Below are 224634 nucleotides of genomic sequence, written 5' to 3'. Positions count from 1 at the left end.
CTCGGAGGCCTCGGCGCCGAGCTGGTGCATCGCCCGGGCCACGTTGGCGTTGTGCCGCTCGAGGTGGTCGACCATCGCGTCGATCACGCACTGCGGCTTCTGCGAGGTGTTCGCGCTGTCGAGGTAGACCAGGGGCTGCCCACCCGCGAGCGTGCGCTCGAGGATCGGGAAGTCCTTGCGGATCACCTCGAGCTCGGGGAGCAGGCCCTCGATCATGTGGTCGTCCTTCGTCGGCTGTGCGGGTTCTCGGAGCAGGTGCCTGGGGGCGGGGGTGGGAGAAGCGGTGCTGGGCAAGGCGCCGAAGCGAAGGCGGCCTTCACGCGGAGCGGGCCGTCGAGCGCCGGCAACGCCGCCCGGTGCCGCTTATCGCGCCGCCGACACGTAGCGGTCGTAGCCCTCGGCCTCCAGCCGGTCGGCGAGCTCGGGGCCACCCTGCTCGGCGATCCGGCCGTCGACGAACACGTGCACGTGGTCGGGCTGGATGTAGCGCAGGATGCGGGTGTAGTGCGTGATCAGCAGCACGCCCTTGCCCTCCTGGGCGCGGAACCGGTTCACGCCCTCGGAGACGATCTTGAGCGCGTCGATGTCGAGGCCCGAGTCGGTCTCGTCGAGCACCGCCACCTTGGGGTTGAGCAGCTCGAGCTGCGCGATCTCGTGGCGCTTCTTCTCACCACCGGAGAAGCCCTCGTTGACCGAGCGCTGCGAGAAGGTGGAGTCGAGGTTGAGCTTCTCGAGCACCCCGTTGACGTCCTTGACCCAGGTGCGCAGCTTGGGTGCCTCGCCGTCGACGGCCGTCTTGGCGGTGCGCAGGAAGTTCGCGACCGAGACGCCTGGCACCTCGACGGGGTACTGCATGGCGAGGAACAGGCCGGCCCGGGCCCGCTCGTCGACCGACATGGCGAGGACGTCCTCGCCGTCGAGGGTCACCGAGCCGCCGCTGACGGTGTACTTCGGGTGGCCGGCGATCGAGTAGGCCAGCGTGGACTTGCCGGAGCCGTTGGGCCCCATGATCGCGTGGGTCTCGCCGTCGCCGATGGTCAGCGTGACGCCCTTGAGGATCTGCTTGGGGCCGTCGTCGGTCTCGACGGTGACCTGCAGGTCCTTGATCTCCAGCGTGCTCATCAGTGTGGTTCCTTAACCTAGAAGTCAGACCTGGAAGCCGGCCGCGGGGCGGCCGGGAAGCTGTTCAGCTCGGGGTGACGCCGTTGAGCGTCTGGGAGACGTCGACGAAGACGTCGCCGTCGCGGACCTCCACCGGGAAGGTCGCGACCGGCTCCGTCGCCGGCGGCCCGGTGGGCTTGCCGGAGCGCAGGTCGAAGCGCGACCCGTGCAGCCAGCACTCGATCTGGCAGTCGGCGACCTCGCCCTCGCTCAACGGCACCGCCGCGTGGGTGCAGAGGTCCTGCACCGCATAGACGTCGTCGCCGTCGCGGGCCACGGCCACGTCGAGGTCACCGACGCGGACCGCCAGGCCCTCGTCGCCGGGGACCTCGGAGAGGGCGCAGACCCGCTCGAACGTCACGGGAGCTCCTTGCCCAGCACGTTGCGCGCCAACTCGGCCTCGACGGTGGCCAGCAGCTTCTCCTCGATCGAGACGACGCCGACCTTGCGGATCAGGTCGTTGAAGAAGCCGTGCACGACCAGACGCTGCGCCTCCTTCTCGGAGACCCCGCGGGAACGGAGGTAGAACAGCTGCTCGTCGTCGAACCGGGCGGTCGCCGAGGCGTGCCCGGCACCCTCGATGTCGCCGGTCTCGATCTCGAGGTTGGGGATCGAGTCGGCCTGGCAGCCGTCGGTGAGCACCAGGTTGCGGTTCTCCTCGTAGGTCTCGATGCCCTCGGCGACCTTGCGGATCAGCACGTTGCCGACCCAGACCGTGTGCGCGCCGGCACCCTGCAGGGCCCCCTTGTAGAGCACGTGGCTCTTGGTCTTCGGCGCGGTGTGGTCGGCGAAGAGCCGGTGCTCGATGTGCTGGCCCTCGTCGGCGAAGTAGAGGCCGAGCAGCTCCGCCTCGCCGCCGGGGGCGGCGTACTCGACGTTGGCGTGCATCCGGACCAGGTCGCCGCCGAAGGAGATCGCGGTGTGCTTGACGCTGGCGTCGCGGCCCACCCGGATCGCGTCGCGGCCCAGGTGCACCGCGTCGTCGGCCCAGTCCTGCAGGGTCAGCACGTTGACCGTGGCGCCGTCGCCGACCAGGAACGTCGAGATCGCGCTGTAGCGGGCCGAACCGGTGTGGATCAGCACGATCGTGACGCGGGCGTGCGCGCCCACCCGGAACAGCAGCTGCCCCCAGACCAGGTCGTCGACGCTCTCGCCGTGCAGCCGGATCGTGATCGGCTGGTCGGTCTCGAGGTCGGCCGGCACGTCGATCAGCGCCGCGCCGCCGGAGTGGGCGGCCGCGAGGGCCGCCGGGCGCTCGTTGGGGGCGAGCTCGCCGAGGTCGCGCGCCTCCTGGGCGGAGATCGTGCTGACCGTGACGCCCTCGGGCAGCTCGGTCTCCCAGGTGAGGCAGTCCGAGGACGGCTCACCGTCGAGGATGCCGCGCAGCCGCTTCAGCGGGGTGAAGCGCCACACCTCCTCGCGCCCGGTGGGCACGGGGTGGTCGGCCAGGTCGTAGGACGCCGGAGGGTTCAGGTGGGACTCCACCCGGCCCAACTCCAGCGCGGACGCCACGCTCTCGCGGGCGGTGTCGACAACAGTCACAGCTCGTCTTTCTCGGTTCTCGGGGGTGTGCCGGGCAGCGGTGCGGGTCTCAGCCGACCGCGCCCTCCATCTGCAGCTCGATCAGCCGGTTCAGCTCGAGGGCGTACTCCATCGGGAGCTCCTTGGCGATCGGCTCGACGAAGCCGCGCACGATCATCGCCATCGCCTCGTCCTCCTCCAGCCCGCGCGACATCAGGTAGAAGAGCTGGTCGTCGGAGACCTTCGAGACGCTCGCCTCGTGCCCCATCGACACGTCGTCCTCGCGGATGTCGACGTAGGGGTAGGTGTCGGAGCGGCTGATCTGGTCGACCAGCAGCGCGTCGCAGAGCACGTTGGACTTCGACCCGTGGGCGCCCTCGTTGACCTGGATCAGCCCGCGGTACGACGTGCGCCCGCCGCCGCGGGCCACCGACTTGCTCAGGATGGAGCTGGAGGTGTGCGGGGCGGCGTGCACCATCTTGGCGCCCGCGTCCTGGTGCTGGCCCTCGCCGGCGAACGCGATCGAGAGCGTCTCGCCCTTGGCGTGCTCGCCCATCAGGTAGATCGCGGGGTACTTCATGGTGATCTTGGAGCCGATGTTGCCGTCGACCCACTCCATGGTGGCGCCGGCCTCGCAGGTCGCCCGCTTGGTGACGAGGTTGTAGACGTTGTTCGACCAGTTCTGGATCGTCGTGTAGCGGCACCGGCCGCCCTTCTTGACGACGATCTCCACCACGGCGGAGTGCAGCGAGTCGGAGGAGTAGATCGGCGCGGTGCAGCCCTCGACGTAGTGCACGTAGGCGTCCTCGTCGACGATGATCAGCGTGCGCTCGAACTGGCCCATGTTCTCGGTGTTGATCCGGAAGTAGGCCTGCAGCGGGATGTCGACGTGCACCCCCTTGGGCACGTAGATGAACGAGCCGCCCGACCACACCGAGGTGTTCAGCGCCGAGAACTTGTTGTCACCGACCGGGATGACGGTGCCGAAGTACTCCTTGAAGAGCTCTTCGTGCTCCTTCAGCGCGGTGTCGGTGTCGACGAAGATGACGCCCTGGGACTCGAGGTCCTCGCGGATCGAGTGGTAGACGACCTCGGACTCGTACTGGGCCGCGACCCCGGCCACCAGCCGCTGCTTCTCGGCCTCGGGGATGCCGAGCTTGTCGTAGGTGTTCTTGATGTCCTCGGGCAGGTCCTCCCAGGAGGTGGCCTGCTTCTCGCTGGACCGGACGAAGTACTTGATGTTGTCGAAGTCGATCGTCGACAGGTCCGAGCCCCAGGTCGGCATCGGCTTGCGGTCGAAGAGCTTGAGGCCCTTCAGCCGCAGGTCGAGCATCCACTGCGGCTCGCCCTTCTTGCCGGAGATGTCGCGCACGACCGCCTCGTTCAGCCCGCGCTGAGCCTCGGCGCCGGCGACGTCGGGGTCGGCCCAGCCGAACTCGTAGCGGCCGATGTTCTTCAGCTCGGGGTTGAGCTCCTCGATGGAGGTCATGTGGTGACCTGCTCCTTCTGGTGGGAGATGCTGCCTGAGGTGTTGCCGGGCTTGCTGTCTTGGTTGGTGCGGGTGGCGCCCACCGGGATCACGGCGTCCGGCAGGCAGGTGGTGCACACCCCGTCGCCGTGGGCGATGGTGGCCAGCCGTTGCACGTGGCGGCCGAGGACGCGGCTGATCGCCTCGGTCTCGGCCTCGCACAGCTGGGGGAACTCGTGGGCGACGTGGGAGACCGGGCAGTGCTGCTGGCACAGCTGCTCTCCCACCGGCACCGAACGCACCGCCGCTGCGTAGCCCTCGTCGGTGAAGACGCGGGCCAGCGCCTCGGCGGCACTGAGGTCGGGATGGTCGCGGCGGACCGTCTCGAACCTCTCCTCGATGAACGCCGAACGTCGCTTGGCGAATTCCCGGACGGCGGCCTCGCCGCCGGTCTCGGCCAGGAACCGCAGCGCCTGCACCGCGAGATCGTCGTACTGCTGGTCGAACAGGTCGCGACCGGCCTCGGTGAGCGCGAACACCTTGGCCGGGCGGCCCCGGCCCCGGGACGCGAGCGCCCGCGGGTCGCGAGCCTCGACGAGGCCCTCGTCGACGAGCTGGTCGAGGTGCCGGCGGACGGCGGCCGCGGTCAGGTCGAGGGAGGCCGCGAGGCCGGCGGCGGTGGAGGGGCCGTCGACGAGGATCGTCCGAGCGACGCGCTGCCGCGTCGACTCGTCGGGTGCCCCTGCGAATTCCACAACGCCAGTGTGCCGTTATTGGCTGGAGCGCTTCAAGTAAGGGTCGCCTAAGGACTCCGCGGTGTGGAACCGCTCACCCGCAGGGTCCGCCTGCCGATCCTTGGAACGTGAAATTCCCCTCCCCGGGGAACCTGCATTCAGAATGGCCCTCTTCCCCACCCCGCGACCCTGGACACCCCACCGCCGCATGAGCACCTCCTCCGCCTCCGCCGCCCCGCCCGCACCGTGCGATCGAGCACCGTGCGACGCCGGCCCGCCCGCCGCGCCCGCCTCCCGCTGGCGCCGGGCAGGCCACACGCTGAAGCGCGCCGCGCACTCCCGCACCGCGCTGATCGCCGGCATCCTGGTCAGCCTGGTGGTTCCCGCCGTGACCCTGCCGCGCCTCCCGTCGGTCAGCTGGTGGCCGCTGCTGCTGGGCCTGCTGCCCTGGGTGCTCGGCAAGTACCTCCTCTGCCCGCTGCGCTGGCGCGCGCTCACCGGGGCGGGCCTGACCCGTCGCTGGCACCTGCGCGCCTACGCCGAGTCCGAGCTGCTGGGCCTGCTCACCCCCGGCCACGTCGGCGCCGATCTGTGGCGGATGCACCGGTTGACCGGCACCGGGCTCGGTCGCGGCGACGCGGTCCTCAGCGTGGCGCTCGACCGGTTCGTGGGCGCCCTGGGACTGACCCTGTTCGTCGCCTTCGCCGGCACGGCGCTGCCCACGCGGATGCTGCTGGGCGCCTTCGGGCTCTCGCTCCTGGCCGTGCTCGCCTTCCTGGTCGTCCGGAGAGTGCGCCCTCAGTGGCTGCCCACCCGGCCGCTCCCCCGCCCCCGGCAGCTCGCACACGGACTGTGGCTCTCCGGGTGCTACCAGGCCTCGATCGCGGCGCTGCTGCTCGGCACGGTCGCCGCCACCGGCCACGAGATCTCCCCGCTCACGGCCCTGGGCGCGTTCGGGGCCAGCCAGCTCGCCGGGGCGATCCCCGGTCCGAACGGCGCCAGCCCGCGCGACGGCGCGCTGGTGCTCGCGCTGGTCTCCGCGGGGGTGCCGTGGACCGCCGCCGCCGCCGCGGTCTCGCTCAAGGCGGCGCTGGCCTGGCTGCCGGCGCTGTTGCTCGGCGGCGTCAGCCTGCTGGCCACGCGGTACGCGGCCCGGCGCCAGGGCCCGGCCCTCGCGCTCCCCGCCTGAGCGCGCCTGCGCGCCAGGTCGGGACCGGACCGGACCGGCGGAGGTGACCTTCGCCTCGCCCGCTGCTGCTGCGCGAACGGGCATGATGGAGACGGACGGGACGGAACGGGAGGTCTGAGCACGACTGCCGCGCAGCTGCCGCCGGCGTCGACACCACGCAGTCGACGAGAGCAGACGTGCGCCCGACTCGCTCGAACCGCCTCGTGCGCCGCCCACTCCCGCGTCGGCAGCGCGCTCGGCCAGACGCTCCTGGTGGTCCTGGGGATGGTCGTCTACTTCGGCGTCCGCGGGCAGACCGAGGGCTCGGTCGGGGCGGCGTTCGACCACGCCCAGGACATCGTCACCCTCGAGCAGAACCTCGGCATCGACATCGAGGGAGTCGTCCAGGGGCCGGTGGAGGCGTCACCGACGCTCGAGACCCTCGTGAACTGGATCTACATCTGGGGTCACTGGCCGGTCATCGTCGCCACGATGCTCTGGCTGGTGTGGCACCACCGCGAGGTGTTCCTGCGGCTGCGCGACGCGATGATGCTCTCCGGCGCCGCGGGCATGGTGATCTTCGCGACCTACCCGGTCGCCCCGCCCCGACTGGCCGACCTCGGCCTGGTCGACACGGTGACCGAGAGCTCTTACGCCTACCGGGTCCTGCAGCCGCCGGCGTTCGTCAACCAGTACGCCGCGGTGCCGAGCCTGCACGCGGGCTGGGACCTGCTGATCGGCATGGCCATCGTCAGCGCCGCCACCACCACCTGGCTGCGCATGGTCGGCGTGGCGATGCCGGTCCTGATGGCGTTCGCCGTCGTGGCGACCGCCAACCACTACGTTCTCGACGTGGTCGCGGGCATCGCGCTCGTGCTCGTCGCCCACCTCGGGGCCCTCGCCCTGGAGCGCAGACGACGCCGGATCCGGGCGGCCCGCCCCCGGCCGCCGGGATCGGCGTCCGCCGACCCGCCCTCGGCCGCCTCGCAGCCGGACCCACACCCGGGCGCGCCGTCGTGACCGGCCACGACGCCCCGCTCGCGATCGCGCACCGCGCCGGCAACTCGCTGGCCGGGCTGCACGAGGCGAACCTGCTCGGCGCGGACGTGATCGAGTGCGACGTGCACGAGTACCGCGGCCGGCTCGAGGTCCGCCACCTCAAGACCGCCGGGCCACTGCCGTTCCTGTGGGACCGCTGGGAGCTGGCCTCCGCCTCCGCTCCCCGGCTCGGCCTCGCGGAGCTGCTCGAGGCGCACCGGCACGGAGCTCTCTTCATGCTGGACCTCAAGGGGCGCCGCGCCTCGGCGGGCCGGGCCGTCGCCGAGCTGCTGCACGGCGAGGGGCACCACCGCGAGGTGATCGTCTGCGGACGCTACTGGCCCGCGGTCGAGGAGGTCGCCCGGCTGCCGTTCGTGCGCCCGGTGCTCTCGGCCCGCAACCGGGCCGAGCTGGCCCGCCTGCGGCGGCGGGTCGCCCAGCCGGGCGCCGCCCCCCACGGCGTGTCGGTGCACCGCTCGCTGCTCGACGAGGCCGTCGTGGCCGAGCTGCGGCGACACGTGCAGGTGGTGATGACCTGGCCGATCAACGACGTGGAGTCGCTCGACGCGCTGCTCGGGGTCGGCGCCAACGGCATCATCAGCGACGAGCCCGCCGTGCTCGCCGAGCTGCTCAGCCGGCGGTGACCGGGCGCACCAGCGTGCGGGTGTGCCACAGCCAGGCCAGGCCGGCGAACGGCAGCGCCAGCGGCAGGAAGCCGTAGCCCTGGCCGAAGTGCGACCAGACCGTCCGGTCGGGGAACCAGCCGGGCATGGTCAGGCTGAGCACCCCCACGACCAGCACCCCGGCCAGCTCCACCGTGCAGGCCGCCACCGCCAGGCGCCAGGCCCGCTCGCCGCCACGGAGCAGGCAGCCGGTCGCGACGACGTACACGACCGCCGCCAGCAGCGAGAGCGAGTAGGCCAGCGGCGCCCGCTCCGCGTGCAGCAGCAGCTGGGTGAGCGAGCGGCCCGTGGCCGCGACCGCGAACACGGCATAGACGGCCACCAGCGTGCGCCCCCAGCCCGCGGCCAGGCCGGCGCGGTCCTCAGGCACCGGCGCCGTCCCAGATGGCGTCCAGGCGCAGCTCGAGGGCGAGCACGGTCGCCGCGGCGACGAGCAGCACGGCCGTGCCGGCGCGGTTGCGCTCGGCCAGCGACCAGAACGCGCCGAGCGGCAACGCGACCACCACGGCCGCCAGGTAGCCGACGAAGATGACCGCCGAGACGTCCCGGTCGGTGCGCACCAGCGCGGTGATCCCCCACGCCGCCTGGACCAGCAACGCCACCTCGGCGGCCGCCATCAGCGCATAGCTGGGGTCGCCCGGGGACTCGTCGCGGACCAGCAGCACGACGGTGGAGACGAGCACGGCGCCCACGAGCACCACGGCGACCAGCAGCACCCAGACGTTCACGGCGGACAAGGGTGGCACAGTCGCCGCCCTGCGCCCCCCACGCCGGTCCGGACCGGCCGGGGCGCATGACCTGGCTCACCCGCTGGGCGAGGACCCTGGCGGCCCGCGCGGGGGCGGGGCCCGCTCGGTCCCTAGACTGCCGGGGTGTCCGCAGCCTCCCCCGAGCCGGCCGTCGTCGTCGACGGCCTGGTGATGCGCTACGGCGAGAAGACCGCCGTCGACGGGCTCTCGCTGACCGTCGATCGCGCCTCGGTCACCGCCGTGCTCGGGCCCAACGGCGCGGGCAAGACGACGACGCTGGAGACCTGCGAGGGCTACCGGCGCCCCCAGCAGGGCGTGGTCCGCGTGCTCGGGCTCGACCCGGTGCGCGACCGCAAGCAGCTGCTGCCCCGGATCGGCGTGATGCTGCAGGGCGGCGGCGCCTGGAGCGGCGTACGCGCGATGGAGATGCTGCGCCACGTGGCCCGGCTGCACGCCCACCCGCTGGACGTCGACCTGCTCGCCGAGCGGGTCGGCCTCGGCGACTGCGGGCGTACGCCCTACCGGCGCCTCTCCGGCGGCCAGCAGCAGCGCCTCGGGCTCGCGCTCGCCCTGGTCGGCCGCCCCGAGATCGTGTTCGTCGACGAGCCGACGGCCGGCATGGACCCGGCCGCCCGGCGCACCACCTGGGAGCTGCTCGAGGAGCTGCGCGGCGACGGCGTGACCGTGGTGCTGACCACCCACTACATGGACGAGGCCGAACGGCTCGCCGACCGGATCCACATCATCGACCACGGCCGGCTGATCGCGAGCGGCACGCCGCTGGAGCTCACCCGCGGCGGTGCGGTGGCCACGATCCGCCTCGTCGTGACCCGCCCCTTCCCGCCCCGCGCACCCGAGTCGCTGCGTCGGGCGCTGGGCGAGCAGACCGTGGTGACCCAGCTCGACGAGGTGAGCCTGCTGGTCACCGGCCCCGCCGACGCCTCGACGCTGGCCAAGGTCTCCCGCTGGTGCGAGGAGAGCGACGTGCTGCCCGAGTCGCTGACGCTCGGGCAGCGGACCCTGGAGGACGTGTTCTTGAAGCTGACCGGCCGGGAGCTGAGCGCATGACCACGCCCCCCACCGGGTCCGCGGCCGGCGGCACCGGCACCTTCGCCCCCCGGCCGGGCGCCGCGCCGCTGCACCGGCAGGTGCTGGCCCAGGCCGGCATGGAGGCCCGGCTGCTGCTGCGCAACGGAGAGCAGCTGCTGCTCGCCGTGGTGATCCCGGTGATCGTGCTCGTCGGCGGGGTCCAGGCCGGCGACCGGGTGGGCCTCGACTTCGACCATCCCGTGGTCGACGTGCTCACCCCCGGCGTGCTGGCGCTGGCGGTGCTCTCCACCGCGTTCACCTCGCTGGCGATCGCCACCGGATTCGAGCGGCGCTACGGCGTGATCAAGCGCCTCGGCAGCTCGCCGTTGCCGCGCAGCGGCCTGCTGCTGGGCAAGGGGCTGGCCCTTCTGCTGGTCGAGCTGCTCCAGACCGTCGTGCTGTCGGCGGTGGGCCTCGCCCTCGGCTGGGACCCCGCCGCCGGCGTGCTGGGCGCGCTGCTGGCCGTCGTGCTCGGCACGGCCGCGTTCGCGGCGCTCGGGCTGTTCCTGGCCGGCTGGCTGCGCGCCGAGGCCACGTTGGCCGCGGCCAACCTCGTCTACCTGCTGCTGATGGCCGGCGGCGCGGTGGTGCTGCCCGCCTCGGCGTACGGCTGGTTCGGCGACCTGGTCGGCTGGCTGCCGTCCGGCGCCCTGGGCGGCGCGATGCGCACCGCCCTCATCGACGGCGCCACGGCGTGGCGCGACCTGGCGGTGCTGCTCGGCTGGGCAGTCGCCGGCACCGCCCTGACCGCAAGGACGTTCACGTGGGAATGACCCTGCCCGACCCCGGCCTCGGCTCCCCCACCGAGGCGCCCACGACACCCCGCGGCGACGACCGCCGCCAGGCCGGAGGCGACCCGGACCGCTGGCTGCTATGGACCCGCTGGCTGGGCTGGGCGACTTTGGTCGCGAACACCGTGCTCGTCGTCACCGGAGGAGCCGTCCGGCTCACCGGCTCCGGGCTGGGCTGCCCCACCTGGCCCCGCTGCACCGAGGACTCGTTCACCCCGCACGGCGCCTACGACGTGCACTCGATCATCGAGTTCGGCAACCGCACCCTGACGTTCGTGCTGGTCGCGATCGCGTTCGCGACCTTCTTCGCCGCGCTCGGCACCCGGCGCTCCCGCCTGATCCGGTACGCCGTCGTGCTGGCGCTGGGCATCCCCCTCCAGGCGGTGATCGGCGGGATCACCGTGCTCACCGACCTGAACCCGTGGGTGGTCTCCCTCCACCTGCTGCTCTCGCTTGCGATCATCAGCCTGTCGGTGGTTTTCCTGCGCCGCATCGACCAGCCGGACCCGGCCGCGGCGCGCGGCCCGGTCGCGGGCCTCGCCTGGGCGACGATGCTGTCGGGCTGGGTGGTGCTCTACATCGGCACGGTCGTCACCGGGTCGGGCCCGCACGCCGGCGACGCCGACTCGCCACGCAACGGCCTGGACCCGCTCCAGGTCAGCCAGCTGCACGCCGACGCCGTCTTCTTGTTCATCGGCCTCACGATCGGACTGCTGTTCGCGGTGCGGGCGGTGGCGCTGCCCGCGGAGAGCACCCGGGCGGTGTCCTGGCTGCTGGGCGTGCAGGTCTCGCAGAGCGGCATCGGCTTCGTGCAGTACTTCACCGACCTGCCCGTCGTGCTGGTCGGCTTCCACCTCCTCGGCGCCGCGCTGATCGCGGCGGTGCTCACCTGGGCGGTCCTGGCGGTCTATCTGCCGAAGGCGCCGGCGCCGGCGCCGGCTCCGGCCGGATAGCCGACGCGCCGATCCGGGCTGATCCGGGCTGATCCGATCAGCGATCGATCATCCGCTCCATGGTCTCGGGGTAGCGAGCGCCACGCACCGGGATCCGAGCGGCGGCCTCGTCGAGCTCGGCCAGGTCGTGGCTGTCGAGCTCGAGCTCGATGGCCGCGAGGTTCTCGTCGAGCCGGTCCAGCCGCCGGGTGCCGGGGATCGGCACGATCCAGGGCCGGCGCGCGAGCAGCCAGGCGAGCGCGACCTGCGCCCGGGTGGCGCCCCGCTCGGCGGCCTGCCGGCCGAGCAGGTCGACCAGGGCCTGGTTGGCTGCGCGGGCGTCGGCGGCGAAGCGAGGGATGCCGGCCCGGATGTCGTCGTCGGTGAACGAGGTGCCGGCGTTGATGCTGCCGGTGAGGAAGCCCCGGCCGAGCGGGCTGAACGGCACGAACCCGATGCCGAGCTCCTCAAGGACCGGCAGGATCTCGGCCTCGGGCTCGCGCCACCACAGGGAGTACTCGCTCTGCAGCGCCGCCACCGGGTGCACGGCGTGGGCCCGGCGGATGGTCGTCACTCCGGCCTCGGACAGGCCGAAGTGGCCGACCTTGCCCGCGGCGACGAGCTCTCCCACCGTGCCGGCGACCTCCTCGATCGGCGTCTCGGGGTCGACGCGGTGCTGGTAGAGCAGGTCGATCCGCTCGCTGCGCAGCCGGCGCAGGGATTCGTCCACCGAGCGGCGGATCGTCTCGGGCCTGCTGTCCAGACCCCGGGACTCACCGGAGGACAGCTCGAAGCCGAACTTGGTGGCGACCACGACCCGGTCGCGCACCGGCTCCAGCGCCTCGCCCAGCAGCTCCTCGTTGTGGAACGGGCCGTAGACCTGAGCGGTGTCGAAGAAGCTCACCCCGCGATCGACGGCGGCTCGCAGCACCGCGGTCATCTCCGCCCGGCTGCCCGGGTTGGGGCCGTAGCCGGTGCTCATACCCATGCAGCCCAGCCCCAGGGCCGAGACCACGAGGCCGCCGCCCAGCGTCCGTTCCCGCATCGTCTGCTCCGCCTTCGGTCAGGTCAGCGGGTGAGCAGCGGGTCGAGCGCGACCGCGACGAACAGCAGCGACAGGTAGAGGTTGGAGGAGTGGAACAGCCGCATCGGCTGGATCGCGGTGAGGTCCTCGGAGTGCTTGGCCCGGCCCCACATCCGGTGTGCCTCGAGCAGGAACACCGCGCCCAGCACGGCGGCGGCCACCGGATAGACCAGGCTGGTGCCGGCCACCGGCCACAGCAGCAGGGAGGTCGCGACCATCACCCAGCTGTAGAGCACGACCTGGCGCCCGACCTCGCGGGCCGGCACCACGACCGGCAGCATCGGGACGTCGACGTTGGCGTAGTCCTCGCGGTAGCGCAGCGCCAGGGCCCAGGTGTGGGGCGGGGTCCAGAAGAACACCACGAGGAACAGCACGACCGGCACCCACGACAGCTCACCGGTCACCGCGGTCCAGCCGATCAGGGCCGGGAAGCAGCCGGCGATGCCGCCCCAGACGATGTTCTGGGTGGTGCGCCGCTTGAGGATCATCGTGTAGCCGAAGACGTAGAACGCGTTCGCGGCCAGCGACAGCCCCGCGGAGAGGGGGTTCACCCAGGCCCACAGGATCGCCGTCGACAGCACCGCGAGCACCACGCCGAAGATCAGCGCAGCGCGCGGCGAGACGATGTGCCGCGGGAGGGCCCGGCGGCGGGTGCGGCGCATCTGCTCGTCGATGTCTCGGTCGTAGACGCAGTTGAACACCGACGCCGAGCCGGCCGAGAAGGTGCCGCCCACCACGGTCGCCACGACCAGCCAGAGGTCGGGCACACCCCGCGCGGCGTAGAACATCACCGGCACCGTCGTGAGCAGCAGCAGCTCGATGACCCGCGGCTTGGTGAGGCCGACGTACGCCGCCACCACGTCGCGCAGGGTCGCGCGAGCCGTCTCCTGCTGCCGGACGGCAGGGGCCGAGTGGCCGACGTAGGTCACGGGAAAGTTCGTCCTCGGGCGGGGCGGGTCTGGCAGACCCGCGGGCCGGGTCTCGGGTGGTGCTGGGCGTGCTGAGCGACACCAGGGCGATCGCGGAGTCTGGCGTGAGTCTATCCCGCGCCGTGAGTAGGCTCGGCGGTGCCCGGGGACGCACCCTTCGCGCGCGTCGCGCGGACCACCTCCGGCGTCCACCGTTGTCCCGAGAGGAAACACGTGAGCACAACCGCTGAGCTGGCCTGGACCGACGTCGACCAGAAGGCGGTGGACACCGCTCGAGTCCTCGCCATGGACGCGGTGCAGAAGGTCGGCAACGGACATCCCGGCACGGCGATGAGCCTGGCGCCCGCGGCCTATCTGCTGTTCCAGAAGGTGATGCGGCACAACCCGGCCGACCCCGGCTGGGCCGGCCGCGACCGGTTCGTGCTCTCGTGCGGGCACAGCTCGATCACGCTCTACACCCAGCTGTTCCTCGGCGGCTTCGGTCTCGAGCTCGACGACCTCAAGTCGCTGCGCACGTGGGGCAGCAAGACCCCCGGCCACCCGGAGTACGGCCACACCGCCGGCGTCGAGACCACCACCGGGCCGCTGGGGCAGGGCGTCGCGAACGCGGTCGGGATGGCGATGGCCGCCCGCCGCGAGCGCGGCCTGCTCGACCCCGACGCGGCCCAGGGCGCGTCCCCCTTCGACCACCACGTCTACGTCCTGGCCAGCGACGGCGACCTCCAGGAGGGCGTGAGCGCCGAGGCCTCCTCCATCGCCGGCACCCAGCAGCTCGGCAACCTGACACTGGTCTACGACGCCAACCGGATCTCCATCGAGGGCGACACCGACGTGGCGTTCACCGAGGACGTCGCGAAGCGCTACGAGGCCTACGGCTGGCACGTGCAGACCGTCGACTGGACCCACGACGGCACCGGCTACACCGAGGACGTGCCGGCGCTGCACGCCGCGATCGCCGCGGCCCGCGAGGTCACCGACCAGCCCAGCCTGGTCGTGCTGCGCACCGTGATCGCCTGGCCCGCCCCGAACGCCCAGGGCACCGGCGCCTCCCACGGCTCGGCGCTCGGCGACGACGAGGTGGCCGCCACCAAGGAGATCCTCGGCTTCGACCCCGCGCGCACCTTCGAGGTGCCCGACGACGTGATCGCCCACACCCGCTCGCTGGTCGAGCGCGGCAAGGCCTGGCAGGCCGAGTGGGAGGAGCAGCTCGAGCAGTGGCAGGGGCGGGCCGACGAGGCCACCCGCGCCACCCGCGAGCGGATGCTCGGCCGCACGTTGCCGGCCGGCCTCGACGAGGCGCTCCCCCGCTGGGACGCCGACGCCAAGGGAGTCGCCACCCGCAAGGCCTCCGGCGAGGTCATCAACGCCGTCGCCGGCGTCATGCCGGAGCTGTGGGGCGGCTCGGCCGACCTCGCCGAGTCGAACAACACCACGATCAAGGGCGCGCCGTCGTTCATCCCGGCGAGCCGCTCCACCGACCAGTGGACCGGCGACCCGTACGCCGGCCGGGTGCTGCACTTCGGCATCCGCGAGCACGGCATGGGCGGCATCCTCAACGGCATCGCCCTGCACGGCGGCACCCGCGTCTTCGGCGGCACGTTCATGACGTTCTCCGACTACATGCGCGGCTCGGTGCGGCTCGCGGCGCTGATGGGTCTGCCGGTCACCTACGTCTGGACCCACGACTCCATCGGTCTCGGCGAGGACGGCCCCACCCACCAGCCGATCGAGCACCTCGCCGCGCTGCGCGCGATCCCCGGGCTCGACGTGGTCCGCCCCGCCGACGCCAACGAGACCGCCGCCGCCTGGCGCGCCGTGCTGGCGCGCACCGACCGGCCGGCCGGCCTGGCACTCACCCGGCAGAACGTGCCGGTGTTCCCGCGCGGCGAGCAGGGCTTCGCCGACACCAGCGACGTGCACCGGGGCGGCTACGTGCTCCTCGACGCCGAGGGCGGTGCTCCCGACGTGGTCCTGATCGGCACCGGCTCGGAGGTGCAGGTCGCGGTGGCCGCGCGCGAGCAGCTCGCCGCCGACGGCATCTCGGCCCGGGTGGTCTCGATGCCGTGCCGGGAGTGGTTCGACGAGCAGGAGCAGTCCTACCGCGACATGGTCCTCCCGCCGACGGTCAAGGCCCGGGTCTCGGTCGAGGCCGGCATCGCCATGGGCTGGCGCGAGGTGGTGGGCGACCAGGGCCGGATCGTCTCGATCGAGACCTACGGCGCCTCGGCCGACTACTCCCGCATCTACGCCGAGTACGGCATCACCGCGGAGGCCGTCGCCGACGCCGCCCGCGACAGCGTCCGCCTCGGGCGCGGCTGACCGCCGTCCACCGCACGGCTGCCGGGCGGGACGCGACTGAGCGCCCCGCCACCGGGTACCCGACCAGCACCAACGTAGGAGGAAGCATGAGTGACCGACTGCAGGCCCTGGCGGACGCCGGGGTCTCGATCTGGCTCGACGACCTGTCGCGCGAGCGGGTCGAGACCGGCAACCTGGCCGAGCTGGTCAAGGACAGCTCCGTCACGGGCGTGACCACCAACCCGACCATCTTCGCCGGCGCGATCGCCGACGGCGCCCGCTACGACGACCAGGTACGCCGCCTGGTCGCCGCCGGCGAGCCGGTCGAACGGGTGGTCTTCGAGCTGACCACCGAGGACGTCCGCAACGCCTGCGACATCCTCGCGCCGGTCCATGCCGAGCACCCGGCCGACGGCCGGGTCTCCATCGAGGTCGAGCCGGCACTCGCCCGCGACACCGAGGGCACCCTGGCCTCCGCGCGGGCGCTGTGGCAGGCGGTCGACCGCCCGAACGCGCTGATCAAGATCCCGGCCACGGTCGAGGGACTGCCCGCGATCACCGCCGCGATCGCAGAGGGCATCAGCGTCAACGTCACGCTGATCTTCGACGTGGAGCGCTACCGGGCGGTGATGGACGCCTACCTGACCGGGCTCGAGCAGGCGCGCGAGGCCGGCCTCGACCTCTCCCGCATCCACTCGGTGGCCTCGTTCTTCGTCTCCCGCGTCGACAGCGAGGTCGACAAGCGGCTCGAGGCGATCGGCTCCGACGAGGCGCTGGCGCTGCGCGGTCGGGCGGCGATCGCGAACGCCCGGCTCGCCTACGCGGCGTACCAGGAGGTCGTGGGGGGTGAGCGCTGGCGGCTACTGGCGGAGGCCGGCGCGAACCCCCAGCGGCCGCTGTGGGCCTCGACGGGCGTGAAGAACCCCGACTACCCCGACACGCTCTACGTCACCGACCTGGTCGTGGCCGGCACCGTCAACACGATGCCGCAGAAGACCCTCGAGGCGTACGCCGAGCACGGCGAGGCGGCCCCCGGCGACCTGGTCACCGGCCGCGCCGACGACGCGCGGCAGGTCTTCGAGCGGCTCGCCGCCGTCGGCGTCGACTTCGCCGACGTGCTGCAGGTGCTCGAGACCGAGGGCGTCGACAAGTTCGTGGCCTCGTGGGACGAGTTGGTGGCCACCGTCGCCGAGCAGATGGAGAAGCAGGCATGAGTGGGTCGACTGCCCCAGAGGGGTGGAGCCGGGTCTCCGGCCCCGGCCACGACGTGCTGGTCCGGTGCGCCGACCGGGAGCGCTACGTCGCCACCCTCGACCAGTTGGTCGAGGACCGGGTGGCCAGCCGGATCGCGGCGCGTGACGCCACCCTGTGGGGCCCCGAGGCCGAGGCCGAGTCCGGCAAGCGGCTCGGCTGGGTCGACCTCTCCCGGCGCTCGCACGACCTGATCACCGACATCGCCACCCTCGAGGTCGAGCTGCGCGAGCAGGAGCTCTACCGGGTCGTGCTCTGCGGCATGGGCGGCTCCTCGCTGGCGCCCGAGGTCATCTGCGGCGCCGACGGCGTCGACCTGGTCGTGCTCGACTCCTCCGACCCCGACTTCGTGCGCGCGGCGATGGAGGACGACCTCGCCGGCACCGTCGTGGTGGTCTCGAGCAAGTCCGGGGGCACCGTCGAGACCGACAGCCAGCGGCGCGCGTTCGAGAAGGCCTTCCGTGACGCGGGCATCGACCCGGCCGACCGGATCGTGGTGGTCACCGACCCCGGCTCGCCGTTGGAGCAGGCCGCCCGTGGCGCCGACTATCGCGTCTTCCTGGCCGACCCGCAGGTCGGTGGCCGGTTCTCCGCCCTGACCGCCTTCGGCCTGGTGCCCAGCGGGCTGGCCGGCGCCGACGTCGCGGTGCTGCTCGAGGAGGCGGAGGCGATCCGGCCGCTGCTGGAGTCCGACTCCCCCGACAACCCGGCCCTGCGGCTGGGTGCGCTGCTCGGCGCCGCCAACCTGGCCGGCGCCGACAAGCTGGTGCTGGCCAGCGACGGTGCGGCGTTCTCCGGCCTCGGCGACTGGGCCGAGCAGCTGGTCGCCGAGTCGACCGGGAAAGACGGCAAGGGCATCCTGCCGGTGGTCGTCGACCGGCTCGACGCTCCCAACCTGACGCCGGCGACCGCCGACTCGGTGCTCGTCACCTTCGGTCCCGGCCGCGAGCTCGTCGACATCGCCCCCGGCCCCGGCTGGGCGGCGATCCTCGACGCACCGCTCGGGGCGCAGCTGCTCCTGTGGGAGTACGCCACCGCGATCGCCGGGCGGATCATCGGCATCAACCCCTTCGACCAGCCCGACGTCGAGAGCGCCAAGGCCGCCGCCCGCGACCTGCTCGAGGGCGCCGGCGAGACCCCCACCCCGGTGTTCGAGGACGGCCCGATCACCGTCTTCGCCTCCGACGGGTGGCTGCCCGACGGGTGCCGCACGGTGGCCGACGCCGTCTCCGCCCTGCTCGACCGGCTCGACGACACCGCCGGCTACGTCTCGGTGCAGGCCTACCTCGACCGGCACCGCGACGCCGCACTGGCCGGCGTACGCGACACCCTCGCCGTGCGCACCGGCCGGCCGGTCACCTTCGGCTGGGGTCCCCGGTTCCTGCACTCCACCGGGCAGTACCACAAGGGCGGCCCCGACACCGGCGTCTATCTGCAGGTCACCGGGCAGCCGGAGGCCGACCTGGCGGTGCCGGACCGGCCGTTCACGTTCCACGAGTTCCTCACCGCCCAGGCGGTCGGCGACGGACGGGTGCTGGCCGACAAGGGCCGCCCGCTGCTGCGGCTGCACGTCTCGGGACCCGGCGACCTCGACACGGTCGCCCAGGCTCTGCGATGACGGCCCCTCGTCGGCGTCGGGGGCGCCCGTGAGCCCGGCGAAGCAGGCGTCCGGCGGCTGGACCAACCCGCTGCGCGACCCCCAGGACCGGCGGCTCCCCCGGATTGCCGGCCCCTGCGGGATGGTGCTCTTCGGCGTCACCGGCGACCTGTCGCGCAAGAAGGTGATGCCCGCGATCTACGACCTCGCCAACCGGGGACTGCTGCCGCCGGGCTTCAGCCTGGTCGGGTTCGCCCGCCGCGACTGGGCCGACCAGGACTTCGCGCAGATCGTCCACGACGCGGTGAAGGCCAACGCCCGCACCGAGTTCCGCGAGGAGGTCTGGGAGCAGCTCTCCGAGGGCCTGCGGTTCGTGCCGGGCAACTTCGACGACGACGAGGCCTTCGACACGCTCCGCCGCACCGTCGAGGAGCTCGACCAGCAGCGCGGCACCGACGGCAACCACGCCTTCTACCTGGCCATCCCGCCGGCGTTCTTCGGCGACGTCGTCGGCCAGCTGCGCGAGCACGGGCTCGCCGACTCCGGCACCGACGCCTGGCGGCGGGTCGTGGTCGAGAAGCCGTTCGGGCACGACCTCGAGTCGGCCCAGGCGCTGAACCAGGTGCTCGACGACGTCTTCCCACCGGGGTCGATCTTCCGGATCGACCACTACCTCGGCAAGGAGACCGTCCAGAACATCCTGGCGATGCGCTTCGCCAACACCCTCTTCGAGCCGATCTGGAACGCCAACTACGTCGACCACGTGCAGATCACCATGGCCGAGGACGTCGGCATCGGCGGGCGCGCGGGCTACTACGACGGCATCGGGGCGGCCCGCGACGTCATTCAGAACCACCTGCTCCAGCTCCTCGCGCTGGTCGCGATGGAGGAGCCGACCGCCTTCGACGCCGAGGCGCTGCGCATCGAGAAGCAGAAGGTGCTCTCCAGCGTGGTGCTGCCCTCGCGGCTCGACCTGGCCACCGCGCGCGGCCAGTACGCACCCGGCTGGTCCGGCGGCGTGCAGGTGCCCGGCTTCCTCGACGAGGAGGGCATCGACCCGCACTCGACCACCGAGAGCTACGCCGCGGTCAAGCTCAACATCGAGAACCGACGCTGGGCCGGGGTGCCGTTCTACCTGCGCACCGGCAAGCGGCTGGGCCGCCGGGTCACCGAGGTCGCGATCGTGTTCAAGCGCGCACCCCACCTGCCGTTCAGTCCGCTCTCCACCGAAGAGCTCACCTCCAACGCGCTGGTGATCCGGGTGCAGCCCGACGAGGGGATGACGCTGCGGTTCGGGTCGAAGGTGCCCGGCACCCAGATGGAGATCCGCGACGTCAACATGGACTTCGCCTACGGCGGCTCGTTCACCGAGACCAGCCCCGAGGCCTACGAACGGCTGATCCTCGACATGCTGCTCGGCGACCCGCCGCTGTTCCCCCGGCACCAGGAGGTTGAGCTGTCCTGGAGGATCCTCGACCCCGTCCTCGACTTCTGGGCCCGTCAGGACGAGGAGGGGCGCACCCCGCCCGAGCCGTACCCCTCCGGGTCCTGGGGCCCCGCCTCGGCCGACGAGATGCTGGCCCGCGACGGTCGCGCCTGGAGACGGCCGTGAACCGGCCGGCACGCCGTACCAAGCCCACCGGGGGAGCCCGATGATCGAGCTGACCGACACCACCTCGTCCGCGATCGCCGCGGAGTTCGTGCGCGCCCGCACCCGCGCCGGCAGCCCGGCGATGGGCATGGTGATGACGCTCGTCGTCGTCGCGTCCGAAGACGAGTGCGAGAAGGCGATGGCGGTCGCCCAGCAGGCCTCCCACGAGCACCCCGCCCGGGTGCTCGTGGTCGTGATCGGGCCGGCCCGTGGCCGGTCGGCGGTGCACGCCCGGGTCGGCACCGGTTCCGGCTGGTCGGGTGAGACCGCGCTGATCCGGCTCGAGGGCGAGGTGAGCAAGCACCCCGAGTCGGTCGTGCTGCCGCTGCTGCTGCCCGACTCGCCCGTCGCCGTCTGGTGGGCGGGGTCGCCGCCGGAGAGTCCCGCCGACGACCCGCTCGGAGCGCTCGCCCAGCGCCGGATCACCGACACCGCGACCGTGACCCGCGGCCGCACGAAGGCCGTCCACGCCCAGTGCTCGGCGTACACCCGCGGTGACACCGACCTGTCCTGGACCCGCACCACACCGTGGCGGGCCCTGCTCGCCGCTGCGCTCGACCAGCACCACCTCACGGTCACCTCGGCGTCGGTCACCGCCGAGCGGTACAGCCCGAGCGCCGACCTGCTGGCCGCGTGGCTGGCCGACCGCCTGAAGGTCGAGGTCACCCGCTCCAGCTCGTCGGGCCCCGGCATCACCGAGGCCGTGCTGGAGAGCAAGGAGGGCCCGATCCGGATCAGCCGGCCCGACGGCCGGCTGGCGACGTACTCCTCCCCCGGCCACCCCGATCGACCGACCGCGCTGAAGCGGCGGGACCTGCCCGAGCTGCTGGCCGAGGAGCTGCGCCACCTCGACGAGGACGACGTCTACGCCGCCACCACCGCCTGGGTCGCCAAGCACGGCGTCCCCGGCGGCAAGACGGCGCCCGCGTCGAAGCCCCCGGCCACGAGGTCCACGAGGTCCACGAGGCCCACCAAGAAGGCGGCCGGCCCGAAGCCGAAGAGAGGACGCTCGTGAGCACCCTTCCCGCCCCGATCGTGGAGGTCCACGACGACGCCGCCGACCTGGCCTCGGCCGCCGCCGGTGCGTTCGTGGCCCGCCTGGTCGAACTGCAGGCCGACGGCCGCACCCCGCACGTCGCGCTCACCGGCGGCTCGATCGCCGAGGCCTTCCACCGCGAGGTGACCCGGCACTCCGGCGCCGTCGACGCCCCCGGCGACGACCGGGTCGACTGGTCCCGGGTGGTCTTCTGGTGGGGCGACGAGCGGTTCGTCGCCCCCGATTCGACCGACCGCAACGCCGTGGACGCCCACGCGGCCATGCTCGCTCCGCTCGGGGTGCCGGCGGCGCACGTGCACGAGGCGCCGTCGACGGCCGCCGCGGGGAGCGTCGACGAGGCCGCCGAGCAGTACGCCGCGGACCTCGAGGCACACCTGGGCGGCGACTTCGACCTGGTGCTGCTCGGGGTGGGCCCCGACGGCCACGTGGCCTCGCTCTTCCCGGGTCGCCCGGAGCTCGACGTGACCGACCGCGCCGCGGTCGGCGTCACCGGGTCGCCCAAACCCCCGCCGGAGCGGGTCACGCTCACCTTCCCGGCGCTGAACCGGGCCCGTTCGGTGTGGTTCCTGGTCAGCGGCGAGGGCAAGGCCGGCGCGGCGGCCCGCGCGCTCGCCGGCGGGCCCTCCGGCTCCGGCACGCCCTCCGCCCCCGACCTCCACCAGATCCCCGCTGCCGGGGTCCGTGGCCGCGAGCAGACCCTCTGGTTCCTCGACCGGGCCGCCGCTACCCGCCTTTGACCCGTCTTCCCGCTGACCTGCCACTCGTGGTCGATGGGTGCGCGCTGACCCGCCACTCGTGGTCGGTGGGTGCGCGCTGACCCGCCACTCGTGGTCGGTGGGTGCGCGCTGACCCGCCGCTCGTGGTCGGTGGCTCGGTCGACGCTCAGGCGGCGGGGTACGTCGTACCAGCCTCGAGCGCGCCGCGGGCTCGCAGCCATCCCTCCCGCAGCCGAGGTCGCGCCCGTCCCTCCGCGCCGTACACGTCGCGGGACTTGAACACGTCTATCACCCATCCTCGCGCCTCGAGCCAGGCCAACCGCTCCCTGTCCCGCGCCCTGGCCGCCTCCCCGTCATGGTGCGCCGCGCCGTAGTACTCGGCGCCATAGCGAACTTCCGGAGCCGCGATGTCGATCCGATAGACGGGGTTGCCCACGTCGTCGCACACCCAGTGCTGAGGGACCGGGCTCGGCAGGTCGGCGTCCATCCAATGCAGTCGCAGCGCCGACTCCGGTTGTGACTCGGCCCGGGGATCGGCCAGCGGCGCGAGAGTCCGCAATTGGATGACACCGCGGTAGCCCTTGAACCGCCCGACCTCGGCAAGGAGCTCAGCTGAGTCGACGCCGAGGCGCAGGAACTGGTCGAGCGCCGCGAGGGCGTCGAACCGCCACAGCTCGCGGCCGAGATCACAGGCCGTCCGCAACGGCGAGGTCACCGCCAGTCCGTGCACCTCGACGACATCGCTGGGGAGCAGCATCCGTTCACCGCTCGCCACGCCGGGACGGCGAACCCGGCGACCCGGTCGACGATGCACGGAGACGGGGACGACCGTCGTCCGGGCGTCGCGCGGAAGGACGTCGACTCCGTGCAGCCACGCCGCGGAACGGCTGGTCACCACCGAGTCCGGGGCGACGACGAGGTGGAGAGCCCGGGCCCGGAACTCGAGGTCACCGGGCGCCTGCAGCACGGCGTACACGCCTCGGACAACACGGCGCACCAGCCCGCGCTGCACAAGCGTGCGAAGAGTGGCCCGGCTGACTCCCCACACCTCAGCCTGGCGCGGCGTGAATGGGTGGTCGAGGGGCAGCGGACAGGTGGAGTCGAGGAGCCGGGAGTCGGCGGGGAGCCACGTGGACATGCCCTCGACGGTGCACCGTCGAGGGCGATCTCACCACCGGCTATCCACAGGCGCGCGTCCTGACCACCACGAGCGACGGGTCAGCGCCCGGACGACCACCACGAGCGACGGGTCAGCGCCCGGACATCCACCACGAATGGCAGGTCAGCGCCCGGACATCCACCACGAATGACAGGTCACCGTCCGCTGACCCACCACGAATGGCAGGTCAGCGTGGTGACGATCAGCGGCGGATCAGAAGATGATCTCGCCGGACTTGCGGCGGCTGCGGAGCAGGCGGACGGCCTCGTCGAGGATGTCGGCGGCCTCCTGGTCGGAGCGGCGCTCCTTCACATAGGCCAGGTGGGTCTTGTAGGGCTCGATCTTCGGTGCCGGGGGCGGGTTCTCGGAGTCGAGGCTCGCCGGGAGGCCGCACTTGGGGCAGTCCCAGGCCTCGGGGGCCTGGGCCTCGATCGAGAACGTCACCACCGAGCGGTGCTCGTTCGCGCAGAAGTAGGTCACCGGCTGACGGGGCGCCGCCTCACCACGCTCGGCCTCGCCCATCGGACCGGCACCGACCCGGCTCCCCCGGATTGCGTTTCCTCCACCAGCCACGTGCGGTGTCCTTCCTCAGTTCTGGTAGGCCAGCAGCAGGCCCATGGCGATGACGCAGGCGAACCAGATGACCCCGATGCCGACCGTGAGCCGGTCCAGGTTGCGCTCGGCCACCGAGGAGCCGCCGAGCGAGCTGGAGACGCCACCGCCGAACATGTCGGAGAGGCCACCGCCACGCCCCTTGTGCAGGAGCACGAGCAGAATCATGATGGCGCTCGAGGCCATCAACAGGATCGTGATCAGGGTTTCCACGAGGGATGAGCCTACGTCACAACCGGCCGGTCACAGCACCGGCATGTCGTAGAACCGGCAGATCCCGCCGAACTCCTCGGCCTGCAGGCTGGCGCCGCCCACGAGCGCGCCGTCGACGTCGTCCTTGGCCATGATGCCGGCGACGTTGGAGGCCTTCACCGAGCCGCCGTAGAGAACGCGTACGCCGTCGGCGGCGGCGTCGCCGTGCACCTCGCGGATGCGGGTCCGGATCGCCGCGCACACCTCCTGGGCGTCCTCGGGCGTGGCCACCTCTCCGGTGCCGATCGCCCAGACCGGCTCGTAGGCGACCACGAGCTCGGCCACCTGCTCGGCGGTGAAGCCGGCCAGCGAGCCGTCGACCTGCGCGAGGGTGTAGGGCACGTGCTCCCCCGCCTTGCGCACCTCGAGGCCCTCGCCGACACAGACGATCGGCGTCATGCCGGCAGCCAGTGCCTTGTGCGCCTTGGCGTTGACCAGCTCGTCGCTCTCGGCGTGGTACTCGCGCCGCTCGGAGTGACCGACGACCACGTAGGAGCAGCCGAGCTTGCTGAGCATCTCGGCCGAGATCTCACCGGTGTAGGCGCCGCCGTCGTGCTGGGAGACGTCCTGCGCGGCGTACTTGATCGAGAGCCGGTCACCGTCGACCAGGCTCTGCACCGAGCGGAGGTCGGTGAACGGCGGGACGACGACGACCTCGGCCTTGGCGTAGTCGTGCCGCTTGTCCGAGAGGGTCCAGGCGAGCTTCTGGACCAGCACCACGGCTTCCTGGTGGTTCAGGTTCATCTTCCAGTTGCCCGCCATCAGCGGCGTGCGCGCGTTGACCATGGCACTTCCTTCGCGTCGAGGTCCGGGGGGTTGCCCCGGTCTGGGGTCCACGGCGGCGGTGCCCCGTGGCGGTTCGGTGCTGTGGTGCCGGGGCCGACGGCCCCGACCGGCCACCCGCGGCGGGCGGGGCCCGCCGCGGATGGCGCAGCGCACGGGACGAAGCCCGCGCGCAGGGTCAGTCGTCCAGGATCGTGATGCCCGGAAGCTGCTTGCCCTCGAGGTATTCGAGGCTCGCGCCACCACCGGTCGAGATGTGGCCGAACGCCGACTCGTCGAAGCCGAGCTTGCGGACCGCGGCGGCGGAGTCTCCGCCGCCGACCACGGTCAGCCCGGGGGCCTTGGTCAGGGCCTCGGCGACGGCGCGGGTGCCGTCGGCGAACGCCTCGACCTCGAACACGCCCATGGGGCCGTTCCAGAAGACCGTGCGAGCGTCGGCCAGCGCCGCGGCGAAAGCAGCGCCCGACTCTGGCCCGATGTCGAGGCCCAGGCTGTCGGCCGGGATCTCGGCTGCCGGCACGACCCGCGGCTGAGGCTCCCGCTCACCCGAGGGGAACGCGGTGTCGACCACGATGTCGGTGGGCAGCACGATCGAGACGCCGGACTCCTCGGCGCGCGCCAGGTAGGACCGGCAGGTCTCGAGCTGGTCCTCCTCGAGCAGGCTCTTGCCGACCTCGTGACCCTGGGCCGCCAGGAAGGTGAAGACCATGCCACCGCCGATCAGCAGCTTGTCGGCCTTGCCGAGCAGGTTGTCGATCACGCCGAGCTTGTCGGAGACCTTGGAGCCGCCGAGCACGACCACATAGGGACGCTCGGGGTCCACGGTGAGGCGCTTGAGCACCTCGACCTCGGCGGCCACGAGTCCGCCCATGGCGTGCGGCAGCCGCTGCGCGACGTCATACACGCTGGCCTGCTTGCGGTGCACCACGCCGAAGCCGTCGGAGACGAAGACGTCGGCGAGGGCGGCGAGCTGCTCGGCGAAGGCACCGCGCTCGGCCTCGTCCTTGCTGGTCTCGCCGGCGTTGAACCGGACGTTCTCGAGCACCGCCACCTGACCGTCGGCCAGGCCGTCGACGGTGCTGCGAGCGCTCTCGCCCACCGTGTCGGCCGCGAACGAGACGTCCGCGCCGAGCAGCTCACCGAGCCGCGCGGCGACCGGTGCGAGGGAGTACTTCGGATCCGGGCTGCCCTTGGGACGGCCCAGGTGGGCCACGACGACGACCCGGGCGCCCGCGTCGACCAGCTTGCGCAGGGTCGGCAGGCTGGCCCGGATGCGCCCGTCGTCGGTGATCCGGTCGCCGTCGAGCGGGACGTTGAGGTCGGACCGGACGAGGACGCGCTTGCCGCGCAGGTCGCCCAGGTCGTCGATCGTGTTCGTCATCGGGTCAGAGGCTCGCGCCCACGTAGTCGACCAGGTCGACGAGGCGGTTGGAGTAGCCCCACTCGTTGTCGTACCAGCCGACGACCTTGACCTGGTTGCCGATGACCTTGGTCAGCGGCGCGTCGAAGATGCACGACGCCGGGTCGGTGGTGATGTCGGTGGAGACGATGGGGTCCTCGCTGTAGCGCAGGAACTTGCCGTCGGCCGCCGCCTTGACGATGGCGTTGACCTCCTCGACGGTGGTCTCACGGCCGGCCTCGAAGGTGAGGTCGGTGGCGGAGCCGGTCGGGGTGGGCACGCGCAGGGCGTAGCCGTCGAGCTTGCCCTTGAGCTCCGGCATGACCAGGCCGATCGCCTTCGCGGCGCCGGTGGAGGTCGGCACGATGTTGAGCGCGGCGGCGCGGGCCCGGCGCAGGTCCTTGTGCGGGGCGTCGAGGATGTTCTGGTCGCCGGTGTAGGCGTGGATGGTCGTCATCAGGCCCTTGACGATCCCGAGCTCGTCGTGCAACGCCTTGGCCATCGGAGCCAGGCAGTTCGTGGTGCACGAGGCGTTGGAGATGATCGTGTGCGAGGCCGGGTCGTAGTCGCCCTCGTTGACGCCCATGACGACGGTGACGTCCTCGTTCTTGGCGGGCGCGGAGATGATGACCTTCTTGGCGCCGCCGTCGATGTGGGCCTTGGCCTTGGTGGCGTCGGTGAAGAAGCCGGTGGACTCGATCACGATGTCGGCGCCCAGCTCGCCCCACGGGAGGGCTGCGGGGTCCTTCTCGGCGAAGGCCTTGAAGGTGTGGCCGGCGGCGGAGATCTCGGTCTCGGTGGCGGTGACGTCGCCGTCGAGCCGACCGAGGATCGAGTCGTACTTGAGCAGGGTGGCGAGCGTCTGGTTGTCGGTCAGGTCGTTGACGGCAACGATCTGGATGTCGGCGCCGGAGGCCACGACGGCCCGGAAGAAGTTGCGGCCGATGCGGCCGAACCCGTTGATACCTACACGAACGGTCACTGCATTAACTCCTGCTGATTGGCGGACAGTGCGGACTGCTCTGGTGCGATCGCCGGGCGCAAGCCCGCGTCACCGTCGACCCTATCGGTCCTGCGCCCGCACCCAACCTCGCCGGGAGCGATACCGGGCAGTAGGGGTCGGAGGTCCCGCACAGAGGGGACCTAGTGCCGCCACGCGGAGCCGCCCGCGGGGGGGCTGCGCTGCCTACGCCTCGTCGGCGAGCATCTCCGCGGTCAGCGAGGCCTCGGTGTCGGGGATGCCGAGCTCCTCGGCCCGCTTGTCGGCCATCGCCAGCAGGCGCCGGATGCGGCCGGCGATGGCGTCCTTGGTGAGCACCGGCTCGTGGAGCTGGCCGAGCTCCTCCAGTGAGGCCTGCTTGTGCTCGAGCCGGAGCTGCCCGGCCATGCGCAGATGGTCGGGCACCTCGTCGCCGAGGATCTCCATGGCCCGGTCGACGCGCGCACCGGCCGCGACGGCGGCCCGCGCCGAGCGGCGCAGGTTCGCGTCGTCGAAGTTGGCCAGCCGGTTGGCGGTGGCGCGCACCTCGCGACGCATCCGCCGCTCCTCCCAGGCCATCAGCGACTCGTGGGCGCCGAGCCGCGTGAGCAGCTGGCCGATGGCGTCGCCGTCGCGGATCACGACCCGGTCGACGCCGCGCACCTCGCGCGCCTTGGAGGCGATGCCGAGCCGGCGGGCGACCCCGACCAGCGCCAGGGCGGCCTCCGGTCCGGGGCAGGTGACCTCGAGCGAGGACGAACGCCCGGGCTCGGTGAGCGACCCGTGGGCCAGGAAGGCGCCGCGCCAGGCCGCGACGGCGTCGCAGCCACCACCGGTGACGACCGCGGGCGGCAGGCCCCGGACCGGCCGGCCTCGCTGGTCGAGCAGGCCGGTCTGGCGGGCCAGTGCCTCGCCGTCGCGGGCGATGCGGACCAGGTAGCGGCTGCCCTTGCGGATGCCGTTGCCCTGCACCATCACCACGTCGGACTGGTGGCCGTAGACCTCGGCGATGTCCTTGCGCAGACGCCGGGCCGCAGCGCCGGTGTCGAGCTCGGCCTCGACCACGACCCGACCGCCGACCAGGTGCAGCCCGCCGGCGAACCGCAGCATCGACGCCACCTCGGCCTTGCGGCAGCAGGTCTTGGTGATCTGGGTGCTGGCGAGCTCCGCCTTCACCTGTGCCGTCATCGCCATGCGGGAATCCTCGCACGCGAGTCAATCGCGCCAGGAGGGCCCTCGGGAGCCGACGCCATCGGGGCTGCGGCCGCTCACTGCCCGCCCATGATCTCGGAGTACGCCGCGGCCAGCTTCGCCGGGTCGTGGCGGGGCGAGCCGTCCGCGTCGCGCACGTCGGCGACCATCACCCGGGCTCCGACCGCCTTGGCGACGTAGTCGAGGTCGGCGAGCTCGTCGGCGGGGCAGCCGGCGTCGACCAACACCGTGTCGACCTCCAGGTCGGGTGCGTGCTCGGCGAGCACCGCGAGATGGTCGGCCGGGCTGAAGCCACCGGTCTCGCCGGCCTGCTCGGCCAGGTTCATCACCACCGCCACCCGGCCCTCGGTCCGCACCAGGGCCTCGCGCAGCGCCGGCACCAGCAGGTGCGGGATGACCGAGGTGAACCAGGACCCCGGCCCCAGGAACACCCAGTCGGCGGCCGCGACGGCGGCCAGCGCCTCGGGCGCGACGGCCGGGTCGGGAGGGTCGAGATGCACCGCGGTGATCACCCCGTCGGTGGTGGCCACCTCGACCTGACCGCGGACCGTGGTCAGCGCGTCGGCGTCGGCGGCGACCAGCCCGCGGACCTCGGCGGTGATGTCCATCGGGGTCAGCGCCATCGGCAGCACCCGCCCGGAGGCGCCCAGCAGGCGTCCGACCCAGTCGAGAGCGTCGACGTGGTCACCCAACTGCTCCCACAGGGCGACGATGAGCAGGTTGCCGACGACGTGGTCGCGCATCTCGCCCTGGCCGGCGAACCGGTGCTGGAGGACCCGCGACCAGGTCTCGCCCCACGCGTCGACACCGCACAGTGCCGCCAGTGCCATCCGCAGGTCACCGGGAGGGAGTACGCCGAACTCGCCACGCAGGCGGCCAGAGGAGCCGCCGTTGTCGGCCACGGTGACGATCGCGGTGAGCTCGTCCACGGTGAGGTCGTCGACCAACAGCCGCAGCGCCCGCAGCGAGGCGTGCAGCCCGTGGCCGCCGCCCAGCGCCACCGCGGCCTGGGCCCGACCCGGCGCAGGGCCACCCGGCGGCATGCTCACTCGCGACCCAGGTCGCGGTGGACCGTGCGCGCGTCGTAGCCGTGGTCGGACATCCGGCGGCAGATCTCCTCGGCCATCGCCACGCTGCGGTGCTTGCCGCCCGTGCAGCCGACCGCGATGCGCATGAACCGCTTGCCCTCGCGCAGGTAGCCCTCGGCCACGCCGGCCAGCACCGGCACATAGCCGTCGAGGAACTCGGTCGCGCCGGGCTGGCCGCGGACGAAGTCGGCCACGCCGCTGTCGCGCCCGGTCATCGGGCGCAGCTCGGGGATCCAGTGCGGGTTGGGCAGGAAGCGCATGTCGGCCATGAAGTCGGCGTCGACCGGGATGCCGTACTTGAAGCCGAAGCTGACCACGGTGACCTTCAGCCGCGAGGCGTCGGGGCTGCCGAAGGCCTCGCGGATCCGGGCGGTGAGCTGGTGCACGTTGAGGCTGCTGGTGTCGATGACCAGGTCGGCCTCGCTGCGCAGGTCGCCGAGCACCTCTCGCTCGCGCTGGAGCCCGTCGAGGAGCCGCCCGGCCCCCTGCAGCGGGTGCGGCCGGCGCGCGGCCTCCTGGCGCCGGACCAGGATCTCGTCGGTGGCGTCGAGGAAGACCAGGGTCGCGCGGCGGCCGGTGGCGCCCTGGGCCAGGTTGGCCTGGAGCGACCCGAAGAAGGAGCCGGACCTGACGTCCACGACGACGGCGATGGGCTGGCCCATGCCCTTGCTCTCGTCGACCAGCCGCACCACGTCGCGCAGCAGGCTCGGCGGCAGGTTGTCGACGACGTAGAAGCCGAGGTCCTCCAGCTCCTTGGCCGCGGTGCTGCGCCCGGCACCGGTCATGCCGGTCACCACCACAAGCTCGCCGGTGGCGGGGTGGCTGGTCGGGGGCACAGCGGTCATCAGGCTTCCTCGATCTCTCCGGTCGCGGTGTTGACCGCGGTGATGGTGGGACCAGTCTCGCCGTCGGCGGCAGGGGCCGCCACCGCGTCCCTGATCGCGGCGGCGGTGCGGGCACCAATGCCGGGCAGGGTGGCGATCTCCTCGACGGTGGCGGCGCGCAGCTTCTTCAGCGACCCGAAGTGCTTGAGCAGGGTCTTGCGCCGCACCTCCCCCAGCCCCGGCACGTCGTCGAGCACGCTCTCGACCATCGACTTGGACCGGCGGGAGCGGTGGTGGGTGATCGCGAACCGGTGGGCCTCGTCGCGGACCCGCTGCAGGAGGTAGAGGCCCTCGGAGGAGCGGGGAAGGATGACGGGGTCCTCCGCCCGGCCGGTGGCCGGCGAGAGCCACACCTCCTCAAGGCGTTTGGCCAGCCCGCACACGGGGATGTCGTCGATGCCCAGCTCGTCGAGGGCCCGTTGTGCGGCCGCGACCTGCGGCGGTCCCCCGTCGACGACCACCAGGCCCGGGGCGTAGGCGAACTTGCGGGGCCGGCCGGTCTCGGGGTCGACCAGCATCGGCCCGCTGCCCTCACCGCCGACGCCGTCCACGCCGTCGGGGTCGCCGGGCGTGCCGTCGGGCTGCCCGGTGCGCGCCTGCTCGTCGAGGAGCCGGCGGAACCGCCGGGTGATCACCTCGTGCATCGAGGCCACGTCGTTCTGGCCCTCGACGCCGCGGATGACGAACCGGCGGTACTCGCTCTTGCGAGCGAGGCCGTCTTCGAAGACCACCATCGAGGCCACCACCTCGGTGCCCTGGAGGTTCGAGACGTCGTAGCACTCGATGCGCAGCGGCACCTCGTCGAGTTCGAGTGCCTCCTGGATCTCCGCGAGCGCCTGGTTGCGGGTGGTGAGGTCGCTGGCGCGCTTGGTCTTGTGCAGCGCCAGTGACTGGAGCGCGTTGCGGGCCACGGTCTCCTGCAGCGACCGCTTGTCGCCTCGCTGAGGCACCCGGATGCGGACCTTGGCACCGCGGAGGTCGCCGAGCAGCTGCTCGAAGGTCTCGACGTCGGGCGGCAGGGCGGGGACCAGGATCTCGCGCGGGATCGCGTCGCCGGTCTCGTCGGCGGCGCCGGCGTAGAGCTGGAGGAGGAAGTCCTCGACGAGCTCGGGGGTCTCGCCCTCCTCGACCCGATCGGCGACCCAGCCCCGTTGGCCGCGCACCCGCCCGCCGCGGACGTAGAAGATCTGGACCGCCACCTCGAGGGGGTCCTCGGCGAGGGCGATCACGTCGGCGTCGGCGCCGTCGCCCAGCACCACCGCCTGCTTCTCCAGCGCCCGGTTCAACGCGCCCAGGTCGTCGCGCAGCCGGGCCGCGCGCTCGAACTCCATGGCCTCGGACGCGGCGTACATCTCCTGCTGCACCCGCTTGACGAACGGGCCGGTGCGGCCGGCCATGAACTCGCAGAAGTCGTCGACGATGCGTCGGTGCTCCTCGGCGCTCACCTCGCCCACACAGGGGGCGGAGCACTTGTCGATGTAGCCCAGCAGGCAGGGCCGCCCCACCTGGGCGGAGCGCTTGAACACGCCGTTGCTGCACGAGCGCATCGGGAACACCCGCAGCAGGATGTCGACGGTCTCGCGGATGGCCCAGGCGTGGCTGTAGGGGCCGAAGTAGCGGGTGCCCTTCTTCTTCGCGCCCCGGCCCACCATCACCCGCGGGAACTCCTCGCCGACCGTGACCGCGAGCCAGGGGTAGGACTTGTCGTCGCGGTACTTGACGTTGAACCGGGGGTCGAACTCCTTGATCCAGGAGTACTCCAGCTGGAGCGCCTCGACCTCGGTGCCGACGACGGTCCACTCGACGCTGGCGGCCGTGGTCACCATCGTGGCCGTGCGGGGGTGCAGGTTGGCGATGTCTTGGAAGTAGGACGAGAGCCGGGCCCGCAGGTTCTTGGCCTTGCCGACGTAGATCACCCGTCCGCGGGGGTCGCGAAAGCGGTAGACACCGGGCTGCGTGGGGATCGAGCCCGGCTCGGGACGGTAGGACAGCGGGCCTCGAGCGGAGCGGGTGGGGCGAGCGGGAGGCACGGACCAACCCTACGGTCCGGCACCGACGCCGCCCGGGCCGACGTGCGCCGGCGTCAGGCGAGGTTGATCCGGCCGCCCTCGACCGTGATCGGCACCTCGTCCAGCGGGGCCGTGGCCGGGCCGCTCTGGGGCGAGCCGTCCTCGATCGAGAACATCGACTGGTGGCAGGGGCAGTGGATCTGCCCGTCGACGACGTCCTCGACCGGGCACCCCTGGTGGGTGCAGATCGCGGAGAACGCCTTGAACTCGCCCTCACTGGGCTGGGTGACCACGAGCTGCTCGGCGGCCAGCACGACGCCGCTGCCGACGGCGACCTCGGACGCCGCGACGAGACCGCCGCCCCCCGCACCGGACCCGCCGGAGCCCGGGTCGTCGCTGGGGGCGGGGCTCGTGGAGTCGGCGGCCGGGTCATCGGCCGCGGCGCCTCCGCCGGCGTCCCCACCGTCGTCGCCACCGCAGGCCGCCAGGAGCGGCAGGCCGATGGCGACGGTGGCGGCGCCGGTGAGGGCGTGCCGGCGGGCGAGGCCTCGCGGTAGGGAGTGCTGGGTCACGATCGTGGTCCTCTCACTGGGAGCCCACATCGGCGGTTCGGTCGAGCGCAGCCGAGTCGCGCGGGCCGGAACTGGTTGAAGATCACACTAGTGAGCGAAGGTCGCGCCCGGAACCCGCGCAACCTGAGGAACGCTTGAGAACTCACCGGAGGTTGGCTCGTCCTGACCCCACACCGATCAGCCGGCCGCCACGCGCCTGCTGGCCGCCGACCGCTTCTTGGCCGGGGTCTTCGCGGCCGGCTCCTCCGGTGGCTTGCGCGGCGCGCCCGGCTGGCGCGCGTGCTTGCCGTCGAGCAGCGGCGCGAGGAAGCGACCGGTGTGGCTGTCGGGGTGGGCGGCCACCTCCTCCGGAGTGCCCTGCGCGACCACCGTGCCGCCCTTGTTGCCACCCTCGGGCCCCATGTCGACCAGCCAGTCGGCGGTCTTGATGACGTCGAGGTTGTGCTCGATGACCAGCACCGAGTTGCCCTGGTCGACCAGCCGGCCGAGCACCCCGAGCAGCTTGCGGATGTCGTCGAAGTGCAGGCCAGTGGTCGGCTCGTCGAGCACGTAGACGGTGCGGCCGGTCGAGCGCTTCTGCAGCTCGGCGGCGAGCTTGACCCGCTGCGCCTCCCCGCCCGACAGCGTGGTCGCGGGCTGGCCGAGGCGGACGTAGCCGAGACCGACCTCGACCAGCGTCTGCAGGTGCCGGGCGATCGCGGAGATCGGCGCGAAGAACTCGACGGCCTCCTCGATCGGCATGTCGAGGACCTCGGCGATGGTCTTGCCCTTGTAGTGCACCTCGAGCGTCTCGCGGTTGTAGCGCGCGCCGTGGCAGACCTCGCACGGGACGTAGACGTCGGGGAGGAAGTTCATCTCGATCTTGATCGTGCCGTCGCCCGCGCACGCCTCGCAGCGGCCGCCCTTGACGTTGAACGAGAACCGGCCCTGCAGGTAGCCGCGCATCTTGGCCTCCGGGGTGGAGGCGAAGAGCTTGCGGACGTGGTCGAAGACCCCGGTGTAGGTGGCCGGGTTCGACCGAGGGGTGCGCCCGATCGGCGACTGGTCGACGTGGATCACCTTGTCGACGTGCTCGAGCCCGGTGATCGTGCGGTGCCGGCCGGGCACCGCACGCGCGTTGTAGATCTGCTTGGCCAGCGAGGTGTAGAGGATGTCGTTGACCAGGGTCGACTTGCCCGAGCCCGACACCCCGGTCACCGCGACGAACAACCCCAGCGGGAAGCTCACGTCGATGTCGCGCAGGTTGTGCTCCTTCGCGCCCTTGACCACCAGCTCGCGCCCCTTCGTGCGTGGCCGGCGGACCTCGGGCACCGGGATCTCCCGACGTCCGGAGAGGTACTGGCCGGTCATCGAGTCGGGGTGGGTCAGCAGGTCTGCCACCGATCCGCTGTGCACGACCTGACCGCCGTGCTCGCCGGCCGCGGGGCCGATGTCGACGACCCAGTCGGCGACCCGGATCGTGTCTTCGTCGTGCTCGACCACGATCAGGGTGTTGCCGAGCTGCTTGAGCCGCTGCAGCGTCTGGATCAGCCGCTGGTTGTCGCGCTGGTGGAGGCCGATCGAGGGCTCGTCGAGGACGTAGAGCACGCCGACCAGGCCGGCACCGATCTGGGTGGCCAGCCGGATGCGCTGCGCCTCGCCACCCGAGAGCGACCCCGACGGCCGGTCGAGACTGAGGTAGTCGAGACCGACGTCGAGCAGGAAGCGCAGGCGCTCGTTGATCTCCTTCAGCACGTTCTCGGCGATCGCCCGCTCGCGGTGGCCGAGCTCGAGGCCGCCCAGGAACGCGGCGGCCTCGTTGATCGGCAGGGCGGAGACCTCGGCGATGTTCTTGCCGCCGACGGTGACCGCCATCGAGACCGGCTTCAGGCGGCTGCCGGCGCAGGCCGGGCACGCGACCTCGCGCATGAACCCCTCGAACCGCTCCCGGCTGGTGTCGGACTCGGCCTCGCGGTGCCGGCGCTCGATGTAGGGGCGGACCCCCTCGAACTCGGCGTAGTAGGCGCGCTGCCGGCCGTAGCGGTTGCGGGTGACCACGTGCACCTTGGTGGGGTGGCCCTCCAGGATCGCCTTGCGCGCCTTCGCGGGCAGCTGGCCCCACGGCGTGTTCAGGTCGAAGCCCAGCTCGTCGCCCAGCGCCCCCATCAGCCGGAGGAAGTACTCGGCGACGTGGGCGCCGCTCCACGGTTGGACCGCGCCCTCGCCGAGCGTCGCCTGATCGTCGGGCACCACCAGCTCGGGATCGACCTCCATGCGGGTGCCGATGCCGTGGCAGGCCGGGCAGGCCCCGAACGGGGAGTTGAACGAGAACGAGCGAGGCTCGAGCTCGTCGGTCTCGATCGGGTGCTCGTTGGGGCAGGCCATCCGCTCGCTGAACTTCAGCTCACGCGCGGGGTCCTTCGCGTCGAGGTCGACGAAGTCGAACACGACCAGACCCGAGGCGAGGCCGAGCGCGGTCTCGACCGAGTCGGTGAGCCGCCGCTTGGAGGACTCCTTGACCGCGAGCCGGTCGACGACCACCTCGATGGTGTGCTTGCGCTGCTTGTCGAGCTTGGGCGGGTCGTCGAGGGCGTGCGTCTCGCCGTCGACCCTGGCCCGGGAGAAGCCCTGCGACTGCAGCGTGCGGAAGAGCTCGACGTACTCGCCCTTGCGGCCGCGGATGACCGGGGCCAGCACCTGGAAGCGACGCCCCTCCTCGAGCGCGAGCACCCGGTCGACGATCTGCTGGGGCGTCTGCCGCTCGATCGGAGCACCGCAGGTGGGGCAGTGCGGGCGCCCGGCGCGCGCGTAGAGGAGCCGGAGGTAGTCGTAGACCTCGGTGATGGTGCCGACGGTCGACCGCGGGTTCTTAGACGTGGACTTCTGGTCGATCGAGACCGCCGGGGAGAGCCCCTCGATGAAGTCGACGTCGGGCTTGTCCATCTGGCCGAGGAACTGCCGGGCGTAGGCCGACAGCGACTCCACGTAGCGCCGCTGCCCCTCGGCGAAGATCGTGTCGAAGGCCAGCGAGGACTTGCCGGAGCCGGAGAGCCCGGTGAAGACGATCAGGGAGTCGCGCGGCAGGTCGAGCGAGACGTCCTTGAGGTTGTGCTCGCGGGCGCCACGGATGATGAGCTGGTCGGCCACTGGTGTCCTCGGCTGTCCCTTGCAGGTGTGCAGATGGATTCGAACAAACGTTCGTGATGGTACGTGGCGGATGCAAGCCGCCGCACCGTCCTGTGCACGATCTCACGAGCCACCGACACTCCCAACCGGGTCGCCCGTCGGCCTGTTCCGGCCGGCTCCTCCTCGGGGTGGTGCTTTGCGTCACGGCGAGGACCCGCCACGATGTGGGCATGCCCTCCCTGCCCGACCCGGCCGCGGTCGCCCTGCTCCCCGACGCCTCGCAGCGGCTGCTGCGCCGCGTCGACTCGATGCCGGACCAGGCCTGGCCGGGCCCGAGCCTGTTGCCCGGCTGGACCCGCGCCCACGTCGTCGCCCACGTGGCGCTCAACGCCGAGGCACTGGCTGGCGTGCTGCGCGGCGTGGTCGGAGACGACCCGACGCCCATGTACGCCTCGCAGGAGCAGCGCGACGCCGACATCGCCGATCTCGCCACCGCGGAGCCCGGCGAGATCCGCACCCGCCTGCTGGGCGCGACGACGCTCTTCGCCGACGCCGTCGCCGCCATGCCTCCGGACTCGTGGGAGGGCTCGTTCGAGCGGACCCCCGGCGGTCCTCGCTACCGCATCGCCCGGGTGCTCGAGATGCGTCTGCGCGAGGTGGAGATCCACCACGCCGACCTCGGCCTGGGCTACCACCACAACGACTGGCCCGCCGAGTTCAGCCACCACCTCGTGGGGGCCCTGGCCCGCCGAGTCGAGGTGCCGCTCCGGCTGCGGGCGACCGACGCGGGAGCGACCTGGGAGACCGGCCGCGGCTCCGCCGAAAGCGCCCCCGACACCACCCCCGCCCCGCCCACCGTCTCCGGCCCGGTGGCCGACCTCGCCTGGTGGCTCACCGGCCGCGGCGAGGGCGCCGGGCTGACCATCGACAGCGGCTCGCTGCCGCGGATCGGAGCACTGTGAACGATCACTCCCCCACCGAGGACGCCTACACCGGCCGCGTGCGCCCCGGCGGCCCCGCCGACGTCCGCCACCTGGCCGACCTGACCATCACCAAGGTCGCCGTCGACGAGCAGATGTCGAACAACTGCTACCTGCTGCGCTGCACCGCCACCGGCGAGCAGGTGCTCATCGACGCCGCGGCGGAGCCGGAGACCCTGCTGCCGCTCATCGGCGACGTTGGACTCCAGGCCGTGGTGACCACGCACCAGCACTGGGACCACCACCGTGCGCTCGCCGCCGTAGTGAATGCCACCGGCGCCGAGGTGGTCGCCGGCGCTCCCGACGCCGACGCCATCACCGAGCAGACCGGTGTCGCGGTGGGTCGCCGGGTCGGCCAAGGAGATCCGGTGCAGGTGGGCGAGAGCCGGCTCGAGGTGATCGCGCTCGCCGGGCACACGCCCGGGTCGATCGCGCTGCTGTTCGATGATCCCGGCACCGAGGCACAGCCCGGCCATCCGCACCTGTTCACCGGCGACTCCCTGTTCCCCGGCGGGGTCGGCAACACCTTCGGAGACGAGGCGGCGTTCGCCCAGCTCATCGACGAGGTGGAGACCAAGGTCTTCCAGCGACTGCCCGACAGCACCTGGTTCTATCCGGGGCACGGCGACGACTCCACGATCGGCGCGGAGCGCCCGCACCTGGCCGAGTGGCGCAACCGGGGCTGGTGACCGGCTGCGGGGTCAGGCGGCGAGGGGCTCGTCGCCGCCGCTGAACGGCAGGTCCGGCGGGATGTCCGGCCCGGAGGCCGCCCGCCAGGTGGCGTCGAGCGTCGACGAGGTGCTCTCGACGTTCGGGAACGGCCAGCCCGGGTCGTAGATCCTCGGCATCGAAGACATCCGGCGTCGGACGCCCGGACCGTCGCCGCCCTGGAGGCGTACCCGGCCGGGGGCCGGCACCCGCAGCTCCGGCTCGGGCTGGTCGAGCCCGTTGAGGCAGGCCAGCACCTCGAGTTGGGCCAGATCGGGGGTGGTGCCGTTGCCCAGGTGCGCCAGCAGCTCGCGGTGGCTGAGGTCGGCGGCGACGACCAGTGCGAGCGTGGCCACGTCGAAGCGCCGGATCCACATCAGCATGGTCAACGGGGCGATGCGCAGCGACTCGGCACGCGCGCAGATCAGGTCGACCTGGTCGGGCAGGAGCTCGCGGGAGAGGAGCACGCGGATGTCGTGGGAGTTGACCTGCTCGGGATGCCGCTCGACCCAGCGGGCGCGTCGCGCGCGCTGACGGGCGCGCCGCCCGCGGTCGCCGACGGTGGTGACGCCGTAGGTCAGCACCACCGCCACGCCGATCACCACCAGTCCCAGGACCACGCTTTTGGCTCCTCCCACCGTCCACGGGGAGACTCTGCTGTTGTGGACTCGCCGTCCCGTCCGTGGGATGGCATCGCAGGCGTCCAACGCCCAGATCGGCCGGCCTCGCGGATGGTCGAGCATTTGATGCCCACATCTAGACCACTTCATGCATTCGGCCACGATCCTCCGCAGATGGGCCTGGATGGACGCGGACGGAAGCGGACGGACGCCGGCCACGGCCCCGGCGCGAGACCGGGGCCGTGGCCGGTGGAGCGGAGGGTGTCAGCTGTACGAGGCGCGCACCGTGTCGGTGACCGGGACAGCCTGACAGGCGAGCCGGATGCCGTCGGCGAGGTCCTCGTCGTCGAGCACGTCGTTGTGGAGCAGCTTGACCTCGCCCTCGACGAGCCGGACGGCGCACGCCGAGCACTCGCCCTCGCGACAGGAGAACGGCGCCTTGACGCCCTTCGACTCGAGGTGGTCGAGCATCTTCGTGCCGGGCGCCCAGTCGTCGAAGGCGTAGGTCTCGCCGTCCAGCTCGACCTCCAGCCGGACCGGGCCCTGCGGCCGGTCGCCGTCGGCACCGTCTTCGTCACCGGGCAGCGGGGCATCGATCTCGGCGTCGTCGGGATCGCGTTCGGCGTCCTCGATCTCGTGCTGGGCCACCTCGACGTCGTGGAGGTCGCCGAACGGGTTGCCACCGAGCGAGATGAACTTCTCCTGGTGGCGCCGGGCCCGCGGGAACCCCAGCTCCTTGAGCGCCGCGACCGTCAGCTTCATGAACGGTGCGGGCCCGCACACGAACGCGTCGTACGCCGAGTGGACGGCCGCGAAGGCGCGCAGCTGGTCCTGGGTGGGCAGGCCCTGGACCGACTCGAGCCAGTGCACCACCTGCAGCCGGTCCGGGTGCGCGGCGGCGAGCTCGCTGAGCTCGCGGGCGAAGATCACCGAGCGCTCGTCGCGGTTGGCGTAGAGCAGCACGATCCGCCCGGTGCCCCGCGTCAGCGCCGTGCGGATGATCGACATCACCGGCGTGATGCCGCTGCCGCCGGCGAACAGCAGCAGGTCGGCGTCCAGCGAGGCCGGGGTGAAGATGCCGCTGGGCGGAAGCACCCGCAGGGTGTCGCCGACCCGCAAGTGGTCGCAGATCCAGTTCGAGGCGTAGCCGTCGGCAGTCCGCTTGACGGTGATGGTGAGCGGTCCGTCGCCGACGGGGCTGCTGGAGAGCGAGTAGCAGCGGGCCGCGATGCCGGTCTGGTCGCTGGGCACGGCGACCGTGAGGAACTGCCCCGGCCGGTAGCCGAAGTGCTCCTCGGCGCCCGCGGGCACCTCGAAGGAGATCGAGTGGGCGGCGGCCGTCTCCTCGACGACGTCGACCACCCTCAGCTCGAAGGACTCGGTATCCACTCAGTCATCCACTCTCAGTCAGTGCCGCTCACCTGACCCGGCCACGTTGCCGGGGCTGCCGGGGCTGCCCGGGTTGCCGGGTTCGCTCAGTAGCCGTCCTCGGCCCCGATCGGGATCTTCCCCTCGCGCACCGCGGCCTCGATGCTCGCGACCATCCGCGGGCACCCCTCGTGCACGTCGCGTCCCTCGGGCCGGGCGGCCATCCGCGCGAACTCGGGGCAGTGTCGCAGGGCGTCCGACGACCACTGGATGGAGGTGTGGTGCTCGCTGTTCTTCTTCACCCCGACGGTCGCCAGGCAGTCCAGGCAGGACACCTCGACCAGGCGGGCCCGCGTGTAGAGCCGCTGGTCCTCGAGGGTGTGCGGGTCGGTCGGGACGAACGAGGCCACGTCAGGTGCCCGTCATGATCGGCGGGGTGCCGGCATCGGCCCCCTCGCCGGCACCGGCGTCGTCCTCGGCCTTCTTCTTCGCGAGGTTCTCGGCCACCTCGGCGCGCCAGTACTCGTTGGCCTTGGTGGTGTCGACCTCGAACTCGAAGCGGTCGGTCATCTCCGGCGTCACGTCGGCCTTGTCGACGTAGAACTGCTCGTACCACCGGCGCAGCTGGTAGACCGGCCCGTCCTCCTCGCACAGCAGCGGGTTCTGCACGGGGGCCTTGTTCAGCCAGATGTGGACGTCCTGCATGAACCCCTCGCCGAACATCTTGGTCATCTTCTTGCCGATGTATTCGGCGGTGGCGTCGTCGACCCCTTCGGGCTTCTTGACCGCGAGCCCGAACTGCAGCTTGAAGGAGTTCTGCGAGGTCGGGACGTGGCAGTTGATCAGCAGGATCTCGGTGATGAAGCCTTTGTACTCGCTGGTGATCCAGTTGATCATGTACGACGGCCCGTAGTAGGTCGCGACGGACTTCAGGATGCTGTTCTCGTCGCCGTACCCCTCGCCGGCCTTGTCCGGACGACCGGTGGAGTTCATGTACTGGGTGGCGGTCTGGCCCTCGAACACGTTCTTGAAGTGCGTCGGGAAGGCGAAGTGGATGTAGAAGAAGTGCGCCATGTCCACGACGTTGTCGATGATCTCGCGACAGTGGGCGCCTGGGACGTCGAGCACCTCCCAGGTCCAGTCGGTGTACTCGTCGGTGCCGATGCCGGGCAGCTCGGGCGGCAGGATGTCCATGTCGGGGGCGCTGTTCTCCACGTCGTGCCAGATCAGCAGCTGGCCGTTGCGCACCACGGTGGGGTACTTCTGCGTGCGCGCCCGCAGCGGCACCCTGCGCGCGTACGGGATCGCCTTGCACTTGCCGTCGCCGCCCCAGCGCCAGTCGTGGAACGGGCAGGCGATCTCGTCGCCCTTGACCGTGCCCTGGGTGAGGTCACCGCCCATGTGCCGGCAGTAGCCGTCGAGCACGTTCAGCCCGCCCTGGGTGTCCTGCCAGACGACCAGCTTGCCGCCGAACGCCTCGACGGCGTGCGGCTTGCCGTCGGAGAAGTCCTTGGCCAGACCGAGGCAGTGCCAGCCCCGGGCGAACCTCTCCGGCGGCGTGCCGGCGTCGAGGAACCGCGTGTCGCTCATGGTGTGCCTCCCGATCTCCGCCCCGGGCGTCTGCCACGGCCGCGGGTAGGTGCGTCCTGCGTCGTTCACTCTGGACCAAAACGAGAACAGGTTATAGTTTTCTTGCCCGGGGCGCCAACGACCCCGTCCCAGTCGGCGTCCCCGACGGCCGGGACCGCCGCGATCTTGGGAGTATCCCGTGCACATCGCCCTCACCCCCGAGCAGCTCGCGCTCGCCGACGAGCTGCGCGACTACTTCGGTCGTCTGGTCACCCCCGAGGTCCGCGCCGCGCTCACCGCGTCGTCGGGCGAGTTCGGGGACGCCGAGGTCTACAAGGACGTCATCCGCCAGCTGGGTCGCGACGGCTGGCTCGGCATCGGGTGGCCCACCGAGTACGGCGGCCAGGAGCGGTCGATGATCGAGCAGCTGATCTTCACCGACGTGGCCGCGGTCGCCGGCGTGCCGATCCCCTATCTCACGCTGAACACGGTGGGGCCGACGATCATGCGCTACGGCACCCCGGCTCAGAAGGACTACTTCCTGCCGCGCATACTCGCCGGCGAGCTGCACTTCTCCATCGGCTACTCCGAGCCGGGCTCGGGCACCGACCTGGCCTCGCTGAAGACCCGCGCCGTCCTCGAGGGCTCTCTCGACGACGGCGAGTGGGTGATCAACGGCCAGAAGATGTGGACCTCGCTGATCCAGTACGCCGACTGGATCTGGTTGGCCTGCCGCACCGACGCCGACCTGCCCCGCCACAAGGGGTTGTCGATGATCCTGGTGCCCGCCGACGCCCCCGGCTTCTCCTACACGCCGGTGCACACGGTCGCCGGCGTCGGCACCAGCGCGACCTACTACGAGGACGTGCGGGTGCCGGCGACCAACCTCGTCGGCGAGCTCAACGGCGGCTGGTCGCTGATGACCAACCAGCTCAACCACGAACGGGTCGCCCTCACCTCGGCGGCGCCGCTGACCCACTCCATCGAGCTGGTACGCCGCTGGGCCCAGGACACCAAGACCGCTCGCGGCGAGCGCGTGATCGACGCCGAGTGGGTGCAGATCGCGCTCGGTCGCGCGCACGCCCGCACCGAGATGCTGCGGCTGCTGAACTGGAAGCTGGCCGCCGACGCCGACGCGGGCGTCGCGCTCTCCCCGGCGGAGGCGTCGGCGACGAAGGTCTACGGCTCCGAGCTGGCCACCGAGGTCTACCGCACGCTGATGGAGGTGGTCGGCCCGCAGGCCTCGCTCACCGGCGACTCCCCCGGCGCGGTGCTCGCGGGCCGGCTCGAGCGCTTCCATCGCTCGTCGCTGGTGATGACCTTCGGAGGCGGCACGAACGAGATCCAGCGCGACATCATCGGCTACGTGGGCCTGGGCCTGCCCGCCGCGAAGCGCTGACCCGGACCCCGGCGGTCGAACCCTCCCGGCAGTCGAACCCTCCCGGCGGTCGAACCCTCCCGGCGGTCGAGCCTGCCGAGACCCACGAAAGGCACACCTGATGGACTTCACCTTCACCCCCGAGCAGGACGAGGCGGCCGAGCTGGCCGCGCGCATCCTCGGTGACCGGGCCACGAACGAGCGGATGCGGGCGGTCGAGGCCGACGGCGACCGGTTCGACCGGGCGCTGTGGGCCGAGCTGGGTGAGGCCGGGCTGCTCGGCCTGGCGCTGCCCGAGGAGCACGGCGGCGCCGGGCTCGGCCTGGTCGAGCTGTGCCGGGTCCTGGTCGAGGTCGGCCGCACGGTGGCCCCGGTGCCGTTGGCGGCGCACGGCCCTGCGGCGCGGCTGCTGGCCGAGCACTGCAGCGACGAGCAGTGCGCTCGCTGGCTGCCGGCGGCCGCGACCGGCGCCGTGGTGCTGACGGCCGCGGTCGCCGAGGAGCTCGCGTTCGCCCCGGCCCGGCCGGTGACCGCGGCCGAGCCCGACGGCGCCGGCCACCGGCTCACCGGCAGCAAGACCGTCGTCCCGGCCGGCCCGGAGGCCGGCCTCTTCCTGGTGCCGGCCGAGACGCCCGACGGCGTCGCGGTCTTCCTGGTCGAGCCGGGCGACCTCGGCGTCACCGTGACGCCCCAGCGGCTCGCCGACGGCGACCGGGTGGCCCGACTGGACCTCGACGGCACCCCCGTCGACGCCTCGCGACGGCTCGGGCCCGCCGACGGCAGCGTGGCCGAGCGGCTGCGCCTGCTGCTGCTGCTCGCGGCCTCGGCCGAGCAGCTGGGCGTGACCGAGGGCGCGCTGCGCCTCACCTCGTCGTACGCCAAGGAGCGCGAGCAGTTCGGCCGGCCGATCGGCACCTTCCAGGCGGTCTCCCAGCGCCTGGCCGACGGCTTCATCGACGTCCTCGGCCAGCGGCTCACCCTGTGGCAGGCGGCCTGGCGGCTGGAGCAGGGACTGCCGGCGGCGTCCGAGGTCGCGATCGCGAAGCTGTGGGCCGCCGACGCCGGACACCGGCTGGCCCACACCACGGTGCACGTGCACGGCGGGGTCGGCATCGACCTCGACGGCGAGGCGCACCGCTACTTCACCACCGCCAAGCGGTTCGAGTTCCTGCACGGCGCGGCGACCGAGCAGGCGCTCGCGGTCGGCAGGGCCCTGGCCGCCGAGCCGGTCTGAGCGGTCGTCGGCGAGCCCCGGCCGAGGCCTCGGCCTAGTCTGGGGGCATGAACGTCTGCGTCACCCTGGGCCCCGACGGCACCGTCGGCGGTGGGCTCGGCAAGGCCGCCCGCGTCGCGGTGGCCACGGTCACCGACGGCGAGCTCGCCGCCTGGACCGAGCACGAGGTCGGCTGGGACCGGCTGCACGACGAGGGCACCGAGGGCGCCCACCACGCCCGGATGGTGCGCTTCCTGCGCGAGCACCACGTCGAGCTGCTGGTCGCCGGCTACCTCGGCGCCGGCATGCAGCACACCCTGACCAAGCTGGGGGTACGCCTGGCGCTGGGCGCCCAGGGCGACGCCCAGGAAGCGGTGGTCCGGGCGGCCACGAGCGGCTGAGGCGTCGGGAGTTCCACCGCTCACGCTGTGGACCCGCCCGGTGAGACTCCCGGACCCCGGGCTCAGCCCGAGATCTTCTCCAGCCGCCGCACCGACTCCTCGAACTCGGCCACCAGGTCGGCCATCACGTCGGCGACCGGGCGCACCTCGTTCATCCGCCCGACGATCTGGCCGATCGGCATCGAGATGACGTCGGGGTCGCCGGAGGCGTTGATCCGGTTGTGGGCGTCGGCGACGAGCAGGTTCTGCAGCGGCATCGGGAGCGGCTGGGGAGCGCCCTCCTCGGCCCAGGCCTCGGTCCACTTGGTCTTCAGCAGCCGGGCCGGCTTGCCGGTGTAGATCCGGGTGCGGACGGTGTCGCTGGAGGTGGCGCGGGTGAACGCGGTGGTCCAGCCGGCGTTCGACTGCAGGTTCTGGTACTCCTCGGTGCCCAGCCAGATCGAGCCGGTCCACACGCCCTGGGAGCCGAGCGCCAACGACGCGGCGATCTGGCGGCCGGAGCCGATGCCGCCGGCACCGAGCACCGGCACGTCGGGCCCGACGGCGTCGACGATGTCGGGCTGCAGCACCATGCTGGCGATCTCGCCGGTGTGCCCGCCGGCCTCGTAGCCCTGCGCGACGATGATGTCGACGCCGTTGGCGACGTGGCTCTGCGCGTGCTTGGCGGCGCCGGCCAGCGCGGCGACCTTGATGCCGTGCTCGTGGCACTGCTCGATCACGTCGACCGGCGGCGACCCGAGCGCGTTGGCGATCAGCACCGGCCGGTGCTTGAGCGCCACGTCGAGGTGGGAGCGGGCCACCGAGTGCAGCCAGCCGAGCACACCGTCGCGGCCCTCGCCCTCGGGCAACGGGGGCACCCCGAGCTTCTGGAGCGTGCGGTCGACGAACGAGACGTGCTCCTCGGGGATCATCGCCTTGAGGTCGACCGACTTGCCCTCGGTCGGCATCTTCATCGGCATCACGATGTCGACGCCGTACGGCTTGCCGTCGGTGTTCTCGTCGAGCCAGGTCAGCGTCCGCTCGAGCTCGTCGGTGTCGTTGAAGCGGACGCAGCCGAGCACGCCCAGCCCGCCGGCGCGCGAGACCGCGGCCGCGACGTGCTCGGAGGGGGTGAAGGCGAAGATCGGGTAGTCGATGCCGAAGGCGTCGCAGAGGGGGGTGCGCATGGGAGGGCTGCTCCAGTCGGTTCGGGGTCGTGTTTCGGCGGGGTCGGGGCTCGCGCTCAGACCTTGGTGGGGTGCTTGTCCGCGAACGCGGCCATCGCGATCTCCTTGGCGCGGGGGTACTGCGCCTTGCCGGTGGCGTTGCGCGGGATCTGGTCGACCAGCGCCATGGCGCGGGGCAGCTTGTAGCCGGACAGGTGGGCGCGCAGGTAGCCGCGCAGCTCCTCCAGCTCGACCGTCGCCCCGTCGCGGGGCTGGATCACCGCGGTGACCGACTGGCCGTACTTCTCGTCGGGCACGCCGACCACCAGCACGTCGTAGATGTCGGGGTGACCCTTGATCGCCATCTCGACCTCTTCGGGGAAGACCTTCTCGCCACCGGTGTTGATGCAGTTCGAGCCGCGGCCCAGGAGCGTGACCTTGCCGCCCTCCTCGATCCGGGCAAAGTCGCCGGGCACGGAGTAGCGCGACCCCTCGATCTCGAGGAACGTGCGGGCGGACTTCTCGGGGTCCTTGTAGTAGCCCACCGGCACGTTGCCGCCGCGTCCGAGGCGTCCGGTCTTGCCGATGTCGGTGGCCGGGTCGAGCACGTGGCCGGTGTCGTCGATGACCACGCTGTTCGGGCCGAGCGCGATCACGGGCCCGTCGGAGCTGAGGTTGCCCTTCTCCTGGATGCCGGTGCCCTGGAAGCCGGTCTCGCTGGCGCCGACGGAGTCGGTGAAGATCGCGTTCGGGAACGCCGTCATCCACCGCTCCTTGACCTGGGGGCTGAAGATGGCCGCGCTGCTGGAGATCGCGAACAGGCCGGAGGCGTCGTACGGCGTGCCGGTCGCGGCCTTCGCCTCGTAGGCCTCGATCAGCGGCCGGGCCATCGCGTCGCCGGTCATGAAGATCAGCTGCACCTTCTCGCGCTCGATGACCTCCCAGGTGCGCACCGGGTCGAACTTCGGCTCGAGCACGGTGAGGTGGCCCGCGAACAGGTGCATCAGCAGCCCGGCCTGGGCACCGCCGTGCATCAGCGGGCTGAGCGGGAAGGTGACCATGCGCGGGTCGGTGGCCTGCTTGGACTGGTCGTACTCCTCGAGCGGCTCGCCGGTGTAGAAGTCGATGCCGCCGCCGAGCACCCGCCAGAAGTCCTCGTGGCGCCACATCACGCCCTTGGGGAAGCCGGTGGTGCCGCCGGTGTAGATGATGTGCAGGTCGTCGGCGCTGCGCGGACCGAAGTCGCGCTCCTCGCTCTGGCCGGCGAGCGCGTCGTCCCACAGCACGCCGCCGAACGACGACACGTCGGAGGCGTCGTCGGGGTCGAGGGCGTCGGGGAGGGCGACCGCCACGCGCAGTCGGTCGTGCTGGGGGAAGCACGCGGCGACCATCGGCGCGTAGGTGCGCTCGTGGAGCACCGCGACGACGTCGGCGTTGTCGAAGAGGTAGTTGAGCTCGCTCTCGACGTAGCGGTAGTTGACGTTGATCGACACCGCCCGCAGCTTCACGACCGCGAGCACGGCCACGACGTGCTCGATGCTGTTCTTCGCGTAGATCGCCACGTGGTCGCCGTGGCCGATGCCCTGGCCGGCCAGGTAGTGGGCCAGCCGGTTGGCCTGGGCCTCCAGCTCGGCGTAGGTGACCGAGCGCTCCCCCACCTTCAGCGCGAGGTTCTCGGGGGCGGCGTCGACGGCGTGCTCGAAGAGGTCTGCGATGTTCAGGGCCACGGCGGCGAGACTAGAACACGTTCTCGTTCTTGGCTAGGCTGCCGTCCATGACCGCAACCTCGGACCCCGCCGCGCCCCCCTCCGCCACGCCGGAGGAGGCCGACGCCCCCCACTGCCTGGTCGAGCAGGACGGCCACAAGCTCGTGGTCACCATGAACCGGCCCGAGTCGCGCAACGCCCTGTCCGGCGAGATGCTCGCGATCATGGAGCAGGCCTGGGACCGGGTGAACGACGACGACTCGATCCGCGTCTGCATCCTCACCGGCGCCGGCGGCGCGTTCTGCTCCGGCATGGACCTCAAGGCCGCCACCAATCGCTCCCCGAGCGACAGTTTCTCCTCGGGTTTCGACCCGTCGTCGATCAAGGGGCTGCTCAAGGGGTTCCGGCTCAAGAAGCCGCTGATCGCCGCGGTGGAGGGCGCCGCGATCGCCGGCGGCACCGAGATCCTGCAGGGCACCGACATCCGGGTCGCCGGCGAGTCCGCGCGCTTCGGCATCTCCGAGGCCAAGTGGAGCCTCTACCCGATGGGCGGCTCCGCGGTGCGACTCCCCCGGCAGATCCCCTACACGGTCGCGCTGGACCTCCTGCTGACCGGCCGGCACATCAAGGCCCCCGAGGCCAAGGAGATCGGCTTGATCGGCCACGTCGTCCCCGACGGCCAGGCGCTCGCCAAGGCCCACGAGATCGCCGACCTGATCTGCGCCAACGGACCGCTTGCGGTGCAGGCGATCCTGCGCACCGTGCGCGACTCCGAGGGCCGGCACGAGGAGGACTGCTGGGCCGACGACGCCAGGGTCGGCATGGCCGTGTTCGCCTCCGACGACGCCAAGGAGGGCCCCCGGGCCTTCGCCGAGAAGCGCGCCCCCCGGTTCACCGGGTCCTGACCCGTCGCGGCGGCCGCGCCGTCTACGGTGGGCGTCGTGGAAGCCGTACTCGGGTTGGCAGGCGGGGGCATCTTCTTCCTGGCGTTCGCCGGGTTCGTCGCCCTGATCGTGGTGCTGATCGTGCTCAGCCACCGCGCCGAGAAGCAGCGGGTGCAGACGCTGACGGCGTACGCCGCCGCCCGCGGCCTCGCCTACGCGCGCTCGGACCGCGGCCTGGTCGGCCGCTTCGACGGCTCCCCGTTCCGCAGTGGCTACGCCCGCACGGTCAGCCACGTGCTGCGCGGCACCCACGACGGCCGGGCCTTCGTGGCGTTCGACTACTCCTACAAGGAGAGCAGCGGCACCGGTGACGACCGGAAGACCACCACCTATCGCTACGCCGTGGTGGCGCTGCACCTCGGCGTGACGGCGCCCGCGCTCTCGGTCTCGCCGGAGAACATGTTCGGCCGGGTCGTGGGCCGGCTCACCAACTCCGACATCGAGCTCGAGTCCGAGCAGTTCAACCGGGCCTTCACCGTCCGCTGCCCCGACCGGCGGTTCGCCTCCGACGTGCTGCACCCGCAGATGATGGAGCTGCTGCTGCACTGGCCCGACCGCGGCTGGCGCTTCGCCGGTGACTCGATGCTGGTCGTCACCCGTGGCCAGCAGACCCCCCAGTCGATCGACGCCAAGCTGCACATGATGGACGCCGTGCTCGACGCGATCCCCGAGTTCGTGTGGCGCGGACTGGCAGGAGGCCGGCCATGATCGAGCTGCTCACGCTCCTGCTCCTCCTGCTCGGTGTCGCGACGCTGGTGCTGCTGCTCAGCCTCGTGGTGATGTACAACCGCTTCGTGCGGCAGCGCACCCTGGTCGACGAGGCCTGGGGCGGCATCGACGTCGAGCTGACCCGGCGCCACGAGCTGGTGCCGAACCTGGTCGAGACCGTGAAGGGGTACGCCGCGCACGAGCGCACGCTGCTCGAGGCGCTGGTCCGCGCCCGGGAGTCGGCCGCGGCGCACCAGGCCGACCGCCCCATGCGGCGACAGGCCTACGAGGACGCCCTCGGCGGCACCCTCGCCCAGCTGCTGGTGCGCGCCGAGGCCTACCCGCAGCTCAAGGCCGATCAGCACTTCGCGATGCTCCAGAAGGAGCTCACCCTCACCGAGGACCGGATCGCCGCCGCCCGCCGCTTCTACAACGGCAACGTGCGGGCCTACAACACCCGACTCGGCACCTTCCCGTCGAACCTGGTCGGCTCGGCGTTCGGGTTCACCGGACGCGACTTCTTCGAGCTGCGCGACCCGGCCGCCCGGGCCGTGCCGGGGGTCGGCGGTCTGCCCGGCGGCGGGCCGCCGCCTCTGGCGTGACCTCGCGCGGCCCTCGCTGCCGCGCCCCCCTGTCGTTTCATCAAGGTATGCAGACGAACCTTCACTTCCCTAGCCGGGTTCGCCCGGGGAAGTGCGGGTTGACCTGCATCCCTTGATGAAGCCACACCATCGTGCAGCCGCCCACCACCCGGCAGAGACCGACCCGGCGCCTCCCGGCGCGGCGTACCCGATCAGCCGACCGCGCGGTCGCCGGTCCAGAACTGCTTGCGCAGCGCCTTCTTGTCGAGCTTGCCGACGGCGGTGAGCGGCAGCGAGGTCACCGCGATCACCTCCTTGGGAGCGTGCACGGCGCCCTTGCGCTCCTTGACCAGCGCCTGGATCTCGGCCGCGACGCTCGCCACGGCGGCCTCGTCGGCCGGGTCGACGCCCTCGCGCAGCACGACGATCGCGGTGACCGCCTCACCCCACTTCTCGTCGGGCACGCCGATCACGCCGACCTGGGCGACGGCGGGGTGCTCGGCGATGACGTCCTCGATCTCGCGGGGGAACACGTTGAACCCGCCGGTGACGATCATGTCCTTGGTGCGGTCGACGATGTGCCAGAAGCCGTCCTCGTCCTCGCGGGCGACGTCGCCGGTGCGCAGCCAGCCGCCGCCGAAGGTCTCCTCGGTGGCCTCGGGGAGCTGCCAGTAGCCGTCGCAGACCAGAGGCCCGGCGACGCAGACCTCGCCCGGCTCGCCCTGCGGCACCGGGTTGCCGTCGGCGTCTAGCAGCGCGCTGCGCACGAACGCGGACGGCCGGCCGCACGAGGTCAGCCGGGCCGGGTCGTGGTCGCCCTTCGGGAGGTAGGAGATCGCCATCGGCGCCTCGGACTGGCCGTAGTACTGCGCGAAGATCGGGCCGAACCGGTCGATGGCCTCCTGCAGCCGCACCGGGTTGATCGCCGAGGCGCCGTAGTAGACGGTCTCGAGCGAGGACAGGTCGCGGGTGCGCGAGTCGGGGTGGTCCATCAGCGCGTAGAGCATCGCCGGCACCAGCATGGTGGCGGTGATCTTCTGCTCCTCGATCGTGCGCAGCACCTCGGCGGGGTCGAACTTCGGCAGCACGTAGAGGCAGCCACCCTTCAACACGGTCGGCACGAAGAACGCCGCGCCCGCGTGCGAGAGCGGGGTGCACATGAGGAACCGTGGCGCCTCGGGCCACTCCCACTCGGCCATCTGGATCTGCGTCATCGTGTTCATCGCCCGGGAGGTGCCGATCACGCCCTTGGGCTTGCCGGTGGTGCCGCCGGTGTAGGTGATCGAGACGACGTGGTCGGGCGGCAGCAGCGCCGCCTCGAGCCGCTTCGGGTCGTACGCCGCCGCGGTCGCGGCCAGGTCGGTGGCCCGGCCCTCGAGCTCGGCGGGCACCGGCCCGATCGTGAGCACCTGGCGAAGGCCCGGGCAGCGTTCGAGCAGCGCGACCGCCCGCTCGACGAACATCGGCACCGGGTCGATCACCAGCACGCCGATGCCGGCGTCGTCGATGACGTAGGCGTGGTCGTCGAGCGAGCCGAGGGGGTGCAGCGAGGTGCGCTGGAAGCCCTGGGTCTGGCCGGCGCCGAGGATGAACAGCACCTCCGGCCGGTTGAGCGCGAGCAGTGCCCCCGGCACGCCGCGGCCGGCACCGAGCGCCTCGAACGCCTGGACGTACTGACTGATCCGCGCCGCGGTCTCGCGTCCGGTGAGCGTGGTGTCGCCGAGGTACATCACCGGGGCGTCCCGGTGGCGCTTCAGCGCGGCCACCATCAGGTGGCCGTTGTGGGTGCCGAGGTGCAGTGGGTCGGCCGCACTGGCGGCGGGGTCGGTGCTGGGGTCGGCGGGACGGGCGGCCTGGGAGACGGGCGTCGCGGTCATGGCCCCGAGACTAGAACGTGTTCCACTTCCGAGGGAAGGGCGTTCGGGATGGAACCGTCACCGGGGCGACTCCCGGGCTCGACCGTGGCACCCGGCCCGCCCCGGGGGGGCGCAGCCTGCGTCAGGCCAGGACCTCGGCCACCCGGCGCACCTCGTCGGCGGAGCGGCAGCTGAGCAGCAGCGTGGTCACGCCGGTCTCCTCCCAGGCCGCGACCCGATCACGCACCTCCGACTCGGTGCCGACGATGTGCATGTCGTCGACCAGCTCGTCGGGCACCAGCGCCGCGGCGCGGTCCTTCTCACCGCCGAGGTAGAGCCGCTGCACCTCGTCGGCCAGCTCGGCGTACCCCATGCGCTCGAAGACCATCTTGTGGAAGTTCTGCTCCTTGGCACCCATGCCGCCCATGTAGAGCGCGACGAACGGCTTCATCGCGTCGAGCACCGCCTGCTTCCCGGCGGCGTCCGGCACGATCTCGAGGTGACAGGTCGCGGCGATCTCGAAGTCGGTGCGGGTACGCCGGGCGCCCGGGCGGGCGAAGCCCTCGTCGAGCCACGGCTGGTACATGCCGGCCGACTTCGGGGTGTAGAAGATCGGGATCCAGCCGTCGGCGATCTCGGCGGTCTGGGCGACGTTCTTCGGCCCCTCGGCGCCCAGCCAGATCGGCAGGTCGGCGCGGAGCGGGTGCACGATCGGCTTGAGCGGCTTGCCGAGACCAACGGCGTTCTCGCCGCGATAGGGCAGCGGGTAGTGGGGACCCTCGTTGGTGACCGGAGCCTCGCGGGCCAGCACCTGGCGGATGATCGAGACCACCTCGCGGGTGCGCGCCAGCGGCTTGGCGAACGGCTGGCCGTACCACCCCTCGACGACCTGCGGGCCGCTCACGCCCATGCCGAGCACCACCCGGCCACCGCTGAGGTGGTCGAGGGTGAGCGCGTGCATCGCGATCGAGGCGGGCGAGCGCCCCGACATCTGCACGATCGAGGTGCCGAGCCGCAATCGCGACGTCTCGCGCCCCCACCAGGCCAGCGGCGTGAAGGCGTCCGAGCCCCAGGCCTCGGCGGTGAACATCGAGTCGAATCCGGCGTCCTCGGCGGCGGCGACCAGCTCCGCGACGCCTGTCGGGGGCTGCGCGCCCCAGTACCCCAGCTGTAGTCCGAGCTTCATGCCCGACAGCCTGGCAGACGCCTTGCCCCGCTGACTAGAACGTGTTTCAATTCCGAGCCATGTCCCGCACCCTGCAAGCCCCCGTGACGGTCGCCTTCGACTACACCCGCTCGGTCGGACCGGTGCTCGGCCGGTTCTTCGCCGGCCTGCGCGACCGCACCCTCGTCGCCGGGCGCACCTCGGACGGCAGGGTGGTGCTGCCGCCGCCCGAGTACGACCCGGTCACCCACCGGCAACTGACCGACGCCGACCTGGTCGAGGTCGCCGACACCGGCACGGTCACCTCGTGGACCTGGGTGCCCGAGCCGGTCAAGCACCAGCCGTTCGACCGCCCGTTCGCCTTCGCGCTGGTGACGCTCGACGGCGCCGACGCGCCGCTGTTGCACGCGCTCGACGTCGACTCCCCCGACCACGTGGTCACCGGCATGCGGGTGCGGGTCCGGTGGGCCGAGGAGCGCTCCGGTGCGATCACCGACATCGAGTGCTTCGAGCCCGCCGACGACCTGCCCGGCGGCCGCGCGACACCGCTCGCCGACCGCGAGGCGACCACCGGCATCGTCACCCCGGTCTCCCTCGACTACCTCTACGCCGCCTCGCCCGAGGAGTCGGCGTTCTACCGCGGACTCAACGAGGGCCGCATCCTCGGCCAGCGCTGCCCCAGTTGCGGCAAGGTCTACGTGCCGCCGCGCAGCGCCTGCCCGGCCGACGGCACGCCCACCGCCGAGGAGGTGGAGCTGTCGCAGACCGGCACGATCACGACGTTCTGCATCGTGAACGTGCCGTTCCTCGGCCAGAAGATCACGCCGCCGTACGTCTCCGCGTACGTGCTGCTCGACGGCGCCGACATCGCCATCCTCCACCTGATCCTGGGCGTGCCCGCCGACCAGGTGCGGATGGGCATGCGGGTCAAGGCGGTGTGGAAGCCGCAGGAGGAGTGGACCTACTCGCTGGAGAACATCGACCACTTCGAGCCCACCGGCGATCCCGACGCCGACTTCGACACCTACAAGCACCACCTATGAACCACCCCACGACGTTGCTCGCTGCGCTCGCAAGCGCCGCGGGGACCCCGGTTGTCGCAAGGAGATGTGACTGATGAGAGACGTCGCCGTCGTCGGGTTCGCCCAGCGACAGATGCCCGAGTTCGACGGATCGCCCACCTGCGTGGAGCTGCTGGTCCCGCTGTTCACCGAGTGCTACGAGCAGACGGGCTGGAGCCGGCGCGACATCGGGTTCTGGTGCTCGGGGTCCTCGGACTACCTGGCCGGGCGGTCGTTCTCGTTCGTCTCGGCCGTCGACGCGATCGGGGTGATCCCGCCGGTCAACGAGTCGCACGTCGAGATGGACCTGGCCTGGGCGCTCTACGAGGCCTGGATCAAGATCCAGACCGGCGAGGTCGACACCGCGCTGGTCTACGCGTTCGGCAAGTCCTCGGCCGGCGTGCTGCGGCGTACCCTCGCGCTCCAGCTCGAGCCCTACACGATGACGCCGCTGTGGCCCGACACCGTGTCGCTGGCCGGCCTGCAGGCGCGCGCCGGCATCGACGCCGGCATCTGGGACGAGCGGGCGATGGCCGAGGTCGCCAACCGCTCGCTGACCGATGCGGAGAAGAACGAGTACGCAGTGCGCAAGGGCGGCTCGTCCGTCGAGGAGCTGCTGGCCCGGCCGGTCTACGCCGACCCGCTGCGCAAGCACGACTGCTCACCGGTCACCGACGGCGCGGCGGCGATCGTGCTCGCCGCGGACGACCGGGCCCGCGAGGTGCGGGACCGGCCCGCCTGGATCGACGGACTCGCGCACTACGTCGACCCGATGAGCATGGGCACCCGCGACCTCACCCGCGCCCCGTCGGCGGCGCGGGCGGCGGCGGCGGTCGACCTCGACGGCGTCGAGATCGCCGAGCTGCACGCCCCGTTCAGCCACCAGGAGCTGATCCTGCGCAGCGAGCTCGGCCTGGCCGACGACGTCCGCATCAACCCGTCCGGCGGCGCGCTGACCAGCAACCCGATGTTCTCCGCCGGCGGCATCCGGATCGGCGAGGCGGCCTCGCGGATCTGGTCCGGCGAGGCGTCCAAGGCGGTCGCGCACGCGACGTCCGGCCCGGCCCTGCAACAGAACCTGCTCTGCGTCCTGGAAGGACGGAACTGATGGCGAAGCAGCCCGCCGCGGTGGTCGGCGTCGGCCAGACCCACCACCGCGCCAAGCGCGAGGACGTCTCGATGGCCGGCCTGTGCCGCGAGGCCATCGACCGCGCCCTGGCCGACGCGAACCTGACCCTCGACGACATCGACGCGATCGTCGTCGGCAAGGCCCCCGACCTGTTCGAGGGCGTGATGATGCCCGAGCTCTTCCTCGCCGAGGCTCTCGGTGCCGCCGGCAAGCCGCTGCTCCGGGTGCACACGGCCGGCTCGGTGGGGGGCTCGACCGCGATCGTGGCCTCCTCGCTGGTGCAGGCAGGCGTGCACAAGCGGGTGCTCACCGTGGCCTACGAGAAGCAGTCGGAGTCGAACGCGATGTGGGCGCTGTCGGTGCCGCTGCCGTTCAACATGCCGGTGCACGCCGGCGCGGGCGGCTACTTCGCCCCGCACGTGCGCTCCTACATCCGCCGGTCGAACGCCCCCACCCACGTCGGTGCGATCGTCGCCGCCAAGGACCGGCAGAACGCGCTCAAGAACCCCTACGCGCACCTGCGCAACCCCGACACCACCGTGGAGTCGGTGCTGGCCTCGCAGATGCTGTGGGACCCGATCCGCTACGACGAGACCTGCCCCTCCTCCGACGGCGCCTGCGCGCTGGTGATCGTCGACGAGGACACCGCGAAGGCCTCGCCGAACCCCGCGTGGATCCACGGCACGGTGATGCGCTCGGAGGCCACCACGGCCGCGGAGCGCGACCAGGTGAACCCGCAGGCCTCCCGCGACGCGGCGGCCGCACTCTGGGCCCAGGCCGGCATCACCGACCCGCTGACCGAGATCGACGCGGCCGAGATCTACGTGCCGTTCTCCTGGTTCGAGCCGATGTGGCTGGAGAGCCTCGGCTTCGCCGCCGAGGGCGAGGGCTGGAAGCTCTCCGAGTCCGGCGCCACCGCCATGGACGGCCAGATCCCGGTCAACTGCTCCGGCGGCGTGCTCTCCTCGAACCCGATCGGTGCCTCCGGGATGCTCCGCTTCGGCGAGGCGGCCCTGCAGGTGCGGGGCGCCGCCGGCGAGCACCAGGTCGACGGAGCCCGTCGGGCGCTGGGCCACGCCTACGGCGGCGGCTCACAGTTCTTCGCGATGTGGGTGGTCGGGTCGGAGCCTCCGAGCAACTGAGTCCCGCCGATTCGGCAGACATGGGCGCCGACTCGGCGAAGGAACGGAGGAAGGCGATGATGGCGGCGTGGCCCCGACGACGTCTCCGTTCGACCGGCTCCCCTGGCCGGTGCACACCACCCGGCTGCTGATCCGCCCGGCGACGCCGGATGACGAGGAGGCCAACTGGCGGTTCCGACGGCTCCCCGAGGTGGCGCACTGGCTGAGTGTCGACTCGACGAACCGAGCCGACCACCGCGACCGGTTCACCTCACCCGAACGGCTCGCCAAGCTCCTCATCGTCGAACTCGACGGCGTCATCATCGGCGACCTGATGCTCGCCGTCGAGGATGCCTGGGCCCAGGCCGAGGTCGCCGAGCAGGCGCGCGGCGTCCAGGCGGAGCTGGGCTGGGTCTTCGACCCGGCCTACGGCGGCCGGGGATACGCCACCGAGGCGGTCGCCGAGCTGCTCCGGCTGTGCTTCGACGGACTCGGGCTGCGGCGGGTCACCGCCGGGCTGTTCGCCGACAACACGCCCTCGTGGCGGCTGGCCGAACGCCTCGGCATGCGCCGCGAGCTGCACACGGTCAAGGAGTCGCTGCACCGCTCCGGCGAGTGGCTCGACGGCTACGGCTACGCGCTGCTCGCCGAGGAGTGGCGGGCCGCGCGCCGCTGACCCGCTCCCCGACCGCTCCGGGCAAGGCCACCGTTCGCCCACCGCGAACGGGCCTGGGCACGGGGGCGCCGCGGGTCTAGCGTCCGAGCATGAGCAGCCCCGCCGCCGAGCCGGCCGACCGCGACAACGTCTTCGCGCTGCGCCCCCGACCCGCGGCGCCGCCGCGGAGCACCCCGCCGGCGCCGCTGTGGCGAGAGGCGGTCGGCCGCGAGCTGCGCGAGGAGCGACGCCGCAGCGGTCGCACGCTGTCAGACGTCGCCGGAGCGGCGGGGATCTCGCTGCCCTACCTCTCCGAGATCGAGCGGGGGCGCAAGGAGCCCAGCTCGGAGATCCTCGAGGCGGTCGGCGGCGCCCTGGGGCTCGAGCTGGTCGACCTGACCGCGCGGGTGACCCGTTCGCTCGCGCGGGAGCGGGCCACCCGCTCGCCGCTCTGCCTGGCGGCCTGACGGCGTACGCCGCGTGGGCGCTGTCTCGTCGCCGTCGTCAGGCGGCCGCCTTGCGGCTGCCGAGCACCGCATCGGCCACGCCGTACTCCACCGCGCGCTCCGCGTCGAGCACCAGGTCCCGGTCGGTGTCCGCGCGCAGCCGGTCGACGCTCTGGCCGGTGTGCAGCGCCAGGATCTCCTCCATCGCGCCGCGCAGCCGCACCACCTCCTTCGCCTGGAGGGCCAGGTCGGGGAGCGTGCCCTGGCCTCCCCCGGAGGGTTGGTGCAGGACGACCCGCGCGTGCGGGAGCACGGTCCGTGAGCCGGCGGCGCCGGCGGCGAGCAGCACCGCGGCACCCGAGGCGGCCTGGCCGACGCAGGTCGTGCCGACCGGCGACCGGACGAACTGCAGGGTGTCGTAGATCGCAAGCATCGCGGTGACCGAGCCGCCGGGCGAGTTCAGGTAGAGGTTGATGGGGGCGTCGGGCCGGTCGGACTCCAGATGCAGCAGCTGGGCGATGACCACGTTCGCGACGCTGTCGTCGATCTCGGTGCCGAGGTAGATGATCCGATCGGTGAGCAACCGGCTGTAGATGTCGACCGCGCGCTCGCCGCGCACGGTGCTCTCGACCACGCTGGGGATGGTGTACGAGCTCATCGCGCTCACCTCAGCCCGAAGCTGCCGGCGCCGCGGGCCGGCACCACCTGGTCGACGTCGGTGAGCACCGCGTCGACGAAGCCGTAGTCGCGGGCCTCCTCGGCGGTGAACCAGCGGTCGCGCAGCGAGTCCTGCTCGATCCGCGAGACCGGCTGGCCGGTGTGCTCGGCGATCAGCCCGAGCATCACGTTCTTGGTGTGCTCGAGGTTCTGCGCCTGGATCTCGATGTCGACCGCGGTGCCGCCGAGCCCGGCCGATCCCTGGTGCATCAGCACCCGGGCGTGCGGGAGGGCGTAGCGCTTGCCCGGAGTGCCGGCCGAGAGCAGGAACTGACCCATGCTGGCCGCCAGCCCGAGGGCGAGCGTGCTCACGTCGTTGGGGATCAGCCGCATGGTGTCGTAGATGGCCAGCCCGGCGCTCACCGAGCCGCCGGGAGAGTTGAGGTAGAGACTGATGTCGCGGTGCGGATCCTCGGCCGAGAGCAGCAGCAGCTCGGCGCAGAGCCGGTTGGCGATCGCGTCGTCGACCTCCTGGCCGAGCACGATGATCCGCTGGTGCAGCAGCCGGGCGGTCAGCTGGTCGTCGAGGCTGCCGGTGACAGGTGGGGCGCTGGTCATGGGTCCTCCTGGGTCGGGTGCTCCCAGCCTGCGGAGCACCCGCTCCGCGACCCAAGCGGTTCTGCCCCCGGCAGATCTGCCCTCGGCAGAGGTGGCCTCCGCGAGGTCTCGGCCCGCCGAGCTCGCCGTGGCCCGGCGCCCCGTACGATCCGGGGTGTGATCGAGCTCCGCACCCCCGCCCAGATCGAGGAGATGAAGCCGGCCGGCCGGTTCGTCTCCGAGGTCATCACCGCTCTCGCCGAGGCCGCCGACGTGGGGGTCAACCTGCTCGACCTCGACGCGCTGGCGCACCGGATGATCAAGGAGCGCGGCGCGGAGTCGTGCTACATCGACTACCACCCCTCCTTCGGTGCCTCGCCGTTCGGCAAGGTGCTGTGCACGTCGGTGAACGACGCGGTGCTGCACGGCCTGCCGCGCGACTACGTGCTCGCCGACGGCGACCTGCTCAGCGTCGACTTCGCGGCGTCCGTCGACGGCTGGGTCGCCGACTCGGCGTACTCCCTCGTGGTCGGCACTCCGCGCCCGGAAGACCTGCGGCTGATCGAGGTGACCGAGCGGGCGTTGGCGGCCGGCATCGACGCGGCTCGAGCCGGCAACCGGATCGGCGACATCTCGCACGCGATCGCCTCGGTGGCGCGCGCCGAGGGGCTGCGGATCAACACGCAGTTCGGGGGCCACGGCGTCGGCCGCACCATGCACGGCGACCCGCACATCCCCAACGACGGCCGTCCCGGCCGCGGCTACAAGCTGCAGCCCGGGCTGGTGATCGCGATCGAGCCGTGGTTCCTGCACACCACCGACGAGATCTTCACCGACGCCGACGGCTGGACGCTGCGCAGCATGGACGGCTCGCGCGGCGCGCACATGGAGCACACCGTCGCGATCACCGACGGCGACCCGTTCGTGCTGACCGCTCGCGCCCGCGAGCCGCAGCTGCGGACCCGCTTCGCCGCTCAGGCGTAGCGGACCTGGAGGTCCTTGATCCCGTTCACCCACGGGTGGCGAAGCCGCTTCGGCTCGCCCGCCTTGCTGATGCCCGGCGCCAGGTCGGCGATCGCGTCGAACAGCACCCGGACCTCGAGTCGGGCCAGGTTGGCGCCGATGCAGTAGTGGGCGCCGTGCCCGCCGAAGGACAGGTGCGGGTTCGGGTCGCGGGTGATGTCGAATCGGTAGGGGTCGTCGAAGACGTCGTCGTCGAAGTTGCCGCTGGCGTAGAAGATGCCGACCCGCTGGCCCTGCTCGACCGGCACGCCGCCGACCTCGACGTCGCGCAGCGCGGTGCGCTGGAAGACGCTGACCGGCGTCGCGTAGCGGATCACCTCGTCGACCATCGTGGCCGGCCGCTCGGACTTCCAGAGCTCCCACTGGTCGGGGTTCTCGAAGAACGCGTTCATGCCGTGGGTGATCGCGTTGCGGGTGGTCTCGTTGCCGGCGACGGTCAGGATGATCACGAAGTAGCCGAACTCGTCGTCGGTGAGGCCCCGGCCGTCCTTGTCGGCGTGCACCAGCTTCGTGACCAGGTCGTCTCGGGGGTTCGCGCGCCGGTCGTCGGCCATCGCCATCGCGTAGCCGAGGATCTCGGCCGCCGCCACGTCGGGCTCCCCGCCGATGTCGGGGTCGTCGCCGGCCAGCATCTGGTTGGACCAGTCGAACAGCTTGTGCCGGTCGTCCTGGGGGACGCCGAGCAGGTCGGCGATCGCCTGCAGCGGCAGCTCGGCGGCGACGTCCTCGACGAAGTTGCCGTGCCCGCGCTCGAGCGCGTCCCGGACGATCTTCTCCGCGCGCTCGCGCATCACGGTCTCGAGGGCGCCGACCGAGCGGGGGGTGAACCCGCGGGAGACGATGTGGCGGGTGCTGGTGTGCTCGGGCGGGTCCTGGTTGATCAGCATCACCCGCTGCAGCTCGACCTGGTCGCGGGTCATGCCGGCCTGGAAGCGGATGATCGCGCCGTTCTCGGCGGTCGAGAAGTCCTTGCTGTTCTTCGACACCGCCGCGACGTCGGCGTGCTTGCTCACCGCCCAGTAGCCCGGCTGGTCGGGGAACCCGTCGTTGGCCGGGCTGCTCTGCGGCACCCAGAAGACCGGAGCGTTGCGGCGCAGCGCCAGGAACTGCTCGTGCGGGATGCCGGCCTCGTTGAGGAAGGGGTCGGTGAAGTCGAAGCCCTCGGGCAGGATGTCGCTCGCGGTCACGGTGGGTCCTTTCTCAGCTGTTCGCCCTGGGCGGAACGTCCTGGGCGGTACGTCGTGCTGGTCCCGAGACGGGGCGCGTCACCGGTAGGCGACGCGGAGGTCCTTGACGCCGTTGAGCCAGCCGCTGCGCAGCCGCGAGGGCTCACCGAGGGGGCGGATGCCGGGCGCGATGTCGGCGATGGCCTTGAAGATCAGGTCGACCTCGAGCTTGGCGAGGTTGGCGCCGATGCAGTAGTGCGCGCCGTGCCCGCCGAACGCCTGGTGCGGGTTGGGGTCGCGCAGGATGTTGAAGGTGAAGGGGTCGTCGAAGACGTCCTCGTCGAAGTTCGCGCTGGCGTAGAGCAGACCGACCCGGTCGCCCTTCTTCACCGGCACGCCGCCGACCTCGATGTCGTTCAGGGCGGTGCGCTGGAAGACGGTCACCGGCGTGGCCCAGCGGATGATCTCGTCGACCGCGGTCGCGGGCCGCTCCCGACGGTAGAGCTCCCAGGCGGCCGGGTCGTGCATGAACGCGTGCATGCCCCAGGTGATGGCGTTGCGGGTGGTCTCGTTGCCGGCGACGGCGAGCAGGATCAGGAAGAACCCGAACTCGTCATCGGTGAGCCCGCGGCCGTCGACGTCGGCGGTCACCAGCTTGGTGATGATGTCGTCGGCGGGGTTCTTGCGCCGCTCGTCGGCGAGCGCCATCGAGTAGCCGAGGATCTCCATGAAGGCGGTCATCTGGTCGCCCTCGACCTCGGGGTCGTCGTAGGACATCATCTGGTTCGACCACTCGAAGAGCTTGCCGCGGTCCTCCTGCGGCACCCCGAGCAGGTCGGCGATCGCCTGCAGCGGCAGCTCGGCAGCGACGTCCTCGACGAAGTTTCCCTCGCCCTTGGCGACCGCCTCCTCGACGATGCGCCGGGCACGCTCCTCCAGCCCGTCGTGCAGGGCGTGGATCGCCCGCGGGGTGAATGCGCGCGACACGATCTGACGCAGCTTGGTGTGGTCGGGCGCGTCGTGGTTGATCAGCAGGAAGCCGGTCTGCTCGCGCTCCTCCTTGGTCATCTCGGGGTGGAACCGGATGATGACGCCGTTCTCCTGGGTCGAGAAGTTCGTCTGGTCCTTGGAGACCGCGGCGACGTCCTCGTGCTTGCTGAGCGCCCAGAAGCCGGCGTGGTCGGGGAACCCGCCGCGAGCGGCCTCGTCCTGCTCCACCCACGACACGGGTGCGGTGCGCCGCAGTGCCAGGAGCTCGTCGTGCGGCACCCGCTCCCGCATCACGTCGGGGTCGGTCGGGTCGAAGCCGACGGGCAGGACGGGGGTCTGGGTCACCGAGCACTCCTGGAAGACGGGGGGTGGAACGTGTTCTAGGTGACGATGCTTACATACCGTCGGTAGGTTTGGGAAGACCCACCCGGCGACGCCCTCCCGGTCGGCGGGACCGCGCGATCGTGGCGAACCGGAACGTGTTCTACTTTCGGGTCATGGGCAACCCGGTGATCATCGACGCAGTCCGCACTCCCCTCGGCCGCCGCCGCGGCTGGCTCGCGGGCATCCACCCCGCTGTGCTCCTGGGCTTCGCCCAGCGCACGGTGCTGGAGCGGGCCGGCCTCGACCCGGAACTGGTCGAGCAGGTCATCGGAGGCTGCGTCACCCAGGCCGGCGAGCAGTCCAACGACATGGTCCGCCGGGCCTGGCTGCACGCGGGTCTCCCGCAACACACCGGAGGCACCGCCCTCGACGCCCAGTGCGGCTCGGGCCAGCAGGCCGCCCACCTGGTCAACGACCTGGTGCGCGCGGGCTCGATCGAGGTGGGCGTCGCCTGCGGCGTCGAGTCGATGTCGCGGATCCCGCTGGGCGGCAACGTCCCCGAGGGCCTCGGCGACCCGCGACCCGACGACTGGACCATCGACATGCCCAACCAGTTCGAGGCCGCCGACCGGATCGCCCGCAACCGCGGGCTGACGCGGGAGGACCTCGACGCGTTCGGACTCGCCTCGCAGCAGAAGGCACGCGTCGCCGTCGACGAGGGCCGGTTCAAGCGAGAGACCGCTCCGATCGAGGCACCGGTCCTCGACGACGAGGGCAAGCCGACCGGCGAGACCCGGGTCGTGGACGCCGACCAAGGACTGCGGGAGACGACGCTCGAGGGCCTCGCCGGGCTGCGCACCGTGCTGCCGGACGGGCTGCACACCGCCGGCACGTCGTCCCAGATCTCCGACGGCGCCGCGGCGCTGCTGATCATGGACGAGGACAAGGCCCGGGCCCTCGGACTCACCCCGCGCGCCCGGATCGTCACCCACTGCCTGGTGGGCTCCGATCCCTACTACCACCTCGACGGCCCCATCGACGCGACCCAGCGGCTGCTCGACCGCACCGGCATGTCCATCGGGGACTTCGACCTGTTCGAGGTCAACGAGGCGTTCGCCTCCGTCGTCCTCTCCTGGGCCGGTCAGCACGGCGTCGACCTGGACCGGGTCAACGTCAACGGCGGCGCGATCGCCCTCGGCCACCCCGTCGGCGCCACCGGCGTCCGACTGATCACCGCCGCACTGCACGAGCTGGAGCGCCGCGACGCCACCACCGCCCTGATCTCGATGTGCGCCGGCGGCGCGATGGCGACCGGGACGGTGCTCGAGCGATTGTGAGGGTGCGGGCGGTCGGCTCTCGAGCGGGCTCGTCGCGACGCATCGAGAACAGCGGGTTTGGGACGCCCCGACGCGGATAGGTTGCCCACGACCCGACGTTCCCACCCGAGGTGCGCCATGACCGAGATCCTCATCGAGTACGACGCGCTCGCTCTCAGCCAGCAGGTGCTGGAGCGGCAGCAGCAGCACGCCGCGCGGGTCGCCGACTACCTCACCACGCATGCCGGGATCGGCGACGCGACCGGCGTGCTGCTGGCGGCCTTCGACCCGCTCTCGCGGGCGGCCGTGGGCGCGGCCGAGGTCGCCGCCTCGACCGTCTCCCGACTGGAGCAGGCGATGGTCGACGCGGTCGGCCGGACCGCGGCCGACCTGGCCGCGACCGACGCCACCGTCGGCGAGCAGTTCGCCGACCTGGCCACCCGGCTCGGTGGCGGCTCGGTCCCGGGCTCGGCCCCGGACCTCGGCGGACCGCCGCTGCCCCCGGCCGCAGAGAGCGCACCCGAGGGCCACGGCAGCGTCGACTCCTATGCCTGGGAGAAGGCCCAGGGCACCGTCGACACGCTCTCGGGCGGGGCCGCCGACGCGGTCTCGCTCATCGAGGGCCTCTCCCAGTGGGGGGCCACCGGGCCGGTCCGCGAGGTCGTCGACGCCTCGTCGTTCCTGGTCGCCCCCCAGGTGCCCGAGAACCCCGTCCAGGACCTGCGGTGGAGCGCGGGCGCGCTGCTCGGTGGCATCGACTGGGTGGCCGAGCAGTTCCTGGGCTACTCCATCCTCGACCGCTGCGTCTACGAACCCCTCGCCGGCGACTGGGAGGGCCTGTACCGCGCCTCGGAGGCCTGGGCCCATGCCGGCAGCGCCACCTCCGCCGTCGCGCGCAACCATGCCGGGCTCGTGGCGGCGTCCCCACGCGGCTGGCAGGGGTTGTCCGGCAACGCGTTCCGGGTCGCCATGACAGGGTTGGCCGGTGCGGCTCTGGGGCTCGGCACCGCGTTCGAGACGGCTGCCGGGATGGTCAAGAACATCTCCACCGCCTGCAAGCTGGCCTGCGCCGGCATCGGGGCCGCCCTGCGCTTCATCGCGAACAAGCTGCTGAAGATGGCCGCCCAAGCGGCGACGCCGGTCATCGGATGGGCGGTCGGCGCGGTGACGGCGTACTCCGACATCGACGCCATCATCAGCAAGGTCCGACTCGTCTACACGATCATCGAGACCGTGGCGTCGGCGATCCAGGGCTTCGCGGAGGCGAAGGCGTCGATCATGGATCGGCTCGCGCTGATCGAGGACCTCGCCCAGGGCGCCGCGACCAGCGTGGTGACGTCGTGACCTCCACCGGCGCTGAGGACCCCATCGGCCGCCTCCGAGACCTGGTGGCCGGACTCGAGCGGATGGCCGACCAGTCCGAACGGGAACTCGCCGAGGATCAGCGTGAGCGCGCCGACGCCGCTCGAGAGGGGCGTCTCGGCGAGGACTGGCGCACGGTCCAGCAGCGCATCGATCGAGGAGACACGACGCTTGCTGCGGTGTTCTCCGGTGTGGACACCTCGCCGGGCGCCGTACGCCTTCAGGAGCGGTCGCGGCGCACCATCGAGCAGTGGGCGACCGAGTCCGTCCCGCCGGCCGAGGTCGTCGAGGCCCGGCGCCAGGCTGACGCCCAGTGGGAGCGGCTGACCCGGCGACCGACGGCACCCCCCGAACCCGGGACCTCGCCTTGAGCGAGCCGGAGGTGCCGGGCTGGAACCGCTACCGCGACTGGCACCAACAGCTCGACCTCGCCACCTCCGCCCCGACCACAGAGGCGCTGGCGGTGCTCTCGGCTTCGCTGGCGGCCTCCCGGTTCACGATCAAGGACGCGACCGCCTCGGGGTTCGTCGCCAAGTACGTCGACTGGCTCGCCGTGCTGGCCCAACGGCTGGACTGGACGACGCTGCGGGTGCAGGCCGAGCCCCGGCCCGGCGGGGCCCTGGCCACGGTCGCCGTGGTGGCGGGTGGCGAGCACCGGTCCGGGCAGCGCCGGGCGGCACAGGGCCTCAGCGCGGCAGCCCGCGAACTCGCCCACCGCGGCCACGCGGTGCAGGTCGGCGACTGGCGATCGACACCGCGCTGATCCCGGCCCGGCCGCGGTCGGGCGGGCCGGTCCCGCGTCAGGCGCCGTAGACCGGCTCCGGGTCGGGCGCCTCGGCGATCAGGTCGCGCAGCGCCGGACCCACGTCGACTGCCGACCAGCGCCCGCCGTTGTCGCGGGAGTGGCCGTGCCGCCAGCCGGTCTCGAGGGTGATCTTGCCGCCGTCGATCTCGATCACCCGCCCGGTGACGTCGCCGGCCTCCTCCGAGGCGAGCCAGGCGACGATCGGCGAGTTGTCCTCGGGCAGCGCCATCGCGCTGGTATCGAAGGCGCCCTCGGTCATCCGGGTCCGGGCGACCGGGGCGATCGCGTTCACCGTCACGCCGTAGCGACCCATCTCCTGCGCGGCGACGAGGGTGAGCCCGGCGATGCCGGCCTTGGCCGCGGAGTACGTCGCCTGGCCCACCGAGCCCTGCAGTCCGGCGCCCGAGGAGGTGTTGATGACCCGCGCGGCGCGCTGGCGGCGCTCCTTGGCCTCGGCGCGCCAGTAGGCGCCGGCGTGCCGCAGCGGGGCGAAGTGGCCCTTGAGGTGCACCCGGATCACCGCGTCCCACTCCTCCTCGGAGGTGTTGACCAGCATCCGGTCGCGGACGAACCCGGCGTTGTTGACCAGGATGTCGAGTCCGCCGAAGGTGTCGATCGCCTGCCGCACCATCGCGCCGGCCTGCTCGAAGTCGGCCACGTCGGCGCCGTTGGCCACCGCCTCGCCGCCGCGGCTGCGGATCAGGTCGACCACCTCGCCGGCCGGCCCGTCGGACGAGCCACGGCCGTCCAGCTCGGCACCGAGGTCGTTCACGACGACCTTCGCGCCGTGGGCGGCCAGCTCGAGGGCGTGGGCCCGGCCGATGCCGCGGCCGGCGCCGGTGACGATCGCGACGCGACCATCCAGAAGCTTGCTCAAGGTTGCTCTCCCTAGGGGTGTGTGCGGACGGCGTGGTTCACGGGGTGGGTGCGGGGATCTGCTGGGCGTAGAGGAACACCGGGGGCTCGCCGCCGCCGTGGCAGGCGACGGTGGCGCCGGACACGTAGGAGGCGAGGTCGCAGGCCAGGAACGCGACCACCCGGCCGACCTCGGCGGGCTCGGCCATCCGACGCAGCGGGATCGTGCGCTCGATCGCGGCGACGCCGGCGTCGCCGCCGTAGTGGTCGTCGGTCAGCTCGGTGCGGCACAGCCCGACGTCGATCGCGTTGACGCGCACCCGCGGCGCCCACTCGACCGCGAGCGAGCGGGTGAGCGAGTCGACGCCCGCCTTCGCCGCGCCGTACGCCGCGGTGCCCGGCGAGGGCCGCAGCGCGGAGACCGAGGAGATGTTGACGATGGACCCGCCGTGCTGCTGCCGCTGCATCACCCGGTTGGCGGCCTGGGCGACGTTCAGCGGCGCCATGAGGTTGAGCCCGACCACCTTCTCGTGGAGTCGTGGCGAGGCGTCGGCCGCCGGGGCGTAGGGCGCTCCCCCGGCGTTGTTCACGGCGATGTCGAGCCGGCCGTGGGCGGCGACCACCTCCTCGACCAGCGCAGACACCGCCTCGGGGTCGCGCACGTCGCAGAGGTGGTGGGTGGTGCCGGACAACGGCTCGGCGTCCGACCGCGCGCAGGTGGCCACCGTCGCGCCGGCCTCGAGCAGTGCCCGGGTGATCCCGAGCCCGATGCCCTTGGTGCCGCCGGTCACCAGCGCCACGCGGCCGGACAGGTCAATGGGGATCGCCACGGGCTGCTCCTCGGGTGGTCGGGGTGTTCGACCCGCAGCACCGCTGTCGGGCGAACCAAGCAACTGTTAGGCTACCAAGCAAACGTTAGGTTTGCTCGCCTCCCCACCTGGAGGCACCTCGACACCCCCGAAGGACACGCATGGCCATCTCCTCCGAACTGCGCGACGACGGCGTCCGGGTCGTCACCATGTCCGCCCCGCCGGTCAACGCGCTGACCGTCCAGGGCTGGTACGACGTCGCGGCCGCGCTCGACGAGGCGGGCGCCGACCCGGCCACCCACGCGGTCGTCCTGCGCGCCGAGGGCCGCGGGTTCAACGCCGGCGTCGACATCAAGGAGATGCAGCACACCTCCGGGTTCGAGGCACTCCTCGGCGCCAACCGCGGCTGCTACGCCGCGTTCAAGGCCGTCTACGAGTGCGCGGTCCCGGTCGTCGCCGCCGTCAACGGGTTCTGCCTGGGCGGCGGTGTCGGTCTGGTCGGCAACGCCGACTGCATCGTGGCCAGCGACGACGCCTACTTCGGGGTCCCCGAGGTCAACCAGGGCGCCCTCGGCGCCGCGACCCACATGGCCCGCCTGGTGCCCCAGCACATGATGCGCACCCTCTACTTCACCGCCCGCACCATCAAGGCCGCCGACCTGGTGCAGTTCGGCTCGGTGCTCGAGGTGGTCCCCCGCGACGAGCTCGACGCCGCCGCGCTGAAGGTCGCCGGCGAGATCGCCGCCAAGGACCCCCGCGTCATCCGGGCCGCCAAGGCGGCACTGAACGGGATCGACCCGGTGGACGTGAACAAGAGCTACCGGTTCGAGCAGGGGTTCACCTTCGAGCTGAACCTCGCCGGGGTGGCCGACGAGCTGCGCGACGGATTCGCAGGGACGGAGAAGGCGAAGAAGTGAACCAGGGACCACGCGACAAGCAGATGGCGATCGACGAGGTCGTCGCCGAGCTGCGCGACGGCATGACGATCGGCATCGGCGGCTGGGGCCCCCGGCGCAAGCCGATGGCGCTCGTGCGGGCCATCGTGCGCAGCGACCTCAAGGACCTGACGGTCGTCAGCTGGGGCGGCGCCGACGTCGGGCTGCTCGCCCGCGCCGCTAAGATCCGCAAGCTGGTCTTCGCCTTCGTCAGCCTCGACTCGGTGCCGCTGGAGCCGAACTTCCAGCGGGCCCGCCAGGAGGGCTCGATCCCCGAGGTCGTCGAGCTCGACGAGGGCATGTTCCAGACCGGCCTGTACGCCGCCGCGCAGCGGCTGCCGTTCCTGCCGATGCGGGCCGGGCTCGGCTCCGACGTGCTGGTCAACCAGCCGTGGATCTCGACGGTCACCAGCCCCTACCCCGATGCCGACGGAGCCTACGAGGAGCTCACGGCGGTGCCGGCGCTGAACCTCGACGTCGCACTGGTGCACCTCAACCGCGCCGACAAGCACGGCAACGCGACCTACCTGGGGCCGGACCCCTACTTCGACGACCTGTTCGCGATGGCCGCGGAGCGCACGTTCGTCAGCTGCGAGCAGATCGTCGACACCGCCGGCCTCACCGTCGACACCCCGGTGCAGCGGCTACTGCTCAACCGGATGATGGTCAGCGGCGTCGTCGAGACCCCGAACGGCGCCCACTTCACCACCTGCTCCCCCGACTACGAGCGGGACGAGCGGTTCCAGCGCGCCTACGCGAAGGCGGCGGGCGGCAGCGACGAGGACTGGGCGGCGTTCAGCGCCCGGTTCCTCGAGGGGGACGAGGCGGCCTACCAGGCCGCCGTCGCGGCGTTCGGTGAGGAGCAGGCATGAGCAGCAGGGCAGACGTGTGCGCCGCCGCGATCGCGGACGCCTTCGCCGACGACGGTGAGATCTTCGCCAGCCCGATGGGGCTGCTGCCGATGCTCGGCGTCCGGCTCGCGAAGCTGACCAGCAACCCCGACCTGGTCATCTCCGACGGGGAGTCCCTCTTCCTGGCCGGGGTCCCGCCGCTCTTCGCGAAGGCGGACGTCGTCGAGGGATGGATCCCGTTCCGCAAGGTGTTCGACGTGGTCGCCTACGGCAAGCGCCACGTGATGATGGGCGCCACCCAGGTCGACCGGCACGGCAACCAGAACATCTCCGCGATCGGCGACTGGGCGCGGCCCAAGCGCCAGCTGCTGGGCTCGCGCGGCGCGCCGGGCAACACCGTCAACAACCGGACGTCGTACTGGGTGCCCAAGCACTCCCCTCGGGTCTTCGTCGAGCAGGTCGACATCGTCTCCGGCGTCGGCCCGCAACGCGCCAAGGCCGCCGGCCCGGGTGCCGCCCGCTACAACGACATCCACCGCATCGTCTCCAACCTCGCCGTCTTCGACGTCAGGGGCGCCGACGACACCGTGCGCCTGCTCAGCGTGCACCCCGGCGTGACCGTCGACGACGTGGTCGCCGCGACCGGCTTCGAGCTCGAGGTGCCAGCCGAGGTGCCGACCACCCGGGAGCCCAGCCTGGAGGAGCAGATCCTGATCAAGGAGGTGCTCGACCCCAAGAGCCTGCGGTTCAAGGAGGTCCCCGAGCCCGAGGCATCCACGGGAGCCCAGGGAGCCCAGGGAGCACCGTCGTGATCGACCAGCAGCTGCGCACCCCGCTCACCGACCTGGTCGGCGTCCGGCACCCGGTCGTGCAGACCGGCATGGGCTGGGTGGCCGGCCCGCGGCTGGTCAGCGGCACCGCCAAGGCCGGCGGGCTGGGCATCCTGGCCAGCGCCACGATGACCATCGAGGAGCTGGAGCGGGCGATCCTCGAGGTCAAGGGCCGTACCGACGCTCCGTTCGGCGTGAACCTGCGCGCGGACGCAGCCGACGCCCCCGCCCGCTGCCGGCTGCTGATCGAGCACGGCGTGAAGGTGGCCTCGTTCGCGCTGGCCCCGAATCCGGAGCTGATCGCCACGCTCAAGGAGCACGACATCGTCGTGATCCCGAGCGTCGGCCTGCCCAAGCACGCCACGAAGGTCGCCTCGTGGGGTGCCGACGCGGTGATGATCCAGGGCGGCGAGGGCGGTGGCCACACCGGCTCGGTGCCGACGACCCTGCTGCTGCCGAGCGTGCTCGACGCCCTGCACGGGGCCGGCACCGACATCCCGGTGATCGCCGCCGGCGGGTTCTTCGACGGCCGCGGGCTGGCCGCCGCGCTCTCCTACGGCGCCGCCGGCATCGGCATGGGCACCCGGTTCCTGCTCACTCGCGACAGCGCCGTCCCGGACCCGGTGAAGCAGCTCTATCTCTCCCACGACGTCAACGGCACGGTCGTCACCACCAAGGTCGACGGCATGCCGCACCGGATGCTGCGCACCCCGTTCGTGCAGCAGATCGAGGAGACCAGCCCGGTCAAGCGGCTCGGCCCGACCGTGCGCCGCACCCTCGCCTTCAAGCAGGAGAGCGGCATGTCGTGGCTGCAGCTGGCCCGCGACGGCCGGTCGATGCGCAAGACCCAGGGGCGCTCACTCGCACAGACCGCGCTCGCGGCCAACACTCCGATGATGCTCAAGGCCGGGCTGGTCGACGGCGACACCGAGGCAGGGGTGCTCGCCTCCGGACAGGTGGTCGGCGTGATCGACGACCTGCCCAGCTGCGAGGAGCTGATCGACCGGGTGGTCACCGAGGCGGTCGAGCAGCTGCGCCGCTCCTCGGCGTACGTCGGCTGAGCCGCCCTGCTGGCGGGCTCAGCCGAGCCTGCGCTGGAAGTCCAGCTCCCGGCCGACGATCCGGTAGCCGAGCTCGACGTTGACGCCGACCATGTGGTCGTTGCTCTCGGCGTTCCAGGTGTCGACCTGCACCAGGCCCGGCCGGGCCTCGCGCAGCCAGCGCACCATCTCGAGCTTGAGCAGCAGACCGAGACGGTGGCCGCGGTGCCCGGCGGCGACCGCCGTGTCGTGCTGCTCCCCCAGCTGCGGGCGCTCCCCGTCGACCACGACGACCGTGTGTCCGGCCAGCGCGCCGCTCTCCCGGTGCCGGGCCAGCACCCGGTGGATCTCGTGGCCGCGGGCCAGCTGGGCGGTCTCGTAGTCGCGGATCCGCTCAGCGGTGTAGACCTCGTCCTCGACGTCGAGGCCGTCGGTGGGGGCGTCGTTGATCGCCGCGGTGAGCCGGGCCAGCGGCTCCAGCTCGCCGTCGGGGCTGCGACCGGCCCGGCGCTCGAGGGTGTACGCCGCGGCGTGCGGCAGCGCTGCCGCGTACCGCCGGTCGAGGGCCTCCCAGTCCAGCTCGCCCAGCAGTTGGCGGCGCTGGACCTGCACCGCGACCTCCTCGAAGCCGTGCCGGGCCGCGAACGCGCGGGGGGCCTCGGCGTCCCAGCCGTCGGTGCCGAGGGTGGTCCGGCCCCGCTCCCGCGCAGCCTCGGTGAGCGCCGCGAGCAGCGCGCTGCCGTGGCCGCGGCGGCGGTGGCCGGGGTGCACCTGCACCTCCAGCCAGGCCAGGTGGCGGTTGTCCCGCTCGCTGGTGTGCAGCCCCCCGGTCGCCACCGGCACCCCGTCGGCGCAGGCGAGGTAGGCGGTGGGGGGCTCGAGGTCCCAGCCGAAGCGCAGCTCGCCGGCGACCTCGTGCCGGGTCACCGGAGGCAGCCAGGGTGCGTCGAGGGCCCGGGCGGCGTTGACCACCTCGACGTGGGCGTCCACGGCCGCGCCGTCGTCGGGGCCGAACGGTCGGATCTGCATGCTCCGACGATGCTCCGCTCCAGCGCCGGCCGCCACCGGTTATCGGCCGAGGTCACTCTTCACCTCCCGTTCACCGGCTGCGGGGTGACGTCGCCACGGCGATGCTCGTTGCTGAGGTCATGTGCGACTCCGCCGACCACCACGCGCCCTCGTCCACGCTCCGCCCCGCACACCGGGCCACCCCGCCCGCGGCACTGAGCCGACGGGCGGCGCTGGCCGGCACCGGGGCCTCGCTGCTGATCGCCTCCCGGCTCGGCGAGGCGACGGCGTCGATCGGCCGGCCGGGGGGCGCCCCGGCGACCGGGGCTGCCCGCGTCTCGCCGCTGCTGCGGGGCACCACGCTCGTGCACGCCGACCTGCACAACCACACGCTGCTCTCCGACGGCGACGGCGATCCCGCGCTGGCCTACGACTCGATGCGCAGCGCCGGCCTCGACGTCGCCGCGCTCACCGACCACGCCACGATCTCCGACAACCTGCTCGCCGAGGTGCTCGAGGGGCTGCTGCCCGAGGAGTACCGCGACCACATCGGCGAGCTGCGCGGCCTGGTCGGGCTCACCCGGTCGGGCTGGCGGCAGACCCAGGCGTACGCCGACGCGGCGAACGCCGACGGTGCGTTCACCGCGATCCGCGGGTTCGAGTGGTCCGAGCCGTTGCTGGGCCACGTCAACGTGTGGTTCACCGACCACTACACCGACATCGTGCGACTGGGCCTGATGCGGCCGCTCTACGACTGGCTGCGCCGCGAGCCCGGCCTGGTCCTCGACGGCGGCGCGGGCGGGCTGGCCGGGTTCAACCACCCCGGCCGCGAGCCCGGCCGCTTCTGCGAGTTCCGCTACGACCCGCGGGTGCGGGACCAGATGGTCTCGCTCGAGATGTTCAACCGCCGCGACGACTACCTCTTCGAGGGGTGGGCCGAGGGCCGCACCTCTCCGCTGGTGGCCTGCCTCAACGCGGGCTGGCGCACCGGGATCGCCGGGGTCACCGACGAGCACGGCACCGACTGGGGTCACCCGGAGGGCAAGGGTCGCACCGGGCTCTGGGTGCGGGAGCACTCCCGAGCAGGCGTCAAGGCCGCGATGGCGGCCCGGCGGTTCTTCGCCACCCGCACCTCCGGGCTGCGGCTCGCGGCCACCGCGACGCCGCGCGGGCGTCGTCCGGTGCCGATGGGGTCGGTCCTGCCGGTCTCGCGCGGACTGCTCACCCTCCGGCTCGACGTGGCCCGGGACGCGGACTGGGTGGGCCGGGAGCTGGCGGTCCAGGTGCTGCGGCCCGGGGCGGAGGTGCCCACCGTCGTCGACGTGGTGCCGTTCCGCGTCGGTGACCCCGTCTCCTTGCGCGTTCGGATCGACGCCGCCGACGGCGACTGGCTGCTGCTGCGGATCTCCGACCCGATCCTGCCGAACGACACACCGGGACCCGAGGGGCACCCGTGCAACGACCTCGCGATCGCCTACACCAGCCCGTGGTGGCTGGCCGGCCGCTGAGCGGCGGCCCCGCGTCGGGGCCGCGGCACTAGAGTCGCGCCGTGCCCGGACGCAACGCCCTCGTCGCGATGATCCCCGTCAACCTGCTGCTCGTCGCCTGGGTCTGGATGGGGAGGGTGTTCTTCGGGGTCGGCGGCTGGTTCCTGCTGATCTTCCTGCTCAGCCTGGTGCCGCTGCTGCTGATGCTGCTCACCATCTCCACGGTGCTGGCCTTCACCCAGCCCAGCCACCCGGGCCGACCGCGCTCGCTGACCCGCAACCAGGTCCGCTCCCAAGCGGTGCTGTGGGCCGGGCTGTTCGTGTTCGGCGCGTTCTGCCCCGACTTCGGCGACGCGCCGGACAGCTCCAGCTCGCTGCTCACCCAGATCTTCGGCTACAGCGACACCCTGCTCGACGTCAGCGGGTTCATCACCCTCGCCGGCGGCGCGGTGGCGGTCGGCGGCTACATCGCCCTGCTCACCACGCTCACCGTGGGGCGGCGTCAGCCGCCGCCACCCGGCTCGGCACCCGTCACAGACGCTCGATGATCGTCACGTTGGCCTGGCCGCCGCCCTCGCACATCGTCTGCAGGCCATAGCGGCCGCCGGTGCGCTCCAGCTCGGCGAGCAGCGTGGTCATCAGCCGGGTGCCGGTGGCGCCGATCGGGTGCCCCAGCGCGATGCCGCCGCCGTTCACGTTCACCTTCTCGTGCGGCACCCCGATCTCCTTCATCCAGGCCAGCACGACCGACGCGAACGCCTCGTTGCACTCGAACAGGTCGATGTCGTCGACCGAGAGCCCGGTCCTCTCCAGGGCGTGCCGGGTGGCTCCGATCGGGCCGGTCAGCATCCAGACCGGGTCGTCGCCGCGCACCGAGAGGTGGTGGATCCGGGCGCGCGGGGTCAGGCCGTGCTCGCGCACCGCGCGCTCGGAGGCGAGCAGCATCGCCGAGGACGCGTCGCAGATCTGCGAGGCCACGGCTGCGGTGATCCGCCCGCCCGGGGCCAGCGGCTGCAGCCCGGCCATCTTCTCCAGCGAGGTCTCGCGCGGGCACTGGTCGGTGTCGAAGACGGTGCCGTCGGGCAGCGTCACCGGCTCGATCTCGCCGGCGAACCGGCCCTCGGCGATGGCGGTGCGGGCCCGCTCGTGGGAGGCGAGGGCGAACGCCTCCATCTCCTCCCGGGAGCAGTCCCACTTCTCGGCGATCATCTCCGCGGAGCGGAACTGGCTGACCTCCTGGTCGCCGTAGCGCGCCAGCCAGCCCGGCGACTCCGCGAACGGGGTCGAGAAGCCGTACTGCTGCCCGACCAGCATCGCCGCCGAGATCGGGATCGCGCTCATGTTCTGCACGCCGCCGGCGACCACGAGGTCCTGGGTGCCGCTCATCACGCCCTGGGCGGCGAAGTGCACCGCCTGCTGGCTGGAGCCGCACTGGCGGTCGATGGTCACCCCCGGCACGTGGTCGGGCAGCCCCGCCACCAGCCAGGCGGTGCGCGCCACGTCGCCGGCCTGCGAGCCGATCGTGTCGCAGCAGCCCAGGATCACGTCGTCCACGGCGCCGGCGTCGATGCCGGTACGCCGCACGAGCGCCGCGAGCGTGTGGGCGGCCAGGTCGGCGGAGTGCATGGCCGCCAGCGCGCCGCCGCGCTTGCCGACCGGGGTGCGGACGGCGTCGATGATGTAGGCCTGGGGGTAGGCCTGGGTGGAGCCCTCGGACATGGGTGTTCCTTTCGTGGGCCGCGTGCTCAGCCGCGGTCGGTCGCGATCCCGTCGAGCAGGATCGTGAGGTACTGGGCGGCCACGTCGTCGTGGGTGAGCTTGCCGCCGGGGCGGTACCACTTGACCGCGACCCAGACGGTGTCGCGGATGAAGCGGTAGGTGAGCTCGACGTCGAGGTCGTCGCGCAGCGCGCCGCTGCGTACCCCCTCGGTGAGCAGGGTGAGCCACACGTCGCGCGACTGTGCGTTGCGGTCGGCCAGGTAGCCGAACCGCTCGAAGCCCAGCAGATAGTCGGCGTCGTTCTGGAAGATCGCCACCTCGTGCCGGTGCCGGTCGATGGCGGCGAACGAGAGCCGCACCGCCCGCTCGATCTTCGTGCGGGCGTCGTCGTCGCTGGCCAGCACCGCATCGTAGGCGGCGAACAGCTCCTCCTGGAACGACGAGAGGATCTCGTCGACCATCGACTCCTTGGAGTCGAAGTGGTGGTAGAGGCTGCCCGAGAGGATGCCCGCGGCGTCGGCGATGTCGCGCACGGTGGTGTTCTTGAAGCCCTTCTCGGCGAAGAGGCCGGCCGCGATGGCTAGCAGCTGCTCGCGGCGGGTGGGTGCGGGGGCCGGCGCGGTGCTCATGGGCCCATCCTCCCCGGGGCGCTGTGGCTCACGACGTACCCCCGGCTCAGGCGTGCTGGCTGCTGGTCGAGATGACCTCGCCGGTGAGGTAGGAGGCGTAATCGCTGGCCAGGAACACCATCACGTTCGCCACCTCCCACGGCTCCGCGGCCCGGCCAAAGGCCTCGCGCTGCTTCAGCTCCGCCAGCAGCTCGTCGGAGGTGACCTTGGCCAGGAACGGGTGCATCGCCAGGCTCGGCGAGACCGCGTTGACGCGGATGCCGTGCGGGGCGAGGTCCATCGCCGCGCAGCGGGTCAGCGCCATCACCCCCGCCTTGGCCGCCGCGTAGTGGGCCTGGCCCTCCTGCGCCCGCCACCCCACGACCGAGGCGTTGTTCACGATGACGCCACGCCGTCCGGCGGCGACCATCCGCTGCCCGGCGGCCCGCACGCAGCGGAACGTGCCGGTCAGCGTGATGTCGAGGACCCGGCTCCACTGCTCGTCGGTCATCTCCAGCACCGACGCGGTGCCGCCCAGGCCGGCGTTGTTGACCATCACGTCGACCCCGCCGAGCTCCTCGGCGGCGTCGAGCAGCGCGGCCACCTGCGCCTCGTCGGTCACGTCGCAGACCTGCTGGCGCACCCGGTCGGCGCCGAACTCGGCCGCCAGCGTCTCCTCGGCCTCGGCCAGCCGGCGGGCGTGGGTGTCGCTGAACAGCACCGCGCGGGCCCCCTCCTCCAGCGCCCGGCGGACCACGCTGGCGCCGATCCCGGCGCCGGCCGCGGCGGTCACCACGACCACCTTGTCGGCGAGCAGGCCGTGGCCCGGCACGTAGGCGGGCGTCGGCTGCTCGGGGCGGGTCGTGGTCATGACGTCTCCTTCATGGGGGTGTTCGGCCTCGCCTCGCGGCGCTGAACTGCTCGGCTCACTCCGCCGGGGAGGGTGCGCCGGTCCGCGTCCGTCACCGCCATCACCCGGCTCCCTTCGCCTCGCGGGGCAGACCGAGCACGCGCTCGGCCAGGATGTTGCGCTGCACCTCGTCGGAGCCGCCGTAGATCGTGTCGGCGCGCGAGAAGAGGAACAGCCGCTGCCACTGGTCGAGCTGGTACGGCGCGCCCGCGGCCGCGAGCCCGTCGGCGGCCCGCACGTCCATGGCCAGCTCCCCCAGCCGGCGGTGCCAGCCGGCCCACACCAGCTTGAAGATCGAGGCCGCTCCCCCGCCCGCGGCGGAGTCCTGCCCCCCGGTCACCGTCGACAGCCCGCGCAGCGCCTGGAAGCGCATGGTCTCGAGCTCGACCTTGGCCTGCGCCAACCGGTCGCGCAGCACCGGGTCGTCGAAGGCGCCGTTGGTCTTCGCCAGCGCCACCAGATCCTCGAGCTCGCGGGCGAAGCCGACCACCTGGCCCACGGTGGAGACACCGCGCTCGAAGCCGAGCAGCCCCATCGCGACTCCCCAGCCGCGGCCGGGCTCGCCGACGACCAGGTCGGCGTCGGTGCGGGCACCGGTGAAGAACACCTCGTTGAACTCCGAGCCGCCGGTGAGCTGCTCGATCGGCCGCACCTCGACGCCGTCCTGGGCGAGCGGCACGAGCAGGAACGAGAGCCCGTGGTGGCGCTGCGAGCCCGGCTCGGTGCGGGCGATCACGAAGCACCAGTCGGAGAAGTGGGCGTTGGAGGTCCACACCTTCTGGCCGTCGACCACCCAGTGCTCGCCCTCGATGCGCGCCTTCGTCTGCACGTTCGCGAGGTCGGAGCCGGCGCCGGGCTCGGAGTAGCCCTGGCACCACAGCTCCTCGACCGCCACGATCCTGGGCAGGAAGCGCTGCTGCTGCTCGGGGGTGCCGAACGCGATGAGCGTGGGGCCGAGCAGCTCCTCGCCCAGGTGGTTGACCCGCGCGGGGGCGTCGGCACGGGCGTACTCCTCGTGGAAGATCACCTGTTGCCACAGGCTCAGCCCGCGGCCGCCGTGCTCGGTGGGCCAGCCGACGCAGGTCCAGCCGTGGGCGGCCAGGTGGCGGTTCCAGGCCAGCCGCTCGTCGAGCGCCTCGTGATCGCGCCCGGCTCCGCCGAGGCCGCGCAGCTCGGCGAACTCGCCCGAGAGGTGGTCGCCCAGCCAGGCGCGCACCTCGGCCCGGAATGCCTCGTCCTCGGGCGTGTAGGTCAGGTCCACGAGTGCTACCCTACCAAGCACTTGCTTGGCTGGCGAACAGGAGGACGACGTGGCCGATGCATCGCCCGCGACCCCGCCGACGACACTGCCCGAGGCACTGCACGCGGCCGCGGCCCGCTTCGGCGACCACCCGGCGTACGTCGAGGGCCGGCGGTCCGTGTCGTACGCCGAGCTGCTCCGGCTCGTGCGCGCCACCGCCGCGGTCTACGCCCGCGACGGCGTCCGCCCCGGTGACCGGATCGTGCTCTGGGGGCCGAACAGCATCGACTGGGCGGTGGCGGCGCTCGCCGTGACGTACGCCGGCGGGGTGCTGGTGCCGGTCAACTCCCGCTACGTGGGCGCCGAGGTCGCCGACGTCGTCGAGCGGACCGCAGCGACCCGGGTCGTCGTCCACGACGGCTTCCTCGGGCGGGACCAGGTGGGCGAGCTGCACGGCGCGGGCGTCGCGGCCCGGTTGGTGACGACGCTCGCCGACCTGATCGCAGCGGCGCAGGGCGTCGAGGGCCTGGCGAAGCCCGAGGTGGCCCCGGACGACGTGGCCGACATCCTGTTCACCTCCGGCACCACCGGGCGCTCGAAGGGCGCGATGAGCGCGCACCGCCAGACCATCGGCGTCGCGCGGGCCTGGGCCGAGCTGGGCGGCGTCCGCCCGGACGACCGCTACCTGGTTGTCAACCCCTTCTTCCACTCGTTCGGCTACAAGATCGGCATCGTCGTCGGCCTGCTCACCGGGGCGACGCTCTATCCGCTGGCGACCTTCGACCTCGACGAGACGATGCGGCTGATCGAGCACGAGCGGATCACCGTGCTGCCCGGCGCTCCGACGATCTACCAGTCGCTGCTCGACGCGCCCGGCCGGGTCGAGCGCGACCTGTCGTCGCTGCGGCTCGCGGTCACCGGAGCCGCCGTCGTGCCCGTCGTCCTGATCGAGCGGATGCGCGCGCCGCAGCCCGACGGCCTGGGCATCGACCAGGTCGTGACCGCCTTCGGCATGACCGAGGCGGTCGTGGTGACGATGTGCCGCGAGGGCGACTCCGCGCAGACGGTCGCGACCACCTGCGGCCGGGCGATCCCGGGCATGGAGATCCGGATCAGCCCCACCGAGGCGGAGTCGGGCGCCGGCGAGCTGCTGGTGCGCGGCGACTACGTGATGCTCGGCTACCTCGACGACCCGGCCGCCACGGCGGAGGCGATCGACGAGGACGGCTGGCTGCACACCGGAGACGTCGGCGTGCTCGACGAGCGCGGCAACCTCACGATCACCGACCGGCTCAAGGACATGTACATCTCCGGCGGCTTCAACGTCTATCCCGCCGAGGTCGAGCAGGCCCTGGCCCGCATGGACGGCGTCTCCGACGTCGCCGTGGTCGGCGTCCCCGACGAGCGGATGGGCGAGGTCGGCAAGGCGTTCGTCGTGGCCGCGCAGGGCTCGAGGATCGGACCTGACGACGTCGTCGCCTACGCCCGGGAGCGGCTGGCCAACTTCAAGGTCCCCCGGCACGTCGAGGTCGTCGGCGCGCTCCCCCGCAACCTGTCCGGCAAGGTGCTGAAGAACGTCCTTCGAGACGGGCACGGCACGCCCTCCTCGGGAACCTAGAAGGAACTGCTGATGGATCTGTCCCTGTCCGAGTCCGAGCTCGCGTTCCGCGCCGAGGCCCGCGACTGGCTGGCCGCGAACGTGCCGACCGAGCCGCTGCCGTCGATGGACACCGCCGAAGGCTTCCGCGCCCACCAGGAGTGGGAGGCGAAGCTCGCCGCAGACCGCTGGTCGGTGGTCTCCTGGCCGACCGAGCACCACGGCCGCGAGGCCTCGCTGGTGGAGTGGGTGCTCTTCGAGGAGGAGTACTACCGGGCGGGGGCACCGGGCCGGGTCTCGCAGAACGGCATCTTCCTGCTCGCCCCGATCATCTTCGACCACGGCACCCCCGAGCAGCAGCGGCGGTTCCTGCCGTCGATGGCCACCGGCGAGACCGTGTGGGCGCAGTGCTGGTCCGAGCCGGAGGCCGGCTCCGACCTCGCCTCGCTGAAGTCCACCGCCCGACGGGTCCCGGCGAGCTCGACCACCGGGGAGAGCGGCTGGCTGCTCAACGGCCAGAAGACCTGGTCCTCGCGGGCGGCGTACGCCCACTGGGGCTTCGGACTGTTCCGCTCCGACCCCGAGGCCGCCCGGCACGCCGGGCTGACCTACTTCCTGTTCCCGCTGGACGCCGACGGCGTCACCGTGCGGCCGATCGCCCAGCTCGACGGCGAGGCCGGCTTCGCCGAGGTGTTCTTCGAGGACGTCTTCGTGCCGGACTCCGACGTGCTCGGCGCCCCCGGTGACGGCTGGCGGGTCGCGATGAGCACGGCCGGCAACGAGCGCGGACTCTCGCTGCGCTCGCCCGGTCGGTTCTGCGCCGCGGCCGACCGGTTGGTCGACCTGTGGGGCGAACGGGGCGACACGGTGCCCTCGGCGGCCGACGGTGTCGTCGACGCCTGGATCAAGGCGCAGGCCTACCGCCTCTACACGTGGGGCACCGTCACCCGGCTGGCCGGCGGCGGCGAGATGGGTGCGGCCGGGTCGGTGAACAAGGTGTTCTGGTCCGAGCTCGACATCGCGCTGCACGAGACCGCGCTCGACCTGCTCGGCCCGGAGGCCGAGCTGGAGTCGTCCTGGCTCGACGGCTACACGTTCTCGCTGTCGGGACCGATCTATGCCGGCACCAACGAGATCCAGCGCAACATCGTGGCGGAGCGGGTGCTGGGACTGCCCCGCGAGCCGAAGGGCGAGCCGAAGGGAGCGACCCGATGAGGTTCGTGCCGTCCGATGACCAGCGCGACTTCGTCGCATCGCTGGAGTCGCTGCTCGCCGCCGCCGACCCGGTCGCGGCCGCGCGGGCCTGGGCCGAGGGCGAGACCGCCCCCGGGCTGGCCCTGTGGCGTCGACTCGCCGAGCAGGGTGTGCACGCGCTGCTGGTGCCGGAGGAGGCCGGCGGCATGGGGGCGACGCCGGTCGAGCTGGTGCTGGCGTTCGAGGCGCTGGGCCGGCACGCCGTGCCCGGACCGTACGTCGAGTCGGTGGCGTTCCTGCCCGCCGCGCTCGGCGACGCCGAGCCGGTCGCGGCCCTCGCCGAGGGGGCCGTGGGCAGTGTCGCCGCGCCGCCCGGCACGCCGTACTGCCTGGACGCCGACGTCGCCACGCACGTCTTCGTGGCCGGGGACGGCGCGCTGCGGAGTGCGTCGGTGGCCGCCGCGGCGACGACGTCGGTCGACCGCACCCGGCGGCTGTTCGAGGTGACCCCGACCGGAGACGCGGTCGGTGCCGGCGACCTCGACGCCGCCCACGACCTGGCCTCGCTGGCCACCGCCGCCCAGCTGCTCGGCTGCGGCGAGCGGATCCTCGCCGACTCGGTCGACTACGTGAAGCAGCGGCGGCAGTTCGGCCGCGAGATCGGCTCCTACCAGGCGATCAAGCACCACCTCGCCGACGTGCGGATCGCGCTCGACTTCGCCCGCCCGCTGCTGCACGGCGCCGCCCTGGCCGCCACGGGCGAGAGCGTCGACGCGGTGCCCGCCGACCGGGCCCGCGACGTGAGCGCGGCCAAGGTGGCCTGCGCGGACGCGGCGTACCGCGCCGCCCGGACGGGGCTGCAGGTGCACGGCGCGATCGGCTACACCGCCGAGTTCGACCTGTCCCTGTGGCTGACCAAGGTGCGGGCCCTGGTGACCGCCTGGGGCACACCGGCCCACCACCGGGCCCGGGTGCTCGCAGCGCTCACCGCCGCAGAAGGCGGGGCGGCCTGATGGAGTTCTCGCTCTCGGAGGAGCAGCAGGAGCTCGCCGCCACGGTCCGGACGCTGCTCGCCAAGCGCGCCGACAGCAGCGCGGTGCGCACCGCCATGGCCTCCGAGACCGGCTTCGACGCCGGCCTGTGGCAGACGCTGTGCGAGCAGATCGAAGTGGCCGCGCTCGGCATCCCCGAGGAGCGCGGCGGAGCCGGCTTCACGCTGCTCGAGTCGCTGGTCGCCCTCGAGGAGGTGGGCCGCTCGCTGGCCCCCACTCCCCTGCTGTCGTCGCTGGTGGCGTCGCAGGCCCTCCTGGCCGGGGCCGACGACGACGCCCAGGATCGCCTCCTGCCCCGCATCGCGGCCGGCCAGGTCGCCACGCTCGCCTGGTCGGGCACCCGGGGCCCCGGGCTCGACGAGCCCGTGACCGCCGAGGGCGGCAGGCTGACCGGCACCGTGCAGACCGTCCTCGACGGCGACCAGGCCGAGGTCCTGCTCGTCGCCGCTCGGACCGGCCCCGGCGTGGCGCTGTTCGAGGTCGACACTGCCTCGGTCGACCGCGCGTGGACACCGTCGATGGACCAGGGGGCCCGGCTCGCGAGCCTCCGCCTGGACGCCACGCCGGGCGTGCTCGTCGCCGCCGACGCGACCCCGGCCCTGCAGCGCGCCGCCCTGGTCGCGGCGGCCGGCAGCGCAGCACTGGCCGTCGGCGCGGCTTCCCGCGGGTTGGAGATGACCGTGGCGTATGCGAAGGAGCGCGAGCAGTTCGGGCGCCCGATCGGGTCGTTCCAGGCGCTCAAGCACCGGATGGCCGACATGCTGGTGCGCGTCGAGATGGCGCGCTCGGCGTCGTGGGCGGCGTCGTACGCCGTGTCGTCGGGCGCCGCGAACGCCGCCGAGCTCGCCGCCGTGGCGAAGTCCTACTGCTGCGAGGCGCTCTCGCACGTGGCGGCCGAGACCGTGCAGCTGCACGGCGGCATCGCGATCACCTGGGAGCACGACGCCCAGCTGGTGTTCAAGCGCGCCCACGCCCTCGCTCAGCTGTTCGGCGCCCCGCACCGGCACCGGGGTCTCGTGACGCTCTGAGCCCGAGGCGGCACCGCCGGCGACGTCACTCCGAGTTGGCCAGCCAGGCCGTGTCGACCCCACACTCCTGCTCGATGTCGACTCCGCCGACGTCTGGGCCGTCGGCCCCGCCGCCGCCGACCTGGATCTCCTCGCCGAGCGCATAGTCGTCCTCGCCGGGCACCGCGATCGTGAGCGGGTCGTCGTCGACGACGTCGGTGCCGTGCGGCCAGACCACCACGGTGCCGGTCTCGTCCTCGGTCGTGGTGACACCGAGGCATCCCTCGACGACCGCCAGGCGACCGGACAGCAGCGCGTCCATGCCGTCGCCGCTGCGCTCACCGACCAGGACGGCCACCTCACCGGACTCGACCACCTCGGCGCTGCACCCGGTGAGCCCGAGGGCGGTCAGCGCCAGCCCGGTGGGAAGGTGTCGCAGCCCGCTGCCGAGTGGTCGCATGCTGGAAGTCTCCACAGCCGACGCCGATCCGGGTAGGCCGGTCATGGTCACGGATCGGGCACGATCCGGCCGGTCACTCCTCGCCGGCGATGTTGAACGACCGCAGCCGGCGGCCGGCCCACCAGGTGCCGCCGACCAGCACCACGACGGTCGCCACGAGGGCGTAGCCGAGGCTGAGGTCCTGGGTGGCGTCGGGGTCGACGATCCGGCCGCCCACGGCGGCGGCCCACTGGGTGACGCTGAGCCAGCGCACGCCGGAGAGCAGCCCGCCGAGCAGACCCTCCCAGACCAGCACGTAGATCAGCCCGATCACCACGGCGTGCCGGTTGAGCATCGAGGCGAGCGCGAACACCACGCAGTAGGTCACGCCCGCGAGCAGCGCGGCCAGGGCGAAGCCGAGCACGAACCGCGGGTCGCCCGGCATCAGCACGAAGCCGGCGAGCAGCATCGGGAGCGTGCCGAACACGACCGAGGCGCCGGTGGCGACCGTCAGCTTGCTGAGCACGATCGTGTGCCGCGAGATCGGTTTGGACAGCAGGTAGGCGATCGATCCGTCGTCGATCTCGGGGGCCAGCACGCCGGTGGTGCCGAGCAGCGAGACCAGCGGCACCACGACCACCAGGCCCAGTCCGTAGAGCGTGCCCTCGGCGGCGTCCTCGTCGACGCCGACCAGGGCGCGCACCAGGATCGCGAGTCCGACGAGCACCAGCGGGAGCACGAAGAGCAGGACGCCGCGGCGGCGGCCGAAGACGCTGCGGACGCCGAGCTCGACGATCGTCGGCGACAGCCCCGGCCTCGTGGACGTGCTCATCGGGCCACCAGGTAGGAGAAGACCGACTCCAGCGACTCGTCGGTCGGTGAGACCTCCAGCAGCCGGACGCCGTGGTCGCGGGCCAGCCGGGGCAGCACCTCGCTGAAGCGGCCGAAGTCGGAGGCCTCGAGCTCGATGCCGCCCTCGGCGCGCAGGCGTACGCCGCGTACGGACGGGTCGGTGAGCAGGACGCCGGCCAGCTTCCGGTCGTCGGCGCTGCGCAGCACGAAGCGGTTGGGGCGGTCGGTCATCAGCCGACGGATCGCCCCGAAGTCACCGGACGCAGCGTGCCGGCCGGCGACCATCACCTCGACCTGGCGGGCCACCTGCTCGACCTCCTCGAGGATGTGGGAGCTGAACAGCACGGTGCGACCCTCGGCGCCCATCGTGCGCAGCAGCTGCATCAGGTGCATCCGCTGGCGTGGGTCCATGCCGTTGAACGGCTCGTCGAGCAGCAGCACCGACGGGTCGTGCACGAGCGAGGCGGCCATCTTGATCCGCTGCCGCATGCCCTTGGAGTAGGTCGCGATCGCCCGGTCCTGGGCGTCGGCCATCTCGACCATCGCGATCGCCCGCTGCGCGGCTGCTCCGGGATCGGGCAGGCCCTGGAGCTCGGCGTTGACCAGCACGAAGCGCAGCCCGGTGAGGTAGTCGAACAGCGCCTCGCGCTCGGGCACCAGCCCGACCTTGCGGTAGATCTCCTGGTTGCGCCACAGCGGGTCGCCGTCGAGGGTGACGGTGCCCGCGGAGGGAGCCAGGAAGCCCGACATCATCGCGATCAGCGTCGACTTGCCGGCGCCGTTGGGTCCGAGCAGGCCGGTCACGCCCGGGCCGAGCGTCATCGAGACGTCGTTGACCGCGACGACGTTGCGGTACCACCGGGAGACGTGGTCGAGACGGATCGTGCTCACGAGGTCACCGTCCGGTAGCGGCCCAGCATCGCGGCCATCGAGCCGAGCACGAGCACCGCGACCGTGCCCAGGTAGAGCAGGCCCATGGCGGTGCCGGTCGGCGGCGTGGGGGTCGCCTCCGGGGCGTCGAAGAGGAACACCTGCACCCCGTTGACCAGCGTGTAGGGCGAGAACAGTCCGGCGACCTCGCCGACGGTGTCGTGACCGGAGTCCCAGGCGATCCCCTGGATCGTGGCGACCACGGTGTAGCTCACCAGCAGCACCACGATCACCGCGGCCACGGCCAGGCCGCGGCGCACGGTCAGCGCGGCGGTGAGCGCGGAGAGGCCGGCCAGACAGGCGGCGAGGAGCAGCGCGCCCACCGCGGCGCCGAGGAACCGGCCGGTCTCGCGGCCGGCGGGCAGCTCGGCGAGCAGCCCCCCGAGGTACATCAGCAGCAGCGGGGCACCGATCAGCACGAACGTCGCCGCGGTCAGCGAGGCGACCCGGACCAGCACGTAGGTGGTGCGGCGCAGCGGGCGGGCGAGGTAGAGGGTGATCGTGCGGAACCGCAGGTCGCGCGAGATCAGCGCCGGCGCCTGGGCGGCCACGAACACAGAGATCAGCAGCTGGGTGGTCATCGGGTAGGTCGAGTAGGCGACGATCTGCTCGTCCAGCCCCAGCAGGTCCTTGGCCTGCACCAGCACACCGACCAGGATCAGCGCCGGCAGCAGCATCAGCGCCAGCAGGATCATCGGCAGCACCTTGGAGCGACCCGAACGGCCCAGGCCGAAGCAGTGCCGCAGCCCGGTGACGAAGAACGCCCACGAGACCGCGCCCGCGCCCAGCCGGGGGCCCTCGTAGGGGCGGTAGCCGAGGTCGTGGATGACCGCCGACGGCGCGACGGCCGCGGGCTCAGGCGGACTGGTCGACACGGCCGGCACCTCCGTCACGGAAGACGTCCTCGATGCGGTGGTGCCGCTCCTGCAGCCGCACCAGTCCCAGACCCAGGTCGACGACGGTGTCGCGGATCCGGTCGCGCACCGCGTCGCGGGCGGCGTCGTCGCCGGCCACCGGCACCTCGACCAGGTGCCCCTCGGCGGGGCGCGCGGGCAGCCCGGCGTCGACCAGGGCCTGGCCCAGCCGACGGTCGGAGCCGGCGGGACCCTGCACCTCGACCAGCAGGCTGCCGGTGGCGTGCAGGAAGTCGGTGGTGGCCGAGGAGCGCAGCAGGCGGCCGCCGTCGAGGACGACGACGTGGTCGCTGACCCGCTCCAGCTCGCCGAGCAGGTGGGAGCTGACCAGTACCGCGATGCCGAAGTCGGTGCCGATCCGGCGAACCAGCGCGAGCATGTCGTCGCGGGCGGCCGGGTCGAGGCCGTTGGTGGGCTCGTCGAGCAGCACCAGCCGCGGGTCGTGCACGAGCGCCTGGGCGAGTTTGGCGCGCTGCTTCATGCCGGTGGAGTAGCCCCCGATCGGGCGGTAGCGCTCCTCGGCCAGCCCGACGTGGCGCAGCACGTCGGCCGCCCGCTCGCGCGCCGCGGCGTACGGCAGGCCGGACATCTGGCCCATGTGCACGACCAGGTCGCTGGCGGACACGTCGGGCGGGAGGCAGTCGTGCTCGGGCATGTAGCCGACCAGGGAGCGCACCGCGGCGCCGTCGGTGGCGACGTCGTGGCCCAGCACCCGGGCGGTGCCGTGGGTGGCCGGCACCAGCCCGAGCAGCACCTTGATCAGCGTGGACTTGCCGGCCCCGTTGGCGCCGACCAGCCCGGTGATCCCGTCACCGACGGCGAGGTCGAGCGCGTCGAGCGCCGTGACCCGGGGGTACCGCTTGGTCAGCCCCGCGGTCTCGATGACGTGCACGAGTTCAACCTAGCGGGCCGGTGTCTCTCGCCGACCCGTCACTCATTCCCGTGTTTGTGCGGCGTGTCGCGGAACGCTTGACGGGTCGCCGCCCGTGGCGGCGGCGGTGTCGGCGCCCGCCCGTAGGTTCGAGCACGTGCGCACCCCTGCCGAGCGGATGCTCGACGTGTCGACGATCTACCACGAGCCGGACGTCGCGGCGTACCCCCGTGGCGCCGAGATCCTGGCCCGCTTCCCCGACGCGGAGCGCATCGAGGTGCCCAGCCACCAGACGGTGCCGGGGCTCTACGGCAACGCCGGCGCCGTCGACGACTGGGTGCGCAACAAGCGCAGCGTGCTGGTGCTGGGGGTGAAGAAGAGCCTCACCGCACGACCCAACGGCCGCTCTGCCGACTTCATCGCGCCCTCGACGTCCAACGGCTGCGCGATGGCCTGCGCCTACTGCTACGTGCCGCGCCGAAAGGGCTACGCCAACCCGATCACGACCTTCGTCAACATCGAGCGCATCCTCGGCTACCTCGAGCGCCACGTCGGTCGGCAGGGCATGAAGCCGAAGCCGAACCAGGTCGACCCCGTCGACTGGGTCTACGACATCGGCGAGAACGGCGACTGCTCGGTCGACGCACTGGTCTGCGACAACGTGCGCGAACTGGTCGACCTGTTCGGGCGGCTGCCGGGCGCCAAGGCCAGCTTCGCGACCAAGTTCGTCAACCGCGATCTGCTCACGTGGGAGCCGCGGGGCGGCACCCGGGTGCGGTTCTCGCTGATGCCAGAGGGCATGGCAAAGCGTCTCGACCTGCGCACCACACCGATCGCCGAGCGCATCGCAGCGATCGACGACTTCGTGGCCGCGGGCTACGAGGTGCACCTCAACTTCTCGCCCGTCATCGCCCACGAGGGCTGGCGGGCCGAGTGGGCCGAGCTGCTCGAGCAAGTCGCCGACGGTGTCGGCCCGGCCGCACGCGCCCAACTCGCTTGCGAGGTCATCTTCCTCACCCACAACGCCGGGTTGCACGAGGTGAACCTCGGGTGGCACCCCCGCGCCGAGGAGCTGCTGTGGCGCCCCGACCTGCAGGAGGCCAAGCGCAGCCAGAGCGGCCAGGAGAACGTCCGCTACCGCGCCTCCTGGAAGGCGGTGTGGGTGCGCCAGCTGACGGAGATGATCGAGACCACCCTGCCGGGCTGCCGAGTGCGCTACGCGTTCTGAGCCGATCCGTCACAGATTCCCGCCGATCCACGGCGGGTCGGTGAACGATCGACGGGTCGATCAGAGAAACGGCCCTCGCTCACCGCGCAGGTGCCGGGTCAGGGCGTCGCGCACGACCGCGGCCGTCCCGTCCCGGTCCGTGGTGACGTGCCGGGCATCGAGCACGACGATGCCCCACCCCTGATCGGTCAACCAGCCGAGCCGACGCCGGTCGTCTTCTTGCTGCTCGGCACCGTGGAACTCGTCACCGTTGTACTCGACGCCGAACATCAGCTGTCTGTTGGCAAGATCCAGATACGCGGTGCCCTCGCCGTGGACGCGGCCGCGCAGCACCTCGACCTGGGGCTCGAGCGCCGGAAGCCCGCCGTCCTGGCAACGGATGCGGACCACCGACTCGCGCGGCGACTCGGCCCGGGGATCGGCTCGCGGCACCAGGTCGCGCAACTGGACCACTCCGCGCATGCCCCGGAACCGTGGCAGCGCGGCGCTCAACTCCTCGTGGGTGAACGACGCCCAAGGCAGCGATCCCCGTATCGAGGCGCGCAGCAAGGCGTCGATGGCAGCCATCGCCGGATCGCGCTGGCGCAGCCGGCCGAGGTCGCAGGCCAGGCGCAGTGGCGTCAGCACCCTGGCCCCCTCGACCACGCAGACATCCGACGGCAGCAGCGTCCGCTCACCTCCCCCGCAGGCAGCCTTGCGGATGCGGGTGCCACCGGGCTGCTGGAACACCTGGACCCGAGGTGCCACGACCCGACTCCACGGCGGGTCGACGTCGATGCCGTGGATCCACGCGGCCGACTCGTCGACGATGATCGCGCCCGGCGGGACCACCAGCGAGACCGCCTGCGCCCGGACCCGGTGCGTGTCGGGAACCGCCGAGTCGACGTAGACACCCGGGATGACGCGCCGCAGCAGGCCGGAGCGCACCAGGCGGGTGAGCTGGTTGCTGGTCACCCCTGTGGCGCGTGCCTGAGCCAGGGAGAACGGCCGGTCGAACGGCAGGTTGGGGTGCGCGTCGGGCGGCGCGGGCAGCTCGCCGAGCCAGAACAGGGACAGGGCCATGCCGGGAGGATGCCCAGCCCTGGCGGAATGGCGGCTGCTCATCCACAGGGGCCGCGTCGACCCGTCAGGCGTTCCTCGACACGCCGCGAAATGGCGTGAACCAGTGACGGGTCGGCGTCAGGGGCGGGGGTGCGGGGTGTGCTCGTGCTCCGGGTCGGCCGCGAAGATCCGCTCGTAGACGTCGTAGACGAACTCCGCCTTGTGATTGTTGTAGTCGTTGCCGTCGACGAAGCCTCGAGTGCCGAGGTCGGCCTTGAGCGCGGCGTAGGCCTGTCGGTCACCGTCATGGGAGCGAAGCCAGTCGCGGAACACTTGGTGCCGCCGGGGCTCGAGGGCGCCCGGTGACCAGACATGCAGGTTCGCCCGCGGATGCCTCAGCGTCAGCAGCCGATGCTCCTCCCACTCCGGCTCCCGGCGCCGCAGCTCGAAGCCGGCCGCCTCCAGCGCCGGCACGTACGCCGACTCGTCGGCGCTGTCGGGCACGGTCAGGTCGACATCGATCACCGGCTTGGCAGCCAGGCCGGGCACCGCTGTCGAGCCGACGTGCTCGACCGCCAGCGCCAACGGGCCGAGGGCGGCGACGATCAACGCCTGGAGCTCGGCGAACGCCTGCGGCCAGTGCTCGTCGTACCTCACGACCGTGACCGGCGCAACGTTCGGCCGACCCAGCAGTGCGGCCGCGGCTTCGGCCAGGTCGACCGGTTCGAAGAGGCGCCACATCGGGTGGGTGTGCACGTCCGGACGCTAGCAGCGTCGGCGACCCGTCGATCGTTCCTCGACACGCCGAAGCATGGCGGGAATCAGTGACGGGTCGGCGGAAGAGGGTCAGCCCGTGGCGGAGTACTTGCCGCGGTAGAACAGCAGGGCGTCCTCGACGTCGGTGGTGGCCAGGTCGAGGACCCGTCCGATGACGACGTAGTGGTCGCCGGCCTCGTAGACGTTGTGCACCGCACAGTCGACATAGCCGAGCACGCCGTCGAGCAGCGGGGAGCCGGTGGCCTCGGTGGGGCTCCAGGAGACGCCGGCGAACTTGTCGGAGCCGCGGCTGGCCATCTGGTTGGACAGGTCGGCCTGCCCGGCGGCGAGGAAGTTCACGCAGAAGCGGCCGGCCCGCTGGATCAGCGGCCACGCCCGCGACGACTTCGCCGGGATGAACATCACCAGCGGCGGGTCGAGCGAGACGCTGGAGAACGACTGGCAGGTCATGCCGACCGGCTCGCCGCCGCTGACGGCGGTGACCACGGTGACCCCCGAGGCGAACCGGCCGAGCACGTCGCGGAAGCGCCGCGCCGCCGCCACCGCCTCGGGGTCGTCGTGGACCGCGACGTCCTCGCCGGGGCGGAACTCGAAGTCGACGTCCTGGTCGCCCAGCCACGACTCGATCAGCTCGGGGCTCGGCCACGTCTCGCGCGCGTCGGGACGCATCCCGTCGGGGATCTCAGCGCTGGCACCCGAGGTCATGGATCCGACCCTAGCCACTGCCCGGTCACGGCTCATCGGGGGCTCCTCACCGGTGGCCGACGGAGAAGTCGTGCCCCCAGTAGGACACCGCGGTGCTCTCGCGGGCCACCCACTTCTGGTCGTCGACGGTCAGTCCCTCGGTGCCGTACTCGACGTCGAAGCCACCGGGCGACTTCACGTAGAACGAGACCATCTGGTCGTTCATGTGTCGGCCCAGCGTCGCCGATAGCGGCGCCTGGTGCTTGCGCACCCGCTCCAACGCGCGGCCCACGTCGTCGAGCTTGTCGACCTCGACCATGATGTGCACGCACTTGGCGGGGTTCGGCATCGGCAGGAACGCCAGCGAGTGGTGTCGCGGGTTGCAGCCGAGGAACCGCAGCCAGGCGGTGGAGCCGGGCTCCTTGCCGACGAACTCCCCCGGCATCCGCATCGAGTCGCGCAGCCGGAAGCCCAGCACGTCGGTGTAGAACCGCAGCGCCTCCTCGTCGTCGGTGACCGGCAGCACGATGTGGCCCAGCCCCTGCTCGCCGGTCACGAAGGCGTTGGCGTACGGCGTGACCAGCGGCCGCGACTCGTAGGTGATGCCGCAGAAAAGCTCCCACACGTTCTCGAAGGGGTCCTCGAACCGGACCATCCCCTCGACGCGGCGGTCGGCCAGCTCCTCGGCGGTGGCCTCGTGGACGAGCACGCCGTGGTGCTTCAGGTGCTCGACCGCGTCGGCCAGCGCCCGGCGGTCGGCGACCTCCCAGCCCATCGAGCCCATCCGGTCGTGCTCGGCGGGGACGACGACGACGCGGGCGGAGACCTCGTCCATCCGGAAGTAGAGGTGCTCGGAGTTCGGTCCGCGCACCTCGACCAGGCCGAGCACCTTGCCGGCGAAGTGCCGCCACTGCTCGAGGTCGGTGCTCTCGATCCGGACGTAGCCCAGCGACTTGATGTCGATCTGCGGTGCGCTGCTCACGGCTTGCTCCTCTCACGGTGGCGGGCCAAGAACGCGGTCGCCACCTCGGCGAACTCCTCCGCCGCCTCGATCTGGGCCCAGTGCCCACAGTTGGGGAACACGTGCAGGCTGGCCCGCGGGATCAGCTTCAACGCGACCATCGCCCCGTCGAGCGGGTTGACCCGGTCCTCGCGCCCCCAGGTCAGCAGCGTGTGCTTGCGCAGCCGGTGCGCCTCGCGCCACAGCATGCCGTCCTCGGCCGTCTCGGGGTTCCAGAACGACATGCCCATCGACCGCATGGCCTCCTGGGCTCCGGGCGCGGTGGCGTCGGCGAACCGCTCCTCGACCAGCTCGTCGGTGACCAGCGACTGGTCGACGACCATCGTCGAGATGAATGCCCGCAGCTTCTCGCGGGTCGGGTCGGCGCCGAAGTCCATCAGCCGCTGCACCCCCTCGGTGGGGTCGGCGTGGAAGAGGTTCAGCGACAGCCCGCCGGGTCCCATCAGGATCAACCGGCCCACCCGGTCGGGGTGGCTCAGTGCCAGCCGCATCGCGGTGCCGCCGCCGAGGCTGTTGCCGAGCAGGTGCACCCGCTCGATGCCCAGCTCGTCGAGCAGGGCCACCACCGCGTCGGCGGCGAACCGGTAGAAGTTCCCGACCACCGGCGGCTTGTCGGAGCCGCCGAAGCCGGGCTGGTCGACCAGCAGGGTGCGGAAGCGCGCCGCGAAGTGCGGCAGCGCCCGGCCGAAGTTCGACCACGCCGAGGCCCCCGGGCCGCCGCCGTGCAGCATCACCAGCGGCAGGCCGCCGCCGAGGGTCTCGCCAGCTTCGCCGGCCGCCGGCGCGGCCTCGTAGTAGTTCAGCGTGAGCTCGCCGGCGACCTCGGTCTTGACCGTGGCCTGGTGCCGGACGGACTCCTTCGAGTAGTCCACGCTCAGTACATCCCCGGGTCGATCTTGTGGCCGAACTCCAGCGCGCCGTACATCTGCAGCGCCCGCTCGACGTCGTTGGCTGCGTGCACCCGCCCGGCGTGGGCGTCGCGCCAGGCCCGCTGCAGGTAGGTGCCCTCGGCCAGCGCGCGGCCGCCGGAGGCCTCGAACAGCGTGTCGAGGGCGCCGATCGCCCGCTCGGTGCCGAGCACCTGGTCGCGGCGCACCTTCAGCCGCAGCTCGAGCGGGATCTTCTCACCGCGCTCGACGCAGGCCATCTCCTCGCGCACGTTGTTGACCAGCAGCGCCCAGGCGGCGTCGATCTCCGACGAGGCCCGCGCGATCCGGACCGCCGCGAACGGGTCGAGGGACGCCTTCTCCCCGATGTACGCCGCGCGCACCCGCTTGCGCTGCATCTCGACGTGCTCGGCGTAGGCGCCGCTGGCCATGCCGATGATCGGCACCGTGATAGTGCCGGTGAAGATCGAGTGGAAGGGCAGCTTGTAGAGGTCGCTGGTGTTCTGCTCCTGACCCGGTCCGAAGCAGCGCCCGGTGTCGCTCATCGAGAGCGTGAACGCCTCGGGGATGAACACGTCGTCGACGATGATGTCGTTGGAGCCGGTGCCGCGCAGGCCGACGGTGTGCCAGACATCGACGATCGTGTACTTCTCCCGCGGCACCATGAACGTCTTGAAGTCGACGACCTGACCGTCGTCGTTGAAGACGAGCCCCCCGAGCAGCACCCAGCTGCAGTGGTCGCAGCCGGAGGAGAAGCTCCACTTGCCCGACAGCGTGTAGCCGCCGTCGGTGACGGTGGCCTTGCCGGTCGGCGAGTACGACGAGCTGAGCCGGGTCGAGGTGTCGCTGCCCCACACCGCCTGCTGGGCCTCGTCGGGGAAGAGCGCCACCTGCCAGGGGTGGACGCCGACCACGCTGGAGATCCAGCCGGTGGAGCCGCACGCGGAGGCGATGTCGCGCACCGCGGTGTAGAAGCTGACGGGATCGGCCTCGAACCCGTCGAAGCGACGGGGCTGCAGGAGCCGGAAGAACCCGACCTCCTCCAGCTCCTTGACCGACGCCTCCGGGACCACCCGGAGCCGTTCGGTCTCGTCTGCCCGCTCGCGGAAGGTGGGCAGCAGGTCACGCACGCCGTCGAGCACAGCCTGGGACGCCTGGGGCATGAGGGTCTCTCCTGTCTTGCTGGGACGACCAAACTAGAACACGTTCCAATTCGGTGCAAGACGGCAGAGGTTACGGGTGGATGACGAGTCGGCCCCCGGGCGCACGATCCGCGGGCGACGACCCGTCAAGCGTTCCCCGACACGCCGCGAAAAGGCGGGAACCAGTGACGCGTCGGCGAAATCCACCGACCCCGGCAGATCAGGGCAGGGGGCGCAGGACGCAGAACTCGTTGCCCTCGGGGTCGGCGAGCACCGCCCAGCCCTTGTCGGGGCCGTCGCGCAGGTCGTTGACCAGCGTCGCCCCGAGCCCGAGCAGCCGCTCGACCTCCTCGTCCCGAGTGCGGTCCGAGGGGCGCAGGCACATGTGCATCCGGTTCTTGACGGTCTTCGGCTCGGGCACCCGCAGGAACAACAGGGCCCGACCGTCCGGGGCGTCCAGCCCGCACTCCTCGTCGTCCGGCCCCTGGTCCTCGTCGGTGAGCCGGAAGTCGTCGAGCACCTGGGCCCACCACAGCGTCTGGGCGTAGGGGTCGTGGGCGTCGAGGCAGAAGTTCGCGGTCCGGGAGGCCATGCACCTCACCCTGACACGTAGCCCGGAGGCGGTGCACCGCGTTATCCGCTGCATGACGCTTCGCCACCTGGGGCGCGCCTGCCTCACCATCCTCCCCGCGCTGACCCTGGCCCTCGTGGCCGCGCCGGGTCCGGTGGACGCGGCTCCTGCGGCCACCACGCCGGCCCCGACCCGGGCCTCCTCGACCCTCGCGCAGGCGACGCACTGCCAGCCCGTGGCCGAGCTACGTGCGGCCCGCGGCGTCGTCCTGCTCGTGCACGGCACCGGCGAGACCATCGACGAGACCTGGTCGTGGAACTACCAGCCGGCGCTCCGTGCGGACGGCTTCGCCACCTGTGCGGTGCAGCTGCCCGACCACGGTCTCGGCAGCCTCGCCGTCGCCGCCGAGCACGTCCGCGCCGCGGTCCGTACGGCGTCGCGCCAGGCCGGCGGACCGGTCGCCGTCGTAGGCCACAGCCAAGGCGCGGCGCTGGCCGTGTGGGCGGTCAAGTTCTGGCCCCGGATCGCGGAGCGGGTCACCGACGTGGTCGGCCTGGCCGGCCCCTTCGGCGGCACCCAGCTCGCCGACGAGCTGTGCCTCGCGCGCCGGTGCGCCCCGCTCGCCTGGCAGCTGCGCAGGGGATCCGACCACGTCGCCGCGCTGCGCACCGCGCCGATCCCCGCGGGTGTCGACGTGTCGTCGCTGTTCACTCAGTACGACGAGATCGTGCGGCCCCAGCCCGCGGCCTCACAGCTCGACGGCGCCGCCAATGTGCTGCTCCAGGACGTCTGTGTCCAGGACCCCTCCGAGCACGCCATGATCCTCGGCGACCCGGTGGCCTACGCGCTGACCCTCGACGCGCTCACCCATTCGGGACCCGCCGACCCCGCACGGCTTCCCGGCGACACCTGCGAACAGGTGTTCATCCCGCACGGCGACCCGCTCGGCTCCCTCGCCTTCCTCCGGGGCGTGGCCCGCTTCGCCACCGGGCTCGCCGACCCACGCCGGTGGGTGTCCGCCGAGCCGGCGGTGCCGGCGTACGCCCGGCCCTACGTCGACGACCCGGAAGCCAGCTAGAACCTGTTACAGTTCCGCGCCATGAGCACCCCCTCCGTGGACCCGCTTCCCGCCGAGGTCGACGTCGTCGTCGTCGGTGCCGGAGGCGCCGGGATGGCCGCCGCGCTCCGGGCCGCGGACCTCGGCCTCGACACCGTGCTGGTCGAGAAGAGCCCCTGGTTCGGCGGCAGCACCGCGCGCAGCGGAGGCGGTGTGTGGGTCCCGGGCAACTACGCGCTGCGGGCCGCGGGCCAGGTCGCCGCCGGGGACCTCGCCGAGGCCAAGCGCTACCTCGACGCGATCGTCGGCGACGTCGTCCCCAAGCAGCGCCGCGACACCTACCTCGACCGCGGCCCCGAGGTGCTCGACTTCCTGCGCGCCAAGACCCCGCTGCGGCTGCGCTGGGTGCCCGGCTACTCCGACTACCACCCCGAGGCGCCCGGCGGACGGGCCCTGGGCCGCAGCGTCGAGCCGGTGCCCCTGGACGCCCGCTTCCTCGGCCCCGAGCTGGACCGGCTGCACCCGCAGTACACCAAGGCCCCGGCCAACCTGATCGTCACCCAGGCCGACTTCCGCAAGATCAGCCTGGGACTGCGCACGGTCCGCGGCCCGCTCACGATGCTCAAGGTGATGGCCAAGCGGCTGGTCAGCCTGCTGCGCGGGCAGCGGATGTATGCGATGGGCAACGCGCTGGCGATCGGCCTGCGCCAGGGCCTGATCGACGCGGGCGTCCCGGTGGCCTACGAGACCGAGCTCACCGACCTGCTGATCGAGGACGGCCGGGTGGTCGGCGTCCGGGTGACCCGCGACGGGCAGGCCCACGAGATCCGAGCGCGGCGCGGCGTGGTGCTCGGCAGCGGCGGCTTCGAGCGCAACCTCGAGCTGCGCGAGAAGCACCAACCCTCCCCCACCTCCGTGGACTGGACGACCGGGTCGCAGAACAACACCGGCGGCGGCATCCTCGCCGGCATCGCCGCCGGGGCCGAGGTCGACCTGATGGACGACGCCTGGTGGGGTCCCACGATCCCGCTGCCCTCGGGGCCGTGGTTCTGCCTGGCCGAGCGCAACCTGCCGGGGTCGATCATCGTCAACGCCGACGGCAAGCGCTTCATGAACGAGGCGCTCCCCTATGTCGAGGCGGTCCACGAGATCTACCGCGGCCAGGCCACCGGCGTCTCGCACGTGCCGGCGTGGATGGTGATCGACCAGCGCTACCGCAACCGCTACCTCTTCGCCGGGCTCTCCCCCCGACAGCCGTTCCCCGGCCGCTGGTACAAGAACGGCACGGTGAAGAAGGCCGCCACCCTCGAGGAGCTGGCCGCCCAGATCGAGGTGCCGGCGGAGAGCCTGAAGGCCACGGTGGAGCGCTTCAACGGCTTCGCCCGCTCCGGGGTCGACGCCGACTTCGGCCGCGGCGAGAGCGCCTACGACAAGTACTACTCCGACCCCACCGTGAAGCCGAACCCATCGCTGCACGTGATCGACCAGGCGCCGTTCTACGCGGTCAAGATCGTGCCCGGCGACCTCGGCACCAAGGGCGGGCTGGTCACCGACGAGCGGGCGCGGGTGCTGCGCCCCGACGGGTCGGTCATCGCCGGCCTGTACGCCGCCGGCAACTGCTCTGCGGCGGTGATGGGCCGCACCTACGCGGGCCCGGGCGCCACCATCGGGCCGGCGATCACGTTCGGCTACCTGGCCGCCGAAGACCTCGCGGCCGCCGGCTCCACCGCCACGACCCCCACCGAGCCCGCCACCGAGAAGGAGACCGCCTGATGCCGATCGACCCGTCCGTCGCCGTCGGGGCCGACCTGGGCACCCGCGAGTTCTCCTGGACCGCCAGCGACGTGCTGCTCTACCACCTCGGCATCGGCGCCGGCTCACGGCCGGGCGACCAGGTCTCCCCCGACGCCCTCCGCTACACCCTCGACGGCCCCGCGCTGCAGGTGCTGCCGTCGTTCGGCGTCGTGGCGCCCACCTTCCACGAGACCGACCCGCCGCCGCTGGACCTGCCCGGCTGCGAGATCAACCTGGCCCAGGTGGTGCACGGCTCCCAGTCGATCACCGTGCACGGCCCGCTGCCGACGGCCGGCTCGGCGAGCATCCGCACCAGGATCAGCGAGGTGTGGGACAAGGGCAAGGCCGCGGTGATCTGGCAGGAGGGCGTCGCCACCGCGCCGTCCGGCGAGGAGCTGTGGACGGTGCGCTCCTCGATCTTCGTGCGCGGCGAGGGCGGTTTCGGTGGCGACCGCGGCACCTCCGAGAAGGTCGAGCTTCCCGACCGCGCGCCGGACACCGACACGACGTACGCCGTGACGCCCCAGCAGGCACTGCTCTACCGGCTGTGCGGTGACCGCAACCCCCTGCACGCCGACCCCGACTTCGCGAAGGCGGCGGGCTTCCCGGCGCCGATCCTGCACGGGCTCTGCTCCTACGGCATCGTGCTGCGCACGCTCACCGACGAGCTGCTCGGCGCCGACGCCACCCGGGTGGGCTCGTTCACCGCCCGGTTCGCCGGCGTGGTCTTCCCCGGGGAGACGATCCGGGTGCGCGGCTGGCGCGAGGGTAGCCGCGTGGTGGCCGCCGCCACGATCGCCGGCGAGGGCGACCGCGACGGCGCACCGGTGCTCGCCGACTGCGTGCTGACCGAGGCCTGACCGGCCCCGCGGGTCAGGACTCCTGGCCCCGTTCCGGCGAGGTGTAGTCGCTCGGCTCGGTGTCGACCATGAAGTTCGGGTCGCGCTCGATGTTCTCGACGACCATCTGCACCCAGGCGTCGTCGCTGGTCTCGATCTCGCGCTCGGCCAGCTCTCGGCGCAGGTAGTCGGCCAGACCGCCCGGCTCGACCTCCCCGGCGTCCTTGGCCACCGAGGTGGCGTCCACGGCCGCCTGCAGGTCTGCGTCGTACGTCGCCATCGACTGCCCTTCTCTCGTCGTCGGTGTGGGCCGGCGGGCGGACACCCGCCACCGACACTGCGGTTCCCCCGGCCGGTCGGGATCATGCCGCCCGGCTGCGATGGGGTCGCCGCCCCCGGACACTGCTACGGTGGGGGGTGTTGAAGGGATCCAACTCCCTCGTGCGCCCGCCTCGCGGGCACCGGTTCATCGCATCGTTCCTTGGTTCTCGCTTCCGCTGGACATCAGGTCGCCCTGCAGATGTCTTCAGCTCCGTGGCGGGCGAAGTGCGTCCTCCACGCATCGAATCGAAGAGGAATACGCATGACGCAAGGCACCGTGAAGTGGTTCAGCGACGACAAGGGCTTCGGCTTCATCGCCCAGGATGGCGGCGGCGCGGACGTGTTCGTCCACCACACCGCGATCAGCGGCACCGGCTTCAAGTCGCTCCGTGAGGAGCAGCGTGTCGAGTTCGACGTGACCCAGGGCCCCAAGGGCCCCCAGGCCGAGAACGTGCGCGCGGTCTGACCAGACCCCCAGCACCACCGCCGACGGCGGCCACGATCACGCATCGTGGCCGCCGTCGGTCATTTCAGGAGGGTGGCCTCCCGGCCGGCTCGGCACGCCGGGCGAACAGCACCCGCGCCAGCACCATCGCCAACACCGCACCGCCGAGGACGGCGAAGACCAGCTCCCAGTACGTCGGGTGGTCGGCCGACAGCGCTAGGGGCGCGACGGGCACCACCAGCGCGAGTCCGGCCACGACCAGCAGCCGGTAGCCGACCGCACGGGTGAGCAGGGCGCAGGCTGCCCAGCCGATGACCAGCAGCATCGTGAACGCCACGATCGTCCACACGTCGTTGTCGTAGGCGTCGAACCGTTCGGGCTGGAAGGCGGACAGGTCGCCGCTCCCCTCCTCGAGGTCGTCGAAGGTCAGCTCGGGCATCTCGAAGGCGCTGAACGCGGTCTGCACCGCCGCGAGCACACCCAGGCCGATCAGGAGCACCGCGTTGCCGAGCACGGCGACCGCGCCGACGGTGACACCCACGAGCACGCGCTCGGGCAGCCACCAGGCCGCCACGGTCACCGCGATCGTGAAGACCAGCAGGGCGGCGCTCGCGCCGGCAGCAGCGTTGTCGCCGCCCTCGCCGAGGTCGAAGATGTCCTCGATCGCCTGGCTGTAGAAGGCGGAAAGCCCGGCCACGGCGACCAGGACGAACGGTGACCGCCGAGTGAGCAGGTAGCCGCCCGCTGCGAGAGCCGCGACCACCAGCCCCACGACGTAGGCGGTGGCCTGGTTGTCGTCCATGAGGACGCCGATCATCAGACCGACCCCGACGACGCCGAAGGCCCCCGGCCAGGCGACCAGGTCGGTCTCGCGGTCGCGGGCGCGGTCGAGCACCCAGCCCGCGGCCGCGACGCCGAGCAGCGCCAGGCTGGCGAGCACCCCCATGGCGAAGTTCGTGCCGTCGAGGAAGCCTCGGTCACGCGTGTAGAGCGTCGAGACCACCACCGCGGTTGCCAGGAGCCCGACGCCGAGGGCGACCAGCACCCGGTCGGCCCCGCGGAGCAGGTCCTCCTTCGGGGGGAGGGCGCCGTGGCCGCGCGAGGGGCTCTCCGGGGTGGTCGGCGGTGGACCGGCGGGAGGTGGTCCAGCGGGAGGAGGTCCGGCAGGAGGTGGACCGGCAGGAGGCTGCGTCATGCGTCGCAGAGTAAAGAACCCAGGCGTGGTAGCAACACCCCGGTCCCACCACAGCGCCCGGTCGCCGCGCTCGATCAGGCACCGTCGCACTCAGGCAGGCTTGCGTGCCACCACGTAGAGACGCTCGGTGGTCTCGCCGCGACCGGCCAGCGGGCCCCGGTGGTACCACTCGACGTCGACCAGTCCGGCCGCCCCCACGATCGCGACGAGGTCGTGCGGGTCGTGCAGCACCACGTCGAGGTCGACCGGCACGTCGAACCAGCAGGCGTTGTGGCGCACCCCCGCGCCGGCATGCAGCGCCAACACCAGCCGGCCGCCGGGCAACAACGGTCGTGCGAGGGCGGCGACCGCGTCGGGCAGCTCGGAGGCCGCCAGGTGGATGAGGCTGTACCACGCGAGCACCGCCGACCAGCCGGCCGCGGAGTTCGGCCGCATCAGCCGGCGCAGGTCGCCGACGTCGTAGCGCCCCTCGGGGAACCTCCGGCGGGCCTCGGCCACCATCGCCGGCGAGACGTCGAGGCCGCTCGCGTCGGCACCCGCCGCCGCCAGGTGCGCGGTGACATGGCCCGGCCCGCACCCCACCTCGACGACCTGCCCCCCGGCCGCCTCCGCGGCCACCCGGTCGAGGAGCCAGGCCTCGAACGTCTGACCGGCGAGCTCGTCGCCCAGCCGCTCGGCGTACGCCGCGGCCACCGCGTCGTAGGACGCGCGCACCCTGGCGTCGCGGGCCTCGGGGCCGGCGGCGAGCACGCTCTCGCGGTCCACGGCGGGCGCCGCGGCGGCCACAGCCGGCTCGGTGACGGCGCCGAGCAGATGGGTCCACCGGCGGTCGTGCTGGCCGGGACGCCGCTCGAGCTCGCGCACCAGTGGCCGGGACCGCGCGGCCAGGCCCGCGAGACACGCCTCGACCTGGTCTCGGTCGGCGAAGGGGTGCAGCCGCTCGGTGCGGGCCCGCAGCTCGCCGGGCGTCTGCGCGCCGCGGAGCAGCAGCACGGTGACCACGGAGCGCTCGGCATCGTCGAGCTCGAGCTGGTGGCTGAGCAGCTGGTGGAACTTCAGGGTGCGCGGGCCGCGGTCGGCCCACACCACCTTGACCAGGCCCCGCTCCTTGAGCCGCCGCACCGTCGCCTCGACGCCCGCCTCGTCGTAGGCCACCACGGGGTCTCGGCTGCTGCTCTGGTTGCAGGCGGTGCGCAGGCTGTTCAGCGTCAGCGGATAGCTGGCCGGGACCGTGACCTGCTTCTCGAGCAGGGCGCCGAGGACCCGCTGCTCCTCGGCGTCCAGTGGAGGGTCGAGAGGCGGGTCCAGCGGGGTCTCGGGGTCGATGACGTCGGCCACGGGTCGACGGTAGAGCACGCCGTCGACGTTGACGGGTCAGGCCTGCGCGATCGTGGTCACCCAACCGCGGTCGGGATTCCAGCGGCGCAGCTCGGAGAGGCGCAGCACCACGTCGTCGTGGCCGAGCACGTCGAGTGCCCGTTGGGCGTCGGACCGATCGAGCCGGCGGGCGAGGGTCACGTGCGGCAGCCACCCGACGTGGTCGCGGTCCGGCACCTGCACGCGCACCGCCAGCACCCGGCGTACGACGTCGTCGTCGAGGTCGACGGCCCTGGCCACGGTCAGCCGCGGGCCACCCAGGAGCAGGATCCCGGCCGCTCGCGCCCGGACGGGCAGCAGCGCGCCCAGGCGCACCCGGGCGACGTCGAGCGCGGCCTCGGGCAGCTCCGGGGCCGAGACCACGGTCAGGTGCGGTGCGTTGGTGGGGCCCCGGTGGTCCAGCTGCGAGGGCAGCCCCGCGTCGCGCAGCCGCTGCCAGTCGCGCCGCACCGCCTCCTGCCCGGCCTCGTCGGGCACCAGCTCCAGGGCGTGCCGGCGCCGGTCCCGGCCGGCCGGACCGGCCGGCTCCCCGGTCGACGGCGCTGAGACGGGTGGTTCCGACATGCCGCGACCGTACCCATACTCCGCACATGAGCACCGACACCCTGCTCCTGGCGGGCTGGACCCGCGGCACGCACACGCACCAGGGCGTCAGCCACCCGACGTACCGCCGCGGCACCGGCCCGGGCGTGGTGGTGATCCACGAGATCCCGGGCCTCACGCCGAAGGTGGTGGCGTTCGCCGAGGAGCTGGTGGCCGAGGGCTACACCGTGGTGCTGCCCGAGCTGTTCGGCCGCACCGGTGCCGAGCCCTCGGCGCCGACGCTGGCCCGGGCGTTGGGTCAGGTCTGCGTGAGCCGTGAGTTCACCAAGCTCGCCACCGGGGTCACCTCCCCTGTCGCCGGCTGGCTGCGGAGCCTGGCCCGGACCCTGCACGCCGAGCTCGGCGGTCCCGGCGTCGGCGCGCTCGGCATGTGCTTCACCGGCGGGTTCGCGCTGGCGATGATGGTCGACACCTCGGTGGCCGCACCGGTGCTGTGCCAGCCGTCGGTGCCGTTCGCGGTCGGCCGCCGCCGGCGCGGCGACCTCAACCTCTCCCCCGCCGACCTCGCTGCGGTCAGGCAGCGGGCGGCCGGCGGATGCCAGGTGCTGGGGCTGCAGTTCGAGCGCGACCCGATGACCGGATCCAGGTTCGACCGCCTCGGCGAGGAGCTCGGCGACGCGTTCCTGCGCGTCGACCTGCCGGGGCGCGGACACTCGACCGTCACCGAGCACCGTCGTCAGGAGGCCGTCGACGCGGTGCTCGGCTTCTTCGAGGAGCGCCTGGGCCGCTGATCAGCGGCCGAGGACCAGCCCGCTGGTCGGCACCCCGGTGCCCGCGGTGACCACCAGGTGCTGCACGTCGGGCACCTGGTTCACCGAGGTGCCACGCACCTGCCGGACCCCCTCGGCGATGCCGTTCATGCCGTGGATGTAGGCCTCGCCCAGCTGGCCGCCGTGGGTGTTGAGCGGCAGGCGGCCGCCGATCTCGATCGCGCCGTCGGCGATGAAGTCCTTCGCCTCGCCTGGCCCGCAGAAGCCGAGCTCCTCGAGCTGCATCAGCACGTACGGCGTGAAGTGGTCGTAGAGCACGCCCATCGCCATGTCGTCGGGGCCGAGGCCCGACTGGCGCCACAGCTCCCGGCCGACCACGCCCATCTCGGGGATGCCGATGTCGTCGCGGTAGTAGGAGGTCATCACGAACTGGTCGCGCCCGCTGCCCTGCGCCGCCGCCACGACGTACGCCGGGGGGTGCGGCAGGTCGCGCGCCCGGTCAGCGGAGGTCACCACCAGGGCGACCGCCCCGTCGCTCTCCTGGCAGCAGTCGAGCAGGTGCAGCGGCTCGGCGATCATCCGGGAGGCCTGGTGGTCCTCGAGGGTGATCGGCTTCCCGTAGAAGAACGCGTTCGGGTTGGTGGCGGCGTGCCGGCGGTCGGCCACGGCGACCCGGCCGAAGTCCTCCGAGGTGGCGCCGTACTCGTGCAGGTAGCGCCGCGCCTGCATCGCCACGGTGGCGGCGGGGGTGCCGAGCCCCATCGGGTAGGTCCAGGCGTTGTCGAGACCGTTGGTGTTCACCTGGGTGGCCGCGGCGACGCTGAACTGGCCGAACCGGCTGCCCGAGCGCTCGTTGAAGCCGCGGTAGCAGACCACGACGTCGGCGACGCCGGTGGCGACGGCCATGGCCGCCTGCTGCACGGTGGCGCAGGCGGCCCCGCCGCCGTAGTTGATCCGGCTGAAGAACCGGAGCTCGGGGATGCCGAGCTCGCGGGCGAGCGCGATCTCGCTGGAGGTGTCCATCGTGAAGGTGGTCAGCCCGTCGACGTCGGCGGGGGTCAGCCCGCAGTCGGCGAGCGCGGCCCGCGCCGCCTCGACGGAGAGCTGCAGCTCGGAGCGGCCGGACTCCTTGGAGAACTCGGTGGCGCCGATGCCGACGATGGCGGTCTGCCGGCTCAGCGTCCTGCCGGTGTCGCCGGTCATGCCGGCACCTCGATCCGCACCGTGCCGGTGACGTGGGCACCGAGCGAGACCGCCCCGGTCACCTCGATGGTGGCGACGCCGTCGTCGACGGCGGCCACCGTGCCGGTGAAGGACAGGGTGTCGTAGGGGTAGGCGGGGGCGCCGAGGCGGATCGCGATCCCGCGCAGGTTGGCGCCGTGGCCGGCCCAGTCGGTGACGTACTTCTCGACCAGGGCGTTGCTGGTGAGGATGTTGACGAAGATGTCCTTCGAGCCGGCCGCCTGGGCGATGTCGCGGTCGTGGTGGACGTCTTGGAAGTCGCGGGTCGCGATCGCGGTGCTGACCACGGTGGTCGGGGTCAGCGGCAGTTCCCAGGTGGGCAGCTGGTCGCCGACGGCGATGGTGCGGCTCATGCGCGGCTCCCTTCGGCAGGGCCGGTCCGTCGCCAGACCGGCAGGGTCAGGTCGTCGTCGACGCGGCGGAAGTCGACCTGGACCGGCATCCCGATCTCGACCTCGGTGGGTTCGGTGTCGACGAGCTCGCCGACCATGCGGACGCCCTCGTCGAGGTCGACGAGGACGAGCAGGATGGGCAGCTCGCGGCCGGGCACCGGCGGGTGGCGGTGCACGACGTAGGAGAAGACCGTGCCGCGGCCCGAGGCGGCCACGTGCCCGCGGTCGAGCGCACCGCAGGACGGGCAGGCCGGGCCCGGCGGATGCCGCAGCACCCCGCAGGCGTTGCACCGCTGCACGCGCAGCTCGCCGGCCGCGGTGCCCTCCCAGAAGAACTCGGTGTCGCGGTTCTTCATGGGGCGGAGCACGAAACGGCTGGCGTCCGGTCCGTCAGCCGCGTCCGCCACGGACGCCTCCGGGGGGTCCACGGGGGGCTGGACCGCCCGTGTGGGCACGAACTTCAGGACCCGGAACAGCATCGAGGCGACCTGCTCGGCGCTGCCGTCCTCGTGGTCGACGTACCAGGTGCTGCGCGAGGTGACGAAGTAGCCGACGCCCATCGCTGTCTTCTTCGGGCCGACGACCGAGTCGAGGGCCGTGGTGACCCGCAGCTGCTCGCCGACCCGCAGGTAGCGCTCGTAGCTCTGCTCGCAGTTGGTGCCCAGCACGGCGGTGAAGCCCGTGTCGGTCAGCACGTTCATCATCGCGTGCAGCGGGTCGTCGGCCGGTGCCTTGCCGCCCAGGCCGTACATCGTCCACACCTGCACCATCGACGGCGGCGCCTCGCCCTGGCGGAACCGGGGGTTGTCGTTGCCCATCGCCTCGAGCCAGTTGCTGATCGTCGGCTGGTTGACCGGGTCGCGGGCGAGCCGTTCGGACGCCTCGCCGAGCGCCTTGATCCGCTCGGCCTCGGCCATCACCTGTTCGTGGACGGCGGGGTCGACCAGCGGCTCCGCGGTCGCGCTCGTGGGGTGGCTCATCGCGGCACCTTGGGCAGGCCCAGGCCGAACATCGCGATCAGCTCGCGCTGCACCTCGTTGACCCCACCGCCGAAGGTGAGCACGAGGTTGCGCTTCTTCTGGGCGTCGAGATAGTCCATCAACGCTCCCGTCTCCGGCTCGGCCGGGTCTCCGTAGCGGTGCACGACCGCGGTCAGCTCGGCCAGCAGGTGCTGGACCTGGTCGGCGGCGAACACCTTCGACGAGGAGGCGTCGCCGACCGACACCTCGCCGGTCGCCGCGGCCCGGGCGACCTCCCAGTTCAGCAGCTCGTTGACCCGGAAGGCCGCGGTCACCCGGCCCATCGTCGCGGCCACGTCGGGGCGGTCGAGGACTCCGGCCTTGCCCGCCCACGACGCGACCCGGTCGCGGAGCCCCTCGATGCGTCCGGCCGGCCCGAGCATCACCCGCTCGTGGTTGAGCTGGGTGGTGATCAGCCGCCAGCCCTGGTTCTCCTCGCCGACCAGCATGTCGACCGGCACCCGCACGTCGTTGAAGTAGGTCGCGTTGACGTGGTGGGAGCCGTCGGCGGTGATGATCGGGGTCCAGGAGTAGCCGGGGTCGGAGGTGTCGACGATCAGGATCGAGATGCCCTTGTGCTTGGGGGCGTCGGGGTCGGTGCGCACCGCCAGCCACAGGTAGTCGGCCTGGTGGCCGCCGGTGGTCCACAGCTTCTGGCCGTTCACGACGTAGTGGTCTCCGTCGCGGCGCGCCGTGGTGCGCAGGGAGGCGAGATCGGTGCCGGCGTCGGGCTCGCTGTAGCCGATCGCGAAGTGCACCTCACCCTCGAGGATCCGCTTCAGGAACAGGTCCTTCTGCTTCTGGGTGCCGTAGCGGATCAGCGTGGGGCCGACCGTCTGCAGCGTGACCGCGGGCAGGTGCACGTCGGCGTGCTGGGCCTCGTTAGCGAAGATGGTCTGCTCGACCTCGCCGAGACCGTGGCCGCCGTACTCCCGGGGCCAGCCGACGCCCATCCACCCGTCACGACCCATCCGGCGCACCGTGCGCTGGTAGGACTCGCCGTGCCGGTCGACGGCCGTGGCCTGCGGGTCGGGCAGCGGGCCCATCGCGGGTGCGCGCAGCGCCGCCTCGCGGTGCTCGCCCTCGGCGGCGAGCGTGTGGAAGTACTGCCGCAGCTCGGCCTTGAGCCGGCGCTGGTCCTCGCTCAGCTCGAGGTTCTTCGCCGCCGGACTCTCGACCGGCACCTGCTCGGCGCCCGTGTCGAGGGCGTGCACCAGGTCGGTGACCCAGGAGAAGTAGCGCGACAGCGGATAGGTGACGTCGACGCCCATCCCGCCGTGCAGGTGGTGGCAGGTGCGCAGCGCGGCGGGCGCCTGCGCGCAGACCCAGTACGCCGCGACCGCGAGGTCGTCGTCAGCCGGCAGGCCGGCGGAGACCCGCCACGCGGCGTTGTCGGCGGCCAGGTCGATGGTGCGCGAGGCGATGTAGACGTCGGCGACCTGCTGGGCCACCGCCTGGAACTCGGCCAGCCGGCGACCGAACTGCTCGCGCTCCTTGACGTAGCCGGCGGTCAGGTCACGGGCGCCCGAGACCACCCCGGCGGCGGTGAGCGCCAGCCCGGCCACCGCGTGCTCGCGCAGGATGCGCGCCGCGTCGGGGTGGCCGTCCGGGCCGTCGCCGAGCAGCTCCGCCGGAGCGCCGTCGAGCACGATCGTGTGCTGGAGGCGCCCGGTCGAGGAGCCGGACGGCAGCAGCGTGACCCCGGGGCCCCGCGGGTCGACCACCGCCACGACCGTGCCCCGGCCCGTCGCGGCAGTGACCAGCAGGCGGTCGGCCTGGTCGGCGTACGTGACCGCGATCTTGCGGCCGGTGACCGCGCCGTCGTCGTAGGCGGTGGTGGGATCGGCGGCGAGGCGGCGACCGGGTTCGCGCAGGGCGGGCGCGAGCAGGGTCTCGCCGGCCGCGACGCCCGGCAGCAGCGCCTCCTGCTGTGCGGCGGAGCCGGCTGCGGCCACGGTCAAGGTGGCGCAGCACAGCGTCTCCCAGAGCGGGAGCTGCACGGCACGGGCTCCGGTCTCGCGCAGCAGCACCCCGACCTCGGGGAGGCCCAGCCCCTCCCCGCCGTGGGCCTCGGGGACCGGCAGGCCGAGCAGTCCGGCCCCGGCGAGTGCCGCCCAGTCGGCCGCGGGGTCGCCGACGGACCGGTCGAGGACCTCGGCGACGACGGCCCGCACGGCGGCGCTCGACTCGTCGTCCTGAGCGCGGGTGGGTGGGGCGGGGGACGTTGTCGTCGATGCCTGCGTCACCGGGTGACTCCTGCCGGTCGGGGGTACCTGCGCGAGAACTGTAACCTGTTCTAGTCTAGTCGCACCGGCTGACCGAAGGGAGGCCCCGATGGTCGCGTTCTCACCCCGCGCCCTGCCGCGCCAGCTGGTGCGTCGTCGCATCTATGTGCCGTGGACCCAGATCCCCGAAGGCGAGATGGTCGAGTTGCCCGGGCGCGGCTCCACCTACGTCACCGACACCCCCGGACCGACGCCCGACTCGCCCACGATCGTGCTGCTGCACGCGCTCGGCTGCACCGGCCTGCTCACCTGGTTCCCCGCGATCCGGCCGCTGTCCCAGCGCTTCCGGGTGGTCACCCTCGACCAGCGCTGGCACGGCCGGGGCATCCAGAGCGAGTCGTTCTCGCTGGTCGACTGCGCCGACGACGTCGCGGCACTGGCCGAGGTCCTCGACCTGCGCGAGGTGATCGTGGCCGGCTACTCGATGGGCTCGATCGTCGCCCAGCGCACCTGGCGCCAGCACCCCGACCTGGTGCGCGGCCTGGTGCTGTGCGCGACCACCGACCGCTTCCGCAACACCCCCGCCGAACGGCTCTTCCTCGCCGGCGTCGAGGTCTCCATGGCAGGAGCGCGAGGCGTCTCCCGCTCCCGCACCGCCGTGCACGCCTCCCGCCTGGTGGGCGAGGCCGTCGGCGTGTTCAAGGGCGACATGCACGACTGGGTGCTCAGCGAGTTCCGCCGCACCAGCCCCTGGGCGATCGGGCAGGCGCTGGCGGCGCTGAGCCGGCACCACTCGCGGCCCTGGCTGGGGCGCATCGACGTGCCCACGGCGGTGGTGGTCAACCAGCGCGACCGGGTGATCCCGACCGCCCGCCAGCTGGCGCTGGCCCGGATGATCCCCGGCGCCACCGTGCACGACGTCGACGCCGGGCACGCCGGCTGCGTGCTCGAGTCGGAGAAGTTCGTGCCGGCGTTGCTGGAGGCGGCCGCCACCGTCGACGCGCGCCGGCGGGCCGCCGCCGGTTGAGCCTCCGCCTCAGGATCGGGACGTGCGGCGTCCCCTGATCGGCGTCGCGGCACCCTCGCCCAGCACCGCCGCCTTCAGCCGCGCCAGCTCCTCGGGGAAGCGCGACACGAGCGCGTCGATGTCGGGCACCGACTCCCGGCAGGCGATCGCACCCACGTGCAGCTGCCCGTTGTTCGACATCACCGTGACGTTGAGCCCGGCGCCGTGGAAGACCGGCCCCAGGGGGTAGAGCGCCTGGATCCGCCCGCCCAGGAAGTAGAGCGGCACCGGCGGCCCGGGCACGTTCGAGATCACCAGGTTGTGCACCACCGGGTGCCGCTCGGCCAACCGCAGATTGGCGTAGGCGCGCATCGCGAGCCCGAACGTGCGCGGCGCCGCGAACTGCGCCCAGTCCTGCAGCGCGTCGGCGCTGATCGCGTTGTGGTGCTCCTTGGCGTTGCGGTTGCGGCGCGCCATCTCGCGCAGCCGCTCCACCGGGTCGGGCTCGTCGGTGCCGAGCTTGGCGAACAGGGCCGAGACCTTGTTCGCGCCCCCGTCTCGGCTCGACACCTCGCGCACCGAGACCGGCACCGTCGCCAGCAGCGAGTCGTCGGGGAGCTCGCCACGATCCTCGAGGTAGGAGCGCAGCGCGCCGCCGGCGACCGTGAGCACCACGTCGTTGACGGTGGTGCCGCTGGCGTCCTTGACCGCGCGGACGTCGCCGAGGTCCATGTCGCCCAGCCCGATCGTGCGGTGCGAGGTGATGGTGCCGTTGAAGGAGGTGCGCGGCGCCGTCAGCGGGGCCGCCATCGCAGTCCCGGCGCGCGCCCGCTCGACGGTCTTGGTGATCAGCTGCACCGACGGCGTCAGCAGCTTGACGGCGGCGAAGGGGCGCGTGGCGTTGCCGACCAGGGCGCGGCCGAAGAGCTCCAGCTTGCGCGGGTCGCGGCCGAACCGGTCCTCGGCGCCGCCCAGCGGTGGCGAGTCGGGCTCGAGACTGCACAGGTGGGAGACCAGGTTGGCGCCCGAGACGCCGTCGACGGTCGCGTGGTGCATCTTCCAGAACACCGCGACCAGCTCGCGGCCGTCGCCGCCGTCGTACCCCTCGATGGCCCACATCTCCCACAGCGGGCGGGAGCGGTCCAACGGCAGCCCGGCCAGGTGGCCGGTCAGCTCGGTGAGCTCGCGGTAGCCGCCCGGCCTAGGCAGCGCCAGCCGGTGCACGTGCCGCTCGACGTCGAAGTCGGTGTCGCGCACCCACACGGGGTGGTCCAGATCCAGCGGCACCCGGCGCAACCGCCGCGTGAACGCGGGCACGTCGCGCACCCGGTTGTCGAGCTCGGCCTGGAACTCCTCGAAGCTGTAGCCGCCCGGCACGGTCGCCGGATCCATCACGATCACCCCGCACACGTGCAGCAGCTGCGCCGGCGTCTCGAGGTACAAGAAGCTGGCGTCGAGTCCGGACAGACGATCCACGGCCTTGACCTCCCGGAAGTGAAACAGGTTCCACCTTCCAACGAGGCACAGCGTACGACGCTTCGTGTGAGCGCGGTCACCCCGAGGGCGCCGCGAAAGGCGGGGAACCGGTGACGGGCTCGGTGCGCTCCCCCTCCGCCGGACGGAGCCCCGGCCGGGCGCAGCCCGAGTTAACTAGAATGCGTTCCATGTCGTTCCTGCGCCGCCAGCTCGTGACCGCCGCACTCACCGCCAACGCGATCCGTCCGGTGCCGGGCTTCCGCGGCGGCCTGGCCACGTTCTTCCCGGGCTGGCTGACCAGCGAGCTCGCGCCGCAGCTGCTCGGGATCACCGCGGCCGACGCAGCCGTGCAGGTGGCCCGCGGAGGCGCGCGTCGCCAGCGCCGGGGCCTGGCGGTCGCCGCGGCCAGCGCGGCCGGCCTCGGCTACCTCATCCACCTGGCCCGCCAGGTGCAGCAGCAGGCCGAGGACGCCCTGGTCGAGGGCATCGGCTACGACTACGTCGAGCAGCTCGACGCGAAGCCCACCCCCGCCGACCTCGCCGTGCCGTGGCGCAAGCTGGTCTACCCGTTCCGGATGCGCACCGACGAGGTCGAGGTGCTGCGCAACCTCCCCTACGCCCCCGAGCACGGCCGGCGCGGCCTGCTCGACGTCTACCGGCCCGCCGGCCGCGAGGTCAGCGGCGCCCCGGTGCTGCTCCAGGTGCACGGCGGAGGGTGGACGATCGGCAACAAGGACCAGCAGGGCATCCCCTTGATGCAGCACATGGCCGCCAAGGGCTGGGTGTGCGTGGCGATCAACTACCGCCTGGCACCGCGGGACCCGTTCCCGGCCCAGATCGTCGACGTCAAGCGGGCGATCGCCTGGATCCGCGAGCACATCGCCGAGCACGGCGGGGACCCCGACTACATCGCGATCACCGGCGGCTCCGCCGGCGGGCACCTGACCGCGCTCGCCGCGGTCACGCCGAACGACCCGGCGTACCAGCCCGGCTTCGAGGACGTCGACACCAGCGTCCAGGTCGCGGTGCCCCACTACGGCGTCTACGACTTCGCCGGGTGCACCGGCCTGCGCAGCGCCGAGCTGATGCGCGACAAGTTCCTCGCGCCCCGCATCGTGCGGCAGCGCTGGGAGGACGCGCCCGAGGTCTTCGAGGCCGCCTCTCCCCTGCTGCGGGTCACCAAGGAGGCACCGGACTTCTTCGTGCTGCACGGCACCCACGACGGTTTGGTGTCGGTCGAGCAGGCCCGGCTCTTCGTCGAGCGGCTGCGCGAGCAGGGCGGGGCGACCGTCGTGTACGCCGAACTGCCCGGCGCCCAGCACGCCTTCGATGTCTTCCCCTCGATCCGCAGCTCCCACGTGGTCCGCGCCATCGACCGCTACCTGCACTGGCACTGGAACGGCTGGCGCCGCGAGCACGGCCGCGGCTGATCGCGTCCCCGCTGACCTGTCACTCGTGGTTGGTCCATCCCCGCTGACCTGTCACTCGTGGTTGGCCCATCCCCGCTGACCCGTCACTCGTGGTTGGCCCATCCCAGCTGACCCGTCACTCGTGGTTGGCCGATCCCCGCTGAGCCGTCACTCGTGGTTGGCCATGCTCGGGAACCGCTGATCCGGAGCGCCGGGGCCCCTGCCCACCACGGACGGCAGGTCACCGCCCCACCACCCACCACGAACGGCAGGTCACCGCCCCACCACCCACCACGAACGGCGGGTCGGCGCTAACGCGGGAGGCCGAGGATCCGCTCTCCCGCGACGTTGCGCAGCACCTGGGTGGTGCCACCGGCGATCGAGAGGCAACGGGTGTTGAGCATCTCCCACACCGCCTCGCGCACCTCGTCCCCGTCGGCCACCAGCCGCTCCTCGAGCAGCCGCACCACCAACTCGGAGCCGTCCTGGCGGTTGCGTACGCCGAGCAGCTTGGCGACGCTCGACTCCGCGCCCGGTCCCCGGCCAGCCAGGGAGCGGAGGGTGGTGCGCACGCCGAGCAGCGTGCACACGGTCGAGAGCGCCACGGCCCGGCCCACCCGCACCAGCTGCGCGTCGCTCAGCCCGCCACGGGCAGCGAGCGAGACCGCCCGCTCGGTGCTCTTGTCGAGCCGGCTGGTGGCCATCGCGACCCGTTCGTTCGCGAGCGTGGTGCGGGCCAGCTTCCACCCCTCGTTCAGCCCGCCCACCAGGCAGTCGTCGGGCACGAACACCTCGTCGAGGAACACCTCGTTGAACAGCGCCTCGCCGGTGATCTCGCGCAGCGGGCGCACGTCGATGCCCTCGCTGCGCATGTCGACGAGGAAGTAGCTGATGCCGCGGTGCTGCGGCGCGTCGGCGTCGGTGCGGGCCAGGCAGATCGCCCAGTCGGCGCGATCGGCGACCGAGGTCCACACCTTCTGCCCGGTCAGCCGCCAGCCGCCCTCGACCCGCTCCGCGCGAGTGCGCAGGGAGGCCAGGTCGGAGCCCGAGCCGGGCTCGGAGAACAGCTGGCACCACACCAGCTCGCCGAGCAGGGAGGGCCGCACGAAGCGCTCCTGCTGCTCGGGCGTGCCGTGCTCGAGGATCGTCGGCAGCGCCCATCCGGCGATGACCAGGTCGGGCCGCGTGACCGACGCCCGGGCCAGCTCCTGGTCGATGACCAGCTGCTGCACCGGGTCGGCCGACAAGCCGTAGGGCGTGGGCCAGTGGGGGGTGAGGTAGCCGGCGTCCACCAGCGCCGCGCGCCGCTGGTCCTCGGGCAGCGCCGCGATCCGCTCGACACTCGCCCGCACCTCGCCGCGTACCGCCTCGTCGCGGCCCTCGAGGTCGACCTCGACCCGGCGCCGTACGCCGTCGGCGGCGCGCCCCGCGAGCCGCAGCGCGGCCTCGTCGCCGTCTCCGAGCAGCCCGCGCAGTGTCATCGCCCGGCGCAGGTAGAGGTGGGCGTCGTGCTCGAAGGTGAACCCGATGCCACCGAGGACCTGGATGCAGGACTTGGCGACCTCGACCGCGCCGTCCAGCGCGGTCACCTGGGCGACGTCGGCGGCGAACGCCCACTGGTCGTCGCCACCGTCGTCGACACCGAACGCCGCGTTCGCGACGTCGAAGGCCGCCGCGGTGACGGCCTCGGCCGTCTCGAGCATCTCGGCACACAGGTGCTTGACCGCCTGGAACGACCCGATCTTGCGGCCGAACTGCTCGCGCACCTTCGCGTAGTCGACGGCGGTCTGCAGGCACCAGCGGGCGACACCCGCGGCCTCGGCAGCGGCGAAGGTGACCATGGTGCGGTGCAGCAGCTCCGCGTCGAGGTGCGGCACGGCGACGGTGTCGGCGATCGGCAGGTCGACCCGGACCGAGCCGGTCCGCCGGGTCAGGTCGCGCACCGGGTGGGGCGTGGTGATCGCTGCGTCGCCGGGGAGCACGAACCACCGCTCGCCCTGCTCGCCGGTCGCGCCGAGCAGCAGCAGCTCGGCTGCGGGAGCGTCCCACACGATCTCGACGGTGCCGACGAGTCGGTCGCCGTCGAGGCGCAGGGTCGGCGACGGGCCGATCGCGAGGTGGGCGCCGGCGGTGATCCGCTCGCCGAGGCCGGGGGTCTCGCCCAGCAGAGCTCCAGCGACGGTGACCCCGAGCAGCGGGCCGGGCAGCAGCTCGTGGGCGCAGGCCTCGAGGGCGACGGCCACGTCGAGCACTGAGCCGCCACCGCCACCGACCGCCTCGGGGAGGCCGATGCCGGGCAGCCCCATCTCGACGACCCCCTTCCACACCTGGCCGAACCCCGTCTCGGGGTCGTTCTCGGCATCGCGGGCGGCTGCGGCGCCGGCGGCGGCCGCCGCCCACTTGCGTAGGCTCGCGGCCAGCTCCACGTGCTCCTCGGAGATCCCGATCGACATGCCCGACCTTCCCGTGAACTAGAACGTGTTCCAATCCTAGCCTGATGCGCGGGGGGACTAGGGTCTCCCCGTGTCCACGACCTCCCCGACCAGCCCGAAGGCCAGCCCCGATGCCAGCCCCGAGGCCAGCCCCGACGCCAGCGGGATGCCCGCCGACCTGCTCGCCCACGCCCGAGCCGCGAAGGGCTTCATGCCCGAGGACGAGGGACTGCTGCTGCACCGCGCGGCCCGGGAGCGGCTCTCCCACGGACCCGTCCTCGAGGTCGGCACCTACTGCGGCAAGTCCGCGATCTATCTCGGCGCGGCCGCCCGTGCGGTCGGCGGCCCCCAGGCCGTCGTCTTCACCGTCGACCACCACCGCGGCTCCGAGGAGAACCAGGCCGGATGGGAGCACCACGACGCCACGCTGGTCGACGACGAGTTCGGGCTGATGGACACGCTCCCCGTGTTCCGCAAGACGCTGGCGCGGGCCGGGCTCGAGGACCAGGTCGTCGCCGTGGTCGGCCGCTCCACCACGGTCGCCGCCCACTGGCGCACGCCGCTGTCGATGCTCTTCATCGACGGCGGCCACGCCGAGGAGCACGCGCAGAACGACTACACCGGCTGGGCGCACTGGCTGATGCGTGACGGTCTGCTGGTGATCCACGACGTGTTCCCCGATCCCGCCGACGGCGGCCAGCCGCCGTACCACGTCTTCCTCCGCGCGCTCCAGAGCGGCGCGTTCACCGAGGTCGAGGCGGTCGGGTCGATGCGCGTCCTGCGCCGCACGGCCGGCGACGTCGGAGAGCGGGTCGGCTGATGACGTCGCGAGAGCTGCTCGACGAGCTGGCCGCCCAGGAGCAGCGCCTGGTCTTCGACAGCTTCGACGAGCAGACCGCCTGGGCGGTCGGCGTCGCCCTGCGCGACGCGGCGCTCGCCGCCGGGCTGCCGGTGGCGATCTCGGTACGCCGCAACGGCCAGCGGCTCTTTCACGCCGCGCTGCCGGGGGCCTCGGCGGACAACGACGGATGGCTGGAGCGCAAGTGCGCCGTCGTCGACCGCTACGGCCGCTCCTCGCTGCGAGTGGGCGAGGAGTTCCGCGTCGACGGCAAGTCGTTCGACGCCGACGCCCGCCTCGACCCGAGCCGGTACGCCGCACACGGCGGCGCGTTCCCGGTGCTGGTGCGCGACACCGGCTGCGTCGGCACGATCGCTGTGTCGGGCCTCCCGCAGCTCGACGACCACCGCCTCGTCGTCGAGGTGCTCGAGGCCTTCCTCAGCGAGCGGCGCTGACGGTCTCGGCCGAGGGGCAGCCGCACTCGAGCGCGAGCTCGGCGAAGTGCGGCGCCAGCGAGGTGCCGCGCATGATCCCCGAGCCCGGGGTGGCGTGACCGTAGGTCTCCCCCAGCGCGTCGACGGCGAGCACGACCGCGGCCGCGGTGTAGGTCGTCCACTCCGGCGGCCAGTTCACCCCGCCCTGGGCGGCGTACTCCTCTTCCTGCTCGGGGGTGAGCTCGTAGACCCATCCGGTCCAGTACTTGCCGCCCTCGTCACGGAGGTGCTGCATGTCGGCGAGCAGCTGCCGGGCGCGCCGGTGGTCGCCGAGCGCGTCGAGTGCCATCGCGAGCTCGCAGGTCTCCGCACCGGTGACCCACGGGTTCGTGTCGACGCAGAGGATGCCCAGGCCGGGGCGCACGAAGTGGTCCCACTTGCTCTCGAGCAGCTCGACGCCGGCCGGCCCGCGGACCGCTCCGCCGAGTACCGGGTAGTACCAGTCCATCGAGTAGGTGGCCTTGTCGAGGAACAGGTCGCGGTGCTCGCGCACCGCGTGGCCGAGCCGGCCGCCGGCGAGCTCCCACTCGGGCTGCGGGTCGTCCATCAGCTCGGCGAGCGCGACGCCGGCTCGCAGCGACTGGTAGATGCTCGAGGACCCGGCGAGCAGCGCGCCGTCCTCGGTGGGGGTCCAGTTGATGCCCCCGAACGGCAGCTGCTGGCTGACCACCCAGTCGAGCCCGGCGCGCACCGAGGGCCAGTGCTGCCGCACGAACCCGATGTCGTTGCGCACCAGCCAGTGGTGCCACACCCCGACGGCGAAGTAGGCCGACATGTTGACCTCGCCGCGGGGGTCGTCGACCTGGCCCGCGACGATCTTCATCGGCCAGGAGCCGTCGGGACGCTGCATGGTCGGCACCCAGGCGTACGCCGCCTCGGCAGCCTCGACCTCGCCGCCGACGAGCATCGCCATGGCGGCCTCGACGTGGTTCCAGATGTCGACGTGTTCGCCGGTGGTCCACGGCACGGCGCCGCACGGCTCCTGCATGGCCTTGATCGACGCCGCGGTCTCGGCGATCTCGGCGGCGCTCAGGACGCCGTCGACGTGCGGCAGGCTCATGCGTGGGCTTCCGGCTTGCGGAAGTAGAGCACCATGCTCTTGCCGATCAGCGGGTCGAGCACCTTCGCGGCGTACTGCAGGGCCTTGGGCTGCTTCATGATCTCCCAGACCAGCAGCTTGTGGTAGGCGCGGGCCGCCGGGTGGTCGTCGTTGGTGACCCCCACGGCGCACTTGATCCACCAGTACGGCGCGTGCAGGCCGTGGGCGTAGTCCTTGCCCTCGAAGACCATCGCCTCACCAGGGAGGCCGTTGTTGAACCGGCCCGCCTTGGTGACCTTGTCGATGAGCTCGTGGTCGGTGTAGATGCGGATGTGCCCGCCCTCGGCGTTGTGGTAGTCGGCCGAGAGCTTCCAGTTGATGACCTCGGGCAGCCAGCGGGGCACCGAGATCGCCAGCGTGCCGCCGGGGCGCAGCACGCGCACCAGCTCGGTGATGGCGCGGACGTCGTCGTGGATGTGCTCGAGCACCTCGGCGGCGACGATCCGGTCGAACTCGTCGTCGGCGAACGGCAACTGGAGGGCGTCGCCCTGCTTGATGTCGGCGTTCGCGCCGTCGGGCACCTCGCCGTTCTCCTTCATCGCGCCGAAGATCTCCAGCACGCCCGCCAGCTCGTCGGCGTCCATGTCGAAGGCGACCACGTCGGCGCCGCGGCGGTACATCTCGAAGGCGTGTCGTCCGCCGCCGGCGCCCATGTCGAGCACCCGCTCGCCGGGCCGCAGCCCGAGCCGGTCGAAGTCAACGGTCAGCACGTGGCCCTCTCCTCGTCGTCCAGGGGGTCGTTGTCCAGGGATTCGTCCGGGCCGCCACGCGGGGCCGGCTGGCGCGGCGTGGGCAGCAGGTTCTCGAGGTCGTCGATCGGCAGCCCGCGCTCGCGGCGGTAGTCGACGATGACCTCTTCGTACGCCGCGGCGGTGGTCGCGGCGACGGCGCGCCAGCTGAACATCTCCTCGACCCGGCGGCGGCCGTCACGCCCCATCCGGCCTCGGCGCTCGGGGTCGTCGAGCAGCGCGGCGATGGCCCGCTGCAGCTCGCCGACGTCGCCGGGGGTGACCATGTCGGCGCACAGCCCGTCGGGACCGACCACCTCGGGGATGGCCCCGGCGCGCGAGACGACCAGGGGCGTCGCGCAGGCCATCAGCTCGGCGGTGGGCAGCGAGAACCCCTCGTAGAGCGAGGGGACGCAGGCGATCTCGGCCGAGCCCATCAACTCGACCAGCTCGGCGTCGCTGACGCCGTGGACGAACCGCACGTGGTCGTTGATGCCGAGCTTGTCGATCAGCTTCTCGGTGCGCCCGCCGGCCTGGGGCTTGGTGACCAGCACCAGCTCGAGGTCGCGCTCGGTGCGCAGCTTGGCGAACGCCTCGAGCAGCGTCGAGATGCCCTTCAGCGGAGCGTCGGCGCTGGCCATGGCCAGGATGCGCCCCGGCACGCGCGGCTTGGTGGGCGGCACGAACGCGTCGTCGACGCCGAGCAGGATGACCTGCATGCGCGCCGGGTCGACCCCGAAGTCCTTGGCGATGTCGCGCCGTGAGGTCTCCGACGGGGTGAGGATCTTGCGAGCCTGGCGGGCGACCTTGCCCTGCATCCGCAGGAAGCCGTACCAGCGGCTGAGCGTGAGCTTGCGCCACGGGTTGCGGGTCGACTTCATGTCGATGCGGCGGTCGAAGGTGATCGGGTGGTGCAGCGTGGTGATCAGCGGCAGCCCGGCCTTCTCGATGTCGAGCATGCCGTAGCCGAGCACCTGGTTGTCGTGGACGATGTCGAAGTCGTCGACGCGGTCCTTGAGCAGGCGGGCGACGCGGCTGCTGAACGTCTTCGGCTCGGGGAAGCCGCCGACGCACATGGTGGCGAACTCCTCGACGTCGATGCGGTCGCGGAACTCGCGCGGCTTGGGCACCCGGAACGGGTCGGGCTCGCGGTAGAGGTCGAGGCTCGGCACCTTGGTGAGCGCCACGCCTTCGTCGAGCTCGGGATAGGGCTGGCCGGAGAACACCTCGACGCTGTGGCCGAGGTTGGTCAGCTCCCTGCTGAGGTGGCGGATGTAGATCCCTTGCCCCCCGCAGTGTGGCTTGCTGCGGTAGGACAGCAGTGCAATCCGCATTCGCCGCGTCCCTCTCTTGCTCGGTGAACTGGTCGGTGGAACTGGTCGATGATCCGATCCGTGACCGGTTCGTGATCCGCGCGTGTCCGGCCGGGGCCTCCGGACGGTGACACGCCGGGTCGGACGAGGTGGAACGCGTTCCTATTGTGCCCCACCGGTTGGTAGCCTAATGGCAACCCGACGACCTCCTCGGAGGTGTCTCCCGCTAGGTGGTGGTCGACGGGGCCCTCCCGACGACTACCTCCCCTGGGGGACAGGTGACCAGCGCGAACTCCTTGACGGCCGAAGATCTGGGCTCTGCGGCCCAGCGCGACCGGCGCAAGCGCATCCTCGACGCGACGATCGTGCTGGCCACCAAGGGTGGGTTCGACGCCGTGCAGATGCGCTCGGTCGCCGAGCAGGCCGACGTCGCCCTCGGCACCCTCTACCGCTACTTCCCGTCCAAGATCCACCTGCTGGTCTCGGCGCTGGGCCGCGAGTTCGAGCGCGCCGAGGGGCAGCTGCGCGACAAGCCGGTCGACGGCGACACCACCGCGGAGCGGGTGATCATCCTGCTCAAGCGACTGACCCGCGGACTGCAGGGCGACCCGCACCTGACCGAGGCGCTGACCCGGGCGTTCATGTTCGCCGACGCGTCCGTACAGCAGGAGATCCACGCCGTCGGCATGCTGCTGACCCGCATGCTGACGCGCGCGATGCACCCCGACCGCGACTCGGTCACCGACGAGGACGTCGCGATCGCCCGCGTGATCGGCGACGTGTGGCTCTCGGCGCTGGTCGCCTGGGTCACCGGCCGGGCCACCGCCGCCGAGACCGCCCAGCAGATGGAGGTCGCGGTCAGCCTGCTGCTGCGCGGCTGACCCGCTCCGACCGCCGGCTGGAGCAACCAGGTGCCCGTGCTCTCTCTCGTCCACCCGTGGCCGGCGCAGGGTCGCGCCGACCGGCCGACCGACGCCGACCCGGTCGCCGATGTCGCCATCCGCGGCTGCCGCTCCGTCGCCGAGCTCTACTCCGAGGCCGTCGCCGGGCTGGGGCTGCCGAGCCGCGTCGGCGAGCTGAGGCTGTTCCACCGCCACGAGCCGGCGCTGGACCATGTGCGCGCCACCGTGCACGTCGACCCCGGGCCGGAGGGGTTCGAGGTCGGACACGTGCAGGTGCCGACGGCGTTCGCCGACCGCACCCCCGAGGCCCGGGCGCAGGTGCTGCTCGACGCGATGCACGGCATGGTGTGCCGGCTCGCGGCCGCGCGCGGCTGGGACGTCGGGGCGCTCGAGCGCTGCCGACGCCACGTGGTCGAGAGGGGCATGGAGTACCACTGGTCGTCGCAACCGAAGGCGTCCCCGGACCGGCGGCACACGGCGTACGCCGAGCTCCGGCTGCCCCCGGACGGCTACGGCCGGGTGCGCCTCCTCGTCGCGCGACGGGACGACGGGACGGTGGTGGCCTCGTCCGACGAGGCGCTGGCGTTCTGCACGAGCCAGGGGTTCCGGCGCTCGGCCGCGTCCCTGCGCTGGAGCGGGAAGGATCACGTGTCGCTCGTCCCCTACGACTGGGTCCCCGCGGTGCGGGGCGGGCTCGTGGGCCTGACCCGCGATGCGGACGGGTGGCACGCGTCGGTGGAGGACTACCTCGCCGTCCGACCGGTGCCCGCGGGCGATCCAGGGCTGCCGGCCCTCGACGTCGTGGTCGAGGGCGCGGGGGCCACGGCCCCCGAGCAGGTGCCCGAGGTGACGTTCGTGGGGGGTGGTCCGATCGAGAGCCGTCGCGTCGAGCGCTTCCACCGCGCGTTCCGCGCGGAGATGCACCGGTTCGCCTCGCCCGCAGGCCAGGAGTGGTGGGGCGACTCCGGGCTTCGCCTGCTGGAGGTGCAGATCTTCTACGGCGGCGACCGGCCTCGGGTGCGTGGCCGGCGCACCGATCAGCGGCTGGCGGTGTTCGTAGACCGCCCGGGCGACTCGCTGCCGATCGGCGACCAGGCTCCGGTGGCTCGTGAGGTGGTCGAGGAGGTCGCGGCGCTGGTCCGTCGCCGCACTGGTCTGGGCCCGCACCCGGGGCTGTCCCGGGGCTGAGTCTCGGCGCCCGTAGGCTCGGATGCGTGCGCCTGCTGCTGATCCGCCACGGCCAGACCCCCAACAACGTCGTGGGCGCCCTCGACACGGCCTTCCCGGGCGCGGGGCTGACGCCGCTGGGACTTGCCCAGGCGGCCGCCGTGCCGGTTGCGCTCGCGGGCGAGCAGGTCGCCGGTGTCTACGCCTCGCCCCTGGTCCGCACCCAGCTGACCGGGGCGCCGCTGGCCGAGGCGCGTGGCCTGGACCTGACGGTGCTGGCCGGTCTCGAGGAGATCTCGGCAGCAGACCTGGAGATGCGCAGCGACGACGAGGCGGTGCACGCCTACGCGGGCTGCGTGGGCCACTGGGTCTGCGGCGACCTGGATCGGCGGATGCCCGGCGGCTGCTCCGGTCACGAGTTCTTCTCCCGCTACGACGCCGCCGTGCGCTCACTGGCTGCCCGCCATGGCCGCGACGACACCGTGGCGGTGTTCAGCCACGGCGCGGCGATTCGCGCCTACACCGCCCTGGCGACCAGCCTGGAGCCCGAGGTCGCGGCCGAGCTGCACATCATGAACACCGGCATGGGCGTGCTCGAGGGCAGCCCGGACGAGGGCTGGTCGCTGGCGGGGTGGTCGCGCGAGCCGCTCGGAGGCCTCGACCTCGAGGACCCGTCAGCGCACGACGTCACCGGCGAGAGCGCCGAGGAGGCCGCGCACTAGTGGCTCACCGACGCCCCCGTGGGCACGGTCAGCTGGGCCAGGTGCCGCTGGTGAGGTCGATCTCGACGTGGGCGCCGGTGAGACGTTCGGGGTGGATGTCGAAGCCGGGTGGTGCGGTGAGGATGAGGTCGGCCTCGGCTTCGTCGAGCGCACGGGTGCCTTGGTCGTCGACGAGGAACGCCAGTCCGTGGGGGGTCTGCCAGAGGTAGCGGCCGGGGCCCGCGGCGCGGCCGCGGTAGTCGCCATGGGTCTTCCATCGATGATGTCGCCGCCGCAAGGGCGCTGAGTTGTGGGGGCCGGTCTGGCCCGGTGGACCATCTGGCTGGTAGGCGACGATGTGGTCGGCGTCGGTCTGGTCACGGCTCGCTGCGGTGGAGTAGGGGAAGACGTCACCGCCGGCCAGCAGCCAGGTGTGGTCCTTGAGCCGTTCGGGGTGCTCGTAGGCGTCCACCCGGGGCTTCGTGGCGAGGTCGAGGACGGGCTGGAGCTTCACATCCGCGTGGCCGAGCAGTTCGGCCAGGCACTGGGCGAGCATCGGACCGAGGCCTTCGACGCGGGCGAGGCCGGCCTGGCGTTGGAGGGCGGCTTGGTGGAGGTGGACGAACACCGTGCCGCGGGGGCGGAGTGAGGCCAGCTGCCGGGTCGTCAGCGCCTTGAGGCGCTCCAGGGTCGCGTCGAGGTGCTCCGGCGCGTAAGCCGGGCGGCCCGCGGGCGAGCGAGCAGCGGGCGGTCGTAGAGACCCCCGGTTGGTTACCGTCCGGCGGGTATCTCACCGTCTGCTGGGCGTGCCCTGACCCGTCAGTTTCGGTCTCCTCCGCTGCGCTCCCCCGACCGAAAGCGGACGGGTCAGCGCGGGTCGCGGACTGGTGGCCGCTGGGTTGTGGCCGTGTTCGAGGGCGAGGATGTCGGCGACCCGGTCCACCAGGGCGTCGAACCAGACCGCATCGCCGGCGGTCACGCGAGCGATGATGTGGCGGAAGCCGTGTTCGTCGGTCTTGGAGAGCTTGACGTAGCGCTCGTGGCGGGCACGTTCGCGCCGTCGGGTGTGGGCTTCGGGGTCGGCCTCGATGATCTTCGCGGCGGTCAGGTCGAACACCTTGCCCGGCGCCACCTTGCCGATGGCTTTCGCGACGGCCCGGTCGACCAGGGGCACCTTGTCGGCGGGGAGGTGGCGGGTCATGACCGCGACCCGGCGGGCGACCCAGGGCTCGCAGTCCAGGGCTTGCACGATCCTCCAGGTGGCCGGGAGGCGGTGGCCCAGGTCGAGGGTGTCGGCGATCAACGCCCGCGCGGTCGCGGCGTGGACGCGCCTGGCCATGCCGAACTCGGCAATGCAGTGATCCCGGACCTCCGGGGTGCCCTCACCGCCGGGTTGGGTCATCGGGTCCACCAGACCGGCGAGCTCATCGACGGCCTGGCGGACGGGTTCGCCATGCAGCGTCGCCCAGTGCGCGGCGAGGCGCATCTCGGTCACCTCCGCGGCCCGGCGAGCAGTCATTGCCTCGGTGGCCGCGGCCAGCGTCGCCCGCGCGTCGAGACCGTCGAGGTCGGAGACCTCGTGGGACTCGGGTGGCGGGGCGGTGGTCATGCAGCCATTCTAGATCGAACTCGTGTTCGAGCCAAGCGTGTCTCCACAGGGTGTATCGGAAGGCTCGACCACCGGGCTCGCTCGACCACCGGGCTCGCTCGACCACCGGGCTCGCTCGACCACCGGGCTCGCGCTCGGCGCGGGTGCGCTGGCTGGCGTGCTGGTCGCGGACGGCATCTACGGCCTGACCGTGGTCGACTCCAGCACCAGTCCCGTCTACTGGACCCTGTGCCTGGCGGCCGGTGCGGTCCTGGTCACGGCGACGGCGGTCCGGCTGCGCACCCCCGCTGCCGCGGCCGTGGTGGTCCTCAGTGCTGTCGCGGCCACGGGCGTGCTGAGCCTGGGGTACGCCGCGCTCAACGCGATCGCCTGAACCGACGACCGACACGCGACGAACCCCACACCCACTGCCCCGGCAACCCACTGCGCACAGCGTCGGTGCACCACTAGTCTGAGACCCGGCGCGGTACCGGTCTCGAGCCAGCCGGTGGCGCCGGATGAGGGAGACGATGATCGAGAGACATCTCTTCTTGCGGTGCCGGGACGGAAGAGAGAACCTGCTCGCCCCCGCGTTCGACGGGCTCAGTCCCGAGGAGCTGGTGACGGCGAGCGAGGCGGCGGTGCTGCACGCCCATGGCTACCGGCTCACCGCCCAGGACGTCTTCATCGCCCTGGGCGAGCCCTGGGGCACGGTACGCCGCCTGGTGACCCGCCTCGAGACCCGACGGCTGCCGGGCGCCAAGGATCTGCCACCGGCGCGGGCGGACCGGCTCAAGGTCGACGTGTTCCACGCCCGGATGACCCTGACCCCGCCGGACGGGGTCCCGGTGACCTGGGTCGCGTTCCAGGTGGGCGCCGCCCGCCGTTCGCGGCGGCGCGCCGGGCGCCGCTGCGCCGTGGCCTGGCCGGTGCGCGACTGGGCCAAGACCACCATGTCGGGGCTGGTCAAGGTGCCCGGCCCGCGCGGCGACACCGCCCGCCGGCTGGCGGGCCTCATCCGGCTCAGCTGACTCCGACGTTCGGGGCCCTCAGCCCCCGAACGCGTGGGTGGCCGTGACGCCGCCGTCGATCGCGATCTCGGCGCCGTTGACGTAGGCGCTCTCGTCGCTGGCGAGGTAGACGTAGAGCGGCGCGATGTCGGACGGCGTGCCGACCCGCCGCAGCGGCACCTTCGAGGCGCCGAACTCCATCGCCGCGTCGCCGCCGTGGACCCGTGTCATCGGGGTGTCGATCATGCCCGGGTGCACCGAGTTGACCCGGATGCCCTTGGGGCCGAGCTCCATCGCCGCCACCTTGGTCATGCCACGGATCGCGAACTTGGTGGCGGAGTACGCCGCGCACGCGGGCATGCCGGCCAGCCCCTCGACCGAGGAGGAGTTGATGATCGAGCCGCCGCCGTTCTTGCGCATGGTGCGGGCCACCGACTTCATGCCGAGGAAGCAGCCGAGCTGGTTCACCCGGAACACCAGCTCGAACTCCTCGACCGACATCTTCTCGATCTCGCCGAAGCGGAGGATGCCGGCGTTGTTGGCCAGCACGCTGACCGGCCCGAACCGCTCGTCGGTCTGTTCCACGACCCGCACCCACGACGCCTCGTCGCTGACGTCGTGCTCGGTGAAGTACGCCGCGCCGGCCGGCAGCGCGTCGAGCTCGTCGGCGAGCGCTTGGCCGGGCTCCTTGGCGATGTCGGCGATCACCACCTGGGCGCCCTCGGCGACGAAGCGTCGCGCGATCTCCGCCCCCTGGCCCTGGGCGCCGCCGGTGACGATGGCGATCTTGCCGGCGAGCCGGCCCTGCTGTGCGGTCATGGTGGTCTCCGAGGGTCAGACGGTCAGCTGCATGATCGAGTCGGCGGAGAACCCGTGCATCAGGTCGCGCCCGTCGAAGTAGGAGCCGAGCTGCTTGTCGAGGTCGGCGGCGTCCCAGGTGTCGCCGGCGGCGTCGAAGCGCTGCTCGACGACGGGCGCCGCGACCAGCGCGACCATGCCGCCGTAGACGACGAACACCTGGCCGGTGATGTTCTCGGCGGCGGGGGAGGCGAGGTAGGCGACCACCGGGGCGACGTGCTCGGGCGAGTAGGGGTCGAGCCCGTCGGTGGGGCCCTCGCCGAAGACGTCGGCGGTCATCGCGGTGCGGGCTCGGGGGCAGATCGCGTTGGCCCGCACGCCAGAGCGGGCCATCGCCCGCGCGGTCGACATGGTGAGCGCGGCGATGCCGGCCTTGGCCGCACCGTAGTTGGCCTGTCCGGGCGGGCCGGCGAGGAACGCCTCGGAGGCGGTGTTGACGACCCGACCGTAGACCGGGGCGCCGGCCTCCTTCGACTGCGCCCGCCAGTACGCCGCGGCGTTGCGGGAGAGCAGGAAGTGACCGCGCAGGTGCACCTTGACGACGAGGTCCCACTCGTCGTCGGACATGTTGAACAGCATCTTGTCGCGGGTGATGCCGGCGTTGTTGACGACGATGTCGAGCGACCCGAACCCGTCGACGGCGGCGGCCACCATCGCGTCGGCGGTGGCCCGCTCCCCCACGTCGCCCTCGACCACGGCCGCCTCGCCGCCCAGGGCCTTGATCTCCTCGGCGGCCTCGTCAGCGGCACCGGGCAGGTCGTTGAGGACCACGCGAGCACCGGCACGGGCCAGCGCGAGCGCTTCGGCCCGGCCGAGGCCGGCGCCGGCGCCGGTGACGACGGCGACGCGGCCGTCCAGCGAGAGGGGGTCGGTGCTGGTCATCGGTGGATCAGTCCTCCAGGGAGATCGCCGCGCGCGGGCAGGCCGCGACCGCGCGCTTGACGTTCTCGATGTTGTCGGGTGTGGTCTCGTCGGTCTTCAGCTGCAGGTAGTCGTCGTCGTCCAGCTCGAACACCTCGGGAGCCAGCGCCTCGCACAGCGCATTGGACTCGCAGAGGTCGAAGTCGACCTTGATCTTCACGGTTGCCTCCTCATGGGGGTTGGCTGTCGGTGGCCGCTGTCGGCGGCGTCGGGCGGTCAGACCATCTTGCGGTGGTCCCAGCTGGCGACGTGCTCGGGCCGGATGATCACCGCGACCCGCTTGGTGGCCTGCTTCTCGACGGTCGTGCGCCCGAGTTCGCCGAGCTCGTCCATGCTGGACGCGCCGACCATCCGCACCGCGACCCGCGACCCGAGCTCGAGGATCCGGTCGTAGTCGCGGACGATCTCGGCCCGCCCGGTGATCGAGACCCCGCGCAGCTCGAAGTAGTCGATGCCGTCCTCGACCAGCGCGCTGACCCGGGGGTCGCGCTCGAGGTTGCGGATCTTCTGGCTGCGCGCATAGGTCCAGAACACGAGGTTGCCGTCGTCGACGACGTAGAACAGCGTGGACAGGTGGGGTGCGCCGTCCTTGCCGACGCTGGCGACCTGCACCTTGAGGTTCTCGTCGAGGAACGCCGAGATCTCGCCCTCGCTCATCTTCACCGCGTCGCGGCCGCCGGCCATGTCAGCTCCCCTCGCTCGAGTGGCCCGGGAACACGTGTGCCTCGGGGTTGATCACGACGGCGGCGTTGTTGACCGCGGTGGCCGCCTCACCGAAGCCCACGGCGATCAGCCGGACCTTGCCGGGGTAGTCGGTGATGTCACCGGCCGCGAACACCCGGGGCAGGTTGGTGCGCATGCTGGGCTCGACCACGACGTGGCGCTTGTGCACCTCGACGCCCCAGCGCTGGATGGGCCCGAGGTCGGCGACGAAGCCGAGCGCGGCCACGATCGCCTGGGCGGGCCGGCTCACGACCTCGCCGTCGACGGTGATCTCGACGGACTCGACGGTGGCGTCTCCGTGGATCGCGCTCACCTCGGCCTTGGTGAGGATCTCGACCGAGGAGGCCCGGACCTGGTCGACGGTGCGCTGGTGCGCGCGGAACGCGTCGCGGCGGTGCACGAGCGTCACCGAGCGCGCCACCGGCTCTAGGTGCAGCGCCCAGTCGAAGGCGCTGTCACCGCCGCCGACGATCACGACGTCCTTGCCGGCGTAGGGCGTGAAGCTGGGCACGAAGAACTCCAGCCCCCGGCCCAGCCACTCGTCGCCGACCGGGAGCGGCCGCGGGCTGAACTTGCCGATGCCGGCGGTGATCAGCACCGTCTTGGCCCGCACGGCGGTGCCGTCGTCGAGGCAGACCGTGACGGCGTCCTCGGCGTGCTCGAGGGTGCTGGCGGTGCGGCCGAGGAGGTAGTCGGGGTGGGCGGTGGCCGCCTGGGCGACCAGCCCCTCAACCAGGTCGCGACCCTTGACCGACGGGAAGCCGGCCACGTCGAGGATCTGCTTCTCGGGGTACATCGCGGTGATCTGGCCGCCGAGTTCGGGCAGCGAGTCGACCACCGCGACCCGGAGGCCGCGGAAGCCGGCGTAGTAGGTGGCGAACAGGCCGGTGGGTCCGGCGCCGACGACGAGCAGGTCGGTGTCGACGACCGTGCCCGCGGGAGTGGGATGCGAGGTCACGGCGGCGATCCTTCCCTCTCTCGGGCCACGGGCGCCAGAGGCGCGCGCACCGGTTGCCACCGGAACCCGGCATTTCTGAAACGTGTTCTAGTTCGTTATATCAGAGCGCGTCGAGGTCCGTCACGACCCAGTCGCCACCGTCCCGGTGCAGGGACACCACGACCCGGTTCAGGTCGATCCGCTCCTGGGGCAGGTGCTTGCCCTCGGTGGTGGTGTTGACGAAGAGCAGGGCCCGGACGTCGTGCTCGGTCGCGGAGATCGCCGAGGCCGCCACCACGGTGGCCTCCACGACCGCGCGGTTGCGCTTGGTCTGCTCCTCGATGGCGCCCATCGTCTCGTCGTACTCGGCGCGCATGTCCTCGTCCAGCAGCGCCCGGGCCGCCTCCATGTCCTCCTCGAGCCGGTCGTGCCGGTAGCCGAGGATCGTCTCGACCGCCTCGGTCGCCGCGCTCAGCCCGGCGGACTTGGCGCCGTCGGTGCTGATGCTCGCCCCCGCGGCGGTGGGTGTGTTGCCCTCCGCGACGGCCGGCTCGTCCCGTGCGTCGAGCAGCATCCGGGCGACCAGCACGGCGGCGAGCAGCGTGAGCACGCCCAGCACGGCGGTGGTACGCCGGCTCCGCAGCGCCGCGACGAGGGAACGGCGGCGGGGCTCGCCGTCCACGACGGTCTCGCCCCTGCCCCGTCGGTCACTCCCGGTCTCGCTGGCTTCGTCGGGGTCGGACTCCTCGCGTTCGGGATCCACCGACACCGGCGTCGCCGCGGTCGGCTCCTCCAGATCCGCCTGGCACCACCGGCAGCGGATCGCGGCGGCCTTGATGGTCTCGGCGCAGAAGGGGCAGGTCTTCTCCCCCGGGCCGAGGGTGCCGGCTCCCCCGGCGCCGCTGTGCGTCATCGGGCGCTGACCTCCGTGGTCGATCGGGTGGTCTGGGTCTCGCATGCTCACCCCACGAACCGCACGGAGGCGGCCTTCCAGGTGCCGTCGTCACGCACCATGTCGAGCTGCAGGCGGTAGAACCGCGGTTGCTTGGTGCCGTCGGTGGTCACGTTCTCGACCTCGCTGTCGGCGGCGACGTAGACGAGGGCGGAGTCGCCGTCCATCTCGCCGACGCCGATCGCGGCCACCGAGCCGCTCGAGAGCGACTCGTTCTCGCGGGCGGCCTCGATCAGCTCGGGAGCGCGCTGCTCGTACTCCTTCGCGAAGTCGCCGGTGGCCATCGACAGCACCTCGTCGATCAGCGGCTGCATGTCGCGGTAGTCGACCTCGAGGAAGGCCTCGGTCAGCGCTCGGGCCGCCTCGGTGACCTCCCGGTGCTGCCGGGTCAGCGCGTTCGGCTCGTCGCCGCCCCAGTCGGTCGCCGCCGCTCGAACCGCCTCGCGGGCGTCGTCGGAGCGTGCCGCGGTGACCGCGGTCGCGGCCACCAGCCCGACCAGCAGCGCACCGAGCACGCCGTTGACCAGCCCCCACGGCACTCGGCGCTCGCGGTCGGTGGGGAGCTGCGGTTCGCCGGTCGTCACGATCCCTCCATGGGTCCGAGCAGCATCCACTGCCACGAGTCGTCACCGAACATGGTCTGCAGTCCGCCCTGGCTGCCGACGACCACGCCGGAGCCTCGGGCGCCGCCGGCCGATCCGTCCACGACCCCGGTCACCGGGTCGTAGGGGGCGACCCGCGCCGCGCCGCCGCCGTCGAACGAGGGGGCGTACTTCGGGCCGCGCATGTTGTAGGGCGGGCCCTGCTCGCAGTACGCCGGGAAGACCTCGCCGTCGCTGAGATCGGAGGCGGGCCGCCATTCGTTGCTGGGCATGAAGCCGCGGCGGCAGGGGCCAGGCGACTGCGCGAGCTGCAGGTTGATGTGCCCGTAGCCGTCGCCCGGGGTGCCGGTGAAGCCGTTGGCGACGATCTTCGGGAACGTCACCAGCAGCTGCTCGACGGCCGGCAGCCGGGTGGCCACGATCTGGTTCAGCGTGACCAGGTTGCCGATGAAGACGGGCAGGGTGGGCTCCAGGCCACGCATCAGCCGGTCGACCTCCCGGACGGCGGCGCTGCCCCCCTCGAGGACCTGGCGCAGCTCGGGGTCCTTGCCCCGCAGCACCGAGGTGAGCCGGGCCAGGTCGCGGGCGAAGCCGCGCAGGTTCTCACCGTTGCGCTGCTGGGTGCGCAGCACGGTGCGTCCGTCGTCGAGGAGCGCGAAGGTCGCCTCCTCGTTCTCGAGGGCGGCGGTCAGGAACCGGTCGCCGCCGTCGATCAGCCGCTGCAGCGGGTGCGCGGTCTCGTCGAAGGCCTGGCCCAGCTCGGAGATCACGGTGTTCAGGTCCCGTTTGTCGACCGAGGAGACCAGCTCGTCGAGGTCGACCAGCAGGTCGTCCTCCCCCACCGGCAGGCTGCCTTCGTCGCCGACCAGCACGTCGCCGTCCTCGGCGTACGGTCCGTCGTCGTCCTCGGGGACGATGTCGAGGTACTGCTCCCCCACCGCCGAGAGGTTGTGCACGAAGATCTGGGAGTCGAGCGGGATCCTCGCCCCGTCGTCCAGCGCCAGGTCGAGCTCGAGCCCGTCGGCGGTGGGGTGCATGGCGTCGACCTTGCCGACCTTGACCCCGCGATAGGTCACCGCGCTGCCCTCGAACAGGCCGCCGGAGTCGGGCAGGGTCGCCTGCAGCTCGAGCCCGCGCCCGAGGACCCGGTCGACGAGGCCGAGGTAGGTGCCGGTCACGTAGACGATGCCGATGCCGGCGAGCAGCACGAAGGCCACCAGCCGGACGCGTACGCCGCGACTCATCCGAACCCCTTCCCGAGCAGGCCGCCTCCGGTGCCGACCTGGCCACCTGTCCCACGCCGGCCCGGCTGGCCCGCCCGGGGCAGCCCCGGCAGGCCCGGGAGCCCGATGTCGGGCAGCTCGGGGAGGCCGGGGATGTCGGGCAGGTCGATGATCGGCCCGTCGTGGCCGGGGCCGGGCTCGAGGATCTGGGTGAGCCCCTCGAGGGAGACGTCGAGGGCGAACTTCGCGTTGGCGTAGTCGCCCTTGGCGATCTCCATCGCCTCCTCGGGGAACGGGAAGCTGAGAAGCAGCGAGAGTCCGCGCGGCAGCGACTCGCCGGTCTCGTTGAGCTTGGCCAGGATCGGCTGCAGGTGGGCCAGCGAGGCCAGCAGGTCCTCCTTGGTGCCGTTGATGACGCGGGTGCCGACCCGGCCCAGCCGGTCCAGCTCGTCGAGCATGCCGACCAGTTGGCGGTGCTGCTGGTTGAGCACCTTCAACGCCGGTCCGGTGGCGTCGATGGCCTCCCCGATCACGTCGGACTCGCGGTTGAGGGTGCGGGCCAGGCTGTTGAGCGACTCCATCGCGGTGATGATGTCGCCCTTCTGCTCGTCCAGGGTGCCGACCAGCAGCTCCAGCTCGCCGAGCAGGTTGCGGATGTCGTCGGTGCGCCCGCTCATCAGGTTGTTGACCTCGTCGCTGATCTGCTTGATCTGGCCGACGCCGCCACCGCTGAGCAGGAACGACAGGGCGCCGAGCACCTCCTCCACCTCGGGGTTGCGGCCGGTCTCGGACAGCTCGAGGTGGTCGCCGGGTCCGAGCCGTCCCACCGGCTCCCCGGCGGGCGGCTCGAGCGCGATGAACTTCTCGCCCAGCAGGCTGGTCTGGCGGATCTCGGCGACGGCGTTGTCGGGCAGCTCGATGTCCTCGCGGATGCGCAGCACGACCGTGGCCTGCCACCCGTCGCGGTCGACCTCGGCGACCTCGCCGACCGTGACGTCGCTGACCATCACCGGCGACATCGGCACGACGTTCAGCACGTCGTCGAAGCTCGCGGTGACCGTGAACGTCTCCTCGCCGTCGACCGGCCCACCGGGCAGCGGCAGGTCGTAGGCGCCGTCGAAGTCGCAGGCGCTCAGCGTCGTCGCCGCCAGACCGAGCCCGAGCACCGCGCCGAACGGACGCCGCAACGTCGCCCTCCGGCTCACCCCTCGCATCGTCCACGAGGTCATCGCGAGGCACCCCCCAGCAGCTCGCGCAGCGTCTCGGCCGGGACCGCCTCGCCCGGCAGGCGGGCGGTGTCGGCCGGCGCCCGGGCACCGAGGTCGGGCAGCCGCAGGCCCAGCGGCTCCAGCAGCGCCTCGAACAGGTCGCAGACGACCCCGGCCCGGGGCACCCCGGCGTTCTGCACCAGCGCACACAGGAAGCCGTCGATGTCCTCGACGTTCGGCCCGACCTGGATGCGGGCGTTCTGGGAGCCGGTCTTGACGTCGAAGCCCAGCGCCAGGTTGCCGAGGCCGAGCGGGCCCTTCTCGATGGCGGTCGTCAGCGACTCCTGCTCGGCGACCAGCTCGTCGAGCACGACGGTGAGGTCCTCCACCTCGCCGGTCAGGGCCTTGCGGTGGTCTCGCACGAACGCCCGGACGGTGCCCACGGTCCGGGCCAGCGCGTCGAGCATCGCGCCGAGCTCCTGCCGCTCGGCACTCAGCTGCGCCGACGCCCGACCGAGGTCGCCCAGGAAGGCGTTGACCACCCGGTCGTTGCGGGCCAGCGTGCGGGTGAACCGGCCCAGCTGACGGACCGTGGCGAACAGGTCGCCGCTGTGGTCGCCGAAGGTCGTGGCGGCCGCGGAGAGGTCGCGGATCATCTGGTTGGCGGTCGACCCCTGACCCTCGAGCGCCTCGGCGCCGGCGCCGAGCAGGGCGTCGAGGGCCCCGTGGCGGTTCGCCCCCTCGGGGCCGAGGGCGTTCGACAGTGTCGACAGGCTCTCGTAGATGCGGTCCAACTCGACGGGCGTCCCGGTCTCCTCGAGGGGGATGTCGGCGCCGTCGGCCATCACCTTGCCCTCGGTGTACACGGGGGTCAGCTGGACGAACCGGTCGGCCACCAGCGTCGGGGTGACGATGACCGCCTTCGCGTCGGCCGGCACGTCGTACGAGGCGTCGTACTCCATCTCGACCCGGACCGACTCCCCTTCCGGCACCACCGCGGTGACCCGGCCGACGGGGACCCCGAGGATGCGGACCTCGGACTCGGGATAGATGCTCACCGCCCGCGAGAAGTGGGCGGTGACGCTCTTGGTCTCGGCGTCGTCGTCGAGGACGACGAAGCCGGCGGCGACCAGCAGCAGCAGCGCGACGCCGAAGACGGCCGCGCGCGGTGAGAGCGAGAGTCGTGCCATCTCAGTCGTCCCTCTGTCCGGGCAGGAACTCGCCGGCCAGGCCGAACAGGTTCACCAGGTAGGCGTCGAACCAGGGTCCGGTGCCGACCGTGTGGCCGAGAATCTCGGCGTAGGGACCGACCGCGGCCGCGGTCTTGCGGACCTGGTCCTTGCGGTCCTTGAGCAGGGTCGTGACCTGGCGCAGCTCGCGCAGCGCCGGGCCGAGGTCGCGCTCGTTGTCGTCGGCGAGGCCCTCCAGCTCGACCGCCAGCCGGCGGGCGTTGACCAGGAGCCGGTGGATCGCGGCCCGGCGGCGGTCCAGCTCGTCGAAGACCGCGCTGCTGCTCTGCATCAGCCGCACCAGGTCGCCGCGCCGGTCGGCGAGCAGGCCGGTCACGGAGTCGGCGCGGGTGAGCAGCTGCTCGAGCTCGTCGTCGCGGCTGGCCACCGACCGGGACAGCCGGGAGAGGCCGGTGAAGCTGGCCTGGATCTCCGACTCGCTGCCCTCCAGCGTGCTCGCGATGACCTCGAGCGCCTGGCCCAGCTGGCGGTCGTCGATCGACTCGGTGGTCTCGGTGAGGTCGCCCAGCACGTTGACGATGTCGTAGGCGGACTCGGTGCGCTCCAGCGGGATCGTGCCGCCCTCCTCGAGATCGCCCTCGCCCTCGGGGACCAGCTCGAGGTACTTCTCGCCGAGCAGGTTGAGCACCTCCACCGAGGCGGTGGTCTCCGGGCCCAGCTCGACGCCGGGGTCGAGCTCGAAGTCGACGACGACCCGGCCGTCCTCGACCCGCAGCCCGCCGACCCGGCCCACCCGATTGCCGGCGATCTGGACCATGTGCCCCTTGCGCAGCCCGCTGGCGTCGGAGAGCTCGGCGTGGTAGCCGGTGCCGCGGAAGCCGGGGAACTGCTGGAGGTTGAACGCCGCGGCCATCACCACGAGCAGCACGACCAGCGCCACGACGCCGAGCCGGCGGATCTGTGCCTCGCTGCGGTCAGCCATCGCTGCCCCCCGGCTGGCACCGCGGGGCGGTGCTGTGGAAGGAGAGGTCGTTGAGGGCGTCCTGGAGCCAGCCCAGGTCGAGACCGAGGATCTTGGGCAGCTTGATGCTGCCCTCGAAGTCGCAGAGGTAGTAGTTGTACCAAGAGCCGTAGGTGCCGATCCGGGTCTGGTCCGTCATCGCCTCGGGGAGCCGCTCGAGCAGCCCGATCAGCACCTCCTGGGACTCCTTCTCCGACAGCAGCGTCATCAGGCGGCGCAGCCGGGCCACGTCGGTCTTGAGCAGCGGCCGGGCCCGGGTCAGCAGGTCGGCGACGGTGTCGGTGAGCGCGGAGACGTTCTCCACCGAGTCGCCGATGCTGTCGCGGTCGCGGGCCAGGTTGCCCATCCAGTCCTTCATCTCCACCACCAGCGAGGTGAGCTGGCGGCGGCGGTCGTCGACGGTGCCGAGCAGCTTCTCCAGGTTGGTCACCACCTGGCCGATCAGCTCGTCGCGGTCGGCGAGGGTGTTGGTCAGCGAGGCGGTCTTCGCCAGCAGGCCGCGGACCGTGCCGCCCTCGCCCTGGAGGACCTGGATGATGTTCATCGACAGCTCGTTGACCTCCTCCGGATCGAGCGCGGCGAACAGCGGCTGGAAGCCGTTGTAGAGCGCGGTGAGGTTGAGCGCCGGGGAGGTCCGCTGCACCGGGATGGTCGCGCCGTCGTCGAGCCGCTCGGCCTCGGGGTCGCCCTCCTCGAGGGCCAGGTAGCGGTCGCCGACGATGTTGAGGTAGCGGATCTCGGCGCGGCTGGCCTCGGTCAGCGGCACGTCGCTCTCGGCGGTGAAGGTGACCATCGCGCGCTTGCGGTCGTGCAGCTCGACCTCCTTGACCTCGCCGACGGGGATGCCGGCGATCCGGACGTCGTCGCCCTCCTCGAGCATGCTGGCGCTGGTGAACTCGGCGTGGTAGGTCGCGTGGTCGCCGAAGCCGATGTTGCCCATGATCACCGCCAGCAGGCCGGTGACCAGCAGCGAGGTCACCGTGAAGATCAGCAGCTTGACCCCGGCGACGATCGTCGTGGCGTTGCGGGTGTTGGTCATCGCCCCACCCGCGTTCCGCGCAGCTGCGGGCCGTAGAGCAGCGCCGAGAGCGAGCCGAGGCGGTGCACGGGGACGTCGGCCTCGGAGGCCAGCAGCACGTTGACCAGGCGCTGCTCGGCCGGGGTCCCGGCGTACCCCTGGGTGGGGTTGCGGAACGACGTCGGCGCCTCGCGCGTCGAGAACGGGAGCGAGGTCCAGGCGGGGTTGGGGTCGTCCTGGTCGCTGCCGTCCCTCAACGGCGTGGCGACCACGCCGGAGGGGTTCGGCAGCCCCGCGCACCACGGTCCGTGGCCCACCTCGCCGTACTCCGGGCGGTCGCCGGCGTCGTAGGCGGGCCGCTGGGTGGAGCCGAGCTCGAGGATCTGGTTGACCCGCTCGCCGGCGAAGATCTCACCGAGCTTGTCGGTGTAGACGTCGAGGCCGCGCAGCAGGCAGGGGTACTCCGGCGCGTAGGTGTCGAGCAGCCGCAGCACCGGTCGGGTCAGCTGGCCGAGACGGATCAGCCCCGCCTCGTTCTCGCGCAGCACCCGGCCGGTGGTCTGCGCCATGCCCGTGACGTCGCCCAGGAACGAGGCGAGCTCGCTGCTCTGGTCCTCGACGGTGCGCATGGTGACGGTCGCGTTGCGCAGGGTGCGGACCAGGTCGGGGGCGGCCTCCTCGTAGGTGCCCGACACGTCCGCGAGCAGTCGGAGGTCCTCGCGGAGCGTGGGCAGCCGGTCGGTCAGCCGTCCGGTGTAGCCGCCGAGGTCCTCCATCAGCGCGCCCAGTCGCTCGCCGCGGCCGCTGAGCGCCGTGGCGAGCGCGTAGAGCGTGCGGTTGAGGTCGGCCGGGTTCACCGAGCGCAGCAGCGGGAACAGGTTGGACAGCACCCGGTTCAGCTCGACGTTGGTCTCGACCCGGTCCGCGGGCACCACGTCGCCGTCCTGCACCGGCTGGTCCGACGGCTGCTGGGGGTCGACCAGCGAGACGAACTTCTGGCCGAACAGCGTGGTGGGGAGGATCTCGGCGCGGATGTTCTCGGGGATCTGCTCCGCGGCCTCGGGGATCAGCGCCAGCGTGATCACGGCCTGCTCGCCGTCCTGGCTGATGTCGGCGATCCGCCCGACCAGCACGCCGTGGTGGCTGACGTCGCCGTTCTTCGGCAGTTGCAGGCCCGCCTTCTCCGCGTGGAGCGTGATCGTGGTGGCCCGCTCGAACTTCTTGTTGTAGATCGCCACCGACAGCCAGATGAGCAGGGCGACCGACAGCGCGAACACGACGCCGGCGAGCAGCAGCCGGTTGTGCTCGGCACGGGTGTCGTGGTGGACGTTGACCAGCATCGGCGTCAGCTCCCCGTGATCCGCACGGTGGTGGTGGAGCCCCAGATCGCGAAGCTGAGGAAGAAGTCGGCGACGACGATCGTCACGATGCTGGTGCGGATCGCCCGCCCCACCGCCATGCCGACACCGGCGGGACCGCCGGAGGCGGTGTAGCCGTAGTAGCAGTGGATGAGGATCACCGCGATCGCCAGGAAGATCAGCTTGAAGAACGACCAGAGCATGTCGATCGGCGGCAGGAACGCCAGGAAGTAGTGGTCGTAGGTGCCGGCGGACTGGCCGTAGAACATCGTGGTGATCAGCCTCGGCGAGAGGTAGGAGGCCGAGAGCGCGACGATATAGAGCGGGATCACCGCGATGAAGGCCGCGATCATCCGGGTGGTCACCAGGTAGGGCAGCGAGGGGATGCCCATCACCTCGAGGGCGTCGATCTCCTCGCTGATCCGCATCGCCCCGAGCCGCGCGGTGTAGCCGCAGCCGACGGTGGCCGCGAGGGCGATCGCTGAGATCAGCGGGGCGACCTCGCGGGTGTTGAAGTAGGCGGAGATGAACGCGGTGAACTTGGCGACCCCGAGCTGGCTGAGTGAGGCGTAGCCCTGGATGCCGACCTCGGTCCCGGCGAAGAACGCCAGGAACGCGATCACGCCGACGGTGCCGGCGATCACCGACAGGCCACCCACGCCGAAGGTGACCTCGGCGAGGGTGCCCGCGATCTCGCGCCGGTAGCGACGGACGGCACGCGGGGTCCAGGCCAGCGCCTTGATGTAGAAGAGCAGCTGGTCGCCGTACTCCTCGAGCCGGTCGCGGCGCTCCCTGACCAGCGCGGAGCCGATCTGCGTGATGGCCGACACGTGCTACAGCCCTTCCTGCGGGACGAGCTGGAAGTAGATGGCGGTGATGATCGCGTTGAGGAAGAACAGCACCATGAACGCGACGATCACCGACTCGTTGACCGCCCGGCCCACCCCGCTCGGGCCGCCGCCGGCGTTCAGGCCCTTGTAGGCGCCGACGATCGCGGCCAGCCAGCCGAAGACGGCCGCCTTGACCATGCTGATGTAGAGGTCGGGCAGCGTGGCGAGCGCGGTGAACGAGGAGAGGAAGGCGCCGGCCGAGCCGCCCTGGATGATCACGGTGAAGAAGTAGGCGCCGCCGATGCCGGCGGAGATGACCAGGCCGTTGATCATCACGGCCACGAACACGGTGGCCAGCACCCGGGGCACGACCAGGCGGGCGAGCGGGTCGACGCCGAGCACCTCCATCGCGTCGATCTCCTCGCGGATCTTGCGGGCGCCCAGGTCGGAGCAGATCGCCGACCCGGCGGCCCCCGCGATGATCAGCGCGGCAGCGATCGGCGCCGCCTCGCGCACCACCGCGAGCACCGCGGACGCGCCGGCGAACGACTGGGCGCCGAGCTGGCCGGTGAGGCTGCCGACCTGCAGGGAGATGACCGCCCCGAAGGGCACCGAGACCAGGATCGTGGGCATCAGCGTGACGCTGGTGATGAACCAGGCCTGCTCGATGAACTCCCGGGCCTGGAACGGGGTCGTGAAGATCCGCTTGGTGACGTCGACGACCATCGCGGTCAACTCGCCTGGGCCGCGGATCACGGACACGGCTGAGAAACCCACCCGTCACCTCCCCGATCCGGTGGTCTGGAGACGCCGTCCTGTCTAGACGGCCGCCTCACGGTAGAACATGTTCTCGTTCCGAGCCACGAGCGACCCACGCTCCGCGTTATGCCCGAACAGGTGAAGGCGGATGTGAGGACCACCACGGCCGCGGCGCGGCGACGAGCCGCTCGCCTCTACGATGCGCGACGTGAACGAGACGGCCAGGATCCTGCGCACCCACCCCTCGGCGGTGCTGCTCGCCGCCCAGCTGGTCACGGTCCTCGCCTACCCGTTCTTCGACGCCACCGCCGCGGGTCGTGCCGTGATCGGCGTGGTGCAGATGGGCGTGGTCCTGATCGCGCTCTGGGCGGTGCGCCGCACTCCGGCGCTCAGCTGGGTCGGGCTGGTCTTCGGAGCCCCCGCCATGGTCTTCACGGTGCTCGAGGCGGTGCACCCCGGGTCGGATGCCGTGGTGCTGGTCTCGGCCCTGCTGCACGCGCCGTTCTACTTCTACGTCTCCTACGGGATGATCCGCTACCTCTTCCACGACGAGCGCGTGACCCGCGACGAGCTCTACGCCACCGGCGCGGCGTTCACGGTGGTGGCCTGGGGCTTCGCCTACGTCTACGCCGCCGCCCAGGTGCTGTGGCCGGGGTCGTTCCTCGGCGTCGAGGGCACCGACCAGCACACCTGGTTCGAGCTGCTGTTCCTCTCGTTCACCACGCTCACCAGCGTCGGTCTCTCCGACATCGTCCCGGTGGGGCAGCACGCCCGGTCGTTGGTGATGGTCGAGCAGGTCGCCGGCGTCCTCTACATCGCCCTGGTCGTCGCCCGGATGGTCGGCCTCACGGTGACCCGGGCGCGCTGACCGCCGGGCCGACGGGCCTCACCTCTCGTCGCCGCGCGGGTAGGGCTCGAGGTTGGAGTGCTTGATCCCGTAGGCGAGGTAGAAGACCAGCATGACCGCGACCCAGGCGGCGAAGTAGCCGAAGGTCTGCCAGGGCAGACCGGTGATCACGAACACGCAGGCCGCGATCGAGAGCAGGGGCGTCACCGGGTAGCCCGGCACCCGGAACGCCCGGTGCATGTCGGGCTGGCGGCGGCGCAGCAGGATGACGGCAGCCGAGACCACCGTGAACGCCGCGAGCGTGCCGATGCTGGTCAGGTCGGCGAGACCGTCCAGCGGCACCAGTCCGGCGAGCACCGCCACCACGATGCACACCATGATCGTGTTGGCGACCGGCGTCCTCGTGCGCGCCCCGAGTCGACGGAAGATCGGCGGGACCACGCCGTCGCAGCTCATCGTGAACAGGATCCGGGTCTGGCCGTAGAGCGTCACCAGCGTCACCGAGAAGATCGACACCACGGCCCCCGCGGCCAGCACGGTCGCGGGCCACTTCGACCCGGTCACGTCGCGCAGGATCTGCGCCAGCCCGGCGTCCTGGCCCTCGAACCGCTCCCACGGCTGCGCCGCGACCGCGACCACCGCGACGAGCACGTAGATCGTGGTGACGATGAGCAGGGCCAGCACGATCGCCCGTGGCATGGTCCGGGTCGGGTCCTTGACCTCCTCTCCGGCCGTCGAGACCGCGTCGAGGCCGATGAACGAGAAGAAGATGCCGCCGGTCGCCGCCCAGACCCCCGCGCTGCCGAACGGCGCGAAGTCGGCCAGGTTGTCGGTCTCCCAGCCGGTGAGGCCCACCACGACGAACAAGATCAGCACTCCGACCTTGACCAGCACCATGACCGCGTTCACCGTGGCCGACTCGCTCGCCCCGCGGATCAGCAGCAGCATGCACAGCCCGACCAGCACGATCGCCGGGACGTTGGCGATGCCGCCCTCGGACGGAGACATCGAGAGCGCCTCGGGGAGCGAGACACCGAACAGACTGTCGAGCAGGTCGTTGAGGTACTGCGACCAGCCGACCGAGACAGCCGCCGACGAGACGCCGTACTCCAGCAGCAGGCAGGCCGCGAGCACCATCGCCATCGCCTCACCGAGCGTGGCGTAGGCGTAGGAGTACGACGACCCCGACACCGGGACTGCGCTGGCCAGCTCGGCGTAGCACAAAGCGGTCAGCGCGGCGACGATCGCTGCCAGCACGAACGAGACCACGATCGCAGGGCCGGCCTGGGGCACCTCGGTCGTCAGCACGAAGAAGATGCCGGTGCCGACGGTCGCGCCGACTCCGAGCATCGTCAGCTGGAAGAGCCCGATCGAACGGACCAGGCCGGTGTCGTGCGCTTCGGGCTCCAGCGGCTTGCGCCGCCGCATCCGCGCGCCCAGGGTCTGCCCACTTTCCGCGCCGCGCACCGTCATCGCCCCGCCTCCCCGAAGACCGCCACGCCACCGTCGCCGTCGCGATCGGGCGGTTGCCCTCGAAGGGATTCTCCCCCCGCCGACCGTCCGGTTTGCCGCAGGTCCGCCTCTGCGGAGTCGATGCTGCGTTTGCCGGCCTCGCGGAGAGGTACCGGTTCCTCACGTGCACCCGCCCGGACGGGAGCGGACTCGGAAGGCAGAGCATGGCCCCCAACCAAGTGACGGGAGAGACCCTCACGCGTCGCGCGGTGATCGCCCCGTGACCCGGCGGCTGCTGCTGATCCGCCTCGTGGTCCTGGCCACGGCGCTGCTCGGCGTCAACTACGTCGTCTGGCGCTGGCTGGTCTCGGTCAACTGGGACGCCTGGTGGATCGCGGTGCCCCTGGTGCTGGCCGAGACCTACAGCCTCGTCGACTCGCTGCTCTTCGGGCTGGCCATGTGGCGGATCAAGGAGCGCGGCGACCCGGCCACCGCTCCCCCCGACTGGACCGTCGACGTGTTCATCACGACCTACAACGAGCCCGTCGAGCTCGTGATGCGCACCGCCCGGGCCGCCCGCGACATCCGCTACCCCCACGACACCTGGATCCTCGACGACGGAGACCGGGCCGAGCTGCGCGCGGCGGCGGAGGCCGAGGGGATCGGCTGGATCACCCGCTCCGCGGAGTGGCAGGACATGCCCCGGCACGCCAAGGCCGGCAACCTCAACAACGCGCTGCTGGCCACCGAGGGCGAGTTCCTGCTGATCCTCGACGCCGACCAGGTGCCCCATCCGGAGATCCTCGACCGCACCCTGGGCTACTTCGCCGACGAGCAGATGGCCCTCGTACAGACCCCCCAGTGGTTCGAGAACGTCCCCGACGACGATCCCCTCGGCAGCCAGGCGCCGCTCTTCTACGGGCCGATCCAGCAGGGCAAGGACGGCTGGAACGCCGCGTTCTTCTGCGGCTCCAACGCCGTGATCCGACGTGAGGCCCTGATGCAGCTGGGGGTGAGCAGGTACGTCGGGGAGGTCGAGGTGGGCGTGCACCGGGCGCTGCGTACCGCGGGATCGGTCGTCCGCTCGGCCCGTCGGCGGCTCACCCCCGACGAGCTGGAGGTGCGCCGTGCCCTCGACGAGATCCTCCACGACATCGGCAGGGCACGACGTGAGCTGGCCCGAGGAGCTCCCCTCTTCGACGTCACCTACCGCTTCCAGCGCCGAGTCGCCGACATCCGCCGCCGCCTGATCGCGGCCGACCTGGAGACCGTGCAGTCCGACCTCACCGCGATCGCCGAGCTCGAGGGGCTCACCGAGGGCCCCGGTGACGATCTGGCCACCGTCGACCTGTCCGTGCTCGACCAGCTCTCGGACCGCGAGTGGTCCCCGCTGGGCGCGGTCGAGACCGTGCAGGCCCTCGTGGACTCGGTCGACGTACACCGCGGTGACGAGGCGCAGCCGATCATGCCGCTGGCCACCATCTCGGTCACCGAGGACATGGCGACCTGCATGCGGCTGCACGCCCTCGGCTGGCACACGGCGTACCACGACGAGGTGCTCGCGCACGGGCTGGCACCCGAGGACCTGCCGACGATGCTCACCCAGCGGCTGCGCTGGGCGCAGGGGACGGTGCAGGTCATGTTCCGCGAGAACCCGTTGGTGCAGCGCGGCCTGAGTCTCGGGCAGCGACTGATGTACTTCGCCACCATGTGGAGCTACCTCTCGGGCTTCGCGGCGGTCGTCTACATCGCCGCGCCGGTGCTCTACCTGACCCTCGGCGTGCTGCCGGTGCGCGCCTGGAGCCTCGACTTCTTCATCCGGCTGGTGCCGTTCCTGCTGGTCAACCAGCTGCTGTTCTGGGTGGTCGCCGCCGGCCGGCCCACCTGGCGGGGGCAGCAGTACTCCCTGGCCCTGTTCCCGGTGTGGATCAAGGCGTTCACCTCTGCCTTCGGCAACGTCTTCCTACGCCGCGAGCTGGACTTCGCCGTCACCCCCAAGACCCGCGGCGCCGACGGCGGTCGTCGGTGGGACCTGGTCCGCCCCCAGCTCGTGGCCATCGCGCTGCTCGCCACCGCAGTCCTGGTCGGCGTGGTCCGGGCTGGCACCGGCCATGCTCCGGTCCTCGGCGTCGGCTTCAACCTGCTGTGGGTCGCCTTCGACCTGGCCGTCTTCTGGGTGATCATCAAAGCGGTGCGCTACCGCGGACCGGCCACCGACCACTCCCCCGCCGGCGCTCGCCCCGGTGAACCCCACGAAGGAGCAGCATGATCGAGTTCAAGGTCGAGACCCGAGACGACGGGATCGGGGTGGTCACGCCCCAGGGTCGGTTGAACATGGTCGCCGCCCGCCGTCTGAAGGAGGTGCTGGGCGGGCTCGTCGGCGACGGCACCAGCCGCATCGTCGTCGACATGGCGGAGACGACGTTCCTCGACTCCTCCGGCCTCGGAGCGCTGATCGGCGGACTGAAGTCGGCCCGCCAGGCGGGCGGAGACCTACGCGTGGCCCGGCCCACCGAGTCGGTGCTCAACGTCTTCCGACTCACCAACCTCGACCGGGTGCTGCGACCCCGCGACTCGGTCGAGAGTGCCTTCGATGAGTGACCAGGATCCCCGGGAACCGGACGCTGGGCCGGCCGCCGACATCGCCTCGATGGAGGGCCGCCTGGAGCTGTCGGCCCCTGCCGACCCCGAGACCATGGAGCTGGTCCACGCGCTGCTCGAGAGCCTCTGGGTGGCCCACCCCGACGTGCTCGACGTCGACCGGTTCCGCTTCGAGACCGCGGTCATCGAGATCCTCGCCAACATCGTCGAGCACGCCTATCAGCTGGAGCCGGTCGACGGAGAGCGCTCCCCGCGCCGTTTCGAGATCGGGGTGGCGGCCAACGCCGACTGCCTCGTCGCGACGCTCGGCGACAACGGTCTCCCGATGGCGCTGGACCTCAGTGATGTCGCAATGCCCGAGGACGATCTCGCCGAGTCCGGCCGCGGGCTGGCGCTGGCGGTCGCCGCCCTCGACGACCTCCACTACGAGCGGGTCGGCGGCCGCAACCAGTGGACGCTGCTCTGCCGCCGGGCCGCCTCCGCCTGAACGGTTGGGTCACGACGGGGGCTTCACCACGCCCTCGGCTCCGAGACCGGCCTGCAGCGTGGCGCGGTCGACCACCCTGCGGGCCTGCCGCCGGTAGCGCCACACCTGCGAGAGACCCAGTGCCCAGAGCGGGTACTGCGCGGCCATCGCCCACCGGAAGGCGTCCGGGCCGTAGCCGGTGCCGCCGCCGGGGGTGCGCCAGTCGAGGATCACGCCGATGGTGATCACCAGGGTCAGGCTGGCGTAGAACCCGCCCTGGTTGATGATCCCGCTCGCGCTGGCCAGGCGCTCCGGCGGGTTCGAGGTGCGCCCGACGTCGAAGCCGATCATCGAGGCCGGTCCCCCGACCCCGACGACGACCGCCAGCAGCACCAGCAGCGGCAGCGGGGCCGAGCCCGGCCAGGCGAGCACCGCCGTCCACACCGTGACGATCGCGCCCACGATCACCAGCACCATCGAGGAGCGGTGCCAGGGGTGGGCGCCGACCAGCCAGCCCAGCACCGGACCCGCGGCCATCACCGCGACCACGATCACGGTGAGCAGCGCGCCGGCCGTGGCCGGTGACCGGCCCTCGCCCTGCACCAGGAACGGGTAGCCCCACAGCAGGCTGAGCGCCGTGGCGCTGAACTGGGTCACGAAGTGCATCCAGAAGCCCAGCCGGGTGCCCGGGTGCGCCCACGACGAGGTCAGGCTGTGCCGGATGGCGGAGACCGAGAGCCGGGGTCCGCGCAGCGAGCGCCGGTCCGGAGCGTCGTGGAGCGCCACCAGCACCGCGACCGCCAGCAGGACGCCGATCGACGCCGTGCCCAGGTAGGCGCGGGTCCAGCCCAGATCGGAGAGCGCCCAGGTCATCGGCACGGCCGCGCCGACCGCTCCGAGCTGGCCCAACGTTCCGGTGAGCTGGGTGATCAACGGGATCCGGCGCAGCGGGAACCAGCTGCTCACCAGCCGGAGCACGCAGATGAAGGTCAGCGCGTCACCGACCCCCACGAACATCCGCGCGACCAGCGCCGCCGGATAGGTCGTGGCCAGCGCGAAGCCGGCCTGCGCCGCGGTCATCACCAGGAGACCGGCCAGCAGCACGCTGCGCGAGCCGAAGCGGTCGACGAGCAGACCCACCGGCACCTGCATCGCGGCGTACACGAGCAGCTGCAGCATCGTGAACGTCGAGAGCTGCGAGGCGGAGATGTCGAAGCGCTCTCCGGCGGCCAGGCCGGCCACCGCGAGAGACGAGCGGTGGAAGACCGCCAGCAGGTAGACCGCGAGCCCGACTCCCCACACGACGTACGCCCGCGCGGGGACGGGCTCGGGGCGGGGACTCACCACAGCACTCTAGGAAGGACCGGGGCCTCCTAGTATGGGCGGGTGCCCACCCCCGACCCGTGGTCCGGCTTCACGCTGGACCCACGCCGCCCGGAGAACGCCGCGATGCGCGCCGGGGACCGCGACCGGGCGCTGGTGCAGCAGGTGCTCGGCGAGGCCTACGCCGAGGGGCGGCTGGAACGCGACGAGCTCGACGAGCGGAGCGAGGCCGTGCAGCGGGCCCGCACCCTCGGCGAGCTGGTGCCGTTCCTGGTCGACATCGTGCCGGCACGGCCGGTCGCGCCGAAGCCGGCGCTGGTGCAGTGGGGCCCCGACGAGGTGCGCCGCGAGGCGCTGCGCCGCTACGACGGCGAACGACGCTCAGCGGTCCTGACGTTCGTGGGACCGTCACTGATCTGCTGGGCGGTCTGGACCGCGACCTCCTGGGGCCCCGACGGCTTCGAGGCCGACTTCCCGTGGCCGCTCATCGTCATGGCTGCGACGCTCTTCCACCTCGTGCAGACGCTGGTGCAACGACGCGAACGCGTCGAGGGCCACATGAAGCGCATCGAGCGCGAGCAGGCCAAGGCGCTGCGCAAGGGCAAGTGGCCGCCGCCCGGGCTGTTGCCGGGCGGGTTCTGAGAGGCTCGCGGACCTGTGGGCCAGGTCACAGGCGACTCCGTCACCCGGTCGCGGCACCAGGCATAGTCTGACTTCATCTGTCTCGGGACTCCGATCTCTGCGGAGGTGTGCCGTGGCACGCTCGTCCCGACGGATCCTCGCGGCCGTGGTCGCCGCGCTCAGTTTGGTGCTCTCCGGCATCGGCGCCATGGGCGAGCCTCCCCCGGCCACGGCAGCCCCGGCCGCCTCCGCGGGCGAGCCGATCATCTACACGCCGGAGACGGTGCTCGTGCCCGCGAAGGTCGTCTCCGCCCAACTGCTCAAGGTCTCCGCCGACGGCGCGAAGTACACGTTCAAGAAGCGCGCCGGTGCTCTGAAGAGGGTGCGGAAGGGCTCGGTCATGTTGCTCGAGCGGCTGGCGGTGCGCAACGTCGTGTCGGCGAAGGTCGTGCGCACCCGCTTCGTCGTGAGGACCACGGGCGCATCGCTGACCGACGTCGTGGCCGACGGCACGCTGACGTGGGACTCGGCTCTGGACTGGAGCAACGCGTTCCCCGTGAGCGGAGCCGGCGTACCTGTGCGCACAGCGGCTCGGGCGGCCGACGGCAGCTTCACGCTCAAGGGCGAGGTGCAGGGCTACGGCTGGTCGGCCACCTTCACCCCGTCGAAGACGGCGATGTCGGTGAAGATCGCGATCACCCGCGAGAAGCCCATCGACCTCGAGGTCAACATCACCGGCACCCTCGGCAACCTGCGCACGGCGGGCTCCATCGGCATCGACCAGGGCCGGCTCGGAGTCGCCCGGTGGGCCGCCGACAACGTTCAGGGCAAGTTCGAGCTCGGCTACACCGCCAAGCCGATCTCCGCGCTCGGGCTGGGGCAGGCCGGCGGCATCAAGGTCACCCTGCCGGTCGAGGTCGCGGTCCCGTTCATGGTCGGCGCGATCCCGTTCTACGTCGGCCTCAAGGTGGCGTTCTTCGCCAGCGCCGGGTTCTCCGGCTTCGACCAGGAGCTGAGCGGCAGCTACACGCTCGACTACGACGGGAGCGGCGGCTTCCAGCTCTCCCAGAGCGGCGCCACCACCGGCCAGGGCGTCCTCGACGGGCTCGGCAAGATCATCCTCGGCGCCGCGGAGGCCGTGGCCACCGGACCGGTCAGCTTCGTCTTCGGCGCCCAGCTGCCGCAGCTCGAGCTGGGTGTGGGCACCAAGGGGCTCAACGTCGCCGGCCACGTCACCTTGGTCGGCCAGACCGGGATCGCGACCTTCGGCGCCGGCTGCGACACCCGCAAATACCAGATCTTCAGCACCGCGGGAGCCACCGCCGAGTTCTTCGGGCTCTCCGCAGGCCTCGGCACGGTCAGCCTGTTCGACAAGTCCTACTACGCGTCCTACCCACCCGGCTGCGGAGTCTTCCCGGGATAGGAGCCGCCCGACCTCGTCGCGAGCACGCGGCGCCCCGGTGATCGAGCCTGCCGAGATTCACTTCGTCGCCGATGCTCGCTTCGCTCGCGCAGCTCCTCGCTCGTCGGAACCGCTCGACCTCGTTCCTCGGTCGGCGATCCTCCTCACTTCGTCGCCGACGCTCGCTTCGCTCGCGTGGCTCCCGCGCTCGCGGCCAGAGCCTGAGCTCGTTCCTCGCTCGCTCTGCCGCTCACTTGGTCGCTTCCATCATCTGGCGGAGCTCCTTCTTCAGCTCGGAGATCTCGTCGCGCATCCGCGCCGCGACCTCGAACTGGAGCTCGGCCGCGGCCGCGCGCATCTGGTCGGTGAGCTCCTGGATCAGCGCGGCCAGGTCGCTGCTGGGCATGCCGGCCAGGTCGGCCGCGTGCTTGCCCGCCTTGACGCCGAGCTTCGGCGTCGGCGACTTCGGCTTGACGCCTCCGGCGCGCCCCTTCTGACCGACGTCGGCCCAGGTCTGCAGCAGCGCCTGGGTGGACTCGTCCTCACGGGCCAGCATCTCGGTGATGTCGGCGATCTTCTTGCGCAGCGGCTGCGGGTCGACACCGTTCGCGGTGTTGTAGGCGACCTGCTTGGCCCGGCGGCGGTTGGTCTCGTCGATCGCCGACTCCATCGAGGGGGTGATCTTGTCGGCATACATGTGCACCTGGCCGGACACGTTGCGGGCCGCACGGCCGATCGTCTGGATGAGCGACTTGTCGGAGCGCAGGAAGCCCTCCTTGTCGGCGTCGAGGATGGCCACCAACGACACTTCGGGCAGGTCGAGGCCCTCGCGGAGCAGGTTGATGCCGACCAGCACGTCGTACTCGCCCATCCGGAGCTCGCGGAGCAGCTCGATGCGCCGCAGCGTGTCGACCTCGGAGTGCAGGTAGCGGGTGCGGATGCCGGCGTCGAGGAGGTAGTCGGTGAGGTCCTCGGACATCTTCTTGGTGAGCGTGGTGACGAGCACCCGCTCGCTCTTCTCCACGCGCACCCGGATCTCGTGGATCAGGTCGTCGATCTGGCCCTTGGTCGGCTTGACCACGACCTCGGGGTCGACCAGGCCGGTGGGCCGGATGATCTGCTCGACCACGTCGGGCGGGCCGCCGTCGACGCTCACCTTGTCGAGCTCGTAGTTGCCCGGCGTCGCCGACAGATAGATGGTCTGGCCGATCCGGTCGAGGAACTCCTCCCACTTCAGCGGGCGGTTGTCCATCGCCGAGGGCAGCCGGAAGCCGTGCTCGACCAGGTTGCGCTTGCGCGACATGTCGCCTTCGTACATGCCGCCGATCTGCGGGACGGCGACGTGCGACTCGTCGACGACCAGCACGAAGTCCTCGGGGAAGTAGTCGAGCAGGCAGTTCGGCGCCGACCCGGGGCTGCGGCCGTCGATGTGCATCGAGTAGTTCTCGATGCCCGAGCAGGAGCCGACCTGGCGCATCATCTCGACGTCGTAGGTGGTGCGCATGCGCAGCCGCTGGGCCTCGAGCAGCTTGCCCTCGCGCTCGAAGCGAGCGAGCTGGTCGTCGAGTTCGGCCTCGATGCCGCGGATCGCGCGCTCCATGCGCTCGGGGCCGGCCACGTAGTGGGTGGCCGGGAAGACGTAGAGCTCCTGGTCCTCGGTGAGCACCTCGCCGGTGACCGCGTGCAGACTCATCAACCGCTCGATCTCGTCGCCGAAGAACTCCACCCGCACCGCGTGCTCCTCGTAGACCGGGAAGATCTCGAGGGTGTCGCCACGGACCCGGAACGTGCCGCGGGTGAACGACATGTCGTTGCGGGTGTACTGGATCTCGACGAGGCGGCGCAGGATCGAGTCGCGGTCGTGCTCCTCGCCGACCCGCAGCCGGAGCATCCGGTCGACGTACTCCTGGGGGGTGCCCAGGCCGTAGATGCAGGAGACCGTCGACACCACGATCACGTCGCGACGGGTCAGCAGCGAGTTGGTCGCACTGTGGCGCAGCCGCTCGACCTCCTCGTTGATGGAGGAGTCCTTCTCGATGTAGGTGTCGGTCTGCGGGACGTAGGCCTCGGGCTGGTAGTAGTCGTAGTAGCTGACGAAGTACTCCACCGCGTTGTGCGGGAACAGCTGACGCAGCTCGTTGGCGAACTGCGCCGCCAGCGTCTTGTTGGGCTGCAGCACGAGCATCGGGCGCTGGACCTGCTCGGCCACCCAGGCAACCGTGGCGGTCTTGCCGGTGCCGGTGGCACCGAGCAGCACGACGTCTTGGACCCCGGCGTTGACGCGCTTGGTGATCTCGGCGATCGCCGCCGGCTGGTCGCCGGAGGGCTCGAAGTCGGAGACGACCTTGAACGGGGCGACACGACGCTCGAGATCGGTGACGGGACGCATGCCGTCAGCCTACGAGGGACCACCGACACCGGGTCTGGCGCCGAGTCCGCGGGCGGCGCCCCGGTCACCGGCAGCGGTCAGCGGCGCGATCCGGTCGCCCGGGAGCCGCCACCCAGAACGGACCCGAACACGAACGAGACTCCCAGCACGAACCCGGTGTCGTACCACCCGCCGTTGTTGTCGACCTCGTAGATGCCGACGCCGGAGTCGAACCACGAGATCACCAGGCTCACCGGGGTGATGAAACCGTGCCAGAGCCCCGGCCAGAAGCCGGCCAGGTCGTCGCCGGTCGCCGCCTCGTTCGCGCCGGCACACGCCGACAGCACCAGCAACCCGACCACGAGCACCGCGGTCAACCACGGTGTGGACCTGCGCATCGCACTTCCCCTCTCCCGCACGCGACCCGAGCCGGCGTCCAGCCGAGCACGTCGGTCCGGCGCGGCGCCAGGTGCGAAGGTCCCGACCTCGCCGCGGAGTGCCGACACCGGCGCGCGGTGGCCGACTGGCAAGATGCGCACCGTGAGGGCGACGGCGGCAGCGGAGCGGGTCCTACGAACCGTGCGCCGCACGCTGCTCGCGCTCTTCGGGGCCCAGCTGGCGCTGGCGCTGGGCCTGACGCTGGTCGACTCCTACCGCCGGCGCGGCAAGAAGCCCAAGCCGTTTCCCGTCACACCTCCCCGCGAGGTGGCGATCGGTGACGGGACGATCACGACCTACACCTACGGCAACGACCTCTACGACGACATGCTCGCCGCCATCGAGGGAGCACGCCGCCAGATCCTCTTCGAGACCTACATCTGGAAGGGCGACGAGGTCGGCGAGCGGTTCAAGTCCGCGCTCGCGGCGGCCGCCGCCCGCGGCGTGGAGGTCTACTGCATCTACGACGGCTTCGCGAACCTGGTCGTCTCCCCGCGCTTCCTGCACTTCCCCAGGTCGATGAAGGTGCTGCGCTACCCCGTCTACGCCGCAGGCTGGCGGGTCTTCGACCTGCGCCGCTACGGCCGCGACCATCGCAAGATCCTCGTGGTCGACGACGTCGTGGGCTTCGTCGGCGGCTACAACGTGGGCACGGCCTACGCCACGGAATGGCGCGACACCCACGTATGCATCACCGGGCCCGGGGTCTGGGATCTCAAGCGCGCGTTCGCCGACTTCTGGAACCTCAACCGGCGCCGTCGCCTGGGGGTCAGTGAGCGGCCCCTGTTGCTGGAGACCGCCTCGACCTGGGAGCCGCGCATCCGGCTGCACCGCAACGTGCCTCGGCTGCTGATGTTCCCGATCCGGAACATGTATCTCGAGGCGATCAACCGGTCCAGCCGCAACGTGTGGCTGACCACCGCCTACTTCCTGCCCGACCAGGACTTCGTCGACGCGATGAAGGACGCCGCCCGGCGCGGGGTCGACGTCCGGCTGCTGATCCCCCACAAGTCCAACCACATCGTCGCCGACTGGATCTCGCGCGGCTACTTCTCCCAACTGCTCGACGCCGGGGTCCGGATCTTCCGCTACCGCGACGCGATGGTGCACGCGAAGACCGCGACCGTCGACGGGTCGTGGTCGACGGTCGGCACCGCCAACATCGACCGGTTGAGCCTGCAGGGCAACTTCGAGATCAACGTCGAGGTCTTCGACGAGGCGCTCGCTCGGACGTTGGAGGAGATCTTCACCGTCGACCAGGGCAACAGCCTGGAGCTGACCAGCGGCGAGTGGGAGGCCCGCGACCTGCACCGCAAGTTCACCGAGTACGTCCTCGCGCCGTTGCGACCACTCCTCTAGGCGCGGCGGGCGGCGACCCCGTCCAGCCAGAGGACCTCCGAGTCGTCGCGGTGACTGCCGTCGGAGCCGACGTGCTTGTCGCTGATCCGGGGTCCGTTCTTGATGACGTGCACCAGGGCCATGCCGTGACCTCGACCGAGGCCGAACTCCTCGGCGAGCCAGGCAAGGATCTCCCCGCTCTTGGTGTCCGCGCCGAAGCCACGAGCGTGGGCCAGGTCCACGATCTCCTGCGGGGTGCGGCCGGTCTTCTCCTCGGCCTTGTCGAGGTATGCCTGGAACGACATGGGCTTCTCCTTCTGTTGACGGGTCGCCAACAGAGACCCGCCGCGCGGGTCGGACTCATCGCGGGACCCGAGGTCGAACGGCAGGTCGGTCGAGCCCACCATCGACGGCACCCGCGTCGACGGCTCCTGCACGGGAGCCCGGCCCCACGAGGTGGGGAGCGCGCTGGCTACAGAGCCGTCATCTTGGCGAACGGGCTCACGATGCGCACCGTGCGGTCGCCGAAGTCGACGGTGACCGCGTGTGCTTCGGCACCGACCACCCGGCCCACCCCGTAGGAGTCGTGGGAGACCAGGTCACCGTTCTCGAACCGCTCGATCACCGGCTCGGGGTCGGGCTGGAAGGGGCTGCTGGCAAGGTGGCGGCGACGTGCAGGCATGGTTGACATCTCCTCCAGTATGCGCCTGCCCGCGGCATTTCGCTCCGACCGCTCGGTCAGCGGTATCTCTCGAGCACCTCGGCGGGCTGATCACCCCAGCCGTGGTCGGCGATCAGACCCCAACAGTCGGGGCGGGATCCGTCGGTGTCGCTCAGCCCGTAGCGGTCCGCGAGCTGACGCGCGGTCAGCACCTGACCGGCGTACTGCTGGCGGCCGGGGTCTGCGGCCAGCGCGGCGACGCCACGGGCGACGTAGGCGGGCGACTCGGAGACCGCGAAGCCGGGAACGCGCTGGCAGGCGTCGCGCCAGGTGGCCTCGGTGACCTCGAAGTGCTCGAGCATCTGCTCCGAGCGCAGCCAGCCCGGGGTCACCCCCAGCGCCGTGACGGGCTGCTCGGCAAGCTCGAACGCCAAGCCCTTGACGATGCGATCGACGGCCGCCTTCACGAAGTCGTAGTAGAAGCCGACCCCGGCCCGCACCGTCGCGTTGACCTCGCTCGGCCCGTCGGTCATCTCGACCACCAGCCCGGGTCCGGTCTCCAGCAGCAGCGGCAGTGCGTGGGCGCTGGTGATCAGATGGGTGTCGATGCCCATCCGCAGCATCCGCAGCCCGCCCGGCAGGTCGTGTTCCCACAGCGGCTTGTCGAACTGGGCATAGCGGTCACCACCGAAGATGTCGTTGATCAGCACGTCCAGCCGGCCGTGGTCCTGCCTGATCCGGTGCACCAGGCCGGCGACGGCATCGAGGTCGAGGTGGTCGACCCGCAGCGCCAGCCCCGCGCCGCCCGCGGCGTCGATCAGCTCGCCGGTCCCCTCGATGGTCTCGGGTCGTCCGATCTCGGAGGGGCCGGTGACCCTGCTGCTGCGTCCGGTGGCGTAGACGAACGCGCCGGCCCGGGCGAGCTCGACCGCGATCGCCCGGCCCGCTCCCCGGGTCGCCCCCGCCACCAGGGCCACCTGTCCGTCCAGGGCGCCGCTCACCGCGCACCGCCCCGCGAGACGGTGTCGGTGGTCTCGGCAGGCTCGACCTCCGGTAGGTCCTCGCCCGTGTGCCGCCACGCGGACTCGACGGCGTCGGCCACCGCGTCGTCGGCACCGTCGGCGGTGAGGTCGGCGACCACCATCATGTGCTTGGTGAAGCGGCTTGGCACCGAGAACACCGCCGGCGCGGTGCGCAGCAGCACGTCGCGCACGTCGAAGGGCACCCGCACGACCACGTGGTCGTCGTCGAGCCGGCGGGCCACGAGCCGACCGCGGCACTGCCAGCGCAGGTCACCCTCGGTGGCGCGGCGACGAACGCCGGCGTACGACGTCGCCAACGCGTCGAAGGCCCCGAGGTCCATCGCCTCAGCGTGCCAGCCCGTCGCCGCAGCGTCCATGCCCTGCGCGCGCTCCGGTCGCGTTGCCCCGTCAGCGCGGCGTGGGGATGTCGATCAGCGAGCTCAGCGCCAGCGCCTTGGTCTTGTCGCCCTTGACCTTGAGCTGGCCCTTGAGCACCCCGGTGACCGCGCTGAGGTGGCCGGTGGCCAGGCGCAGGAAGTCGTGACCCTCGCAGGTGATGGTCGCGTCGCGACGCTCCCCCTCGTCTGCGGCCTCGGCGCCGGCGCGCACCGTGGTGGCACCGTGGTCGACGCGGACGACGTAGCGCTCGACCTCGCCCGACGGGTTGCCGAGCAGCCGGAACCCGATCGTCAGGTCGGCGCCGGCGGCCTTGGCCGGGTCGACGAACTCGGGGATGCGGCGGAAGATCTCGCCCAGCACCACCGGCCGGAAGCCCGAGGCCATCACCCGCTTGAGGTGGTCGGCCTTCACACCCTTCAGAGCCGTGGCCACGTCGGTGGGATCGAGGTCGGTGGGGTCGAAGGCCACGTGCTGGGTGCCGGGCACCCGGAAGAGCCCACCCATGGCCAGTGCGAGGTCGGCGTCGCCCTCGATGTCGAGCTTGCCGGAGAGGTACTCCAGGGCGGCGTTGCCCTGGCCGCTGACGATGCGCACGAACCGCAGCAGACTGGTGCGCAGCACCACGTCGGTCGGCTCGGAGGCCTCGACGTGCCGGTGCAGCTCGATCTCGCCGTGGGTGAACTCGATGGCATGCCGCTCCAGCAGCGTGCCGCGGCGCTCGAGGTCGATGCGCACCACCCCGTGCATCTGGGCCAGCCGGTCGGGGACGGCGTACTCGCCGAGCCGGACCAGGACGCCGTCGATCGCCACCGGGCGCACCTCGTCGCGGCCGATCAGCTCGATCAGCTCGTCGTCGCCGGTGGCGACGATCGCGGCGACGAGCTCCTCGGCGTCGGCGTCGGCGAAGAACCGGGCCGCCTCGTCGGCGTCGGCCCGGCTCAGCACACGCAGGTCGAGGACTGTCATCGGCGGGTCACCTTCGCGGGCAGATGGGTGCGCGGCGCCATCCGGGCGCCGTGCCGTGGGCGGCGGAGGCCGGCGACCCCCACCAGAGCCTGCACCCGACCCCGGTGCGGGCGGTAGGGCTCGAGGAACGCGGCCAGCTGCGCGTCGTCGAACGGCGCCCCGCTCACCGCCCAGCCGATGTCCTTGGGCACGTGGTAGTCGCCGAACGAGACCGCGTCGGCGTCGCCGTGGGCCCGTTGGCGCACCTCGGCGCTGGTCCAGACCCCGACACCGGGCAGGCTGCGCAGCCGCCGGTCGGCCTCGTCGCACGGCACCTCGAGAGTGCGTTCCAGCGACGGAGCGACCCGGGCCGCCGTCACCAGGGCCCGGGAGCGCGCGGGGTCGATGTGCATGCGCAGCCACTCCCAGGAGGGGATGGTGCGAAGCCGCGCGGCGTCGGGCTGCACGAACAGGCCCAGGTCGGCGGTCGGGCCGGGCGCCGGCTCGCCGAACCGGCGCACCAGCATCCGGAACCCGGCGAAGGCCTCCTGGCCGGTCACCTTCTGCTCGATGATCGCGGGCACCAGCGACTCCAGCACCAACCCGCTGCGACCGACGCGCAGTGGACCGTGGCGGCGCCAGGCCTCGGCGAGCACCGGGTGCCGCGGCTCGAAGCCGCTGGGGTCGTCGAGGTCGCCGAGCAGCCCCGGCACCGAGGCCAACGCCCACTCCGCGCCGGGACCCCACGCTTCGGCGTGCACCTGCCCCAGCCGTGGCTCGGCCCACACCACCAGGGTCGCCGCCCCCTCTGGGGTGCGCAGGCCGCGCCAGTGCCGGCCGGCCGCGTCACGACGGTACGTCGGGTCGCCCGTGCCGCGCCGACGGTGCGCGAGCATCCGGTCGACCGGACACGCCCAGTCGGGGCGCCAGACGCGGGTGCGGCCGGGCGGGGTCATCACGAGACGACGCTAACCCACGAGACCGACGTCGGGCGTGACGCTCCGGGCCGTCGCGCGTTGGGACGGTGGACGCGGCCGAGCGCCGGCTGCGTCGGCGTACCAGGGAGGCCCGCCATGTCGCAGCCGCAGCCGCCGCGCAACGTCGCGGTCATCCTCGCCGGAGGCGTCGGCGCCCGGATGGGCCTGGGGTTGCCCAAGCAGCTGCTGAAGATCGCCGGCCGACCGATCCTGGAGCACACCATCGCCGCGTTCCAGGCGCATCCGCAGGTCGACGAGATCCTGGTGATGATGGCCCCGGGCCACCTCGACGCGGCGCGGGCGATCGTGCGCGGCGGCGGCTACGACAAGGTCGTCGACATCGTGGAGGGCGCCGAGACCCGCAACGCCACCACCCTGCGAGCACTCGACCGGCTCGGCCCCGACGAGTGCCACGTGCTGTTCCACGACGCCGTGCGGCCGCTGGTGACCCCGCGCATCATCGGCGACTGCTTCGAGGCCCTGCAGACGCACGCCGCCGTCGACGTGGCGATCCCGACGGCCGACACGATCATCGAGGTGGGACCGGACAACACGATCCGTGACATCCCGCCCCGGGCCGCGCTGCGCCGCGGCCAGACACCCCAGGCATTCCGCTCGTCGGTCATCCGGGAGGCCTACGCGCGGGCCGGCCGGGACCCCCACTTCACCGCCACCGACGACTGCACGGTGGTGCTCCGCTACCTCCCCGAGGTGCCGATCTGGGTGGTGCCGGGCGACGAGCGCAACATGAAGGTCACCGAGCCGATCGACCTCTACCTCGCCGACAAGCTCTTCCAGCTCACCGGCCGCGACCGGCCCGAGGTCAGCACCGAGGAGCGTCTCGCGGCCCTGGACGGTCGGACCCTGGTGGTCTTCGGCGGCAGCTACGGCATCGGCGGCGACATCGCCGACCTGGCCCGCGCGCACGGCGCCGACGTGCACGTGTTCAGCCGCTCGGCCACCAACACCCACGTCGAGCGTCGCGCCGACATCGCCGCCGCCGCCGAGCAGGTGCTGGAGAAGACCGGCCGGGTCGACTACGTCGTCAACACCGCCGGGGTGCTCCCCCGCGGTCCGTTGCTGGAGGCCAGCGAGGAGACCGTCTACTCCGCGACCGAGGTCAACTACCTGGCCCCGGTCTTCATCGCCCAGCAGTTCTACCCGCTGCTCGCGCAGACCCAGGGCTCGCTGCTGCTGTTCACCTCCAGCTCCTACACCCGAGGCCGGGGCGGCTACAGCCTCTACTCCTCCGCCAAGGCCGCGGTGGTCAACCTGACCCAGGCGCTGGCCGATGAGTGGGCGGCCGAGGGGGTCCGGGTGAACTGCCTCAACCCCGAGCGGACCGCGACCCCCATGCGCACGCGCGCGTTCGGCGAGGAGCCGCCCGCCACCCTGCTCGACTCCGAGGCGGTCGCCCGCTGCTCCCTCGACATCCTGGTGTCGGGCCAGACCGGTCACATCGTCGACGTCCGCAAGGACGACCCGTTCGCCGCCGTGGTGGACCAGGACTGATGACGACGACCAGCGCCCGGCCGGTGGCCGGCGCCACGCCCGGCCTGGCCCTGCCCCGCACGGTGTTCCTCAGCCACTGCGCGGCCTGGTCCGGGGCCGAGATCGCCCTGCTCCGGCTGCTGGGGCCGCTCGCCGGGGCCCGGCCGCTGGTGGTCCTCGCCGAAGACGGTCACCTCGTCGCCGAACTGGAGGCCGCCGGGCTCGAGGTGCGGGTGCTGCCGCTGGCGGCCCGCACCAACCGGCTCTCCCGCGAGCAGACCGCCCGGCTGCCGCTGCGCGGCGTCCTCGACGTGCTGCGGTACGCCGCTCGGCTGCGCCGGCTGCTGCGCCAGGAGCGGGTCGAGCTGGTGCACGCCAACAACCTCAAGAGCGGCGTCTACGGCTGCCTGGCCGCCCGCCTGGCCGGGGTGCCGGCGATCTGGCACGTGCGCGACCGGATCGCCCCCGACTACCTGCCGGGCCCGGTGGTCCGGCTGGTGCGCACCCTGCTGCTGGTGCTGCCGGACGCGGTCGTGGCCAACTCGGCGTCCACGCTCGCGACGCTCGGCCCGGCCGTCCGGCGCACGGTCCCCCACCGGGTGCTCGGCGACCCCTATCGCACCCCGGTGCCGGCCGGCCCCCGCCAGGCGCCGGCCACCGAGCCGGTCGTGGCCCTGGTCGGCCGGCTCACGCCCTGGAAGGGGCAGCACCTCTTCCTCGACGCGGTCGAGGAGCTGCTCGCCGACGGGGTGCCGGTGCGCGGGCGGCTGCTCGGCGCCGCCCTGTTCGGGGAGGACGCCCACGCCGACGAGGTCGCGGCCCGCCTGGAGGCGCCGCCGCTGGCCGGCCGGGTGACCCTCGGCTCGTTCGCCGGCGACGCCGCCCACGCCCTGGCCGACGTCGACGTGGTCGTCAACGCCTCCCTGGTCCCGGAGCCGTTCGGCCAGGTGGTCGTCGAGGCGATCGCCAACGGGGTCCCGGTCGTGGTCCCCGACCAGGGCGGGCCGGCCGAGGTGGTCGAGCCCGACGTGAGCGGGCTGACCTACCGGGCCGGCAGCGCCGGCGACCTGGCCGCGGCGCTGCGCCGCCTGCTCGGCGACCCCGATCTGCACGCGCGGCTCTCCCGTCAGGGCCTGGCCCGGGCAGCCGACTACGACCCGCAGACCGTCGCCACCGGGTACGCCGCGTGGGCGGGCCGGGTTCGCCGGCTCCCCCTGCGTGCCCGGCTGCGGCGCGCTCTCGGTCGAGGCTGACCGGCCCGGATCCAGGCGTCCCGGTCAGGCGCGGGCCGGGTCGGCGGCGCGCAGCCAGTCGGGCTGCCCCTCGGCTGGCAGCAGGCGCCGCAGCCGGGCCAGGTCGTCGGTGAACAGCGGCTCGAGGGCGCGGCGCACCTCGGGGGCGACCTCGTTGCGGGCCACGAGGCGACGCCGAACGGCCTCGCGCATCCGGAACGTGGTGACCCGCTTGCCCAGCCGGCGTACCGCGTCGTGGTCGCGGGCGGCCTGGAGCGCACCGTGGACCACCCGGCTGCGGGGGGTGCCGGAGACGTTGACCACTGGCACCCGGTCGAGCTCGCCGGGGCGCGGTTCGGTGCCGATGAAGCGGAGCACCTGCCGCAGCGTCTCGGGATAGTCGGCGCTCAGCTGGTCGTAGAACCAGACCCCGACGCGGTCGGGCCCGAAGGCGTCGCGGAACGCCTCGACCCCGTCGGCGTACCGGCTCATCCGGGTGTAGTGCCACAGGTGCTGCCAGCCCTCAGCGACCCGGCGGTCCTCGTCGGCGACCGCCTCGAGCAGGCTCGCCGCCGGCTCGTGGCCCTGCACCGAGAGGTAGTCGAAGGCGGAGTGGGCTCGCTCGACGGGCTCGCGCAGCAGGATCACGATGCGTGCCTCGGGGGCCACCCGCAGGATCTCCGGGATGGCCTGCTCGTGCCGGTAGAGCGTCGACACCGACCCCTCCCCGCGCGCGAGATGGCCGGCGCCCTGCCGGTAGAGCGCGAGGTAGGCGTCGGGGTCGGTCACCGACGCCTGGTTCACGGCCAGGTCGTCGCCGGGGCCGCGGAAGTCCAGCTGCTGGCGGGCGTAGGCGAAGTAGTGCGGCTCCTTGGGCGTGGTGACGAACACGTCGGGATGGCCGCGCAGGCCCTCGATCAGGCCGGTGGTGCCGCAGCGACCGGCGCCGACGACCAGGAACGTGGGTGCGGGTGCGGTCATGACCGCGCTCGCTCAGGCGGCTCCGGAGAGCCGCGCCCCGGAGACTTCCGAGGCCCTGCCCTCCGTGGCCGGCTGGGGGGACCGGGCGGTCCGCCACTGGCGCAGTGCGACCAGGCCGAGGCCGACCAGGAAGCCGAACAGCCCGCCGAGCACCAGCGGCGCGACGAGGGCGAGCCGCGAGGTCTCCCCCGCCGCGGCCTGCTCGACGACCTGGGCCCCGCCGGCCGGGTCGACGGCCCCGGCCAGGCGGGCCTGGCTGAGCCGGTTGGCGAGGGTGACCCGCTGCTGCACCAGCGCGGCCCGCTGCGAGGCGGCGACGACAGCGCCGGCGGGCCCGGCCTGCTGCTGCAGCCCCGTCAGCTGGGCGTCGACGGTCTTGATGTCGCTCTGCAGCTGTTCGACGGCGCGGTCGACCTTGCGGGTGTTCTCGGCGACGACCGAGGCGACGTAGGCCCGGGCGAAGCCGTTGGCGATGGTCTGCGCCCGCTCCGGGTCGTCGGAGGTCACCTGCAGCCCGATCACGTTGGTCGCGTTGGCGCTGATGATGTCGAGGGTGTAGTCGTCGCCGTCGACGTCGAGGCGCTTCTCGACCCGGGCGGCCAGCTTGTCGCTGGCGAGCCGGCGCTGGGTGTAGTCGACCAGTCTGGTCTGGTCCACGCCGGTCGCCGCGGTGGTGGTCAGCGTCGTGAGCGTGAGCGGTTGGCCGACCAGCACCTGGCTCTGGGCGGCGTAGGAGGTGCCGCCGAGCAGCAGCCGCACCCCGGCGAGCGCGACGCCCAGGAGCACGCAGACCGCGAGCAGCCGCTTGTGGTCGCGCAAGCCCTGCATCAGCCGACCCGAGCTGAGCTCGACGTACCCGTGGTTCATCCTTCGCCCCTGACCTCGCCGTCGTGGTGCCGGTGGACCGGCACACCCGTCCGTCTCAGCCCCCTAACGAGGAACCCGCGCGGGAGGTACGGCCGTGACCTCCCCCGCGCCCGCGCGTTGGACCGGTCGCCGGGACCGACCCGGCTGGAGCCGGAGGGCGGGTATGACCGATCGGGCCACCGGCGGGCTGCTGCTCGCCGCGGCGCTGTGCGCCGGCGCCGCAGTCGTCTCGCTCGGTGCCGCCGCAGCCGCGATGCTGCTGTTCCCATTGGCCGCCGTGGGCGCCGCGGTCTGGCTGTTGGCGACCCGCCGCTGCTACGCCTACCTCGGCTTCGCGCTGACGATGTGGCTGCTGGCGCCGCTGGTCCGCCGGATCGTCGACTGGCAGTCGACCTATCACGACTTCAGCCCGGTCAACGCCGTGCCCGCCGTGGTCAGCCTGCTCGCCTTCCCGTGGGTGCTGGGCGCTCGTCGCCGGCTGCACCGCGACGTGGCCGCGCTCTTCGTGATCGCCGCCGGGGTGATGCTCTATGCGCTGGCGGTGGGGGTGGTCCGCAACGGGCCGGCCGCGGCGGGCGGCGACGTCGCCCTGATCGTCGCCCCGTTCGTGCTGGGGCTGTTCACGCTCCTGGTCCCCGACGACGACGAGCGGGTGCGCGCCGTGGTGCGTGGCCTGGCGCTGTGGGGGGCGCTGCTGCTGGGCGGCTACGCCGTCGTGCAGTTCCTCTACCTGCCGCCGTGGGACGAGGCCTGGATGATCGGGTCCGGGGTCGGCAACCTCGGCGAGCCGGTCGCCAAGGAGTTCCGCACCTTCGGCACCCTCGGCACGGCCAGCTACCTGGCCCAGGTGCTGTGCGCGATGCTGCTGGTGCTCGTCGCCGAGCGGCGCACCGCGCTCCAGGTGGTCGCTGCCGCCGCCGGCCTCGCCGGGCTGGGACTGACGCTGTCCCGCCAGGGCTGGCTGGCGCTGGTGGTCGGGGTGCTGGTGCTGCTCGCGCTGCGTCGCTGGCAGGTGCTGCGCCCGGTCGCGCTGGCCGCCGGCCTGTTCGTCGTCCTCGCCGCGGTCGGCAGCCCGGTGGTCGAGCGGGTCACCGAGCGCTTCGAGGAGACCCGCACCGAGGGCACCGAGGACTCCAGCCTGGTCGCGCGCTACTGGTTCCAGGCCCAGGTGGCGCCGCAGGCCCTGGCCGACCTCGACGGCTCGGGCATGGGCTCCACCGGTCGGGCTGCCCTGGTCTCGGGGGGCTCGCACCTGACGGTGCCGCGGTTCGCGAGCTTCGACTCCGGGATCTTCGAGTCGATGGTCCGCTACGGCTCGCTCGGCGCGATCGCGCTGTTCGGGGCGCTGATCGCGGTCGCGGTGCGCTCCGCGGCCCGCTCCCGGCAGGGTTCGCTGTTCGACGCCGCCTGTGCGGCGGGCGTGGCGGCGCTGGTCTTCGGGATGCTCTTCCAGGACACCCAGCGGGGCGCGTTCGGGGTGATGCTGTGGACGCTGCTCGCGGTGATGGGTCGGGCGGGCCCGGCCTCACCCGGTGGGCACGACCACGCCGTGGGCGGCGAGCTCGTCGAGCAGCCGGCCGGCCGCTGAGCCCGCCACCGGCGCCAACCCCACCCGGGCCGAGGAGGTCGCCCGCAGCGCCGCCAGCGCCGGAGCGCCGTCGAGCGCGTCGGAGACGAAGTCCGTGCAGTCCCCGGGGGTCACCAGCTGCGGCCCCGGCAGCAGCGACTCGAGGTCGTCGACGTTGAGGCCGCGGCCGCCCGCATAGTCGTCGAGGTCGGCGAGGGCGAAGCCGATCGGCCGGTCCAGCACCAGGAAGTCGGTCCAGACGCTGGAGTAGTCGGTGACCAGCGCGGTCGCCCGGCCGAGCAGCCGGTAGAGCGCGACCCCGGCGGCGTCGAGCTGCCGGTTGGTGAGGCAGGTGGCCCCGTCGACGGCGTACTCCTCGGCGTCGAGGGGGTGGGGCTTGACCACGACCTGGGCGCCCCGCGGGGCGGCGCCGGCGGCCAACCCGGCCAGCATGTCGGTCGACGACCATCGCGTGGAGGTGCCGGCCGCGTCGCTCCACCCGGCCCTGGCGCCGACCGCGATCGAGGAGCGGAAGGTCGGCATGAAGAGCACGATCGGCCGGCCGGGGTCGAGGCCCAGCTCACGCAGCTCGTCGTCGGTGGCCGGGCGCCGGAGCTGGTCCCAGCGGGGGTTGCCGGTGACCAGGAGCCGGTCCGGCGGAACCCCGAGGAAGCTCGCCTTGCGCTCGCCGAACACCCGGGCACCGGACACGATCCAGCTGGCGCGCGGCGGCAGGTTGTGCGGGTCGCGCAGCCCGGCCTTCGGCCCGTCGCCGTGCCACAGGTTGACCACCGGCTTGCGGTGCGGCGGCTCGGGACTGAGGTAGAGACCGTGGGTGAAGAAGGTGAGCCGCGCGGTCAGGTAGGCGGCGAACCCGGACGCCGAGCGCTTGCCCAGCACCCGCAGCCGTCCGGGCGGCGGGGTCAGCTCGAGCACCCGCTCGGCGCCGGCCGGCGTCAGCTCGGAGACCAGCCAGACGACCGGAGCGTCGGTGTGCTCCAGCAGCCGGCGCACCGTCTCCACCGCGTTGCCCTCGGTGTCGGGGTAGCCGGTCACCACCACGTGCTCGCGGATGGGAGCCAGCCGCCGCAGCAGCCGCACCAGCGCGCGAGCGGCCAGCTTGGGCTCCCGCCGGCGCAGCAGGCTCGGGGTCACCGGCCGCGCACCTTGCGCGCCACCTTGCCGGCCAGACCGCCGAGCAGTGCCAGGTCCGCGCGCCCGGGCACCAGCAGGTGGCGCAGCGGCACGCCGGTGATGCGGTGGTAGGCCACGACCGTGATCGCGCACCCCAGGCAGTAGGCGACCAGGCTCGCGACCGCGGCGCCCATCGCCCCGATCTGGGGAGCGAGCACCACCAGGAGGACGACGGTGACCACCGCGGAGGTGATCTGGCTGATCGAGCGCAGGCCCGGGTGGCCCTCGGCATAGACGCCCGCGGTGACCATCTGGTCGACGCAGAAGGGGATGCTGGCCACCATCAGCACCTGGGCCAGCCGCACCGACGGCTCGAAGTCGCTGCCGAAGAGCAGCCAGATCAGCGGCTCGGCGACCAGGATGCCGGCCACGGCCGAGCCGGTCACCAGCAGCACCATCACCCGCGAGGCGCGGGCGATCAGCTGCCGGTCGTCGCGAGCCGCGGCCTCGGTGAACAGCATGTTGCGCACCGAGTTCACGACCATGCCGCTGATCTCGGCGAAGCTCACCGCCACCACGTAGTAGCCCAGCTGGCGGGGGCTGACCAGGGCGACCAGGACCACCTGGTCCAGGCGCCAGATCACCAGGTTGCCGAGCACGGCGCCCCAGCCGCGCAGACCGTACGCCGCGACGTGACGGGTGAGCCGCTCGACCGGGGCCGTCGTCAGCTCGGCCGCCGGCAGGGGGCCTCGGCGCAGCAGGGCCACCACGAGCAGGGACCCACCCGCGACCGAGCAGAGCAGGTGCGCCCACACCGCGGAGGTGACCGTCAGGGTGCCGCTGACCCAGAGCACGACGAAAGCCGTGAGCCGCAGCACCGGGGTGAGGACCCGCTCGGCGGCCGCGACGCCGTGGGAGCGCATGCCGATCACCACCGCCTTGACCAGCAGCAGCCACATCGACACCGGGATGAGCAACGCCACGACCCGCAGCAGCGGCACCAGCTGTGGTGCGTTGCGCAGATAGGGGGGCGCCACGACGACCAGGAGGAGGACCGCGACCGCGCCGTAGACCAGGGTCAGCCAGCCGGCGGCCCGGAGAACCCGGCGGGGCTCCTCGCGGAGCTTGGCGACCGCGTAGGCCCCCGCCTCCGGCAGTCCCATGCTGGCCAGCGCCACCAGGATGAAGATCGGGGCGATCACCGCCGCCATCTCGCCCCGGCCGGTCGCCCCCAGCTCGCGGGCCAGGATCGGGGCGGTGGCCAGCGAGGTGAGCGGCAGGACGAAGTTCGACAGAGCGGTGTAGAGCGCGACGGTGGCGATCGACCGGCCGCCCCGCCCGCCGTGCTCCGGGGCGGCGGACAGCTCCTCGGCTGGCAGCCCGTCGGCGGGCAGCGGGCCGGCAGGGGTCGCCGGTGGGCCGTTCACACGGTCGGTCACGGTCTCATCACCCGGTCACCAGCCGGTCATCGTCCGGCAGGTCGGTCGGCGCCGAGCGGCTCGGCGAAGGACGCCCGGCCGAGGCCGGTGGCGTTGCGGGCCCGGACCGCGAACCGCAGCTGCGTCGCGCGCGGGGGCACCGGGATCCGCACGCTGCGGGCGCGGCGACCCAGCGTCACCGCCTCGCCACCGGGGTGCCGGACCACGCGGTAGTGCCGGATCCGCGAGGCGCCCCGCAGGCGCGGGGCCCGCCAGCTGACCACGGCGTCGCCGTCGTCCAGGTGCGCCCGGACCCGGCGTGGCCGACTCGGCAGCGACGGGGCGGGTCCGTCACCGGAGATGCGCAGCGCCACGACGTCGCCGGTGAGCGAGACCGGGACCTGGCTGCCGTGCACGCTCGCGACCGCGTCACCGGAGCGGGAGGGCCGGTGCACCGCGACGGTGCGGCGGCGGTCCAGCTGCACGGTCACCGGGGCGGGCTCGACCCGCAGCCCCCGCTCGGAGACCCGGTCGTAGACGCTGACGTCGCGCCACAGCAGCAGCACGAAGTCACCGTCGCGGCGCTGCAGCAGCACCTGGTGCAGGTCGAGGGGAGCATCCTCCACCTCGTAGGCCAGCGTGCCGGGCCGGATGGCCGGGCCGGGGTCCTCGGCCAGCTGCAGCAGGTGGCGCAGCGCCCGGTAGGCGGGCTTCGGGGTGAAGTCGGAGCGGACCAGTCCGAAGTGGGCCTCGGGGTCGACCAGCGCCGGCTCGGGGCCCTCGTCGACCAGCTCGTACATGTAGAACCGCTCGGTGCCCCGACGGAAGTGCTCGAGCAGCATCCGCGGCGCGTAGACGCCGACCACCCGCTCCGGTGTGGGGTGGTGACCGGAGGTGGTGTTCATCGCGTTGTGGTAGCCGCCCTCGGTGACCATCACGGGGGCCTCCGGCAGCACGTGCCGCAGCGCCAGCGCGAGCAGCTCGGCGATCCAGGTGGCCGGCGACCTGCCCCCGGGATAGATGTGCACGTTGTTCAGGTCGGCCGACCCGGTGAGGTCGCCGAGCGCCTGGAAGCCGGTGCGCATGCCGAGCGCGGGCGCGAGCAGCGGCAGGTCGGCGGTGGCGGGGTCGGCGGCCGCCGCGGCGCGCAGTGCCGCCTGGTGCTGGCGCAGCTCGCGCGCCCACCCGGAGCGCCCCTTGAGGTTCCACTCGTTGGCCCCCTCGAGCGACTCCACCACGCCGTGCGGCACGTGCTCCGCCAGCGTCCGGACCAGCAGCTCCGGGGTCTCCCAGCTGATCGGGTTGCCCATGATCAGGTTGAACCGGACGCCGGAGCCGGCGATGGTGCGCATCGCGGCATACAGCGCCGGACGACCCACGTAGAGCTGGTCGCGGACGTGTCGCACACCGAGTCCGGTGAGCGCCTGCCGCACCTTCGCGACGTCTTGGTAGGGCGTGCCGGGGTAGGCGAGGTGGGTCTGCACGCCGAAGGCGTCGACGAGGTCGTCGGCGGGCCTGGCCCGCACCGGGTCCAGGCGCGGGGCCCGTGCGTCTCGGCGCCCGTCGCCCGCCTGGGCACCGGGGCCGGCGGTCAGCAGCGGCACCGTGAGGGTCAGCAGCACGGCGAACAGCAGCAGCGGCCGCCGGCTCGGGTGACGCGGCCGGCGGTGCTGGGAGCGCGGCTCAGGCATGTTCGAGCGAGGCCACGACCGGCTCGGTGCGGGGCCGCACGATCGCGGCGTCGGACAGGGCGGGGACGGGCAGCACCCGGCGTACCTCCTGGTGTAGCGCGGCACCGAAGCTGGCCGCGGAGAACTTGTCGGCGTGGCGGCGGATCGCGGCAGGCTGCCAGGCCGTGGCCAGCAGCGTCTCGATGCCGGCGCGCAGCTCGTCGGCGTCGACGGCGTCGACGAAGACGGTGGTCAGGCCCTCGACGCTGGAGTCGAGGTAGCCGCCCGCGCGCAGGAGGACCGAGGGCACGCCGAAGGAGTATGCCTCGACCGGGGTGAGCCCGAAGTCCTCGTGGCTGACGCCGACCAGCCCGGCGGCGTGGGCGTAGAGCCAGCGCAGCTGGGCGTCGGTGAGGTCGCGGAGCCGCAGGATGTTGCTCGGCGTGGGCTCGCCGGGCTCGGCGGCACCGCCCACCACGACCAGCCGGACGTGGGGCATGGCCGCGACGGCCTCGCAGACCACGCGGGTGTTCTTGTAGCAGCGGGCCCGCGCGACCGTCAGCAGGAAGCCCGGCTCGACGCCGGGGACGGGCTGCTGCGCTCCGTCTGGGTCGATCCCGGTCGGAGGGTGCAACAGCCCCGCCTCGATGCCGTAGGCGCGGCGCACGCGCCGCTGGACGACGGTGGAGTTCGCGAGGTAGCGGGTGGCGGTGCGCGCGGCGGCGCGATCCCACTCGAGCAACCGCGGCTCCAGGGCACGCAGGGCGAGCCGGGCGTGCGGAGGCACGTTGGGCAGATAGTCCTCGGCGACGTGGAGCCAGCGGGCGGGATTGTGGCAGTAGACGATCTTGGGGGCGTCGGTCGGGAAGCCGTGCGCCCACCCCGAACTGCTGGCCAGCACCACGTCGGCGTCGTCGATGCGGTGCCGGGAGACGGCCCGCGCCAGCACGGGCAGCGCCCGGCGGGGGTCGTCGCGGAGCACCTTGAGCCGACCGGGCCACAGCGACTCGACGCGGTGGCGGCGGAACTCGGGGAAGGTCGTGCTCGGGTTGTACATGGTGGTCACCACGCGGGCGTCGGGGAACGCCTCGAGCATGGCCAGGACGACGCGCTCGGCGCCGCCCTTCTGGGTGAGGTAGTCGTGGGCGATGACGACCCGCGGCGCGGCGGGCCGCGCGGCAGCGCGGGGGTGAGTGGGCATGAGCACTCCTGCCGTGGGGGCCCGGCAGTGGGAGGTCTGCCGGGTCGGACGGCGAGGGGCCCGTCCGTCGTGACCTCCAACGCGGCAGTGAATGTGAGGTTACGCACGGGTATGCCACACCCGTCGGGGGGAAGACGGGCCAGCGTCGAGCCGGGGCTCAGCGCGTGCGGCGCGGCGGGACCCGGACGGCGACGGCCGCGGAGCGGCCCGTCTCGTTGACGGCCAGCACCGACCAGGTGCGTCGCACCGCGGCCCGGCGGACTCGGTGGCGCCGGGCGTCGGCCGGCTTCACGACCTCGCGGCCGCCGGGCACGAGGAGCAGGTAGCCGGTCGGCGTCGCCCCGGCCGCCGGCGGGCGCCAGCGCAGCACCGCGCGTCGGGGTCCGAGGGTGCGCACCGTCACCCGCCGCGGTGGGCCCGGGAGTGTCGTGGCGGTGGGCGTGGCGGTCGGCGTGGTGGTGGGCGTGGCCGGCGGCGCGGCGGTGGGTCCCGGTGTCCCGGTGGGCTCCGGTGTGGTGGTGGGCTCCGGGTCCGGTGTGGCTGTGGGCGACGGTGGCGGTATGGGCGTCGGGTCCGGTGTGGCTGTGGGCGCCGGTGGCGGTGTGGGCGTGGGCGCGTTGATGCGCAGCGCCACCACGTCGCCGGCGACCGGCACCACCAGCGAGGTGCCCTCGGCCGAGGCGTTCGGAGCCGCACCGGTGGTGGGCTCGTGGACCAGCACGCGGGAGCGCTCGGCCAGGTGCAGCGTCACCGGCACCGGGTCGACGGGGAGCCGTTCGGTGGTCTGGGGGTCGTAGACGGCGACGTCGCGCCACAGCAGCAGCACGTGCTCGCCGTCGCGCTGCTGGACCAGCACGTAGCGCAGGTCGCGTGGCGCGCCGTCGACGCCGACGGTGAGCGCCTCCGGCTCGAAGGCCGGACCGGGGTCCTCGACCAGGTCGAGCAGCCGGCGCATCGCGTGGAAGGACGGCTTGGGCGTCAGGTCGTGGCGCAGCAGCCCGAAGCTGGCCTCGTGGTCGGCGCCCTCGGTGTCGGGACGCTGGTCGACCAGCTCGTAGGCGTAGAACCTGACGACCTCGCGGCCGTAGTGCTCGAGCAGCAGCCGCGGCAGGTAGCTGGCGATCACCGACTCCGGTGTCGGGCGGTGACCGGACTCGGTGCTCATCGCGTCGTGGTAGCCGCCCTCGGTGACGAAGACCGGCTGGCCGGGGACGACGATCCGCTCGGCGGCCAGCATCTGGTCGATGAGGTGGCTCGGGCGGCGGCCGCCCGGATAGAGGTGGACGTTGCCGTAGTCGGAGAACAGGCCCAGGTCGCCCAGCTCGGTGAACCCGCTGCGCAGGCCCAGGGCGGGAGCCAGGATCGGCAGGTCGGCGGTGGCCGGCTCGGCGCGGGCGGCCTGCCAGACCTGCTGCTGGTGGGTGCGCAGCTCGGTGACCCAGTCGAGGTCGGCGAGCTCGTTGATGTTCCACTCGTTGGCGCCCTCGAGCGACTCGACGACACCCTGCGGGAACTCGGCGGCGATGGCCTCGACGAGCCGCTCCGGGGTCTCCCAGGAGCCGGGCCGGGCCATGATCAGGTCGAACCTCAGCCCGGCGGCGCCCAGTTCGCGCAGCGTCTCGAAGAACCAGGGCCGCTGCAGGAACATCCGGTCGCGAAGGTGCCGCACCCCCAGCTCGGTGAGCGCCTCGAGCAGCCGGTCGGCCTCGGCGTACGGCGTGTCGAGGTAGGCGAAGTGGGTGTTGACGCCGAAGGCCTCGACCAGGCTGTCGGCCGGTCGGGCGGGCACGGTGCTCATCGCCGGGGCGGTCGTGGCCGCGGAGGACTGCCGGGCGGCACCGGCCGAGGTCGGGGCGACGAGGGTGAGCGCGAGCGCGGCGGTGGCCAGCAGGCAGAGCCCGGCCAGGCTGCGACGTCGTCCCCGAGACATGCGACCAGCGTAGGCGAGCGTCACCGGCGGGCCCGTGCGGCGAGCTCCAGGCGCACGCGGCGAGGCAGTCGGGCCCAGCGTGCTCGCTGCCCGTCCTGCCAGGCACGCACCTGCAGCACCGCGCGCCACGGCTGGCCGCTGACCACCGCCGAACCGGCCCGCCACGAGTTGTTGCGGCGCAGGCGACGGTCGCCGCGTCGCCACCGGGCGACGACGTCGGTGGTGGTGATCCGCTGGGCCACCGGCACGAACGGCGGCCAGATCTCCTCCTCCCACGGGAAGGAGCCCCAGGCCCGTGCCTCGGCCTTCGTGGGCTCGGTCCAGAAGGCCCGCAGCACGGCCTCGACGGCGCCACGCAGGTCGGCGTGGAGAGCGGACTCGTCGAGGTGCGGGGCGACCAGTTCGGCCACCCGGACGGCCACCGCCTGCATCTGCGGCAGCCCCCAGGCCAGCACCGGCTCGTTGTCGGCGGCGGCCAGCACCGGTTCGACCTCGTCCGGACCGACGCGGTAGCCGAGGGTGCGGCCGGTGGTGCCGGCGCAGAGCATCTCGACCAGCATGTTCGGGGCCTGGAACGCGGGCCAGGCGCCCGGGTTGCGCTGCCGGTCGAAGAGCCACGGTGTCATCCGGACGCCGTCCTCGCGGCGCGGGTCGGCGGCCGAGGGCAGGACGCCGAGCACGAGGTGCTCGGCCCGGCTGCCACCGCCGCGGGCGACCAGGTGGTCGAAGGCGGCGGCGGTGCGCCCCTCCCACCCGGCGTCCACCAGCGCGCTGGGCACCCCGTCGAGCAAGCCCTCCTGGCGCAGGTAGGCCAGCGTCTCCTGCGCGGTGCGCTCGGCCCCCTCGCGGACCACCGGGAGCAGCGGCTCGCGCTGGAGCAGGCCGGCGAGGTGGGTCCGCTCCTCCGCGGTGAGCGGGGTGTCCGCCCGGGAGGGGTCGGTGACCGGGTCGCCGACCAGGGCGTGCGCGCGCTCCGGGGTCAGGCCCACCCGGGCCAGGGCGGTGCGGGGGGTGAAGTCGAGGCGGGGCGTCGCCCACCGCTCGAGGACCACGTCGGAGGTCGCGCTGGCGCCGAAGATCCACGGCTGGCGGGAGCCGTGGAGGTAGCGCAGCTCCAGCTCGGGCGCCACCTGGGCCAGCACCGGGCGGGCCGCGTCGAGCATCACCTGACCGTCGCGCGCCACGAAGTAGAGCCGCTTCACGCCGAGCCGCCGGGCCTGACCCGCGACCCACAGCGCATAGCCGACCAGGAGCGGGGCGAACGCACCACTGCTCACCTCGGCGACCGGCGCCGGCACCCCCTGCTGTTGAGCCTCGAGCCTGGCCAGACGCGAGGCGCCCGCCAGCCAGGAGGTCAGCCCGCCGGTCGGGCGCGCGTGCTCCTCGAGCAGCCGCTCGTAGCGGCTGAGCCGCCCGGCCGGGACCCACCGCGCCGACCAGCCCTCGGCCCGGGCGCCGGCGACGTCGCTGCGCCGGTTGTCGCCCACGTGGTGGTAGTCCCCCGGGCCCAGGTCACGGGCGATCGCGGCGAAGAACCCGCCTCGGCTCTTGCTGTGCGGCCGGCCGGCGGAGGTCAGGACGCGATCCGCCGGCTGCACCAGGCCGGCGGCGTCCAGCAGGTCGCGCACCAGCTCCGGCGAGTGCGGGGTGTCGGAGACGAAGAGCACCTGGTCGGCCTCCGCGCGGGCCGCGGCCACCAGCGCCCGGGCGCCGGGCAGCGGCACCGAGAGCTCCCGCTCGAGCCGCTCCTCCTCCGCCACCCAGGCATCGACCCGCTCGGGGGGCTCGTTGAGAGCCGCCGCGGTCGCCGCGTGCACCTCGGGGAGCGGGGCGTGACGGCCGGTCAGCCGGGTCAGCTCGGCCTCGTAGCGCCGGCGCGCGGCCGCGAACCCGGCGGCGGTGCCGGTGAGCAACCCCCGCTCGGAGAGCCGGGCGGCGAGCAGGTCGAGGAGCGCCTCCGGGTCACCGACCCGGCGGGTGAGCAGGGTGTCGAAGACGTCGAAGGAGCGGATCCTGCGCCGCGGAGGCATCTCAGCCATGCCCCACCTCGGCTGTGGTGGCCGACGAACCGGCAGCGGCGGACGACGGGACCCGGGTGGCCACGAACAGGTCGCCGTCGAAGATGCCCAGCTCGGGGCGGTGCACGGGCGCGAACCGGGCGCGCAGGCCGGCCGCGGCGAGGTCGTCGACCAGGTCCCGGCCGAACACCCGGTAGGACTTGATGCCCTCGCCGCGGATCATCGGGTCGCCGTGGATGTGCATCGGCAGCACCAGCGGCAGGTCGGTGACCGGGTCGATGAGCCGCCAGGTGTGCTCGAGCGCCGGGTCGTAGGGCACCGTGAACAGGTAGCTCCCCGAGTCGGTGAGGCAGCGGGCGATCTCGCGGTGGGCCACGTCGGCGTACCGCACGTGTTCCATCACCTCGGAGGTGATCACGATGTCGAAGGAGCGGTCCGGGAACGGCATCCGCTCCAGGTCGACGTTGAGCATCCGCTCGTCGTCGAGCATCTCGCCGTTGTCGCGTCCGGGCAGGAACAGCGAGCGGACGACACCGGGGTGGTGACGCAGCCGCCGCGCGATCCGGCTGTGGGCGTCGGTGTCGAGGATGCGCAGGCCCTCCGGCAGGCGGTCGGCGAGCTCGTCGATGGTCTCGGCGTGCACCCCGCGCTCGGCCAGCGCCTCGAGGAGGGCCGCGGCCAGCACCCGGTCGCGCATCTTGGCGCCGCAGCCGCGGCAGCGGAGCGTCTCGCGCAACGGCTCGATGTGGTGGTGCCGGAAGGTGGCGAGGTCGGGCAGCTCGTAGTGCAGCGGCCCCTGGTGGCCACACAGGTTGCACCGAGCGACGGTGCGGCGGTGGTGCCGCCACGCTGCCAGGTTCTGCCGGTTCACCCGGTGGCCCAGGCGGCGCGGCTCGCGCACGGCCTGGCGGGCCACCTGCAGCACCAGCCGACGGGTCGAGAACGGCGGCGCCAACCGGCTGATCATCTGCTCCCCTTCCGGACCGTTGCGACTCTCCAACGCGCCCGGTCCCGCCAGGTCACGGCGTCGCGGCGCCACGACCGGACCAGTCCGCCGGGGCCAGCGGCCCGGCCCGGCGTGACCTCGACCGCGGTGCCGCGTTTGTCCGGCATGAGCAAGCGCGCCGAGGTCATCGCCGCAGTACGCCGCTCGCTGCCGGCGGCGACCGTCCCGCTGCGCGCCCGGGCCGGCGCCCGGCTGGCGGCCCGTGACCCGCGGGTCCGCGAGCGGGCTCGGCGCAGCATGGCGCTGCTCCTCGACCAGGTGCGGCCCGACGCCGACCTCGACGCGCTGGCCGAGCGCTACCTGGCCTACCAGGCCTGGCAGAACGAGGCCCGGTGGCACCACTCGCTCTGCGGTCCCCTGCACGTGGCGGGGCTCGACCGGCTGCACGCCATCCCCGGCGGCGTCGTGGTGAGCTTCCTGCACCACGGGCCGTTCCTGACCATCGGCTCCTCGCTGGGCCGGTCGGGGCGTGACATCCAGGCGATCGCGACCCCCGGCCTCTGCGGCGGTCGCCAGGCCCCCTGGGAGCGACAGACCCAGGCCGTCGCCGAGCGCGACTGCCACCTGTTCCCGGTGACCGAGGGCTCCGCCGGCATCAGGTCTCGCCTCGAGCAGGGCTCGGTCGTGGCCGTGGCGCTCGACGTACCGGGTCGCACCCCGGTCACCTTCCTCGGCAAGCAGCTGATCGGCTCCTCGGGCGCGACCCGCGCGGCGTACGCGACGGGCTGCCCGGTGGTCAACGCGACCATGCACCGCGCGGCGGACGGCACCCCGTTCTATCGGCTCGACGAGCCGCTCCACCCCGCCTCGTTCGAGAGCCCCGAGGCGATGCTCGGCGAGCTCCTGCGTCGTCAGGAGGAGTCGGTGCTCGCCTGGCCCGAGGCCTACTACGACCCGCTGACCAAGTGGCGGCTCGCCGAGGACCTCGCGGCTGAGCACGCCGACGACCGCGGCTGAGCGGCGCTGCAGGATCACCGGATATCCGATCGCCGCGCACCGCACGCGTTGCAGAGCGTGTGATGTGAACGGAGCGCGTGTGGAGTCGAGCCGTCCGGCCGATCGGCTCGGTCACTCTCACACCGCGGAGGCCGTCGCCGCCACGCCCGGGCTCCCCCACCGTTGCCGCGGCTCCTCGTAGGCCTCGGGCCAGGCGAGCACGGCCGGCTCGTGGATCGACAGCATCCGTCGCAGCAGCGCGTGGGCGTCGTCGAACTCGGCGGGGTCGAGCGGCTCGTGCACCCGGAAGTGCTCGCCGGCGGCGTCGCGGTGGCTGGTCACCACCAGCACCGGACGGCCGGTCTCGTGGGCCAGCCGGGCCGCGCCGAACGAGCCGAGTCGGCGGCGTCCGAGGAAGGTGACCTCGGTGCGTCCGGGCATGTCGCTGGCGATGGCGACCAACTGGCCGGCCTCGAGCCGGGCGCGCACCCCCGCCGAGCCCTCCGCGGAGCTGAACCCGCTGCAGCCACGGGTGCTGATCAGCGCGTGCTGGCGCAGCCACGGCGCCGCGTCGGGGTCGAAGAACCAGGGAGCCATCATCATCTGCAGGTGGTGGCCGTGCTGGGCGACCGAGAGCCCGACCCTCTCGAAGGGGCCGTGGTGGAGGAAGTTGAGCACCGCGCCCCCGTGCGCGGCGGCGAGGTGCTCGGCGCCCTCCACCCGCACGGCGGGACGGTGCACCTCGTAGTGCCAGCGGGTCTCGATCCGCCACCGCATGCAGGCGAGGTAGCCGCGGGCCAGCGCGTCGAGGTCGGCCTCGGGACGGACCGCGCCGACCAGGAAGTCCATGTGCTCGCGGGCCTGGGCCAGCACCCGCGGGTTGCGCAGGTCCTGGCGCAGCCGCAGCCGATGCAGGGTGGGGATCGCGGCCGCGGGCACGTGCGCGCGCACCTGCGCGGCGAGCAGGGTGCGGCGTCTCGCAGTGGCCATGCCGCTCCCCTCGTCTCCGATGTCGTCAGGTTGCCCCGATGCCCAGTTGCCCGGATGCCCGGATGCCCAGCGAACGAGGTGCCGGAGGCGGGGGTTACGGCGGCTGCCATCCTGAGCCTCACTAGAACAGGTTCTCGTCGCGGGTAGGCTGCCCGCCATGCCGCTCCAGGTCGACGACGCCCACCGGGTCCGCACGCTCACCCTCGACCGCCCCGAGGCGCTCAACGCGTTCGACGAGGCGCTGTACGACGCCACCACCGAGGCGCTTCGTGCGGCCGACGCCGATCCCGGCGTGGCCGTGGTGCTGTTGACCGGCCACGGGCGGGCGTTCAGCGCCGGCACCGACCTGGCGGAGATGCACGCCCGGGCCACCGACCCGGCGTTCGTGCCGGGCAAGCACGGGTTCCTCGGTCTGGTCGACGCACTGGCCGAGCTGTCCAAGCCCCTGGTGGTCGCGGTGAACGGGCTGGGCCTCGGCATCGGCGCCACCATCCTCGGCTTCGCCGACCTGGCGTTCATGGCCAGCAACGCCCGGCTCAAGTGCCCGTTCACCAGCCTCGGCGTCGCCCCGGAGGCGGCCTCCTCCTACCTGCTCCCCCGGCTCGTCGGGCGTCAGGACGCCGCCTGGATGCTGCTCTCGGCCGAGTGGGTCGACGCCGCGCAGGCGCGGGAGATGGGGCTGGTCTGGCGGGTCTGCGAACCCGACGACCTGCTGCCCGAGGCGCGGCGCCACGCCGAGCTGCTGGCCCGGCGGCCGATCTCGAGCCTGGTCGCGGTCAAGCGCACGATGACCGAGCCGCTGCGCGCCGGCATCGCGGCCGCCCGGGAGCGCGAGAACGCCGCGTTCGCGGAGCTGATGGGCGGCCCCGCCAACCTCGAGGCGCTCACCGCGTTCGCCGAGGGCCGCGAGCCTGACTTCACCTCGTTGCCTCCGGGCTGGTGACCTGACGCCGAGGGGTCACCCATTCCCGCGGACACGCCGTGTCGTCGGGAACGACTCACCCCTCGACCGGAGGGGCACCATGCTCTCGTGCTCCTCGCCGACGTCGTCGCCACCTCCGCCGCGGTCGCGGCCACCCGCTCCCGCAAGGCCAAGGTCGCCGCATTGGCCGACCTGCTCGGCCGCACCGACGAGGCCGAGGTCGAGACGGTCACGTCCTACCTCGCCGGCGCGCTGCGCCAGCGGCGTACCGGCCTCGGCTGGCGCAGCCTCGCGACCCTGCCCTCCCCCGCCGCCGCGCCGACCCTGACCGTGCTCGAGGTGCACGCCGCCTTCGACGCGATCGCGACCCTCGCGGGGGCCGGCTCGCAGGCGGCCCGGGCGGCCGCGGTCGCCGAGATCTTCGGGCGCGCCACCGAGGCGGAGCAGGCGTGGCTGCGAGGCCTGGTCACCGGCGAGGTGCGGCAGGGAGCGCTCGACGCGCTGGTGCAGGAGGCGGTCGCGGCCGCCGCCGGCGTCCCCCTGCCCGCGGTACGCCGGGCCTCGATGCTGGCGGGCTCGACGGTCGCCGTCGCGGTCGCCGCGCTCACCCGCGGCGAGGAGGCGCTGGCCGAGATCGGACTGCAGGTGGGACGGCCGGTGCTGCCGATGCTGGCCTCCAGCGCCCCGGACCTCGGCGCCGCGCTCGCGAAGGCCGGTGACGGCACCGTCGCCGTCGACACCAAGCTCGACGGCATCCGGATCCAGGTGCACCGCGACGGCGATGCCGTGCTGATCGCCACCCGCACCCTGGAGGACATCACCGCGCGTCTGCCCGAGGTCGTCGAGATCGCCCGGTCGCTGCCGGCCGAGCGGTTCGTGCTGGACGGCGAGGCGCTGGCGCTCGACGAGGCCGGCCGGCCGCGCCCGTTCCAGGAGACCGCGTCGCGCACCGCGCAGGCGACGGGCGTCGAGGTGACGCCGTACTTCTTCGACCTGCTCCACCTCGCCGGCGACGACCTGCTCGACGCCCCGGGCCGCGACCGGCTCGCCGCGCTGGAGGGGCTGGTGCCCGAGCGGTTCCGGGTGCCACGGGTGGTCACCGACGATGCCGAGGCCGCCGCCGCCCACCTGCGCTGGTCGCTGGACGCCGGCCACGAGGGCGTGGTGGTGAAGAACCTGGACGCCGGCTACGACGCCGGCCGGCGCGGCGCCGCGTGGGTAAAGGTGAAGCCCGTGCACACCCTCGACCTGGTGGTGCTGGCCGTCGAGTGGGGCAGCGGCCGCCGCCAGGGCTGGCTGTCGAACATCCACCTGGGCGCCCGCGACCCCGAGACCGGCGGGTTCGTGATGCTGGGCAAGACGTTCAAGGGCATGACCGACGAGATGCTCGCCTGGCAGACCGAGCGGTTCCTCGAGCTGGAGACCTCCCGCTCGTCGTACGTCGTGCACGTGCGGCCCGAGCAGGTGGTGGAGGTCGCTTTCGACGGGCTGCAGCGCTCGACCCGCTACCCCGGTGGGCTGGCGCTGCGCTTCGCGCGGGTGGTGCGCTACCGCGACGACAAGACCGCCGTCGAGGCAGACACGATCGAGACGGTCCGCTCCCTCGCCGGTCCGAGGTGAGTGAGCGACCCCGACCTGCCGCTCGTGGTGGGTGAACCCACGCCGACCTGCCACCCGTGGTGGGTGAACCCACGCCGACCCGCCACCCGTGGTGGGTGAACCCACGCCGACCCGCCACCCGTGGTGGGTGAACCCACGCCACCCGCCACCCGTGGTGGGTGAACCACGCCGACCTGCCACTCGTGGTCTGCCCCACGGGGTCGGATTCGGGCCAAGCGCTGCATCCCCCCGTCCACGAACGGCAGGTCACCGCCACCCCACCAACCACGAACGGCAGGTCACCGCCACCCCACCAACCACGAATGGCAGGTCAGCGGTCACCCGCCAACCACGAACGGCAGGTCAGCGGTCACCCACCAACCACGAGCGGGTCAGACCAGCTTGCCGTCGAGGACCGTCGGGCGGCCGCGCAGGAACGTGGCGACCACGCGGCCGGGCAGCTCCATGCCGGCGTACGGCGTGTTGCGCGACAGCGACGCCGACTCGGTCGCGTCGACCACCCGCCGCACCGACGGGTCGTAGAGGACGACGTTCGCCGGCGCGCCCTGCTCGATCGGCTGTCCGTGGTCGGCGACCCGGCCGATGCGCGCCGGCGCGTAGGAGAGCCGCTCGGCGACCCCGGCCCAGTCGAGCAGGCCGGTGTCGACCATGGTCTCCTGCACGATCGAGAGCGCGGTCTCGAGGCCGAGCATGCCGAACGCGGCGGCCGCCCACTCGCAGTCCTTGTCCTCGTGCGGGTGCGGGGCGTGGTCGGTGGCCACGATGTCGATCGTGCCGTCGGCCAGCCCGGCCCGCAGTGCCTCGGCGTCGGCGGCGGTGCGCAGCGGCGGGTTCACCTTGAAGATCGGGTCGTAGGTGGTGGCCCGCTCGTCGGTGAGCAGCAGGTGGTGCGGGCACGCCTCCGCGGTGACGTCGACGCCGCGCGCCTTCGCGTCGCGCACGATCCGCACCGACCCGGCGGTCGAGACGTGGCACACGTGCAGCCGCGAGCCGACGTGCTCGGCGAGCAGACAGTCGCGGGCGATGATCGCCTCCTCCGCCACCGCCGGCCAGCCGGCCAAGCCGAGCCGGCCGCTCAGCTCCCCCTCGTTCATCTGCGCGTTCTCGGTGAGCCGCGGCTCCTGGGCGTGCTGGGCGACGACCCCGTCGAAGGCCTTGACGTACTCCAGGGCCCGGCGCATCAGCACCGGGTCGTGCACGCACTTGCCGTCGTCGGAGAACACCCGCACCCGGGCGGCGGAGTCGGCCATCGCGCCGAGCTCGGCGAGCTTCTCGCCCTGCAGGCCCACGGTGACCGCGCCGACCGGGTAGACGTCGCAGTGGCCGGCCTCGCGGCCCAGCCGCCAGACCTGCTCGACGACGCCGGCGGTGTCGGCGACCGGGTCGGTGTTGGCCATCGCGTGCACGGCGGTGAAGCCGCCCAACGCGGCCGCGCGGGTGCCGGTCTCGACGGTCTCGGCATCCTCGCGGCCCGGCTCGCGCAGATGGGTGTGCAGGTCGACCAGGCCCGGCAGCGCGATCAGTCCGGTGCCGTCGACGACCTCGGCGCCGTCACCCTCGAGCGCGCTGCCGATGCCGGCGACGACGCCGTCGGCGAGCAGCAGGTCGGTGGGCTCGGCCCCCAGGATGCTGACGTTGCGGATCAGGTAGGTGCTCACTCGTCTCCTCCGGCGCTCGACCCGGGCGTGGCGCCGCCCAGCAGCAGGTACAGCACGGCCATCCGCACGGCGACGCCGTTGGTGACCTGCTCGACGATGACCGACCGGTTCGAGTCGGCGACGTCGGCGGTGATCTCCATGCCGCGGACCATCGGCCCGGGGTGCATGACGATCGTGTGGTCCTGCAGGGTCGCCATCCGGCGCCCGTCGAGGCCGTAGCGGCGGGAGTACTCCCGCGCGGTCGGGAAGAACCCGCCGTTCATCCGCTCGCGCTGCACGCGCAGCATCATCACCGCATCGGCCTTCGGCAGCACCGCGTCGAGGTCGTAGGACGTCTCGACCGGCCAGGTGTCGACGCCCACCGGGAACAGCGTGGGCGGCGCGACCAGGGTGACCTCGGCGCCGAGGGTACGCAGCAGCAGCGCGTTGGACCGTGCGACCCGGCTGTGCAGCACGTCGCCGACGATCGCGATGCGGCGTCCGTCGAGGCCGCCGCCGACACCGAGGTGGCGCCAGAGCGTGAACGCGTCGAGCAGTGCCTGGGTGGGGTGCTCGTGGGTGCCGTCGCCGGCGTTGACGACGCTGGAGTGCACCCAGCCCGAGTGCGCGAGACGGTACGGCGCGCCGCTGGCGCCGTGCCGGATGACGACAGCGTCGGCGCCCATCGCCTCGAGCGTGAGCGCGGTGTCCTTGAGGCTCTCGCCCTTCGACAGCGAGGAGCCCTTGGCGGAGAAGTTGATGACGTCGGCCGAGAGCCGCTTGGCGGCGGCCTCGAACGAGATGCGGGTGCGGGTGGAGTCCTCGAAGAACAGGTTGACCACGGTGCGTCCGCGCAGCGCGGGGAGCTTCTTGATCGGCCGGTCGGCCAGCGAACGCAGCTCGGCGGCGGTGCGCAGGATCAGCTCGGCGTCGTCGCGGGTCAGGTCGCCCGCACTGAGCAGGTGGCGGTTCACTCGGTCACCTCCGGCACGGCCGGGCCGTGGATCGTGACGGCGTCCTCGTCGTCGATGCCGGCCAGGGTGACCCGGACCCGCTCGACCAGCGAGGTGGGTAGGTTCTTGCCGACGAAGTCGGCGCGGATCGGCAGTTCCCGGTGGCCGCGGTCGACCAGGACGGCCAGCCGGACCGCCCGCGGCCGGCCGATGTCGCCGAGGGCGTCGAGGGCGGCGCGGATCGTGCGGCCGGAGAAGAGCACGTCGTCGACCAGCACGACGGTCTTGCCGTCGACGCCGCCGGCCGGGATCTCGGTGGGCAGCAGCGCCCGGGCGGGCTTCATCCGCAGGTCGTCGCGGTACATCGTGATGTCGAGCGAGCCGACCGGGACGGCTTCGCCCTCGACGGCGGCGATCCGCTCGGCGATCCGGTGCGCGAGCGGCACGCCCCGGCTCGGGATGCCGAGCAGCACCAGGTCGTCGGCGCCCTTGTTGCGCTCGAGGATCTCGTGCGAGATGCGGCTCAGGGCCCGGGCGATGTCATGGGCGTCGAGGACCACCCGGCCGGGAGGCGCCGCAGCGGCGGCGGGGGTGGGGGTGGAGCTGGTCGGGGTCGATGACCCCTCGGGGGCAGGCGGCGCACACACAGGCGCGTGACCTCCTTCTCCGCCTCACGGGACGGCTCGTTAAAGGATGTCGAACGCCCTGACCCTAGCAGTCGGCTGCGGTCCGCGACGTGCGGCACCGGCGGCGGTGTGTGGGGAGCACCGCCGCCGGCCCGGGGGGCCTCAGCTCACAGCGCGGCGGCCATCCCGGCGCACGCCTTGAGCCACGACATGCGGGTGCCGTGGGAGAGCTGGGCGTAGGGAACGACCGACCCGGCGACCAGCGCGGGGTCGTAGGGCACCCGGTAGACACCCCGGGTGCGCTGCTCGTAGACCTCGGTGAGGTCGTGGGCGAGCTTGCCGTCGACCTGCGCGGAGGGGTCCGACAGCACGGTGACGGTCTTGTACTTCAGGTTCTGGTAGCCGGCGTCCTGGAGGGCGTCGAGCATCCACAGCCCGCTGTAGCCGGTGTCCTCACGGACGGTGCTGGTGACCACCAGCAGGTCGGCAGCCTCGGCGGCGGCCAGCCAGTTCTCGGCGCGCATGTTGTTGCCGGTGTCGATGAGGATCACCCGGTAGAAGCGCTCGAGCAGCTTGTGCACCGCACGGAAGTCGTCGGCGTGGATGATGCCGGTGACGTCGGGTCGCTCGTCGGAGGCGAGCACGTCGAAGTGGGCGTCGCCCTGGCTGCGCACGAACGCGCCGAGGTCGCCGATGCGCGACTGGTAGACGTCACTGAACCGCTCGAGGTCCTCCAGCAGCTCGCGGGTGGTGTTGCGGTGGGTGCTGCGGGCGCCGCGGATGCCGAGGGTGCCGCGGGTCTCGTTGTTGTCCCAGGCGACCACGCCGCCGCCGCGGACGGTGCCGAAGGTGTAGCCGGCGGTGAGCACACCGGTCGTCTTGGCCGCGCCGCCCTTGGGGTTGATGAACGCGATCGTGCGCGGGCCGTCGAAGTCGCGCTGGATCGTGCGACGGTCGTTCTCGTAGGCGAGCTCGGCCGGGCCCATCCGCGGCTTGACCAGACCACCGGTCCAGCGGCGCAGCGCACCGCGCCAGCCCCAGTTGGCGGGACCGAAGTCGGTCTCGTCGGCGCGCCGGTCGAGGAAGTCGGTGGCGGTCATGAACCGCTTGACCTCGGCCGGCGAGCCCTCGCCGGACGGCGCGGCGGGGGGCTGGCCCGGCATCGCGTGGTGGGCGGGTGCCGGCGGCAGCACCGGGCTGGTCGTCACCGGCGGACGCGCCGGAGGAGTGGGACCAGCCTGGGCGGGCTGGGCGGGCTGGGCGGTCGGGCCGACGGGCGGGCGCTCCGCCCAGGTGGGCGGGGCCGCGGGCGGCGGGGAGACAGGGCCCGCCGACCCACCCCACCCCGCGCCGGGCGGCGCCGCCGGTGGCGGGGAGGAGGGCAGTGGCAGCGACGGCCCCGAGGCGGCCGGTGCCTGTCGCGGGCTCGGCGGCGGTGCCGCGTGCGAGGCGCCGGGCGGGCCGGACGGCGGCGCGCCGGGCGGGGGCGCCGACGGCCGGTCGGCCGCGGCCGGCGCGCCCGAACCGGGCATGGGGTCGGTGAGCGGGTCGGTCAGCGGGTCGCGGACCGGAGCCGGGCGCAGCGGTGCGGCCGCTGACCTGGCCGGCGGGGCGGCCTCGGGGCGCTGGCCGGCGGCGTACGCGCCCAGCTCCTCCGGCGTGTAGAGCCGGTCACTGGTGTCGGACAGGTCGTGCTCGTGCCCGCGGTAGGGCTGCGGGGACTGCGTCATCCGGGAATCCTCACGTGCGCCGGGGTGGCCGCTCGCAACGCCGGCCAACGGTGCGCCGGCGACCCGAGCGGGGGTGCTCCCTCCTGTCTTCCCCGGACTCGGGGGTTTCACACCTCCGGCGGGACGCCGGCGTTGCGGCCCCGGTCACAGGCCGAGGTCGGCCAGCGCGGCCTCGATCGCGCGGTGGAAGGTCGGGTAGGCGAAGTGCATCGAGCGCAGGGTCGCGATCGGCAGCTCGGCGTGCACCGCGGTCGCGATCAGGCCGATGATCTCTCCGGCGGCCGGACCTACCACGGTGCCGCCCACCAGGACCGCGCGGTCGGCATCGGCGACCAGCTTCACCAGCCCGTCGTTGCCGGCCTGGTGGATCCACCCGCGGCTGGACTCGGGCAGCTGTGCGTGTCCGGTGACCACCGCCAGGCCGGCGTCGCGGGCCTGCCGCTCGGTGAGCCCGACGGCGGCCACCTCCGGGTCGGTGAACGTCACCCAGCTCAACGCCCGGTAGTCGGCGGCCGGGCCCTCCTCACCGAGCAGGTCGCGCACCGCCACCGCGGCCTGGTACATCGACACGTGGGTGAAGGCGCCATGGCCGGTGGCGTCGCCGACCGCCCACAACCGGTCTCCGGCGCGCATCCGGTCGTCGGTGGCGAGCCGGCCGTCGTCCGGGTCGAGACCCACCGACTCCAGTCCCAGCCCGCGCAGCTGGGGGGTGCGGCCGGCCGCGACCAGCAGCGCGTCGGCGCGCAGGGTGCGGTCGGCGAGCCGCACGGCGAAGCCTCCGTCGTGGTCGACGCGCTGCACGTCGGCGCCGGCGAGCACCTCGATGCCCTCGCGCTCGAACACCTCGGTCAGGACCGCGCTGGCCTCGGGCTCGGCCGGGCCGAGGATCCGCTCCGCCATCTCGACGACGCTGACCCGCACCCCGAACCGGGCCAGCGCCTGCGCCAGCTCCGCACCGATCGGCCCACCGCCGAGGACCACCAGACTCTCCGGCAGCTCGGTGAGCCGGGCCAGCTCCCGGTTGGTCCAGTACGGCGTGCCGGCCAGGCCGTCGATCGGCGGCACGGCGGGCGCGGTGCCGGGGTTGACCAGCACGCCCCGACGGGCGGTGAACCGGCTCTCCCCCGCGTCCAGCTCGACCGCCACCCGTCCGGCGCCGGTCAGCCGGCCGTGCCCGCGCACGATGTGGACACCGGCGGCCTCGAGCCGCTCCACGTGCGAGTGGTCGTCCCAGTGGTTGGTGGCCTGCCGGTCGATCCGCTCCGCCACCAGCGACCAGTCCGGCTTCACCTCGACGCGGCCGGCGAGGGTGACGGCCCGGCGGGCCTCGGCGAGCGCGTCGGCGGCCCGGATCATCATCTTCGAGGGGATGCATCCGTAGAACGGGCACTCGCCGCCGACCAGGGAGCGTTCGACCCCCACGACGTCGAGGCCGGCCTCGGCGAGCTTCTGCGCGGCGTACTCACCGCCGGGGCCCAGGCCGACGACGACGACGTCGACCTCGGTCTCGTCGGGGGCGGGCCGGCTGCTCTCGGGTGTCTGCACCGCCACAGCCTGCCGGACCTCTGGTCAGCGGGAAAGGTGGCGGGCCTGGGCGAAGGAGAACAGCCCGTAGCAGATGATGCCGAGGGCCATCGCGCCCAACAGCACCGAGCCGAACGGCTGCTCCAGCACCTCGTGCAAGGCCTGGTCGAGCCCCCCGGACTTCTTGGCGTCATGCGTGGCGGCCGCGTAGACGAACAGGCCGCCGACGATGCCGACCGCGACTCCCTTCGCCGCGTAGCCGACCTTGCCGAACCACACGTAGGCCGCACCGGTGTTGCCGCTGGACCCCTCCGCGGTGAGCTTCTCGCGGAACTTCTCGGTCCACGCGCGCCACACGTGGTGCAGGCCGTAGCCGATGACGGCCAGGCCGGCGGCTCCGACCAGCAGCTGGCCGCCCGGCCAGCCCATCACCGTGGCGGTCATCGAGTCGGTGCCGCCGCCCGAACCGCCCTTGCCCGAGCCACCGCCGCCGGAGGAGCCGGTGACGACCTGGAAGGCGCTCCACCCGATGACGCCGTAGATCACCGCCTTGACGGCAGAGGCGGCGCGCTTCAGGGTGCGACCGCTGCCGTCCTCGTCACGGTGCCCGACCGAGGCCTCGAGCAGCCGCCAGGCCACCAGGAACACCATGCCGACGACGACCAGCCAGACCAGCACCTCGCCGAACGGCTCCTGCACGAGCTGTTGCATCGCGCCGCTGCTGGACGCCGATCCGGACTGGTCGCCCAAAGCCAGCTGGAGGGCGATCCAGCCCACGATCAGGTGGACGAGCCCGTAGGCGACCAACCCCACCCTGATCGCGTGGTCCAGCCAGTCGCTTTCGTGTGCCTGGCTCCCGGCCTGCTCGGCGCGGTGCGTCATGACTCCCATGCCCGGGTGGATACCCACCGGGGACGCCGGTCACGCCGAGCGCCGGGCAAAACCCACGCCCCGCAGGCGAGCCGGGCGCTCCCTCAGAGCGCGGTCTTGTTGCGCAGGATGGTGCCGAGGACGCCGTTGACGAACGTCGGGGACTCGTCGGTGGACAGGTCGCGCACCAGCGCCATCGCCTCGCTGATCGCGACCGGGTCGGGCACGTCGTCGGCGTAGAGCAGCTCGAAGACGCCGAGCCGCAGCACGTTGCGGTCGACGGCGGGCATCCGCTCGAGCGTCCACCCCTCGGAGTGGGCGGCCAGCAGCTCGTCGATGCGCTGCTGGTGCTCGACCACGCCCCGCACCAGCGTCTCGGTGTAGTCGTTGGTGGGGCGCTCGCCCGCGGTGATGGCGGCGTCGAGCGCCTCGACGGCCGACTCGCCGCGGACGTCGGCGGCGAAGAGCACGTCGAGCGCGCGCTTGCGGGCCTTGGACCGGGCAGACATCAGGAGGTGACGCGCCCCAGGTAGGAGCCGTCGCGGGTGTCGACCTTGATCCGCTCGCCCTGGGTGATGAACAGCGGCACCGCGACGGTGGCGCCGGTCTCGACCGTGGCCGGCTTGGTGCCGCCGGTGGAGCGGTCTCCCTGCAGACCGGGCTCGGTGTAGGTGACCTCGAGCTCGACCGAGGCGGGCAGCTCGATGTAGAGCACGCGCCCGTCGTTGGTGGCCACGATCGCCTCCTGGTTCTCCAGCAGGTAGTTGCTCGCGTCGCCGACGATCTCGGGGGCGATCTCGAGCTGGTCGTAGGTGCCGGTGTCCATGAAGACGTAGGAGGTGCCGTCGTTGTAGAGGTACTGCATGGTGCGCTTGTCGACGTTGGCGACCTCGACCTTGACGTCGGCGTTGAAGGTCTTGTCGACGGTCTTGCCGGACTCGACGTTCTTCAGCTTCGAGCGCACGACCGCGCCGCCCTTGCCGGGCTTGTGGTGCTGGAACCAGATGACCTGCCAGAGCTGGCCGTCGAGGTTGAGCACCATGCCGTTCTTGAGGTCGTTGGTCGTTGCCATGCGCGCGAGCTACCTTGCCTTCGTCGACGAGTGGGAGGCCGCCCGCCGCAGCCGTCGGTCCGGGCGCGGGCAACAGCCGCCCAGTCTAGCCAGCAGTCGTCCTCGCCGACGAACCAGCACCCGCGTCAGTCGAGCGCCCACACCACCTCGACGGTGACACCGAGCTCCTCGCGACCGGCGCGGATCGGCAGCGCCCTGGCCGCGTCCATCGCCCCGTAGCTCATGTTCAGCTCCCGCACCACGTCGCGGGGACTCCGCCCGCCGGGGGCGATCTCACGCAGGGTGACGACCTCGCCGAGCTGCTGCCCGGACGCTGCGGCGTACTGCTCGGCCTTCGCGGTGGCCTCCTCGACCGCGGCCGTGCGGGCCTGCTCGAGCACCTCCTCGGGGTCGCCGACGCGCAGCCGCAGATCGCCGACCCGCACCTCGTTTCCTCCGGCGTCCACCGCCGCGCTGACCGCGGCCCCGCCGTCGCGCAGCTCGTCGACCAGCACCGTGGAGCGCTGGGTGACCCGGTAGCCGCGCAGCACCCGCGGGCCCGAGCTCGGGTAGTCGTACTCCGGTGTCATGGACAGACCGGCGGTCTGGACGTCGCGGCGCTCGACGCCGTGCTCGCCGAGGACGCCGAGGACCTTCTCGGCGGTGGCGCTGGTGCTGTCGAGCGCTGCGTCGAGGGAGGGCCGCAGCGCGGTGACGGTGAGGGTGAACTCGAGCTGGTCGGGCACCGCGGTCGCCTCGCCGGTGCCGCGCATCGTGAACACCCGCGGGGCACCGGTCTCCGACGTTGAGTTCTCGGGGGCCGCCTGAGCGGGGGCGCCGTCTCCCCCGGCGTCGCCGATCAGGTACGCCGTGGCGAGCGCGAGCACCGCTAACGCCGTCACCGCCACCCCCCTGATGCTCAGCGTGATCGTGCCGTCGTGCGCGGTGCCGGCCATGGCGTGCCTCTTCCCGTGTCGCTGCGTGGTGGCGATGGGACGGCACGCGGCCGACGGCGGTTCCGGGCGGTCTCGCGTCGCTCAGACGGTGAGACTGCCGCCGCCCGCCACCGCCTCCAGCGCCATCCGGTAGCCGTCCACCCCGTGCCCCGCGAACACGGCGGCCGCGTGGGGCGTGACCACGGAGGTGTGCCGGAACTCCTCGGGCCGCTTCGAGGGGTCGGACAGGTGCACCTCGACCAGCGGCGCCTCGAGCTGGGCGCAGGCGTCGAACAGCGCGTAGGAGTAGTGGGTCCAGGCACCGGCGTTGAGCACCACCGGCGTCGCCTCGTCGGCGGCGGTGTTGAGCCAGTCGAGCAGCTCGCCCTCGTGGTTGGTCTGCCGCACCTCGACCTCGAGCCCGAGGTCGCGGCCCCAGGCCACGCACCGCTCGGCCAGCTCGGCATGGGTGGTGGTGCCGTAGATCTCCGGCTGCCGGCGGCCCAGGCGCCCCAGGTTGGGGCCGTTCAGCACCAGGACGGGCCGGCCGGTGCTCACGCCCCGCCCCCGATCGCGGCGTACGCGGCGCGCAGGTCGTCGTCGGCGGGACCGGACAGCACCCGGGGGCGGCCGACGTCGGAGAGCACCACGAACCGCAGCTGCGAGCCGCGCGCCTTCTTGTCGACGCGCATGCCGACGAGCAGCTCCTCGAAGGGGGTCCGGTCGTAGCTGGTGGGCAGCCCGACCCGGCCGAACGCGGCCCGGTGCCGGTCGACGAGGGCCGCGTCGATCAGCCCCGCCCGCCGGGCCAGCTCGGCGACGAAGACGCAGCCGATGGCGACGGCTTCGCCGTGCCGGATCGTGTAGTCCTCGGCGCGCTCGATGGCGTGCGCGAGCGTGTGCCCGTAGTTGAGCGCCTCGCGGCCGGGGTGCCCGTCGCGGCCACCGGTCTCGCGGAGGTCGTCGACGACGACGTCGATCTTGACCCGGATCGCCCGCTCGACCAGCTCGCGCAGCACCGGCGAGGCGGGCGCCAGGTCGTCGTCGCCGGCGGCCTCGACCAGCCGCAGGATCTCGGGGTCGGCGATGAAGCCGCACTTGACGACCTCGCCCAGGCCGGCGACCAGCTCTTCGCGGGGCAGCGTCTCGAGCAGCCGCAGGTCACAGAGCACACCGGCGGGCTCGTGGAAGGAGCCGACCAGGTTCTTGCCGGCACCGGTGTTGATGCCGGTCTTGCCGCCGACCGCGGCGTCGACCATCCCCAACAGGGTGGTCGGCACGTGCACGACCCGGACACCGCGCAGCCAGGTGGCGGCGACGAAGCCGCCCAGGTCGGTGGTCGCGCCGCCGCCGACGGTGACCACCGCGTCGGAGCGGGTGAAGCCGGCCCGGCCCAGCGACTCCCAGCAGGCGGCGGCCACCTCCGCGGTCTTCGTCCGCTCCCCGTCGGGCAACGGCAGGTGCAGCAGCTCGTAGCCGTGCAGGGCCTCGATCACCGGCCGGGCCAGCTGTTCGAGCCCCGCGGGCCGGAGCACCGCGACCCGCTGGACCGAGTCGCCCAGCACGGCGGGCAGCCGGGTGGCCAGGTCGTGTCCGACGACGACGTCGTACGGCGACGCGCCGCCGACGTGCAGCACGGTCGGCTCGGGCGAGCTCATCGAGAGGCCTCCGTTCCCAGGGCTCGGGCGATCTCGTCGGCGACCTGCTGCGGGGTGCGCTGGTCGGTGTCGACGGTGAGGGTGGCCACCGACTCGTAGATCGGGGTGCGCTCGTCGAGCAGCGCCTTCATGCGGCCCCGCACGTTGCCGAGCAGCATCGGCCGCGACGTGCCGAGACCGACCCGCTTGGCGGCCTCGGCGAGCCCGACGCGCAGGAAGACCACGGTGTGGCCGGCGAGCAGCTCGCGGGTGACCGGGTCGAGCACCGCGCCGCCCCCGAGCGAGAGCACTCCGGTGTGCTCCGCGAGCGCGGCCGCGACCGCGGCGCGCTCGCGCTCGCGGAAGTAGGGCTCGCCCGAGTCGACGAAGATCTCGGAGATCTCGCGCCCCTCGGCGGCCTCGACGTCAGCGTCGGTGTCGCGGGCGGCGACGCCCCAGGTCTGGGCCAGCAGCTGCGCGACGGTGCTCTTGCCGGCGCCCATGGCGCCGACCAGGACGACGCGCGGCCGGCTGCCCGCAGCCTCGTGGCCGGTCTCCGGCGGCTCGCTCATCGGTAGCGCAGCGTGTCGAGGTAGGACTGGGCGTTGCGGCGGGTCTCGGTGACCGAGTCGCCGCCGAACTTCTCCAGCACCGCGTCGGCCAGCACCAGCGCCACCATCGCCTCGGCGACGATGCCGGCGGCCGGCACCGCGCAGACGTCGGAGCGCTGGTGGTGGGCGACGGTCGGCTCGCCGGTGGCCACGTCGACGGTGCGCAGTGCCTTCGGCACGGTGGCGATCGGCTTCATCGCCGCCCGCACCCGCAGCGTCTCGCCGGTGGTCATGCCGCCCTCGGTGCCGCCGGAGCGGCCCGACGTGCGCCGCAGCCCCTCGGCGGAGGAGACGATCTCGTCGTGGGCCTGGGAGCCGGGGGTGGCCGCGAGCTCGAAGCCGTCGCCGACCTCGACCCCCTTGATCGCCTGGATGCCCATCAGCGCGCCGGCCAGGCGGGCGTCGAGGCGGCGGTCCCAGTGCACGTGGGAGCCCAGGCCCGGCGGCAGGCCGTGGACGACGACCTCGATGACGCCGCCGAGGGTGTCGCCGTCCTTGTGGGCGGCGTCGATCCGCGCCACCATCGCCGCACTGGCGTCGGCGTCGAGGCAGCGCACCGGGTCCGCGTCGAGCCGGGCGACGTCGTCGGGCAGCGGCACCAGCCCGGCGGGAGCCGGAACGCCGCCGAGCTCGACGACGTGGGAGACGATGCGGGCGTCGACGGCCTGCTCGAGGAAGTTCGAGGCGACCCTGCCGAGCGCGACCCGGGCCGCGGTCTCGCGGGCCGAGGCCCGCTCGAGCACCGGCCGGGCCTCGTCGAAGGCGTACTTCTGCATGCCGGCGAGGTCGGCGTGGCCGGGCCGCGGCCGGGTGAGCGGGGCGTTGCGGGCCAGGGCCTCGAGCTCGACGGGGTCGACCGGGTCGGCCGACATCACCTTCTCCCACTTGGGCCACTCGGTGTTGCCGACCTGGACCGCGACCGGGCCGCCCTGGGTGCGGCCGTGCCGCACGCCTCCGACGATCGTGACCTCGTCGGCCTCGAACTTCATCCGGGCGCCGCGGCCGTAGCCGAGCCGGCGGCGGGCCAGCGACTCGGAGATGTCGTCGGTGGTCACCGCCACGTGGGCGGGGAGACCTTCGAGGATCGCGACCAGGGACGGGCCGTGGGACTCGCCCGCGGTGAGCCAACGCAGCATGCGGTCAGTCTTTCACGAGCCGATCGCGAGTCCTCGCGGGTCAGCCGCCCACGAGACCGGCGAGCACCGGCTCACCCCACAGCACGCCGACCAGCGCGCCGACCAGCATGAACGGCCCGAAGGGGAACGCCCGCCGCTCCACGATCCGCAGCAGCGACAGCAGCCCGCCCCCGAGTCCGCCGAGCAGGAACCCGGCGTAGACGCCCACCAGCAGCGGCCCCCAGCCCAGCGAGCCGAGCGCGATGCCGAGCACACCGGCTAGCCGCACGTCGCCGTAGCCGAGGCCACGCGGGTGCACGAACCAGAGCAGGAAGAACAGGCCTCCGGCGACCAGCCAGCCCCAGAAGGCCCGCACCACGTCGTCGCCGTCGCGGCCGGCGGCGCCCGCGACGAGCACGGCCAGGATCGTCAGCAGGTACGTCGGGGCGATCACCCTGGTCGGCAGCAGCCGGGTGCGCCAGTCGACCACCGCCAGGGCCACCGAGACCGGCACCAGCGGCAGCACGACCAGCAGCGCCCAGTCGGGGCCGAGCGCGCCGCCGAGCAGCCCGCCCGCCGCCGCGCCGGCCGCCGCGGAGCGCCAGCGCAGTCCGGGGAGCGCGGCGATGGCGGCGTACGGCTCCTTCGCGGCGGGTGGCTCGGCCGCGGCCTCGGGCGGGGTGCCGGTGCCCGGGTCGAGCTCGTCGACGGGCACCGGCGACGGCTCGGGGATCCGGGCGATCAGCGCCGGCACCAGCAGCCCGGCCCCACCACAGGCCAGCGCGGCGAGCAGCGCGGTCAGGGGGTGCACCGCGTCCATCGGTCCGCCGCTCAGCCGCGCGCGGCCAGGGCCGCCTCGCCGGCGGCCCGCATCTGCTCGAGCGGGGCCGGGAGGCCGGTGAACATCTCGAACTGGAGGGCGGCCTGGTGCACCAGCAGGTCCAGTCCGCCGACCAGCACGCCGGCGGCGGCGGTCGCCATCGGCGTCGGCCACGGGTGGTAGAGCACCTCGAAGACCACCGGCAGCCCGGCACAGCGCGCGACCAGTCCCGGGTGCTGCACCTGGGCCGGGATGGTCGAGACGACCACCTCGCCGACGGCCCGGGCGCTGCCGAGGTCCTCGACGCGGACCTCCGGGCTCGAGGGGTGCCGGCGGATCGCCTCGACGGTCTCGCTCGCCCGCTCGGGCGAGCGCACCAGCAGGTGCACGACCGCGGCCCCCAGGTCGCACAGCGCGAGCGCAGTGGAGGCGGCGGTGGCCCCACCCCCGAGCACGGTGACCTCGTCGACCGGGCCCTCGTAGCGCTCCCGCACCGCGGCCGCCGCACCCGGGAGGTCGGTGTTGTCGGCGTGCACCTGCCCGTCGACCAGCACGACGGTGTTCGCGGCGTCGGCGAGCCGGGCCCGCGCGGAGACCTCGGTGGCCAGCGGCAGCGCCTCCCGCTTGAGCGGCATCGTCAGCGACAGCCCCCGCCAGGTGCCGTCGAGTCCGTCGAGGAACCCGGCGAGCCCGCCCTGGGAGACCTGGAACGCGTCGTAGGTCCAGTCCAGCCCGGTGGCGGCGTAGCCGGCGCGGTGCAGCACCGGGGACAGCGAGTGGGCGATCGGGTCACCCAGCACGGCGCACTTCACGGTGGTCCTTCCTCGATGCCGGGACCGCGCCCGGTGCGCTGCCCGCTCAGCAGGCGTCGGAGGTCTGGCAGTACTCGCCGAGCTCGGCCTTGAACTGCAGGAACTCGTCGTAGTCGGCGGTGAACTTGGTCTCGCCGGTCGCCAGGTTCACCGTGACGTAGTAGAGCCAGTCGCCCTCCGCTGGGTTCAGGGCGGCCGCGATGGCCTCGTCGCCGGGCGCCTCGATCGGCCCCGGTGGCAGCCCCGGGTGGAGGCGGGTGTTGTAGGGCGAGTCGACCGCGAGATCCTCCTCGCTGATCGCCACCCCCAGGTTGCGGCCCAGCGCGTAGTTCACGGTCGCGTCGATCTCGAGCTTGCCGTTGGTCTGACCGTTGTCGGGGTTCTCGAGCCGGTTGTAGATCACCGTCGCGATCTTCGGCATCGCGTCGCCGCGACCTTCGGCCTCGACCAGGCTGGCGATCGTCATCAGCTCGTGCGGCGTGTAGCCCAGGTCGGCGGCCGCGCCCTCCAGGTCGTTCTGCTCCGCCGACTGGCGCCAGCGGTCGACCATCGCCTTCAGCATGTCGGCGGGCTTGTCCTTGGGCCCGAAGCCGTACGTCGCGGGGAACAGGTAGCCCTCCGCCTCGCCGCCGGCGTAGTCGGGCAGCCCGAGCCGCTGCGGCGCGTTGAGCACCCGCTCGAACTGCTCGGCGGAGAACTTGGTCTTGTCGGCCAGGATCTCGACGATGTCGACGACGCGCAGCCCCTCGGGGATCGTGACCGGGTTGCTGACGATGTTGCCCGGGTCGACCAGCACGTCGAGCGCGGCGGCGGCGGACATCTCCTTCTTCATCCGGTAGTAGCCGACCTGGATGCCCGTGGAGTCGGGGTCGCCGGCGGCCGCGTCGGTGAACGCCTCCGCCGAGGCGACGACGCCCGCGTCCACGAGGTTGCCGCCGATCTCGCCGACGCTGTCGCCCTCCTCGACCTCGAACATCACCCGGCCGCTGCCGGGACCGGGGTAGTCCTCCGGCTCGCCGAACCGGTCGTCGATCCAGGCCTTGCCCTTGGACACGCCGTACCAGAGCCCGCCGAGGACGAGAGCCAGCGCGACCAGCACCGCCAGGCAACCGGGCAGCCGGCTGCGCTCCTTGCGGCGCCGGCCGCCGGGGTGGACGGCGCCCGGGGCGGCAGGGTCGTCGTGCTCGAGCCCCGGGACGTGCTCGACGTCGGAGCCGTCGTCGGTGCGCAGCTGCTCGTCACCGTGCTGCTCAGTCATGCGGTCTCCTCCGGATCCGGGCCGCCCGCGATGCCGCTCTCGTGGTCACCGTCGAGCCCACCAACGAGCTCACCGGGAGCACGACCTGTCGCGCGCTCGGTGTCGAGGGCGTGCTGCAGGATCAGCACCGCCGCGGCCTGGTCGACCACGGCCCGTCGCCTGCCGCCCTTGCGGCCCTGGTCGCGCAGCATAGCCTCCGCCGACACGGTGGTGAGTCTCTCGTCGACGAGCCGCACCGGGACCGGTGCGACGCGACGGGCGAGACGCGCGGTGAACGCGCGGACCTTGTCCGCCGCCGGGCCCTCCCGACCCGACAGCGAGCGCGGCAGCCCGACGACGACCTCGACCGCCTCCTCGTCGGCGACGATCGCGCTGATCCGGGCGATGTCTCCCCCACCGCGCCGCACGGTCTCGACCGGCGTCGCGAGGAAGCCGGAGGGGTCGCTGCGCGCGACCCCGATCCGGGCGTCGCCGGGGTCGATGCCGACGCGGACGCCGAACCGCATGGTGTCGTCCCGGCCGCTCAGGACGCGCCGGCAGCGCGGGCGATCTCGGCGCCGGCGGCTGCCAGGGCCGCGTCGATGCCCGAGGGGTCGGTGCCGCCGCCCTGGGCGACGTCGTCCTTGCCGCCGCCCTTGCCGCCGAGCAGGGGGCCGGCGGCACGGACCAGCGCGTTGGCGCTCAGCCCGCGCGCGCGGGCCTCGTCGTTGGTGGCGGCGACGACCGAGACCTTGCCCTCGGCCTGGCCGATCACCACGACCACGCCGGGTGCGGCGGCAGGCAGCCGCCCGCGGATGTCGAGCGCGAGCGTCCGGACGTCGCCGGCCCCCGCACCGTCGACGCGGTGGGCGACCACCTTCACCCCCGCCACGTCGGCCGCCCCGGCGGCGAGCTCGCCGCCGGCCGCGAGGAGCTGGCCGAGCCGCACCTTCTCGATCTCCTTCTCGGCGGTCCGCAGCCGCTCCACGATGTCGTGCACCCGCTCGGGCAGCTGCTCCGGGCGCACCTTGAGCACCTCCGAGAGCTGGGCGACCAGGACGTGCTCGCGGGCCAGGAACCGGTAGGCGTCGCCGCCGACGAGCGCCTCGACGCGGCGCACGCCGGAGCCGATCGAGGACTCGCCCATCAGCTTGACCACCCCGAGCTGGCCGGACCGGTGGGCGTGGGTGCCGCCGCAGAGCTCACGGGCCCAGTCGCCCACCGAGACCACGCGGACCTGGTCGCCGTACTTCTCGCCGAACAGCGCCATCGCGCCGGAGGCCACGGCCTCCTTCTGGGTCATCACCTCGGCGTGCACGGCGAGGTCGGCCAGGACGAGGTCGTTGACCCGCTCCTCGACGTCGACCATCACCGACGCCGGCACCGAGCCGGTCGCGGAGAAGTCGAACCGGAAGCGACCCGGCGCGTTCTCCGACCCCGCCTGGGTCGCGGTCTCGCCGAGCGCCTCCCGGAACGCCTTGTGCACCATGTGGGTCGCGGTGTGGGAGCGGGAGATCGAGCGGCGCCGCTCGACGTCGACCCGGGCCTGTGCCGCAGCCCCGGGGGTGACCTCCCCGGAGAGCACCAGCGCCTTGTGCACGACCAGGCCGGTGATCGGCGACTGCACGTCGCGCACCTGCAGCAGGGCCCCGTTCTCGAGCTCGATGACGCCCTGGTCGGCGAGCTGTCCACCGCCCTCGGCGTAGAACGGCGTGCGGTCGAGGACCAGCTCGACCTCGTCGCCCTCGCGTGCCGCGGTCACGACGCCGCCGGCGGCGACCAGCCCGCGAACGGTGCCCTCGCTGACCACGTCGGTGTAGCCGGTGAACTCGACCGCCCGGCCGATGCTGTCGGCGACCTCGCGGTAGGCGTGGGCGTCGCGGTGCGCGCCCTTCTTCGCCTTGGCGTCGGCCTTCGCCCGCTCGCGCTGCTCGGTCATCAGCCGGCGGAAGCCGTCCTCGTCGACGGAGAGGCCCTGCTCGGCGGCCATCTCGAGGGTCAGGTCGATCGGGAACCCGTAGGTGTCGTGCAGCGCGAACGCCTTGTCGCCGGAGAGCTGGCGGCCGCCGGACTGCTTCACCGCGGCGGTGGCGGTGTCGAAGATCGCGGTGCCGGCCCGCAGGGTCTGCCGGAAGGCGTCCTCCTCGGCGAACGCCACCGAGGAGATGCGGTCCCAGTCGCGGTGCAGGTCGGAGTAGGTCTCCCCCATCTTGTCGCGGCTGACCGGCAGCAGCTCGGGCAGCGCGCGGTCCTCGTAGCCGAGCAGCCGCACCGACCGGACGGCGCGGCGCAGCAGCCGGCGCAGCACGTAGCCGCGCGCCTCGTTGCCCGGAGCCACGCCGTCGGCGATCAGCATCATCGAGCTGCGGATGTGGTCGGCGACGACGCGGAAGCGGACGTCGTCCTCGGGGTTGGCGCCGTAGCGGCGGCCGGTGAGCTCCTGGGTGCGCTCGATCACCGGGAACATGACGTCGATCTCGTACATGTTGTCGACGCCCTGCATCATGAACGCGACCCGCTCGAGGCCCATGCCGGTGTCGATGTTCTTCTTCGGCAGGGAGCCGGCGATGTCGAAGTCCTCCTTGGACCGCACCGACGAGAGCTCGTCCTGCATGAAGACCAGGTTCCAGAACTCCAGGTAGCGGTCCTCGGCGGAGAAGTCGCCGTCGGGGCCGTAGGCCGGGCCCCGGTCGATGAGGATCTCCGAGCACGGCCCGCCGGGACCGGGCACGCCCATCGACCAGTAGTTCTCCTTGGGGCCGAGCCGGATGATCCGCTCGTCGGGCAGCCCGGTGACCTTGCGCCACAGGGCGAGGGCCTCGTCGTCGCCGTCGAGGATCGAGGGGTAGAGCAGGCTCTCCGCGAAGCCGAAGCCGCCGTCGGCGACCGGGCGGGTGACCAGCTCCCAGGCGAGCTCGATCGCCCCCTCCTTGAAGTAGTCGCCGAAGGAGAAGTTGCCGCACATCTCGAAGAAGGTGCCGTGCCGGGTGGTCTTGCCGACGTCCTCGATGTCGGGCGTGCGCACGCACTTCTGCACGCTCGTCGCCCGTCGGTACGGCGGCGTCTCCTGGCCGAGGAAGTAGGGCTTGAACGGCACCATGCCGGCGTTGACGAACAGCAGGTTCGGGTCGTCGAGCAGCAGCGAGGCCGACGGCACCGGGGTGTGGCCGTTGCGCTCGAAGTGAGCGACGAACCTCCGGCGGATCTCGGCGGTGTCCATCAGTTGCTGCCTTCCTCTCGGGCGGGGACCGCGGCGCGGCCCTCGGGTCCGGCGTCGGCGCGGTGCCGGCCGGTCGGGATGCTGGGGTGGGTGGGCGCCGCCAGGTGGGGGGTGGTGTCGGCGACGAGGCCGAGCCGTGCCCGCAACTGGTCCTCGCTGTCGGCCTTGCCTTGAGCCACCTCGTCGCGGAAGAGCCGGGCGCCCAGGGCCAGCGCATGGGCCCGGTCGCGGAGCCCGTCGGCGGTGAGCGCCTCGGCGGCGCGGCGGCCACGCACCATCGCGTAGACCCCCGCTCCGGCCCCGGCGACGAACCAGAGGCCGCGGCTCACGACGCGGCCCTCGCCGTGGCGTCGGTCGGCTCGTCACCCAGCGCCGCGCGGTCACGGGCAGCCAGCAGGCGGCGCGCCGCCCGCAGCTCGGCCCGGCGCTGGCGCCGCGAGCGCTTGACCTCCTGACGCATCTGGAACCGGATGCGGTGCCGGGTCTCCGGCGACAGCGCGCGGCGCAGCCCCTGGGCCAGCGACGCGGCCTGGACGACGGACTCGCGCAGCACCAGGTCGGCGAAGAGGGGTGCGGGCAGGGCCGGGGCCTGCTCCTCCGGCTCCGGCACCGCCCCGCGACCGATGTCGGTGATGACGAACTCCGGGGCGGGTGCGGCCGTGGTCTGCTCCGCGGCGTCCAGGCGCCGGGCGATCGCCTCGACCTGCGCGCGCAGCGCGGCGTTCTCGGCCGCGACCGTCGCGAGCGCCGCGCGCCCGCGGCGGCGGGCAGCGGCGGACAGACCGGCCAGGACGCCGACGAGGAGGAGCACCACGCCGAGCACGGCGAACACCCCCCACGCGGGCACGGTCCAGTCCTGGGTCATGGTGCCCGACCCTATCGCCCGCGCACCAGGCGCCGGATCCGCTCCCAGCGCTCCTTGACGGCGGCCTCGGCGCCGAGCGCGGTGGGCTGGTAGTAGCGGGCGTCGAGGACGACGTCGGGTGGGTACTGCTGCTGGGCGATGCCGTAGGGCTCGTCGTGGCTGTAGGTGTAGGTCGACCCGTGGCCGAGCTTCTTCGCGCCGGCGTAGTGGGCGTCGCGCAGGTGGGGGGGCACCGGCCCGATCTTGCCGGCGCGCACGTCGGCGCTGGCCGCGTCGATGGCGGTGGTGACCGCGTTCGACTTCGGCGCCACCGCGAGCGCGATCGTGGCCTGGGCCAGGTTGAGCCGTGCCTCGGGCATGCCGATCAGCTGCACGGCCTGGGCGGCCGCGACGGCCGTGGTCAGCGCGGTGGGGTCGGCCAGGCCGACGTCCTCGCTGGCCAGGATGATCAGCCGCCGGGCGATGAACCGGGGGTCCTCCCCCGCCTCGATCATCCGGGCGAGGTAGTGCAGTGCGGCGTCGGCGTCCGAGCCGCGCACGGACTTGATGAACGCGCTGGTCACGTCGTAGTGCTGGTCGCCCTGCCGGTCGTAGCGGACCGCGGCCCGGTCGACGGCGGTCTCGGTGGTCTCCAGGTCGATGACGGTCTCGCCGCGGGCGCGGGCGGCGCCGGCCGCGGCCTCCAGGTAGGTCAGCGACCGGCGCGCGTCACCACCGGCGAGCCGCACCAGGTGGTCGAGCGCGTCGTCGTCGACGGCGTACTCCCCCGACAGGCCGCGCTCGTCGCTCAGTGCCTGGTCGAGCACCGCCCGGATGTCGTCGTCGGAGAGCGACTCCAGCCGCAGCAGCAGGCTGCGGGACAGCAGGGGTGAGATCACGCTGAAGAAGGGGTTCTCGGTGGTCGCGGCCACCAGCGTCACCCACCGGTTCTCGACGCCGGGCAGCAGCGCGTCCTGCTGGGCCTTGCTGAACCGGTGCACCTCGTCGACGAACAGCACCGTCTCGCGACCTTGACCGACCAGCTCGGCGCGCGCCGAGTCGATGGCCGCCCGCACCTCCTTGACCCCGGCCGAGACCGCGGAGACCTCCACGAAGCGGCGGTCGGTCTGCTGGCTCACGATCGAGGCGAGCGTGGTCTTGCCGGTGCCGGGCGGGCCCCACAGCAGCAGCGAGAGTGCCCTGCCCTCCTCGATCAGCTGTCGCAGCGGCGACCCCGGGGCACGCAACTGCTCCTGCCCCACGAGCTCGTCGAGCGTGCGCGGGCGCATCCGCACCGCCAGCGGTGCGGAGGCGTGCACGCCCGTGGACAGCGACCCGCCGCCGGTGGCGGCGGGTCGGCCGCCTGGTACCTCGAAGAGCCCCTCCACGAGGGCAAGCCTACGAACCCGGCGTGGTGGTCCCCACGGTGCCTGCGGAGGTCCGCCCGGTCATCTGCCCACGCTTGATGTCGAACCAGGTGTCGGCGAAGCCCGGGCCGGGGTCGGCCTGGGCCAGCGGGGTGGCCGCGGGGTCCGGGCTCCCGGCCTGGTCGAGGCCGAGCAGCGGCGCGGTCACGGGGTGGTCGGGGTGGTCGCCCAGCTCGCCGGCGAAGTGGCAGGCCACCTTGTGCCGCGGCCCGACCTGCATCAGCGGGGGCTCGACCTTGGCGCAGATCTCCTGCGCGAACGGGCAGCGCGTGCGGAACCGGCAACCCGACGGCGGGTTGATCGGGCTCGGCACGTCGCCCTCCAGACGCAGCCGCTCCCGGCGGCCGCCGATGGCGGCCTGCTTCACGTCGGGCACCGCCGAGAGCAGGGCCTGGGTGTAGGGGTGGAACGGGCGCTGGTAGAGCGTCTCCCGGTCGGCGACCTCGACGATCTTGCCGAGGTACATCACCGCGATCTCGGGGCAGAAGTGGCGCACGACCGCGAGGTCGTGGGCGATGAACAGGAACGCGATGTTGAACTCGGCCTGCAGGTCCTGCAGCAGGTTGATCACCTGCGCCTGGATCGACACGTCCAGCGCGGAGACCGGCTCGTCGGCCACCATCAGCTTCGGCTGCAGCGCCAGGGCCCGGGCGATGCCGATGCGCTGGCGTTGACCGCCGGAGAACTCGTTGGGGTAGCGGTTGTAGTGCTCGGGGTTGAGCCCCACCACCTCGAGCAGCTCCTGGACCCGCTTGAGCACCTGGTTCTTCGGCACCATGTTGTGCACCCGCAGCGGGGTGCCCACGATCGTGCCGACGGTGTGGCGCGGGTTGAGCGAGCTGTAGGGGTCCTGGAAGATCATCTGGATGTCGCGGCGCAGCGGCTTCATCTGACGCCGCGACACCGTCGCCAGGTCGGTCTCGCCGTCGAAGCGCATCGACCCCGACGTCGGGTCGTAGAGACGGGTGATCAGACGGCCCGTGGTGGACTTGCCGCAGCCGGACTCGCCGACCAGGCCCAGCGCGCCGCCGCGCGGCACCTGGAACGAGATCCCGTCGACCGCCTGCACGTGCCCGACGGTGCGCCGGATCAGGCCCGACGACTTCACCGGGAAGTACATCCGCAGGTTCTCGACCTCGAGGACCGGGGTGGCGTCGGGATCGAGCACCGTGGCGGTGTGGCCGTGAGCGGCGGCCTCCTCGAAGGTGAGGACCGGCTCGTCGGTGCCGGCACCGGGCACGTCGGAGGAGTGCAGGTCCGGCTCTGCGGTGGGGTCCTGTGGCGTCCCTGCGGTGGCGCCCCGCACGCTGGGCTCGGCGCCCTCGTGGGGCGTCTTGGCGTCGGACATCAGGACTCCTCGACCAGGTCAGGGGCGATCTCGGGCAACACCTGGTCACGGTAGATCGCGTCGGGGTCGGCCAGGTGGCAGCGCTTGAGGTGGTCGGCCCCCCGGGAGCCCGGGAGCAGCTCGGGCAGCTCGGTCGAGCACAGGTTCGCCGGCACCTTGTCCACGTGCGCGCAGCGTGGGTGGAACGGGCAGCCCTTCGGTGGCCGAAGCAGGCTCGGTGGGTTGCCCGGGATGGGGATCAGTCGACCGCCGGTGTCGGCGGTGACGTCGGGGACGCTCGAGAGCAGGCCCCACGTGTAGGGCATCTCCGGGTGCGTCAGCAGCTCCTTGGTGGCGCCGTACTCGACGGCCCGGCCGCCGTACATCACCAGCACGTCGTCGGCCATCTCGGCGATCACGCCGAGGTCGTGGGTGATGATGATGATCGCGGAGTTGAACTCACGCTGGAGGTCCTGCAGGAGGTCGAGGATCTGCGCCTGAACGGTGACGTCGAGAGCGGTCGTGGGCTCGTCGGCGATGATCAGCTTGGGGTCGTTGATCAGGCCCATCGCGATCATCGCGCGCTGCCGCATGCCGCCGGAGAACTGGTGCGGGAAGTCGTCGACCCGGCGGTCCGGTTGCGGGATGCCGACCCGGTCGAGCATCTCGATGGCCCGGCGTCGCGCGTCCTTCTTCGAGGCCTGCGGGTGGTGGGCGAGGTAGGCCTCGGTGAGCTGGCTGCCGACCTTGTAGAACGGGTGCAGGGCGGCCAACGCATCCTGGAAGATCATCGCCGCGGCGTTGCCGCGCAGCGGACGCAGCTTGGCCTCCGAGAGCCCGACGACCTCGGTGCCGCCGAGCCGGATCGAGCCCTCGATGCGCGAGGACTTCGCGTCGTGCAGGCCCAGGACGGCCATGCTCGACACGGACTTGCCCGAGCCGGACTCGCCGACGATGCCGAGCGTCTGGCCGAGCTCCACGGAGTAGCTCAGGTCGGTCACGGCCTGCACCAGGCCGTCGGCGGTCGGGAACCGGACGGTCAGGTTCTCGACGACGAGGTAGGGCTCGCCGGACCCTGCCGCGGCGGCGTTGCCGGGCATGGTGTGCTGAACGGTCACGAGAGTCTCACTCGGGGGTCGAGGATGCTGTAGATGATGTCGACGATGATGTTGGCGACCACGATGATGATCGAGCCGAACAGCACCGTCGCCTGCACCACGGGCAGGTCCTTGATCAGGGTGGCGTCCAGGCCCCAACGGCCGATGCCCTGGATGTCGAAGATCTTCTCGGTGAAGATCGTGCCGGCGAGCAGGAACGCGAAGTCGATGCCGAAGATGGTGACCACCGGCACCAGTGCCGCGCGAAGGGCGTGCCGCATCACGACCACCCTCGAGGTGAGCCCCTTGGCTCTCGCGGTGCGGATGTAGTCCTCGCTGAGCGACTCGACCATCGCCCCGCGGGAGAAGCGGGTGTAGGACGTCGAGTTGTAGAACCCCAGGGCCAGCCACGGAAGCAGCAGCCCGGTGAACCAGGCCCCCGGGTTGTCGGTCAGCGGCGTGTAGCCGGTCTGGGGGAACACGTCGTAGACGATCGTGAGGTAGAGCATCGACAGCAGCGCGAAGAGGTAGTACGGGATCGAGCTCATGAACAGCGTGGTGGACACCAATGCCTTGTCGGCGAAGGTGCCGCGTCTTCGGGCCGCCAGGACCCCCACCGTGACGCCGATCGTGAGCGTGATCGATGCGGCACCGACGGCCAGGCTGATCGTCGCCGGCAAGCGGGTCTTCATCTCCTCGAAGACCGGCTGGCGGGTGCGGTAGGACAGCCCGAGGCACGGGGCCTCGCAGTGGATCACGCTGGCGCCCACGGTGATGTCGCGCCCGGCGACGAGGCCCTTGGCCCACTTGCCGTACTCGGAGGTGACCGAGTTGTTGTAGCCCAGCGCCTCTTCGTAGCGCTCCAGCTTCTCCGGGGTGCAGCGGTTGTTGCTCTCGCGGCGGCACAGCTCCTGCGCTGGGCTGCGCGGGCCGTACCAGAACAGCGCGTAGACCATCATCGAGATCAGGGTCACGACGAGGAATCCCGCGAGCAGGCGCTTGACGATGTAGGCGAACACTCTTGCCTCTCCTGGCAGAAGTTCTTACGGGTGGTGCTGTGGTCCTCCGGGCACGTAGGTCGGGTGGGGGCCGATGCGGCCCCCACCCGACCTCGTCACGCCGAGGGTACGGGCGACCTCAGGTCACCCGTCACCGGACTCACTGAACGACGTACATGTCACGCAGGTTCGGGTAACCCTGCGCGGAGTCGTTGGTGAAGTTGCCGATGTTCTCGCCGTAGGCGAACAGGTTGTTCAGGTAGCCAGTGTTCACGACCGGGAAGTAGTTGGTCATGATCTCCTGGTCGATCGCGTTCCACTCGCCAGGCTGGTCCTCCAGCGGCATCGAGGTGACGGCCTTGATGCGCTCGTCGATCGAGGCCTCGCTGAAACCACCGGTGTTGTAGAGCTGGTCGCTCTGGAACAGCGCCGGGATGAAGGTCGCACCCGACGGCCAGTCGGAGCACCAGGCGACGCCCGCGACGTTGATCTTCTTGTAGATCGGGTTGTCGGGGTCGGTCCACACGTCGTAGAGCGAGCCGGCCGAGTAGGGGTACGGCTTGGTCTTGAAGCCGGCCTCCTCGAGTCCGAGCTTGATCTGCTCCATGGCGGCCTTGCCCTCCGGGGTGGAGGCGTCGTAGGCCCACGCGATCTCGTAGTCGCCGGGGCCGTAGCCGGCCGCCTCGAGCAGCTCCTTGGCCTTCTCGGGGTTGCGCCCGATCTCCTCGCCCTCGACGGGCTGGTACTCCTCGCGACCGGCCATGCCGGGCGGGAGGATGTTGGTGCCCATGGTCCGGGTCACACCCGGGATCTCACCCGCGGCGGACCAGGCGTCCTCGTAGGGGTAGGCGAACGCGAGGGCCTGACGGACCTCGAGCTCCTTGATCTTGTCGTACTTGGGGTACCAGAACGAGGTGCAGGCCTGCGAGCCGACCATGACCCGGTCACCCATGTCCTGGGTGGCGGTCTGGTAGTTCGAGCCCTGGAGCTGGGTGACGATGGTCGTCTTGGACTCCTCGTTGCCGCTCATGACGAGCTCGTCGCTCGCGGCGGGGTCCTGGTCGAACTTCATGACCCACTTGTCGACGTACTGGTGACGTGCCGCGTCGGTGGCCGGGTCCCACTGGTCGTTGCGGACCAGCACGAGCTCGGAGTTCGGACGGAACGACTCGACCTTGTAGGGACCGGTCGCCAGCGGCTTGAGGCCGTACTGCGGGGGCGAGCCGGCCGGGCCGGACGGGACGGGACCCATCGCCATGAACGCGCCCCAGTAGTCCATCTCGGGGAACGGCTTGGCCATCTTGATCGTGATGGTGTTGCCGTCGACCTGGACGCCCTCGAAGTCCTCGCCACTGACGTAGGGGCCTTCGTACTTGTCGCCGCCGAGGAAGAACTCCTTGGAGTACTGGGCGCCGGGACCCTCGAGGTCCTTGGTGTCCATCGAGCGCTTGATGCCGAAGGCGATGTCATCAGCGGTGACCGGGTCGCCGGTCTCCCACTTGATGCCGTCCTTGATCTCGAACTTCCACTCGGTGAAGTCCTCGTTCGGCTGACCCAGGTCGGTGGCGAGGTCGGGGACCAGCACCATCTCGCCGGTCTCCTGGTCCATCCGGTAGGTCGTCAGCGAACGGAAGACGAGGTTCTGCAGGATGCCGTTGTCGGTCACCGACCACCCGCTGGTGGGGTCGAGGCTGTCCGGTCCCGCGTCGGGGTCCGGGTGCAGCATCGTGATCGTGCCGCCCTCCTGGGCGCCCTCGATCTCCGGCGCGGGGCCCTGGGCCTCAGGGTCCTTGCCCGAGCCAGCGGCGCCACCCTCCTTGAAGGTGTCCTGGACGCCGGGGTCGTCGTCGTCGCCGCCGCCTCCCCCACAAGCCGCCAGCGCGAACATGCCCACGCCGACGACCGCAGCCATTGCCTTGCTGCGTCTCATCTATTCAGCCTCTCTTTTCGGTGTGGTCGTGACCGCGGCAGTGCCGCGACCAACGTCAGGGGGCGCCTCAGCGCCGGGTCTTGGGGTCGAGCGCGTCGCGGATCGCGTCGCCGAGCAGGTTCAGTGCGACCACCAGCAGCACGATGCCGATGACCGGCTGCCACAGGTAGAGCGGGTAGATGTTGAACCACTTCGTCGCGGCGTCGATGGTCTGGCCCCACGACGGCCGGCCCGTGACGCCGATGCCGAGGTAGGACAGGCCCGCCTCGGCGGCGACGTAGGCCGGCAGGCCCAGCGACACCGCGACCACGATCGGCGCGACCAGGTTCGGCAGGATCTCGCGGAACAGGATCTTGCGGGTGGGCACCCCGATCACCCGCGCCGCCTGCACGAACTCGCGTTCGCGGATCGAGAGCACCTCGCCGCGGATCAGGCGGGCCATCGTCATCCACCCGAACGCGGTGAGGATGAAGATGACGCCATAGAACTGGACCTCGGCGTAGCGGTCGGGGTCGGTGCCGAACCGGTCGGCGATGATCGGGGCCATGGCCAGCGCGGCCAGCAGGAACGGGATCGTCAGGAACAGGTCGGTGACGAACGAGATGACCCGGTCCCAGACGCCGCCGGCATAGCCGGCGATCAGGCCGAGCACGACCCCGATGAACGTGGCCGCGAACGTCGCGATGGCCGCGATCAGCAGGGAGGTGCGGGCGCCGAAGAGCCACGTGGCGAGGTTGTCCTCACCGCTCTGGGGGGCGATGCCGAACGGGTGGTTGCTGTCGAAGCCGTGGTTCGGGGGGCCGGTCTTCGGCAGCATCGAGGGGAACTCGAGCACGCTGCTGGCCGAGACCGTGTCGGTGGTGACGCCGAAGAACTTCGCGATCGTTCCCGCGAAGACCGCGATCAGCACGAAGACCAGCACGATCAGGAAGGAGACGACCGCCACCGGGTCGCGGCGCAGCCGCTCGAACGCGATGCGCAGCGGGGAGCGGCCGGTGACCTCCCTGTTCTCCACCGGTGCCAGCTCCGGCTCCGCCGGGCCGTGCGATCCGATCTCAGTCGCCGGAAGGGTCATGCCCACCTTCTTGCAGCTCTTGTCCAGTACGTGGTTCGGCTCGATGCCCGGCCCCAGCCGGGCGGCCCGTGCCGCGGTCTCTCGTGCGGTGATGCGGGCCTCGCGCCGGTCGCGACTCTATGTGACCAGCGTGGGAGAAGTGATCACCTGGCGGTAACGATCTGGTCTCGGCCCTCGGACAGCCCATTTCGGACGATCACCCGTTGGGGGGAAGATCCTCCGCCGGCAGAGCGTCGACACCGGCCTCCTTGCGCTGCTGGGCGGTGATCGGCGCGGGAGCCGCCGTCAGCGGGTCGTAGCCCCCTCCGGACTTCGGGAACGCGATCACCTCGCGGATCGAGTCGCTGCCCGAGAGCAGCGCGACGATGCGGTCCCAGCCGAACGCGATGCCGCCGTGCGGCGGCGCGCCGTACTTGAAGGCCTCGAGCAGGAAGCCGAACTTCTCCTCGGCCTCCGCCTCGTCGATCCCCATCACCTCGAAGACCCGCTTCTGCACGTCCTCGCGGTGGATACGGATCGACCCGCCGCCGATCTCGTTGCCGTTGCAGACGATGTCGTAGGCCCAGGCCAGCGCGTTGCCGGGGTCGGAGTCGAAGCTCTCGACGTCCTTCGGCGAGGTGAAGGCGTGGTGCACGGCGGTCCAGGCGCTGTAGCCCAGCGCGACGTCGCCGGAGGCGGTGGCGTCCGAGGCCGGCTCGAACAGCGGGGCGTCGACCACCCAGAGCAGCTCCCAGGCGTCCTCGTCGATGAGGCCGCAGCGGCGTCCGATCTCGAGCCGGGCGGCGCCGAGCAGGGCCCGGCTGGACTTCACGGGGCCGGCGGCGAAGAAGATGCAGTCGCCCGGAGCGGCGCCGACATGGACGGCGATGCCCGCCTTCTCCTCGTCGCTGATGTTCTTGGCCACCGGGCCGGTGAGAGTGCCGTCCTCCTGCACCAGCAGATAGGCCAGGCCCTTCGCGCCCCGCTGCTTGGCCCACTCCTGCCAGGCGTCGAGCTGCTTGCGCGGCTGGCTGGCGCCCCCGGGCATCACGACGGCACCGACGTAGGGCGCCTGGAAGACCCGGAAGGGGGTGTCGGCGAAGAACTCGGTGCAGTCGACCAGCTCCTGGCCCATCCGCAGGTCGGGCTTGTCGCTGCCGAAGCGGGCCATCGCCTCGGCATAGGTCATCCGCGGCAGCGGTGTGGTGATCTCGTGGCCGATCAGCCGCCACAGCGCGACCAGCACCTCCTCGGCGACCGCGATCACGTCGTCCTGGTCGACGAAGCTCATCTCGACGTCGAGCTGGGTGAACTCCGGCTGCCGGTCGGCGCGGAAGTCCTCGTCGCGGTAGCACCGCGCGATCTGGTAGTAGCGCTCCATGCCGGCCACCATCAGCAGCTGCTTGAACAGCTGCGGGCTCTGCGGCAGGGCGTACCAGCTGCCCGGACGGAGACGGGCGGGCACCACGAAGTCGCGGGCGCCCTCGGGGGTGGAGCGGGTGAGCGTCGGGGTCTCGATCTCGACGAAGCCATGGCCGTCGAGCACGTCGCGGGCCGCCTTGTTCACCTGGCTGCGCAGCCGCAGCGCGGCGTTCGGCGCGGGGCGGCGCAGGTCGAGGTAGCGGTGCTTGAGTCGGGCCTCCTCCCCCACCTCGACGTGGTCGGAGATCGGGAACGGCAACGGTGCCGCGCTGGAGAGGACCTCGACCTCGGCGGCGACCACCTCGATCGCGCCGGTCGCCAGGTTCGGGTTCTCGTTGCCCTCCTTGCGGGCGGTCACCTCGCCGGTGATCTTGAGGCAGTACTCGGCGCGCAGCTGGTGGGCGACCGCCTCGTCGCGGATCACCACCTGGACCACGCCGCTGGCCTCGCGGAGGTCGATGAACGCCACGCCACCGTGATCGCGACGGTTGGCCACCCACCCGGCGAGGGTGACGGTCTGGCCGACGTGCTCGGGCCGCAGGGCGCCGGCGTCATGGGTGCGGATCACAGGGGGTCTCTCCTCGGTTCTGGTGGTGCGGGATGCGTGGGTGCTGGCCGTGCGCCGGTCAGGCAGGTGCCGACCTGACGACTGCAGCGTGGAGGTCGGAGGCGGGTGGCGTCCATTCGGCGGGGTCTGCAGGCTGCTGGTCACCGGTGCGGATGTCCTTGACCTGGTGCCCGCCGTCGGCGTCGGCGAACCAGACGAACGGGATGCCGCGCCGCTCGGCGTACCGGATCTGCTTGCCGAACTTCTGCGCCGACGCGGCGACCTCGCAGGGGATGCCGCGGGCGCGCAGCGCGGTCGCGACGGCCTCGCTGGCCGGTCGCGACTCCTCGTCGACCAGCGCCACGACCACCGCGCTGGGCACCTTGCGGGTCGCGGTGAGGCCGGTGCGCGCCAGGAGCGGCACGACGACGCGGCTCACGCCGAGCGAGATGCCGACGCCGGGGTAGGTCGAGCGGCCGTCGGACGCGAGCGCGTCGTAGCGGCCGCCGGAGCAGATCGAGCCCATCGACTCGTAGCCGTCGAGGCGGGTCTCGAAGACCGTGCCGGTGTAGTAGTCCAGGCCGCGGGCGATGGACAGGTCGGCCTCGACCCGGACCCGGTCGCTGACCAGGTCGGCGCAGGCGCGGACCAGCTCGCCGAGCTCGGCCAGGCCGGTGTCGAGGAGCTCGTGCTCGACACCGAGGGCGCGCACGGCGTCGACGAAGGAGTCGTCGCCCGAGCGGATCGTCGCCAGCGACAGCACCCGGTCCGCCGTCGTCTCGTCGAGGCCCGCGTCGGCCACCAGCATCGCGCGCACCTTCTCGACAGGGAGCTTGTCGAGCTTGTCGACCAGGCGCATCACCTCGTCGCCGTCGGCGATGCCGAGCCCGGCGTAGAAGCCCGAGATGAGCTTGCGATTATTGACCTGTAGCCGGAAGCCGGGCAGGAAGTCCAGCCGGTTCAAGGCGTCCACCATGACGCGAGTGACCTCGACGTCGTGGGGGAACGGCAGCACGTCGCGGCCGATGATGTCGATGTCGGCCTGCGTGAACTCGCGGTAGCGACCCTCCTGCGGTCGCTCGCCGCGCCAGGCCTTCTGGATCTGGTAGCGACGGAACGGGAACTCCAGCTTGCCGGCGTTCTCCAGCACGTAGCGCGCGAACGGCACCGTGAGGTCGAAGTGCAGGCCGATGCCCGCGTGCCCCTCCGGGGACTCCTCGTGCAGCCGCCGCAGGAGATAGACCTCCTTGGAGGTGTCGCCCTTGCGCAGGAGCTGGTCCAGGGGCTCCACGGCACGGGTCTCGATGCCGGCGAAGCCGTGCAGCTCGAAGGTGCGGCGCAGTGTGTCGACGACCTGCTGCTCGACGACACGCTGCTCGGGGAGCAGTTCGGGGAACCCGCTCAGCGGGGTGGGCTTGGCCATGGCGATCAGAGACCTCGGGTGACTCGGCGGGTGGGGCTCTCGGGGTCGGCGTCGAGGAGCTCCAGCAGGTAGGGGTTGGTGGCGCGCTCGCGGCCGATCGACGTCTGCTCGCCGTGACCGGGCAGCACGACGATGTCGTCGGGCAGCGTCAGCACCTTCTCGGTGAGGCTGCGCAGCATCGTCGGATGGTCTCCGCCGGGCAGGTCGGTGCGGCCGATCGAGCCGGCGAAGAGGAGGTCGCCGGAGAACATCACCTCGGAGACCTCGGCGTGGCCGTGCTCGGCACCGTAGGGGGTGCGAAAGGTGACCGACCCCTCGGTGTGCCCTGGGGTGTGGTCCACGACGAACCGCAGCCCGGCCAGCTCCAGCTCCTGGAGGTCGCTCAGCTCGCGGACGTCGTCGGGCTCGGCCCACTCGTAGCTGCCGCCGAGCAGCATCTGGCTGGTCTCGCGCGACATGCCGGCCAACGGGTCGGTGAGCAGGTGCCGGTCCCGAGGGTGGATCCAGGCGGTCGCGTCGTAGGAGCCGGCGACCGGGGCCACGCACCACATGTGGTCGACGTGCCCGTGGGTGACCAGCACGGAGACCGGCTTGAGCCGGTGCTCGCGCACGACCTGGTCGACCCCGGAGGCGGCGTCCTTGCCCGGGTCGACCACGACGCATTCGGCACCCGGGCCGGTCGCGACGACATAGCAGTTGGTCCCCCAGGGACCGGCGGGGAATCCGGCGATCAGCACCGGTCCACACTAGCGACCGAGGCCCGCCCGACCTACGACGCCCCGCTCACGCCGGCCAGGGCGGCCGGTAGCCGGCCGCCCTCGCCGATCCTCCCCCGGCGGGTCAGTGCTCCAGGGGCTTCCCGCAGTTCTCGCAGAAGTGCTCCCCTGGGTGGACCGGGTCGCCGCAGTTGCCACAGAAGTGCGGTGCGTGCTCCCCGGCCGGCGGAGGCGGCGCGAGAGTGGCCGCGCCTCCGGCCGAGGTCTGGTTCGGCGGCGTGCTCGGGGGCGGCGGCAGCGGCGTGGCCGTCACCACCGGGCCCCGGACCGGTGGCGGGATCGCCTCGGGTGTCGGGCGCGGCGCCACCGGAGGAACCCCACCACCGGTCGGGACGTTCTGGGAGACCGCGGTCGGTGTCGCGGTCGGCGTCCGCTTGCGGCGTACCAGCACGAGCGCGCCGGCCAGCACGACGACCAGGAGAGCGGCGCCACCGCCGATCGCGACCAGGAGGACCGGGAACCCGCCCTCGTCGGAGTCACCACCGGCGTCGGCCTCGGGGGCCGGGTCCGGCAGGTCCCCGGCCCGGTCGAGGTAGTCGGCGGCCAGCTTGTTCGACGGCTGGTCGTCGACCACGGTCTCCAGCAGCTCGACCGCCTCGGTCTTGTCACCGGCCCAGTAGGCCGCGAGTCCGGCACGGTAGGTCTGCGTGGTCTCGCTCAGCTCGTTCGCTACTCCCGAACCGGCCATCAGCTCCCGGAGCTGGTCGGAGGGGCGCACGAAGTTGAACGGCTGCGTCTCACCGAGGATGCCGAAGCTGTTGACCCCGACCACGTTCCCTTCCAGGTCCACGGTGGGACCGCCGCTCATCCCCCCGGAGACCGCCGCCGAGATCTCGTAGACGGTCAGCAGCCCGCCCTCGACGGTCTTGACCGAACTGACCGATCCCTCCTTGAAGCTGGGGGTCAGGTCCGGGTCGGTGACCTGGTCGACCGAGACCGGGTAGCCGATGGAGACCACCTCGGTGCCGGTCTCGACGTCGTCCTCCGACAGGGGAAGCGCGTTGAGCCCGTCAGCCTCCACCTTCAGCAGCGCCACGTCGCCCAGGTCGGAGCGCTCGAAGTCGACCACCCGGGCCCGGCGCACCTCGGCGGTGTCGATGCCCGAGGCCGCTGCCCCCCAGCCCACCCGGACCATCAGGTCGGCCCGGTTGAGCTTGGTCATGGTCTCGATCCGGAACGAGTTGAAGCCGACGATCTCCTCGACCGTCAGGTCCGCCAGGTAGTAGCCGGTGTCGATGGCCCACTGGGCGGCGGACTCCACGAAGACCGGGAAGACCTCCTGTTGGTCGACGCAGTGCCCGGCGGTCGCGATGTAGCCGTCCGGGTTCACCACGAAGCCCGTGCACTGGAAGGTCAGCTCGAACGGCATCCCGCCGTTGAGGTACTGCTTGTTGACCTTGTCGTAGACGTAGCCGCTCCAGTCCTGCTGCAGGTAGACGATGCTGGGCTGGACGAGGGCATTGACGCGCTCCAGCGCCGTGACGGGCGCCGGAGTCTCGTCGGCATGGGCCAGGCCGACACCGAGGACGGTCTGACCGACAATGGTCACGGTGCTGACGACGGCCAGTGCACCGCGCTGCAGGCCGAACATGTCAGGACTCCTCACTCCGCGAGAGACGAGAGACCCACTCCATCGATTCGACGCTAGTGGACCGCCGACCTCACCGGGGGTGAGGAGCGGCGAACCACCCGACCACCGCCGGAAGATCCCCCGCCCGGGCTCGCCCGCGAGGCCGGGCGAGCGCCCTCGGGCAGGCCCGGCCGGGCTCCCCCGGCTGTGCGCGGGCCCCAGGGCGGCACACCGCCGGAGGCACCCGCGCGGCGCACTTCACGCGCTGCCGACTCCCGGTGGTCCCCACCGCTAGCATGTGGCACTGCGTCCTCCACCAAACGAAGAGGGATCAGCTGTGACGAGCCACCAGTGGGGTCGAGTCGACGACGACGGCACCGTCTACGTGAAGACCGCCGACGGCGAACGCTCGGTCGGCCAGTACCCCGCAGGCACCCCCGAGGAGGCCCTCGCCTTCTTCACCGAACGCTTCGCCGCCCTCGAGTTCGAGGTCGAACTGTTGGAGAAGCGGATCGCCTCCGGCGTGCTCTCCCCCGAGGAGGCCACCGAGTCGGTCAAGACGGTGCGGACCCAGGTCCTCGAGGCCAACGCCGTCGGTGACCTGGCCGCCCTGGCCACCCGTCTCGACGCCCTCGCCCCGGTCATCGCCGCGCAGCGCGAGGAGCGCAAGGCCGAGCGGGCCAAGCGCTCCGCAGAGTCCAAGCAGGCCAAGGAGCGCATCGTCGGCGAGGCCGAGAAGCTGGCCGAGGGCAACGACTGGCGCAACGGGGCGAACCGGCTGCGCGACCTGCTCGAGGAGTGGAAGGCGCTGCCCCGCATCGACCGAGCCTCCGACGACGCCCTATGGCGGCGATTCTCCACCGCGCGCACGGCCTACACCCGTCGCCGCAAGGTCCACTTCGCCGAGCAGAACGAGAAGCGCGAGGCCGCACGCTCGGTCAAGGAGCGCCTCGTGGTCGAGGCCGAGTCGTTGACCGACTCCACCGAATGGGGTCCGACATCGGGTCGCTACCGCGACCTGATGAAGCAGTGGAAGGCGGCCGGGCCAGCCCCGCGCTACGTCGAGGACGCCCTGTGGAAGCGGTTCCGGACCGCCCAGGACCACTTCTTCGGAGCCCGCGACGCCGCCAACGCCGCGCTCGACCAGGAGTTCGCCGGCAACGCGGAGGTGAAGGAGAAGATCCTCGTGGAGGCCGAGGCCCTGCTGCCGGTCACCGATCTCGACGCTGCCAAGCGTGCCTTCCGCGACCTCGCCGACCGGTGGGATGCCGCGGGCAAGGTGCCTCGTGAGCGGATCAAGGACCTCGAGGGCCGGATGCGCAAGGTCGAACAGGCGATCCGCGGCCTCGAGGAGGAGCAGTGGCGGCGCTCGGACCCCGAGAAGTCCGCCCGCGCCGACGACATGGTGAGCAAGCTCGAGGCTGCGATCGCCCAGGTCCAGGCCGACCTCGACCAAGCTCGCGCAAGCGGCAACGCCAAGCGCATCCAGGAGCTCGAGGACAATCTCGCCTCACGGCAGTCGTTCCTCGAGATGGCCAAGAAGGCGTCCGCGGACTTCTCCAGCTGAGCCGTTCCTCGAGACCGGTGTGGCCGCCGCTGCGCGGGGCTCCGTGGGCTGCCTGACCTGGAGGTTGGTGGGTCTGTGGTGGAGGGGTATGCGGCTACGCCTGATGACCCGGACGTCCGGCTGCCTGTAACGCGGTGTCCGGATCACTACCGCGGCGTCCTGACACCGCCGTAGTAGTCCGGACACCGCGTTGCAGCTGCAGTCGGTCCGCGTCGCGCCTCCACCGACCACGAAGGGTTAGGCCGCGAATCGCGACCGGGACGGTCCCGACCCGACTCAGCGACTGAGGTACCGCTCGATGCGGTGCAGGCTCTTCTCCATCGTCGGGAATCCACCGAAGTCGACCAGGAAGTCGGCCAACTGGTGGACGACGCCACTCGCGATGTCATCCAGACCCGGAAGCCCATCGGGCATCGTGGCACCGTCGGCGACCTGCACCACCGAGACGCTTGCCGCGGGCGTGGGCGCTCCGCACCCGCACAGGCCACCCACGTCGGCCACGAACAGCTCCAGCGACGCCGCCGCGTCGGTGACGACCACAGGGAAGGTGACCTCGCACGGCACCAGCAGCGACAGACAGACTCCGAGGCCCGAAGTCGGTCCGGTCAGACCGACCTCGTTGCTCATCGTGGGCGCCCAGATGCCCAGCGTGGGCGTCAGTGTCCGAACGGTCACGAGGTAGGAACCGGTCGAGAGCCCGATGTCATCACCATCGGGCATGACATGGCTCAACGACACTTCCAGCGGTTCGGGTTCAGGCACTGGCGGGTCGGTGCCGTCGAGCGGCGCGTAGGGGATGGTGATCACCTGCACGTACTCAGGGTCCGAGACGTCGTAGATCGCCCAATCCGTCAGCCTGCCCTCCCCCGGAAGCCCCTGAGGTCCCCGATCACCGGTAGCCCCGGTTGCCCCGGGAGGTCCGGGTGGTCCAGCAGGTCCTGCGGGCCCGGCTGGCCCGGCCTCGCCCTGTGGCCCCTGCTCCCCCTGGGGCCCCTGCTCCCCCTGAGGGCCCTGCCCGCCCGCGAGGTCGAGAATCCGCTGCCGGGTCTTCTCGTTCAGGCTCTTGCCCCAGCTGACCGCTCCCGGCTTCAGCTGGCGATGGCCGACGCTGTTCTTGGCCAGGTCCCGCCCGGTGATCGTGCCGTCCTCGATGTCCAGTGAGGTCACCAACTGTCCGGCCACTGCGCCGGACATGCCTCCGACGACCAGCCCGACCGTCACCATGCCGGCGACGAGCCCCACGCCCAGCGGACGCCTTCATCCTGACCATGCTCGGCTCACAGTGATTTTGCCCACTCGAGTGCATAACTGTAGGAGGTCCCGGACCGGCGCGCCGTGGAACACCTGGATACCCCATCCTGGGCTGGACCGGTGAACAGAACCGCGTGACATCCGACAGCCGGCGGGCCCCTCCGGCGCGGCCGACCCACCCCACCCACAACCACCCCAGGGCACACCAGCACCCCGAAGCCCCGCGCAGCGGCGACCACCCCCACCACGGGCGACAGGTGAGCGCCCCCAGACCCACCACGAGCGACAGGTCAGCGCCCCCAGACCCACCACGAGTGACGGGTCAGCGGGTGAACATCGACCACGAGTGGCAGGTCAGCGAAGCGCCACCAACCCCGCAGACAGACCAGCCCGAGACATCGCGGCGCAGCCGCGAAACCCCCTCCCACCCGCGGCTGGTGAGCCCGGCGCCCAGCGGCGAGGTGGGGCGGCGGAGCCGGAGGGGCCCCGAGGCCGTGGATGGGCCTGGCCCCCGCTCCGTGAGGAACGAGCGGAGCGGGTGGTTTGGCCGAGCGGGCCCCTCCGGCGCAGCCGACCCACCCCACCCACACACGCCCCCGGTCCTCACCAACACCCCGAAGCCCCGCGCAGCGGAAAGCCCCGCGCAGCGACTACTGCGTCACCCGATAGGCGTCGAAGACGCCAGGCACTGACCGCACCGCCCGCAGCACCGTGTCGAGGTGCTTCGTCTCGGCCATCTCGAAGGTGAACCTGGTCTTGGCCACGCGGTCGCGCGTCGTGGACAGGTTCGCGCTGAGGATGTTCACGTGCGCGTCGGAGAGCACCATGGTGATGTCGGACAGCAGCCGGGCGCGGTCGAGGGCCTCCACCTGGATGTTGACCAGGAACGTGGACTGACCCGTCGGCGCCCACTCGACGTCGAGCACCCGCTCGGGGTGCTTCTTCAGCTCCGCGGCGTTCGTGCAGTCCTGGCGGTGCACGGAGACACCGCCGCCCTTGGTGACGAATCCGAGGATCGCGTCCGGCGGCACCGGGGTGCAGCACTTGGCGAGCTTGACCCACACGTCCGGGGAGCCCTTGACGATGACGCCGGCGTCGCCGCCGGTGGGCGTCGTGGGCCGGCTCCGGCGACCGGTGATCGTGACCGCCTCGGCGAGGTCCTCGGCCGCCCCCTCGTTGCCACCATGCAGCTCGATGACGCGCCGGACGACGGCCTGGGCGCTGAGGTGTCCCTCGCCCACGGCGGCGTACAGCGCCGACACGTCGGCCTGCTTGAAGTGGATGGCAGCCAGCGAGAGCGACTCGTGGGAGAGCAGCCGCTTCAGCGGCAGCCCTTCCTTGCGCATCAGCTTGGCGATCTGGTCCTTGCCCTGTTCGATCGCCTCTTCGCGACGCTCCTTGGTGAACCACTGCCGGATCTTGGAGCGGGCCCGCGGCGAGCGCACGAAGGTCAGCCAGTCGCGGGAGGGTCCGGCCGTGGGCGCCTTCGAGGTGAACACCTCGATCACGTCGCCGTTCTCGAGCGTGGACTCCAGCGGCACCAGGCGGCCGTTGACCCGGGCGCCGATGGTGTGGTGGCCGACCTCGGTGTGGACTGCATAGGCGAAGTCGACCGGGGTGGAGCCGGCCGGGAGAGCGATCACGTCGCCCCGCGGGGTGAACACGTAGGTCTCGGCCCGGTTGATCTCGAACCGCAGGGACTCCAGGAACTCGCCTGGGTCCTCCACCTCGCTCTGCCAGTCGAGCAGCTGCCGGACCCAGGACATGTCGTCGAGGTCGCCGCGCTGCTCGGTGTCGGCGCCGGCCCGGCCGGCCTCCTTGTACTTCCAGTGGGCGGCCACGCCGTACTCCGCGCGCCGGTGCATCCCGTAGGTGCGGATCTGCATCTCCACCGGCTTGCCCTGCGGGCCGATCACGGTGGTGTGCAGCGACTGGTACATGTTGAACTTCGGCATCGCGACGTAGTCCTTGAAGCGTCCCAGCACCGGGTTCCACCGGGAGTGGAGGACGCCGAGCACCGCGTAGCAGTCGCGGTCCTCCTCGACCAGGATGCGGATCCCGACGAGGTCGTAGATGTCGGAGAAGTCGCGACCCCCGACGATCATCTTCTGGTAGATCGAGTAGTAGTGCTTGGGCCGGCCGGTGACGGTCGCCTTGATCCTGGAGTCGCGCAGGTCCTGTTCGACCTGGGCGATCACCTCGGCGAGGAACTGGTCGCGCGAGGGCGCCCGCTCGGCGACCATGCGCACGATCTCGTCGTAGATCTTGGGGTGCAGGGTCGCGAACGCGAGATCCTCCAGCTCCCACTTGATCGTGTTCATGCCGAGCCGGTGGGCCAGCGGGGCGTAGATGTCGAGGGTCTCGCGGGCCTTGCGCTCCTGGGTCTCCTGCTTGACGTAGCGCAGCGTGCGCATGTTGTGCAGGCGGTCGGCGAGCTTGATCACCAGCACCCGGATGTCTCGCGACATCGCGACGATCATCTTGCGGATGGTCTCGGCCTGCGCGGAGTCGCCGTACTGGACCTTGTCGAGCTTGGTCACGCCGTCGACCAGGCGCGCCACCTCGTCGCCGAAGTCGGTGCGCAGCTGGTCGAGCGTGTAGGGGGTGTCCTCGACCGTGTCGTGCAGCAGCGCCGCGACCAGCGTGGGCTCGGTCATGCCGATGTCGGCGAGGATCGTGGTCACCGCGAGCGGGTGGGTGATGTAGGGGTCGCCGCTCTTGCGGGTCTGGGTGCCGTGCATCTTCTCGGCGGTCAGGTAGGCCCGCTCGAGCAGCGCCAGGTCGGCCTTGGGATGGTTGGTGCGGACCGCCCGGAACAGCGGCTCGAGGACCGGGTTGCCGGGCTGGCTGCGGCTGCCCATCCGGGCGAGACGGGCCCGCATGCTGCGCCCGGCCGTCGGCGCGGGGGTGGGACCGGAGGACGCCGATCCGCTGGGGCGTGGGGGCGCGGCCGGGTGACGCTCCGGCGCCCGCTCGGGGGCCGGCACAGGCGTGCGGTCCTCGGTCACTTGTTCAGTCTAGGCGCCGGCGGTGAGGGAGGACGCAGTCAGACCGTCATCAGGCTGGTCAGCGGCAGGTCGCCGATGCCGTCGCGTCCGGGCAGGAAGGAGAGCTCCATCAGGACCGCGACGCCGACCGGCGTACCGCCACCGAGCTCGACCAGCTTGCGGGTGGCGCGGACGGTGCCGCCGGTGGCGAGCACGTCGTCGACCACCAGGACCCGGTCTCCCGGTGCGACCGCGTCGCGATGCATCTCCAGGGTCGCCTGGCCGTACTCGAGCGCATAGGAGACCGCATGGCTCTCACGAGGCAGCTTGCCGGCCTTGCGGACCGGCACGAAGCCGGCCCCCAGCGCCAGCGCCACCGGGGCGGCGAGGATGAAGCCCCTGGCCTCCATGCCGACCACCTTGTCGACGACGACGTTGCCGTCGACGTCTCGGCCCGAGGCGGCGAGCGCCTCGATCACCGCGGTGAAGCCATCGTGGTCGGCGAGCAGCGGGGTGATGTCCTTGAACATGATGCCGGGCTCGGGGAAGTCGGCGACGTCGACGACGAGACGGTTCAGGGCCGCGTGGGCCAGCGCACGGGGCTCGTCGGCCGGGCCGAGCTCACCCGAGCCCGTCGTCACTTCTTGCCCCGCTTGGAGCGTGGCTGTCGGGTCGGCTGCGGGCGGCCCGCGCCGGCGTCGCGCATCGGGCCGTGCGCGGGCGGGGCCACCCGGCCGCGACCGCTCGGCTCGTCTCGGGACGGCTCGGCGGGCCCCGGCTCGGCACGCTCGTCAGCGTCGATGTCGGCGGCGGCGAAGCCCAGCGAGGGGGTGGCTGCCGGGACGCCCTCGTCGGCGAACGAGGGCACGTGGGCGTAGGGGTCGGCGTGCCGGGCACGGGCCGCGGCACGGCGCTCCTGCAGCTTGATCTCGGACTCGTTCGACTTCAGCTGCACCAGGAGACGCGGCGCCAGGCACACCGAGGAGTAGACACCCGCCGCCATGCCGACGAACTGCACCAGCGCGAGGTCCTGCAGCGAGCTGGCGCCCAGGGTCACCGCACTCACCCAGAGGATCGCGCCGATCGGGATCAGCGCGACGATGCCGGTGTTGATCGAACGCACCAGGGTCTGGTTGACCGCGAGGTTCGCCTCCTGGCTGAACGACAGTCCGGGTCGCTTGAACTCGTGGGTGTTCTCGCGGACCTTGTCGAAGACGACCACGGTGTCGTAGAGCGAGAAGCCGAGGATCGCGAGCATGCCGGTCACGGCCGAAGGCGTGACCTGGAAGCCGGAGATCGCATAGATGCCCGCGGTGATCGTCACGTCGTGGGCGAGCGCCGCGACAGCGGCGATCGACATCTTCCACTCCCGGAAGTAGGCCCAGATGAACAGCATCACCAGGATCAGGAAGACCGCGACGCCGGTCAGCGCCCGCTCCGCGACCGCGCGGCCCCAGCTGGCGCCGATCTCGCTCTGGGAGATGTCGTTGACCGGGTCGGCGACCTCGACGGTGTCGACGATCGCGGCGGTCAGCTGGTCGCTCTCCTCGGCGGTGATGTCCTCGACCTGCACGATGACGTAGTCGTCACCGCTCGTCGTCACCACTGGCGACTCGGCCCCGGAGACGTCAGTGGCGGCCACCGCCTCGCGGACCGCGTCGGCGTCGTCCTGGTCGGCACCGCCGACCACCTCGACGCGGTACTCGGTGCCGCCGGTGAACTCGATGCCGAAGTTGAAGCCCTTGACCACGATCGCCAGCAGCGCGAGCGAGACCAGCACCATCGTGATGCCGTACCAGAGCCACCTGCGCCCGACGAAGTCGATCGACCTCTTGTCGGTGTAGAGGTCGTTGCCCAGACGTGAGAACTTGCCCATCAGGCCTTACCTCCAGCCGGCACGCGGTCCATGCCGAGGGTCTCGGGGCTCAAGCCGGAGAGCTTGCCGCCGCCGTTGAAGAAGCGGTACTTCGACAGGTAGCTCACCGCGGGCCTGGTGAACCAGAAGAGCACGGCGAGGTCGATCAGCGTGGAGAGGCCGAGCGCGAAGCCGAAGCCCTTGACCACGCCGGTGGCGAAGACGTAGAGGATCGTCGCCGACAGCAGCGACACGGTGTTCGCGGCGAGCCGGGTCACCTTGGCGCGGCGCCAGCCGCTCTCGACCGCCACCCGCATCGACTTGCCCTCGCGCATCTCGTCGCGGATGCGCTCGAAGAACAGGATGAACGAGTCGGCGGTGACGCCGACGGCGATGATCAGACCGGCGATGCCCGGCAGCGTCAGCGTGAAGCCGGCGGCCTCGCTGAGCAGCAGCACCATGGAGTAGGTGACGATCGCCGCGACGCCGAGGGAGCCGAGCACCACGATGCCCAGACCGCGGTAGTAGATCAGGCAGTAGAGCATCACCAGGCCGAGACCGAAGCCGCCGGCCCACAGACCCGCGGTGAGCTGGTCGCCGGCGAGCGAGGGACCGATCGTCTCGCTGGTCGGGTCGTCCTCGAAGGCGATCGGCAGCGCGCCGAACTTCAGGCTCGTGGCCAGGCTCTCGGCCTCTGCCTGGGAGAAGTCGCCGGTGATCTGAGCGCGTCCGTCGAGGATCAGCCCGTTCATCCTCGGCGCCGAGATGACCTGGCCGTCGAGCACGATGGCGAACTGGTCGTCGGTGCCGTACAGCGCCTCGGAGACCTTGCCGAACTTGTCGGCCCCGTCGCCGTCGAACTCCAGCGAGACGATCCACGCGAGCTCCTGCGGCGGGATCAGTGCCGAGGCGTCGTCGAGGTCGGTGCCCTCGACCACGGCCGGGGAGAGGAGGTACTTCTCACCCTCCTCGCCGCAGGTGACGATCGGCTTGTCGGGGTCGTCCTCGACGACCGGTGCGGTCCCGTCGGCCGGGCACTGGAACTCGTTGTAGGCCTTGATCGCCGCCGGGTCGGGGTTGAGGTACCACTCGAGCGGCTTGTCGGCCAGGTTGCCGCCGTCGCCGGCGTCGGGGGCCTCGACCACGGTCGGCGACTCCGACGGGCTCTCGGAGGCGCTGTCGGCCGACTCGCCGTCGGTGGGCTCGGCGGTCGCGCCGTCCGTGGGCTCTGCGGTCGGGCTGGCGTCGTCGGACGCGGCAGCGGTCGCGTCGTCGGCCCAGGCGAGCGGCGGACGGTTGTTGCCGCCGTTCTGGCCGCCGTTCTGGCCGCCGTTCTTGCCGTCGCCCTTCTCACCGGCCTTGCCGCCGTCCTGGCCGGCCTGGCTGTCGTCGCCGGGCGCCAGGGGCCCCTGGCCGTCACCCTGAGGGATCTGCACCTCGGGAGCGGCCGTGCCGCACCGGTTGCTGGACGGGCTGCACGCCACCAGCCGGAACCGCAGCTGCGCCTGCCGCTCGACGGTCTCCAGCAGGTCGCGGCGGCTCTGGCCGGGGATCTCGACGACGATGTACTCGCCGGACTGCGTGGTCACCTCGGACTCGCTGACGCCGCGCGCGTTGACCCGCTGGTCGATGATGTCGGCCGCCTCCTCGAGGTTCTCCTCGGTGACGTCGCCGGTGGCGGTCAGCGTGATGCGGGTGCCGCCCTGCAGGTCGAGGCCGAGCTGGGGCTTCCACACGCCGTTCATGGCCACCAGCACGTAGCTGAGGATCACGCCGACGAAGAAGAAGATCAGCACCCGTCCGGGGCGGTAGCCCTTGGCGGCCATCTCAGGCCTCCTCGTCCTGCTGGGCGGTGCCGAGAGCCGGGTCACCGGCCTCGGGCGGGACGACCTGGCCGACCGCGCCCCGGGCGACGGTGATGACCACGCCCGGCGCCACCTCGATGCGCGCCCGGCCCTCCTCGAGGGCTGCGACGGATCCGAGGATGCCGGAGGTCAGCACCACCTCGTCCCCGATCTGGAGCGAGTCCTGCATCTGGGCGAGCTGCTTCTGCCGGCGGGAGGCCGGACGGATGATCAGCAGCCAGAACAGCAGGGCGATGCCCACCAGGGGCAGCAGGGAGACGACGCTCTCCGGCACAGCGAAAGACCTCTCGGGGATGGCGAGTGAACCGGGCCAGGCCACGAGAGGGCCGACCGACGGGTCAGTCTAGCCGCGCGCCACCGCGCGGCGGCGAATCCGGTGCCCCGGCGGGGCGCCGGAGAGTCGGCAGTAGCGGGCCGGTCGGTGGATCAGTCGTCGAGGTCGTCCTCGAACAGGGTCGGCTCCTGGTCGGCTGCCCCGAACGCGTGCGAGGGCGCGGTCAGACCGAGGTGCTGCCAGGCCGCGGCGGTGGCGACCCTCCCCCGCGGGGTGCGGGCGAGGAAGCCGTTGCGCACCAGGAACGGCTCGGCCACCTCCTCGACGGTCTCGCGCTCCTCCCCCACCGCCACCGCGAGGGTGCTGACCCCGACCGGGCCACCACCGAAGCGCCGGCAGAGCGCGTCGACGACCGCCCTGTCGAGGCGGTCCAGGCCGAGCTCGTCGACCTCGTAGAGCTCCAATGCGTCGCGCGCGACGTCGAGCGTCACGACCCCGTCGGCGCGCACCTGGGCGAAGTCGCGCACCCGGCGCAGCAGCCGGTTGGCGATGCGGGGCGTGCCGCGGGAGCGGGAGGCGATCTCGGAGGAGCCGTCGGGGGTGAGCTCGACGCCGAGCAGCCCGGCGGATCGGTGCACGATCAGGTCGAGCTCGTGCGGCTCGTAGAACTCCAGGTGGGCGGTGAACCCGAACCGGTCGCGCAGCGGACCGGGAAGGAGCCCGGCCCGGGTGGTCGCCCCCACCAAAGTGAACGGTGGGATCTCCAGCGGAATGGCCGTGGCGCCGGGGCCCTTGCCGATGACGACGTCGACCCGGAAGTCCTCCATCGCCATGTAGAGCATCTCTTCGGCGGGGCGCGACATGCGGTGGATCTCGTCGACGAAGAGCACGTCGCCCTCGTTCATGCCCGAGAGGATCGCGGCCAGGTCACCGGCGTGAGTGATCGCCGGGCCGCTGGTGAGCCGCAGCGGCGTGGACATCTCGCCGGCGATGATCATGGCCAGCGTCGTCTTGCCCAGGCCGGGCGGGCCGGAGAGGAGCACGTGGTCGGGTGCCCGGCCGCGCTGGCGCGCCGCCTCCAACACCAGGCCGAGCTGGGCCCGCACCCGCGACTGGCCGATCACCTCGTCGAGCGACCGCGGCCGCAGCGCTGCCTCGATCGCCCGCTCGTCACCGTCGGCCTCGGCGGTGGTCAGCGACCGGAGATGGGACTCCTCGGCCTCGGTGAGCTCGTCGTCGTAGCTGTCCGGGTGCACCGCGTCCTCCCGCTCAGGCCTTGCTCAGCGCGCGCAGCGCGGCGCGCAGCAGGGCGGCGACGTCGGGGACGTCGCCTGCTTGGGGCGCCACGGTCTCGATCGCCTTCTCCGCGTCGCGGGCCGACCAGCCCAGTCCGACCAGGCCCTGGTGCACCTGGTCGCGCCACGCCGCGGCGGGTGGCGGCGCCGAGGCCGGCCGGCCGCCGACCGGGGCACCGAGCCGGTCCTTGAGCTCGAGGATGATGCGCTGGGCTCCCTTCTGGCCGATGCCCGGGACCCGGGTCAGCGTCTTCACGTCTTCGCCGGCGACCGCGCGGCGCAGCTCGTCGGGGGCGAGCACCGCCAGGATCGCCTGGGCCAGCTTGGGCCCGACGCCGGACGCGGTCTGCACCAGCTCGAAGACGGCCTTCTCGTCGTCGTCGAGGAAGCCGAAGAGGGTCAGGGAGTCCTCGCGGACGATCATGCTGGTCGGCAGCGTGGCGGGCTGCCCCACCCGCAGCGTCGCGAGGGTTCCGGGAGTGCACATCACTTCGAGGCCGACCCCGCCGACCTCGAGGACGGCGCTGGAGAGGGTCACGGCGGCCACCGGGCCGCGGACGAACGCGATCATGCGGGCCTCCTTCCGGTCTGGGTGCTGCTGGACGCCTTGGCTCGCGCCTTGGCCTGAGCGGCGGCGAGCTGACGCCGCTGGGCGGCCACCGCCTCGTCGATGCGGTGCTGCGCCGAGCCACGCCAGATGTGGGTGATCGCCAGGGCCAGCGCGTCGGCGGCGTCGGCGGGCTTGGGCGGCGCGTCGAGGCGCAGGATGCGGGTGACCATCGCGCCCACCTGGGCCTTGTCGGCGCGCCCGCTGCCGGAGACGGCCGCCTTGACCTCGCTGGGGGTGTGCAGCGCGACCGGGAGCCCGCGTCGCGCCGCGCACACCATCGCGATGCCGCTGGCCTGGGCGGTGCCCATGACCGTGCTGACGTCGGAGCGGGCGAAGACCCGCTCGACCGCGACCGCGTCGGGACGGTATTCGTCGAGCCAGGCGTCGACGCCCTTCTCGATGGTGACCAGCCGCTCGGCGACCGGGAGCGAGGAGGAGGTGCGCAGCACGTTGACGTCGATCAGGGCCAGCGGCCGTCCGATCGAGCCCTCGACCACGCCCATGCCGCAGCGGGTCAGGCCCGGGTCGATCCCGAGCACGCGCATCGGTCAGCCCTCCGTCCGAACAGGTGTTCGGAGCAACGCTAGCCGCCCGCTCCCCCGGTTGGCCGGAGGACACGCCCGGGCGCGCCGAGGGCGGTCCGTCCACCCACGGCGACGACGCAGCTCGGCGGGCTACGCGTCCTCGAGCTCGGCCATGACGTCCTCGGGCACGTCGACGTTGGTGAACACGTTCTGCACGTCGTCGAGGTCCTCGAGGGCGTCGACGAGGCGGAACACCTTCGTGGCGGCGTCGGCGTCGACGGGGATCTCCAGGCTGGCGACGAACTCGACCTCGGCGGAGTCGTAGTCGATGCCGGCGGCCTGGAGCGCGGTGCGCACCTGGACCACGTCGGTGGCCTCGGACTGCACCTCCAGCGACTCGTCGAGGTCGCTGACCTCCTCGGCCCCGGCGTCGAGGGTGGCCTCGAGGACGTCGTCCTCGGTCACCTCGCGCGCCTCCTGGACCTTGGGCACCATGACGACGCCCTTGCGGTTGAAGAGCCGGGAGACCGACCCGGGGTCGGCCATCGTGCCGCCGTTGCGGGTGACCGCGGTGCGGACCTCCATGGCGGCCCGGTTCTTGTTGTCGGTGAGGCACTCGACGAGGAACGCCACGCCCTGCGGGCCGTAGACCTCGTACATGATCGTCGAGTAGTCGGCCCCGCCGGCCTCGGCGCCCGAACCGCGCTTGACCGCACGGTCGATGTTGTCGTTGGGGACCGAGGACTTCTTCGCCTTCTGGATGGCGTCGTAGAGGGTCGGGTTGCCGGCCGGGTCACCGCCGCCCATCCGGGCGGCCACCTCGATGTTCTTGATGAGCTTGGCGAACATCTTGCCGCGCTTGGCGTCGATGGCCGCCTTCTTGTGCTTCGTGGTCGCCCATTTGGAGTGGCCAGACATGGATCCTCAATCCTCGGTCGAGCTGATCGGTCGGACTGCTGTGCCCGCGGCCGGCGCCCGCCCGCGTTCAGACGGCGCGGACCAGGTCGACGAAGCGTTCGTGCACCCGGGTGTCGCCGCCCACCTCCGGGTGGAACGACGTCGCCATCAGCGGGCCCTGCCGGACCGCGACGATCCTACCCGTGGCGGGGCCGTGACCGACGCGGGCGAGCACCTCGACGTCGTTGCCGGCCTTCTCGACCCACGGAGCCCGGATGAACACCGCGTGCACCGGGTCGTCGAGTCCGGCGAAGTCGAGGTCGTCCTCGAAGGAGTCGACCTGCCGGCCGAAGGCGTTGCGGCGGACGGTCACGTCGATGCCGCCGAAGGTCTCCTGGCCGGCGGCGGCGTCCTCCACCCGGTCGGCGAGCAGGATCAGGCCCGCGCAGGTGCCGAACGCGGGCATGCCGGAGGCGAGCCGCTCGCGCAGCGGCTCGAACATGCCGAAGGTGCGCGCCAGCTTGGCGATCGTGGTGGACTCGCCGCCCGGCAGCACCAGCCCGTCGCAGGCGTCGAGCTCGGTGGGGCGCCGGACCGGCAGCGCGCGCACACCCAGGCCCGTGAGCGCCTGCAGGTGCTCGCGAACGTCGCCCTGCAGGGCCAGCACGCCGATGGTGGTCACGCCCGGATCGTAGACGGCGGCCGGACCACAGCTCCTCTCGTGGGGGTGCCGGGGGCACCTCCCCGCCGCGAGGACGCCGGCCACACGAAGAGCGCGTCGGCCCAACGGGAGCGGCTCCGGGCGGCCACCAGGACCCGACCGAGGACCAGCGGGACGACGACCAGGAGCGCCGTCAGCAGCCAAGGGTCGCGGAGGTCGAGCGCGACGAGCAGCCGGGCGGCGTACACCATCGCGAGCAGGTGGCAGACGTAGTAGACGACGGAGTGGATCCCCAGGTGTCCGAGGAGCCGGCCCGCTGCCCCGGGAACCGCGGGCCCCGGGTCGAGGTGCTGCAGACCGGCGCGCCACAGCAGGTCACCGAGCAGGAACCAGCGGAACAGCTCCAGCAGCGCCTGGAGCTGGCTGCCGTCCGCGGCCAAGCCGGCGAGCACCCACACCACCGGGAGCGCCAGGGTGCGCGCGAGGCCGCCCAGGGGTGTCACGGCCAGGTGGAACACCAGCAGGTAGCCGAGGAACCACAGGTACGTCGAGGGGTCGTAGGCCAGCCGCGGCAGCCAGGCCCACGGCACCGGCGCTCCGGTGACGGCGGTGTCGACCAGCACGTGGGCGACGTCGAGCACACCCCACACCAGGTAGGGCCAGGCCAGCGCCTCGAGCTTGCCGCGCACGTGCCGGCGGCGGCCCTTGGCCAGCGAGCGGCCGACCAGCATCCCGGAGAGCGCCACGAGCAGCGGCATCCGGACCGGGGCCAGCTCGGTGTTGACCGCACGCAGCACGGCCGGGCCCTCGCCGGTCAGCCCGTCGGCGACGAGCTGGGCGTGGAGCAGCAGGACCGCGAGGATCGCGGCGCCCCGCAGCTGGTCCATCCAGGCGCGACGCACACCGCGCACCATCCAGGGGCCGGGTCAACGCCCGCGACCTCTTGGGTGACCCGGACGCGAACGATCGGCGACGACCGCCCGCGTGGAGCCACCACCGGCATCAGCGGGCGGCGGTCACCAGCCGCGCTCGGCCAGCCGGTGCGGCTGCGGGATCTCCTCGACGTTGATGCCGACCATCGCCTCACCGAGACCGCGTGAGACCTTCGCGACCACGTCGGGGTCGTCGTGGAAGGTGGTGGCCTCGACGATCGCCTTCGCCCGCTGGGCCGGGTTGCCGGACTTGAAGATGCCGGAGCCGACGAAGACGCCCTCGGCTCCCAGCTGCATCATCATCGCCGCGTCGGCGGGGGTGGCGATGCCGCCGGCGGTGAAGAGCACCACGGGCAGCTTGCCGGATCGTGCGACCTCGGCGACCAGCTCGTAGGGCGCCTGCAGCTTCTTGGCGGCGACGTAGAGCTCGTCGGTCTCCAGGGCGCCGAGACGGCGGATCTGGCGGCGGATCGTGCGCATGTGGGTGACCGCGTTGGAGACGTCGCCGGTGCCGGCCTCCCCCTTGGACCGGATCATCGCCGCGCCCTCGGTGATGCGCCGCAGCGCCTCGCCCAGGTTGGTCGCCCCGCACACGAACGGGACGGTGAAGGCCCACTTGTCGATGTGGTTGGCGTAGTCGGCCGGGGTGAGCACCTCAGACTCGTCGACGTAGTCGACCCCGAGGCTCTGCAGCACCTGCGCCTCGACGAAGTGGCCGATCCGGGCCTTGGCCATCACCGGGATCGAGACCGCCTCGATGATGCCGTCGATCATGTCGGGGTCGCTCATCCGCGACACCCCGCCCTGGGCGCGGATGTCGGCGGGCACCCGCTCCAGCGCCATCACCGCGACGGCACCGGCGTCCTCGGCGATCTTGGCCTGCTCGGCGGTGACGACGTCCATGATCACCCCGCCCTTGAGCATCTCGGCCATGCCGCGCTTCACGCGGCTGGTGCCGGTCTGGGCGGCGTCGGTGGAGGCGCCGGTCGGGGCGTCGGCGGCGGGGGTCACGGGGGTGCTGTCGGACATGACGGCCATGCTAGGGCCGGAACCGGCCGATGACCGCTTCCGGCCACCCGGGTGAGATCAGGCTCCCCGCGGCCCAGGCCTCAGGACGAGGCCTGCGCGGCGACCTCGGCCTGAGCCTGCTTGCGCACCACCCAGACCCGCTGGCCGACCGTGATGGTGCTGGCCACCGCGAGCACCCACAGCGCGACGTAGAGCAGGATCGGTTGGTCGAAGATCGCGCTCAGCCCGGTCATCACCAAGATCAGCACCAGCCGGTCGGCGCGCTCGGCGATGCCGACCTTGACGTCGAAGCCCAGCGTCTCGCCACGAGAGCGGGCGTAGGAGGTGATTGCCCCCATCAGCAGGCACACCAGCGACAGCACCAGGTAGAGCTTCGAGGGCTCCTCCCAGGCGAAGTAGAGCGCCAGGCCGATGAAGATCGCGCCGTCGCCGAACCGGTCGAGCGTGGAGTCCCAGAAGGCACCGAACTTGCTGACCCGGCCCGAGGAGCGGGCCATGTGTCCGTCGAGCAGGTCGCTGAAGACGAACGCGGTGATGAACAGCACTCCGGCGAGCAGCCTGCCCTGGGGGAAGAACACCAGCGCGCCGGTGCAGACCCCGAGAGTGCCGACCAGCGTGACCGCGTCGGGGCTCACACCCAGGCGCAGCAGCAGCCGGGCGATCGGCGAGAGGACGGCGGTGACGGCGGAGCGGAAACGTTCGAGCATGGCGTGAGCAGGCTACCGGTCCTCCGCCCGCGTCTCTTCAGCCTGCTCGCGCCGCCATCGTCTGGGGGTGGTCGAGCAACGGCTCGAAGGCCAGCTCCGCGGCGCCCAGCAGGGAGGCGTCGTCGCCCAGTGCGGCAGGACGGATGACGACGCCGGCTCGCAGCGAAGCCAGGTCGCTGCGCCCGAACTCGGCGCGCACCCGTTCCTCGGCGGCTCGCCAGACCTGGGCCAGGCAGCCGCCCAGGACGACGGCCTCCGGGTCGAACAGGTTCACCAGCGCCCGCAGGCCCACCCCGCACCAGCGCGCCACGTCGTCGACCGCGGCCCGCGCCCTGGTCTCCCCTGCTCCGGCGGCGGCGATCACCTCGGCGACCGCGGCCGGGCCGCCACCCGGGAGTCGCCCGGCCTCGCTCAGCAGCACGTTCTCCCCGACCTTCATCTCCCAGCAGCCGACCGCCCCACACCGGCACGTGGGGCCCTGGGGGTCCACCGGCAGGTGGCCGATCTCGCCGGCATAGCCGCTGGCGCCGCGCAGCGGCCGACCCCCCACGAGGAAGCCCCCGCCGATGCCGACGCTGGCGCTGAGGTAGGCCACCTCGGAGTAGCCGGTCGCGGCACCGCGGACATGCTCGGCGAGCACCCCCAGGTCGGCGTCGTTGCCGGTCGCCACGGCGCGCCCCAACCGCGCGGAGAGGAGC

General features: G+C 72.3%; 218 protein-coding genes (2 of these 218 only partly in view). 70 read left to right on the top strand and 148 right to left on the bottom strand.

Going from position 1 to position 224634, the window contains the following annotated elements; all coding sequences use genetic code 11:
- From D6B71_RS01630 to D6B71_RS01605, 6 genes are all read right to left on the bottom strand, one after another.
- Positions 1-216, bottom strand: partial view of a cysteine desulfurase gene (locus D6B71_RS01630; protein WP_121251338.1) — the 5' portion only. Its footprint begins 1044 nt before the window's first position; the window shows 216 of its 1260 coding nt (coding positions 1-216); the start codon lies at positions 214-216; its stop codon lies beyond the left edge, outside the window.
- 147 nt (positions 217-363) lie between these two features.
- Positions 364-1122, bottom strand: a complete 759-nt coding sequence (gene sufC, locus D6B71_RS01625) for a Fe-S cluster assembly ATPase SufC (RefSeq protein ID WP_121251336.1) — start codon at positions 1120-1122, stop codon at positions 364-366.
- Positions 1123-1186: 64 nt separating this feature from the next.
- The gene (locus D6B71_RS01620; protein WP_121251334.1) at positions 1187-1522 is read right to left on the bottom strand and encodes a non-heme iron oxygenase ferredoxin subunit; all 336 of its coding nucleotides are present in this window, start codon (positions 1520-1522) and stop codon (positions 1187-1189) included.
- Entirely contained in the window at positions 1519-2703 is a 1185-nt protein-coding gene (gene sufD, locus D6B71_RS01615; protein WP_121251333.1) for a Fe-S cluster assembly protein SufD, read from the bottom strand. Before sufD ends, D6B71_RS01620 begins: the two co-directional genes overlap by 4 nt.
- Before the next feature lie 49 nt (positions 2704-2752).
- The gene (sufB, locus tag D6B71_RS01610) at positions 2753-4171 is read right to left on the bottom strand and encodes a Fe-S cluster assembly protein SufB (RefSeq protein ID WP_121251331.1); all 1419 of its coding nucleotides are present in this window, start codon (positions 4169-4171) and stop codon (positions 2753-2755) included.
- Positions 4168-4905, bottom strand: a complete 738-nt coding sequence (locus tag D6B71_RS01605; RefSeq protein ID WP_121251329.1) for a helix-turn-helix transcriptional regulator — start codon at positions 4903-4905, stop codon at positions 4168-4170. The genes sufB and D6B71_RS01605 overlap by 4 nt, the downstream gene beginning before the upstream one ends.
- Before the next feature lie 187 nt (positions 4906-5092).
- Between D6B71_RS01605 and D6B71_RS01600 the strand changes: the two genes are divergently transcribed.
- From D6B71_RS01600 to D6B71_RS01590, 3 genes are all read left to right on the top strand, one after another.
- Positions 5093-6073 carry a lysylphosphatidylglycerol synthase domain-containing protein gene (locus tag D6B71_RS01600; protein WP_164519492.1) on the top strand — a complete coding sequence of 327 codons (981 nt, stop codon included), beginning with the start codon at positions 5093-5095 and terminating at the stop codon, positions 6071-6073.
- Between the two features lie 252 nt (positions 6074-6325).
- Positions 6326-7072 (top strand): phosphatase PAP2 family protein, encoded by a 747-nt coding sequence (locus D6B71_RS01595; RefSeq protein WP_240640923.1) that lies wholly within the window; start codon positions 6326-6328, stop codon positions 7070-7072.
- Positions 7069-7734, top strand: coding sequence for a glycerophosphodiester phosphodiesterase (locus D6B71_RS01590; protein ID WP_121251323.1), 666 nt, complete (start codon positions 7069-7071; stop codon positions 7732-7734). Before D6B71_RS01595 ends, D6B71_RS01590 begins: the two co-directional genes overlap by 4 nt.
- On the opposite strand, the gene D6B71_RS01585 is transcribed toward D6B71_RS01590, so the two are convergent.
- On the bottom strand, positions 7721-8143 hold the full coding sequence (locus tag D6B71_RS01585; protein ID WP_121251321.1) for a hypothetical protein: 423 nt from the start codon (positions 8141-8143) through the stop codon (positions 7721-7723). The two genes, D6B71_RS01590 and D6B71_RS01585, sit on opposite strands and share 14 nt — an antisense overlap.
- A complete protein-coding gene (locus tag D6B71_RS01580; protein ID WP_121251319.1) occupies positions 8136-8501 on the bottom strand; it encodes a hypothetical protein in 366 nt (121 codons plus the stop codon). The genes D6B71_RS01585 and D6B71_RS01580 overlap by 8 nt, the downstream gene beginning before the upstream one ends.
- Before the next feature lie 144 nt (positions 8502-8645).
- Between D6B71_RS01580 and D6B71_RS01575 the strand changes: the two genes are divergently transcribed.
- Genes D6B71_RS01575 through D6B71_RS01565 form a run of 3 tightly spaced genes read left to right on the top strand, consistent with a single transcriptional unit; the run spans position 8646 to position 11355 of the window.
- The gene (locus D6B71_RS01575) at positions 8646-9590 is read left to right on the top strand and encodes an ABC transporter ATP-binding protein (protein ID WP_240640922.1); all 945 of its coding nucleotides are present in this window, start codon (positions 8646-8648) and stop codon (positions 9588-9590) included.
- Positions 9587-10384, top strand: a complete 798-nt coding sequence (locus D6B71_RS01570; protein ID WP_121251317.1) for an ABC transporter permease — start codon at positions 9587-9589, stop codon at positions 10382-10384. Before D6B71_RS01575 ends, D6B71_RS01570 begins: the two co-directional genes overlap by 4 nt.
- Positions 10381-11355 carry a COX15/CtaA family protein gene (locus tag D6B71_RS01565; protein ID WP_121251315.1) on the top strand — a complete coding sequence of 325 codons (975 nt, stop codon included), beginning with the start codon at positions 10381-10383 and terminating at the stop codon, positions 11353-11355. Before D6B71_RS01570 ends, D6B71_RS01565 begins: the two co-directional genes overlap by 4 nt.
- Positions 11356-11392: 37 nt before the next feature.
- Here D6B71_RS01565 and D6B71_RS01560 read toward each other — a convergent pair whose 3' ends face one another.
- Complete coding sequence (locus tag D6B71_RS01560; protein ID WP_121251313.1) at positions 11393-12379, bottom strand: aldo/keto reductase; 987 nt, start codon at positions 12377-12379, stop codon at positions 11393-11395.
- Positions 12380-12402: 23 nt separating this feature from the next.
- Entirely contained in the window at positions 12403-13347 is a 945-nt protein-coding gene (locus D6B71_RS01555) for a heme o synthase (protein WP_121251311.1), read from the bottom strand.
- Between the two features lie 285 nt (positions 13348-13632).
- On the opposite strand from D6B71_RS01555, the gene tkt reads away from it, so the two are divergent.
- The 6 genes from tkt to pgl all read left to right on the top strand — a co-directional run bounded on the left by tkt (position 13633) and on the right by pgl (position 21938).
- Positions 13633-15666, top strand: coding sequence for a transketolase (tkt, locus tag D6B71_RS01550; RefSeq protein ID WP_240641026.1), 2034 nt, complete (start codon positions 13633-13635; stop codon positions 15664-15666).
- Positions 15667-15752: 86 nt separating this feature from the next.
- Entirely contained in the window at positions 15753-16859 is a 1107-nt protein-coding gene (gene tal, locus D6B71_RS01545) for a transaldolase (RefSeq protein ID WP_121251306.1), read from the top strand.
- Positions 16856-18514 (top strand): glucose-6-phosphate isomerase, encoded by a 1659-nt coding sequence (locus tag D6B71_RS01540; protein WP_121251304.1) that lies wholly within the window; start codon positions 16856-16858, stop codon positions 18512-18514. The genes tal and D6B71_RS01540 overlap by 4 nt, the downstream gene beginning before the upstream one ends.
- Positions 18515-18542: 28 nt before the next feature.
- Positions 18543-20105: a glucose-6-phosphate dehydrogenase gene (zwf, locus tag D6B71_RS01535; RefSeq protein WP_121251302.1), complete on the top strand. Its 1563-nt coding sequence runs from the start codon at positions 18543-18545 to the stop codon at positions 20103-20105.
- 40 nt (positions 20106-20145) lie between these two features.
- Positions 20146-21159: a glucose-6-phosphate dehydrogenase assembly protein OpcA gene (locus tag D6B71_RS01530; RefSeq protein WP_121251300.1), complete on the top strand. Its 1014-nt coding sequence runs from the start codon at positions 20146-20148 to the stop codon at positions 21157-21159.
- Entirely contained in the window at positions 21156-21938 is a 783-nt protein-coding gene (pgl, locus tag D6B71_RS01525) for a 6-phosphogluconolactonase (RefSeq protein ID WP_121251298.1), read from the top strand. Before D6B71_RS01530 ends, pgl begins: the two co-directional genes overlap by 4 nt.
- Before the next feature lie 145 nt (positions 21939-22083).
- Here pgl and D6B71_RS01520 read toward each other — a convergent pair whose 3' ends face one another.
- The 12 genes from D6B71_RS01520 to uvrA all read right to left on the bottom strand — a co-directional run bounded on the left by D6B71_RS01520 (position 22084) and on the right by uvrA (position 35992).
- On the bottom strand, positions 22084-23055 hold the full coding sequence (locus tag D6B71_RS01520; RefSeq protein WP_121251296.1) for a type IV toxin-antitoxin system AbiEi family antitoxin domain-containing protein: 972 nt from the start codon (positions 23053-23055) through the stop codon (positions 22084-22086).
- Between the two features lie 234 nt (positions 23056-23289).
- Complete coding sequence (locus tag D6B71_RS01515; RefSeq protein ID WP_121251294.1) at positions 23290-23649, bottom strand: RNA polymerase-binding protein RbpA; 360 nt, start codon at positions 23647-23649, stop codon at positions 23290-23292.
- A gap of 15 nt (positions 23650-23664) precedes the next feature.
- A complete protein-coding gene (secG, locus tag D6B71_RS01510; RefSeq protein WP_121251292.1) occupies positions 23665-23901 on the bottom strand; it encodes a preprotein translocase subunit SecG in 237 nt (78 codons plus the stop codon).
- Positions 23902-23931: 30 nt separating this feature from the next.
- Entirely contained in the window at positions 23932-24726 is a 795-nt protein-coding gene (gene tpiA, locus D6B71_RS01505; RefSeq protein ID WP_121251290.1) for a triose-phosphate isomerase, read from the bottom strand.
- A 175-nt stretch (positions 24727-24901) separates the two neighbouring features.
- Complete coding sequence (locus D6B71_RS01500; protein ID WP_121251289.1) at positions 24902-26104, bottom strand: phosphoglycerate kinase; 1203 nt, start codon at positions 26102-26104, stop codon at positions 24902-24904.
- A 4-nt stretch (positions 26105-26108) separates the two neighbouring features.
- The gene (gene gap, locus D6B71_RS01495; RefSeq protein ID WP_121251287.1) at positions 26109-27104 is read right to left on the bottom strand and encodes a type I glyceraldehyde-3-phosphate dehydrogenase; all 996 of its coding nucleotides are present in this window, start codon (positions 27102-27104) and stop codon (positions 26109-26111) included.
- Positions 27105-27308: 204 nt separating this feature from the next.
- Positions 27309-28295, bottom strand: a complete 987-nt coding sequence (whiA, locus tag D6B71_RS01490; protein WP_121251285.1) for a DNA-binding protein WhiA — start codon at positions 28293-28295, stop codon at positions 27309-27311.
- Between the two features lie 74 nt (positions 28296-28369).
- Complete coding sequence (locus D6B71_RS01485; RefSeq protein WP_121251283.1) at positions 28370-29356, bottom strand: gluconeogenesis factor YvcK family protein; 987 nt, start codon at positions 29354-29356, stop codon at positions 28370-28372.
- A gap of 2 nt (positions 29357-29358) precedes the next feature.
- Complete coding sequence (gene rapZ / locus D6B71_RS01480) at positions 29359-30246, bottom strand: RNase adapter RapZ (RefSeq protein ID WP_121251281.1); 888 nt, start codon at positions 30244-30246, stop codon at positions 29359-29361.
- Complete coding sequence (gene uvrC / locus D6B71_RS01475) at positions 30246-32315, bottom strand: excinuclease ABC subunit UvrC (RefSeq protein ID WP_121251279.1); 2070 nt, start codon at positions 32313-32315, stop codon at positions 30246-30248. The genes rapZ and uvrC overlap by 1 nt, the downstream gene beginning before the upstream one ends.
- 53 nt (positions 32316-32368) lie before the next feature.
- Complete coding sequence (locus D6B71_RS01470; RefSeq protein WP_240640920.1) at positions 32369-32866, bottom strand: Rieske (2Fe-2S) protein; 498 nt, start codon at positions 32864-32866, stop codon at positions 32369-32371.
- Between the two features lie 177 nt (positions 32867-33043).
- Positions 33044-35992 (bottom strand): excinuclease ABC subunit UvrA, encoded by a 2949-nt coding sequence (gene uvrA, locus D6B71_RS01465; RefSeq protein WP_121251275.1) that lies wholly within the window; start codon positions 35990-35992, stop codon positions 33044-33046.
- Between the two features lie 209 nt (positions 35993-36201).
- On the opposite strand from uvrA, the gene D6B71_RS01460 reads away from it, so the two are divergent.
- Complete coding sequence (locus D6B71_RS01460) at positions 36202-36933, top strand: maleylpyruvate isomerase family mycothiol-dependent enzyme (RefSeq protein ID WP_164519491.1); 732 nt, start codon at positions 36202-36204, stop codon at positions 36931-36933.
- Complete coding sequence (locus D6B71_RS01455; protein ID WP_240640919.1) at positions 36930-37640, top strand: MBL fold metallo-hydrolase; 711 nt, start codon at positions 36930-36932, stop codon at positions 37638-37640. Before D6B71_RS01460 ends, D6B71_RS01455 begins: the two co-directional genes overlap by 4 nt.
- Before the next feature lie 12 nt (positions 37641-37652).
- Here D6B71_RS01455 and D6B71_RS01450 read toward each other — a convergent pair whose 3' ends face one another.
- The 4 genes from D6B71_RS01450 to D6B71_RS01435 all read right to left on the bottom strand — a co-directional run bounded on the left by D6B71_RS01450 (position 37653) and on the right by D6B71_RS01435 (position 41237).
- Positions 37653-38279, bottom strand: coding sequence for a hypothetical protein (locus tag D6B71_RS01450; RefSeq protein WP_121251271.1), 627 nt, complete (start codon positions 38277-38279; stop codon positions 37653-37655).
- A gap of 264 nt (positions 38280-38543) precedes the next feature.
- A complete protein-coding gene (locus D6B71_RS01445; RefSeq protein ID WP_121251269.1) occupies positions 38544-39668 on the bottom strand; it encodes a ferredoxin--NADP reductase in 1125 nt (374 codons plus the stop codon).
- Positions 39669-39754: 86 nt separating this feature from the next.
- Complete coding sequence (locus D6B71_RS01440) at positions 39755-40057, bottom strand: hypothetical protein (RefSeq protein WP_121251267.1); 303 nt, start codon at positions 40055-40057, stop codon at positions 39755-39757.
- A 1-nt stretch (position 40058) separates the two neighbouring features.
- A complete protein-coding gene (locus tag D6B71_RS01435; protein WP_121251265.1) occupies positions 40059-41237 on the bottom strand; it encodes a 3-ketosteroid-9-alpha-monooxygenase, oxygenase component in 1179 nt (392 codons plus the stop codon).
- A 178-nt stretch (positions 41238-41415) separates the two neighbouring features.
- On the opposite strand from D6B71_RS01435, the gene D6B71_RS01430 reads away from it, so the two are divergent.
- From D6B71_RS01430 to D6B71_RS01420, 3 genes are all read left to right on the top strand, one after another.
- Entirely contained in the window at positions 41416-42615 is a 1200-nt protein-coding gene (locus tag D6B71_RS01430) for an acyl-CoA dehydrogenase family protein (protein ID WP_121251263.1), read from the top strand.
- 100 nt (positions 42616-42715) lie between these two features.
- Positions 42716-43828 (top strand): acyl-CoA dehydrogenase family protein, encoded by a 1113-nt coding sequence (locus D6B71_RS01425; RefSeq protein ID WP_121251262.1) that lies wholly within the window; start codon positions 42716-42718, stop codon positions 43826-43828.
- A gap of 47 nt (positions 43829-43875) precedes the next feature.
- A complete protein-coding gene (locus tag D6B71_RS01420; protein ID WP_121251260.1) occupies positions 43876-44208 on the top strand; it encodes a NifB/NifX family molybdenum-iron cluster-binding protein in 333 nt (110 codons plus the stop codon).
- Positions 44209-44270: 62 nt separating this feature from the next.
- Here the strand turns inward: D6B71_RS01420 and D6B71_RS01415 are convergent, their stop codons facing one another.
- Together D6B71_RS01415 and D6B71_RS01410 are read right to left on the bottom strand one after the other, a co-directional pair.
- A complete protein-coding gene (locus D6B71_RS01415; RefSeq protein WP_121251258.1) occupies positions 44271-45374 on the bottom strand; it encodes an NAD(P)H-dependent flavin oxidoreductase in 1104 nt (367 codons plus the stop codon).
- 56 nt (positions 45375-45430) lie between these two features.
- Complete coding sequence (locus D6B71_RS01410; RefSeq protein WP_121251256.1) at positions 45431-47080, bottom strand: acyl-CoA synthetase; 1650 nt, start codon at positions 47078-47080, stop codon at positions 45431-45433.
- A 47-nt stretch (positions 47081-47127) separates the two neighbouring features.
- Here D6B71_RS01410 and D6B71_RS01405 point away from each other — a divergent pair, with 47 nt between their 5' ends.
- Genes D6B71_RS01405 through D6B71_RS01395 form a run of 3 tightly spaced genes read left to right on the top strand, consistent with a single transcriptional unit; the run spans position 47128 to position 49313 of the window.
- Positions 47128-47964 carry a crotonase/enoyl-CoA hydratase family protein gene (locus D6B71_RS01405; protein WP_121251254.1) on the top strand — a complete coding sequence of 279 codons (837 nt, stop codon included), beginning with the start codon at positions 47128-47130 and terminating at the stop codon, positions 47962-47964.
- Between the two features lie 36 nt (positions 47965-48000).
- Positions 48001-48711 carry a DUF3137 domain-containing protein gene (locus D6B71_RS01400; protein WP_126688175.1) on the top strand — a complete coding sequence of 237 codons (711 nt, stop codon included), beginning with the start codon at positions 48001-48003 and terminating at the stop codon, positions 48709-48711.
- The gene (locus D6B71_RS01395) at positions 48708-49313 is read left to right on the top strand and encodes a LemA family protein (protein ID WP_121251250.1); all 606 of its coding nucleotides are present in this window, start codon (positions 48708-48710) and stop codon (positions 49311-49313) included. Before D6B71_RS01400 ends, D6B71_RS01395 begins: the two co-directional genes overlap by 4 nt.
- Positions 49314-49504: 191 nt before the next feature.
- Here D6B71_RS01395 and fadD8 read toward each other — a convergent pair whose 3' ends face one another.
- Together fadD8 and D6B71_RS01385 are read right to left on the bottom strand one after the other, a co-directional pair.
- A complete protein-coding gene (gene fadD8, locus D6B71_RS01390) occupies positions 49505-51169 on the bottom strand; it encodes a fatty-acid--CoA ligase FadD8 (RefSeq protein WP_121251248.1) in 1665 nt (554 codons plus the stop codon).
- Positions 51170-51290: 121 nt separating this feature from the next.
- A complete protein-coding gene (locus D6B71_RS01385; RefSeq protein WP_121251246.1) occupies positions 51291-52334 on the bottom strand; it encodes an LLM class F420-dependent oxidoreductase in 1044 nt (347 codons plus the stop codon).
- A gap of 59 nt (positions 52335-52393) precedes the next feature.
- Between D6B71_RS01385 and D6B71_RS01380 the strand changes: the two genes are divergently transcribed.
- The 5 genes from D6B71_RS01380 to D6B71_RS01360 all read left to right on the top strand — a co-directional run bounded on the left by D6B71_RS01380 (position 52394) and on the right by D6B71_RS01360 (position 56746).
- The gene (locus D6B71_RS01380) at positions 52394-53356 is read left to right on the top strand and encodes a Zn-ribbon domain-containing OB-fold protein (RefSeq protein ID WP_121251244.1); all 963 of its coding nucleotides are present in this window, start codon (positions 52394-52396) and stop codon (positions 53354-53356) included.
- A gap of 73 nt (positions 53357-53429) precedes the next feature.
- Complete coding sequence (locus D6B71_RS01375) at positions 53430-54482, top strand: thiolase domain-containing protein (protein ID WP_121251242.1); 1053 nt, start codon at positions 53430-53432, stop codon at positions 54480-54482.
- A complete protein-coding gene (locus D6B71_RS01370) occupies positions 54482-55645 on the top strand; it encodes a thiolase domain-containing protein (protein ID WP_121251240.1) in 1164 nt (387 codons plus the stop codon). The genes D6B71_RS01375 and D6B71_RS01370 overlap by 1 nt, the downstream gene beginning before the upstream one ends.
- A gap of 67 nt (positions 55646-55712) precedes the next feature.
- Entirely contained in the window at positions 55713-56300 is a 588-nt protein-coding gene (locus D6B71_RS01365) for a GNAT family N-acetyltransferase (RefSeq protein ID WP_206051497.1), read from the top strand.
- Between the two features lie 89 nt (positions 56301-56389).
- A complete protein-coding gene (locus D6B71_RS01360) occupies positions 56390-56746 on the top strand; it encodes a helix-turn-helix domain-containing protein (RefSeq protein ID WP_121251238.1) in 357 nt (118 codons plus the stop codon).
- 37 nt (positions 56747-56783) lie between these two features.
- On the opposite strand, the gene D6B71_RS01355 is transcribed toward D6B71_RS01360, so the two are convergent.
- Together D6B71_RS01355 and D6B71_RS01350 are read right to left on the bottom strand one after the other, a co-directional pair.
- Complete coding sequence (locus tag D6B71_RS01355) at positions 56784-57383, bottom strand: ClpP family protease (protein ID WP_121251236.1); 600 nt, start codon at positions 57381-57383, stop codon at positions 56784-56786.
- 5 nt (positions 57384-57388) lie between these two features.
- The gene (locus tag D6B71_RS01350; RefSeq protein WP_121251234.1) at positions 57389-58000 is read right to left on the bottom strand and encodes a ClpP family protease; all 612 of its coding nucleotides are present in this window, start codon (positions 57998-58000) and stop codon (positions 57389-57391) included.
- A gap of 156 nt (positions 58001-58156) precedes the next feature.
- Here D6B71_RS01350 and map point away from each other — a divergent pair, with 156 nt between their 5' ends.
- The gene (gene map / locus D6B71_RS01345) at positions 58157-58963 is read left to right on the top strand and encodes a type I methionyl aminopeptidase (protein ID WP_121251232.1); all 807 of its coding nucleotides are present in this window, start codon (positions 58157-58159) and stop codon (positions 58961-58963) included.
- Here map and D6B71_RS01340 read toward each other — a convergent pair.
- Both D6B71_RS01340 and D6B71_RS01335 read right to left on the bottom strand, forming a co-directional pair.
- Positions 58954-60189 (bottom strand): cytochrome P450, encoded by a 1236-nt coding sequence (locus D6B71_RS01340; RefSeq protein WP_121251230.1) that lies wholly within the window; start codon positions 60187-60189, stop codon positions 58954-58956. The two genes, map and D6B71_RS01340, sit on opposite strands and share 10 nt — an antisense overlap.
- A 78-nt stretch (positions 60190-60267) precedes the next feature.
- Positions 60268-61503, bottom strand: a complete 1236-nt coding sequence (locus tag D6B71_RS01335; RefSeq protein ID WP_276310978.1) for a cytochrome P450 — start codon at positions 61501-61503, stop codon at positions 60268-60270.
- A gap of 152 nt (positions 61504-61655) precedes the next feature.
- On the opposite strand from D6B71_RS01335, the gene D6B71_RS01330 reads away from it, so the two are divergent.
- From D6B71_RS01330 to D6B71_RS01315, 4 genes are all read left to right on the top strand, one after another.
- Positions 61656-62819 (top strand): steroid 3-ketoacyl-CoA thiolase, encoded by a 1164-nt coding sequence (locus tag D6B71_RS01330; RefSeq protein WP_121251854.1) that lies wholly within the window; start codon positions 61656-61658, stop codon positions 62817-62819.
- Between the two features lie 117 nt (positions 62820-62936).
- Entirely contained in the window at positions 62937-64142 is a 1206-nt protein-coding gene (locus D6B71_RS01325) for a hypothetical protein (RefSeq protein ID WP_121251228.1), read from the top strand.
- Entirely contained in the window at positions 64139-64531 is a 393-nt protein-coding gene (locus tag D6B71_RS01320; protein ID WP_121251226.1) for a hypothetical protein, read from the top strand. The genes D6B71_RS01325 and D6B71_RS01320 overlap by 4 nt, the downstream gene beginning before the upstream one ends.
- Complete coding sequence (locus D6B71_RS01315; protein WP_121251224.1) at positions 64528-64923, top strand: hypothetical protein; 396 nt, start codon at positions 64528-64530, stop codon at positions 64921-64923. The genes D6B71_RS01320 and D6B71_RS01315 overlap by 4 nt, the downstream gene beginning before the upstream one ends.
- Before the next feature lie 37 nt (positions 64924-64960).
- Here the strand turns inward: D6B71_RS01315 and D6B71_RS01310 are convergent, their stop codons facing one another.
- Complete coding sequence (locus D6B71_RS01310) at positions 64961-65842, bottom strand: SDR family oxidoreductase (protein WP_121251222.1); 882 nt, start codon at positions 65840-65842, stop codon at positions 64961-64963.
- A gap of 37 nt (positions 65843-65879) precedes the next feature.
- On the bottom strand, positions 65880-66650 hold the full coding sequence (locus D6B71_RS01305) for an SDR family oxidoreductase (RefSeq protein ID WP_121251220.1): 771 nt from the start codon (positions 66648-66650) through the stop codon (positions 65880-65882).
- A 140-nt stretch (positions 66651-66790) separates the two neighbouring features.
- Here D6B71_RS01305 and D6B71_RS01300 point away from each other — a divergent pair, with 140 nt between their 5' ends.
- From D6B71_RS01300 to D6B71_RS01285, 4 genes are read left to right on the top strand one after another with little or no spacing between them, the layout of a single operon-like run.
- The gene (locus D6B71_RS01300; protein WP_121251218.1) at positions 66791-67546 is read left to right on the top strand and encodes an enoyl-CoA hydratase family protein; all 756 of its coding nucleotides are present in this window, start codon (positions 66791-66793) and stop codon (positions 67544-67546) included.
- The gene (locus D6B71_RS01295; protein ID WP_206051496.1) at positions 67543-68436 is read left to right on the top strand and encodes a CoA transferase subunit A; all 894 of its coding nucleotides are present in this window, start codon (positions 67543-67545) and stop codon (positions 68434-68436) included. The genes D6B71_RS01300 and D6B71_RS01295 overlap by 4 nt, the downstream gene beginning before the upstream one ends.
- Positions 68433-69227, top strand: a complete 795-nt coding sequence (locus tag D6B71_RS01290) for a CoA-transferase subunit beta (RefSeq protein ID WP_121251216.1) — start codon at positions 68433-68435, stop codon at positions 69225-69227. Before D6B71_RS01295 ends, D6B71_RS01290 begins: the two co-directional genes overlap by 4 nt.
- Positions 69224-70306, top strand: coding sequence for an NAD(P)H-dependent flavin oxidoreductase (locus D6B71_RS01285; protein WP_121251214.1), 1083 nt, complete (start codon positions 69224-69226; stop codon positions 70304-70306). Before D6B71_RS01290 ends, D6B71_RS01285 begins: the two co-directional genes overlap by 4 nt.
- Before the next feature lie 18 nt (positions 70307-70324).
- Here D6B71_RS01285 and D6B71_RS01280 read toward each other — a convergent pair whose 3' ends face one another.
- Positions 70325-71314 (bottom strand): GNAT family N-acetyltransferase, encoded by a 990-nt coding sequence (locus D6B71_RS01280; protein WP_121251212.1) that lies wholly within the window; start codon positions 71312-71314, stop codon positions 70325-70327.
- Positions 71315-71415: 101 nt separating this feature from the next.
- Between D6B71_RS01280 and D6B71_RS01275 the strand changes: the two genes are divergently transcribed.
- The gene (locus tag D6B71_RS01275) at positions 71416-72801 is read left to right on the top strand and encodes a CehA/McbA family metallohydrolase domain-containing protein (protein WP_240640918.1); all 1386 of its coding nucleotides are present in this window, start codon (positions 71416-71418) and stop codon (positions 72799-72801) included.
- Positions 72802-72842: 41 nt separating this feature from the next.
- The gene (locus D6B71_RS01270) at positions 72843-73328 is read left to right on the top strand and encodes a hypothetical protein (protein WP_121251210.1); all 486 of its coding nucleotides are present in this window, start codon (positions 72843-72845) and stop codon (positions 73326-73328) included.
- On the opposite strand, the gene D6B71_RS01265 is transcribed toward D6B71_RS01270, so the two are convergent.
- From D6B71_RS01265 to D6B71_RS01250, 4 genes are all read right to left on the bottom strand, one after another.
- Positions 73312-74499: an acetyl-CoA C-acetyltransferase gene (locus D6B71_RS01265; protein ID WP_121251208.1), complete on the bottom strand. Its 1188-nt coding sequence runs from the start codon at positions 74497-74499 to the stop codon at positions 73312-73314. The genes D6B71_RS01270 and D6B71_RS01265 overlap by 17 nt on opposite strands.
- A gap of 26 nt (positions 74500-74525) precedes the next feature.
- Positions 74526-75128 carry a TetR/AcrR family transcriptional regulator gene (locus tag D6B71_RS01260; RefSeq protein ID WP_121251206.1) on the bottom strand — a complete coding sequence of 201 codons (603 nt, stop codon included), beginning with the start codon at positions 75126-75128 and terminating at the stop codon, positions 74526-74528.
- Positions 75129-75174: 46 nt separating this feature from the next.
- A complete protein-coding gene (locus D6B71_RS01255) occupies positions 75175-75978 on the bottom strand; it encodes an SDR family oxidoreductase (protein WP_121251204.1) in 804 nt (267 codons plus the stop codon).
- Positions 75979-76078: 100 nt separating this feature from the next.
- A complete protein-coding gene (locus D6B71_RS01250) occupies positions 76079-77278 on the bottom strand; it encodes an acyl-CoA dehydrogenase family protein (RefSeq protein ID WP_121251202.1) in 1200 nt (399 codons plus the stop codon).
- Between the two features lie 49 nt (positions 77279-77327).
- Between D6B71_RS01250 and D6B71_RS01245 the strand changes: the two genes are divergently transcribed.
- Genes D6B71_RS01245 through D6B71_RS01230 form a run of 4 tightly spaced genes read left to right on the top strand, consistent with a single transcriptional unit; the run spans position 77328 to position 82128 of the window.
- Positions 77328-78875 carry a FadD3 family acyl-CoA ligase gene (locus D6B71_RS01245; protein ID WP_121251200.1) on the top strand — a complete coding sequence of 516 codons (1548 nt, stop codon included), beginning with the start codon at positions 77328-77330 and terminating at the stop codon, positions 78873-78875.
- Positions 78876-78887: 12 nt separating this feature from the next.
- Positions 78888-80069, top strand: coding sequence for an acyl-CoA dehydrogenase family protein (locus D6B71_RS01240; protein ID WP_121251198.1), 1182 nt, complete (start codon positions 78888-78890; stop codon positions 80067-80069).
- The gene (locus tag D6B71_RS01235) at positions 80066-81061 is read left to right on the top strand and encodes an acyl-CoA dehydrogenase family protein (RefSeq protein ID WP_121251197.1); all 996 of its coding nucleotides are present in this window, start codon (positions 80066-80068) and stop codon (positions 81059-81061) included. Before D6B71_RS01240 ends, D6B71_RS01235 begins: the two co-directional genes overlap by 4 nt.
- Positions 81061-82128: an acyl-CoA dehydrogenase family protein gene (locus D6B71_RS01230; RefSeq protein ID WP_121251195.1), complete on the top strand. Its 1068-nt coding sequence runs from the start codon at positions 81061-81063 to the stop codon at positions 82126-82128. Before D6B71_RS01235 ends, D6B71_RS01230 begins: the two co-directional genes overlap by 1 nt.
- A 25-nt stretch (positions 82129-82153) precedes the next feature.
- Here D6B71_RS01230 and D6B71_RS01225 read toward each other — a convergent pair whose 3' ends face one another.
- The 5 genes from D6B71_RS01225 to D6B71_RS01205 all read right to left on the bottom strand — a co-directional run bounded on the left by D6B71_RS01225 (position 82154) and on the right by D6B71_RS01205 (position 86134).
- The gene (locus D6B71_RS01225; protein ID WP_121251193.1) at positions 82154-82567 is read right to left on the bottom strand and encodes a hypothetical protein; all 414 of its coding nucleotides are present in this window, start codon (positions 82565-82567) and stop codon (positions 82154-82156) included.
- A gap of 73 nt (positions 82568-82640) precedes the next feature.
- The gene (locus tag D6B71_RS01220) at positions 82641-83378 is read right to left on the bottom strand and encodes an ABC transporter permease (RefSeq protein WP_121251191.1); all 738 of its coding nucleotides are present in this window, start codon (positions 83376-83378) and stop codon (positions 82641-82643) included.
- Complete coding sequence (locus D6B71_RS01215; protein WP_121251189.1) at positions 83375-84289, bottom strand: ABC transporter ATP-binding protein; 915 nt, start codon at positions 84287-84289, stop codon at positions 83375-83377. Before D6B71_RS01215 ends, D6B71_RS01220 begins: the two co-directional genes overlap by 4 nt.
- Positions 84286-85203 (bottom strand): ABC transporter permease, encoded by a 918-nt coding sequence (locus D6B71_RS01210; protein WP_126688174.1) that lies wholly within the window; start codon positions 85201-85203, stop codon positions 84286-84288. Before D6B71_RS01210 ends, D6B71_RS01215 begins: the two co-directional genes overlap by 4 nt.
- Positions 85184-86134: an ABC transporter ATP-binding protein gene (locus D6B71_RS01205; RefSeq protein ID WP_121251185.1), complete on the bottom strand. Its 951-nt coding sequence runs from the start codon at positions 86132-86134 to the stop codon at positions 85184-85186. The genes D6B71_RS01210 and D6B71_RS01205 overlap by 20 nt, the downstream gene beginning before the upstream one ends.
- A 136-nt stretch (positions 86135-86270) precedes the next feature.
- On the opposite strand from D6B71_RS01205, the gene D6B71_RS01200 reads away from it, so the two are divergent.
- On the top strand, positions 86271-87341 hold the full coding sequence (locus D6B71_RS01200; RefSeq protein ID WP_240640917.1) for a spore photoproduct lyase family protein: 1071 nt from the start codon (positions 86271-86273) through the stop codon (positions 87339-87341).
- 60 nt (positions 87342-87401) lie between these two features.
- Here D6B71_RS01200 and D6B71_RS01195 read toward each other — a convergent pair whose 3' ends face one another.
- The 7 genes from D6B71_RS01195 to D6B71_RS01165 all read right to left on the bottom strand — a co-directional run bounded on the left by D6B71_RS01195 (position 87402) and on the right by D6B71_RS01165 (position 93485).
- Positions 87402-88403 carry a type IV toxin-antitoxin system AbiEi family antitoxin domain-containing protein gene (locus D6B71_RS01195; RefSeq protein WP_164519490.1) on the bottom strand — a complete coding sequence of 334 codons (1002 nt, stop codon included), beginning with the start codon at positions 88401-88403 and terminating at the stop codon, positions 87402-87404.
- 117 nt (positions 88404-88520) lie between these two features.
- Complete coding sequence (locus D6B71_RS01190) at positions 88521-89138, bottom strand: GrpB family protein (RefSeq protein WP_240640916.1); 618 nt, start codon at positions 89136-89138, stop codon at positions 88521-88523.
- A gap of 90 nt (positions 89139-89228) precedes the next feature.
- On the bottom strand, positions 89229-89864 hold the full coding sequence (locus D6B71_RS01185) for a flavin reductase family protein (RefSeq protein ID WP_240640915.1): 636 nt from the start codon (positions 89862-89864) through the stop codon (positions 89229-89231).
- 46 nt (positions 89865-89910) lie between these two features.
- Positions 89911-90825 carry an iron-dependent extradiol dioxygenase HsaC gene (gene hsaC, locus D6B71_RS01180; protein WP_276310977.1) on the bottom strand — a complete coding sequence of 305 codons (915 nt, stop codon included), beginning with the start codon at positions 90823-90825 and terminating at the stop codon, positions 89911-89913.
- On the bottom strand, positions 90822-91736 hold the full coding sequence (gene hsaD, locus D6B71_RS01175; RefSeq protein ID WP_121251181.1) for a 4,5:9,10-diseco-3-hydroxy-5,9,17-trioxoandrosta-1(10),2-diene-4-oate hydrolase: 915 nt from the start codon (positions 91734-91736) through the stop codon (positions 90822-90824). The genes hsaC and hsaD overlap by 4 nt, the downstream gene beginning before the upstream one ends.
- 2 nt (positions 91737-91738) lie before the next feature.
- A complete protein-coding gene (gene hsaA, locus D6B71_RS01170) occupies positions 91739-92914 on the bottom strand; it encodes a 3-hydroxy-9,10-secoandrosta-1,3,5(10)-triene-9,17-dione monooxygenase oxygenase subunit (RefSeq protein WP_121251179.1) in 1176 nt (391 codons plus the stop codon).
- Between the two features lie 199 nt (positions 92915-93113).
- A complete protein-coding gene (locus D6B71_RS01165; protein WP_121251178.1) occupies positions 93114-93485 on the bottom strand; it encodes a VOC family protein in 372 nt (123 codons plus the stop codon).
- Positions 93486-93537: 52 nt separating this feature from the next.
- On the opposite strand from D6B71_RS01165, the gene D6B71_RS01160 reads away from it, so the two are divergent.
- Genes D6B71_RS01160 through D6B71_RS01150 form a run of 3 tightly spaced genes read left to right on the top strand, consistent with a single transcriptional unit; the run spans position 93538 to position 97175 of the window.
- Positions 93538-94542 carry an esterase/lipase family protein gene (locus D6B71_RS01160; protein WP_164519489.1) on the top strand — a complete coding sequence of 335 codons (1005 nt, stop codon included), beginning with the start codon at positions 93538-93540 and terminating at the stop codon, positions 94540-94542.
- 21 nt (positions 94543-94563) lie between these two features.
- The gene (gene kstD, locus D6B71_RS01155; protein WP_121251176.1) at positions 94564-96294 is read left to right on the top strand and encodes a 3-oxosteroid 1-dehydrogenase; all 1731 of its coding nucleotides are present in this window, start codon (positions 94564-94566) and stop codon (positions 96292-96294) included.
- Positions 96294-97175 (top strand): MaoC/PaaZ C-terminal domain-containing protein, encoded by an 882-nt coding sequence (locus D6B71_RS01150; protein WP_121251175.1) that lies wholly within the window; start codon positions 96294-96296, stop codon positions 97173-97175. The genes kstD and D6B71_RS01150 overlap by 1 nt, the downstream gene beginning before the upstream one ends.
- A 13-nt stretch (positions 97176-97188) precedes the next feature.
- Here D6B71_RS01150 and D6B71_RS01145 read toward each other — a convergent pair whose 3' ends face one another.
- Positions 97189-97434, bottom strand: coding sequence for a hypothetical protein (locus D6B71_RS01145; RefSeq protein ID WP_121251174.1), 246 nt, complete (start codon positions 97432-97434; stop codon positions 97189-97191).
- A 303-nt stretch (positions 97435-97737) separates the two neighbouring features.
- Between D6B71_RS01145 and D6B71_RS01140 the strand changes: the two genes are divergently transcribed.
- Positions 97738-97941: a cold-shock protein gene (locus D6B71_RS01140; protein WP_121251173.1), complete on the top strand. Its 204-nt coding sequence runs from the start codon at positions 97738-97740 to the stop codon at positions 97939-97941.
- Between the two features lie 64 nt (positions 97942-98005).
- Here the strand turns inward: D6B71_RS01140 and D6B71_RS01135 are convergent, their stop codons facing one another.
- The 3 genes from D6B71_RS01135 to D6B71_RS01120 form a co-directional block, all read right to left on the bottom strand.
- Complete coding sequence (locus D6B71_RS01135) at positions 98006-99115, bottom strand: hypothetical protein (protein WP_126688173.1); 1110 nt, start codon at positions 99113-99115, stop codon at positions 98006-98008.
- Positions 99116-99205: 90 nt separating this feature from the next.
- Entirely contained in the window at positions 99206-100453 is a 1248-nt protein-coding gene (locus D6B71_RS01125) for a DUF480 domain-containing protein (RefSeq protein ID WP_240640914.1), read from the bottom strand.
- Between the two features lie 36 nt (positions 100454-100489).
- A complete protein-coding gene (locus tag D6B71_RS01120; RefSeq protein WP_121251168.1) occupies positions 100490-101056 on the bottom strand; it encodes a 2'-5' RNA ligase family protein in 567 nt (188 codons plus the stop codon).
- A gap of 26 nt (positions 101057-101082) precedes the next feature.
- On the opposite strand from D6B71_RS01120, the gene D6B71_RS01115 reads away from it, so the two are divergent.
- The gene (locus D6B71_RS01115; protein ID WP_121251166.1) at positions 101083-101826 is read left to right on the top strand and encodes a dienelactone hydrolase family protein; all 744 of its coding nucleotides are present in this window, start codon (positions 101083-101085) and stop codon (positions 101824-101826) included.
- Here D6B71_RS01115 and D6B71_RS01110 read toward each other — a convergent pair whose 3' ends face one another.
- From D6B71_RS01110 to D6B71_RS01095, 4 genes are read right to left on the bottom strand one after another with little or no spacing between them, the layout of a single operon-like run.
- Entirely contained in the window at positions 101827-103008 is a 1182-nt protein-coding gene (locus D6B71_RS01110) for a lipid-transfer protein (RefSeq protein ID WP_121251164.1), read from the bottom strand.
- Positions 103005-103400: a MaoC family dehydratase gene (locus tag D6B71_RS01105; RefSeq protein WP_121251163.1), complete on the bottom strand. Its 396-nt coding sequence runs from the start codon at positions 103398-103400 to the stop codon at positions 103005-103007. Before D6B71_RS01105 ends, D6B71_RS01110 begins: the two co-directional genes overlap by 4 nt.
- Positions 103397-104419 (bottom strand): Zn-ribbon domain-containing OB-fold protein, encoded by a 1023-nt coding sequence (locus D6B71_RS01100; RefSeq protein WP_121251161.1) that lies wholly within the window; start codon positions 104417-104419, stop codon positions 103397-103399. Before D6B71_RS01100 ends, D6B71_RS01105 begins: the two co-directional genes overlap by 4 nt.
- On the bottom strand, positions 104416-106704 hold the full coding sequence (locus D6B71_RS01095; RefSeq protein WP_240640913.1) for an acyl-CoA dehydrogenase family protein: 2289 nt from the start codon (positions 106702-106704) through the stop codon (positions 104416-104418). Before D6B71_RS01095 ends, D6B71_RS01100 begins: the two co-directional genes overlap by 4 nt.
- Before the next feature lie 88 nt (positions 106705-106792).
- On the opposite strand from D6B71_RS01095, the gene D6B71_RS01090 reads away from it, so the two are divergent.
- On the top strand, positions 106793-107710 hold the full coding sequence (locus tag D6B71_RS01090; RefSeq protein ID WP_121251839.1) for an alpha/beta fold hydrolase: 918 nt from the start codon (positions 106793-106795) through the stop codon (positions 107708-107710).
- A gap of 9 nt (positions 107711-107719) precedes the next feature.
- On the opposite strand, the gene D6B71_RS01085 is transcribed toward D6B71_RS01090, so the two are convergent.
- On the bottom strand, positions 107720-109165 hold the full coding sequence (locus D6B71_RS01085; RefSeq protein ID WP_121251157.1) for a WS/DGAT/MGAT family O-acyltransferase: 1446 nt from the start codon (positions 109163-109165) through the stop codon (positions 107720-107722).
- Between the two features lie 188 nt (positions 109166-109353).
- On the opposite strand from D6B71_RS01085, the gene D6B71_RS01080 reads away from it, so the two are divergent.
- Positions 109354-110595, top strand: a complete 1242-nt coding sequence (locus D6B71_RS01080) for an alpha/beta hydrolase (protein WP_206051495.1) — start codon at positions 109354-109356, stop codon at positions 110593-110595.
- Between the two features lie 290 nt (positions 110596-110885).
- Here the strand turns inward: D6B71_RS01080 and D6B71_RS01075 are convergent, their stop codons facing one another.
- The gene (locus D6B71_RS01075) at positions 110886-113027 is read right to left on the bottom strand and encodes an acyl-CoA dehydrogenase family protein (protein WP_121251153.1); all 2142 of its coding nucleotides are present in this window, start codon (positions 113025-113027) and stop codon (positions 110886-110888) included.
- Between the two features lie 70 nt (positions 113028-113097).
- Between D6B71_RS01075 and D6B71_RS01070 the strand changes: the two genes are divergently transcribed.
- Entirely contained in the window at positions 113098-113826 is a 729-nt protein-coding gene (locus tag D6B71_RS01070; RefSeq protein WP_276310976.1) for a class I SAM-dependent methyltransferase, read from the top strand.
- The gene (locus D6B71_RS01065; RefSeq protein WP_121251152.1) at positions 113826-114299 is read left to right on the top strand and encodes a heme-degrading domain-containing protein; all 474 of its coding nucleotides are present in this window, start codon (positions 113826-113828) and stop codon (positions 114297-114299) included. The genes D6B71_RS01070 and D6B71_RS01065 overlap by 1 nt, the downstream gene beginning before the upstream one ends.
- Here the strand turns inward: D6B71_RS01065 and D6B71_RS01060 are convergent.
- From D6B71_RS01060 to D6B71_RS01050, 3 genes are read right to left on the bottom strand one after another with little or no spacing between them, the layout of a single operon-like run.
- Positions 114283-115398, bottom strand: coding sequence for a prenyltransferase/squalene oxidase repeat-containing protein (locus D6B71_RS01060; protein ID WP_121251150.1), 1116 nt, complete (start codon positions 115396-115398; stop codon positions 114283-114285). The genes D6B71_RS01065 and D6B71_RS01060 overlap by 17 nt on opposite strands.
- Positions 115395-116147, bottom strand: a complete 753-nt coding sequence (locus D6B71_RS01055; protein ID WP_121251148.1) for a class I SAM-dependent methyltransferase — start codon at positions 116145-116147, stop codon at positions 115395-115397. Before D6B71_RS01055 ends, D6B71_RS01060 begins: the two co-directional genes overlap by 4 nt.
- The gene (locus D6B71_RS01050; protein ID WP_121251146.1) at positions 116141-117499 is read right to left on the bottom strand and encodes a glycosyltransferase family 4 protein; all 1359 of its coding nucleotides are present in this window, start codon (positions 117497-117499) and stop codon (positions 116141-116143) included. The genes D6B71_RS01055 and D6B71_RS01050 overlap by 7 nt, the downstream gene beginning before the upstream one ends.
- A 275-nt stretch (positions 117500-117774) precedes the next feature.
- Between D6B71_RS01050 and D6B71_RS01045 the strand changes: the two genes are divergently transcribed.
- The 3 genes from D6B71_RS01045 to D6B71_RS01035 are packed head-to-tail and all read left to right on the top strand — an operon-like array spanning position 117775 to position 120269.
- Positions 117775-118359 (top strand): TetR family transcriptional regulator, encoded by a 585-nt coding sequence (locus tag D6B71_RS01045; RefSeq protein ID WP_240640912.1) that lies wholly within the window; start codon positions 117775-117777, stop codon positions 118357-118359.
- Between the two features lie 36 nt (positions 118360-118395).
- The gene (locus D6B71_RS01040) at positions 118396-119568 is read left to right on the top strand and encodes a hypothetical protein (protein ID WP_126688172.1); all 1173 of its coding nucleotides are present in this window, start codon (positions 118396-118398) and stop codon (positions 119566-119568) included.
- Between the two features lie 26 nt (positions 119569-119594).
- Positions 119595-120269, top strand: a complete 675-nt coding sequence (locus tag D6B71_RS01035; protein ID WP_121251140.1) for a histidine phosphatase family protein — start codon at positions 119595-119597, stop codon at positions 120267-120269.
- A 28-nt stretch (positions 120270-120297) separates the two neighbouring features.
- Here D6B71_RS01035 and D6B71_RS01030 read toward each other — a convergent pair whose 3' ends face one another.
- The gene (locus tag D6B71_RS01030) at positions 120298-120762 is read right to left on the bottom strand and encodes a hypothetical protein (protein WP_126688171.1); all 465 of its coding nucleotides are present in this window, start codon (positions 120760-120762) and stop codon (positions 120298-120300) included.
- 6 nt (positions 120763-120768) lie between these two features.
- Here D6B71_RS01030 and D6B71_RS23700 point away from each other — a divergent pair, with 6 nt between their 5' ends.
- Positions 120769-120897 (top strand): hypothetical protein, encoded by a 129-nt coding sequence (locus tag D6B71_RS23700; RefSeq protein WP_276310975.1) that lies wholly within the window; start codon positions 120769-120771, stop codon positions 120895-120897.
- 141 nt (positions 120898-121038) lie between these two features.
- Here the strand turns inward: D6B71_RS23700 and D6B71_RS01025 are convergent, their stop codons facing one another.
- Complete coding sequence (locus tag D6B71_RS01025; RefSeq protein ID WP_126688170.1) at positions 121039-121734, bottom strand: DUF222 domain-containing protein; 696 nt, start codon at positions 121732-121734, stop codon at positions 121039-121041.
- A 145-nt stretch (positions 121735-121879) separates the two neighbouring features.
- Between D6B71_RS01025 and D6B71_RS23695 the strand changes: the two genes are divergently transcribed.
- On the top strand, positions 121880-122230 hold the full coding sequence (locus D6B71_RS23695; RefSeq protein ID WP_338036778.1) for a DUF6518 family protein: 351 nt from the start codon (positions 121880-121882) through the stop codon (positions 122228-122230).
- A 136-nt stretch (positions 122231-122366) separates the two neighbouring features.
- On the top strand, positions 122367-122867 hold the full coding sequence (locus tag D6B71_RS01015) for a hypothetical protein (protein WP_121251132.1): 501 nt from the start codon (positions 122367-122369) through the stop codon (positions 122865-122867).
- 18 nt (positions 122868-122885) lie between these two features.
- Here D6B71_RS01015 and D6B71_RS01010 read toward each other — a convergent pair whose 3' ends face one another.
- The 15 genes from D6B71_RS01010 to D6B71_RS00940 all read right to left on the bottom strand — a co-directional run bounded on the left by D6B71_RS01010 (position 122886) and on the right by D6B71_RS00940 (position 136413).
- Positions 122886-123665 (bottom strand): SDR family NAD(P)-dependent oxidoreductase, encoded by a 780-nt coding sequence (locus D6B71_RS01010; RefSeq protein WP_121251130.1) that lies wholly within the window; start codon positions 123663-123665, stop codon positions 122886-122888.
- A gap of 15 nt (positions 123666-123680) precedes the next feature.
- The gene (locus D6B71_RS01005; protein WP_121251128.1) at positions 123681-124586 is read right to left on the bottom strand and encodes a 3-oxoacyl-ACP reductase; all 906 of its coding nucleotides are present in this window, start codon (positions 124584-124586) and stop codon (positions 123681-123683) included.
- Between the two features lie 7 nt (positions 124587-124593).
- Entirely contained in the window at positions 124594-124785 is a 192-nt protein-coding gene (locus D6B71_RS01000; RefSeq protein WP_121251126.1) for a ferredoxin, read from the bottom strand.
- A 56-nt stretch (positions 124786-124841) separates the two neighbouring features.
- A complete protein-coding gene (locus tag D6B71_RS00995; RefSeq protein ID WP_121251124.1) occupies positions 124842-125309 on the bottom strand; it encodes a pyridoxamine 5'-phosphate oxidase family protein in 468 nt (155 codons plus the stop codon).
- A 1-nt stretch (position 125310) separates the two neighbouring features.
- A complete protein-coding gene (locus D6B71_RS00990) occupies positions 125311-126306 on the bottom strand; it encodes an NAD(P)/FAD-dependent oxidoreductase (protein WP_121251122.1) in 996 nt (331 codons plus the stop codon).
- Positions 126307-126406: 100 nt separating this feature from the next.
- The gene (locus D6B71_RS00985) at positions 126407-127198 is read right to left on the bottom strand and encodes a hypothetical protein (RefSeq protein WP_126688169.1); all 792 of its coding nucleotides are present in this window, start codon (positions 127196-127198) and stop codon (positions 126407-126409) included.
- A 47-nt stretch (positions 127199-127245) separates the two neighbouring features.
- The gene (locus D6B71_RS00980) at positions 127246-127821 is read right to left on the bottom strand and encodes a hypothetical protein (protein WP_121251118.1); all 576 of its coding nucleotides are present in this window, start codon (positions 127819-127821) and stop codon (positions 127246-127248) included.
- Positions 127818-129083, bottom strand: a complete 1266-nt coding sequence (locus D6B71_RS00975) for an MlaD family protein (protein ID WP_121251116.1) — start codon at positions 129081-129083, stop codon at positions 127818-127820. The genes D6B71_RS00980 and D6B71_RS00975 overlap by 4 nt, the downstream gene beginning before the upstream one ends.
- Positions 129080-130267, bottom strand: coding sequence for an MCE family protein (locus D6B71_RS00970; protein ID WP_240640911.1), 1188 nt, complete (start codon positions 130265-130267; stop codon positions 129080-129082). Before D6B71_RS00970 ends, D6B71_RS00975 begins: the two co-directional genes overlap by 4 nt.
- 20 nt (positions 130268-130287) lie before the next feature.
- Positions 130288-131460, bottom strand: a complete 1173-nt coding sequence (locus D6B71_RS00965; RefSeq protein WP_121251114.1) for an MCE family protein — start codon at positions 131458-131460, stop codon at positions 130288-130290.
- A gap of 1 nt (position 131461) precedes the next feature.
- Entirely contained in the window at positions 131462-132442 is a 981-nt protein-coding gene (locus D6B71_RS00960) for an MCE family protein (protein ID WP_121251112.1), read from the bottom strand.
- Positions 132435-133520, bottom strand: coding sequence for an MCE family protein (locus D6B71_RS00955; protein ID WP_121251110.1), 1086 nt, complete (start codon positions 133518-133520; stop codon positions 132435-132437). The genes D6B71_RS00960 and D6B71_RS00955 overlap by 8 nt, the downstream gene beginning before the upstream one ends.
- The gene (locus D6B71_RS00950; RefSeq protein ID WP_121251108.1) at positions 133517-134839 is read right to left on the bottom strand and encodes an MCE family protein; all 1323 of its coding nucleotides are present in this window, start codon (positions 134837-134839) and stop codon (positions 133517-133519) included. Before D6B71_RS00950 ends, D6B71_RS00955 begins: the two co-directional genes overlap by 4 nt.
- Positions 134840-134844: 5 nt before the next feature.
- Entirely contained in the window at positions 134845-135687 is an 843-nt protein-coding gene (locus D6B71_RS00945) for an MlaE family ABC transporter permease (protein WP_121251106.1), read from the bottom strand.
- A 3-nt stretch (positions 135688-135690) separates the two neighbouring features.
- The gene (locus D6B71_RS00940; RefSeq protein ID WP_121251834.1) at positions 135691-136413 is read right to left on the bottom strand and encodes an MlaE family ABC transporter permease; all 723 of its coding nucleotides are present in this window, start codon (positions 136411-136413) and stop codon (positions 135691-135693) included.
- Positions 136414-136654: 241 nt separating this feature from the next.
- On the opposite strand from D6B71_RS00940, the gene D6B71_RS00935 reads away from it, so the two are divergent.
- Positions 136655-137314 (top strand): potassium channel family protein, encoded by a 660-nt coding sequence (locus D6B71_RS00935; RefSeq protein WP_240640910.1) that lies wholly within the window; start codon positions 136655-136657, stop codon positions 137312-137314.
- Between the two features lie 18 nt (positions 137315-137332).
- On the opposite strand, the gene D6B71_RS00930 is transcribed toward D6B71_RS00935, so the two are convergent.
- A complete protein-coding gene (locus D6B71_RS00930) occupies positions 137333-138766 on the bottom strand; it encodes an APC family permease (protein ID WP_240640909.1) in 1434 nt (477 codons plus the stop codon).
- Positions 138767-139025: 259 nt separating this feature from the next.
- Between D6B71_RS00930 and D6B71_RS00925 the strand changes: the two genes are divergently transcribed.
- The 3 genes from D6B71_RS00925 to D6B71_RS00915 are packed head-to-tail and all read left to right on the top strand — an operon-like array spanning position 139026 to position 141833.
- A complete protein-coding gene (locus D6B71_RS00925; protein ID WP_121251101.1) occupies positions 139026-141014 on the top strand; it encodes a glycosyltransferase in 1989 nt (662 codons plus the stop codon).
- On the top strand, positions 141011-141346 hold the full coding sequence (locus tag D6B71_RS00920) for an STAS domain-containing protein (RefSeq protein ID WP_121251099.1): 336 nt from the start codon (positions 141011-141013) through the stop codon (positions 141344-141346). The genes D6B71_RS00925 and D6B71_RS00920 overlap by 4 nt, the downstream gene beginning before the upstream one ends.
- Positions 141339-141833, top strand: a complete 495-nt coding sequence (locus D6B71_RS00915; protein ID WP_206051493.1) for an ATP-binding protein — start codon at positions 141339-141341, stop codon at positions 141831-141833. Before D6B71_RS00920 ends, D6B71_RS00915 begins: the two co-directional genes overlap by 8 nt.
- Positions 141834-141842: 9 nt before the next feature.
- Here D6B71_RS00915 and D6B71_RS00910 read toward each other — a convergent pair whose 3' ends face one another.
- Positions 141843-143156, bottom strand: a complete 1314-nt coding sequence (locus D6B71_RS00910; RefSeq protein WP_240640908.1) for an MFS transporter — start codon at positions 143154-143156, stop codon at positions 141843-141845.
- A 42-nt stretch (positions 143157-143198) separates the two neighbouring features.
- Here D6B71_RS00910 and D6B71_RS00905 point away from each other — a divergent pair, with 42 nt between their 5' ends.
- Positions 143199-143777 carry a DUF1707 SHOCT-like domain-containing protein gene (locus D6B71_RS00905; RefSeq protein WP_121251097.1) on the top strand — a complete coding sequence of 193 codons (579 nt, stop codon included), beginning with the start codon at positions 143199-143201 and terminating at the stop codon, positions 143775-143777.
- Between the two features lie 112 nt (positions 143778-143889).
- On the top strand, positions 143890-145179 hold the full coding sequence (locus tag D6B71_RS00900; protein WP_121251095.1) for a hypothetical protein: 1290 nt from the start codon (positions 143890-143892) through the stop codon (positions 145177-145179).
- Positions 145180-145408: 229 nt separating this feature from the next.
- Here D6B71_RS00900 and uvrB read toward each other — a convergent pair whose 3' ends face one another.
- Complete coding sequence (uvrB, locus tag D6B71_RS00895; RefSeq protein WP_121251093.1) at positions 145409-147547, bottom strand: excinuclease ABC subunit UvrB; 2139 nt, start codon at positions 147545-147547, stop codon at positions 145409-145411.
- Between the two features lie 77 nt (positions 147548-147624).
- Positions 147625-147924, bottom strand: coding sequence for a hypothetical protein (locus tag D6B71_RS00890; protein ID WP_121251091.1), 300 nt, complete (start codon positions 147922-147924; stop codon positions 147625-147627).
- 133 nt (positions 147925-148057) lie between these two features.
- Here D6B71_RS00890 and D6B71_RS00885 point away from each other — a divergent pair, with 133 nt between their 5' ends.
- The gene (locus tag D6B71_RS00885) at positions 148058-149323 is read left to right on the top strand and encodes a phospholipase D-like domain-containing protein (RefSeq protein WP_121251089.1); all 1266 of its coding nucleotides are present in this window, start codon (positions 148058-148060) and stop codon (positions 149321-149323) included.
- Here the strand turns inward: D6B71_RS00885 and D6B71_RS00880 are convergent.
- The 6 genes from D6B71_RS00880 to D6B71_RS00855 all read right to left on the bottom strand — a co-directional run bounded on the left by D6B71_RS00880 (position 149320) and on the right by D6B71_RS00855 (position 153285).
- Positions 149320-149607, bottom strand: a complete 288-nt coding sequence (locus tag D6B71_RS00880) for a DUF4287 domain-containing protein (protein WP_121251829.1) — start codon at positions 149605-149607, stop codon at positions 149320-149322. The genes D6B71_RS00885 and D6B71_RS00880 overlap by 4 nt on opposite strands.
- Before the next feature lie 167 nt (positions 149608-149774).
- A complete protein-coding gene (locus tag D6B71_RS00875) occupies positions 149775-149984 on the bottom strand; it encodes a hypothetical protein (RefSeq protein WP_240640907.1) in 210 nt (69 codons plus the stop codon).
- Positions 149985-150040: 56 nt separating this feature from the next.
- Positions 150041-150964 carry an SDR family oxidoreductase gene (locus D6B71_RS00870; RefSeq protein WP_121251085.1) on the bottom strand — a complete coding sequence of 308 codons (924 nt, stop codon included), beginning with the start codon at positions 150962-150964 and terminating at the stop codon, positions 150041-150043.
- Complete coding sequence (locus D6B71_RS00865) at positions 150961-151326, bottom strand: hypothetical protein (protein WP_126688168.1); 366 nt, start codon at positions 151324-151326, stop codon at positions 150961-150963. The genes D6B71_RS00870 and D6B71_RS00865 overlap by 4 nt, the downstream gene beginning before the upstream one ends.
- A gap of 67 nt (positions 151327-151393) precedes the next feature.
- Positions 151394-152350 carry an SCP2 sterol-binding domain-containing protein gene (locus D6B71_RS00860; RefSeq protein WP_121251082.1) on the bottom strand — a complete coding sequence of 319 codons (957 nt, stop codon included), beginning with the start codon at positions 152348-152350 and terminating at the stop codon, positions 151394-151396.
- A complete protein-coding gene (locus tag D6B71_RS00855) occupies positions 152347-153285 on the bottom strand; it encodes a DNA-3-methyladenine glycosylase family protein (RefSeq protein ID WP_121251080.1) in 939 nt (312 codons plus the stop codon). Before D6B71_RS00855 ends, D6B71_RS00860 begins: the two co-directional genes overlap by 4 nt.
- 117 nt (positions 153286-153402) lie before the next feature.
- Here D6B71_RS00855 and ispD point away from each other — a divergent pair, with 117 nt between their 5' ends.
- Together ispD and D6B71_RS00845 are read left to right on the top strand one after the other, a co-directional pair.
- The gene (gene ispD, locus D6B71_RS00850; RefSeq protein WP_121251078.1) at positions 153403-154818 is read left to right on the top strand and encodes a 2-C-methyl-D-erythritol 4-phosphate cytidylyltransferase; all 1416 of its coding nucleotides are present in this window, start codon (positions 153403-153405) and stop codon (positions 154816-154818) included.
- Complete coding sequence (locus tag D6B71_RS00845; protein ID WP_121251076.1) at positions 154818-156050, top strand: glycosyltransferase family 4 protein; 1233 nt, start codon at positions 154818-154820, stop codon at positions 156048-156050. Before ispD ends, D6B71_RS00845 begins: the two co-directional genes overlap by 1 nt.
- A gap of 24 nt (positions 156051-156074) precedes the next feature.
- Here the strand turns inward: D6B71_RS00845 and D6B71_RS00840 are convergent, their stop codons facing one another.
- Positions 156075-157010, bottom strand: coding sequence for a sulfotransferase family protein (locus D6B71_RS00840; RefSeq protein WP_121251074.1), 936 nt, complete (start codon positions 157008-157010; stop codon positions 156075-156077).
- 12 nt (positions 157011-157022) lie between these two features.
- Positions 157023-157877, bottom strand: a complete 855-nt coding sequence (locus D6B71_RS00835) for a GumC domain-containing protein (RefSeq protein ID WP_121251072.1) — start codon at positions 157875-157877, stop codon at positions 157023-157025.
- Between the two features lie 163 nt (positions 157878-158040).
- On the opposite strand from D6B71_RS00835, the gene D6B71_RS00830 reads away from it, so the two are divergent.
- A complete protein-coding gene (locus D6B71_RS00830; RefSeq protein WP_121251070.1) occupies positions 158041-159465 on the top strand; it encodes a hypothetical protein in 1425 nt (474 codons plus the stop codon).
- On the opposite strand, the gene D6B71_RS00825 is transcribed toward D6B71_RS00830, so the two are convergent.
- The 7 genes from D6B71_RS00825 to D6B71_RS23690 form a co-directional block, all read right to left on the bottom strand.
- The gene (locus D6B71_RS00825) at positions 159403-160599 is read right to left on the bottom strand and encodes a CDP-glycerol glycerophosphotransferase family protein (RefSeq protein ID WP_164519488.1); all 1197 of its coding nucleotides are present in this window, start codon (positions 160597-160599) and stop codon (positions 159403-159405) included. The two genes, D6B71_RS00830 and D6B71_RS00825, sit on opposite strands and share 63 nt — an antisense overlap.
- Positions 160596-162017: a lipopolysaccharide biosynthesis protein gene (locus tag D6B71_RS00820; protein ID WP_121251068.1), complete on the bottom strand. Its 1422-nt coding sequence runs from the start codon at positions 162015-162017 to the stop codon at positions 160596-160598. Before D6B71_RS00820 ends, D6B71_RS00825 begins: the two co-directional genes overlap by 4 nt.
- A gap of 26 nt (positions 162018-162043) precedes the next feature.
- On the bottom strand, positions 162044-163687 hold the full coding sequence (locus D6B71_RS00815; protein ID WP_121251066.1) for a fibronectin type III domain-containing protein: 1644 nt from the start codon (positions 163685-163687) through the stop codon (positions 162044-162046).
- Entirely contained in the window at positions 163680-164867 is a 1188-nt protein-coding gene (locus D6B71_RS00810; protein WP_121251064.1) for a glycosyltransferase, read from the bottom strand. The genes D6B71_RS00815 and D6B71_RS00810 overlap by 8 nt, the downstream gene beginning before the upstream one ends.
- A 157-nt stretch (positions 164868-165024) precedes the next feature.
- Positions 165025-166797: a hypothetical protein gene (locus D6B71_RS22545; RefSeq protein WP_164519487.1), complete on the bottom strand. Its 1773-nt coding sequence runs from the start codon at positions 166795-166797 to the stop codon at positions 165025-165027.
- A 20-nt stretch (positions 166798-166817) separates the two neighbouring features.
- Positions 166818-168836, bottom strand: a complete 2019-nt coding sequence (locus tag D6B71_RS00800) for a hypothetical protein (protein WP_121251062.1) — start codon at positions 168834-168836, stop codon at positions 166818-166820.
- Complete coding sequence (locus tag D6B71_RS23690; protein WP_121251060.1) at positions 168829-169782, bottom strand: class I SAM-dependent methyltransferase; 954 nt, start codon at positions 169780-169782, stop codon at positions 168829-168831. Before D6B71_RS23690 ends, D6B71_RS00800 begins: the two co-directional genes overlap by 8 nt.
- Positions 169783-169926: 144 nt before the next feature.
- Here D6B71_RS23690 and D6B71_RS00790 point away from each other — a divergent pair, with 144 nt between their 5' ends.
- On the top strand, positions 169927-170778 hold the full coding sequence (locus D6B71_RS00790; protein ID WP_121251058.1) for a lysophospholipid acyltransferase family protein: 852 nt from the start codon (positions 169927-169929) through the stop codon (positions 170776-170778).
- A 117-nt stretch (positions 170779-170895) separates the two neighbouring features.
- On the opposite strand, the gene D6B71_RS00785 is transcribed toward D6B71_RS00790, so the two are convergent.
- On the bottom strand, positions 170896-171747 hold the full coding sequence (locus D6B71_RS00785) for an LpxL/LpxP family acyltransferase (RefSeq protein ID WP_164519486.1): 852 nt from the start codon (positions 171745-171747) through the stop codon (positions 170896-170898).
- A gap of 157 nt (positions 171748-171904) precedes the next feature.
- On the opposite strand from D6B71_RS00785, the gene D6B71_RS00780 reads away from it, so the two are divergent.
- Both D6B71_RS00780 and D6B71_RS00775 read left to right on the top strand, forming a co-directional pair.
- The gene (locus D6B71_RS00780) at positions 171905-172690 is read left to right on the top strand and encodes an enoyl-CoA hydratase/isomerase family protein (protein ID WP_121251054.1); all 786 of its coding nucleotides are present in this window, start codon (positions 171905-171907) and stop codon (positions 172688-172690) included.
- Positions 172691-172777: 87 nt separating this feature from the next.
- A complete protein-coding gene (locus D6B71_RS00775; RefSeq protein ID WP_121251052.1) occupies positions 172778-174289 on the top strand; it encodes an ATP-dependent DNA ligase in 1512 nt (503 codons plus the stop codon).
- 371 nt (positions 174290-174660) lie between these two features.
- Here the strand turns inward: D6B71_RS00775 and D6B71_RS00770 are convergent, their stop codons facing one another.
- From D6B71_RS00770 to D6B71_RS00625, 30 genes are all read right to left on the bottom strand, one after another.
- Positions 174661-175947 carry a dihydroorotase gene (locus D6B71_RS00770; RefSeq protein ID WP_121251050.1) on the bottom strand — a complete coding sequence of 429 codons (1287 nt, stop codon included), beginning with the start codon at positions 175945-175947 and terminating at the stop codon, positions 174661-174663.
- The gene (locus D6B71_RS00765; RefSeq protein WP_121251048.1) at positions 175944-176900 is read right to left on the bottom strand and encodes an aspartate carbamoyltransferase catalytic subunit; all 957 of its coding nucleotides are present in this window, start codon (positions 176898-176900) and stop codon (positions 175944-175946) included. Before D6B71_RS00765 ends, D6B71_RS00770 begins: the two co-directional genes overlap by 4 nt.
- Complete coding sequence (gene pyrR, locus D6B71_RS00760) at positions 176897-177526, bottom strand: bifunctional pyr operon transcriptional regulator/uracil phosphoribosyltransferase PyrR (RefSeq protein ID WP_121251046.1); 630 nt, start codon at positions 177524-177526, stop codon at positions 176897-176899. The genes D6B71_RS00765 and pyrR overlap by 4 nt, the downstream gene beginning before the upstream one ends.
- Positions 177527-177672: 146 nt before the next feature.
- Positions 177673-179235: a hypothetical protein gene (locus D6B71_RS00755; protein ID WP_240640906.1), complete on the bottom strand. Its 1563-nt coding sequence runs from the start codon at positions 179233-179235 to the stop codon at positions 177673-177675.
- Between the two features lie 144 nt (positions 179236-179379).
- Positions 179380-180780: a dihydrolipoyl dehydrogenase family protein gene (locus D6B71_RS00750; protein ID WP_121251825.1), complete on the bottom strand. Its 1401-nt coding sequence runs from the start codon at positions 180778-180780 to the stop codon at positions 179380-179382.
- Positions 180781-180804: 24 nt separating this feature from the next.
- Complete coding sequence (locus tag D6B71_RS00745; RefSeq protein ID WP_121251044.1) at positions 180805-181650, bottom strand: DUF1206 domain-containing protein; 846 nt, start codon at positions 181648-181650, stop codon at positions 180805-180807.
- Positions 181651-181733: 83 nt separating this feature from the next.
- Positions 181734-182138 (bottom strand): transcription antitermination factor NusB, encoded by a 405-nt coding sequence (gene nusB, locus D6B71_RS00740; RefSeq protein ID WP_121251041.1) that lies wholly within the window; start codon positions 182136-182138, stop codon positions 181734-181736.
- Complete coding sequence (gene efp / locus D6B71_RS00735) at positions 182138-182701, bottom strand: elongation factor P (RefSeq protein ID WP_121251039.1); 564 nt, start codon at positions 182699-182701, stop codon at positions 182138-182140. The genes nusB and efp overlap by 1 nt, the downstream gene beginning before the upstream one ends.
- Before the next feature lie 125 nt (positions 182702-182826).
- Positions 182827-183636 carry an SIMPL domain-containing protein gene (locus tag D6B71_RS00730; RefSeq protein WP_121251037.1) on the bottom strand — a complete coding sequence of 270 codons (810 nt, stop codon included), beginning with the start codon at positions 183634-183636 and terminating at the stop codon, positions 182827-182829.
- Between the two features lie 81 nt (positions 183637-183717).
- Complete coding sequence (locus D6B71_RS00725) at positions 183718-184173, bottom strand: type II 3-dehydroquinate dehydratase (protein ID WP_121251035.1); 456 nt, start codon at positions 184171-184173, stop codon at positions 183718-183720.
- Positions 184170-185273, bottom strand: a complete 1104-nt coding sequence (gene aroB / locus D6B71_RS00720) for a 3-dehydroquinate synthase (RefSeq protein ID WP_121251033.1) — start codon at positions 185271-185273, stop codon at positions 184170-184172. The genes D6B71_RS00725 and aroB overlap by 4 nt, the downstream gene beginning before the upstream one ends.
- Positions 185270-185824, bottom strand: a complete 555-nt coding sequence (locus tag D6B71_RS00715) for a shikimate kinase (protein WP_240640905.1) — start codon at positions 185822-185824, stop codon at positions 185270-185272. The genes aroB and D6B71_RS00715 overlap by 4 nt, the downstream gene beginning before the upstream one ends.
- Positions 185821-186999: a chorismate synthase gene (gene aroC / locus D6B71_RS00710; RefSeq protein WP_121251032.1), complete on the bottom strand. Its 1179-nt coding sequence runs from the start codon at positions 186997-186999 to the stop codon at positions 185821-185823. Before aroC ends, D6B71_RS00715 begins: the two co-directional genes overlap by 4 nt.
- A 40-nt stretch (positions 187000-187039) precedes the next feature.
- Positions 187040-187798, bottom strand: coding sequence for a prepilin peptidase (locus D6B71_RS00705; protein ID WP_121251030.1), 759 nt, complete (start codon positions 187796-187798; stop codon positions 187040-187042).
- A gap of 11 nt (positions 187799-187809) precedes the next feature.
- Positions 187810-188610: a shikimate dehydrogenase gene (locus D6B71_RS00700; protein WP_121251028.1), complete on the bottom strand. Its 801-nt coding sequence runs from the start codon at positions 188608-188610 to the stop codon at positions 187810-187812.
- A 46-nt stretch (positions 188611-188656) separates the two neighbouring features.
- The gene (gene mltG, locus D6B71_RS00695; RefSeq protein WP_121251026.1) at positions 188657-189868 is read right to left on the bottom strand and encodes an endolytic transglycosylase MltG; all 1212 of its coding nucleotides are present in this window, start codon (positions 189866-189868) and stop codon (positions 188657-188659) included.
- The gene (ruvX, locus tag D6B71_RS00690; RefSeq protein ID WP_121251024.1) at positions 189865-190374 is read right to left on the bottom strand and encodes a Holliday junction resolvase RuvX; all 510 of its coding nucleotides are present in this window, start codon (positions 190372-190374) and stop codon (positions 189865-189867) included. The genes mltG and ruvX overlap by 4 nt, the downstream gene beginning before the upstream one ends.
- Positions 190375-190391: 17 nt before the next feature.
- A complete protein-coding gene (gene alaS / locus D6B71_RS00685) occupies positions 190392-193067 on the bottom strand; it encodes an alanine--tRNA ligase (RefSeq protein ID WP_121251022.1) in 2676 nt (891 codons plus the stop codon).
- Complete coding sequence (locus D6B71_RS23005) at positions 193067-193396, bottom strand: DUF6167 family protein (protein WP_206051492.1); 330 nt, start codon at positions 193394-193396, stop codon at positions 193067-193069. The genes alaS and D6B71_RS23005 overlap by 1 nt, the downstream gene beginning before the upstream one ends.
- Positions 193393-193932: a hypothetical protein gene (locus D6B71_RS00675; protein WP_121251020.1), complete on the bottom strand. Its 540-nt coding sequence runs from the start codon at positions 193930-193932 to the stop codon at positions 193393-193395. The genes D6B71_RS23005 and D6B71_RS00675 overlap by 4 nt, the downstream gene beginning before the upstream one ends.
- 11 nt (positions 193933-193943) lie before the next feature.
- Positions 193944-195299 (bottom strand): replication-associated recombination protein A, encoded by a 1356-nt coding sequence (locus D6B71_RS00670; protein WP_121251018.1) that lies wholly within the window; start codon positions 195297-195299, stop codon positions 193944-193946.
- A 10-nt stretch (positions 195300-195309) separates the two neighbouring features.
- Positions 195310-196506 (bottom strand): ABC transporter ATP-binding protein, encoded by a 1197-nt coding sequence (locus D6B71_RS00665; protein ID WP_276310981.1) that lies wholly within the window; start codon positions 196504-196506, stop codon positions 195310-195312.
- Between the two features lie 179 nt (positions 196507-196685).
- On the bottom strand, positions 196686-197765 hold the full coding sequence (locus tag D6B71_RS00660; RefSeq protein ID WP_121251821.1) for an ABC transporter ATP-binding protein: 1080 nt from the start codon (positions 197763-197765) through the stop codon (positions 196686-196688).
- A 14-nt stretch (positions 197766-197779) separates the two neighbouring features.
- Positions 197780-198781, bottom strand: a complete 1002-nt coding sequence (locus D6B71_RS00655; RefSeq protein WP_121251014.1) for an ABC transporter permease — start codon at positions 198779-198781, stop codon at positions 197780-197782.
- A gap of 139 nt (positions 198782-198920) precedes the next feature.
- Positions 198921-200690 (bottom strand): ABC transporter substrate-binding protein, encoded by a 1770-nt coding sequence (locus D6B71_RS00650; protein WP_121251012.1) that lies wholly within the window; start codon positions 200688-200690, stop codon positions 198921-198923.
- Between the two features lie 67 nt (positions 200691-200757).
- Positions 200758-201765: an ABC transporter permease gene (locus tag D6B71_RS00645; protein WP_121251010.1), complete on the bottom strand. Its 1008-nt coding sequence runs from the start codon at positions 201763-201765 to the stop codon at positions 200758-200760.
- 196 nt (positions 201766-201961) lie between these two features.
- A complete protein-coding gene (aspS, locus tag D6B71_RS00640; RefSeq protein WP_121251008.1) occupies positions 201962-203734 on the bottom strand; it encodes an aspartate--tRNA ligase in 1773 nt (590 codons plus the stop codon).
- 58 nt (positions 203735-203792) lie between these two features.
- A complete protein-coding gene (hisS, locus tag D6B71_RS00635; protein WP_121251006.1) occupies positions 203793-205136 on the bottom strand; it encodes a histidine--tRNA ligase in 1344 nt (447 codons plus the stop codon).
- Positions 205137-205141: 5 nt separating this feature from the next.
- Positions 205142-205873 (bottom strand): MBL fold metallo-hydrolase, encoded by a 732-nt coding sequence (locus tag D6B71_RS00630; RefSeq protein ID WP_121251004.1) that lies wholly within the window; start codon positions 205871-205873, stop codon positions 205142-205144.
- 103 nt (positions 205874-205976) lie between these two features.
- Positions 205977-207503 (bottom strand): trypsin-like peptidase domain-containing protein, encoded by a 1527-nt coding sequence (locus D6B71_RS00625; RefSeq protein ID WP_121251002.1) that lies wholly within the window; start codon positions 207501-207503, stop codon positions 205977-205979.
- Between the two features lie 316 nt (positions 207504-207819).
- On the opposite strand from D6B71_RS00625, the gene D6B71_RS00620 reads away from it, so the two are divergent.
- A complete protein-coding gene (locus tag D6B71_RS00620; RefSeq protein WP_121251000.1) occupies positions 207820-209049 on the top strand; it encodes a DUF349 domain-containing protein in 1230 nt (409 codons plus the stop codon).
- Positions 209050-209325: 276 nt separating this feature from the next.
- Here D6B71_RS00620 and D6B71_RS22540 read toward each other — a convergent pair whose 3' ends face one another.
- From D6B71_RS22540 to D6B71_RS00545, 15 genes are all read right to left on the bottom strand, one after another.
- Positions 209326-210291 (bottom strand): hypothetical protein, encoded by a 966-nt coding sequence (locus D6B71_RS22540; RefSeq protein ID WP_206051491.1) that lies wholly within the window; start codon positions 210289-210291, stop codon positions 209326-209328.
- A 659-nt stretch (positions 210292-210950) separates the two neighbouring features.
- Entirely contained in the window at positions 210951-213182 is a 2232-nt protein-coding gene (locus tag D6B71_RS00610; protein ID WP_121250998.1) for a RelA/SpoT family protein, read from the bottom strand.
- Positions 213183-213346: 164 nt separating this feature from the next.
- The gene (locus D6B71_RS00605; RefSeq protein ID WP_121251819.1) at positions 213347-213880 is read right to left on the bottom strand and encodes an adenine phosphoribosyltransferase; all 534 of its coding nucleotides are present in this window, start codon (positions 213878-213880) and stop codon (positions 213347-213349) included.
- Between the two features lie 44 nt (positions 213881-213924).
- Positions 213925-215163 carry a protein translocase subunit SecF gene (gene secF / locus D6B71_RS00600; RefSeq protein WP_121250996.1) on the bottom strand — a complete coding sequence of 413 codons (1239 nt, stop codon included), beginning with the start codon at positions 215161-215163 and terminating at the stop codon, positions 213925-213927.
- Complete coding sequence (secD, locus tag D6B71_RS00595; RefSeq protein WP_121250994.1) at positions 215163-216968, bottom strand: protein translocase subunit SecD; 1806 nt, start codon at positions 216966-216968, stop codon at positions 215163-215165. Before secD ends, secF begins: the two co-directional genes overlap by 1 nt.
- A gap of 1 nt (position 216969) precedes the next feature.
- Complete coding sequence (gene yajC, locus D6B71_RS00590; RefSeq protein WP_121250992.1) at positions 216970-217281, bottom strand: preprotein translocase subunit YajC; 312 nt, start codon at positions 217279-217281, stop codon at positions 216970-216972.
- A 152-nt stretch (positions 217282-217433) separates the two neighbouring features.
- Complete coding sequence (gene ruvB / locus D6B71_RS00585) at positions 217434-218537, bottom strand: Holliday junction branch migration DNA helicase RuvB (RefSeq protein WP_121250990.1); 1104 nt, start codon at positions 218535-218537, stop codon at positions 217434-217436.
- A gap of 13 nt (positions 218538-218550) precedes the next feature.
- Positions 218551-219147 carry a Holliday junction branch migration protein RuvA gene (gene ruvA / locus D6B71_RS00580; RefSeq protein WP_121250988.1) on the bottom strand — a complete coding sequence of 199 codons (597 nt, stop codon included), beginning with the start codon at positions 219145-219147 and terminating at the stop codon, positions 218551-218553.
- The gene (gene ruvC, locus D6B71_RS00575) at positions 219144-219731 is read right to left on the bottom strand and encodes a crossover junction endodeoxyribonuclease RuvC (RefSeq protein ID WP_121250986.1); all 588 of its coding nucleotides are present in this window, start codon (positions 219729-219731) and stop codon (positions 219144-219146) included. Before ruvC ends, ruvA begins: the two co-directional genes overlap by 4 nt.
- Before the next feature lie 129 nt (positions 219732-219860).
- Positions 219861-220628, bottom strand: a complete 768-nt coding sequence (locus D6B71_RS00570) for a YebC/PmpR family DNA-binding transcriptional regulator (RefSeq protein ID WP_121250984.1) — start codon at positions 220626-220628, stop codon at positions 219861-219863.
- Positions 220629-220695: 67 nt separating this feature from the next.
- On the bottom strand, positions 220696-221289 hold the full coding sequence (pdxT, locus tag D6B71_RS00565; protein ID WP_126688167.1) for a pyridoxal 5'-phosphate synthase glutaminase subunit PdxT: 594 nt from the start codon (positions 221287-221289) through the stop codon (positions 220696-220698).
- Positions 221286-222170 carry an acyltransferase family protein gene (locus tag D6B71_RS00560; protein ID WP_164519485.1) on the bottom strand — a complete coding sequence of 295 codons (885 nt, stop codon included), beginning with the start codon at positions 222168-222170 and terminating at the stop codon, positions 221286-221288. The genes pdxT and D6B71_RS00560 overlap by 4 nt, the downstream gene beginning before the upstream one ends.
- A gap of 114 nt (positions 222171-222284) precedes the next feature.
- A complete protein-coding gene (pdxS, locus tag D6B71_RS00555) occupies positions 222285-223229 on the bottom strand; it encodes a pyridoxal 5'-phosphate synthase lyase subunit PdxS (protein ID WP_206051490.1) in 945 nt (314 codons plus the stop codon).
- 80 nt (positions 223230-223309) lie between these two features.
- Entirely contained in the window at positions 223310-223936 is a 627-nt protein-coding gene (gene pgsA / locus D6B71_RS00550; protein WP_121250980.1) for a phosphatidylinositol phosphate synthase, read from the bottom strand.
- Positions 223937-223973: 37 nt separating this feature from the next.
- Positions 223974-224634 carry the 3' portion of an ROK family transcriptional regulator gene (locus tag D6B71_RS00545; protein WP_121250978.1) on the bottom strand. The gene runs 527 nt beyond the window's last position, so the window shows 661 of its 1188 coding nt (coding positions 528-1188); its start codon lies off the right edge, out of view — the gene reads right to left on this strand; the stop codon is at positions 223974-223976.

This window comes from Nocardioides ferulae (assembly GCF_003660455.1).
GTDB lineage: Bacteria > Actinomycetota > Actinomycetes > Propionibacteriales > Nocardioidaceae > Nocardioides > Nocardioides ferulae.
This window is presented reverse-complemented; position numbering and strand designations above follow the sequence as displayed.

Bases quoted from the DNA above. Each gene is read 5' to 3' on its own strand.
- D6B71_RS00645 (WP_121251010.1), bottom strand. From the start codon at position 201,765: ATGACCCTTCCGGCGACTGAGATCGGATCGCACGGCCCGGCGGAGCCG.
- pdxS (WP_206051490.1), bottom strand. From the start codon at position 223,229: ATGTCCGACAGCACCCCCGTGACCCCCGCCGCCGACGCCCCGACCGGC.
- D6B71_RS00730 (WP_121251037.1), bottom strand. From the start codon at position 183,636: ATGGCCGGCACCGCGCACGACGGCACGATCACGCTGAGCATCAGGGGG.
- tkt (WP_240641026.1), top strand. From the start codon at position 13,633: ATGGACGCGGTGCAGAAGGTCGGCAACGGACATCCCGGCACGGCGATG.
- alaS (WP_121251022.1), bottom strand. From the start codon at position 193,067: ATGGACACCGCCGAGATCCGCCGGAGGTTCGTCGCTCACTTCGAGCGC.
- D6B71_RS00920 (WP_121251099.1), top strand. From the start codon at position 141,011: ATGATCGAGTTCAAGGTCGAGACCCGAGACGACGGGATCGGGGTGGTC.
- ispD (WP_121251078.1), top strand. From the start codon at position 153,403: ATGTCGCAGCCGCAGCCGCCGCGCAACGTCGCGGTCATCCTCGCCGGA.
- aroB (WP_121251033.1), bottom strand. From the start codon at position 185,273: ATGAGCTCGCCCGAGCCGACCGTGCTGCACGTCGGCGGCGCGTCGCCG.
- D6B71_RS01405 (WP_121251254.1), top strand. From the start codon at position 47,128: ATGACCGCAACCTCGGACCCCGCCGCGCCCCCCTCCGCCACGCCGGAG.
- D6B71_RS00930 (WP_240640909.1), bottom strand. From the start codon at position 138,766: ATGACGGTGCGCGGCGCGGAAAGTGGGCAGACCCTGGGCGCGCGGATG.
- sufB (WP_121251331.1), bottom strand. From the start codon at position 4,171: ATGACCTCCATCGAGGAGCTCAACCCCGAGCTGAAGAACATCGGCCGC.
- D6B71_RS01560 (WP_121251313.1), bottom strand. From the start codon at position 12,379: ATGCGGGAACGGACGCTGGGCGGCGGCCTCGTGGTCTCGGCCCTGGGG.
- D6B71_RS00965 (WP_121251114.1), bottom strand. From the start codon at position 131,460: ATGGCACGACTCTCGCTCTCACCGCGCGCGGCCGTCTTCGGCGTCGCG.
- D6B71_RS01280 (WP_121251212.1), bottom strand. From the start codon at position 71,314: ATGCAGATCCGACCGTTCGGCCCCGACGACGGCGCGGCCGTGGACGCC.
- D6B71_RS01140 (WP_121251173.1), top strand. From the start codon at position 97,738: ATGACGCAAGGCACCGTGAAGTGGTTCAGCGACGACAAGGGCTTCGGC.
- D6B71_RS00625 (WP_121251002.1), bottom strand. From the start codon at position 207,503: ATGTTCGGCCTGCAGCGCGGTGCACTGGCCGTCGTCAGCACCGTGACC.
- D6B71_RS01355 (WP_121251236.1), bottom strand. From the start codon at position 57,383: ATGAGCTCGTACACCATCCCCAGCGTGGTCGAGAGCACCGTGCGCGGC.
- D6B71_RS01115 (WP_121251166.1), top strand. From the start codon at position 101,083: ATGAGCACCGACACCCTGCTCCTGGCGGGCTGGACCCGCGGCACGCAC.
- D6B71_RS01265 (WP_121251208.1), bottom strand. From the start codon at position 74,499: ATGTCCGAGGGCTCCACCCAGGCCTACCCCCAGGCCTACATCATCGAC.
- D6B71_RS01540 (WP_121251304.1), top strand. From the start codon at position 16,856: ATGAGTGGGTCGACTGCCCCAGAGGGGTGGAGCCGGGTCTCCGGCCCC.
- D6B71_RS00845 (WP_121251076.1), top strand. From the start codon at position 154,818: ATGACGACGACCAGCGCCCGGCCGGTGGCCGGCGCCACGCCCGGCCTG.
- D6B71_RS00890 (WP_121251091.1), bottom strand. From the start codon at position 147,924: ATGCGCAGGTCCACACCGTGGTTGACCGCGGTGCTCGTGGTCGGGTTG.
- D6B71_RS00860 (WP_121251082.1), bottom strand. From the start codon at position 152,350: ATGACAGTCCTCGACCTGCGTGTGCTGAGCCGGGCCGACGCCGACGAG.
- D6B71_RS00995 (WP_121251124.1), bottom strand. From the start codon at position 125,309: ATGGCCGGCGGCCGCGACGCGGTGAAGATGAGCGAGGGCGAGATCTCG.
- D6B71_RS01565 (WP_121251315.1), top strand. From the start codon at position 10,381: ATGACCCTGCCCGACCCCGGCCTCGGCTCCCCCACCGAGGCGCCCACG.
- secD (WP_121250994.1), bottom strand. From the start codon at position 216,968: ATGGCCGCCAAGGGCTACCGCCCCGGACGGGTGCTGATCTTCTTCTTC.
- uvrB (WP_121251093.1), bottom strand. From the start codon at position 147,547: ATGCGTCCCGTCACCGATCTCGAGCGTCGTGTCGCCCCGTTCAAGGTC.
- D6B71_RS01420 (WP_121251260.1), top strand. From the start codon at position 43,876: ATGAACGTCTGCGTCACCCTGGGCCCCGACGGCACCGTCGGCGGTGGG.
- D6B71_RS01395 (WP_121251250.1), top strand. From the start codon at position 48,708: ATGATCGAGCTGCTCACGCTCCTGCTCCTCCTGCTCGGTGTCGCGACG.
- D6B71_RS00610 (WP_121250998.1), bottom strand. From the start codon at position 213,182: ATGCGGGCCCGTCTCGCCCGGATGGGCAGCCGCAGCCAGCCCGGCAAC.
- D6B71_RS01110 (WP_121251164.1), bottom strand. From the start codon at position 103,008: ATGACCGGCGACACCGGCAGGACGCTGAGCCGGCAGACCGCCATCGTC.
- D6B71_RS00840 (WP_121251074.1), bottom strand. From the start codon at position 157,010: ATGACCGCACCCGCACCCACGTTCCTGGTCGTCGGCGCCGGTCGCTGC.
- D6B71_RS22545 (WP_164519487.1), bottom strand. From the start codon at position 166,797: ATGTCTCGGGGACGACGTCGCAGCCTGGCCGGGCTCTGCCTGCTGGCC.
- secF (WP_121250996.1), bottom strand. From the start codon at position 215,163: ATGGGCAAGTTCTCACGTCTGGGCAACGACCTCTACACCGACAAGAGG.
- D6B71_RS00660 (WP_121251821.1), bottom strand. From the start codon at position 197,765: ATGCCCGGCAACGCCGCCGCGGCAGGGTCCGGCGAGCCCTACCTCGTC.
- D6B71_RS00570 (WP_121250984.1), bottom strand. From the start codon at position 220,628: ATGTCTGGCCACTCCAAATGGGCGACCACGAAGCACAAGAAGGCGGCC.
- D6B71_RS01350 (WP_121251234.1), bottom strand. From the start codon at position 58,000: ATGACCAGCGCCCCACCTGTCACCGGCAGCCTCGACGACCAGCTGACC.
- D6B71_RS00975 (WP_121251116.1), bottom strand. From the start codon at position 129,083: ATGAGTCGCGGCGTACGCGTCCGGCTGGTGGCCTTCGTGCTGCTCGCC.
- D6B71_RS01100 (WP_121251161.1), bottom strand. From the start codon at position 104,419: ATGAGCCACCCCACGAGCGCGACCGCGGAGCCGCTGGTCGACCCCGCC.
- D6B71_RS01500 (WP_121251289.1), bottom strand. From the start codon at position 26,104: ATGACGAACACGATCGACGACCTGGGCGACCTGCGCGGCAAGCGCGTC.
- ruvX (WP_121251024.1), bottom strand. From the start codon at position 190,374: ATGCGGTTCGGCGTCCGCGTCGGCATCGACCCCGGCGACGCCCGGATC.
- D6B71_RS01290 (WP_121251216.1), top strand. From the start codon at position 68,433: ATGAGCAGCAGGGCAGACGTGTGCGCCGCCGCGATCGCGGACGCCTTC.
- D6B71_RS00810 (WP_121251064.1), bottom strand. From the start codon at position 164,867: ATGCCCACTCACCCCCGCGCTGCCGCGCGGCCCGCCGCGCCGCGGGTC.
- sufC (WP_121251336.1), bottom strand. From the start codon at position 1,122: ATGAGCACGCTGGAGATCAAGGACCTGCAGGTCACCGTCGAGACCGAC.
- hsaA (WP_121251179.1), bottom strand. From the start codon at position 92,914: ATGCCCCAGGCGTCCCAGGCTGTGCTCGACGGCGTGCGTGACCTGCTG.
- D6B71_RS01425 (WP_121251262.1), top strand. From the start codon at position 42,716: ATGGACTTCACCTTCACCCCCGAGCAGGACGAGGCGGCCGAGCTGGCC.
- D6B71_RS00715 (WP_240640905.1), bottom strand. From the start codon at position 185,824: ATGAGCGAGCCGCCGGAGACCGGCCACGAGGCTGCGGGCAGCCGGCCG.
- whiA (WP_121251285.1), bottom strand. From the start codon at position 28,295: ATGGCGATGACGGCACAGGTGAAGGCGGAGCTCGCCAGCACCCAGATC.
- D6B71_RS00985 (WP_126688169.1), bottom strand. From the start codon at position 127,198: ATGACGCACAGCGGCGCCGGGGGAGCCGGCACCCTCGGCCCGGGGGAG.
- D6B71_RS01360 (WP_121251238.1), top strand. From the start codon at position 56,390: ATGAGCAGCCCCGCCGCCGAGCCGGCCGACCGCGACAACGTCTTCGCG.
- D6B71_RS00950 (WP_121251108.1), bottom strand. From the start codon at position 134,839: ATGCTGGTCAACGTCCACCACGACACCCGTGCCGAGCACAACCGGCTG.
- aroC (WP_121251032.1), bottom strand. From the start codon at position 186,999: ATGCTGCGTTGGCTCACCGCGGGCGAGTCCCACGGCCCGTCCCTGGTC.
- D6B71_RS01225 (WP_121251193.1), bottom strand. From the start codon at position 82,567: ATGCGACCACTCGGCAGCGGGCTGCGACACCTTCCCACCGGGCTGGCG.
- D6B71_RS01570 (WP_121251317.1), top strand. From the start codon at position 9,587: ATGACCACGCCCCCCACCGGGTCCGCGGCCGGCGGCACCGGCACCTTC.
- D6B71_RS01065 (WP_121251152.1), top strand. From the start codon at position 113,826: ATGACGTCGCGAGAGCTGCTCGACGAGCTGGCCGCCCAGGAGCAGCGC.
- D6B71_RS01025 (WP_126688170.1), bottom strand. From the start codon at position 121,734: ATGCGCCTCGCCGCGCACTGGGCGACGCTGCATGGCGAACCCGTCCGC.
- D6B71_RS01325 (WP_121251228.1), top strand. From the start codon at position 62,937: ATGACCGAGATCCTCATCGAGTACGACGCGCTCGCTCTCAGCCAGCAG.
- D6B71_RS00880 (WP_121251829.1), bottom strand. From the start codon at position 149,607: ATGTCGTTCCAGGCATACCTCGACAAGGCCGAGGAGAAGACCGGCCGC.
- D6B71_RS01060 (WP_121251150.1), bottom strand. From the start codon at position 115,398: ATGAGCCTGCCGCACGTCGACGGCGTCCTGAGCGCCGCCGAGATCGCC.
- D6B71_RS00940 (WP_121251834.1), bottom strand. From the start codon at position 136,413: ATGGTCGTCGACGTCACCAAGCGGATCTTCACGACCCCGTTCCAGGCC.
- D6B71_RS01235 (WP_121251197.1), top strand. From the start codon at position 80,066: ATGAGGTTCGTGCCGTCCGATGACCAGCGCGACTTCGTCGCATCGCTG.
- D6B71_RS01150 (WP_121251175.1), top strand. From the start codon at position 96,294: ATGCCGATCGACCCGTCCGTCGCCGTCGGGGCCGACCTGGGCACCCGC.
- mltG (WP_121251026.1), bottom strand. From the start codon at position 189,868: ATGACTGAGCAGCACGGTGACGAGCAGCTGCGCACCGACGACGGCTCC.
- D6B71_RS01255 (WP_121251204.1), bottom strand. From the start codon at position 75,978: ATGACCACGACCCGCCCCGAGCAGCCGACGCCCGCCTACGTGCCGGGC.
- ruvC (WP_121250986.1), bottom strand. From the start codon at position 219,731: ATGCGCGTGCTCGGGATCGACCCGGGCCTGACCCGCTGCGGCATGGGC.
- D6B71_RS01260 (WP_121251206.1), bottom strand. From the start codon at position 75,128: ATGAGCACCGCGCCGGCCCCCGCACCCACCCGCCGCGAGCAGCTGCTA.
- D6B71_RS01385 (WP_121251246.1), bottom strand. From the start codon at position 52,334: ATGAAGCTCGGACTACAGCTGGGGTACTGGGGCGCGCAGCCCCCGACA.
- D6B71_RS00675 (WP_121251020.1), bottom strand. From the start codon at position 193,932: ATGACCCAGGACTGGACCGTGCCCGCGTGGGGGGTGTTCGCCGTGCTC.
- D6B71_RS01080 (WP_206051495.1), top strand. From the start codon at position 109,354: ATGTCGTTCCTGCGCCGCCAGCTCGTGACCGCCGCACTCACCGCCAAC.
- D6B71_RS00815 (WP_121251066.1), bottom strand. From the start codon at position 163,687: ATGCCTGAGCCGCGCTCCCAGCACCGCCGGCCGCGTCACCCGAGCCGG.
- D6B71_RS00800 (WP_121251062.1), bottom strand. From the start codon at position 168,836: ATGGCTGAGATGCCTCCGCGGCGCAGGATCCGCTCCTTCGACGTCTTC.
- D6B71_RS00855 (WP_121251080.1), bottom strand. From the start codon at position 153,285: ATGACCCCGCCCGGCCGCACCCGCGTCTGGCGCCCCGACTGGGCGTGT.
- D6B71_RS00755 (WP_240640906.1), bottom strand. From the start codon at position 179,235: ATGACGCAGTCCCCGCAGCCCTACCGCGGGCACGAGCACGACCTGTCC.
- D6B71_RS01120 (WP_121251168.1), bottom strand. From the start codon at position 101,056: ATGTCGGAACCACCCGTCTCAGCGCCGTCGACCGGGGAGCCGGCCGGT.
- D6B71_RS01460 (WP_164519491.1), top strand. From the start codon at position 36,202: ATGCCCTCCCTGCCCGACCCGGCCGCGGTCGCCCTGCTCCCCGACGCC.
- D6B71_RS00865 (WP_126688168.1), bottom strand. From the start codon at position 151,326: ATGGACCTCGGGGCCTTCGACGCGTTGGCGACGTCGTACGCCGGCGTT.
- nusB (WP_121251041.1), bottom strand. From the start codon at position 182,138: ATGTCTGCCCGGTCCAAGGCCCGCAAGCGCGCGCTCGACGTGCTCTTC.
- pgsA (WP_121250980.1), bottom strand. From the start codon at position 223,936: ATGCTCGAACGTTTCCGCTCCGCCGTCACCGCCGTCCTCTCGCCGATC.
- D6B71_RS01135 (WP_126688173.1), bottom strand. From the start codon at position 99,115: ATGACGCAGCCTCCTGCCGGTCCACCTCCTGCCGGACCTCCTCCCGCT.
- D6B71_RS01240 (WP_121251198.1), top strand. From the start codon at position 78,888: ATGGATCTGTCCCTGTCCGAGTCCGAGCTCGCGTTCCGCGCCGAGGCC.
- D6B71_RS01230 (WP_121251195.1), top strand. From the start codon at position 81,061: ATGGAGTTCTCGCTCTCGGAGGAGCAGCAGGAGCTCGCCGCCACGGTC.
- tal (WP_121251306.1), top strand. From the start codon at position 15,753: ATGAGTGACCGACTGCAGGCCCTGGCGGACGCCGGGGTCTCGATCTGG.
- D6B71_RS00885 (WP_121251089.1), top strand. From the start codon at position 148,058: ATGCGCACCGTGAGGGCGACGGCGGCAGCGGAGCGGGTCCTACGAACC.
- D6B71_RS00955 (WP_121251110.1), bottom strand. From the start codon at position 133,520: ATGACCAACACCCGCAACGCCACGACGATCGTCGCCGGGGTCAAGCTG.
- D6B71_RS01165 (WP_121251178.1), bottom strand. From the start codon at position 93,485: ATGGCCTCCCGGACCGCGAACTTCTGCCTCGACGCCCACGACCCCTAC.
- kstD (WP_121251176.1), top strand. From the start codon at position 94,564: ATGAGCACCCCCTCCGTGGACCCGCTTCCCGCCGAGGTCGACGTCGTC.
- D6B71_RS01015 (WP_121251132.1), top strand. From the start codon at position 122,367: ATGATCGAGAGACATCTCTTCTTGCGGTGCCGGGACGGAAGAGAGAAC.
- D6B71_RS00960 (WP_121251112.1), bottom strand. From the start codon at position 132,442: ATGGCTGACCGCAGCGAGGCACAGATCCGCCGGCTCGGCGTCGTGGCG.
- D6B71_RS00915 (WP_206051493.1), top strand. From the start codon at position 141,339: ATGAGTGACCAGGATCCCCGGGAACCGGACGCTGGGCCGGCCGCCGAC.
- D6B71_RS01220 (WP_121251191.1), bottom strand. From the start codon at position 83,378: ATGAGCACGTCCACGAGGCCGGGGCTGTCGCCGACGATCGTCGAGCTC.
- D6B71_RS00790 (WP_121251058.1), top strand. From the start codon at position 169,927: ATGAGCAAGCGCGCCGAGGTCATCGCCGCAGTACGCCGCTCGCTGCCG.
- D6B71_RS01090 (WP_121251839.1), top strand. From the start codon at position 106,793: ATGGTCGCGTTCTCACCCCGCGCCCTGCCGCGCCAGCTGGTGCGTCGT.
- D6B71_RS01300 (WP_121251218.1), top strand. From the start codon at position 66,791: ATGGCCATCTCCTCCGAACTGCGCGACGACGGCGTCCGGGTCGTCACC.
- fadD8 (WP_121251248.1), bottom strand. From the start codon at position 51,169: ATGACCGCGACGCCCGTCTCCCAGGCCGCCCGTCCCGCCGACCCCAGC.
- rapZ (WP_121251281.1), bottom strand. From the start codon at position 30,246: ATGACCGCTGTGCCCCCGACCAGCCACCCCGCCACCGGCGAGCTTGTG.
- D6B71_RS00780 (WP_121251054.1), top strand. From the start codon at position 171,905: ATGCCGCTCCAGGTCGACGACGCCCACCGGGTCCGCACGCTCACCCTC.
- D6B71_RS00745 (WP_121251044.1), bottom strand. From the start codon at position 181,650: ATGGGAGTCATGACGCACCGCGCCGAGCAGGCCGGGAGCCAGGCACAC.
- D6B71_RS01520 (WP_121251296.1), bottom strand. From the start codon at position 23,055: ATGTCCACGTGGCTCCCCGCCGACTCCCGGCTCCTCGACTCCACCTGT.
- ruvA (WP_121250988.1), bottom strand. From the start codon at position 219,147: ATGATCGCGTTCGTCCGCGGCCCGGTGGCCGCCGTGACCCTCTCCAGC.
- D6B71_RS01195 (WP_164519490.1), bottom strand. From the start codon at position 88,403: ATGGCCCTGTCCCTGTTCTGGCTCGGCGAGCTGCCCGCGCCGCCCGAC.
- D6B71_RS01415 (WP_121251258.1), bottom strand. From the start codon at position 45,374: ATGCGCACCCCCCTCTGCGACGCCTTCGGCATCGACTACCCGATCTTC.
- D6B71_RS00835 (WP_121251072.1), bottom strand. From the start codon at position 157,877: ATGAACCACGGGTACGTCGAGCTCAGCTCGGGTCGGCTGATGCAGGGC.
- D6B71_RS01375 (WP_121251242.1), top strand. From the start codon at position 53,430: ATGAGAGACGTCGCCGTCGTCGGGTTCGCCCAGCGACAGATGCCCGAG.
- D6B71_RS01185 (WP_240640915.1), bottom strand. From the start codon at position 89,864: ATGACCTCGGGTGCCAGCGCTGAGATCCCCGACGGGATGCGTCCCGAC.
- D6B71_RS00705 (WP_121251030.1), bottom strand. From the start codon at position 187,798: ATGGACGCGGTGCACCCCCTGACCGCGCTGCTCGCCGCGCTGGCCTGT.
- D6B71_RS01600 (WP_164519492.1), top strand. From the start codon at position 5,093: ATGAGCACCTCCTCCGCCTCCGCCGCCCCGCCCGCACCGTGCGATCGA.
- efp (WP_121251039.1), bottom strand. From the start codon at position 182,701: ATGGCAACGACCAACGACCTCAAGAACGGCATGGTGCTCAACCTCGAC.
- tpiA (WP_121251290.1), bottom strand. From the start codon at position 24,726: ATGGTCAACGCGCGCACGCCGCTGATGGCGGGCAACTGGAAGATGAAC.
- D6B71_RS01005 (WP_121251128.1), bottom strand. From the start codon at position 124,586: ATGACCAGCACCGACCCCCTCTCGCTGGACGGCCGCGTCGCCGTCGTC.
- hisS (WP_121251006.1), bottom strand. From the start codon at position 205,136: ATGGCCAAGCCCACCCCGCTGAGCGGGTTCCCCGAACTGCTCCCCGAG.
- D6B71_RS01380 (WP_121251244.1), top strand. From the start codon at position 52,394: ATGTCCCGCACCCTGCAAGCCCCCGTGACGGTCGCCTTCGACTACACC.
- D6B71_RS01530 (WP_121251300.1), top strand. From the start codon at position 20,146: ATGATCGAGCTGACCGACACCACCTCGTCCGCGATCGCCGCGGAGTTC.
- D6B71_RS01075 (WP_121251153.1), bottom strand. From the start codon at position 113,027: ATGTCGATCGGGATCTCCGAGGAGCACGTGGAGCTGGCCGCGAGCCTA.
- D6B71_RS01145 (WP_121251174.1), bottom strand. From the start codon at position 97,434: ATGGCGACGTACGACGCAGACCTGCAGGCGGCCGTGGACGCCACCTCG.
- D6B71_RS01160 (WP_164519489.1), top strand. From the start codon at position 93,538: ATGACGCTTCGCCACCTGGGGCGCGCCTGCCTCACCATCCTCCCCGCG.
- D6B71_RS01435 (WP_121251265.1), bottom strand. From the start codon at position 41,237: ATGAGCGACACGCGGTTCCTCGACGCCGGCACGCCGCCGGAGAGGTTC.
- D6B71_RS01010 (WP_121251130.1), bottom strand. From the start codon at position 123,665: ATGACCGCACAGCAGGGCCGGCTCGCCGGCAAGATCGCCATCGTCACC.
- D6B71_RS01275 (WP_240640918.1), top strand. From the start codon at position 71,416: ATGCTCGTTGCTGAGGTCATGTGCGACTCCGCCGACCACCACGCGCCC.
- D6B71_RS00785 (WP_164519486.1), bottom strand. From the start codon at position 171,747: ATGGCCACTGCGAGACGCCGCACCCTGCTCGCCGCGCAGGTGCGCGCG.
- D6B71_RS01370 (WP_121251240.1), top strand. From the start codon at position 54,482: ATGGCGAAGCAGCCCGCCGCGGTGGTCGGCGTCGGCCAGACCCACCAC.
- D6B71_RS00875 (WP_240640907.1), bottom strand. From the start codon at position 149,984: ATGCCTGCACGTCGCCGCCACCTTGCCAGCAGCCCCTTCCAGCCCGAC.
- D6B71_RS01105 (WP_121251163.1), bottom strand. From the start codon at position 103,400: ATGAGCCGCACCATCGCCGTCGGCGACCAGCTGCCCACCTGGGAACTG.
- D6B71_RS01050 (WP_121251146.1), bottom strand. From the start codon at position 117,499: ATGCGGATTGCACTGCTGTCCTACCGCAGCAAGCCACACTGCGGGGGG.
- D6B71_RS01485 (WP_121251283.1), bottom strand. From the start codon at position 29,356: ATGCCGCCGGGTGGCCCTGCGCCGGGTCGGGCCCAGGCCGCGGTGGCG.
- D6B71_RS00650 (WP_121251012.1), bottom strand. From the start codon at position 200,690: ATGAGACGCAGCAAGGCAATGGCTGCGGTCGTCGGCGTGGGCATGTTC.
- D6B71_RS23690 (WP_121251060.1), bottom strand. From the start codon at position 169,782: ATGATCAGCCGGTTGGCGCCGCCGTTCTCGACCCGTCGGCTGGTGCTG.
- D6B71_RS00830 (WP_121251070.1), top strand. From the start codon at position 158,041: ATGACCGATCGGGCCACCGGCGGGCTGCTGCTCGCCGCGGCGCTGTGC.
- D6B71_RS01330 (WP_121251854.1), top strand. From the start codon at position 61,656: ATGGGCAACCCGGTGATCATCGACGCAGTCCGCACTCCCCTCGGCCGC.